Here is a 230,686-nt window from a genome sequence, read left to right as displayed (position 1 = left end):
TTTGGCGGTTCAACGATGAAAAACACTGCGTCTGCTCTGATTCATGGCGGAAGTACGTACATTACCGTGGATTTGGAGGCCGGCCAATCGGGAATCTTTGCCAAGAATATTTACGGCGGTTCGCATATCGGAGCAGAAGGCGGGGGAAGTCCCAATCTCACCATTAATGGAGATGGTAATGTATCGGTCACTGCACCGGCTGATGTGACGTTTTCCGGGGTGATTGCAGGCGGCGGCCTGATTTCGGGAGGCGGCAGTGCTAATGCTCAAGTCAATGTGCTGGGTGATACCCATGTGACGATTGACGGAGGAACGTACAACAATCTTGTTATCGGCGGCGGACACAAATCCGGCGGTAACGGGACGGTTTCGGTTGGCGGCAATACGAATGTTACGATCAAGTCGGGCACGTTCCGCAACGTGATTTACGGGGGCGGTTCCGGGGCTGGAGCGACGGTAGCCGGCAATACGAATATTGTGGTGACGGGCATCAGTTCTTCCAGCCGTATTTTTGGCGGGGGCAATTTGATATCCGTGGGCGGCAATACGTCGGTTTCGGTATCCGGCAGTGCGGACAAGCGGTTGATCATTGTCGGCGGCAGCCAGCTTGCCTCGGGGGCGACGGATGTGGGGGTTGCCGGCAATACGAATGTCGTGTTCGGCGAAACGTATGGTGCGGGAGCTGATCTGGATGCCGTGGATGCGGCCAACCAGGCAATGCGTATTTTCGGTGCCGGGTTGTATGGTGTTGTGTCCGGAGATTCGACCGTAACGTTCAAGAGCGGTACTTTGGTAGGTGAATTGGATGGATCCGGAGTTCCTTTGACGGGAGTCGGTGCCGATCTGGCCGGCGGCGGCTGGGCCGGAGGAGTGACCGGCAATACGACGTTGAATCTGGAGGGTGGCACGATCGACATGAATGAGGCCCGGCTGATTGTGGGCGGCAGCGCCGAGCACGACCGGGGCGTCGGTGGATCGACTCATATTTTCATCGGTAAGGATCTGCTGGTTAAGCACAACAACGCGATTTATGGCGGGAACTACGGGAACGGTACGATCGGCGCCGGTACGAACGTGACGATTTCGGACGTTGCAGCAGGAGACCGCTTCTATGATTACACGGGAACGATTTATGGCGGATCGGCGGGGACGGGTGCCGTGACGGGCGACAAAGTCCTGAATTTGGACAATGTATCGGCTCTTCTGGCGAAATTCTCGGGTTTCGATACGATGAACGTGAAGGGCGGGGCGGGGACGACGTCGGTTGTCTCTCTCGGTTCTTCGACGGTGAATGTGGTAACGTCCGGGAGAATCTTGTCGGTAGCGCTGGCTTCGGACGAGAGTATCGCGTCCTTGTCCGGAGCGGGTTCCCTGCTCTTGACGGGAGGGGCGCTTACCGTGACGGGAGCCTCCGACAGTACGGGCAGCATCACCGTCCAGGGAACGGGCTCCGTCCTGAAGGCGCAGGGCGCTTCATCCGTCGGCAAAGGCAGCGTCATGTTGAGCAATGGCGGTACGCTGTTGTTCTCATCGACGGCGTTTGATGCGATGGAGGCTGCGTCGAAAATCACGATAGGCGGTACGGATGCGGCCTCGTCGAAGGGGACGCTGAGGTGGGACGGCACGGGCAATGACAAGGATATCTCCGGTTTGTTGGATATCGCCGCCGACAAGGAACTGACGCTGGATACCAACGGCAATGAAGTGACCCTGTCCGGGATCATTTCCTCGGGGAATTTCGTCAAGACCGGAGCCGGGACGCTGACCATGTCGGGTGCCAGTACCTATGCGGGCACGACGACGGTTTCCGACGGGACTTTGAAGGCGGGCCATGTGTCCGGTTTCGGCACGGGTACGGTAGTCCTTGCCGGCGGAACGCTGGATCTGGACGGCAAAGCGGCAGCCAACGGAGTGACGGTATCGGGTACGGCCGTATTGAACGGAGGCTCCGCCTATGCGGGAGTGTTGACGCTTGACGGAGGTACGCTGACGGGTGATGCCGTCAATTTGGCGGAAGGCAAGACGGCTCAGTTGAAGAGCGGTTCGATAGCCAACGTTCTTTCCGGGGACGGAGGGATTGAGAAGTCGGGAGAGGGTACGGTCGTGCTGACCGGGGAGAATACCTACGCGGGAACGACGACGGTTTCCGGAGGGACGCTGAAAGCAGGCGGCCTCAAGGCTTTTTCCGGCAGTACGGTTACCCTTTCCGGCGGTACGCTTGATCTGGATAACCTGGCTATTGAGAATGCACTTTCGGTGACGGGCGAGACAACCGTTGCCGGCGGAAGCGCGTATGCCGGGACGCTGAAGATGGATGGCGGAACCCTGAAGGGGGACGCCCTCCATTTGAAGGAAGGTACGACTGCCCTGTTGTCTTCCGGTACGATTGAAAGCGTGCTGAGCGGCGGCGGTGCCGTCACGAAAACGGGGAACGGGACTGTGGTGATCAAGACCCAGCCGACGTATACGGGCCTGACGACGGTGTCCGGCGGGATGCTGAAGTTCGACGATACGGCGCTGGCTTCTCCGAGACTGGGGAATATCACGATGTCCGGCACGGGCGTCCTGTCCTCGACGAATTTGACGCTGACGGGCAATTCCGTATTGACCATGAACATGGCCGGCCGGGAAACCGGGGATGCGTCCTTCGTATCCCTGAGCGGCACGTTTACCAATGAGTCGACGGCTGACAAGAACCTCGTCCTGTCAGGGTATCAGGATTTGACCCCCGGAACGTATCAGTTGTTTACCGGGAATGACCTTCTGAGCCTTGGTGATTTCAAATACGTTTTGTCGGATACGAGTACGCGCGGTTTCCTGATGGACATGGTGGACAATACTGTCGTCCTCCGTGTTTCGACCATTGTCTCGTGGACGTGGAAGGGGCAGGCGGGAGATACGAATGCCGTATGGAAGGGTGTGAACGAAAGTCCGGGAGAGGTCTGGGATGCCGATGAATCGGAAAGTCTCCAGTATGGTCCGGATAACCAGGTGCTGTGGTTTGTCAGTACGAGCCAGAGCCATGACTTCAATCACACCGTCACGATTGTCGGTGACGTGACGCCCAAGTCGGTGACGGTGAGTAACGAGTCGGGAGATGCCAATTCCTTCGTCTTTGCCGGAGATTCCGATGCCAATATCACCGGAACCGCCATCCTGACAAAGCAGGGCGGCGGCCAGTTGACGATTGAAACGCACAATACGTACGAGGGCGGAACCCGTCTGGAGGGCGGTACGGTCGTTGTGACCAACGATGATGCTCTCGGCTCCGGACTGATCACGTTCCGGGCCAATGAAACGACTTCGGGCGGGACTCTCCTTGCCAAGGGAGACGTGACTCTGGACAACCGTCTTTCCGCGGAAGGCGTTTCCTTCTCGGTCGGCACAGTGGCAGCAGAAGACCGTTTGACCCTGACTCAGGGCGAAGACATCAAAGATGCCTCTATTTCCGTAGAAGGGGCGGGAACTGTCGCCCTGGCAGGAATCAATCATACCTCCGTGTTGACTGGTACGGTGAGTGTTGACGAGGATTCTACGCTGGCATTGTCCAATACGGGAGCCGATCAGGAAATCGCCATCGGCGGTCGCTTGTCGGGAATCCTTGGGACAGTGGAGAAGAACGATGGCGGCTCCCTGCTTCTGAAACTCCAGAACGGCGACGATACCTTTTCCGGCAAGTTCTCCATGGCTGACGGCTGGCTGGTGATGTCCGGTTACAAGCCAGACGGAATATCCGACGTTACTCTGTTGACGACCAATGACATCGATGTCGCCAATCTACGTCTGACGGCCAGCGCTACGCTGAAGATTGGATCGGCGGATTCGGAAGGCTCCGTTCGTGTGAAGGATTCCCTGGAACTGGGGACGGAAGGTTTTTCCGGCGCTCTGATTCTTGATAAGGGAACCTTGGACGCCGCCGATGCAACCGCCATTCTCGGCCAGAATGGTTCCGGACAATTGACGATCAACGGAGGCGAAGCTGCGCTGTCGGGCATCCAGTTCGGGTCGGAGGATTCGGCCTTGACCGTTCATGGAGGCAAACTTGTCTTGGGAGCTTCCGGTATTACAGGAACTCCCGGAACGGTGACGCTGGGGAACGGAGTTTTAAGTGCGGCGACCTCCTGGAGTTCGGATCATACGCTTGTTCTGGCCGGTACGGCCGACAAAGGCGGTTCTACCGTCGATGTGGGGCAGGGGCTTTCCATCTCCTTGTCGGGAGCATTGTCCGGCAGCGGAGTCATGACCAAGAGCGGAGCCGGTTCACTTGTGCTGTCCGGCACGAATGAAGGAGACACCCAGTGGGACGGCACCCTGACGGTGACGGAAGGCGTTGTCGAACTGAGTTCCTCCTCGGCTCTCGCCAAGGGCGGCCTTGTCGTCGACGGCGACTCCGCCTCGGCCGATCTGGGCGGCCTGGGCATTGCCAACGCCATCACGATTAAGAACGGCAGCCTGACCCGGGCCTCGGGCTATGTTTCCGATTCCAATGTCTCCATCCTGGCCCATGAAGGAGTGGCCGGCATTGATCTGGGAGGTTTGAAGGCATCTGCCATTGCCTCCATCCTCGTGCCGGTTAAGACGGATATTTCTCCCTACCGTGCCACGACGATCAGCGGCATCGGTTCGGGCAACCTGACGCTGGAAGGTCCGACGACGCTCATGCTGGGTGAGAACAACTATGTGCCCGGCTCTTCCGGACGCGCCGATGGCGTCATCGTCTTCGGTTCCGATGCCGGGGCGTCAGCCGCCGGACATGACGTCTCCCTGGGTTCCCTGACATTGGGCCTGACGCTCGACCTGCAGAAGTCGATCTCACGGAACAATCTGGAGGGCACGACCGTCCTGCTGCAGCTCACCAACGGCCGGCTCGTTGCCGATGCTCCGCAGACGCATAGCGCCACCTTCAACGGCTACAGCGATCTTTCCGAAGGATCCCTGGCATGGCTCAAGTCCATCCGTTTCAATCCGTTGCTCCAGTACCTCGGCTACGCCGTGAAGACGGTCGATATCAGCCAGGCCCAGTTCGATTCGTACCTGTCCGACGGCCAGGTGGCGATCACGGCGGGCGGAGACGTTTATTTCGCGTCGGACGACAAGGGTCAGCTTAACGCGGGCACGCATTACAACTATCTCGACGCGTACAAGGCGGTGGTGATCGACGAGGATCTGGACATCAGCCTGTCCGGGGCTCCCGCGGCGGGCAGCGGCCATCCCGCCGGGTTGAAGGTGGAAAACCTGCTCGGGGGTCTTGGCGAAGATGGAACGGTCTATACCATCACCGTTGCCAACGCTGATCCCGGATCCGGGGCGGCGAAGATCAACTTCGTCAACGGTCTGAACACGGAAGGCGAGAAGCTCGATACGGTCTATGACGGCAACATCGCCGGCGGCAGTGCGGACTTTATCAAGACGGGCGCGGCGGGATTGACGATCAATGGATCGTTTTCGACGAGCGGTACGGTAACAACGTCCGAAGGCACGCTGACGCTCAACGGGACGAGTTCCTTCGGAACCCTTGATACGGGCAGGGAGGGAGCCATGACCGTGATCGGTGGAACCGGCAAGACCGAAAGTCTGAAGGGCAGCGGCGCTTTATCCCTTTCGGGAGAGGCCTCCAGGCTGACGCTGACGGGAGCCGGCAATACGGTGCTCGATACGCAGGTGACGGGCTCCGGCACGCTGGACATGGCCGGCGGAACGCTGCTTGTCGGCACGGGAAGCCTGTCCTCCGATACCACGCTGAACCTTCAGGAACATGCCGGGTTGTACATCGGCGGCGGCGAAACCATCGAAATGGGCTACCTGACAGGCCCGGGTACGGTCGACTTCCAGGGAGTCGACGCGGCGCCTGCCGTCCTGAAACTCACAGGCAATGGCGAAGGAACGATTTCCTTCGCGATGGAAGGCCGGGGTACGTTGGCGAAGGCCGGTACGGGGACGCAGACGCTTGCCATGAGCAATGACTCGTTGAGTCTTGACGTCCAGGGCGGCCGCCTTGTCGTGGACCTCCCGTCCGGCACGGCTTCCTACGGACATCTGGCGGTGAACGACGGGGCGGAACTCGTCCTGAAGAACAACGCGAAGTCCTCCGGCCTTCTGGTCCATGGAGGGGGGAGCCTGGTTCTCGGGACATCGGATCCCGCCTCTACGGTGGGCCATATGAAACTGGACATCTCCGGGAACGCGGCCTTCGGCGAAGGCTCCCTCCTGACGACGGTAGCGGCTCCGGGGATCGACAACACGTCGGTATCCGCCACGGGTACGGTGACGCTGCCGGAACGCATGTCCCTGCGGTTCATCAACCACGATTCCGAAGGCTGGAATGCGCCGTTGTCCGACCTGGTCGTGATGGACGCGACGGGAGGTTTCCTGAACGTCTCCGGCCAAACGCTGGGAAGCGGGACGGATTTCACAGACTGGACGGTGACGTTTGAGAAGAGCATTTCACTGTTCTACACGTCGGCCGACCTCTCCATCGGCCACGACGGCCGCCAGCTCCTGGCAACCCCCGTCCTCAACAAAGTCAATACGCTGGATCAATACGCCGGATCCGAAACGGCCAAGGCCGGGGCCGGCCTCATTTGGAACGCCGGACTGCAGAAGAGCGGCAGCAATCTCGACTTGCTCCTCTCCTCCATCATGGACGACATCAAGACGGGCAGTGCCTCCTCGGCCAGCCACAAGATGGCCGCCGCCGCCGGCAGCACGGTAACGAGCCTTCTGGGAGCCCAGCAGGCGGACTACCGCTACCAGCAGACTCTGCTGCGCAACCGGATGACGACCATGGGGCTTCCCGAAGGGTACAACTACGACGGCGAACTGCCGCTGTGGAACGCCTGGGTACAGGCCACGGGGACGTATAACAGCCTGACGGAGTCGGGCGACTTCGCCGGTTACAAATACAATACCTGGGGAGGAACCTTCGGTGTGGACACGAACCTGAGCGAAAGGCTCACGGTGGGGCTGGCGATGTCGGCGAGCTACGGCAAGCTGACGTCGAACGGAGCCGACACTTTGAGCGGCGACCTGGACATCTACTACGCGAACCTGTTCGCCCGGTACCAGAAGGGCAAGTGGGGTCACAACTTCATCGTGACGGCGGGTTGGAGCGACGGAACGGTCGACCGTACCGTCAACTACGGAGAAGGCAGCTACACGGGACACGGCTCGACGAGCGGTTCCACGTATGGAGCGATGTACGAAGCGACCTACGACATTGCCTTGAACGAAGAGAACAATGCGATCTTCCAGCCGCTGGTCAACGTGAGCGTGATGCGCAATGAAGTGGACGACTACAATGAGACGGGAGCCGGCAACGCGGGTCTCCGGGTGAGCGGTCTTGAAGGGACGTCGGCGACGGTGTCCGTGGGCGGACGTCTGATGGGGATCATCGGCGGGAACGTGTTCGGTCGCGAATCGCTAGGGGAACTCCGGGTGCAGGTGGCGCAGGACCTGGGCGACACGCGCAGCGAAGGCAACGTAGGATTCCTGTCCAATCCCGGGTTCAGCCGGCAGGTGAAGGGAAGCAAGGCGGGGACGACGGGGCTCCAGTTCGGAGCCGGGTTGAGCCTGCCGTCCGGCGAAAACGGGACGATATTCGTGGATGCTACGGCAGACATCCGCAGCCGTATGACGTCGGCGAGCGGCAGCATCGGCTATCGTTACAACTTCTAACGCAGTCGGGAACAAATTAAAGCCGGGGATGCCGTTTCGTGGAATCAGCCACGGGACGGCATCTCTGCTTGACCGGGGGGGGATATCTCGGCATGATATGGAAAGAAGATTTATTGTCTGCATGAATCCCTTTTCCATTCAATCCGTCGAAATAGGCGGAGAACGTCCCTTTTACATTCTTGGCCCTTGCTCTCTCGAATCCGAACCGTTCGTTTGGGAGATGGCCCGTGCCATCAAGGAAATCTCCGACCGTGTGGATATCCCGCTTGTATTTAAAGCTTCTTACGATAAGGCCAACCGGACGTCCGTATCGTCATTCCGGGGTCCCGGTGTGCATGAGGGGTGTCGGATCCTGAGTGAAATCGGGAAAGAACTCAATATTCCCGTCGTGACGGATGTTCATACTTCCCGTGAGGCGGAAATTGCCGCAGAATATGTCGATATGCTCCAAGTCCCGGCTTTTCTCTGCCGCCAGACGGATTTGCTGGAAGCGTGCGCCAAGACAGGCCGGGCCGTAAATATCAAGAAGGGACAGTTCCTGGCTCCGTGGGATACGGTGAATATTGCCGGCAAGATGCGCGCTTTCGGGTGTGAGCAATTCATGATATGCGAACGCGGTACGACGTTCGGTTATAATAATTTGGTTGTGGATATGCGCGGATTGTACTGGATGCGCCAGGAAGGTTTTCCTGTCGTGTTTGATGCAACGCATTCCGTACAGAGACCCGGCGGACTTGGCGGGACGACGGGAGGAGACAGTGAACTTGCTCCCGTTCTGGCTTCTGCTGCGATGGCAGTGGGAATTGACGGTGTGTTCATGGAAGTGCACAAAGATCCTGAACATGCCTTGTCCGATGGACCGAACCAAATTCCCCTGCGTCTTTTGGAGGGGGTGCTTGTTCGATTGGAAGCTATCCGCAAAGCTGCGCGACCATGGTAAAGAGTGTTGCCAGAATTGTTATCATGCTCGTTGCCGCCGGGGGAATTTCCCTGTCGAATGATACGCCGTCTCCATTTATGGACAACAGTCCTTTGGTGCCGGTGGACAAAAAATTTCCGGCATTGGATCTTCTGCCCCCGGGTAGCGAGTTGACGAACGTGAGTATACCGCAGTATGAGAACCGCCGTAAGACGGCTTTGATTACTTCGGTGTTGATGAAGGTGATCAGCGAGACGGAATTATCGGGAGACAAGGTGAATGTCTACCTGTTTGCCGATGACGGTCATGAGATGACCCGGATGTTTACGCTGAACGCTTCCTATTTTTTCGATACGGAATGCCTTGTATCGGATCAAAAGACAATTATTGACGATGAACGGTTCCGTGCGGAAGGCACGGGATTGAGATTCCATTCCGGACGCAATGTCGGGTTCCTTAAAGGACCGGTGAAATCGCGGATACGAATGGGCAAAATGAAGAAGGATTCCCAATGATGAAAAAGAGTTTAACGACGACCTGTTTGATCGGGATGTGCCTGTCGTCCTTTGCTGCAGGTGACCCGGATTATTTGGTGGAACTGGAAAAGAACGCGCCGACCAAGACGGAACTGGAGGAACCGGGAAAAGTTGATTATCCGGCCTCCGATATTCGGGTGTTGACGGCTGGCGAACGAGCTGCTCTGGAAAAGGAAACCGGATTTGATGCCAAGCCATTTGGAAAACTTGTCGACGATACCGTACGGCTTGACGAATCCCTGAAACAAGAAGCGGCCCGCATCGACAAAGATGTTCTGGATTTTTGCAAGGAGCAAGGAATTGAAATTTCTCTGGCCGTGCATGCTCGTCCGGCAATTGCTGTGGAAGATAAGCCAATCAATTCGGCAGAGGATATGTTGATTGACTGCGACAAAGGGATCTATTTCGACTCGTCGCAGGGATTGGTTGTTTACATAGGTAATGTCAAAGTCCGTGATCCGCGTCTCAATCTGGATTGCGACCGGCAGCTTAAGGTTTACCTTCATGAAGGTCCCCCTCAAGAGAAAAAAGGCGGTGAACCCAAAAAGGAAGACGAATCCCGAGACGGAACGGAGAAGGGTCAAGAGAGCAAGCATTTGTCTCCCAAAACTCCGGCGGATACGTTGAATGTCAATTTTGACGGGATTAAAAAGATGACGGCGGAAGGCAATGTGGTCATGAACAGCAAGGATGACAAAGGAGAGGTTTATTGGGCGCGTGCACAACGAGCTACCTATAATGCCCTGACCGGTGAAATCCTGATGACGGGGTTGCCGATGATGGTACAGTACATGACGCATAACTCGGTAACGAATGATCCCAATGCCTACATACGCGTAACGGAAAACGGAGCCGTGGTGTTCGTCGGTAAATGGACGACGAAATTACGCAATATCCGGGATCAGAAATCCGGATTCGGTTCGTCAGATCACAAACCAAACCGGAAATAACTCTGTGAACAGCGATTCTCCCGATTATCTCCTCGAAGCATCCGGTTTGTGCAAAACGTACAAGACCCGCAAAGTTGTCGACAATGTTTGTTTGACGGTCGGTCCGGGAGAAATTGTCGGATTGCTTGGTCCCAACGGTGCCGGCAAGACGACGTCGTTTTATATGGTGGCGGGATTAGTGAGGCCGGATGAAGGCAAGGTTGTCTTCCAAGGGGAAGACATCACCATGCTTCCGATGCATCTGCGGGCCAGGCGTGGGATGGGATATTTGCCGCAGGAAGAGTCGATTTTCCGCAAATTGTCCGTGGAGGACAATCTGATGGCTATTTTGGAGACGCGTAAGGATTTAACTCCTGCCCAGCGTAAGTTGCGGGCTGATGAATTAATGGACCGTTTCGGGATTACCAAGATCCGCGAATCAATGGCTATCCAGTTGTCCGGTGGTGAAAAGCGCCGATTGACCATAGCGCGTGCCTTGGCGAGCAATCCTTGTCTGTTGATGCTGGACGAACCTTTCAGTGGCGTAGATCCGATTGCCGTGTCGGACATCCAGAAAATCGTCATGGAATTGAGGGAGAAGGACGGATTGTCCATCCTGATCACCGATCACAATGTCCGGGAGACTCTTCATATTGTCGACCGGGCGTACATTCTGTTTGAAGGCAGGGTGATCAAGCACGGGACGTCTTCGGAAATCGCCAATGACCCGATAGCCCGTAAACAGTATCTTGGCGAACAATTCCGGATGTAAATCCCATGTTTTCTACTCCCTCCATGTCGGTTCCCCAGAATACCATTGCTCTCGTTTTCGACTACGACCAGACGTTGAGTCCTCATTACATGCAGGACGAAGCGATCTTTCCTGAATTCGGTATCAGTGCTCGTGAATTCTGGAAGAATTGCAACGAATTCGTTTCCCGCGAACAATGGGATGGAGAACTCGGATATCTGAAGGCGTTGCTTGATGCATTGAGCCTGGACCAAGTCAGTAACGCCATGCTGGAGAACTTGGGCCAACGCCTGACATTTTATCCGGGATTGCCGGATTTTTTCAAATGGCTTCCAGAAGTGGCCTTGACGGAAAAGCACCGGGAGATGGGAATTAAACTGGAGTATTATATCATATCGTCCGGATTGAAAGCCTTGATTGACGGCGCAGCGATTCGTCCGTATTTCAAGGCGGTATTCGGATGCGAATTCAGCGAGAGCAACGGAGCGATCGATTTTCCCAAGCGTGTTATTTCCCATACGACGAAGACGCAATTCCTTTTCCGTATCAACAAGGGGCTTCTCGATTACAGCCAGGACGTCAACGACCATATGGCGGAGGACATGCGCCCTGTGCCGTTCCGCAATATGATTTACGTGGGAGACGGGCCGACGGACGTACCGTGTTTTACGGTGATGCGCCATAACGGCGGGCATGCAATAGCCGTATACAATCCCGATGACGAGTCCGGATTGAGCTTCCGCAAGTGTTACAATCTGAGTTCTTCATCAGACCGGGTTAATTTTATGGCTCCTGCGGATTATCGTCCGGATAGCCATTTGAGCCGTATTTTGGGCGCTCTCGTATCCGATATAGCCGACGGTATCGTGCGCCGTCGAACCCGGGAACAGGAGGATGCCCGGGGAACTTCCATTCAATTTTAACAATTCAGTGAGTTAATTTTTTATAGATATATGAATCAGCATTTTCACTTTTTAGGGATATGTGGTACGGCCATGGGGGCGGTTGCGGCAGCGATGGCCAGGAAGGGGTATAAAGTAACGGGCACGGATGAAAAGGTCTATCCTCCTATGTCAACGTTTCTGGAATCGGAAGGAATTACGATTTTTGAAGGCTACAAGGGGGACAATGTCCCGGATTCTGCGGATGTGATCGTGATTGGCAATGCAATGAGCCGTGGCAATGATGAAGTGGAAGCCGTTCTGGAGAGCAGAAGACGCTATCTCTCCCTGCCGGAGACGATGAAGGAATATTTCCTGCGCGGTAAAAGGAACTATGTGGTAACAGGAACGCACGGCAAGACGACGACGACTTCAATGCTGGCCTGGCTGATGGAGTATGCCGGTCTGAATCCGGGATTCATGATCGGGGGGATTTCCCGCAACCTCAAGAGGGGAGGACGCTTTACCGAATCCGAATTTTGCGTTTTGGAAGGGGATGAATACGATACGGCATTTTTCGACAAGCGGTCGAAGTTTCTGCATTATTTGCCCGAGTTGGTGATCATGAACAACATTGAGTTCGATCATGCGGATATCTATGAGAGCGAGAAGGAGATCATGACGAGTTTTAAGCGTCTTCTTCGTGTTGTTCCCCGCAATGGGCTGGCTATTGTGAATGCCGATGACAAGAATTGCATGGAAGTTGTGAGGGATCATCCTCCGTGTCCTGTCAAGACGCTTGGTTTTTCCGAGCAGTCCGATATGAGGATTGAAGATGTCGATTGCAGGAAAGAAGGCTCGTTTTTCACTCTGGATGGAGAAAGGTATTTTGTGCCGATGGTTGGGGAATGCAATGTGTATAATGCAGCCATGGCTCTGACAGCTGCGCGGTTTGCCGGTCTTGAACCGAGTGTGCTCCGGGAAGGAATGAAACAGTTTTTAGGCGTGGCCCGGAGGCAGGAGGAACGTGGCGTAGTGGACGGAATTGCCGTCATTGACGACTTTGCCCATCATCCGACGGCCATACGGAAGTCCATTGAGGCATTGCGCCAGCGCTATCCTCAGTCCCGTATTTGGGCGTTGTTCGAACCGCGCTCCAATACGTCTCGCAGGAATATCTTCCAGAAGGAACTGGCCGAAGCTATGGCTTGTGCGGACGTGCCGGTCGTGGCGGCAGTAGACCATCCTGAAAAGGTGGCTAAGGAGGAAAGACTGGATGAAGAGATGCTCGCCGCCGATTTGGCTGCTACTGGAAAAATCTCCTATGTGGGAGCGAAGGCTGATGCCATTGTCAATTTTGTGAAGGAAAAAGCCCAAACGGGTGACGTCGTACTTGTCATGAGTAACGGCGGATTTGAGGGTATTCATGAAAAAATTCTTCAATCGTTGAAAGAGAGATCATAAGATCATAGTATTCCATTAAAGGGGAGTTCTGCCGTGAACCAAAAATCTACCATTATCGCATTTGTTATCAGCTTTATCGTTGTAGGAAGCCTGGTCGCCTTGTTTACTTGGAAACGGGCGGAACCAAAAGGATATATACCGATTCCTACATCTCAACCTGTTGAAAATGAAGAGCCTCCACGTGTCTTGCCCCAGCCGGTAGTCGATGTGGATAACCCTTCCAAACAGGACGATGGCAAAGTCAATGCCCCCCGTTTTGAAAGTGCCCGCATCCAGAAGAGTTCGTCCAACCTGATTCATGCTCTGATGCGCGTCCTCGAAGGAGGCGAGGCGATGACGACGGAGGATTTCGTGGCGCACTCCATCATGAGTGAAGAAGCTGCCGCCGAGTTTAACAAGGCTTTATCCAAAGGGCATGTGCCTCTTAATCCGGGAACCCCGGTGACGGAAATCGGTAGCGATAATGGCAAGGTGCGTTATCTGCTCAACTTCCGTAATGGAGCGAAAGGAATTGTAGACTTAGTTCAGGGGAAAGACGGCAAGTGGGTGGTTTCGGATGTGAATCTGCCGTCTGCCGAAGAATTACAGGATGGCAAGGGAGGGGGAATTGCGTTGTCCGATCCTCTGGGCGTTGCCTATGACTTTGTTCGTGCTTCTCTCAAAGCGGATTACAGAATGGTCAGAAAACTCTCCGATCCGGAGAAGGTGAGCGACGCAACGATTGCGGGGCTTTGCATCCTGTTTGAAGACGGGAATTACCACCTGCGCCAGAAGATGCCAATCCGTGGAATGTTCTCGAATACTTCGAATGCCGGATTTCTTGTCTATCTGGCCAATCCGCAAGGGGATGCCTCCGGCAACATGGGATTGACGATGCAAAAGAATTCTTCCGGAAAGTGGATGGTAACGGAAGTGGCGTTGGATAGTCTTCTGGATGATTATGCCAAGAGGTTTTCCGATGGGGACTCCGTGTACTTTCCATTGGTCAAGAATCCCAAGGGTGGTGATTCCATCGCTCTGTTTTTCGGGTTTAATGAGGACACATTGACGCCGCGCTCCGTGCGGCAGTTGGAAATTGTGGCGGAAGTGATTATGATGGAAGGGAACAAGAAATTGGAGATCAGCGGCCACACCGATGATGTCGGCAGTGATGCCTATAACAATTCTCTATCCGAGCGCCGTGCGCTGGCGGTGAAGAAGATTCTTGTGGAGCGCGGCGTGTCGCCGGACAAGATTTCTACTAAAGGCTTCGGGAAGTCTCATCCCCGGAGGACATATTCCCCTGGGACGGATATCCGGACAATCGACGAGGTGCGCAGTGAAAACAGGAGAGCTGAAATGTACCTCGACTTTTAAGCTGGGATAGAGGGACTAGGCTGACATGGTAAGACGTTATGTGCTGAATGGGGAAGGGGATGGTTCCCACTCAATATCCGGCATTGATTATGCCTCCGAACTCAATGAACAGCAGCTTGCTGCCGTGATGGCTCCTCCGGGGCCCGCCCTTGTGATAGCAGGGGCTGGCGCCGGTAAGACGCGGACGCTGACGTATCGTGTGGCATGGTTGATCGACCATGGGATTGACCCCGGTCAGATTCTTCTGTTAACGTTTACGAACAAGGCGTCGCGGGAGATGCTGGAACGTGTCCGCGAACTTGTCCCCGTTGATCTAAGCGCGTTGTGGGGAGGGACGTTCCACTCTATTGCGAACCGTCTGTTGCGTCGTCATGCCGACAAAATCGGGTTTACTCGTTCTTTTTCGATCATGGATTCGGATGATCGCAAATCCATGCTGAAAGCCGTGATTAAATCCTTGGATTTGGGCGATAAGGATAAACGCTTTCCAAAGGCTGAGGTGATTGCCTCGATTTTCAGTCTTGCGGACAATACGGGCGAGGGGATCAAGCACATTGTCGAATGCGATTATCCGTATCATTCCCCATATTTAGAGGCAATTTTAAATATCCGAGAGGAATACGACCGAAGAAAACGCGAGGCGAATTCCATGGACTTCGACGATTTGCTGCTCCATGCCGTGGAGTTGTTGGAGAAGGACTCCTTTATCCGCGATTTGTATAGGAACAAGTTTCGCCATATCCTTGTGGACGAGTTTCAGGATACGAATGCCCTTCAGGATAGAATGATTGATTTGCTGGCCGATGGGGATGGCAACATGATGGTGGTGGGAGACGATGCCCAGAGCATCTATTCCTGGCGCGGTGCGGATATGAGGCATATTTTGAATTTTACGATCAAGCATCCGACGGCCAGGACATACAAGATCGAGACGAATTACCGAAGTGTGCCTGAGATTCTGAACCTTTCCAATGCGGCGATTGCCGCCAATGAGAACCGGATCGAGAAGGAATTGCGTTCCGTTCGTCCGGCGAGCAGTATGCCTCCGGCTTTGGTTGCTCTGAATGATACTCGGATGGAGGCGATGTTCGTTGTCCAACGAATTGGGGAATTGATGGAATCCGGCGTGGAGGCTTCGGAAATTGCCGTATTGTACCGGGCTCACTTCCACAGCATGGATGTGCAAATGGAACTGACGCGCCGGCATGTGCCGTTTCTCATTACGAGCGGATTGCGCTTTTTCGAACAGGCGCATGTGAAGGATGTTCTGTCTTTTTTGCGTTTTGCCGTCAATGGACGTGATGAATTGTCGTTTAAGAGGATGGTTTCTCTATTGCCGGGGATAGGGCCGGCTTCTTGCAATAGATTGTGGAAACAATGGGTCGCTCATTTGGAAGAGCCTGTTACTGACGGGGATTACGAAAGGATATCCGGAATTCTTGCAGGGTTTACCGTACCGTCCAAGGCGCGAAAAGCATGGGATCAGCTTGGCTTGACGCTGGATGAACTGACTCCCGAGGGCTTAGTTGTTAAGCCTTCATCCATGATTTTTTCTGTTGTGGAGGCTATGTACGATGAGTATATGCAAGCCTCGTTCGACAACTATGACCAACGGTGCCAGGATCTCAACCAGCTTTCTTCTTTTGCAGACCGGTTTGAATCGACGGACGAATTCCTGGCGCAAATGTCCCTTCTGGGTAATACGGATCAGGCTGCGGATGAAGCCGGGAGGTCTGGTTCGGTGACTTTATCCACGATCCATCAGGCCAAGGGGCTGGAATGGCGCGTTGTGTTTCTGATTGGATTGTGTGACGGCATGTTTCCCCATCAACGCTCTCTGGAGGAAGGAAATCTCAATGCGTTGGAGGAAGAACGCCGTCTTTTTTACGTTGGCATCACGAGGGCGAAGGACCAGCTGTATCTAACTTACCCTCGCTGGAACTCAAAGGTCTATGGCGGAGCATACTCCCAAATGCCCTCCCGGTTCCTCGATGAATGGCCTTCTAATCTCGTGGAAGAGTGGCAGATTGAATGAATTGAAGAGGGGAACGACACAAAAAAATATTCCTCAGGCTTGACTTGAGGGCCGCCACGTTATTAGCTCGCCCCCTTATGACAGATCCGTCGCATTTTCGCAACCTCGCCATTATTGCTCATGTTGACCACGGAAAGACGACCCTCGTGGACCAATTGCTTCAAGCAGGAGGTACCTACCGGGCCAACCAGGCTGTCCAGGAGCGGGCGATGGATTCGATGGATCTCGAACGTGAAAAAGGCATTACGATCAAAGCCAAGAATACGTCAATCCATTGGAATGGTTATACGGTCAATATCGTTGATACTCCCGGTCACGCCGATTTTGGCGGTGAAGTGGAACGCGTCATGAAGATGGTGGATGGAGTCCTCCTTGTTGTGGACGCTTTTGAGGGACCGCAGGCACAGACGCGCTTTGTGTTGCGCAAGGCTTTGCAGGAGAATCTGATGCCCATCGTTGTCATTAACAAGATCGACCGCCCCCACGCCGACGCCGAAGCGGTGCGCGAAAAGGTGTTGGAACTTTTCCTGGAATTGGGGGCGACAGATGAGCAGTTCAATGCTCCTTTTGTGTACGGTTCCGCCCGTGACGGTTATTTCATGGATGCCTTGGAAGGGGAGCCTCCGGTGGATTGTACGCCGTTGCTCAACAAGATCATTGAGTATATTCCTTCTCCGGATGCCAATCCCGAAGGAGATTTCCAGATGCTGGTGTCCAATATCGACTGGGACGATTACGTGGGGCGTGTAGCTGTCGGACGCATCACGTCGGGTAGCGTCAAAAAGGGAGATACCGTCTACCGCGTGCGTGAAGACGGGATGCGTGTTGCGGGCAAAGTGACGCGTATGTTTGAGTATTCCGGCCTGGGATCTCAGGATTCCGCTGTCGGCGAAGCCGGCAACATCATCGGGCTTGCCGGGTTTGAAGATGTCAATATCGGTGAAACTCTTAATGGTACGGCTGAGTTGGATGCTCTTCCTTTTGTCGCGATTGATCCCCCCACGATTTCGATGGAATTCTCCATCAATAATGGACCTTTCGGTGGACGGGATGGCAAGAACGTAACGTCGCGTGTGATTCGTGATCGTTTGATGCGGGAAACCCGGACGAACATCTCCATCCAGGTGGAAGATACGGACAAGGCCGGCGTATTCCGCGTAGCTGCCCGGGGAGCCATGCAGATTGCCGTTTTGGTGGAAACGATGCGCCGTGAGAACTACGAAGTGTGCGTTTCCCGTCCGACCGTTATTACCAAGCGTGATGAAAAAGACCGTGTGACGGAGCCCTATGAAACGATTTTTGTGGAAGTACCGGATGAATTTTCCAATGGTGTTGTCCGCATTCTTACGTCTCGCAAAGGGCAGTTGGAAGAAATGCAGAGCAAGGATGGAACGGGCCACACCTACATTCAGGCCTATATTCCGACTCGCGGCATTATCGGCTTTGAATTCGAATTGGTGAACTTGACGTCCGGTCATGGTATTTTCTCCCATTTGTTCCGCCAATACGACTTGTATGCAGGAGAAATTACGACGCGCCAGACCGGAACCTTGGTTTCGATGGAAACGGGTGTGTCTACTCCCTTTGCCTTGGCTGCATTGGAAGATCGTGGCCGTTTGTTTGTCGGTGCCCAGGAAGATATTTATGCCGGACAGATCGTTGGGGAAAATCCCCGTGCGATGGATTTACCCGTCAATCCGTGCAAGGAAAAACATTTGAATAATATCCGTTCGGCGACGAAGGGGGATGGCATCCAGCTTTCTCCGCCTATCAGGTTCTCTTTGGAACGTGCCATTGAATATATCGAAGCGGACGAGTTGGTGGAGGCTACCCCTCACTTTATTCGTCTTCGTAAGCGTATTTTGGACGCTAATGAACGGCAGCGTGCGGCTAAAAATAAAGCTTAATTCGCATTCTATCCTTGCCCTGAGGCAAGATTTCATTCAATAAATCGGGCGATGTTTCGCCCGATTTTATTTTTGCTGAGTGCTTTTGTCTTTTTGTTCTTTGGGACGGAAGTTGCCTTTTCCGCTCCTCGTGAAACAGTTCTTCTGAACCGCGCTTGGAAGTACCGACAGGGGGATATTCCCGGTGCCGAACGCATCGGATTCGATGTCTCCGCCTGGGAGGATGTCGGCATCCCCCATTCATTCAGCTTGCCCTACTTCCTGTCCAAGGAGTTTTATGTAGGCTACGGGTGGTACCGCAAGGATTTCACATTGGATAAGGGAAGAGGAGAGAAAGTTGTTTCTCTGGAGTTTGACGGCGTCTTTCAGGAGGCCGAGATTTTTGTCAACGGCAGTAAGGCTGGAGGCCATATCGGCGGCTATACGGGCTTTTCCGTGGACATAACGCCATTCGTGAAAGAGGGGAACAACTCCATTGCCGTCCGAGTCAACAATGAATGGCGTCCGGATGTGGCCCCCCGAGCCGGGGAACATGTGTTTAGCGGAGGGATTTACCGCAATGTCCGTTTGGTTATGAAGGCTCCGGTTCATATCGCCTGGTATGGTACATGGGTGACGACGCCGGGATTGGAAGCCAGCGCAGGCAAATCATCTCCTGTGCGCGTCCGGACGGAAGTGGTTAACAGCAAAAGCCGGCCGGTTTCTTTGGAATTGCAGACAGATATTGTAAATGCCGGGGGAAAGGTGGTGGCTCATATCAGGTCGACGAAGGAAGTGGGTGCCCGGAGCAAGGTGGAATTCGATCAGACGACTCCTCCCGTGAAGGATCCCGAACTATGGTCCAACGAACACCCGAACATGTACAAGGCCGTCTCTTTGCTCTACAAGGACGGCAAGCTGGTGGATCGCTTTGAAACGGATTTTGGATTTCGCTGGTTTAAATGGACGGCCGACCAGGGATTCTTCCTGAATGGGAAGCACTTGTATTTTACCGGTGCTAATGTGCATCAGGATCATGCCGGATGGGGGGATGCCGTGACGGATACCGGTTCCGCTCGTGATGTACGCATGATGAAGGATGCCGGGTTCAATATGATCCGCGGTTCGCACTATCCGCACTCTCCGGCTTTTTCCAAGGCCTGTGATGAACAGGGAATGCTCTTCTGGTCGGAGAACTGCTTCTGGGGAACAGGACCGTTCGACAGCCCCTGGGGTGGAAGTGCCTATCCTCCGGAAGAAAAATATGCCAGGGGATTTGAAGAAAGCGTGAAAAAGACACTGGCGGAAATGATCCGTATCCATCGCAACCATCCTTCCATTATTGCCTGGAGTACGGGCAATGAAAGCTTCTTTACTCACCCATCCACCATGGAGTCTGTCCGCAACCTGTTGAAGGAATGCGTGTCCCTTGCCCATCGTCTGGATCCTGATCGTCCGATTGCCATTGGTGGCTGCCAGCGCGGCGATATCGATCATTTGGGTGATATTGCCGGGTACAATGGCGATGGTGCGCGCCTGTTCATGGAGCCGGGCGTCCCCAGTGTCGTCTCTGAATATGGTTCGACAATTGCGGATAGGCCTGGGCCGTATGTTCCCGGCTGGGGCAATTTACCGGAGGGAAAAGAGCAGGATCCTCAGAAAACCTACCCGTGGAGGTATCCGTGGCGCAGTGGAGAAGCTATTTGGTGCGGTTTTGATCATGGTAGCCTTGGCGGACATTTCGGCTGCATGGGCGTCGTGGATTACTTCCGTATTCCCAAGCGGCAGTGGTATTGGTACAGGAATGCCTACCGGGGTATTGCCCCTCCCGAATGGCCGCAGGAAGGCTGTCCGGCGGGGTTGAAGATTCAGGCTGATAAGATCGGTCCTATCCTTTCTGATGGCACGGATGATGTTCACCTGACCGTGCAGGTTGTGGATGCTGCCGGAACGCCGCTGAGCAATAATGTGCCTGTGACTTTGTCGGTGGAATCCGGTCCCGGGGAATTTCCAACCGGAAAGAGTATTGTGTTTACTCCTCCATCCGGATCTCAGAACTCAGACATCGTCATTCGAGATGGAAAGGCTGCCATCGAACTGCGTTCCTATTACTCTGGAAGAGCCAGCGTCCGTGCTACGTCTCCGGGTTTGAAAGATACCTCCTTGAGCCTGGAGTTTAGCAGTGGTCCCGCCTACGTGCCCGGAAAAAGTGTCGAAACGAAGAATAGACCTTATGTCCGTTTTGAAAAGAGCAGGGACAATGCCGATTTTTCCCTGATCAATCGTGCCAAACTTGGCCCGACCAATGCCAGCAGTGAACGTCCAGGACACACGGCCCGTATGGTCAATGACGGCATGGAAGCAACCTACTGGCAGCCATCCGGTCAACAAAATGCCGATTGGATCAAAATTGATCTGGAACGCCTCATTACCGTCAAGGAAGTCGTGCTAAAACTCGTTGACCGTGATTCCGTCACCTATTCCGTTGCAATTTCCGAAGACGGTACTACCTGGAAGGAAATTATTCCGGAGACCGATCAATTGCGTGTCCAAGCTTCCGGTACAGAAACCGGACGGTTTCTTAAAGTTTCCTTTTCAGATCTTCCTTCGGGAGACGGTCTTAAGGTTTCGGAAATCGAAGTCTACGGAAAGTTATGACCCCCTCCCTGATTCCAAAATTTCCGGTGGGTGAAAAAATACCGCCGGGAACTGGAGCAGCAGACACGAACAAGCTACCGTTGCTACCTCTCGGTCCTGGCGGGGTTTGCTAGTCGTACCTCTGCTGGTTCCCGACGGCAAGGGTGAGAAAACACGGAAATGGCGCTTTTGTCAAGGTTTTGATCGGTTGAAGATGAGGCTTCGTAGCGGCTCATGAGTCGACACGTTCACAGACACTTCAATTGAAACGTTCTTGCTACTCTGAAAAACTCAAGTAAACTGAGCCGTGCCTTCACAGGCACGTGGATTGCAATCGAGATTGTGTCTGGTTCTACCGACACGGCGCCATTGTGTGTATCATTAGAAAAAATCGTCCAACATGGGTGAAGCGAAAGAACAGGATCAGGACTCGGCAAAAAATGTGAAGCTGACTGCTTCGCCGGAACGAAATTACGACAAGGAAATCCGGAGCGTTCCTAAAGCCATCGACGTAGAAAAAAGTGTTTTGGCATTAATGGCTACGGATCCTGCAACTTATATCGGCAGCTGTATTACGATGGGGGTTACCGAGGAGTATTTTTATTTGCCTGCACACCAGCTCCTATGGAAGATTTTCAGCGAACGATATACGAAAAACGAGCCGGTCGATATTATTTCCGTCACACAGCGGCTGCAGGATAAGAACGAATTGGAATCTGTCGGCGGCATCCCGGGATTGGCCGAAATTTACTCGTTTACGACGACAGGAGCGTTTTTCCAATATCATATCGGGATCTTACGCGACAAATACGTTCTTCGTTCGATTATAGCCGTATCAACCGATTCTATCGAAGCGGCCTATTCCTGGCATGAAGAGGATGTTCCCAAGTTACTTGATTCCGTCGAATCATCCATTTTCAGAATCCGGGAACGCTTGGGCAAGGAAGACGAGAAGTCTTTGGTAAAAGTGATTGACGATGCAGTGGATCGATTGGAGGTTATGCTGGCTAGCAAGGGTGAAATCACAGGGTTGAGTACCGGTTTCGATGTTTTGGATGGCATGAGCAATGGTCTGAAAGGCGGTGACATGTTTGTTGTGGCAGCCCGTCCGTCGATGGGTAAAACATCGTTTTTGCTGAATATTATCGAGCATATGGCATTGGACAAGAAGCAGAAAACCTTGATGTTTTCTTGTGAAATGCCTTCTGTTCAAATTGTGGAGCGCTTGTTGTTTGCACGCTCTGGAGTCAAACGTTATGATTTGAAGTCGGGTAAAGGCTTCAGTCGTGGTCAAATGCAACGCTTCCAATTGGTGGTCAAAGAGTTGAAGGAGTCCAGCTTTGTGATCGACGACACAGCGGCTATTTCCATTAACGAATTGAGAGCCAAAGCTCGCCGTGTGATGCGCGATTTGGATGGACTGGATGTGATTGGAATCGACTATCTGCAGTTGATGAGATCCCACTCCAAGCAGGCTCAGAATAGCCGCGAACGTGAAATTGCTGAAATTTCCGCCGGTCTCAAATCACTTGCCAAAGAGTTGAATGTGCCAGTCATCGTGTTGGCCCAGTTGAACCGTGGTCCGGAAAACCGCACGGGTAAAAGCAAGGGTGTGCCCCAAATGTCGGACTTGCGTGAATCCGGTGCTATCGAACAGGATGCCGATATGATCGGGCTTTTGTATCGGTCTGCTTATTACGCTGAGGATGAAGAAGATCGGCAGAAATTCGGCGGGCGTGCCAATTTGTATTTGGCAAAGAACCGTAACGGTGCTACGGGAGATGTCCCATTGCATTTCGAAGCGGAATTGATGCGGTTTACCACCCGGGAACGCGACGAACATGATCCCGAAGAATAAGGTTCGTTGTCCTGATTCCACTTGTTTCCCTGTTCGGTGGTGGGCATAATCCGCTTCGTGAATACGGATACCCGACGCTGGATTGAACAGGACAAGAAACACTGCTGGCACCCTTTCACGGCGCAATCGCAATGGTGTGACCCGGACTTTGAACCCTTGATGCTGGTCTCCGGTCAGGGCGTTTGGCTGGAAGATAGCGAAGGACGCCGTTATATCGATGGCAACAGCTCTATTTGGTGCAATATCCATGGTCATGGGCATCCGTCCATCATTGCGGCGATGAAAGCTCAGTTGGATAAGGTGTGCCAGACATCCTACCTCGGATTCGCCCATCCCCTGGCATCGGAGTTGGCGGAACGTCTGTGTGCGTTTTTCCCTGAAGGGACGTTGTCTCGCGTATTTTACTCTGATGATGGATCGACGGCATTGGAGTCTGCCATCAAAATGGAACGTCAGTACCGCATCCAAACGGGGCAGGAAGGACGCCAGGGATTTATCGCTTTCGATAACTGTTACCATGGGGATACGATGGGGGCCGCCGCCCTCGGGGGAGTAAGCTTGTACTTCGACCGTTTTCGTGCAGCGGGGTTTGATGTGAGGCATGTTCGCTGCATGGAGGAATTGCGTAGCCTCCCGGCTTCTGTAATTACCGGTACGGCAGCAGTGGTGATCGAGCCTGTCGTACAAGGAGTCAACAGGATTAACGTATGGCCAGAAGGGATGTTGCGCGAACTTCGTGCCTGGACGGAGGAGAACGGGATACACCTGATTCTTGATGAGGTGATGACCGGATATGGACGCACGGGCCATATGTTTGCCTGTCTCAAGGAAGGTGTCGTACCGGATTTCCTTTGTACGGCCAAAGGACTGACGTCCGGCTATACTCCTATGGCAGCAACGCTAACCCGGGAGGAAATCTACAATGCTTTCCTGGGAGAAGAACGCAGAGCTTTTTTCTATGGTCATACTTTCACAGCCCACCAATTGGGATGTGCGACGGCTATGGCCAGTCTGGACGTGTTCCGGGATGAAGCCGTGCTGGAGTCCTTGCCCCCCAAGATCGCCTTGATGCGAGAACTGGCAAAGGATGCCTGCCAAAAGTCTGTTTTTTTGAGTGGTTTCCGCCAAGCCGGCATGGTGATGGGTATTGATGTTTCCCGTCCGGACGGTTCCCCTTATCCCAAGGAATGGGGAATGGGGATGAATGCTTGTCTTGCCATGAGACCCTATGGCCTTCTGACTCGTCCGATTGTGGATACTATCGTTGTCATGCCTCCCCTGTGCATTAACGAGCAGGAACTGAGAGCTCTATTTTACGCATTGATCCGAGGTGTCGAAGATGCCTGTCTTGCCGCTGAAAAAAATGCGTGACGGGCGTATTTCCTGAAGAAGATAAAAAACGAAAAGGCTGCCCGCTGTGATTTTGAAGCTTGGCGGGCAGCCCTTTCTTATAAGATCGGGAAGGAGAGATGCTTTTTACTGAGCATCCATGGCAGGTTGTCCCCGGAGGGGCTTGCCGTTGTATTCTCCGGTCAATGTATTGAGGAAGGCTACGATCTTGCTGACTTCTTCCTTGGTGGGCTTGGGCTGGCCAATCTGGTAATTGAACATTTTATCAACGGCTTCTGCCAGAGTTTTGGCGGAGGCGTCGTGCATGTACGGCCAAGTTAGTGCAACGTTACGCAGGGTAGGAACACGGAATTTGTGGATGTCGCTCTGGGACTTGGTGAAGTTCATGCGCCCATTGTCATCCTGGGTCAGCGGACGATTACCAAAGAAATTACCTTTGAGATCGGCAAATTCGAAGGATTGTCCCCCCATGGCAACGCCGACATGGCAGACTTGGCAGCCGTTCTTCTTAAAGAGGGCGTAACCTTCCTTGGCTTCCTTGCTGATGGCGTTTTCATCTCCCTTGAGGTAACGGTCAAAGGGACTGTTGGGGGTGATGAGGGTCTTCTCGTATTCGGCGATGGCATTGGTGATCGTCTTGGCACTGTAGCCTTCAGGATAGACGGCGAGGAATTCTTTGGTCAGAGGCTCGTCCTGCTTCAGTTTATTGGCGATGGCATTCCAGTCTTCAGGATGGGCATAACCCATTTCGACAGGATTGAGGGGGGGGCCGCCAGCTTGTTCTTCCAGATTTTTGGCACGTCCGTCCCAGAACTGGATGAAGTGGAAGGCTGCATTGAAAACGGTCGGGGCATTGATGCCGCCTTTTTGTCCTTTGACGCCTTCGGAGACGGGGAGATTGTCTGTACCGGCCTTGTCGAGGACGTGGCAGGTGGAACAGGCAACCGTATTGTCAATGGAGAGGCGTTTGTCGTGGAAGAGTTTCTCTCCGAGAGCTACTTTCCTGGCATCGACAGGGAGAGCGTCCGGGATGGGTTGGATCGGTTCCGTTTTGAATTGGGGAGCCACCGGGCTTCCTGCGTATTTGGAAACGCGGGTGTCGCGAATCCAGTTCAGGATGGCGTCTTTTTCCTGTGGCTTCAAGGTAGAACCCCAATGGACAGCCGTAAAGGAAGGTGGCGGCATGGAACCGGAGGAAATGGCGTGTTCCAACTTGGCCCATGTTACTTCCGTCATGGGCTGTGACATGTCGAAAGCACGGATGCCATTGCGGATGTGGCGTGCCTGCAGTCCGCCGGAAAGCGTGTTGAGGAGCCCCAGTTTGGTATAACCTGGAACATGGCATTCCGAACATTTGTTCTTCAATGTAGCTTCCACGAGAGCCTTGGCCTGGGCGGGAGACAGTTTTTGGGGAGAGGGCGATCCCGGAATCAGCAGGGGAGACAAGGCTGCGGATACAACGAAGGTTCCTCCGGCGATCAATACTGATTTAGAGAGGCTGCAAAGCTTGTTCATCATTCGGTAGGGTAAGGGTTGCGGTGTAGGTTTAACCTAGGACTGATCATGGTAAAATCAAGAACGTTTTTAAATTTCTCCCGCTTTTTTGAGATCTTCATTGATGGCATCCATGACGTCGGCTTCGGGGTGGAAGCTGGCGGCGTGATAGGAGCTTCTGACGAGAGGGCCGGAGGCGACGTGCCGGAATCCTTTGTCTCGGGCGATTTGTTCGTAACGGGCGAAATCATCCGGGTGGACGAATCGGACGACAGGCAAGTGATTTTTCGTCGGGCGGAGATATTGTCCCATGGTGAGGACGGTGACGCCGTGAGTGAGAAGATCGTCCATGGTTTTGAAGATTTCGTCTTCGGTTTCTCCGAGACCGAGCATGATGCCGCTTTTGGTGGAGACTTTGCCGTCAACCATTTCCTTGGCTCGTTGCAGGACGCGCAGGGAGCGGCGATACTGGGCACGGAAGCGGACGAGGGGAGAGAGGCGTTCGACGGTTTCCAGGTTGTGCCCGAAGATGTGCGGACGGGAATCCATCATGGTGCGCAGGGAAGATTCCTTTTCGTTGAAATCGGAGGTGAGCACTTCGATGACCGTTGATGGGCTGGCTTTGCGGATGGCTCGGACGACATTGGCGAAGTGGGTTGCGGCTCCATCGGGCAAATCGTCGCGCGTGACCATAGTGATCACGGCGTGCTTGAGCTGCATATGGACGATGGCATCGGCGACATGGGAGGGTTCTTCGGGATCCAGGGGCAGGGGCTTGGCTGTTTTGGTAGCACAGAAGCCGCAGGCGCGTGTACAACGATCTCCGGCGATCATGAAAGTAGCTGTTTTCTGGCTCCAGCATTCGTACCGATTCGGGCAGTGGGCTTCTTCACAGACGGTGAAGAGCTTTTTACCTTCAATCAGGTGTTTGACATCCCAGAACTCTTGGCCACTGGGTAATTTGACCTTGATCCAGGAGGGCTTGCGTTCCATGGCCGAATCTTCGTCGTGGTGTGAGTTGCATCCCATAGCGGGGATTAGATTGCCTTGAGTGCGCCGGTAATGCAAATGCAAATAGCAGCGAATTTCGCCGATATGTATGGCATATCTTCGCTTTTGGCTTGTGGGCAGACAGGGTGAATATTATTCGTCGTCGTTTTCTTCGGACGTTTCGCGGGCGGCTAACTTTCGTTCTTTGGCCGTGCGCCGGGCTGCCCGGAAAAATTGCTGGATGTCGTCCAGGCATTCTTGTCCGAGGACACCGGGAATAACTTCACATTTGTGATTGAGCGGAGGGTTGGCATCAAGGAGGTTGATCCATCCTCCGGCGGCTCCCGCCTTCGCATCGGGACATCCGAAAACAACCCGTGACGGACGGCAGTGGACGATGGCTCCTGCGCACATGGGGCAGGGTTCCTTGGTGACGTAAAGCGTGCAGCCGTCAAGCCTCCAGTCGCCGATGGCTTCCTGGGCGGCTGTCAGGGCGATCATTTCCGCGTGGGCTGTAGCATCCTTAAGCGTTTCTACCTGGTTCCATCCGCGGGCGATGACGTGTCCGTCCTTGACGATGACGGCACCGATGGGAACCTCGCCTTTGGCCAGGGCTTTTCGGGATTCGCGCATGGCCTGGCGCATGAACCATTCGTCGGAGCCGGGAAGTTCGATGGAAAAACTCATGTGCACCTATCATGCGGATTCATCATTCCGGGATCAAGCAGCAGTTTTTACTTTTCAGTATGCGGCGATTGGGCATGATGTCCCGGCATGACGAATGACAAGCCCAGCGCGATTGCGATCGATTTCGGAGGAACTTCCATCAAGATGGGAGTGACCCGCGGTGAAGAATTGGTAACCGTTGCCCCTCCTATTCCGACAGGGGCGTTCGGCAGCCCTCAGGCAATTATTGAGGCGATGATTGCAACGGCGCGGGAGTTGAGGAATAATTGTCCGGATGTAGCCGCTATCGGCATGGGGATGCCGGGCTGGTGCGATTACCATCGTGGTATCCTCTACCAGTTGACGAATGTTCCGGTGTGGGATCACGAAGTTCCCGTTCTTCAGATGATGGAGGAGGCTCTGAAGCTCCCTGCCGTGCTGGATAACGATGCCAATTGCATGGCTTACGCGGAGTGGAAGATGGGTGCGGGCAAGGGCTTGCAGAGCCTGGTCTGCCTGACGATGGGGACGGGGATTGGCGGCGGTATGGTCATGTTTGACCGCATGGTGAGAGGCAGAAGGGTGTCTGCCGCGGAATTGGGGCAGACGAGTATCGACTATCAGGGGCGCCGGGGACCGTTTGGTAACAAAGGGGCCATTGAGGAATACATTGGTAATAACGAATTGGCTGCGGATGCTGTTGCCCGGTATGCCGAGGCGGGTATTTTTAAACTCCCGGCAGATTGTACGCCGCGTGAATTGGAGCGTTCCGCCCGGGAGGGCTGCCCCATTGCCCTGGGTATCTGGGAGGATTGTGCGGATAAGCTGGCCTGTCTGATCATGAATATGATGTACGCTTTTGTTCCGGAAGCTTTTATTATCGGGGGAGGTGTTGCCAAGGCAGGGGATCTGCTCTTTGCTCCGCTGCGGCGATCTCTGGAAGAACAACTTTTCTTCCTGCACAAGCAGGAACTTGTCTTGCTCCCTGCAAGGTTCGGCTCCGAGGCAGGGCTGATCGGAGCCGGTGCTATGGCAGTTGATGAAATCCTGGGATTGGGCGAGTTGGAACGTTTTCGCCGCTGATGTACCGGAGGAATCCGGGAATTCGGAAAATGGAATGGTTAAAAAAATATTCAATAGGTCGCCCTTTTTGCTCGCCGGAGTCATGATTTCGTCCTAGCATCGCGCCACACTGTCATGCGTCCTAATCTTCATGAAATCAATTTGCATGAACGCCCCCTCCTCGTGTTCTGGGAGGTGACCCGTGCCTGCGCCCTTGCTTGCAAGCATTGCCGGGCGACGGCCCAGCCGCATGCACACCCCGATGAGTTGAACAGTGCGGAAGCTCTGAAACTGGTCGATGACCTGGTAGGTCTCAATCCCGCGATGCTGGTTCTTACCGGCGGAGATCCGGTGATGCGCCGCGACATCCACGACATCATCCGGGCGGCAGCCGGGAAGGGGCTGCATGTGGCCTTGAGTCCGGCGGCTACGGCCCGCCTGTTGCATGAGGACTTTGCCGCCCTGAAGGAATCCGGCGTGAAGAGTATGTCCCTGAGTCTGGACGGAGCTACTGAGGCGACGCATGATGCCTTCCGGGGAATTCCCCATACCTTTGAACGGACTCTGGAAGCGGCTCGCCGCGCTCGTGAGGCAGGGATCCATCTTCAAGTTAACACGACGATTACCAGGAGTACGCTGGCGGAGTTCGATGCCTTTGTCGAGCTGGTGAAGGAAATACGGCCCGACATGTGGAGCGTGTTTCTTTTGGTACCGACGGGCCGTGCGATTCTTGACCAGATGCCGACGGCCGAACAGGTCGAGGAAGTGTGGCACAGGCTGGCGCAGGTCAGCAAGGAAGTGCCGTTCGGTGTCAAGACGACGGAAGGCCATCACTTTCGTCGTGTTGCCCTGCAGGAAGCCCGGGCGCATGGTGAAAAACCGGCCCGCCGTGCCGTGCCTACCCGCGATGGCAAAGGGATTCTGTTTATTTCCCACACGGGTGAGATCCAGCCCTCCGGCTTTTTGCCGGTAACGACCGGGAACGTGCGTTCCGACAATGTGGCAGACGTGTACCGCAACCACCCGCTTTTTCGGAAACTGCGCGACGACAATGCCCTGACCGGCAAATGCGGGCGTTGTGAGTACAGGACGGTTTGCGGTGGTTCGCGTTCCCGTGCCTACGCTGTGTTTGGGGATGCCTTTGCCGAGGATAATCTTTGCTGTTACCAACCCGTCAAAAAAACTTCTTCCCATGATTAATATTACACGACTTTGGACAGGCTCCGAACAGCCTGCGGACCATTTGAGATACGGTTCCGGTCACGGTGCCGGCCGCGCCGCAGGAGGTGCGGCGGAAGGGTGTTCGCCCACATCCTCCCGGAGCCGCAAACCGATTGTCGTCTGGAACGTCACCCGCACCTGCAACCTCCGTTGCGTCCATTGCTATGCCGATGCCTCCGCTAACAAGTTTGACGGTGAACTGGACTGGGATCAATGTTGTTCCGTCATTGACGACCTGGCCGAGTACCAGGTCAATGCCCTGTTGTTCTCCGGCGGTGAGCCGATGGTTCATCCCCGTTTCCTCGACCTTGTCGAGCGTGCCACCGGCAAGGGACTCAAAGTGACCATTTCGACGAATGGTACGAGAATTACTCCTGAAATCGCTGCCCGCCTTAAGGAGCTCAATACCGCCTATGTTGGCATTTCCCTGGACGGCATCGGCGAAGTGCATGACCAGTTTCGCGGCGTGAAGGGTAGCTTCGAACAAGCTGTCCGCGGGTTCCGCCTGTGCAGCGAAGCCGGGCAGAAGACCGGCCTGCGTCTGACTCTGACGCGCAACAATGTCCAGTGCATGGAACAAATCCTGGACTTTATCGACGAGCAGGACATCCAGCGTGTCTGCTTCTATCACCTCGTTCCGACCGGACGCGGTGTGGAAGTACAGACCCTCCATCCCGATGAAGCTCGCGATGCCATGGATTCCCTGATTCGTCGTGTCGAACAATGGAAGTCGGAAGGCAAAACGCGCGAAGTGCTTACGGTGACCCAGCCTGCCGACGGTATTTATCTGCTCTTGCGCCAGCTCAGGGAAGGTTCTCCTCGTGCTGCCGAAACACTTCGGCTTTTGCGTTGGAATGGCGGCGGTTCCAATAGTTCCGGCCGCGGCATTGCCAACATCGACACTCAGGGCCTCGTCCATCCCGACCAATTCTGGCAGTCCGTGACCCTCGGGTGCGTTAAAAACGACAAATTCTCCGATATATGGGAAGCCCGTGCCGGAGCCGCTGTGGACATCTTGCCCGAATTGCGGGCTTCGGATGATCCGTTGGAACGCCAGAAAAATATCCAGGGACGTTGCCATACCTGCCGTCACTTTGCCCTCTGCGGCGGCGGTTTCCGCACGCGTGCCGCCTTTGCCAATGGGCATTGGTACGGTTCGGATCCCGGGTGCTACCTTACCGACGAAGAGACGCAGACGGAACTGCCTGCGGACATTTGATTTGGTTTTGTTGCGAGTCTGGACTGATTGCCCAATCGGGGGTAACTGTCTCTGAAAGAAAGTTTGTCTCTATTCCAGAGTCATGGAGGGAGGACAATCCTTTTCATATTTTGCCTATATCTTTTGAAAAAGATATCGCAAGCTGGTGAAATTTGTGTCCTGAATGGATTATGGACTCGCCACGCAGGCTTGCGTGATGTACTGGTCATGACATTATGAACGTAGATTTGTTGCGCCGCGTATGCGAGGCTCCGGGAGCACCGGGATTTGAACATGCCATCCGTGATTTGCTGATTGATGAAGTGGAACCTCTCGTTGATTCCATTCGTGTAGACAATATCGGCAATGTCATTGCCTATGTCGAAGGTAAGGACACGACTAAGACGGTAATGGTGGCCGCCCACATGGACGAAATCGGTTTTATGGTGCGCCACATTGACGACAGGGGCTTCATCAAGTTCCTGCCTCTGGGTGGCTTCGATCCGAAGACGCTGACCGCCCAGCGGGTGATTGTACATGGCAAGAAGGATCTCGTCGGCGTTATGGGTGTGAAGCCTATCCATGTGATGACGGCCGCCGAACGCGCGAAGATGCCCGAACTCGGCGATTACTATATCGACCTTGGCATGAGCAAGGACGAGGTGAAGAAGTACGTGAAAGTGGGCGATTGTGTAACGCGTGAACGCGATCTGATCGAAATGGGCGATTGCGTCAATTCCAAGTCCATGGACAATCGCGCCGGATGTTTCGTCCTGCTGGAAGCCCTTCGCCAGATCAGCAAGGGTAAAAAGAAACCCGCTTTCAATGTGGCGGCTGTCTTTACGGTTCAGGAAGAAGTGGGCCTCCGCGGAGCCCAGGCCAGCACGCTGGAAATCCAGCCGGATTTCTCCATTGCCCTGGACGTGACGATTGCGTTCGATACTCCCGGCGCTTCGGAAGTGGAATATGTCTCCAAGCTGGGCGATGGCGCTGCGATCAAGCTGTACGACGGTTCGGTGATCTGCGACCGTCGCATGGTAGACTTCCTGACGGCAACTGCCGAATCGAAGAAGATCAAGTTCCAGTACGAAATGCTGCCTGCCGGCGGCACGGATGCCGGTGCCATGCAGAAGTTCACGGCCAGCGGCTCCATTACCGGGGCTCTTTCCATTCCCCTGCGCAATATGCACCAGGTGATTGAAATGGCGAACAAGGAAGACGTCGATGCCTGCTCGGACTTGCTTGCTGCCGCTCTCGTCGGCATGGATTCCTGGGATTGGGCCTGGGGAGCCGTCAACGAAGCTCCGAAAAAACCGGCCAAGGCCGCGAAGGTTCCCAAGGATAAGAAGAAAGCCAAGTAACGATTTCTTCCTCTTCCCTGACTGGGATAAAGCTAGGCTCCGCCTCATCTTATAGGATGGGGCGGAGCCTTCCGTCTATTGTGATTGTTGGAATGGAAACTTTCCTCTCCGGTACGGAGGTTTCCGTGTGCGGGCTGGGAAAGGGTAATCTGTTACGGTGGGAGGCAGATGCCTTTTCCCCGTGTCCCGATGGAGGATTTGCCCTTTGCTTTAATCGTACAGCGTGGTCAGGTTCATGGCGTATAGGCCTTCGTCCGGGACGAAGCCATTACGTTCGTAGAAGGTTTTGCCGGGCGTGTACGTGATGAGGACGACGCGGAGGTAGTCCTTGTAGTGGTCCTTCGCCATTTCCAGGAGTTTCTGTCCGATTCCCCGGTTTTGATAGGAGGAATGGACAAGCATGTAGTGGATGTAGGCGGTCATGGTTTTGTCGTCCATGGAAGCAGCCAGTCCGACGAGTTTGTCGCCGTCCCAAGCGGAAAAGACGGAACCGTAGTTTCTCAGCGCTTCGACAAGCAAGTCAGGGTAGTGACCGGAGGACCAGTTGACGGAGAGGAAAAGTTCTTCCAGTTCCGCACGGTTGAATTTTTTATGATCCTTGTACGTAATGTCCATGCCGATGGGGGGAGTTGAGTTTTCGGGAACAATATTCTGCCTGATTCGGATCAGGAAGGAAATAGGGGAAAACTTCCTCTCGTGTCATGATTGCGGTAGCTTCCTGATCCATTTGTTACGCTGCGAAAACCGGATGAAAACGGCGATCGTGACGAGGACGGAGAGGACATCCGCCGTGGGGAAGCTGTACCAGACGCCAGAATAGCCCCAGTACTTCGGCAGGATGAACAAGGCAGGGATGAGGAAGATCAATTGGCGCGTCGTGGAGAGAAAAACGGAAATGCGGGCCTTGCCGATGGCCTGGAAAAAGTTGCCGATAACGATCTGTCCTCCTACAAGAGGATAGGCCAGAGTGGTCAGATGGAGTCCCGTGATGGTGAAAATGGCCAGTTCTCCCTTGGCGTTGAACAGGGAGGCAATCAAGTGGGGGAAGATCTGGCTGACCAGGAAGCCGGCCGTGGTGAAGACGGTACCTCCCAGAATGGCGTATTTGAGGGCTTGCCGGACGCGGTCGAAGTGACGGGCTCCATAGTTGTAGCCGACGATGGGCTGCATGCCTTGGGTGATGCCGATAGTGAGCATGATGAAAAGGATCAGGACGCGGTTGATGATGCCGAACGCGCCCACGGCAAGGTCGCCTCCGGTACTCAGGAGGCTGCGGTTGACAATGATGGCGACGGCGCAGGCACAAGCATTTACCAGGAAGGGCGCCATGCCGATGGAGAGGATGGGCAGAATGATGCTCCATCGCAGACGGTAGATTCCGGCCCGGAAGTGGACGGTGCTGTTTGGCTTGCAGAAGTGGAGGATAACCCATGCCAAACCGACGATTTGCGAAATGAGGGTGGCGGAGGCTGCACCTGTCATTCCCCATTGGAAGACAAAGATGAAGAGCGGGGCCAGAATGAAGTTGATGACAACCGTCAACATCATGGAGTACATCGCCTTCTGGGGGTATCCCGTCGAGCGCATGACGTTGTTGAGGTTGAAAAAGGAATGGGTGATGGGCATGCCCAGAAGAATGATCCTCATGAAGTCGTAGGCGTAGGGCAGCGTCTGTTCGCTGGCGCCGAAGAGAAGCAGGATATCCTTCAGGAAAAAGACAGTCACCGGACCGATCAGGAGGCCGGTGATGAAACCCAGCATGATGACGTTCCCCAGCACTTTCTGGGCGGAGCGCGTTTTTTGGGCGCCCAGTTTCAGGGAAGAGACGGTGGCTCCGCCGAGGCCGATCAAAGTGCTGATGGCGATGGACAGATTCATGATCGGGAAGGTGATGGCCATGCCCGACAGGGCGAGGTCTCCGATGCCGTGTCCGATGAAGATACTGTCTACAATGTTGTACAGGGACATGACGACCATGCCGGCGATGGCGGGAAGGGAATATTTGATGAGGAGGCGAAAGATCGGTTCCTCCTCCAGTGCGCGTATATTGCCGGATCGACCCATAGTTGCAGGACTATAGGCGGTCATATGAAGAGAGGCAATCCCTATGAAAGTACGATACGATTTTTTGCTTCCTTCCCGGATGGAATCCTTTATGGTGGCATGTCAGGGTATGGCTAGTAAAAAATCGTTTGAACTTTTTGAAGAGACTGCACTGGGCGGCAGGGCGAAATGTGCGAGCGGGCCGTTGACTGCCATGGGATTGACGTTCCTGGCCGGAGCCTATATTGCTCTGGGCGGTTTTTTGGCCGTGAGGGCAGGGGCCTTTTTCCCGTCCGATTTATGGGGGAATGCCGGGAAGCTGGCGTTTGCATCGGTGTTCCCGCTGGGACTGATGCTGGTGGTGGTTTGCGGAGCGGATTTGTTTACGGGAAATTGCATGTTGCTGGCGAGTGCCTGTTCCTGTCGCCGGATATCCCTGGTGCAGGGCGTGCGGTGTGGTGCGGTGTCGTGGTGCGGCAATTTCGTAGGAGCCTTGTTCGTTGCCTGGTTTATGGCATATGCGACCGGGTTGATCTTTGATACGGCTGTCGTGGGACAGGCGAAAACGATGCCTTATGCCGAGTCGGTTGTGAATCTCGCCAACGCCAAGTGCCATCTGGGATTTGCGGAGGCCTTCTGGCGTGGCGTCGGTTGTAACTGGCTGGTGTGCCTGGCAGTGTATGCGGCGCTTGCCGCCGAGGATGTAATGGGGAAGATTGCCGCCCTCTGGTTCCCGACGATGGCCTTTGTCGCTTTAGGAATGGAACACTGTATTGCTAACATGTTTTTCATTCCCCTCGGGATTTGGACGGGTACGGACGAACGGTATCTGGCGTATGTAGGTTCCGGCAAGTCTCCGGCGTTGACGGCATCCTGGGATGCTTTCTTTGCGGGGAATCTCCTCCCCGTGACGCTGGGCAATATCGTCGGAGGTGCTGTTTTGGTTTCCGGAGTGTACTTGATGGCGTACCGGAAAAACCTGTCCGGACGGAAAGGGTAATGATGCCGGAACCGAATAGCCGGGACAGGGATATCGGTGGATTCTTCGGACTTGAGATGCCGGAGTACGACAACTGCCCCCAGGGATGCGGCGGTACGGGCATTTTGTTGAACTCCGGGCGTTCCGCCTTCGAGTATATTTTGCGTTCCCGGGAAGATATTGACTGCATATGGGTACCGTACTATACGTGTCCCACAGTGCTGGAACCGCTCGTACGCCTGGGCATTCCGTATGCATTTTACACGGTTGATGAGCATTTGGAACCGGCAGAAAGTTTTTTGTCCGGGCTGGCGGAGGATGATTGGCTGCTGTATACCAATTACTTTGGGATCAAAGAGAAAACGGTCGATTCCCTGTGTTCCTTCCGTCCGGATCGTTTGATTTTGGATCAATCTCTGGCACTGTATTCTCCATTGCGTACGGGCGTTCCCGCCTTCTACAGCCCGAGGAAGTTTTCCGGATTGCCGGACGGAGGCATTGCGGTGCTGGATGCTCCGATGGTTCCCCGGCCAACCCGCGATGAGTCCGCAACGTGGGCTTCTTTTCTCTTCGTGAGCGCGGAGTTGGGAGCCGAAGCCGCCTCCGCTCTTTGCGAAGCCAGCGAAGAACGCTTGCACAATACCGGTATGCTTGCCATGTCCCTCTTGACGGAAAAACTGATGCGGGGGATCGATTACGATCATGCCCGACAACGCAGGCTTGCCAATTTCCGTTTCCTTCATGAACGTCTGGGAGGACTTAACCGTCTGAAAATCGACGAATCCTCAGTATCCGTACCCTCCTGTTATCCTTTGTGGAGTAGTATGCCTGATTTGCGCAATGAGTTGATCGACAGACGCATTCTTATCCCCACCCTGTGGCCGGAAATCCTCGACTCGGCTCCTTCCACTGGTTTGGAACACCGCCTGGTCCTTAACCTTCTGCCTCTTCCCATCGACCAGCGCTATACCGAAGAAGACATGCAGCGCATCATTGATGCCGTATTGGCATTTTTCTGTTAAAATTTTGTACGGCTGGTAGTAGTGTTGATTATCTTTTCCTTTGGTTATTGCGATTGTCTAGCTTTGAGAGATCGTAGCTATGTGTGATTTCTTTCGATAAGAAAATATCATATTCTATGATGTAACAACTCTTTACCCATGTATGGGAAGGAACATACAGGGGAGACGGGATAAATCGATATATTGTATTTATTTTCAAATAAATTTGTGATGATTGGTTCACTTTTCAGTGAGTTGTTGTGTTGATGCTTCTTGTGTAATCATGTGGCTTTTTTATGAAAAACATATATGATAGAGACATTGCCAGAAGGTTTGAAAATTCTTTTGTCTTCGGTGGACAGTGGATTTTTCGGCGATGGACAGGATTATTTAGGTAATATGACAGGAGAAAAAGTAAAAACGTGCCTCTGGCTCTTCTGGATCAACTTGTTCATTGGGGCTTTCACCTTTGGGGGAGGCTACATTGTGGTGCCGATGATCCAGAAGTACTACGTCCGGGGGAAGCAGTTGTTTTCCAAGGAAGAACTGTTGGGGATGGCGGCGGTAGCACAGTCCGCACCTGGGGCGATTGCCGTCAATTTGTCTGCTCTTGCCGGGTTCCGTGCAGCAGGTTTATGGGGGGTGCTGGTGAGTTGTCTGGGGGCGATTTTGCCTCCGCTGGTGATTCTGTCGGTTGTGGCGGTTTGGTATGAGGCTTTTTGTGCGAATCCTTCGGTGGAAGCGGTATTGCGAGGGATGCAGGCCGGAGTAGCGGCGTTGATTGTGGATATTGTGGTCGATATGTGGCGGATGATTCTTCGGAAAAAGTCTTGGTGGTTGAGTGTGATGGTGCCGGGAACTTTTCTGGCGAGTTTTGTATTTCAGGTGAACATTGCCCTCATTCTGGCCGTTTGTTGTGTGTTGAGCTTGTGGCGTATTCGTGTGGAGTTGCGGAAGCGGGAAGGGGGGGCGGAATGATGCAGGGAGTATGGCAGCTTTTTTCGGTCTTTTTGCAGATCGGCATGTTCAGTATCGGAGGAGGGTATGCTGTTATCCCGATGATTCGTGACCAGGTGGTTATCCAGCAGGGATGGATATCCCAGAGGATGTTCACCGACATTATTACGCTGTCTCAGATGACGCCCGGGCCGCTGGCTCTCAATACATCTACCTTCGTTGGACTGCAAATAGCCGGGCTTCCCGGAGCGGTTGCGGCGACGATGGGATGCGTCATCCCCGGTGTTGCGATTGCCCTGTTGTTATATCTTTTTTTTCAGCGTCACCGGGATTCTGCCTGTGTATCCGGCGTGCTGGAAGGATTGAAGGCGGCTTCCGTCGGGCTGATTATGTCGGCAGGAGGTACGATCCTGATGCTGACATTTTGCAATACTTTCAACTGGTATGCAGTAGATTCTGTGGATATGCCGAGCGTTGTCCTCTTCGTGGTGTCGTTGTATATGCTCAGAAAGTGGCGCTTGAACCCCATTCTGTTGATGTTGCTGACCGGAGCCGCGGGATACTGGATGTATTGACGGGTCCCTCGATATGGATTGGACTTGTGAATCAAGGCGGAATTGGAAAAACATCAAAAATGAATTTTCCAACCTTCAGATAACGTATTTCATGGTTAATACAATGAATAGAAATAGAATAAACAGGTTTTTCATTCCGTTGTTCTTCGGTATCGCGTGCTTTTGGGCCCAGATCGCATGTGGGGCTGTGGACGATGTTATCGAAGCACGTGCTTTGGCGGCGCGCGTGGTACCCCGGGAGGCCGGACGATTTTCTTTTGAGATGATCCCGGCGGAACAAGGCAGGGATGTTTATGAGTTGGAGTCGCAGGGAGATAAGATTCTCATCCGCGGCAATTCCTCCAATTCCATGGCTGTGGGGTTGAATCATTACCTGAAATATTATTGCAAGACCTCGGTGTCCTGGTATCTGGACGACCCGGTGGAACTGCCCGACCATTTGCCTCCCGTACCGGAAAAGGAACGGATTGTCGCCCGGACGGACAAGCGTTTTTTCCTGAATTATTGTACATTTGGCTATTCCATGCCTTGGTGGCAGTGGGATGAGTGGGAAAGGTTCATTGACTGGATGGCCATGAATGGGGTTAATATGCCGTTGGCTATTACGGGCCAGGAGGCTGTGTGGTACAAAGTGTGGCGGGAGATGGGACTGGAGGATCGGGAAATCCGCAATTATTTTACGGGACCGGCTCATCTTCCGTGGCATCGCATGACGAATTTCGATCGTTGGGGGGGCCTTTGCCGCATTCCTGGCTGGATCACCAGGCAGAATTGCAGAAGAAGATTGTCGCCCGGGAACGGGCTCTGAATATGACTCCTGTCCTGCCTGCTTTTGCCGGGCATGTTCCGCCGGAATTGAAGAGACTGTACAAGGATGCCAAAATTTCCAGGATGAGTTCTTGGGGAGGTTTCCGAGATGAATTCCGCAGTTATTTCCTGGATCCGCTGGATCCCCTTTTCTCCAAAATCCAGTCTGCCTTCCTGAAAGAGCAGGAACGGCTGTACGGCACGGATCATATCTACGGAGTAGATCCGTTCAATGAAATCACACCGCCGAGCTGGGACCCCGAATATCTGGCCCGGGTTGCCCGCCAAATTTATGGAACGATGACGCAGTGCGATCCTAAGGCGACATGGTTGCAGATGACGTGGCTGTTCTATTTTGACCGCAAGGATTGGACGAATCCCCGCATTGACGCTTTTGTCAACGCCGTCCCGAAGGGCAGGATGATTCTTCTGGATTATTTTGCCGAGAACACGGAGGTATGGAAGATGACGGAAAGTTATTTCGGACAACCCTTTTTGTGGTGCTACCTGGGTAACTTCGGCGGTAATACGATGCTGGCTGGCAATCTCCGGGAGACGGGCAAAAGGATCGAAAATGCCTTTGCCCGCGGCGGCGCCAATATGAACGGTCTCGGTTCGACGCTCGAGGGGCTTGATGTCAACCCGTTCATGTACGAATATGTGTTCGAGAAGGCCTGGAACCACCCCGTGAGCGATGACGAATGGATCCGGGCGTGGGCCGATCGCCGCGCCGGCAAGGCGGATCCCCGGGTTCGCAAGGCTTGGGCGGATCTGCTGGACAGGATCTATGTGAAAACGGCCCAACTGGGGCAAGGTACGTTGACTAATGCCCGTCCTTGCCTGAAAGGGCACGGCAACTGGACGACCAATCCGGGGATATCGTACAAAAATGAGGATCTTTTCCGCATTTGGGAGACTATGTTGAGTGCGGAAGGAACCGGGAGGGATGCCTATGGCTTTGACGTGGTGAATATTGGCAGGCAGGTGCTGGGCAATTACTTCCTCACTGTCCGGGATCGTTTTGCAGAGGCGTATTCGAAGAAGGATAAAGAGGCGTTGCGTAAAAACGGGGAAATAATGAGCGATATTCTCCGCGACATGAACCTGCTGCTATCATGCCATCCTGTGTTTTCCCTGGATCGCTGGCTTTCCGATGCCTCCAGAATCAGTTCGGATGCCGGGGAGCAGGCCTATTTCCGCCAGAATGCACGGTGTCTGATTTCCACATGGGGTGAGCGGGGGCAGAGTTTGAACGACTATGCCAACCGGTCTCTTGCCGGCATGATGGAGAGTTATTACGGCAAGCGGTGGAACTATTTCATCGACCAGGTCTGTCTGGCTGTCGAGCAGAACCGGGAATTTGATGAGAAGTCTTGTTTGCAAAAAATCTTGGATCTCGAACAGGAATGGGTGGAACAAGACGAACTTCCCGTTCGGCGGGAATCTCCGGATGCGACGGAGACTGCCCGTTCCCTCATGGAAAAATATAGGGGACTGATTCTTTAAACGCCTGGTCCGGGGCGGGTTAAGTTCCATAACAAGCTATAAGTTAAAAACATCTCCGGAATCATGGCCCGCTGAGACGCAAGAAGCGGATGTGCCATGGTTCCGGAGATGGATTATGTTATGGAATCAGTGATAATTATTAGAGTATTTCATGCTGGAAGGCCAGAAAAAGATGACATTTTTTTATGATACAGGGGAGATGATAACCCCATGATGGAACAAATGGATCAGCTCCTGATCGTCGATGAATTTACATTGATCGCCGGCTTTTTTGAAAATAGGAAAAAATGCGTTCATCTCGTGATCGGTGGGAGAGATTCCCAATCTTTCCAGTTTGATGCGGACGGCGTGCCTCCCGGAGTGTTTGGTCAGGGGGTATTCCGTTTCCGACCATCCGACGTCTTCCGGGCGCATGACTTCGTAGGTGGTCTTGTTTTTCAACATGCCATCCTGATGAATGCCGGAACCGTGAGCAAAGGCGTTGGCTCCGACAATGGCCTTGGAGCGGGGCACTGGCATGCCGCTTTCCCGGGCGACGATTTTGCTAGTGTGCAGAAGTTCCGGAGTATTGATGCTGGTGACGGCATTGTTGAAGAATGCGGAACGCGTGCGCAGAGCCATGATGACTTCCTCCAGCGCCGTATTGCCGGCCCGTTCACCAATGCCGTTGATGGTGCCTTCTACTTGGCGTGCCCCCGCGCGGATGGCAGCCAGAGAATTGGCGACGGCCATTCCCAGGTCGTCGTGGCAGTGGACGGAGAGGACGGCTCGGTCAATGTTGGAAACATTGCGGACCAGGTGGCTGATCAAGTGGCCGTATTCGTTCGGCATGGCATAGCCGACGGTATCGGGGATATTGACGATGCGTGCTCCTGCATCAATAACGGTTTCCGTGACTTCGGCAAGAAAATCCGGTTCTGTCCGGGAGGCATCCTCTGCCGAGAATTGAACCTCGCCAGCCAGATCTGAGGCCATGGAGACGGCGCTACGTGCCATGGCAAGCACTTCATTGCGGTTTTTGTTGAGCTTGTATTGGCGGTGAATGGGCGAGGTGGCCAGAACCAGGTGGATTCTGGCTCGTTCTCCGGCAGGGGCCAGTGCTCGGGCTGCAGCATCGATATCCTTGGTGACGCATCTGGCCAATCCGGCAATCCGGCTGGCGGAGGTTTCCCGGGCAATCGTTTCTACGGAGTTGAAATCTCCCGGGGAGATGACGGGAAAGCCGGCTTCGATGATATTAACGCCCAGGTGTTCCAACTGATGGGCGATCCGGACTTTTTGTTCCATGGTCATGCTGGCTCCCGGGCATTGTTCTCCGTCGCGCAGCGTGGTGTCGAAAATATCTATATGATTTTGAGGGATCATGAATGTAAAGGGGTAGAGGTGGGGCCTTCCCGGATCCATCCGGAAGGGCGAAGAGGGACATGGTGTCAAATGAATCAAATGCCGTTTTATTCAAGGGGCGCCGGAACGGCAGGACACCGGCGCATAGGGGATGATCTTCTCGGACTCAGCGTCCGAGAAGTAGCAAAAGAAGAGCCTTGGCGAAGAAGGTGTTCATTTGCGAAATCTCAATTCCAAATACCCAGCCCCGGCTTTTTGCCGGAAAGAAGGGACTTCTTTCTTTCTACTCTCGGAAGAACTTCGAGTCAAGGCCGGGTTTTGTGAGATGCGTGTTTGAGTTCCTCCTGGGATGTATGCGGCAAGCTGCGACGTAGGGGAAAGTATGGTTTCTTCCTGTCAGGTTTTTTCTAATGTGACTCGTCTTATTTCCCTGATGCGGAATTTTTTGATATGAACAAGGTCAAAGGGATGTTTGTGCAAACAACCTGCTTCTCCGTTGAATTGAGTTGCAGAGCATGTCTTGGAATGTTATGGATAGAATTGGTTCTTAACTGGATTATTGCCTTTTTTGTTATGACTGCGCCTCTGAAACGTATTTTTGTCAATGGATTCCCCAGCCGTTATGGCGGTGCGGGTACGGAACTTCATCACCAGATCATCCTTTGGCTGGAGATGGGGATGGATGTGAACCTCATCCCGACAAATGGCGGGGCGCAGAATGAGAGTCTGTACCTCGACATGGTTCGTCACGGTGTCCATATCCATGCCCCCAATGACTGGACTGTCCTTCAACCGGACGATGCCATTATAGGGTTTTGCAATGCGGAATTCCTGGATAACCTTCCGGCTATACGGGAACATACGAAACGCACCGTGTTCGTCAATTGCATGACTTGGCTTTTCGATAAGGAAAAGGAACGCATGCGGGAGGGGATGATCGGTATGTTTCTGTATCAGAATGAGGAGGTGCGTCAAAAGAACATGCCCCTCCTCAAGGCCTTGAATAATGATCCATCCATTGTGTTCCTGACCTTCAAACCCTATTTCCACAATGATTCCTTCCCGTTTGTTACGGAAAGAACGGACGAGTATTTCGGTTGCGGACGTATCTCAAGGCAGGACTCCGATAAATTTGCCAGAAATACCTTGCACATCTACGAGTATTTTGTCGCTCCCGTTTTCAAACGCGGACTTTTCCTGGGATTTGACCACCGTAGCGAGGCCAAGATCGGTCGTCCCTACGACTGGATCCGTACGGCGCGCGACCAGAATGAAGTTTCCCAGCAGGATTTTTACAAGCATTGCAAGATCATCCTCCAGCCGACGGATACGACGGAGAACTGGCCGCGTATCGGCTTTGAATCAATGGCGAGCGGCAGTGTCCTGATTGTGGATAATCGGGGAGGATGGAGGCAAATGGTGGAACACGGCAGAACGGGATGGCTCTGCGACCATGAACGGGATTTTATTTATTATGCTTCCAAGATGGCGTACGAACCCCACCTCCGGGAAGACATGGCGGAGGCTGCCCGTTTGCGTGGCTTGGAATTGGGCGGCATGGAGGCTTCCCAAGCCAGTTGGGAGGAAGTTTTCGAGGCCATGTCCCGGCTCCCTGTTTGAAGTTTTATCGTGGAATCGCCTGCAGCATATTTTCTCCTCGCATGGACAAGAAAGGAAAAACGAGAATTCTCGTCGGTATTTGTTCGGGGCAAAGTTACGCCGAACGAAGGAATGCCGTGCGTTCCACATGGCTCTCCCATTCTGCGCCTGGGGTGGAATGCCTGTTTTTCCTGGGAGGAGCTGTTCCGGAACAGGAACGGGCTGATACGATCGGACTCGATGTGCCCGATACGTACGGGGCCCTTCCTCTCAAAGTGCTGGCATTTTTCCGTTATGCGCTGGAACATTACGATTTTGACTGGTTATTCAAATGCGATGACGATACGTATCTGGATCTTTCCCGCCTGGGGGATCTTCCCGATGACCGGTACGGAATTATTGGCGATCTGCTGTTGGAGGAACGCCAGGCTCCCAGTGGAGGGGCCGGCTACATGCTTTCCCGGCGGATTGTCGAAAAAATTGTGGAGAGGAAGCATATTCCCCTGACCGGAGCGGAGGATTTGATCTTCGGGAAGATTGCTCTTGAGGTCGGGGCCGTTCCCTTGGCAACTCCCCGTTTGTTTTTGGCAGTCAATCGTTATCCTGCTCCTCATAATGATACGGTATCCTCCCATTGGTGTGATCCGGAAACCTTGCATGCGCTGGAGATACTCCGGCATTCACGGGCCCTCACTGCCTATTGCGGTGTTCATCCCCATTGGACGGATGAGTTGCTCTTCTTTCCTGGCGGGGTTTTCCGCCGGCGCCGTTCGGATTGTTTCGGTTGGTGGTCATTGACTCCCGATGGTGTCCTGACTTTGCGCTGGAAACTCTGGGCGGTCGAGCAACTGGTCTGGAAGGAGGACTCGTTCTCCAACGGTTCTTTGGGACTGAAAAAACTGGATCATCTTCCTTCCTTATGGGAACTCCTTCCTCTGCCGTCCGACTCCGTCGCGGGGGAAGCTCCTTCGCATACGGAAATCTCCTCAATGGAGCTTGTCCACGTGAGCCGTGAATCCCGTTTTTTGCAAGGTTGGTTCAACCAGACTCTTCTTCCCGGTAGTGAACAGATATCGTTCCTGTGGAAGGACGGGACAGTCAGGTTCTTCTTTTTGGAGCATATTGTGGAATCGATGGCTCAACAGGAATGGATTTTGTTTTTGAAGGAAATTTGGAGGGGACTTTGCCCGGGCGGGGTGATGAGGGTGGCGATAAAGGATGTTGCCCGCCTGGTAGATGCGTCTCCTATGGCGTATGATCAATTATTGAAATTGCAGTTCAACGTTCCGCGGACTCCTTCCTGGAAGCTGGATGCTTTGTTGCTTGCTGAAAAATGGCAATCGTTTTGGTCTCGTGAATCTCTCTCTGCCTGCCTGCGGTTGTATGGATTTGAAGTTTCGTTTCATACTCCGGGAGAATCGTCTCTATCGGAACTTTCCGGATTGGAACGGACTTCCCCCTCGCCGGACCAGCCCTTTGAGTTACTGGGGATTGTCTGTCTGGAAGCCCGGAAACCGGATGAACCGCGGCCGGAATGGCAGGGAGAATGAGTGGAGGCGGGGCCGAGAGGACCTGGAAGAAGTTTGTGGACGGAAACGGTTGGTTTTCTTTTTTATTGCGAAACTTGGTTTTCCATCTTGACTTTGTTTGTAAAGACGCGAATCTAAAGAATAGTACTGAAAGAGTTTTTTCCCCTTCCGTTTTTCTATAAAGTCTTACCATCGTTTCGCATATGGATACCCACCGTATTCCTCCTGCCGGTTCTTTATCGTCGAAAGAGCCTTTGTTCATTACTATTGAACCGACTTACCACATCTTCCCCAAGGAGGGGGATCACAGCCATTCTTTCCAGGTTTCTACCAACGCACTTTATTTTCGCATCGCACAAGAGGATGTGGAAACGTTCCCATGGGCTTTCCCGAAATATTATACCAGTGAAGAATGCCCGGGGGGCAGGATTCCTGTGATTTGTGGACTGAATGAGGGAATGGCCCGATCCGGATCATGGCTTATCCAGGCTTTTGATCGTGAGGAGGATTTTAATACAGATCGCGCCGTGAAGGGGCGTTGTTATATTCTTCAGGATGGATCTTCCTCGAGCAGTAGCAGCAGTAGTTCCAGCTCGTCCGGAGATGATCCCGGGAGCAGTAGCTCCTCCTCATCAAACAGTAGTTCAAGTTCCTCCTCAAGTAGCAGCTCCGGTTCGTCGTCCGGCAGCAGTTCCAGTGCATCGGAGAGTAGTAGTGGATCGAGTTCGTCCGCATCGTCGTCGGCATCTTCTTCGGCGAGTAGCGGCTCTAGCTCGTCGGCAAGCAGCAGTGGGTCAAGCTCGGCAACATCGTCATCGGCGTCTTCCTCGGCAAGCAGTAGCGAGTCGAGTTCTTCCTCAAGCAGTAGCAGCTCTTCCTCCATGTCTAGTGAATCATCCGGCTCCGAATCTTCCGCTTCGTCGAGCGGCAGTGATTCTTCTTCCTCGAGTGACCCGCCTACGGATGACGACGATTGCCAGTCCTGTGAGTGCGATGACGAGGATTGTGAAGATGGCGACGGCGATACGGGACAGACTCTCCCCATTGAAGACGGTGACGAGCCGGACCATTGCGAAAGCTCCGGCAAGGTGGGCGGAACGCCTAATCCCCAGCCTCCTGCTTCCTCCCGGTCCATGCGCGGAGCGGAACTTGATATCCCCGCCATTCCCTTCCGTTTCGACAGCCAGATGGAATGGACGGCATCGTTTGATGCTTCTTCCCGGCAGGTCGTTATTACCAAATCCTCCGGCCGTTGCCTGTATTACAAGGCCGCTCCCCATTCCGACCGGGCGGAACGCCAGGGTATTTCCCGCAGGGATACTTCGCTCGTCCAGCTCCTCAACAGCGATCTGACTCCCTGTACGCATGATCGGCCTGCCTTCCTGTGCCAGGTGATGGCCGATGGTTCCAAGCGCCGCTTTTCCACGGAAACCGGCAAGGTGGTCTCCACGACGACGCGCTCCGGGGCTGTCACCACCGCAGATGAATATGCCGAACGTCTTCAGGTGACCCGCGACGCGGCCGGGGAAGTTACTTCCATCTGGAGTTCCACGCAGGGGTTGTTCCTGATGGAACGGAGTTTCAACAAACTTGTCATCAAACAATATTCCGGTGATCAGGTTGTTGGCGATGCACGCACGGGACGTACGGCCTCCGGGCTGCCGCTGAAGACATACTCCTACGAGTGCTGGCAGGAAGGTTCCGCCAAAATGATGAAGATCATCAATCAGCGCACGGGGCAGCCGGCTACGGAGATCCTCCGGGAAGTCGATGACGTGCAGGTGAAGGTGACGGCAGGTACGGGAGATGATCGTATCGTCAAAACATTCGTCCGAAACTACCTGCCCGGCGGCATGTGGGAAGAAATTCGATCCGTGCGTGCCGGTTCCGATACAACGTCCTGTGTCCGCACCGTGAAAAAGAGTACGGCTGGCGGCTGGCTGACGATCAGCCGGACGGAAGGCTACGGCTCCTCCTCTCCCAGGACGACGACCTGGGTGTACAACGACCAGTTCCGCCCTTCGTTGGAAATCAAACCCGATGGAGGCTATACGCGTTACGAGTACGATGCCCAGGGCCGGGTTGTTTTGGAAGCTTCCCCGTGGGGGGCCGGTTCGGACGAGAAGCTTGTCCGGACGACGTATGCGAATTTGCGCTTCAATGATTGCCGTCCGTTGTTGAAAATTGAATCAATTCTGAAGGGAAATGGCACGGAGACGGAATTGTCCCGCACGTCGTACAGTTACAGCGATTCTGCTCAGGTGAACCGCACGACGGTGACTCAAACGGGGCTGGGGGTGACGGGCCCCCGCATCGCGATTCGGGAGACCTATGGAGAATTGGCGGCTTGTTCCTATGCTTGCGGACGCGTGAAGCTGGAGGAGGATGTCAATGGACTTCAAAAGTGTTATACATACGAGCGGACAGCTCAATACGGAGCCGTCTGGATGCGTACAATGGAAACTGCCATGAACGGACAGGTTGTTTCCGGACGCAGCGAGCGCCGTGTCCGGTATATTGCAGCCAATGGCGATGTCACGCGGGAGGAAAACTACGTACATGCAGGGACGGGCTGGAAGCTTGCCGCGACAGCTGATTACGAATATGATTTCGAGCACAATGTGACGAAGACGACGTTCGGCAATGGCCGTATATCGACCGCCGAATGGATGTGTTGCGGCCCCTTGCGGAAAACGGACGAGGACGGCATCCTGACTTCCTATGGCTACAATACCGCTCGCCAATTGGTGGAAACGATTCGGGCGGCCACTGAGACGACGCCGGAAACGATTGTGTCCTACACGCGAGACGGCGCCGGACGTATCCTGACGGAACGCCGGGATGTCGGAGCGATGACGACACAGATCTTGAAATCCTATGACCGGGTGGGGAGAATGATTTCCTCCACTGATGCCTTGGGCCGGGTGACGACATGGGCATACAATGAAGCGCAGCGAACCACGACTCGGACGGCTCCGTCCGGAGCGACCTTGATCACGATCGCCAATCCCGACGGAACTCCATGGGAGGAAAGCGGTACGGGGCAGAGAAACCTTCGCTACGGTTATGAAGTCGTTGCGGATGGTATCCGGACGACGGTATCGGCGAAGACGTCCGGTGGTCAATGGGTAGCCGTGTCGCGTACCACCAGGAATGGCCTCGGAGAAACGATCCGTGAGGAACGGGCCAATACGCAGGGAGGATGGATCGTGACGGAGCATAGCTACAATGCCCTGGGGCAGCTCGTGCGAAGCCGGACGGGGCAGATGGCTCCTACCCTGTATGAGTACGATGTGATGGGGGAAGTCTCCAAACGGACCTTAGCTCTGGAGGATGTTCCCACCCCCCAGAACTCCCGGGTAGAACAAACTTCCCGGACATACGAATCCCGTGCGGATGGGGTTTATGATTCGATTTCGACGACTACCTACAACCAGAACGGGGATCCATTGGTTGAAACTGTCTCGAAACTCGTTTCTTCCTTAAGCCCGACTCTGGAAAGCAGGAAGGAAACGACAGATATCTATGGGAAAATTACCGAAGAATGGTCGGAATACACTGCTCCGACCTGGCGGACGCTGTATCGCAAGATCCCCACATCAACCTTGGTGGCATGTTCGGTGGTCGTAGACGGCTGGCTCCGGCAGGCAACCGACAATGTAGGTATTGAGACATCGCAGAGCAGGAACTTTACGGCAACCGGCATGACGATTTCCCGTACGGATGGACGCGGAAACACGACCGTGACGGAAACCGACCTGGCTGGGCGGACGGTCAAGCTGACAGATGCGGCGGGAGCAGTCACGACGACAGCTTATGACTCCCGTTTCGACCAGCCTTCCTGCATTACCAATGCCCTGGGAAACACGACATGCTATGCCTACGATATCCGGGGGCGCAAGATATCGGAATACGGTACGGCCATCCAGCCCGCCGTCTTCGGCTATGATGAGATGGATCATATGATTCGTCTGACGACATTCCGTGTGCCGGGAAGCGTGATCACGACAGATCCGAGTAGCCGCACCGACGGAGATACGACCAGTTGGACGTATGATGAGGCGACGGGACTTCAATTGAAGAAGACCTACGCGGACAACTCCCAGCTCGTGTACACCTACGATGCCATGAACCGCCAGAGTACACAGACCTTGGCAAGGGGCATTGTCATCACCTATACCTATGACCTTTTGACGGGAGACATGACAGGGATATCCTATGGAGACACCACACCGGATTATTCATTTGAGTACGACCGTTTCGGAAGCATACAGAGCATATCGCAGGAAGGGCATAGCATCCCCGTCGAACAAAGAGGCTATAACGAATATAACCAGCTTGAATTGGAATGCTATTTCCGAGGGAATGATGAGTGTTACCATATTCGGCACTATGATGAATATGGGCGAATCAATTTCGATACTCTCCAAATTGTGAGAAATTTCATGTTGGCTGAGATAGCCTATGAGATAACGACGGAATACAACGACCTGGGGCAATTGTCCCGATATATCTACAATCTCGGCCAGGAGGATGAACGGGCATTTCAATTCAATTATCTCTCGGGGACGCATTTTGTGTCGTCGATTGACTTCCCTGACCCGGTTTCGTTGGAATATACCTACGAACCTGTACGAGATCTATTATCGGGTATTATGTGCCGGAACTCGGCGGAAAACATGATCAGTAACCGAACACAAATTTGTGACCTACTCGGACGACCGACCGAGAGAACTCAAATCCGGGAAGGAGTAACAAGGGAGGATCAATTTATTTATAATTCTCTCAACGAGCTGACCTGGGCCAATCTGGGAGGAACTCCTTTTAACTACGGCTACGATAATATCGGAAACAGGAAGGATTCGGAAGAATTTGACAAAATGACATCCTATCTTTCCAATAACCTGAACCAGTACACCAGCATTGATCCCGAGGAAGAAGCAGCCTTTATTCCCACTTACGATGCGGACGGCAACCAGACAAGGGTACGGACAACAACGGGAATCTGGGATGTTGTGTATAACGCTGAAAATCGTCCCGTGCGATTTTCAAGTTCCGACGGTACGCTTGTGATCGAATGCACCTACGACTACATGGGTAGAAGAACGCACAAAATTCTGAAACGCAATGACAAATTGGAATTCGATGAAATGTACCACTATAACGACTACCTCCAAACGGCCGCGATCCGTGGAACCGAAACGCAGCACGTTATTCTGTGGAATCCTACCGAAACTGTTGCCACGCGTCCTTTGGCGCAGATTAAGAATGGAAACTTCTATTACGCCGTTCATGACTTCGTGAAGAACATCACGGAATGGGTTACCACGTCAGGCAGTATTGAGGCAAGTTTCGACTATACTCCGTATGGGACTATCATGAATGAAACCGGCGATTTAGCACTAGGTTGCATTGGATTTTCAAGCGAAGTAATGAATCAAGAACTTGGTATGATATATTATAATTACCGATATCTAAATCCTTTAGATGGGAGGTGGATTAATAGAGATTATGTTAAAGAAATATATTTTTCATACAATTTATATCAAATTATTTATAATAACCCTATTGGAAAATATGATTTTCTAGGGTTGATGGAATGCAATAAAGATAAATTAGGTGATAAGGGTGATTTTTCTTATTCCATTAATCTATATAGCATGTATGAAGAAAAGTTGAAAGTATCTGACCCAATTAAACAATTTTTTGATTCAACAAAAGAAATCATAACAAAGACAATAGAAGGTAAAATTGTAGAAACTTTAGAAACGACTCTTGATATGGTAGCCGATGGAGCTAAACTACCTATTAGAGCTATCGAAGCTGTAGGGAGTGCTATAAAAAAACAAGGTAATATAGGAAGTATAGTTATAGAAGCCAAAGGGAAAATATGTTGTTGTGATTCTAAAGGTGGTTATAAGGTCTATGATATCAATGGGAAGGTGACAGAAAATAATAGTTATATATTAGATCCATTAACATCTTCAGATAGATCCCTCAGTAAGGAAGCAAAAAGATTGGAAAGAGCAATAGAAGATATGTCTAAACAATTGGGGGAAAGAATGAGAGATATAAACTGTGATAATAAAGATGAACACGTAAATATTAATGTTTAGTTTGTGAGTAAATGAAAATTTTATTATTCGCTTTTTTGTTTATTTTAATTTTCAATCTAAATGCATCTGAAATTTCTGAAATATGGATATATAATAAGATTAAATATTTAGGCGGGTATGAATATTATGAATTTAGAGGATCAGATGAATATGAAATGAATCATGAATACGCCAATTTTTTTGAGAGAAAATTGATTATTTTCTGTTTTGTTGTCCCTGAATCCATTGTGCTTGGTCATACGCAATTTTCTTTAGATAAATCTAAAAATCAGACTATATATAATTGTCGCCATGAATTGAAAATTAATATGATTAAATTAATTGGCGATAATGTAGTTAAAATATTTAATTTTTATAAAAACAAGGAAAATATTCCTTCTTGGGTGATAGATAATTTTTTTGTAAGACTAAAAAAGTCGTCGAACATCAATTTATATAATAAATATATCCAAAGAAAATTGAGATTGAGTGTTGAGGAGATTAATGATTCTTTCGAAACCAAAAAGACAGATGAATTGGTTGGTGAGGATTTTTTAATAAGGTTGTATATTGATTCATTTAAGTACATTGTTAATGCGCTTAATGAGGAGAATATTGATTGCGAATATTTGTATTATGATTTAATGAGGACATTGCTTTCATATTGGATTTGTATCGACAACAAAATTATTCGGGAAAGTCTTCAATTTGAAGATATTATTAATGAATGTATTATAATATATGATGAGAATATTAGGAAAAAATGCTTGGAGGAACTCAAAAAGGGAAATGTAAAATATGAACTTTTGGATGATAATAGTACTTATTTGTTGAGAACAAATCTTTACTATCTGCCAAGCAGTTATTGTAAGTCTACAGGTGCAATGTTTGAGAATTTTGAAAAATGGTTGAATGAAAAAGTAGTTCTGAAGGAAAAAAGAAAGGAGACTATGTGCAAAGAAGGTTAGGTATATGCAATTCATTAAAATGAAAATTTTATCATTACTTTTTTGTTTTGTATTCATTTCTGTGGTTGATGCGTCGGGGATGGATCAGTTACTTATATATACTAGACTTAAATTATTCGGAGAAAGCGAATATTATGATTTCAAATATTCGGATAAAGATGAAATAGAAGAAATATATAGCGACTTTTTTTGGAGTAAATTCAAGATTTATTATTTTTATATACCAGACTCTATTGTGATGGGATATACGAATTTTTCCTTGGATAAAAATAAAACTAAGGATTTACCTTGCCGCAGCGATGAATTGAAAACGGAAATGATTTCCTTGATTGGTAATAATATAATCGACGTCTACAATTTTTATAAAGATAAGGATTATATATGTTCGTGGGTAATCGATGACTTTTTTCATGTACTCAAAAAGTCGCCTAGATTTGATTTATATAATGAATATATCCAAAAAAAGACAGGTTTGAAATTTGATGAACTCAATGATGTACTTAAAATAAAAACAAAGAAAAAATTTGTTGATGAGAATTATTTTTTGAAATCATATATTGATCTATTAAATTGTATCACCAAGGCGCTCAATAGGGAAAATATCGATTGCGAAGAACTTTCTTATGAATTAATGGTACTGGTCTTTTCCTATTGGATAGGTGTTGATCATAAAGATATGAGCAGAAACGTAGAATTTGAGGATATGATTGGCAACTGTCGTATAATGTATGATGAGGATTTTAGAAAAAAATGCTTAAAGGAACTTAAGAGGGGAAATGTAACATATGAACTTTTGAATGATAATAGTACTTATTTGATGAGAACAACTTATTACTATCTGCCAAGCAGTTATTGCAAGTCTACAGATACAATGTTTGAGAATTTTGAAAAATGGTTGAATGAAAAAGTAGTTCTGAAGGAAAAGAAAACGAAAAAAGAAACTATTCGCAAAGAAGATTAGCTATAGAGATTAAGCAATGAAAATAATACTAGCGTTTTTGTTGATGACGATGACTTGTTTTTCTGAACAGGTCGAGTTTAGATTAATTGATGTGACAGATGATGTGTATAATGAAATTTTGACAGTCAATAAATGGGATGAAAATATGATACTTAAAAAACCATTCCACTATTGTAAAATAAATAACTTATTTTCTGTGATTGCTAAAGAAGATAATGACGGTGTCAATTCGTGCTTGATCTATATGTATCAATTGAGTAATAATGGAAAATGGAATTTCCTTCAGTATTGTAGATATAAAACAGAAAATCCTGGCAAAATACCTGATAAATTAATTTTTGATAATTCATCTATTTCTATTTTATCTAAAAACGGATTGATTGTGAATAAATTTGATGTATCAGTATGGGTTAAGAAAAAATAACAATTTGATTGAAATAGATATCAAGAATATTTTTATTTCTGAAAACAATAGTAAGACAATGAAATTAATGATTTTTTTTGTGTTGATGACGATGAGTGTTTTTTCCCATCCAACGGAGTTTGAGATCAAAGTGTTATCAGATGATGAATGTAAAAGGATGGAGGAAGAATATAAGAATCAAGACTTTAAATTGCCAAAACTGCAGATGCCATCTTGTTATAGTGCTTATTGTAAAATAGATGAGAATTTTGCTGTTTTTACACAAACGGCAGGTAGTGGAAGATGGGTTCATGATATATATATCCTTGCCAGGATGAAGAAAGGAGGATGGCAAGAGATTCAAAATTGTGGTTTTAGTACGGGAGTGGCAAGACTCTTTCCTGCAAAAGTGCGTTTCGAGAATAATGTTATTTCTGTTCTAACAGAAAAAGATAAGTTTCTTACTAGTTTTGATGTGTCTGATGTTTTGGATCAAATAAATAATAAATAATTTTCAGATTAATTGTCTGTTTCAATTTTGTTTGTTTTTATATATGAGTCTACATGGTATTAAAAAATATAATTTACATAGTTCATGTGAATATGATATCTTTGGACTTCTTTTGAAGGTTGAGTTTTATTTCTATACTACTGATAAAATTGTTGTACAGCCAAGTTTATTATTTATAGAAGAATATTATATGGAGAGAGAAAATAGTATCAATAAAGAAAAAATATGGGTGCAGGCATTTCCATTTTGGAATCCCCATTCTACAATTACAGCAGATAGCGTGGAAGATGCTATTTGTATTTTTGAAGAATATCTTTTATATAAACTTGGGATGAATAAAAATTTCTCAAAAGAAAACTTTGCGAAAATTAACGATAGATGGTTATAGTGAAAAATATCGAGCATTAAAAAATTCTCTACTATGTACACTGCACAAAATTTGATCTGAAAAAAATACCGGGAAGAGTAATTTTTGAAAACTCCGCTATTTCTGTTTTAGCAAAAAATGGATTGATTGTTAATAAATTTGATATAACTGGATGGTTTGATGAAAAATGATATTTTCCGACTGAATAATTGATGGAAATTTATTTTAATTGTAATAATTGAATAATGAAATAATATTATTTTTAATGTTGATGACGATTAGTTGCTTTTCTAGTCAGTTGGAATTTGATTTCAAGAAATTATCTGATGATGACTACAATAGTTTGATTGAAGAATATAAGGATCAAGAATTTAAAGTCCCTAGGAAGATAGGGATATGTCGGCATTGTGAAAAAAATGAACATTTTGCCGTTTTTTCACAAGAGTCTGGTAGTGGAATGTGGGTGTATAATATATATATTCTTGTCAGCTTGAAGAAAGGTGAATGGAAAGAGGTTCTTCATTGCGTTTATAGTACAGCTGAACCTAAAAAAGAACCTAGAAAAGTGCGTTTCGAGAATAATGTTATTTCTGTTCTAACAGGAAAAGATAAGTTTCTTACTAGTTTTGATGTGCCTGATGTTTTAGATCAAATAAATAATAAATAATTTTCAAATTAATTGTCTGCTTTTTTTGATTTTATATATGAGTCTAGATGGTATTAAAAAATATAATTTGCATAGTTCGTATGAATATGATATTGCCGGTTTATTATTGAATGTTGAATTCTATTTCTACACGACCGATAAATTGATCGTACGGCCGAGTTTGTCAATCCTGGAAGAATATTATGTGGAAGGAAGAAAATATAGTCCCCGACAAGAGAAAATATGGGTTCAGGCATGTACGTTTTGGAATCCTCATTCTACTATCACAGCAGATAGTATTGAAGATGCTATTCGCATTTTCGAGGAATATCTTTTATATAGGCTTGGGATAAGTAAAAATTTCTCAAAAGAGAGTTTTGCAAAAATTACGTATAAATGATTATAATGGAAAATTATCAAATCATTGGAAAGTTGCTCTACGAGTTGGAATTTAAAAAAACTGTGAGCAGGAGTAATTATATTAAATACAAATTTGTACTTGCCTATATCGTTAAGAAGGGAGATATGTTCTTTTGCGATTTTTTCACATACAAGGATTATTATTGGTTGATGTATGAGGAGTCAAAATACGCAAGCGAAAAACTAGAAGTATATGATGAATTTTCAAGTAGAATTATTCAAGGATGTTACAATTTAAAACACCTCATAAACAGAATTGATTTCTATATGAAATTTGGATTTGGTTCAAGAAAGGAAACGTTTTCCAGGATAATTCATCATCAAGCAATGAAAAAAATAAAAAGGAGAAGGTGAAATTAGCGAAATGTAATTTGGATATACTCTGTTTATTATTAAGAAATATAATGTTCTGAATGCCGGATGAAAAGATCTTGAAAGAGAAGAAAAAGAATAGAAAACTGTATGCAAAAAAGGATTAACTATATATTCAGCAAGATGAAAATTTTATCATTGCTTTTTTGTTTTGCATTCATTTCTGTGGCTGATGCATCGGGGATGGATCAGCTACTTATATATACTAGTCTCAAATTATTCGGAGAAAGCGAATATTATGATTTCAAATATTCGGATAAAGATGAAATAGAAGAAATATATAGCGACTTTTTTTGGAGTAAATTCAAGATTTATTATCTATTTATACCAGACTCTATTGTGCTGGGATATACGAATTTTTCCTTGGATAAAAATAAAACTAAGGATTTACCTTGCCGCGGAGATGAATTGAAAACGGAAATGATTTCCTTGATTGGTAATAATATAATCGACATCTACAATTTTTATAAAGATAAGGATTATATATGTTCGTGGGTAATCGATGACTTTTTTCATGTGCTCAAAAAGTCGCCTAGATTTGATTTATATAATGAATATATTCAAAAAAAGGCGGGTCTGAAATTTAATGAAATCAATGATGTGCTTAAAATAAAAACAAGGGAAAAATTTGTTGATGAGAATTATTTTTTGAAATCATATATCGATCTATTAAATTGTATCACCAAGGCACTCAATAGGGAAAATATCGATTGCGGATATTTATATTATGATTTAATGAGGACATTGTTTTCATATTGGATTTGTATCGATAACGAAATTATTCGGGAAAGCCTTCAGTTTGAAAAAAATGTTAATGGATGTAGCATAATATATGATAAGGATATTAGGGGAAAATGTTTGAATGAACTCAAAAGAGGGAATGTAAAATATGAACTTTTGGATGATAGTACTTATTTGCTGAGAACAATTCTTTACTATCTGCCAAGCAGTTATTGCAAGTCTACAGATGCAATGTTCGAGAATTTTGAAAAATGGCTGAATGAAAAAGTAGTTCTGAAGGAAAAGAGAAAGGAAACAATCCGCAAAGAAGGTTAACTACGCATTATGATGTAAAATTGGGATTTTGGACAAGAAGAAAAGAGGTTAAATATAACATATCTGGTGATATGGATATTTTTTAACTATATTAGGCGTAAATTGTTATATGATTTTAATTGTAGCTTTTTTACTTATTATATCTTTTTTAATATTTATCTATTCGAGGAATAATGGCGTTCGAAGAAATGAATGGGTGGGTATTTGTTTTATAATTTCCATATTACTATTTATATTAGCTGCTGGATTGTTTCATTTTTTAATTTATCCTGCAATTTTTGTTTGTTTTTCTTTGTTTGGCGTGTCTTTTTTATTTGATAGAAGGAAATTTATCGAGCATAAACATTTTTTGTTGGAAAGGACTGAAGAATCGAATAGAATATGTCTTTCCGGCGAATTTGTTCCTGGGAAGAAAACCCATAGATCAATGGTGTTTTATTCCCAATATCAAGAGATAGGATTAGCTTTTTCTCAAAGAAGATATGAATTTTCATTTTTAGGAGCTACTGGAGATAGATATGATTTTGTAAATACAGATTCAAATTGTTTCTTTCCTTTTCGATGAATAAAAAAATATGAATTAATATCTGATAAAAACGTTTTAATGAGGATAAATTATTTGGGCCTCAATAAGATCAATGTTGAAATGACGAATTTTTGTCTCTTTTCAGTAAAATTGAATAAGAGGAAGTTGATTTTTCGGGATGATTCTAATTCATGTGTTTCGATGTTTTCTATGATAAAGGAGTTTTGATTGATTGTAACAAGAATAATTCTGATCTTTATGTATGCCTGAGTTATTTCTTATGGATGGTTCTATATGGACGTATTGCTTATGATGATTAATGTCTTGTCTTTTATGACTTAATATACATTATTGGAATAAAATAAATAAAGATGGTATCATTGATATAGAAGATGGTGATCAAAGACATTAAGTTTTTTGCCTTATTGACGATAGTGTTTACTTAGGCGAGTATACAATGCCTATTGATAATTCTAAAGTATTGTTTTTTTCGAATATTAAAATATTGAAAGATAGGAGTATGACTCTTATTGCAAAATGTAATGTGGAAGAAAATAATCCTTGTGCCCAATTTATCAAATCAGTAGAGAGCCTTGATTGCGATGATTTGCTTTTTTATCCCGTCAGACGAGATTCGATATGAAAAAATTATCTGATTATTTTTAAGGTAGAGATATCTATGTTTTATGTAATATTTTACGAATTATTTTTATGGAATGGAGAGGTTTATAGATGAAAATCATATTGATTATTTTTTGTTGTTTATTTGTGTCACATCAATTGTGGTCTCAGGAGATTTCCAATGATGTATTTGAGATATTTCCTGTTCTGGATTTTAAGCAGTCGAGAGATATGCCAAAGGATGGATATGAAAAGCTCGATTATGCGTTTGAAACTACCTCGGGGAAAATTTTGCATGAAAATATATGGTTTGAATCAAGGGATGTTTTGAAGAAGAAAGGAACCTATATTGATTTTTCAGATGTGAAGGATGTGTATATGTTTTATAGTCAGGGAAATGCTGATCCTGTTTTTTGCAATATCAATCAATTACATTTGCCGGATGAAGAGGGTATAATGCTTGTTTTCGAAGAAGGCGGAGCGAAGAAATTGTCCAGCATGACAAGTGCTTGTCCTCTTCGTGTGGCTATTGTTAGCCAAGGAAAATTGGTCAGTGCTCCTTTGCTAATGTGCGAATTGAACAATAATGTCAAATTGACCTTGGCGACTTCTGCTGCGACCAGAAAGCTCAAGAAGGATTTTGATCAGCTTATCAATGATCGCGATCAAAGAAGGGGTGGCAGCAGTAATGAGAGATTGCCTGATGTGAGGTCGCCGAATTTTTCAATGAATGAATTGTTGGAAGCTGCGAATAACGGGTATGTTTATCCCCAGTTTGAACTTGCCGTTCGCTATTTGAAAGGAACAGGCGTGCCTCGAAACGATCAGGAAGCTCTAAGATGGTTCCAAAAGGCAGCAGAGCAGGGGCATTCCGTAGCGCAGAATATTCTGGGGCATTACTATAAAAATGGGTTGGGAACCATGGCCTGTGAGGATAAAGGCATGGCTCTGAAATGGTGGAACAAGTCGGCGCAACAGGGAAATGTTGATTCTCAATATAACCTTGGCATTTGCTACGAAGATGGATATGGAGTTGAGGCAGATGCCGGGTTGGCCGCGCAATGGTTCTTGAAATCGGCAACGCGTGGGTATAGTCCATCACAAAACCGACTGGGATTATGCTATGAGCACGGAATAGGTGTTCCTGCGAATATCAAAAAAGCTCTTACATGGTATAAAAAAGCAGCTCGGCAAGGGAATCCTGAAGCGAAAAAAAATCTTGAACGTTGCCTTGCAACAGATCATGGAACCAAGAATACTAAATAATGAAGCGCAGTATTTTTAGCAGCATTGTAATAGGAACGTCCCTTATTATAGTTGCATTGATAGTGATTGCTTATTTATCATCTTCGCAAAAAACAGGTAATTCTGCACATAGGTATGTCGCCTATGAAGATGGTTATAGAGAAATACGAATTCACTTTTTTCATAAAAACAAATTTGAAAATGATTTTGTGGAATCCTTCAAATTGTTAAAGGAAAAAAAGATTCGAGATGTGTTTATTCCTGATAGTCATTTTATTATATTATATTTTGTGATAGGTAAGGAATCGTATTCATTCTGGTATTCTCCAATGGCTACCGATTCAGCTGAATGGTATAAAGAAATAATGGATCGTGATGATTCGGCGAGGCGATCTTTTGAATTTTATAAAAAATGGATGAAGATATTCAATTCCGAGTTTTCATTTTCAGAAAAAGATGATTTCTATTATAAGGATTGAATTGAAATGGATGCAGAAAAATATTCTAAGAATGGAGCTATCCCTGTTTTAACAGGAAAAGTGGCGTTCTTTACTGGATTTGACGTAACTGCTATCCGAAAGAAATCATCGATTGACTGTGAAAGAGACTTGGCCACAGGGTCGGATGTTTTGGGTTTGATTATTTGAGGAACCCTCTCGGATCTATCAGCGCTTGGGTGTTGATGAGTTGATCTTCCGGAACGTTGTAATGGCAGTAGGCCAGATAGGATTCGGGTGGTTCCAGAGTGCGGATTCCCGGTTTCATTTTCCAGTCCCAATGGACGGATGCTTTGGCGGAATCCCGGACACGGACCAGATTTTTTTTGGCGGCGTTTGTGACGGGGAGATGCTGCCGGAAGGAAGCGATGTTGAGCGGTCCGTCGGTTCCCCATCTTTGCTGGAACCGATAGCCTTTCATGAGGAAGCGTCCGATGTCGGGCGATTCCCGTTCGGTTTGTTCGATGATTTTACCGATGGAATGACCCGGAGGGCAGTAAAGGTATTCGTCAATGTCGATAAATGCACACCAGTCTACTTCATGGCCCGATTGATCGATAAAATCTTCGTATGATTCGATTTGTCCATGGATGATACGCCCCGATTTCGGATCTCTGGGTTGCCAGGGAACAATACGGACGCGCTCTTCTCCGAATCGTTTGGCGATGGCGTGAGCTTCTTCCAGGATCTGAGCATCGGTCAGGTGAGCCGTGAGGCGTCCATATTCTTCTCCTCTCTTGCTGATTTGTTGAATTTGGAAGTAGCCATTGATAAAACGCGGGTTGGAGTTGGGATCCTTGCTGGCGGTGCTTCCTGTGTTGTCGTAGATGACGACGAGAGAGGCTCCGGCCCTCAGATGGAATTCAATCCAGTCCTGCAGCCAATAATATGATTCCCGGAGGATGGCAACGGCGCAAACGCCCCAGCGCAATGCGGGGGGCTCGGGAAGCGGGGGGAGGGCGTCCGGAGAGTTGTTCTGATGAAGATCCTCCCGGTTGTTGGGTGCGTTTGTTTGTGAAGGGGAGGCCGCTTGCTGAGGAACATCCTTTTCTGCGGGAGGAGAGACCGGTGCCGCCAGACGGAAAATCCCTTTTTCGTCGCGAATGAATCGCTCGTATCCCCAGGAATCCCATTTGATGTTCAATTCTTCTTCATCGTATGAGAGGATGGCGGCATGAGCCCCGGTTTGGGTGCGCCAGCCGTCGTGGCCGATGATACGAAAGGCATCGTTCCATGAAGGGTGGCGGATTTCCAGTACGTGTTCCTGCAGGGATGGTGCCGGAGCATAGTACTGGAGTCTGCCGGCATGTGCTTTCCGGTATGTTTCCGGGCCTCGGAGGGAGGGCGGGGTGTCTCTCCAGAGGAATGCAGACCTTAAGTCCGGAGGGAGTCCGGAGGAGATGTTGCGGCTTCCCAGGCGGGAGACGAGCGGGAAGAGAATCGTGTCGATGGATTCTCCGCAGGGTTCCGGCGGGGTGCTGGATTCAAGTCGGCGGAAAGCTTCGAATGCTTCCTGCGTCAGTGAAAAGCATGTCGGCGGGGTTTCTTCTTCCTTCCATGGGCGGGGGGCGTTTTTTTGATGTTTCCAGACGCTCCCCTTGTAGTAGACGGAGTCGTGCTGGGGGATGGTGGCGTGGAAATCGTTCAAGATGCGGAGTAGCCCGGGGGCAGGCATGTCCGTTTCCCGGATGATCAGGAAGTGGTCGAAACGCCCTGTTTCCAAGCCTCGAACTGAGTCGAGTACATCGGATGCCGGATTTTTACCCGGAAACAGCCGTAATGACACTGTGCCTGAGGCGATGGATGCCTGCCATCGGGGCAGGATCAGTTTGTGAAAGACCGGCTCGGTTATGCCTTTGACGGCTACGAAGATGCGGAGTCCGGGGTAATGTTCCGCCAAAGCCCAAGTGAGCAGGCGGTCCAGATGTTCCGGGCAATATGCCGAAAGGCAAAGTGCAAATTCCCGCTGTTTCCATGCGAATGAGACGGTTTTGTCCCGATAGTGCGTCCGGGGTTGCTGGTAGAAGTGGTTGAATGAGGCAACGCGGACATTGATATGTCCCATGGAGGCGGCTAATTCAATGGCATTGTCGATCGGGTAGGCGCATTCCCGGAAAAGAGTTGCGATTTTTTGTCGTTTGGATGCCGGGATGACGAGTGCGTGGGAACCCCATACGTAGCGGGAGCCTTTGGTCCGGGAGCTTGTCCGGAACGGTTCAAATTGGAAATCTTCCGGATGGGACGGCGGAGGACCCTGGGAGAGAATGGTATGGTGGTAGAGGCGAAAGATATCGGTCTCCGGGTGTTCCCGGAGTTCACGTTCAAGAGCGTTACGGAGCAGGGCGGATTCTGTGACGGAAGCGGCATCGCTTTCTCCGAAGATGATCAAGTCGTCATCCATGAAGCGTTCGTCGAGTAGCATTCCGGCAAAAGAGCTTCTCAAGGATTGAACATAGGGTGGGGTGTGGTCTTTCCAGCCGGGGTAAAAAAAGTCCAGTATTTTTCTAGGGTAGGTGTCTTTGAGGCAGGATATGTCTTGTGTGGATGGGTATGCTTCCGCCGTGTAGCCGAGTTGGGCAAGGCTGTCGGCTGCTTCAAGGATTTCGCCTTGAGTCTGGAGGAAGACACATCGGAGTGGGGGAGGGACGGAGGTGGACATGAGGTGGGAGCGGGGTAAGGAGGGGGGAGGATTGTTTGCCGGAGTTTTCAGTGCGAGGGGGAGAGGGGGCTGGCGGAAGATGACGGGGGTTATTTCCATAGCCATCGGAGTTCCGGGATGCCGCCGATGATGTCGCTTTGTTTTTGGGAGCAGGTGACGAGCATGGGGGTGGGGGAAAGAATGATTTCTCCCTGGCGAACCAGGTGGCCCCAGATGCGGTCTGTTTCACTGTTCCAGTTCTCTAAGGCTCGGGACATGATTAGGGCAAAAGATGGGCGGATAGCGAAGGCGGTCATGCTGCGGACGTCGCCGGTGACACGTTGCCAGCCGTCGATTTCAGCAACGCGGCTGCCTCCCCGATGCAGCATGACGCAGCCGGCTTCATAGGGCACCAGGGAGAGCAGCCCTTCCAGTCGATCCCGGAAGGCCGGAGCGAGGACTGCGTCATCTTGAAGGATCAGCACCCAGTCTTCACTGCATGTTTCTGCCAGGGCGATTGCTTTGCGCATCGCCCGCTTGCATCCGACAGCCCGGCATACGTACTCGGGAGTTGTTTTGAGTCGTGCGATGCAGTAGGCCTCCAGCCCCTCCCGTTCCCACCATGGTATTTCTTCCATCGTGGCGATGCGAACTCCATCGACCCATTCCCAGGTAAGGTGTTGCGCGGAAAGTCTCTGTCTCATAACATCCCTTTTGGGAGAGCCGGGAAGGCTGACGACGAGTATTTTGAATGATGGCGCTGGCATGGAGGTAGGAGAAAGAAATGGTGTTGCTGCCTAGGAAATACTTGAAAGACTATCTTCACAGACTAATCCAGAATTTCCATGGATGCAACCGGAAAGGTACCGGGAACATGGGGGGGCTCGTATGTTTTTCTCGTTGTTCCGGGAGAGGTGTATGGTATAAGGACAGAATTAGTTTTATGCCGATTGGCGTGAGATGCCGCCCGGCACAAACAGAATGAAGAATCTTGCCCCCCCCCGACCTCAATGCCCCGGATTGCTCTATTTACTTTGGCTCTCGGAAATAGCTACCATGATTTTCTCCGGATAAGTTTGCCGTTCAACCAAAGATTTTTCTTTCCGGACATGGAGACGGATTTTCATTATTTCAGCGATTTGGATCTGGAATTGCGGGGTGCTTTCTTCCACCCGGCCCGGAAGACAGTCTGGCCGTTTACTGCCTTCAACAAAATGCTATTTATCGACAGGTTTTTGAAGAAACACGATTTATACCGTTACTACGATTACGTTTACTTCATTGATGCGGATATGTGTTTTGCGCGCCAAGCGGGGAGAGAGCTTCTGGCGTCTGCGTTGTTTTTGATTAATGTACCGTGGAGGGCGCATGTGGCGGGCGGTTTTTTCGGAGGCGAACCAGCCCTGATGTGGAGGGCTGCCGCCTTTACGGAAGCTTATGTCAGGGAAGGCTGTGACCGGAAACATTTTGATCGGACTGCCGACGAATTCGTTTTGAAACGCGTTTATGATTCATTGGAAACAAAGACTGAACTGGACTGTGAGGGGAAAAAACAGAGCCGTTATCTCTTCTTTTCTCCCCGTGTTGAACCGGACCGGCTGGAGGAAGCGGGGGAAGCCGGACATTTGCTCGTGAATGTGGAGTTGCCGGGCCGGGCGTACAAGGACAGCATTTTCGAGTGTATCCATCCGAGGTGGAGAGATACGGTGGAGCTGGATCTGGAGCGGGGGTGGATCAACCACCGGGGGCATTTGGGGGAGCTGGCGCCTGCAGGCGGGGGAATCGGTACAGCCTCGGAGGGGGAAGAAGTCTTCCGCATTTACTGGTGGGATTTTCCGGGGGCAGAGGAATACCTTCACTTGGGAACTGGCAGGATTACGGTAGGTCAACCGTCGAGGAACAACCGATCCCCTGGTAGGTGAACCCCCAAGCCTCCAGATCGGAGCGGCAATAGATATTACGGCCATCGACGATGTGGCGGGAAGCCATGGAACGGTAGACGTTTTTCCAGTCGGGAAGGCGGAATTCCTTCCACTCTGTTGTGAGAACAAGCACATCGGCTCCGGAGGCCGCATCGTACATATCGTCCGCATAGTAGAGGGCTTCTCCCCAGCGTTGGCGGGTTGAATCCATGGCTGCCGGGTCGTATACGCGGAGCCGGATACCGTCTTTGAGCAGTTCCTCAATTAACGCCATGGATGGAGCTTCTCGTATATCGTCCGTTTCCGGTTTGAAAGAAAGTCCCCAAAGGGCGACGGTAGAGGATTGGTCACGGGAGGTTTGGGCGACGGCTTTCTTGACTTTGCCGATGAGGAAACGCTTTTGCTGCTGGTTGCATTGTTCGACGGCTTCAAGAATATCCATGGTCACTCCGTGTTCGTTTGCCGTGCGGATCAATGCCCTGATATCTTTTGGAAAACACGAGCCTCCGTAGCCGCATCCTGCGTAGAGGAAGCTGTTGCCAATACGCGTGTCGCTGCCGACTCCTTCCCTGACTCGGCAAATATCTGCTCCGACTGCTTCGCAGAGTCTTGATATTTCGTTCATGAGGCTAATGCGGGCGGCCAGCATGGAGTTGGAGACGTATTTGCTCATTTCTGCCGAAACCGTATCCATGACCAAAAGGCGGTCGTTTTTCAGCATAAAAGGAGCATAGAGTTTTTGTAATATGCGAACGGCTTTGGATGTATCTGCCCCGATGATGATGCGGTCCGGGCTCATGAAGTCCTTGATGGCGGAGCCTTCTTTGAGGAATTCCGGATTGAAGGCGAGTTCAAAGCTTGCGTCGCCGGCGCGAAGGCGGATCTCTTCTTCAATGATTTTCTTGAGGTGATGGCAGGTTCCGGGAGGGACGGTGCTTTTGACAACGATGACGGTGTCGTGCTGCAAATTTTGTCCGATTTGCCGCGCCACGGCTTCGATGCTGCTAAGATCGGCTTGGCCGTCGGGCTGGGAAGGGGTGCCGACTGCGATAAAGAAGATATCGGCGTTATTGAGCACCTGCTCCGGTTTTGATTCAAAAGCGAGCCTGCCTTGAGAGAGATTGCGTGTTACCATGGCCGTTAACCCCGGTTCGTACAAGGGGATGATGCCGTTCCTCAACTGGTTGATTTTATGGGCGTCTTTGTCCAGGCAGGTGACACTGGCTCCCATTTCTGCAAAACAGGCTCCGGAAACAAGGCCCACATAGCCGGTACCGATGATTGCTATTCTCATGAGGATACAAAAGTTCAGAATAGAATAAGCCGTATGAAACGGCGATGTCAATGTTGAACTTATTGGAAGGAATTTGGAAATTTGAATTGAGGCAAGAAAAGATCAAGGGAGAAACGCCAAAATCGGCATGGTGTGATGGTTGTGTCAGAGGGCTTTATCTTACCGTCGGAATATATTGAGTTAGATCTGACAAACTTTTGTTTTCCAATCCGGGATTGAATCTTGCCTTGGCTGAGACAGAACATAGAATATGCAGCATGTATAGGAAAACTGATGTGCTGGACCGCGATTTCGCAGCAGCTCGGGCGAGTTTGTTGGATTTGGCTGCTTTTTTGGACCGGGTTGAGCGTGCCGGCGGTGAGGGTGATTTCCGCTGGGATGCGTTGTTGAATGCCCTGCCTTTGCTAGAGGATGCGGGAGTGGAGAGGACGCGACGCATCCTGGAGGCTTTATCCTTCCCGGGCGAGACGCCAACTGAGTCCGTTATTGGCAAGGCCGCCTGTGGCGCCCCTGATTTGAATGCTTGAACCTGTTGACAGCCATGAGATTTATCGAACCTCACTCACACCCTGTTTGCCGGACGACGGATGATTACAAGGCTCTGGCTTTGGCCGGTTGCGTCGCGATTGGCGAGCCTGCTTTCTGGGCTGGATTTGACCGTTGTTCCCCGGACGGATTCCGGGATTATTTCATGCAGTTGACAGAATACGAACCTCTCCGGGCATCCAAATTCGGTCTGGACCACTATTGTTGGATTTGCGTGAATCCGAAGGAAGCGGAGGATCCCGTTTTTGCGAGGGAGGTGATGGCGATGATCCCCGAATTCCTGAAGAAACCTAATGTGCTGGGTATCGGTGAGATTGGACTGAACCGCAATACGGCTCATGAGGTTGAGATTATGGAAGAACACATGGATCTCGCTATTGCCGAAGGTCAGCTGGTGCTGATTCATACGCCGCACATGGAAGACAAACTGAAGGGGACGCGCATTATTTTGTCCGCGCTGAAGAACCGTCCCGATTTGTCTCCGGACCGTGTCTTAGTGGATCACTGTGAGGAACATACCCTTTCGCTTGTCCGGGAGGCTGGTTACTGGGCCGGTCTGACTCTGTATCCGACGAGCAAGTTGACGCCGTGCCGTGCCGCGGACATGCTGGAAGTATACGGGCATGACCATGTCTGGGTCAATTCCGCGTGCGACTGGGGGGATTCCGATCCCTTGGCGGTACCTCGTCTGGGGATGGAGCTTGCCCGGCGCGGATGGTCTCGCAGTGATATTGAGACAATCGTGTTGAAGAATCCTGCTGTTTTTATGGGAGGCTCTCCTCATTTCCGCGGTGTGTGACCAACACGGCGGGAGGGGGGATGCGCAGCGGCAGGAATGAATACGGTCTGGCTCTGCTATTGCAAACGGATAGAGATTCCTATACTTTACGCGCATGTGGCAATGGATTGTCGAGAATCAGGAAGATATCAAGGATGTGCTGCGCGCCATCGTTGAGATCATTATCCTGTGGGCTCTTTTCTACCAGATCTACCGGGCCTTTCATGCGACGCGCGGGGCGCGGATCATGGTGGGGCTGATCCTCAGTCTTGTCGCTCTGACGCTGGTTACCTATCTTTTCCATCTGAATGTAATCGGATTCCTGATTACCCGCGTACTGGCTCCGGGCTTGGCTGTGGCTCTGGTGGTGATTTTCCAGCCGGAACTGCGTAGCGGGCTGGCTAAGCTGGGTAGCCATCCCTTGCTGTCCAAGTATGTTAAAATCCAGCGGGTGGATTTCCTGGATACCTTCTGCAAGGCAGTTTCCCAGCTTTCCAATAAACGTTTGGGTGCTTTGTTCGCTTTTGAACGTGGTATCAGCCTGAAGTCTATTGAAGATTCCGGGGTCATTATCGATGCCCTGTTTTCACCGGAGCTGGCCCTTTCCATTTTTTATACGAAAACCCCGCTTCACGATGGCGGAGTGGTGATTGCCGGCGAGCGCATGGTGGCTGCCGGCTGCGTGTTTCCGGTGACTTCCCGGGAGATGTCCGACCGTTCTCTGGGATTGCGCCACCGTGCCGGTGTCGGCATGACGGATGAGACGGATAGCGTTGTCGTTGTGGTTTCCGAGGAAACGGGTAGTGTATCTATTGCCGTCGGCGGAAAGTTGGAACGCAACGTCGACTTGGAAATATTGAAAAAACGTCTCGAATCCCTCCTCCTTCAAAAGAAAACTTCCCATGATCAGGAACATCAAGATACTCATTGAAAACTGGCCGGCAAAATTGTTGTGCCTGCTGTTGGCGCTTGGAGTCTGGACGCTCGTCAAACAGCAATACGTTTCCCAGGATCCCGGATACCGCAGGGATGAAATCCGTCGTTCCCATCCCTAATTTTCTTCCTTCAAAATTGCCGCCATGCAGAATTTCATTGTAACCGGTACGGATACCGACGCGGGCAAGACCTATGTCAGTTGCCTGATCATTAAAGCTCTCAGAGAGAAAGGCATCGATATTGCCGGATTCAAGCCGGTTGCTTGCGGCAGCCGGGAGGATCCGCGCCAGCTCCGGGCTGCTTCCGGTCTGGAGGCGTTGACGCTGGAGCGCATCAACCCGGTATATCTCAAGAATGCCACATCTCCCTGTGTTGCCGCGCGGCTTGAGAATACGGAGATCGACTTTGACCTTGTCCATGAAGCTTATGAACGCCTTTCAGCCGAGCATGACTGCGTGCTGGTGGAAGGAGTCGGAGGCTGGGAGGTACCGATGGCTCCCGGTGTCAATTTCAGTGACTATGCTCGTGAGTTGCATTTGCCGGTTTTGCTGGTTGTCAACAACAAGCTCGGTGTTTTGAATCATGCCGTTTTGACAGTCAATGCCATGAAGGCACAGGGGATTCGCTGTGCCGGGATCATTTTCAACAATGTCCAGGAAGAATGGGATACTGCCAGCATCACGAACCGTGCCATGCTGGAGGAAATGGTCGATGTGCCTGTCCTTGAAGAACTGATTCATGGTCAGGACTATTTGGATGCCGATGCCATTCTCGGAGGAATCTGTGGAATGGAGAAAGCCTGATTGTTGCGTATCGTGAGATCGACCACCCCCAAAAGCCAGGGGCTCCCGGAGGGGAATGTGGCGATTATTTCTGAATGAATTGCGGTGCCAAGGCTGACGAAGACGATTTTACCTGTTGACGGAACCCTTTCAGCGCATACGATAAGAGAATGACAGATTCTCGAATTCAGAAACTGGTTGCGGCAGGTCTTTTCCTGTCTGCATTGGGTGTGGGTGGAGGCATGGCGCAAGCGGAGAGTGCGGATGCCGTGACAATGAAGCCTGTGCGGGTTTCTCTGTTCAAGAATGGGTACGGCTTTATTACGATGAGGGGTAAAACTGGAGAAGGGGCTGCCATGGAGCTGAAGAATCTGCCTGTGCCGGCATTCGGAACGTTTTGGATTTCCGCTTCACATCCAGCTAAAATTACCTGCCTTGTCAGTAGCCAGAAGACGGAGAAACGCCTGGTGAGGGGAGCCAGTATGGTGGATGTAGCCAATGCCAATCCCGGCAAGCAGATTCGCATCGTGACCGAGAGCGGTGTTGTCGAAGGCATGGTTGTGGGGCTGAAGAAGGATGAAGAAACTGCTCCAAATCCTAATCTAATTGGTGGAAGGGATGAGGATCATGATCAGGGTGAGTCGTATCTGGTAGTCAAGACGACTGCCGGAACTCTGGTGGTTCTTTCTCAGGATCGCATCAAACAGATTGAGTTTTCTTCCTTGAATGCTTTGTTGCCCATGCGTGACGTCAAGACTCCTTGCGTCGAATTGGCCTTGGAGAAACCGGTTCCCGGCGCCATTTTGACGGCGACCAGCATTTCTTCGGGGATTTCCTGGATTCCGTCCTACCACCTGGATATGACGAATCCCGGGAAAGCGATCATGTCCGTCAAGGCATCGGTTATGAATGAATTGGTGGATTTGGACGGGGTCAAGCTCGATCTGATTACCGGAGTGCCGACGCTGAAGTATCCCTCGTTGCCTTCACCGGTCGCCATGAAACTTGATTTGAAGGGATTCCTGAATGGACTGGCCGGTTTCGGTAACGGACGGCCGATACCCATGGCTGCGCAGCAGGTGGATTTGAGGGCCAATTTTTTACCGGAAGGTTTTGCGGAGGCTGGGCGGTTTGGCGGGCAGAATCCCTCCGATTCCGTCCGTACGGAGGATTTGTTCTACTACCCCGTAGAAAATTTTACCTGCAAGAGAAATGAGACGGTGACTTTTCCTCTCTTTAGCGGCGAAGTGCCCTACACGATGGTTTATACGTGGGAAATCCCCAATCAGCGTATTTTATCCCGCTATCAGGGCCAGGAGGATTCCGGTCAGGATCCCTCGAGGGATATCTGGCACTGCATTCGTTTGGAAAACTCCTTCAATATGCCCTTGACGACAGGCGTCATTGAGCTGACGACGGGCAATCGCTTTGCCGGACAAGGGATCATTATGTTCACTCCGTCCAAAGAAACGGCAACGGTACGTCTTAATAGGTCGATGGATATTGTGACTGAGCGTTCCGAGAAGATCATGGAGCGTCGTGAGGCACCGAATAACAAGGATCGCATGCTCAATGTCGTTTACGGTACATTGAAAATCAGGAATTTGTCCGGCAAAGATGTCCCCTTGGAAATTACCAAGAAGGTACTCGGCGTGCCTCAATCCGCTTCTGAAGGAGGCGTTTGTACGACGGAACCCAACTGGACCGGCAGTATCAATCCGAATGGAACAATCAAATGGAACCTGAAGATTCCTTCGGACGGAAAACCGGTGACCGTGAGTTATTTTTACGATTACGTGGAATAAAGTCCGGGGATCTCAGACTTGGGCGCCGTAGGCAGCCAGTGTCTGGATGATCTCTTCAGGCATAGATTGTTCCATGGCGAATTGCAGGGGGGAAATCCCCTTTTCCTGACGGACATTGGGATCTGCCCCGTGCCCCAGCAGAATCTTGATGACTGCCGGGTTGGCACTGTAAACGGCTGCCCATAGGGGAGTGTCTCCGGACGGAGTGGTGTGGTTGATATCCGCTCCTGCCGCAATGAGGAGGCGGACCATTTCCGGGTTGACGTCCGTCCATGTGGCGCGGAAGAGAGGTGTCTCCCCCGCTTTGTTGATCGCATTGACTTTGGCTCCGGCTTCCAAGAGAAGCTGAGCGGAAAGAAGGGCATTGTCGTCCGGCGTACCGGCTACCCAGTGCAATGGCGTGTTTTTCCCGAAATCAAGGCTATTGGGATCGGCTCCGGCAGCTAGAAGAAGTTGGGTCGATTCGGCTCCCCCGGTCATATGCAGGGCCATAACGCCTTCTTCATCGGCCCGGTGTTTGATATCGGCTCCGTATTTGAGCAGTTCGCCGACAATCATGAAGGCATTTTTGGATGCCGCAAGGATCAGAGGCGTGTATCCGCACGAATCCGGGCTATTCAAGGGAACTCCTATTTTCAGAAGGTAAAGGGTGGTTTGCGGAAGATTCATTGCCGAGGCAATGTGAAGGTTGCGGATTGGTCCCCGGGAATTACAGCGTGGTGCATGTACCTGGAGGCTGTTTTTCAGCTGGGTCAGGGCGTCCATATCGTGCTTCTTGTATTCCGGGTAATTGTCGTAATCTCCCCAAGCGTTTTTCTGGATGCTTTCAAGGCGATCGGATATTTCTTCAAGAAGAGAGCTAGTGGAAGCATTGCTGGGGCGCATAGTGCTGGATCATAACGGGTTTCTCCGGATTCTCAAGTGGAAACAGTAGAGCAGAACCAAGCTATAATAAAAAACAGGGTTGCCTGAAAAGGCAACCCTGTGGGAATGATACTGATGCTTTTGTCTCAATTTTAGGCGAAAGCCTTGATCAGGGACTGGCGCATGGCTTCGAGTTCCTTGGGCAGCTTGGAACCGACCTTGTCGAAAAGTTCGGTTTGGCTTGTCAGTTCGGCCTGCCATTCGCTCTTGTTGAGCTGCATGTTGGTGGCGAACGTTTCTTCGGAGTAGTCGAGGCCGGTCTTGTCGAGTTCGGCATAGGACGGGGAAACACCGAGGGTGGTTTCCGTTCCTGTTGCCTGGCCCTTGGCGCGGCGAAGGATCCAGTCGAGAACGCGCATGTTGTCGCCGAAGCCCGGCCAGATGAAGTTGCCGTCCTTATCCTTGCGGAACCAGTTGACATTGAAAATCAGAGGGGGGTTCTTGACGGTCTTGCCCATGTCAAGCCAGTGCTGCCAGTAGTCACCGACATGGTAGCCGATGAAGGGAAGCATGGCCATCGGATCGCGGCGAACCTGACCGATCTGGCCGAAGGCGGCGGCGGTCATTTCGGAACCCATCGTGGCTCCGACATAGACACCGTGTTCCCAGCTGCGGCTCTGGAAGACCAGAGGCATCGTGGTGGCGCGGCGGCCGCCGAACAGAATGGCGGACAGGGAAACGCCTTCCGGATTCTGCCATTCGGGATCAATCGTCGGGCACTGGTAGGCGGGAGCGGTGAATCGGGCGTTCGGGTGAGCGCACTTGCGTCCGCAGTCCGGAGTCCAGTCATTACCCTGCCAGTCGATGGCGTGAGCGGGAGCTTCTCCGTCCATACCTTCCCACCAGACATCGCCGTCGTCGGTCAGGCCGACGTTCGTGAAGATGACGTTCTTCTTGATGGTTTCCATGGCGATCGGGTTGGTCTTGTAAGACGTGCCCGGAGCTACGCCGAAGTAGCCGTTTTCAGGATTGATGGCGTGGAATGTGCCGTCTTCATGGGGCCAGATCCAAGCGATGTCGTCACCGACGATAGAGGTTTTCCAACCGGCTTCACGATAGGAAGCGGGGGGAACAAGCATGGCAAGGTTGGTTTTGCCGCAGGCAGACGGGAAAGCACCGCCGACATAAACTTTTTCACCCGTGGGGGATTCGATGCCCAGGAGCAGCATGTGTTCGGCCATCCACTTGTTCTTACGAGCAATGGAAGAAGCGATGCGGAGAGCAAGGCACTTCTTGCCGAGCAAAGCGTTGCCGCCGTAACCGGAACCGAAGGACCAGATTTCCTGGGTTTCAGGGAAGTGGCAGATGTATTTTTCTTCGTTGCAGGGCCAGGAAACGTCAACTTTACCGGGTTCCAGCGGGGAACCGACTGTGTGGAGGCAGGGAACGAACGTACCGTAGCCGTCGCGCTTCGGGTTGCCGCCGCCTTGGGTTTCGTCTTCGAGGCGCTTGAGAACTTCAGCGCCAACCTTGGCCATAATGCGCATGTTCACGACAACGTAGGGGCTGTCGGTGATTTCGATGCCGATTTTGGCGAGGGGGGAATCAAGCGGGCCCATGCAGAAGGGGATGATGTACATGGTACGACCCTTCATGCAGCCTTTGAAGAGGCCGCGGAGAGTTTCCTTCATCTTGACGGGGTCTGCCCAGTGGTTGGTCGGGCCGGCGTCTTCTTCCTTTTCGGAGCAGATGAACGTCCGATCTTCGACGCGAGCAACGTCGGAAGGGGTGGAACGAGCCAGGAAGCAGCCGGGGCGTTTTTCCTGATTCAGTTTGATAAATGTGCCCTTTTGGACCATCATTTCGCAAAGTTCATCATTTTCTTCTTGAGAACCGTTGCACCAATAGATGGAGTCGGGCGTACAAAGTTGGGCGATTTCTTCGACCCACTTCTTAGCAGCTTCGTGAGTGGTACCAGTCAATTTCATGGCAAACCAAGGATAAACCTTTTTTTCGGTTTTGGCAAGCTTGCGCTGTTGACCTATTGTGGCATCATATCGGGAAGCTATGTCGTCCGATGTGTATTGTCTTGCAGCAGAAGAGCAAGAGATGGCTGCCGGAGTTTTTCCTCCGGGACGGATTCAGGCAACAGGCTTGTTTTTCCGGTCTGAGATACCCAATCTGGCACGGAAGAGGTACCAGAGTTTTTGGAAAGTGTTCAGACGGTACCTTTTGGCATAGATGTGGAAGCCGTCGGTTTGCATCTTGGCGAGGATATTGCCGTAGATGAGAGCCATGGCTTGTGCCGGAATGAGGGCGTTACGGTCCTGTAGAGACAGGCGGTTGTAAAGGTCTTCCGCCTTCTGGAAAAATTGTCCGGCAAGTTCTGCCTCGTATTGGAGAAGAGCCTGGAGGTTGGGGGAGTGGATACCGTTGGCGATGTCCTGGATGGTGTATTGGAATCGTTTCAGGTCTTCTTCCGGAAGATAAATCCTGCCGTGCCGATTATAATCTTCGGAGATGTCGCGGATAATATTAACCATCTGCAAGGCATGTCCCATGGCGATGGCATAGGGGAAAGCGGCTTCGGTGGCTCCCAGAATGCGTGCGCTTGTCAACCCGACGCAAGAAGCGACGCAGTAGGTATATTCAAGCAGTTCCTCCCGGGTTTTGGGCTGGACGGGATTGATGTCGGCACGGCATCCCGCGATGAGTTTCATCATCGGGGTGATGTCCAGATCCAGTTCGGAGATGAGGCGGGCAACGTCTCCTTCCAGTTCATTGAGATCAGAGGCGTTACCATTGACGACCTGCTCCCAGCGGTCCAGGGCGGCATGACGTTCTTCCGGCGTCATGCCAGGTTCGTCCACAATGTCATCGACAGTGCGGCAAAAGGCGTAGAATTCCGCCATGTGGCGGCGTTCGGTTTCTGGGAGGTCAATCAGGGCGAAGGCCAGGTTGGATTGGGCCTTGCGGGTAATTTCTGCGGCTTGGGACATGGACGAACGACTCAGGGGATAAGTCCCCAATGGCTTGTAAAGGGCCACAGGGCAAAGGCAGCCGGGCCGACGATATTGTATTGTGATACAGGTCCCCAGTAACGTGAGTCGAGTGAACTCGTTGTGTTGTCACCGAGGGCTGCATATTGATTGAGGAGAGGATTTTGCCGGTTTTCCTTCAGGCGGAGAGATTGCCCTTCTGCCAGGAAGCATCGAATGGGCAGGTTGGTTCTGGCGTCAATGATCTGAATGACGGGATTGTAACCGACAGGATTATAGGGAGGTTTGCAGGCTTCGACTCGGCGGATGGTCCATGAATCGGGATTTTTACCGTTGATCAGGAGATTTGGACGGTTAATGGTAAGGGTTTGTCCGGGCAGACCGCAGAGGCGCTTGACGTAGTGGGTGGCATTGGCCTGGTCTCCGGTATAGGACTTCAGGGGAATGATTCCGTTGGTGTTAAAGACGAAGACTTCTCCCAGTTTCGGTTTGCGGAAATGATAGGATATTTTGTCCACCAGGATGAGATCCCCCGCATCAATGCGGGCCTTGATGATAGTTTCGCCAGGAGTGAAAGATGCGAATTTGGTGCCTTTGGTGCGGACAAAGTATTCGGAGACTTCATTTTGAGCCGATGGGATATCAATGGTTGCCCCAGTGTTAAAAACGATTGTCGTACGTGTGAAGAGAAGCCATTTGGTGGACTGGCGGTAACCGACAATGGTTTGGTGCGTATCGGCTTTTTCGTCAACGTAGGAACTTCCCAGAGTGACGGCATCGGCAAGGCGAGTCAGGATGCCCGGTTCTTCATCGCAGGAGATTACGCGGATGCCGTTGAGCGAAGGATACATGGATCCGGTCGGGATGCGGAAGGGTTGGACGATGTAATCTTTGATGCCGAGGAAGATGACGAGAATGACAAACAGGACTTCCACGTTTTCCGCCAAAGAGGATGTGGAGGATCCGGGCAGAGCGTCGATGACTGTTTCAAGTTTGTTGGCATCAGAGATGGACTCTTCCTTGTTCCAGACGAGGAGGCTGGCTTTCAGCTTGGAAATCATCCCTTCAATATGCCGGATTTTTTCGGCAGGCAGAATATCCCTCTTGTAGTTGACGTATTTGGTTGCTCCGTTGCAAATAAGCAAAGCCTTCCTTCTCCATTTCGGTAAAAACCATGCCAGGCAATAGTCGAGGATAAAGTTGATGATTTGACGGAGAAAGGTCACGATGCGATGATGTGGGATGCTGGAGAAAGATAAAAGCACAAATTTCCGTCAAGGCAATCCCATCTTTCCCGGATTGAGAATATTTTGAGGATCGAGAGCGCGTTTTAGTCGGCTATGGAGTTCAAAGACCGGGGAACCGACTGCTTCCGGAAACCATTTGGCTTTGGCCAATCCAATGCCATGTTCCCCTGTAATGGTACCTTCATGGGCAAGCACCCATTGGAAAAGGCGGTCGACGCAGGAATCCGCCTGTTTTTTTTGTTCGGGTTCTTTGTAGTTTTCCACCATGATATTGGTGTGGATGTTGCCGTCGCCGGAGTGGCCGAAACAAGCTATTTGCATACCGGTTTCCCGTTGAAGGCTTTGGCAGAATTCGACCAATTCGACGAGGCGGGAACGCGGGATGACAATGTCTTCATTGAGTTTCGTCATTCCGGTAGCTTTCAGACTGTAAGAGAATTCCCTGCGCAGCTGCCAGATGTTTTCAACGGCTTCTTCCGAAATGGCTTGGTCGATTTTGATGGCGCCGAGATTGTGGACGAGTTGCCGGATTTCACGGAGTTCCTGTTCGAGTCCGGCTTGCCGTCCGTCGATTTCTACAATAAGATGTCCCCGGGCTGCGGAGGGCAGGGCGTCGGAACGGAGGTACTCTCGTGCGGCGTTGAGGGTGAAGCTGTCCGTAATTTCCAGAGCGGATGGCAGGTGACCGGCATTGAGAATATCCTGGACGGCTCGTGCGGCCGTGGGGAAGGAATCGAAGCTGACGCTTAATGCCATGCGTGCCTGAGGATGGGGAATGAGGCGCAGGGTGGCTTCCGTGATGATGCCGAGCATTCCCTCCGAACCGATGAACAGGGAGGTAAGATCGAAGCCTGACTTGTTCTTGTGCGTTCGGCCTCCGCACCGGATGATCTCCCCATTAGCGAGGACGACGGTAAGGCCGAGGACATAGGCACGTGTGACGCCGTATTTGAGACATCTGGGGCCACCGGCGTTTGTTGCGATGTTGCCGCCGATTGTGCATTCTTTCCGTGATGCAGGGTCGGGAGGATAGAACCACCCGGCTACATCGGCCTGGTTCTGGAGGTCGGCTGTGATGACGTTGGGCTGGACAACGGCGACCCCATCTTCCGGATTAAGTTCCAGAATACGGTTCATGCGTTCCATGGAAAGGAGGATGCCTCCTCGTATGGGAACGCATCCTCCAACGTAACCGACGCCTCCCCCCCGAGCTGTTACGGGAATGGAGGCCGCCGATGCGATTTGCATAATGGAAGAGACTTCCTGCGTACTACCGGGCAGGACGACTGCATCCGGCATGCGGGAAGCGTACCATTTGTCTCCGGATCGGGCTTGCCGGGCATCATCGTCGGTGAGGACGACGGCGTTGCCGAGCAAGGATCGGAGTTCGTCAATCCAGCTCATGTTTCCGGGGCGGAGTGGATTATTTGAGAACAGGCGCAGTGAAATTTTCGGGACGGTGGAAGTCCGGTTCGCCATTGAGGTCGTCCGTAGTTGTCAGGAAGAGTTGTTCCGGACTGTTGAGGATGAAGGCGGCTGCCAGTTTGCAATGGCGGATGTCAACGCCGGTCAACGATGCAAGAGGGATTTTAGCCATGGTTGTCCAGGCTCCGTCTTCTCCGGTGTAGAGGGTCTCTATTCCTTGAGGAGCAGGGATATTGTCGTTTTTCGTGCGGACGTCGGAGAAGGCGCAGGCCCACCATGCTCCATTGGGGGCGAGGTTGAACTCCCAATAATTGGTGCTATCATCGGCAGCCATGAACCATTCGGCAACATCGTATTTCCAGAGCTCTTCCTGGAATTGGCCCGGCCCGGATTCGGGATGGACGGTGCAGGGTGTTTCTCGGGAGGCGAGGAACCACAGGTCGGTTCCGTCTGTGGCAAAGCAGTATTGAGCGGAGGGATCAACGTCAAAACCGAACCAGTCGTTGACGATTTCTTGGCGGGGAAGTTCGGCGAGGCGTTCAAACGAACCGGGGAAAGCCCATTGGTGCACGATGATTTGCATGCTGTTACCATGGCGCGTTCTTTGCGTATAGGTCAAGCATGATGTGCGCAAATCGTTGTGGATTCCTGACATTCACCCTGATATAAAAAGAGTGGCAATGAAAATTTATGACCAGAATCCGATTCCTCTCAGTGACGGCATGCAACGTCCTGACTACGGTGTTGTGTTCATTGGCGGGTTTGGCGACAAATGGCTGGGGATTATGCATGGATTGTGGCGACGATTTGACGGCTTTGATGTCCCCGGAAGCTGGGTTTCCGGATATTACCACTGGGATGGAGATGGCTGGGGGCTGGCTGGTGACAGATGCGATCGCATTGCCTTTGATCTGGAACGGCTGCTGGATCGTTTTCCTGAAACGCACCTTGTCCTGATTGGCCATAGCTACGGAGGGAGCGCTTCCATGCAGGTAGCCCGGCTTTTACAACATGATGCATGCCGGCTGGACGTGCTGACCATTGATGCGGTGAGTCGTCGCCAGACATCGGATCGGGCGCAGGGTGTCGGATTGTGGATTAATACGTATTTATCCCGAGGAGGAGGATGGCTGGATATCGTTCCCCGTATAGGTGGGAGATGGGGGGAATGCGAGGAGGCCGATGTCAACTTGGCCTATGACGGTACCATTTGCGTACCCGGCCGCGGGTTGTTGTATTCCCACCGGGATCCCGCAAGTATGATGGATGAGTCTCCTGTAGGCGATGCCAGCCCGGTGGAAATGCTGGCGGCAAGAGTGATGTCCGGTACTCGGCAGGTGAACGAAGAAGATTGAATAAAAGGAGGACAAGAGATGAATGACGATATGAAATCATTGCTTGACAATGAAGATCTTAATGGAAAAATTTTCTTCCCGGTGACATATGAAATGGAGAATTCCTACCCGGTTCGGGTGGATGACACCTGTACATTGCACTGTAAATATATCTGTTACCCCGGAGTAAAGAGAGCTGTCGTTATATTTTACGGGAACGGGGAATGTGCCGAAAGTTATGCTGAATCCGAATTAGTCGAAGAGATTACCAGAGCCGGTAGCTGGAATTGTTTCATTGCCGAGTATCGCGGCTACGGGATGTCGACCGGCAGGTTGAATATTGTCAATGTGCTCAGCGATGCCGGGAAGGTGATGGAGGCCGTGGCGCAGGAAGGAAACGGGAAAATTGTCGTTTTTGGCCGATCTCTGGGTGGATTCTCGGCCATTCAGAGTATCTCCTGTTGTCCGGGAGTCTCCGGGGTGATCCTTGAAAGCGCCTATAGTTGCTTGTCGGACTTCATTGCCAAACGCTGGCCGCTGACGAACAACGAAAAGCAGGGACTTGATGATTTTTTCAATTACCCGGAGAAGGTAAAGGATTATCACAATCCTGTCTTGCTGATTCATGGATTGCGAGATACTTTAGTACCTTTTCGGCATTGCACGGCTCTTCATCAATTGTTCGAGGGACGCTCCGAGAGGGTGATCATGTTTTCTGCCAGAGGAGGGCATAACAATGTCTTTCAGATGAACTCGGAAAGTTATCTGGGGCATGTCCGACGTTTTCTCAGGTTCGTGGGCTAGGCTGCCTATTCTGTATAATAGACGGGGTAATCGTCAGACATGATGAAACGGATATTGTCCCAGAGCTGGACGAAATGAGGCCAAAGCATGTAAACCACCCATGCCAGGACGCCCAGGATTGCAATTCCCAGAATGGCGGATATCAGGATCCAGTTCCGGGCATTGCGCGAATATTTTTGCGCAGCCTCCCAGTTATTATCGGCAAGGGCTTCGTTGCATTTTTTCGCTTCCCGGATGGCGAAAAAGGCCGTTGGAAAAAGGAAGAGGCTGACGAAAATCGCCGGAACCAGGTGAGACTTGATCGTTGATGGATGGATATTCCTGTTCATGGCGTTTGCCTGTATATCTATCCGAAAAATCCCTCTTTTGCAAATAAGGATTGCGAACTGGAAAAACTGTGTCAAAAATAGCCGCGCCTTCCAACTTATCCTTATATGAAAATTATCAGTGGTACTGCACACAGGGAACTTTCCGAGAGCATTGCGCAGCATGCTGGGACACCGTTGACCGATGTGACGGTCAATACGTTTCCCGATGGCGAAAGCTGGGTTAAAATCAACGAAAACATTCGCGGGAAGGACGTCTTCCTGATCCAGCCGACCTGCCCTCCGAAGACCAACCATAACCTCATGGAACTTTGCGTCATGGTTGATGCCGCTCGTCGGGCTAGCGCCGGTCGCATTACGGCCGTTATTCCGTTTTTTGGCTATGCTCGCCAGGATCGCAAGGATCAGCCCCGCGTTCCCATTACAGCCAAGTTGGTGGCGAACCTGCTGACGGCATCAGGCGTAGACCGTGTATTGACGATGGATTTACATGCTGCCCAGATTCAAGGGTTTTTCGATATCCCCGTCGATCATCTGTATGCCAAGCCCGTCTTGATCAAACACTTGCGCGAACACTTCATGCAGGATATGCAGAATCTCGTCGTAGTCTCTCCCGACGTAGGAGGCGTCAAGACTGCCCGAAGCTATGCTATGGCTCTGGGTGCTCCCCTCGCCATTGTGGCTAAAAACCGCGTCAATGCAACGCAAGTGGAAGCGATGAACGTCATTGGCGATGTTGCCGGCCGCAATGTCCTGCTGGTGGATGACATGACTGAAACGGCCGGGACTCTTTGTGCCGCCGCCAAGATTCTCAAGGAACACGGTGCCCAGCGCGTTTTCGCCTGTGTGACGCACGGCGTGCTTGGAGATATGGCTCGCGAACGCCTTGCCAATTCCGAAATCGAACGCCTGCTGACAACCGACACCGTACCTCAAGCCAAAGGGGATAAGGTGGACACTGTCAGCGTTGGCAATCTGCTCGCTCAGGCTGTCAGACGCATTCATGACGGAGAATCTGTATCATCTTTGTTTGACTTTTAATCGAATCTGGTGCAGATTCCTGCCCCCGGCCCGGTCCCAACTGCGGGCGCGGATCATTTAATCGGCGGAATTCTGCACCGAACCTGACGTCGAAAACAACTTAACTCCAACGATCGATCTTATAATAACATGGCTACGACTCATACTCTCAAAGCCGAAACGCGCACTACCATCGGTTCCGGCAAGCTGAACCAACTTCGCAAGTCCGGTCTTGTCCCGGCCGTGGTGTACGGTGTCGGATGCGACAATGTCAATATTCAGGTGAATGCCCGCGAATTTGCCCAGATGCTTTCCGAAGCTTCTTCCGCCCATTTCCTGGTTGACCTTCAGATTGACGGTACATCCAAGCTCTCTCTTCTGCAGGAAGTTCAGCACAACGCTCTTACCGGCGAAGACATGCACATCGACTTCCTTGCCGTGAATGATAATACGGACATCAATTCCGTTGTTCCGATCGTCCTTGTCGGCGAAGCTGCCGGAGCTGCCCAAGGTGGCCTTCTCGACCAAACGATGCACGAATTGCACATCCACTGTAAAGTGAAGGATTTGCCCGAAGTGATCGAAGTAGACGTGACTTCCCTGGCTCTTGGCGGGGTTCTCCGTCTTGCCGATGTCAAACTGCCTAAGGGTGTGACTACTCCCGTTCATGGTGATACCCCTGTTGCCGTTGTGGAAGCTCCTGCCGGTAGTGAGGAAGAAGAAACTCCGGCTCCGGCCGCCGAATAAATCGGAAATATTCCAATTTTACAAGCCTGGGACTGTTTTTACAGTTCCAGGCTTTTTCTTGTGGCGTCATGACGGTTTTTTTGTATAGTAGTCTATCACAAACTACCAAAATTATCATCTACGCTATGAAACGTTTCGTCCTGCCAACACTTCTCCTTGCGACACCTCTGGTTTTTGCCGATGAAATCCACATGGTGGACGGTACTGTTTACAAGGATTGTACCATTGAATTGGAAACACCCAAGGAAGTATCATTTGTGGTCCCCATTAGTAAAACCATCAAGGATACCAAGACGGTGGCCCGTGATCAGATCAAGGAAATTATCAAAAGTACGCCTGACGAGCTTGAACTGAGTAAGCTTGAACGCCGTTATGACCAGCCGGACTCCTTGACTCCCGATGTCGTCAAGGAAGGCAAGGAAGCCTTGGACAAGTTTGTCGAAAAATACCCCAAGTCTAAGAAATTAGAAGAAGCCAAGGCGTTGCAAAGCAAACTGGGAGATATTCTCAAGAAGAATGAAGAAGCTGCAGCCAAGGCGGCAGCCGAAGCCAAGGCCAACGAACCGACTGAGGAGGAAATGCTCCGATTCCGTTACGACATCGAGGCCAATCGTCTCCTGGATTCTATGAAGGCTCATGTCAAGGCTCAGGATCCCTATGCCGCTATGCAGGTTTTTGACAACCTGAAGCAGAAGTATGCCGGATCGAAGGCTTTTGTGGAAGCTTATCCGGTAGCTGCCCAGATTGCCAAGCAAATGAAGGTGAATCTGGCCAAGATGATCAAGGAAGGTGAAGCCCGCAAGGATGCCGAAGATAAAAAGGAACGTGCACAGGATGCAAAGGCCAGAACTCTGACTACGGAACAGAAAGAAGCCTACCAGAAGAAGAGATCCCTCAAACGCGCCAAAGATGCGGAAAACAAGAAGAAGTACATGGAGTTTGCCACTAAGCTTCGTGAAAAACGCATCCGCTGGTTCAAACCGGTACCGACTTATCTTCCTTCTCTGGAAGATTTGCTTCGCGTAGCGACGGCCGATGCCGACTCTCTTGGAATGGATTTGGCTGAAACCATGCCGGAAGCCGGCAAGGCTACGGATGCTTTCAAGGCTGCCTGGGAAAACGTCGATAACAAGCAGTTTACCGAGGCTAGTGAACAGCTTTCCATCATCCGCAGTACTCGTGTGGATAAGGAATACATTGAAGCTCTTGAAGATGTTATTGTTGCCGGCAAGCAGAAAGAACGCGACGACGCTCGTGCCGCCCGCGAAGCCGAAGCCAAGAAGAGGCTTGAAGAACGCCGCAAACAAATTGAAGAACGCCGTAAAAAGAGCAGTCAGCTTAAACAACTTGAAGAGCAGTTCAAGAACAAGAAAGATGGCAAGAAAGGGGAAGAACCTGCTCCTGCCAAGGCTGATGATGCCAAGAAGGATTGATCCGTCAAAGCTCTTGCGGAAACTTTCCGCCTTTCATTTCATGGACATATTTCCCGGATTCCCGGGGGATATGTCCGTTTCCGCTTTTATTGGAGAAGAATATGGTATAAGAAACCCTCATGAGACAGGACGCACGCAAAAGGACGACGGGAGAAACCGATATTGCCCTGGAAGTGAATCTTGATGGAACCGGATGCGGGGCCATTGCTACGGGACACGCCTTTTTTGATCACATGCTCAATCTAGTGGCTCGCCATTCATTGATGGATCTCAAGATCGATGCCCGGGGAGATTTGGATGTCGATGCGCACCATACCGTCGAGGATGTAGCGATTGTCCTCGGCGACTGTATTCGCACGGCTCTGGGTGATAAGAAGGGTATTGTCCGTTATGGATGTGCCTACATACCCATGGACGAAACTCTTTGCCGCGTCGTGATCGATTTGAGCAACCGTCCTTACCTTTCCTTCCGCATCCCCGAAACAGGTCTTCCGGATGCCCCTAACTTTCCGTTGACGCTGTGTGAAGAATTTTGCAGAGCATTCGCCAATAACCTTCGCTGCAATCTGCATGTCGAAGTGTTTTACGGCAGGGATGGACACCACATTGCGGAATCCGTCTTCAAGGGCATTGCCCGTGCCTTGCGGGAAGCCGTGTCCGTCGATCCTAGGACGCGCGATCTTGTTCCGTCCACCAAGGGAACCTTGTAAAGAATCCTTCTATGAAACTCGGCGTTATCGATTATGGAGCGGGCAATCTCAGAAGTGTTTGCAATAGCTTCCGGGCTGCAGGTTATGAAGGTTCCCTGATCCGGTCGGAAGAAGACATGGCGGGACTGACCCACTTGGTTCTGCCCGGTGTCGGGGCTTTTGGAGATTGCATGGAGAAACTCCATGCACAGGGACTGGTTACTCCTATTCGTACGTGGATTGAGCAGGACAAGCCTTTCCTCGGTATTTGCATCGGGTATCAGGTTTTATTCGAATCCGGTGAAGAAACGCCGGGAGTGGCCGGACTGGGCATCTTCAAAGGACAGGTGGTACGCTTCCCGGAAATGGGGCTCAAGGTTCCTCACATGGGGTGGAACAGTGTTCAACTGTGCGACAAGAGGGATCCTTTGTGGCGAGGTATGGGAGATAATCCCTATTTCTATTACGTCCACTCTTATTATCCTTGTCCCGAAGATCACGACCTGATTGCCGCGACAACGACATACGGCATTCCCTTTGCCTCCGCAATTCGCTGCGGACGTTTGACTGCTACCCAATTCCATCCGGAGAAGAGCCAGCGCCTCGGCATGCTGCTGCTCAAAAACTTCATGAACCTTTGAGCGTTATCCTCTCTTTTTCCCGTCCGGGACGTCAGGAAAAGGCGGAAAGGATAACGTTATGAATATCTTCCGGGCGGACGATATCCGGAGTGCCTGGAGGTGCGATGCAGAGCGGCCTGTCCGGTTCATCGACCAGATCACTGCCGTGGGAACCGCGTACTAAGTTGCCGTTCAAAGGAATAACTTCCAGAAGAGCACGGAATCCCAGCTTTTTTTTCAAGAGGAATGAACCGATATTGAGTTTCGGGCAATGCAGGGAGGGATCCAGGAATAATTCGGCGGGATCATACCCCGGTTTCCGGTGGATATCCACACAACGGGCAAAGTCCGGGGCGTGGATATCGTCGTCCCAGTAATAGTAGGAAAACCATGCGTCCGCCTCGGCAACGGCTACGAGATCGGCATGGCGTTCGGCTGTGACTTGTGGAAGAGCATCCGGATTTACTTGGCGAATGTCGGCGATGCCGGACGTCTCTTTCAACAGACGGATGACCTCCTCCTTCAGTGATTTGTCATTGATGTAAATGTGGGCGGTTTGATGGTCGGCAATGGCGAAAACGTGTGAGGCTCCGCAGTCCAGCATGTCGCGGTTCATTTCGTTCCTGACGGTGATCCAGCCTTTCTTGCGGAACAGGCGGTTCAGGGCGATATCCCGGCGAACGGGGGAGAGCCCGTATTCGCTGAGAACGATGGGGATGACTCCCCGGGTTTCGTAAAATTCGATCAGGTCGGCGGCCAGATTGTCCGCTTCTCTGATGGCTGGACGGGCCTCGGGAGTATCGGGCCCAAAGCGTTGCAAGTCGTAGTCCAGATGGGGGAGATAAACCAGGCTCAAGTCGGGCTTGTAGCGGTTCTCCGTCCAGATGGCTGCCTCGGAGATCCATTTCGAAGAAGGTAATCCTGCCGCCGGTCCCCAGAAGAAGGGGAAGGGGAAACGGCCCAGATCCTTCTGGACGTCTTCCCTCAAGTTCATGGGCGTTGTATAGATATCGAACACTTTGCGCCCATCGGCGGGATACATCGGACGCGGCGTCATGCTCCAGTTGACGTCCGAGTACATGTTATACCACCAGAACAACTTGGCACAGGTGAAATTTTCTCCGAATTTCCGGCGAAGGGTTTCCCATATTTTTTCACCTTGCACCAGTTTGTCGGACTGCTTCCAGAACTGCACTTCGCACATGGTGCGGTGGTACCATCCATTGCCCGTGATTCCGTGTTGCTCCGGAGAGAGACCTGTCAAATATGTGCTTTGCGCTGTGCAGGTAACGGCGGGAAAGGAAGGACGGAAGGAACTCGTTTTCTTCGTGGCGGCCCAGGCGGACAATCGGGGCATGCCGGGCAGAATACGCCGGGAGAGACCGACCAGATCGATAACGGCAACGCGAGGACGGGATGAATCCATGTCAGGAATATGAGGCACGAATGCCTCTTGAGTCCACCTTTCAATTTGTAATATCGCGAAAATGAGTCATCATAACCGGCATGCAACGTCATGATAATCGCCAGACGGACCAGCTCCGTCCCGTCTCCTTCGTTCCCGGCATCGCCCCGAATGCCACGGCATCCGTTCTCGTTTCCTTCGGCAATACGAAAGTGATTTGTGCCGTGACTATTGAGGACGATGTTCCCCGCTGGATGAAGATTCAGAAGGTCGAGGGAGGATGGCTGACCGCTGAATACTCCATGCTTCCTTATTCGACGCTTGATCGCAAGAAACGTGACATTAGTTCCGGCAAGCTTGACGGCAGATCCAGCGAGATCCAGCGCCTGATCGGCCGTTCCCTGCGTGCAGCCGTTGATCTTGTTAAGATCGGACAGCGCACGATCTGGATCGACTGCGATGTTTTACAGGCGGATGGCGGAACTCGTACGGCTTCCATTACAGGGGCTTCCGTTGCTTTGTCCATTGCTCTGAACAAACTTGTCGCTGACGGTAAACTGCCGGAAAATCCCATGAAACGGCTCGTTTCCGCTATTTCCGTAGGTATGCTGGAAGGTACCCCTCTGCTGGATCTCTGCTATGTAGAAGACAAGGATGCCGACGTTGATATGAACCTCGTCATGACTGATCGCGGCGAATTTGTGGAAATCCAGGGATCCGGTGAAGAAGCCGTCTTCACGGAAGAAGAAATGGAAGCTCTTCTCAAGCTGGGACGTCAAGGGATCCGGGAATTGACAGAATTGCAAAGGAAAGCGATAGCAGAGGCGGATCGCCCCGATCCTGAGGCGCTCGCTTCGTTGAAGGATTGTTTTTCGCCTCGTGCGTGATTTTGATAAGAATTGACTTGTCTAAGCGAAGAAATCTTTGTAGCGTAAATGAAATGATTGATGGGTCTTCTCCATGAAGATCCGCACATGAAAACATTCCTTACTAATCCCATGAAAAACACACTCAATACGAGAACCAAGCGGCAGGGTTTCACCTTGATCGAATTGCTCGTTGTGATTGCCATTATCGCTGCGTTGGCATCCGTGTCCTACGGCCCGATCCTCAATCAGCTGAATAAGGGTGACCAGAACATGGCATTGCAGAACATGAAGCAGATCGGTGTCGGTCTCAGTGACTTCTCCAATGACTATGGTGCATATCCCGACGATGAAACGGCAGCCCTGATTCAGGAACGCCAGCCGGATCTCAACTATGGCCCGATGACGGGTGAGTATTCCAATGACTACCTCCGCCAGCTCTTTACCAAGATGGATTCCGAAAAGAACTTCTACTGCAAGCTTCAGGGGGAAATGGGACGTACTCATGAACCCGATGAAAAGATTGCAAACGGCAAGGGCTTGACCAAGGGGGAATGTGGTTTCGCCTACGTGATGAAGGCTAACAAGACCGGGCTTCCCGTTCCGGATACCCGTACGCCTGTTTTGATGACGCCCGTGTTTGAAGTCGGTGCTACCGGCGACGATGTGACGTTTGATTATGACAGCTTCCGTGGCAATGCTTTCGTCCTTCTGCTTGACCAGTCAGTGAACCGCAAGACAGTTGATGAAACGGGAAGCAAGATCCCCGGCCTTTTCCCGGAAAACAAGAGAAAAGGCACCAGCACCGGTGAGAAGTTCATCGTGCTTGCTCCCGAACTCTAATAAATCAATTATTCATTTATCTCTTAACAAGGGATGCGGCAAAGCCATGCCGCATCCCTTGTTTGTTTTTTACTGGAGGGGAAGGAATGAGGGATTATTGAAAATCATGCAAAAATTTATTCCTTCTTGAAAATAAAAACAAACCCATGTAACGATGACGGTATATAGATGATGAAAATGCATTCCGGACTCATAGCTTGCTTCTTCTGTGCTTTATGGTTGTTTGTTACCCCCTCTCAGGCCGGTATGGGATGGTTGAGCGATGTGCCGGAGGCCTGTCGGCAGGCAAAAGCGCAGCACAAGGATTTGATGGTGGTGTACAAGGGTAGTAATTGGGAGAAGACGGAGGACAGGGATATTAAGAATATGCTTTCCTGCGAAGCTGTGATGAAGCCTTGGACTGATCAATTTGTCCTGCTGGAGCTTTCCCATCCTCAAGCAGGTCAAGATGACGATGCAACGACTCTTCTCATCCTGGCCGATGAAAATAACAGACCGTATTATGCCTTGAATACGTCATCTTTGAAACAAGGGGCATACTGTATATCGGAGGAAATAGGTTTCTCAAAATTAGTTCGAGAGAAAGTGGCATTCCTCTTTTCAAAACTGCCGGAATTGCAAGGAGATGATCGTTTCCGTCTCATGGGAGAAATTCTGCAAATAGTCAATGCGCATGTTTCTGAGGTGAGTCAACCTTATATCGATTGGGTGAGGGAACTGAAAGAAAAAGACAAACAGGATGTCAGCGGTTACAAGAAGTATACAAGACAACAAGGGGAGATATTCAATCAGTGGGCTCAATTTCTGGTACAGTCGAATTCGATCAGGATGGATTGCGACGAACAGGGATTGGATGAGAAAGCAAAGGATGAAAAGATGAAAGCATTGTGGACGTCAATCGTGAACGATCCTCAATTGTCTCCTCAGCTGAAATTGCTCGCTTATTGTCTAGTGGGTATTAAAAGCGAACTAGGCGATATTTTTTCTTTAAAAACGGAACAGGATATGATGCCGGTATCTGAAAAAATTGTCAGGAGGATAGAGGAGATCAGTCCCCGCAGCCGGGAAGCTTATCTATTGGGTAGAAAAATCCCTTCCTTTCTGTTGGCTTATGTTATTTTTACTGAGATGGACGAAATGCTAAAGGCTGGTAAGTATGACGAAATACTTCAGAAATTGGAGGAAGGGGAGAAAAAATTGCCTTGCGATAACAGTATTCGGAGCAATTACATGCTTGTGAGGGGGAAGATTCTTATCATGAAAGGGGAGATGGATGACGGCCTTGCCGCGATAGAAAAAGCGGCGGAGCTGATGGCCTTTTCTGAACGGGGCAGACAGATTGAGGGATATTTGTTCAAATTCCGAGAGAATAGAGAGCTGATTTTGGAGCTTTTGAAAGAAAAACAACAAGGAAATTCTTCAAGAGAACAACAGCTTAAAGAGTTGTTGTTTATTATGGTGAACATGGAATTTATGATACCCTTGTAAGTAAGTCCCGATTAAAGCTGTTCCATCATCGCGAGGACTTCTCGAAGTTTAGCTGCGGGTTTTGACTTGAGGAGCCGGGGGAATTTGTTGCTCAACAGGATGTAGTCACCGTTGCGCGTCAACATGAGGCGTTGCCCGCTGATTTCCACTTGGGAAATTTGCGCACGGGAGGCCAGGATTTTGATTTTCTGGCAGATGAGAAGATTATCCGTTTCCGGGGGAATGGGACCGAAGCGGTCTCGCCAGGCCCCCTCCAGGACGGTGATCTCGTGGATTTCCCGGGCGTTGGAAAGGTCTTTGTAGGCGGCGATGCGGAGACGGGATTCTTCCATGTACCCCATGGGGATGAAGGCTCCTATGTGTTCTGCGTTGCGTTTCCCGGTGTCGGCGAGGCGCGATTCGCTAAAGATGAGGAAGTCCGCCCGAAGGCCGGCATCGATACGGGGCAGGGTTTGCTTGCCCTGGAGTTGTTCGATGGATTGGCGGAGGAGCTGGCAGTAAAGGTCGAAGCCGATGGCGGCGATATGGCCGCTTTGCTGGGTGCCAAGCAGATTGCCGGCGCCACGAATTTCGAGATCGCGCATGGCGACTTTAAAGCCGGAACCCAATTCCGAGTATTGTTTGATAGCGGAAACGCGTTTCCGAGCGTCGTCCGTTGTCAAAGAACTGCGGGGAAGCATGAGATAGGCGTAGGCAAGATGTCCTGAACGTCCGACGCGGCCGCGAAGCTGGTAGAGGTCGGCAAGGCCGAAGAGATCAGCCCGGTCGATGATAATCGTGTTGGCGTTAGGGATGTCGATGCCACTCTCGATGATGGATGTGGCCAAGAGGACATCCGCTTCTCCGTGGACAAAGGTGCGCATGACGTCTTCCAGCTCGTCCTTGGGCATTTGACCGTGTCCGATGACGATGCGGGCTTGTGGAACAAGCTGCAAAAGCTTGTCTCGGAACAATTCAATCGTCTTCACCCGGTTGTGGAGGAAGAAAACCTGGCCGCCGCGTTCAAGTTCCCGGAGGATAGCGGTACGGATAATGCGCTCGTCATAAGGGCAGACGCTGGTTTGGACCGGAAGACGGTTGACGGGCGGAGTCTCGATAGTACTCATATCGCGCGCGCCCATGAGGGCGATGTAAAGCGTGCGGGGAATAGGGGTGGCCGAGAGTGTGAGTACGTCAATTCCACGGAAGAGGTCTTTGAATCTTTCCTTGTGGCGGACTCCGAAACGCTGTTCTTCGTCGATGACGACAAGACCGAGGTTTTTGATGCGGACATCTTCGGAAATAAGGCGGTGAGTACCGATGACGATGTCGACAGAACCGTTGGCGAGTCCGTCGATGATGGTCCTGACGTTTTTGGCCGGGGTGAAGCGGCTGAGCATTTCAATGCGGACGGGGTATTCGCTCATGCGCGAGCGGAAGGAGCGGAGGTGTTGTTCGGCAAGGACGGTTGTCGGAACAAGGACGGCTGCTTGCTTGCCCCCGGTGATGCATTTGAAGGCGGCGCGGATGGCGACTTCCGTTTTACCGAAACCGACGTCGCCGCAGATGAGCCTGTCCATGGCTTTGGCGGATTCCATATCGGCCTTGGTCTGGGAGATTGCCCGGAGTTGATCGGGCGTTTCGCGGTAGGGAAAAGAGTTTTCGAACTCCCACATCCAATGGTTGTCCGGCGGGTGGGCGTAGCCGGTATCGGTGTTGCGCTTTGCCTGGATTTCAAGCAGATGGGCCGCATAGTCGGCAACGGCTTTTTCAGCGAACTTGCGGGCTTTCTGCCACCGGGTGTCGCCGAGTTTGTTGAGATCGGGGGACTTGTTGCCGAGTCCGATATAGCGGCAGACGAGATGGGCCTGGCTGAGTGGAACATGAAGGATGGCATTGTCCTTGTACAGGATCTGCATTTCCTCGTCGCCGGTATCGTCCGATGAGGCGATGCGAATGAATTTGCCGATGCCGTGGGTGGTGTGGACCACAAGGTCTCCAGGGTTGATTTCCCGGAGGGATGCCTGGGACCTGACCTTGCGTGCCTGTTCTTCGCGGTCGGCGCGTTTGCGGGCTGAGGCAGCCTGGTATCTGCCGAAGAGTTCCGAGGAAGAGAGAACGGCGAGACGGGCGGAGGGGACGATGAAACCGTGCGGAAGGTCGCCGCGGAGGAAATCCGCTTCGAGGAGTACGGCGTGCTGGCCGCTGATTTCCCGGAATCGTTCTTCTTCTCCGGCATTGGGGAAGAAGATGGCGACGCTCCAATCCTTCTCCTTCCACTCGGTTAGTTGGCGTGCCGCCAGCTCACGCTTCAATTCCTGCATGACGAAGTCGCCGGCTTCGAAAGTACCCAGCGGGTTGTCAAGAATAGCGTTGGAAAAGTCCTCTGCTCCTTCGGCATCGTCCGGGGGGGCATTGAGGATGGCGAGGTCTCCGGGTTCTACACTGGCGGGTGTCGTGATCACGATGTCGTCCTGGGTGATCCTGGAGCGCAGAGTTGTCTCGGAGGGCTTTTCCCGGAACATGAGAAGAACCCGGGGCGGTTTGCGGAAGGAAACCTGGGTATCAATGTCGAATTCGCGCAGGGATTCGATTTCGTCGTCGAAGAATTCGACGCGGATCGGATTGGACGTCTGAAGGGGAAATAGATCGACGATACCACCGCGTTTGGACCATTGACCGCGCGAGATAACCTGGGCAACTTGTTCGAAGCCATTGTCCATGCACCGGGCAATCAGTTCGTCGGGAGTGATTTTCATGCCTGTCGTCAACACCATGGAATCGCTGTCTTCGGCATCAAGGGAGGGCGTTTTGTTGTCCAGAGCCTGCCGGGTCAGGACGATCACCTGGGTTCCGGAAGTCGAAGCAATCATTTGCAAGATGTTGAGCCTCTCCGCCGTCAAGTCGGGATCGGGCAGGTTGCCCGGGACGATTTCCTCCTGATCGGGCAGGAAGAGTGGTCGCTTGACGCCCCACGTATAGAGTTGGGAATGAATGGCCTCCTGGGCTTTGAGATGAGGGGTGACAACCCAGATTCTTTTCCCGGCGGGGATGGCATGGATGGCGAGCGCTGTCGCAAAGGCTACGCCGCATTGGTCGGTGTGGTCCAGCAGGACTGGGGGATCGTTTTTATCCCTGTCGCGCAACTGATCGAAAACCTCCCGGAAGCCGGGGGCTTGTTGAACGCGTTGGATGAGAGAAGAAATGTCCATGGCAGGGCGACAGCGGTCCAAACGTGTGATTCATAGGCGCGAATGTGCGCCGTATCAAAGATGGACTGCGTCATTAGGCTTCCGTATTTACTCTGGATAGCAACGGAAGAGAATGATTTTTTATGCGTTCAATGATATTTTGATCCCTGATTTTCCCCAGAATTTCACGAACTCGTCTGAAAGCTGTTTCCAAGAACGTCCATCCAATAGAATCTGATGGGATTCCTCTAAGCAGGCTCCGGTTTGAAGAGCCCGGATGAATTTTTTAATGCGAGAGGCATCGCCCTTACCATCCCCGTGATAAAAGTAATAGGTGAGCAATAAGGCTGCCCCATATTTCATATCAATATCTTGATCCGTATTGAATTGATCATAGTTTATAGTCATGAGATCTTGAAGCTTGGGTAGCTTGATGTTTTTGGTAAGAGCTCTTCCTGTTTTTCCATTGAGTCCATCTGCAGTAATAGAGGAAATAATAGAGCGCTTGTTTCCTTTGAAATTGAAACGCCCATTCCTGTATGGTGTGCATTCAACATATTGGGCTGCTCCTTCGCTAAACCACGGTTGATCTGTAACTTCCATCCGCATGAGCATATGAGTAGTTTCGTGGATCAAGGTTGTGATGTCATCGTCTCTGTAATTAATGCTGAAAGACTTTCCGTTTTTTTTGATACCCAAGGATTCAAATGGAGCAATGACGTAGCCATATTTTGACGGCTCTTCCCCCCATATTTGACATCCGTCACAATCTGGAAGTCCTCCGGCCTGGATGAAAGATTCCCTCTTTTCAAAAAGGTAAATCTTGAATTTTTCGTCTTTATCGGAGACGGGAGCATTGTTCAAAGGGAGATTACGGTTTGCTTCATATGTTGATTCAAAAATTTGAGCGAATCGTTTAATGACCTGTTTTGTTATTTTTGCATCGCAAATGAAATTGAAATGTGGGGTTCCGTATGTATATTTGCCAGGTTTTTCTGTAATGATTTCAATGGGGAAATCCAGATTTATTTTCGATTCAGTTGGCCAGGGATCATTGAAATTATTGCCTTCCAAGATTCCCTCTTTCAAATAATGACGGTCAATTTGAGAGAGTGTTTCATTTTTCAATAATTTACTGTTCCCATCAGAAGTAAGGACGCATACTCCTTCAGGTGTTATTTCAATAAGTGAAGCTTTAATTTTACCTTGTGATGTGTTCCATTCTCTTTGCATGGAGGCTTGAGATAATGGAACGGTAATGCAGAGGAATAGAAAAAAGTAGAGATATAGTGGCTTTGTAAACATAATGGAGTAGGAAGGAATTAGGATTCGAATTCGATGGTTACACCGTTGCGTTTCCAGAATGAAGAGATTTCATCGGCCAGTTTGTTCCAGTCCCTGCCATCGAGCAGGAGTTCCCTGGCCATGTCGGGGGATGCTCCTTTTTGCAGGGCTTCGACATATTTTTTGATACGGGCACCGTCGCCCTTGCCGTCGACATGGTAGAAAAAGTAAACGAGCAAAGGCGCGAGCCCATAGTGCTGGTTTGTAGAAGGACCTGTCACGAAATCGCGATAGCTCATGGTCATGAGCCGCTTGAGCGAGGTGGCCTTGATATTTTTGCCGAGGTTGCGCCCGCGTTTTTTTTCTACTCCGAATGCGGTGACTGCCAGCATGATAGGGCGGCGGTTGGCTTTGAAATTGAATTTGCCTGTTCTGTACGGGCTGAGTCCGACGTATTCGGCGGATCCTTCGCAAAACCATGCTTCTTGCTTGGTCTCATTGGTCATGAGAAGGTGGGTGATTTCGTGGATGAGAGTTTTGATGTCGTCGTCTTTATAGTCGATGGCGTATGCTTTACCGACTTTTTTGACGCCGAGAGATTCAAAAGGAACGATTACCCTGCCGAATTTTCCCATGGAAGGCCGCCATATTTGCATGCCGGCTGTTTCCGGGGCTCCTCCGGCCCTGTGATAGTCTGAGCGCTTTTCAAAGAGGTAGGCCTGGAATTTGTAATCGGGATCTGAGACGGGAGCGTTATTGATGGGAAGACGGCGGTTGGCTTCGTAAGTCGCTTCAAAGATAAAGGCAAGCCGTTTGATGACGAGCGAACCGAGCCGGGCGTCGCAAGTGAACTGGAAGTGCGGTGTTTCGTAAATGTATTTTTCGGGACCGTTTTCGATAGTGGTAACTTCGAAGGTATCCTCAATCTCCGCGCTGTCCGGCCATGGGGCATTGAAGTTTGGCCGGCCCGGTTTGTTTTGTTCTGCAATCCACAGGCGGTCTTCCGGGGAGAGGGTGTTAATGGGAATTTTGGCGGTTTTTCCGTTGGGTAATTGCAGGGAGACTGTCGTTTTGTCCGAGGCTATCATTTCTGCCGTGATCGTTTTACCGGAAATATTAGTCCAGGTTCGCGATTCGGCAGAGGCTTGCCAGGATATGGCAAGAAGGCAGAAAAAGAGGGCTTGGAGGCGCATGGCAGGATGGGAATGGAATGAATGAAAGACTTTCTGCCGGACGGATTGATCACATAGCATTGGATTGATCTGGACATCAGAACAAAATCCGGCAGAAAGAAAAATTCATAGTTCCCATATAATATATGCTATACCTCGGGGAAAGAACAAGGTGGAAAAGAATCTTTTTGCTTTTTCTCTCCGAAGAATTGTTTTTGTAGCTGTCGCTACTAGTATTTTCTGGGAGTAGGAAGGAAGATCAGGAGCATGCCGCAGATAAACATGAGGCATCCTGCTACCGCAAGGGTTGTTGTCAGCGGAATCCCTTGGTCTTTGAACCATCCTCCGAAGAAGGATATTAATGCCCCTACTCCCGCAGAGGTCAGATTGAGCAGGCCGTAGCCTGTGGCTGAGTAGTGTTCATTGATATGGGAACGCAGGATGGGCATGAGCGTGGCATCCATGCACCCCTGGGCAATGCCCTGGGTGGCGATGAAAGCCAGCATGAGAGTGAGAGGCACCCGGAAGTCCAGGCCGAATATTCCCGGGAGCAGGGCAAGGACGATCAGAGGCCCCGCGATACTGAACGAGATGCCCGGAACGAGAGCCCGGGCTTTGAGGTTGTGCCGATGCCATGCATCAGCGATGAAAGCTCCTGCGATGACGGCAACGTATTTTGCCAGGGAACTCCACAGGGTAGCCGCCGGGCCTGCCTCTCCGGCGGAAAGGTTGTAGGTGTCCTGAAGGAGGGTAGGATACCAGGTCAGCAGGAACCAGTTCCCGGCACCGGCGAAGGCGACTACTCCCAGGAGCATCCACATGGCGCGGCCACGGAGCAGTTGGGAAAGGACTTGAAAGGAGGAGAGTGTTTCATTGGGGGCCAATTCCCTGGCAACCTGTTCTTTTTCTTCGGAGGTGGTTGCCCGTTCGGAGAGGACGGAAGACGGTTCTTTGAGGAAGACGATGAGGACAAAGGCGTATATAACCCCGATCAGCCCGAACAGGGCGAATGTCATGCGCCAGCCGATCCAGTCGGACATGGTTCCCCCGTACCCGGCCAGAGCCATGCCGGCATAAATGCCGCTCATGTGAATCCCGGTGGCGATGGACCGGGTGTTGCCCCGGTGGAAGTCGGTGATGAGGGCGAGAGCCGCAGGGATGTAGAATGCCTCGCTGATTCCCATGGCAGCCCGTGCGATTAGCAGGGTGGTGTAATCCTGAGCATGCCCGGTCCACCAAGTTACAGAGGACCAGACGACGAGAGAACAAAGGATGACGATGCGGCGGCTGTAACGGTCTGCGATGAATCCTCCGACCGGGCTGAGAAGGGCGTAGACAAGCAGGAAGACGGAGGTGACCATGCCGAACTGGCTTTCGGACATGGCAATACTGTTGGTAACGGGCTCGTGCAGGGCGGAAAGGAGTTGGCGGTCAAAATAGTTGAGCATGACCACCACCCAAAGGAGGCCGACGGCGATCCAGGCCCATTTACCGGGTTTGGTGGATGGATCGGCAAGAGAACTGATGTTTTTGACGCCTTTTTTGACGGCGCCGATGATAATAATAGCAATGACGGCGGCCATGAGGGAGAGCACAAGTGTGTCAACAAGGCCAGCGTAGGAGCTGAGGTTGATTGAGCCGGTGGCCAGAATATGCATAAGGGAGGAAGTCATGGTTTTATAGGAAGTTGATTAAAGTGACGAAGAGGCTGCTCCGGTTATGGCCGTGCGTATGCCGGGATATGTTTCCCCGCTGATGGTGAGGATGTCGCCCCGGTAGATGACTGCCGGAGCGGTTGCGATGCCTACGGGCCATTCTCCGACATGTGTCCATGTGTTTTTTGCAGGGTCGAAGGAGTATATGGCTCGCGATTGACCGGGATGAATGAGGGGGGCTGCGTTTTTCAGGGAGGCTCGGTAGTAGTTACCGGGATCGCCCCCGATCAGCAGGACGGTACCTTGGGCGGATCTGGGAGCCGGATTGGCTGCTGCTGCAAGGGGTTCCGGGATGTCTGCCACGGGGGTCGTACTCCACTGGCGCGTGGCCGTATCGAGTACCCGGACGGAGCTGAGGTAGGTTCGTTCGGCCTGGCCTTTGGCATCGGGAGCGAGGGAACACCCCCCCATGATCAGAAGTTTCCCGTCGTGGATGGCTCCGGTTGCCAGAATGCGGCCGGGCCCCGGCATGTCGGGGAGTTTTTCCCATTGGAGAGGGGAGGAGGCCAGATTGAGGAAGTAGGCCGAAACGAGAGCTTCCGTGGAGTCGGGAGCCAGCTGTCCGCCAATTACATAGAGTGTGGTTCCTTCCCGGGCGAAAGCCGGGTAGGCTACCGGGTGGGGAAGGGGAGGAAGTTCTCGAATGGAAATTTGCTTGTCCGGTCCTGGGGTCACGAGCATGCATTCTTTCAAATGACCGTTGGCGTTGCAGCCTCCGGCAATAACCATTCCCTGGGGCATGTCTGTAAATGCCGCATATCCGATGGGGCGAGGAAGACGTCCGATTGTTGTCCAGCGTCCGTCACGAAGCAGGAAAACATCCGCATGGAATACTTTTTCCCCTCGTTCCGCAGGAGTCTTGGCTCCGGGCTTGGCGTACGGGAAGTTGGCTCCTCCTGCCGCAAGAACAATTTCTTCTCCTGTCCGGCATGGGAGAGTTGCCGCAACCATGCCGGCTCGTCCGATGTGGTCGGGCAGGGGGGCTGACGTGTGATGAGGCGGGGAGGCGGCTATAGAAAACGCTGCCGTTGTCAGCAATGACAGGGCAGCCAGCAGTGTGGCGATAGGGAAATTCATGGGAGGAGTCTTCACGTTTTTATCATTGATGGGAGAGGCTGTCATGAAGAAAAGATTTTTACAGGACAAAATTGTATTTTGGTGACGCTAAGGTTCATGGAAACGAAGCACCGGACAAGGGCAGATTATTCCTTCAATGGGAAATTGAATGGTTTTGTCACGGAGGGACTCTAACCTGTGTACCGGAATTGTTGCCGCCTGAATTTCAAGAACCAGATCCAGAACGATGAAATTGCATTTTACTATTCTACTATTGGCGTGTTCATGTACGTTGGTTGCGGCGGAAGACATGATCCTGAAAGATGGACGCAATTTGAAAGATATACGCATTCTGGAAGAGGGTGCCGATTACGTACGTGTGGAGCACCATGAAGGTATTGCCCGCGTGGATGTCTCCATGATGACGGATGGATGGAAGGAGAAGCTTCATTTGACGCCTGAGGAAGTTTCAGAGAAGAAGAAGAGGCTCGCTGAGCAAAACAGAGAAAGAGTCCGTCTTCAGAAAGAACGTGACCGCCAGGTGAGGGAGTCCCTTTCCGAAGCGGAAAAAACTCCTCGGTACCTGAAAGGGGCGGATATCCTGAAGATGGTTTCCGTGTTTACCTCTATGGATCCTATCGAAGCCGAAGCTGCCGCGTTGCGCTGGAATATGGCCGAGGCGCAGAGGGTTGGCATGAGCGAACAGGCGGATTTGTTTAAGAATCAGCTTGCGTCTTATGAACCTAATTTGCAGAAAATCCAGCAACAGCGGCAGGAGGATGAACTGTATTGGAAGAACATGCAAAGTGATTACGAACGGATGATGAATGATTCCCGGGAAAAGATGGCCAGCTTGTCTTCACAAATTAATTCCATTCGCAAAGATTTAAAAGAAGTCAGTTCACGTCCTACGGAAACCAGGACCGTCGTCTACAGGGAACCGTATTATACTCCTCAGCAAATTATCGTGCCGCGTGTGGAACGGGAGACGGTGGTTGTCAGGCCGCCACGAATTTATCCGCCTCGTCCCGTCAATGTTACGACGACGAAAAATTCGATTTCCATCGGCCCGGGAACCAGTCATCCTCGTCCGTCCGGCGACTCTTCACATAGCCGGCCTCCGTTCGTTCGCCCTGCGGAAGTGAGGCCTGCGGTGGTGAATCCGGCGGGTGTTAAGCCTGCTCAGGTTCATCCTGCGATCCAGTATCGTCGATAGGCATGAGCACAATGCGTCCGCGTTTGATGCGTGCCAGGTGGGAGAACCCTGTTTCCTTGGCAAGAGTGAGCGCTCGTTCGAAGTCTTTACCGATGTCCTGAGGTGCGTGCGCGTCCGAATTGATCACGAGGGGTATGCCGGCTTCGCAGGCAAGGCTGAGGAATTCTCGTGAGGGATATTGTTCCGCACAGGGTTTGCTCCATCCGGCGGTGTTGATTTCCAGGACGCTGCCTGCATCCGCCATGGCTTCGATGACGGGGATGTAGTAGCGTTTTAAATCTCCGGAGGGGCGGTGTCCGAATTTACGGATCAGATCAGCGTGTCCCATAATGGTGAATTGGCGTGATCGGACCATGTCGAGGTAGAGATTCCAGTAGCGTCTCCAGGCTTCCTCGACGCTTGTCTGGTTCCAGAAGACCATGCTGAGCGGGTTGTCAAAGTCCCATTTATTATCCAGATAATGGACGGAGCCGATGAGGTAGTCCCAGTCCCGCAATGCGTGAAGGTGGTCGATCCAGGACTCGATGCCTGGCACCCAGTCGCATTCCAGTCCGCAGCGGATTTGTAGATCCGTATCGCGAGCGAGGCATTCCGCTTCTGCGATCCAGTCGAAGTAGGCGGGCAGTTCTGAAGAAAGCATGCGCCAGTCGTCGAAAGGTTCGTTCGGCATGGGGGCATGGTCGGCGACACCGTATTCGGCCAGTCCTTGTTGGAGGGCTGCCTGGACGTATTCCCGGACGCTGCCTTCGGCATGCCGGCAAAGAGGTGTATGGGTGTGGTAGTCGGTCGGTTTCATTGCCGTTATCAGGATAACAAAAAAGAATGCATATTCAAATTGCAACTGTGGAAATATGTAATATAATCATATCAGACAACTTGAAGGTTCAATGAGTGAAGATTCTGCACATTTTTCGAGTAACGGATTGACTTTGCCGCTTCTGGAGCATTTGAAGCGCCATCCGAAGCGTTTGGTTTTCCCGGAAGGGGAGGATATTCGCTTGCTTCATGTTGCCGAGTATTTGGTCGGCCAGGAGGCTGTGATTCCCATTTTGCTTGGTCGTCGCGAGGTGATTGTCAATATGGCGAAAGAAGCTGGAATTTGCCTGCGTTTTATCCGCATTATTGAACCGGAGAAGAGTTCTGACTTCGAATTGTTCTGCGAGCGTTTTACACGAGTGGAAAAGATGAAGGGCAATGATCCCGGCAATGTGCGGGAAATCATGAAGTCCCCCTTCAATTTTGCATCGATGATGGCTTTGTACGGTCAGGCCGATGCCGTTCTTGCCGGTAATCTGCATGGCAGCGCTCCCGTATTTCGTGCGGTGTCCCGCTATAAGAAAGAGCCGGAGCAGGGGAATTCTTTGTTTGCGATTAGCGTTGTCGTTTGCGAACACCTCAAGAAGCTGGGTGGTGACGGAATTTTCTTCATTGCCGATGCCGGCGTTTCCCCGGTTCCTGGTGTGTCGGATATGGCCTACTATGCGGTAGAAACGGGCAAAATGGCTCGTCATATTCTTGGGCGTCCCGTCCAGGTGTCCATGATTAGCGCTTCGACGAACGGATCTATTCCCGGTGTCCCATCCCAGCGGGCCCATGCGGCGGCCGTATTGGCCCAGAGCCAGTTGGAGCAACTCAATATCGGGGAACACATTACCGTGGAAGGAGAAATCCAGATAGACGCGGCTCTTTCTCCTGCTGCCTACAATATGCGCGTCCAGCATTCTGTGTTGAGAAAACCGTCCGATGTCCTCATTTTCCCGACTCTGGACTCGGCAGATATCGCCCGGAAATTGCTTGCCATGCTGCCGGGGGTGAGCGAATACGGAATGGTCATCCAGGATATTCTCTTTCCGATTGCGGAGGTGTCTCGTCTGGCAACGATTGATCAGATTTACGGAGCATCTCTGCTGGTAGCTAACGAAGCTATCCAATTCCACGAATTGTATCCGAACGGCCAGGCTTTGCTTTACTGATTGTTCTCCGGGGAGGAGTGGTTGCTGTCGGGGAGTTGCCTTCTTTCTCCGGAAGGGACGACAACCAACCGGTGTTCCTTGCGAGAGGCAATCAGGCCTCCGGGGAGGGATGTGCGGGAGGGGCCTGCTACGTTGAGGATATCCAAAGTGCGTGCGATACATTCTTCCGAGAGGTCGGGCACGCCGTTTTTCTTGAGAAATCGGAATACGGCTGCTTTCTTGAGTTCGGCAGGCATGGCATTGATTTTGGGGAGGAAGAGTCTTCCTTGAGGATCTGTCAATTCCATGAGTTCCAGAGCCTGGTCGAGGGCTTTTTCCTGTTCCTCAGCCAAACGAGCGCTGCGGTTGATGATGGGAGTCACGTCCCGTTTCAGAATGGAGGAGAGGGAAGGGATGATTTGCAGGCGGATGGCGTTGCGGACGATATCGGTTTCCGCATTGGTTTCATCTTCCTGCCAAGGGATGCTGCGGAGGGTGAGCCAGTTGGTGATTTGTTGTCTGGATGTATCCAGCAGAGGGCGCAGGACGGTCATGCCTCCCGGCCAGGTAGAAACCGGCGTCATGGCCCGGAGACGTCTCGTGCCGCGGCAGAGGTGGAAAATGGCCGTTTCCGCTTGATCGTCCCGGTGATGGGCAAGGGCTGCCATGGATTCGGGGAACCGGCTGTGCCAGAGAGCGAAGCACTCCTGTCTCAGCTTCCGGGCGGCTGTTTCAAGGGAGAGCCCGTCCTGGTGAGCGACACGGGGCGCATCCATGTATTCGACCAGGAATGGGATGCCGAGTTTCCGTGCATAGGCTTCCGTGAACTTGGCATCGGCATCTGCCGTGCATTTTCTGATCCCGTGGTGGACATGGCAGGCGATGGGACGGCATCCCGGCAGTTCTGCCAAAAGCGTCAGTAGTGCAATGGAGTCCCTTCCTCCGCTGACTCCGACCAGAATAGGGACTCCCGAGAGCAGCAGGGGCATGGTGGACGGCTCCGGCACGGGCGGAGCGATGGGGATGTTGTCCGCGTTCATGGGATGCTTGGCCGGGGGTGGAAAAGAACCGCAGTTCAGGATGGCGTGACAGCTTCCAGAGAAGACAGGGATTTCATGAAAGAGGCGGCGGGCCACTGTCCGGGCGCTGCTTCATACTGGCCCAGATAACCGTAGATGAGAGAGGAGCCGCATTGGGCATACAACAGGCGCGAGGTCGGGCCAAGCGGTCCCATGCCCATGACTGCCATTTCCCCCGTTCTCTGTGCCAGAAGCCGGGTACCAATGATGATGTCTTCCGGACGGGTGAGTGCAAAGGCGAATTTGACGATGTCCGCTCCGAGTTCTCTCGCCTGGCGTTCACGTTTGATAAGTTCTTCCATCTCCGGTGTTTCCTGGAAATCGTGGAACGAGGCAATGACCTTGACTGATGCTTCCCGGGCTGTTGCAATTAGCTCTTGCGCTTGTTCCATGTGAGCGATTTCTACATCGATAGCGATAGCATGGGGAAGGGTTTGTTGAAGCAGGGCGAGGCGTGCTTCAATCGTCATGGGGCGTATACCGCCTTCTTCAGGTGAGCGGGCCGTGAACAGGAGAGGCAGGGAGGAACGGTATTCCAGTATTTCCTCAAGGAGAATGCTTTCCGGCAGAGCATCCAGGCGGAGCTCAATCCAGTTGCAAATCTCCGACAGATCTTTGTCTCTCAAGGAAACCCATTCTTCCCATACCGTAGCTGTACCGATAATCTTTGTATCGGGGCGGGGGAAAGAGTTTCCGTATTTCTTGTTCATGAAGGGAAAATCTCAAATGCCGGAGGAAAGGTCAATTTCTTCCGTAGATTCGTACGGGATTATGCCAGATGTTCAATGAGATTGCGAACGGTCGTACGGATATCCGGTTGCCGGAGGAGCCATGAAACGATGACAACTCGTTCTGCTCCCGCCTCCAGAACAGCCGGGAGGGTAACACCGTTGATGCCTCCGATACAGAACATGGGAAAACCGGCAGGGAGGGATTTCCGGACAGTCCGGATGTCCCCAAGACCGATGGCGGCCCGGCCCGGTTTTGTAGCAGTTGCAAACAAAGGACCGAAACCGATGTAGTCGGCTCCTTCCTTCCAGCCTTTCAGAGCCTGTTCGGGACTGTGGGTGGATCTTCCCACGATTTTGCCGTTTCCAAGGAATCTTTTAACGGAAGCGAGATCGGATGTGTCCTGGCCGATATGGACTCCGTCCGAACCGCTTGCCTTGGCGATTTCTGGATAGTCGTTAACGATGAAAAGGCAATCATGTTGACGACAAAGCGGTGTCAGTTTTGTTGCAAGATCGAAGATGAGATCTTGAGCGATGTTTTTAGCACGCAGTTGAAGGATGGATAATCCTCCTTCCAAAAGTTGTCCGGCGACATCGAGTGCATGTTCCCGCGGTACATAGCCAAGATCAAGAATACCGTATAGATGGCAGTTGTCGAAGATTCCGGAAGAACGCATAGTGAGAGTAATTCTACCGATTTTACCGGGAAACTCAAGCATGGTACAGATGGCGTGCATGAAATACGTGCAAGCAGCCTGTTGAATAGGAAGAATCCAATTGACTTCAACCTGGCCCTCTCCAATGATCGTTCATATCAAATGACCATGTTTCCCCATCTTTTTTCGGAGAGAGGCCTTTCCCTGGATCGGTTGCGGGCTCTGGTTGAGGTTGCTTCGGCAGGCGGCATTGCCCGGGCAGTACATGGAGACCCGGCATTGCAGAGCCTATATTCCCGGCAGATTAAGGAATTGGGCGAGTTCTTCGGAGCCGAACTGGCAAGAAAGAAGGGGAAATACCTTGTCCTGACGCCTGAAGGAGAGGAACTCGTCCGTATTTCCCGGGAAGCCATGTGTGCTTTGGAGGATTTCAAATGCAGGACTCGGAATACGATGTACCGGTTCACGTTGGGAGCCGGGGACAGTCAGCATGCCTGGATGGCGGCTCCGGTTCTGGCCTCTATGGTCAGGCAAGGCTTGCCATGGCAGTTTTTATTCAAGAATCTCCGCAATTCGGAGATCTCGAAAGGCTTACTGGACATGGAACTCGACTTTGGCATTGTTCGTTCAAGTGCCTTGTCGTCAGACTTGCTTGAAAGTCGGAAAATTACAACGGTGTCCTATGCCTTGTATGTTCCGAGACCCATGGTGCCTCCAGGCCGGGAGAAGGATTTCAAATGGTTGTTGGAGAACAGGCCGCTGACAACATTGACCAACGATACGACGTTCTATGCCTCTTTGGTGGACTGTTTGCGCAATCTGGGTATTGACGGAGATGCTTTTTGTGGTACTCAGTCGTTTCCGTTCGCAGCCCGTCTGTTGAAATCCGGTGCTTACATGGCTATTTTACCTAATATTGCCGAGTGTGATCTGGATGCTTCGATACTCAAGGTAGAAGATCCGGTACTGGCTCCATTGAATCGGGCGTTTTCTTTGGCGTGGAATCCGCGTTTGGTCAAGGTGAGGCCTGTTGCCGAACGGGTAATTGACTTTTTTATCAAGTATCTCATAGGGGCTTGATGCGTTGTGTTGTGCCGCGACGGGTTACGAAAAAGCCGCCGGATGCGGTATGCATGCCGGCGGCTGGGTGATTTCTTGAGTAACCCCGTAATCCTGTTTTTACTTGAGGTAACTTTCTACGATCATTCTGGAACGTTCCCTGGCCCCCATGATACGGGCTTGCAGTTCTTGGCGATAGGCGTCCATGTCCCGGATCGGGGACTGGGCAACGCCGGAAACCATGGCAGCCTGGGCAACAGCCGGGCATTGCCAGTCGATAATGCGAGGATCCAGGGGTTTGGGGATGACGTAGTCGATGCCAAAGCTGAGAGGCTCTCCTCCGTAAGCTTCGATCACTTCCTGAGGAACAGGTTCCTTGGCGAGATCGGCCAGGGAACGTGCGGCGGCGATCTTCATAGGCTCGTTGATGCAACGGGCATTGACGTCGAGAGCGGCGCGGAAAATGAAGGGGAAGCAGGAAACATTGTTGACCTGGTTGGGCCAGTCGGAACGCCCGGAGCCCATAATGCAGTCCGGACGGGCCTTTTTGGCTTCCCGGTAGGTAATTTCGGGGTCCGGATTGGCACAGGCGAAGATAATGGGGGAGTCCGCCATGGAACGAACCATATCCTGGCTCAGGATTCCTTTTGTGGACAACCCGAGAAATACATCCGCCCCGCGGATAGCGTCTTCCATGGAGCAGTCGTGCGTTTGGGCAAACTGTGCCTTGGTTGAGTGCAAATCCATACGGCCTGCCTGAATGAGCCCTTTGGAGTCGAACATGAAAATATTCTCCCGGCGGATACCGAGGGAAATGTAAAACTTGGCACAGGCAATCCCGGCCGCTCCGGCTCCGACGACGACGACTCGCATGTTTTCCAGACGGCGGCCGGTCAGTTCGGCTGCGTTTAGAAGAGCAGCTCCGGAAATGACGGCCGTACCGTGCTGGTCATCGTGAAAGACGGGGATGTTCATTTCCGCACGGAGACGTTCTTCCAGCATGAAGCATTCGGGAGCCTTGATGTCTTCCAGATTGATAGCTCCGAAAGTGGGTTCCATCGTTTTGATGACTTCGATCAATTTTTCGGGTTCGCGTACATTCAGTTCGATATCGAAAACGTCGATGTCGGCAAAGACTTTGAATAGAAGTCCCTTGCCTTCCATGACAGGTTTGGCTGCATCCGGCCCAATATTGCCGAGTCCCAGAACGGCGGTACCGTTGGTGATGACTCCTACGAGATTGGATTTTCCAGTGTACAGAGCACTGAGGGAAGGATCTTTTTTTATGCGCAAACAGGGTTCGGCAACACCTGGGGAATAGGCAAGTGTCAGATCCCGCTGCGAAAAAGCGGACTTGCACGGCAAGGTTTCCATCTTGCCGGGTCGTGGCTGTGCGTGATACTCCAGAGCATCAAGCTTAAGGTCGGATGACATGGTATTAGCGAAGTAAATTTGATCTGAGCCTCCCAAAAGCCACGAGTAGCGTCAAAAGACAAGTCCAGAATCTGACATTTATTGGCACAGCTGTTGAGAGGTTGAGGATGGAGTCATACAGGAAACTATTTTTTTATGTGTGAAAAACATTGAAAAAGAGAGGATTCTGAGTTAGCCTGAACTTAGCCCGCCCCTCTGGGGAGGATCTTCCTGTTTGCCTATGAACCATTATTCTTTTTCTACGGATAAAACTCTCCATCTTGTAATCAATCTGGAACAGGCTGTTGAGAGGAGGGAGCACATTGTCCGTCAGGCGGAGGAACTGGGATTTCCCGTGCAATTCGTTCAGGCGATTGCAGGAAAGGATTTGGACTGTAATTCCCTGCCGGCTTATGATCGCAAGAGGCGCATGCGTGAATATAGTTGTCACCTTCTTCCTAACGAGCAAGGATGCATTCAAAGTCATTTAAAGGCTATTAGAACATTTTTGGAGACGGATTACGAGTACTGTGTAATCAATGAGGACGATGTGTTGTTTGACCCCGATTTCCTGGGAATGCTGGAGGAAATACTGACGCGGACCTCTGGCTGGGAATGTATCAAATTGTGGACTGACGGCCGCCATTACGATGTGCTGCCCCCCCATCCGGAGATGAAGATACAAATGACTTTTCCGAAGAAATTCCCATGGGAGGCAACGAGTATCCTCTATACCCGGGCCGGTGCGGAAAAGGTGTTGGAAGGGTTCAAACGGTATTGGATGGTCTACGACGCTCAATGGGCGGGGGTGTGCTTTGCCGGTAACATTGTCGCCTGCGGAGTGTTGCCGGCGCCGGCTCGTCCGGACCCAGCCCTGTGCGTTAAGAGCAATATTGATGCCGACAAAAAGAGAACGAAGAGTTATGAATTGCGCCGGAATTTCATTCAGTGGGTGATTCACCGTTGTTGTGTCCTGAATTTTTCGACACAGAAAAAGAAGATGCGCCGCAAGTTGGCGCGGGTTCTCTCCGTCAAGTAAAGGTGTGGAGACTTCCGATCCTCCAACATGAACTCAGGCATGTTCTTCCATGCTGATGCACTCGGGCTGGTCGGCAAGGTACTCTTTTTCTTCCTTTTCTGCGATAAAGAAAGCCGTGGAGAGGATTTCACCCACGGTGCCGGTTTCGGTGACGACGGAGACATGCTTCTTTCCTGTGACGACTTGCCGGGAATCCGGGCGGATGAGATGCTGGCGTCCGGTTGTATTGTTGCCTGATGTTGTCAGACACTGGTTGTGCAGAGTGAGTTCTTTGTATTCGCCTTCGATTTGTGCTTCGTCAACTCCCAGTCCGACGGGCCATCCTTTTCCATGGGGATGATTGCCGATGGCGAGGACGGAACTGTTACCGAAATTGACCAGGGCATCGCGGACTCCTTCTCGGAGCAGGACGGATTTGCAGGAATCCACAGCGTAGCCCTTGGCAAACCCGCACAGATCCAGCACGATGCCCGGATGATGGCGTATCACGGTGTCTTCCGGGGTGATTTCCCACGCATCCATCAGGGAACTTTCGGAAGCTGGAGACTGGATGGTAATGTCGAAGAGGCCCTGGGTACGCCGATACCATTCCCGGCAAGTAGATAGAATCGTTGCCAGCTCCCGTGAGATGGAGACAGGAGTCCCGGGAGGGGCGGTATTGATTTGTGATAGAAGGCTGCCGGGATCGAAACGATTCATCAGATCCGCCAATCTCTCTGTCTCCTGGGATAGGAGGAAAGCCAAACGGCCTGCATTCCATTCGTCTATTCCGCAGATCAGAATATCCATGCGGGAGTGCATGGCCTCGAACCATGCGTAGGAAACCGATGTCCCGTTCGGAAGTGTTTTATGAATCAGGGGGTACATGGCAGGAGCAAAAAGAGCGGATGCCTGCTGGAGACATCCACCCTGTATTGTCATTGATCCATATCATCAAACCGGACGTTTAGTCCAGTTCTTTGATCTTGATATTTTTGAAGGTGACTTCGTCTCCATGGTCCTGAAGGAGAATGTTGCCTTCTTCAAGTTCTCCGAACTTGGGCCAGTTTTTGTATTTGCTTCCTGCAACAAGATCCTTCCAGGCTTGGTCTCCTCGCTTGTATTCGATGAGTTTCTCTCCATTGAGCCAGTGTTCCACATGGTTGCCTTTGACGACAATGCGGGCTGTGTTAAACTTGTCCTTTTGGAAGGGCTTGTTCTCCGGAGCGGGAATGAGATCGTAGAGTGAACCGAGTTTGCGATTGCCGTTCTTGCCGAGTTTGGCATCGGGATGGTTTTGATCGTCAAGGATTTGGAATTCGCATCCGATGGAGGAACCTTCACCTTTATTCAGGTTGGTATCGACGAAGTATTTGATACCGCTGTTGGCTCCTTTGGTGATTTTGAAATCTACGAGCAATTCGAAATTCTTGTATTTCTTTTCCGTGACAATATCTCCGCCATTGGCGGATTCGGCCCCACCGGACTTGAGGACGGTGAGCGTGCCTTTTTCCGGGTCTATCTTCCAACCATGATCGGGGAATTGGGCCAATTTGGCGCCTCTCCATCCGGTTGTCGTTTTGCCATCCCAGAGCAGTTTCCAGCCGTCTGCTGCTTCCCGGGCGGAAATGTGATTGTCGATATTGTTGAACTGAGGGATATCGCCCTTGTCGGGAGTCGCTTCCTTGTCCAGATCATCCGTCATGATGCGGATATTTTTCCATTCGATGGTTTTTCCGGCCAGATCCTTGTTGCCTCCAATGCCATGGACTTGCAGCGCAATGATGCCTTCCGGCGTCATGTTATCGACGAGATTGGCACAGGGGATTCCGTTGAGCCAGGTACGGATTGTGTCGCCGATTGCTTCGATGCGGACCTTGTTCCATTCCCCGTGTTTGAAAGCTTTTTTGGCGGCCGGGTTTTTATCCAGCGGGTAGAGCCAGCCGCGGCGGGCTTCGTCGTAAATGCCGCAACTCCAGGCCCGGGGAGATGTATCGATTTCGCACTGGTATCCGTGGACTCGGCCATTGTTATAATCCGGTTTGCTTTCGCTGCGGATCTGGACTCCGGAATTGAGACCGTCGTCAACCTTATATTCGAATTCCAGGATGAAGTCCTTGTAGGTGTTTTTGGTAGCCAGGAAGGAATTGGGGGTATGCAATGTACTGACACCGATAATTTTACCATCCTGAGCTTTGAATTCCGCTTTTCCGTTCAGAGGTTCCCAATTGGAGAGGTCCTTTCCATTAAAGAGGGGATGCCATTCTCCGGCCCAGGCTACGCCCATGCTGGCCAGAGCACAGGCTACAGTGAGTATGTTATTTAATTTCATGTTTTTTGTGGATAGGTACAATCTGTTGAAAGCAGATTGCAGGTTCTTGGGAGTCAAGAGTTTTGGCCTTCATTTACCCCTTTTTTGTCACGGAAGGGAAAGAAGAGAAGAAAGATAATAGACTTGATGATGAGACGTATGACGATTATGGCTACATAGAGCCCGACGGTGAGCATAAGCACCATGGGAAACATGGTAAACAGTTCCGACCAGGATGCGTTCAAGTTTGTGATGCTGTAAACATTGAAGGAAAATGCCGCGATGAAGCAACAGGCCAGGATACAAAGTTCCAGGATTTTGCGTTTTCCGGTGATGACGGTTTCTTTCATGCCAGGGTAGGAGCTTTGTGGTTCAGGTAGTCGATCTTGTATTTATCCGGGAAATCGATGACTCGCTGTTCTTCCATGGCTTGATGGCCGAGGAGGCAAAGCATGCTGGAGTAGTACCCTTCCTCAATGAGCTTGGGAACGCGTTTTCCTGTGATGACAGCTTCTACGAAGGCTTCCAGAAGCATCTGGGTACCGTCTCCATGGGATTTTTTACCGAGTATATACTCACCCTTGTTGGCCTTCGCCGTTTCGGGAGCCCAACTACCGCTGGCAAAGGGAACGGCCTCGAAAAGGTCATTCTCCATCTTGTTAATCATGCGCAGCATGGCAGGAGCGGGAGGAACGCTTTCCGGGTAGTATTTCTGTTTTTCCATTTCAAGCGTCCCGTGGGAACAGAGGATTTGTTCCTCCAAACCATAAAAACGATTGGAATTGGTACAGCCGAAACTCATGTTGGCGCCGTTGTCATAACCGAAGACGACATGGACATTATCGTATACTTCCCGGCCGTCCTTACGATCCGCAATAGCGCCAAATCCGGTAATTTTGTTGGGGATGGCTTGTAACGCCCAGTTGCCGACCTGGATTTGGTGGCTGGCGAGTTCCGTCATGAGTCCTCGGGAATATTCCTTGTAAAGACGCCAGTTGATTTTACGCTCCAGATCCGGCGAGGGGACGGGACGCTTCCAGTCCGTATTGCGGTCCCAGTAGGTTCTGATGCATTGTACTGCCCCGAACTCTCCGGCATGGATTCTGTCCATGGCATTGATATAGCGAGGATCGAACATACGCTGGTGGCCGACAAACATGACCCGGTCACAGTTCTTGTAGGCCTGGTACATGGAATACGTTTCTTCCTGATCAATGGAGAATGCCTTTTCGACGAAGGCGTGTTTTCCGGCAGCGAAAGCATCCAGCAACATTCTGGCATGGAGGTAGGGGGGCGTTGCAATGACGACTGCATCAACATTCTTGTCTTCCAGTAATTGGCGGTAATCCGTGTACTGGCGGGCATTGGGCGCGATGCCAAGGGCTCCCTTCATGCTAGGGGCATAGTTGTCACACAGAGCTACGATGTTGGCTTTGGGATTGGCAGCCAGAAACCTCATCAGATACTGGCCGCGAGATCCTGGTCCTATAATACCGAGACGGGCTTTTTCGCCAACGGTTTCCACCTCCTGTGCAAATGCGCCAAACCATGGGCAGGATGCCAGGAGGGAGGCCCCTAGCGCTGTTTTACCCATTCCTTGGACGAATTCTCTTCGATTCATCATAGTTATTTTGAAAAATTGCTTGAGTCTACCGGATATTCCCTGATGCACGGTAGATATATAACCTATATACGGAATAAATCAGGAATTATTTTCACAAATCGTTGAGAATTGTGAAAAATAGAGAAAGAAGGCAGGATGTATATCGGTTGGGGATACCGAAAATTCAGAGGATGAGACATTCCTCCATGTCATTCAGGAGGGGGATGATATCTTTCGTAGACAGGACTCCCATGTTGGAAATGCGGATACGGCGGCTTTTCCATTTGCCATATCCGGCGTCAATGACCCAGCCGTAATTTTGCTTGAGGCGTTGGGCGAAGACGACCGTATCCATTTCTTCTGGGGGGATGAGGCAATTAAGGGTATCTGCCCGGAATCCTCGCGGTGGAACGGGTGTAAAACCGTGCTTCTCTGCCCAGGCGGAGACGAAACGGCGGCATCGGTGGTGGCGTTCAAAGCGTGTTTTCACTCCCTCTGCGTTGATTTCGCGAGCCCGGTGGGCAAGTCCCATAATCAGAGGGATAGCAGGTGTGGAAATGGTCATGTCTCTGCACGCATTTTTTTCATATTCCAGGAAATCCATATAAAAACCGCGCCCCGGAACTTCTCCCGCCCGGGAGAGCGCCCGTTCCGAAACGGCGCACACGGTCAGGCCTGGGGGGAGGGCTAAGGCTTTCTGGGTACCGGCCAGCATGACATCTATGCCCCAGACATCCATCATAAGAGGTGTGGCCGAATAGGATGAAACGGTGTCGACTGCCAGCAGGGTTCCTGGATAACGATTGACTATTTCCGCTATCTTTTTGAGGGGATTCAGAACACCCGTGGATGTCTCTGCATGAACGAGAGTGACCAGATCGTAGGTATGGGAGGCCAGTGCCTGAGTGACAGAAGCAGGATCAATAGGGGTCCCCCAATCGGTACGTAGGGCGTCCGCCTGGAGGCCGCAGCGCAGGGAGACATCGTGCCATCGATCGGAAAAAGCCCCGTTGCAGCAGTTAAGTACCCGTTTCCCTGGGCGTACCAAATTGCGAAGACAGGCTTCCATCATGCCCCAGGAGGAGCAGGTGGCTAGATACATGGGCCGGATCGTACCTGCCATTTCCTTCAAAATCGGCTGGGAAATCGCTACAAGCTCGGAGAAGGCCGGCGAACGGTGACCGATCATGTCTGCCGACATGGCGAGGCGAGCCGCAGGGTCAACCCACGTTGGTCCGGGGATAAACAAGGTTCTTTGATCCATGGAGGGGAGGTTGGGAGATTGGCCTGGCTCCTCCGTCTGCTTCGGGCAGTGTGTCAGTGTCCGCAACAGTCTTCCAGGAGTTCGTCCATGTAGAAGGTCATTTCTGCCAAGGCTTCCCGGTAGGGAGTCTGGGGCAGAAGCCAGAGGATTTCACGGGCTTCCTCCGTCATGCGGAGGGCGTCCTGAACGGCTTTGCCGATAGCTTCGCGGTAGGCTTCCGTCCGGGAAATATGTTCGTAGTCGGGAGCTTGACGACGTTCAAGGGCATCGTGCACCATTTCTCCAATGGCTTCATCATCGCTGTCCAGAAGGTTGAAGATAGGCAGAGTCAATTTACCTTTTTCTGCGTCCGTATGCAGGGTTTTGCCGGCATCGTCTTCGTCGCCGACCATATCCAGGCAATCGTCGTAAATTTGATAGGCGGAGCCGATCAGTACGCCGAGGCGGTACATGGTGCTTTCAAGTTCTTCGTTGACCCCGGAGATCCAGGATGCCCCACCCGTGGCCGCGGAGAACAGAGATGCCGTCTTTTTGCGGATGATTTCAAAATAGTCTTCACGAGTCATGTCCAGATCGAACAGACGGCTGGACTGCTCCACTTCGCCTTGGCAGACGTCACGGACGATGACCGCAAGCCTTTTACAAAAGTCCACACTGCCGAAATCCGTTCCTAAAACCATGGCATGGGAGAAAAGGGCGTCTCCGAGTAGAACGGCGAGATTATTACCCCATAGGGCATTTGCCGTGGGTTCGTTTCGGCGTGTATCGGCCCGGTCAATGACGTCGTCATGGACAAGGGATGCCAGATGGACCATTTCCAGAATCGCGCCCAACCGGATGTGTTCCGGTTTGATGCCTCCGGTAGCTCCCCCCATTAAGAGGGCCAGAGCCGGCCTTAGAAGCTTTCCGCGCGACTTGCAGATTGTTTCCATGTAGTCGGCTACTGTGGGTTCGAAACTTTCCGTCTGGGCTTCGATAAGTTCCTCGACTTGTTTCAGGGCTGGCCGCACAAGATCATAGTAATGCTTGTGGTTGCGAAGTTTTGAGAAAAACGGAATGGGCATGGAATCTTGTAGCGATACAGGCGCGATAGCGCGGATTCATTATGCACGTAGTACGCCGATTGGCAATGATGAAGATGAAGAATTCACTCCTTACTTGGCAGTCGCGGGAGGCGTGATGCTGATGGTCATGTTTTCCATGTCCAGCTCGTTCTGGATTTCTTCCATCAAGGGCAGGGGATCCGGGATGGAAACCTCGGAAGCAGGAGCATAACGTTTCAGGATGTCATGAGGGTTGAGCCTTCCTCCCAGGGTGGCTCCGTATGCGGGCATGCCGGCTTCGATGGCGATGGATGGGATGGTTTCAAAATGCAGATGAGCCATGTAGTTGCCATGGGCGTTGCCGACTCGTCCGATGATTTTGCCGCGGGGGACGGTATCTCCGACCCGGACAAGGGTTTTGTCCAAGTGGGCGTAGAGCGTTTGCATCAGGGAACCATCCGGCATGCGGTGAAGAAGGACGATGACGTTGCCCCAGTTTTCACTAGGTTCTCCGCAGAAGATGACCCTGCCCCGGGCTGCTGCATAAACGGGATCTCCCAGATCGGTGTTTTCTCCGCCGATGCCGTTGAGGTCGACGCCCCAGTGAGGGCCGCCGCGCTTGTTGTTCGGTTCTCCCCATGTCTGGGCATCGTAGGTGAATGCTCCGCTTTCACTGCCGAGCGGAGACGTGAAGACATCCGCGAGGGGGGCTTTGACACAGTCGTAGGGTGTCAGAAGAATCATGCGCGGATCGAATGGCACTTGGGCGTGAACCGGGATGTCGGCATCGTAAATGTTCCTTTGAGCCGTTAACTTCGGAGTGGCGTCACGGCGGGCCATGAGCCAGGCAAATCCAAGGATGAGGATGCCTGCCAAAAGGAGGAATCCAAAAACGACACGGGTGGTTGTACGGTCCGGCATGACGAGAGATGGGTTAGCTGGGCAGGCTGTCCTGGGGAAGTTTCCAAGCGCGGATTTCAGCCATCCACTCACGGGCGCATTGTTCAATGATGCCGGCAACATTGCCCTTGGGTTTGATAAATCCGGGGACGAACCATGGAAAACCTCCTATCAGGTCGGTAATGACGGCGACACTGCCGTTGCATGTGGCTTCGCCGGAACCGATGGCGATGGTTGGGATAACGGAACGCTCCGTGGCCATCCGTGCGGCATGGGGACGGGTCCCTTCCACGACGCAGCAGCAGGCCCCTGCGCGGTTGACTGCATCGATGTCATCCATCAAGGCAGTAATTTCGTCGTCGGTTTTGCCTTTGATTTTGTAGCCGCCTTCTTCCAACACCTTCTGAGGGAGGAGGCCGACATGGGCAACGACGGGGATGCCGTCTGCCACGATGGCGGCGATTTGGGCTTCAATAGCTACGCCGCCTTCCAGTTTGACTGCTTCCGCCCCGGCCTTGACGAGTGTCCTGGCACTTTCCAGAGCCTGTTCTACTGTCGTGTAGGTGTTGATGGGCAAGTCGCAGATGAGGAAAGCCCGGCTGGTTCCCCTTGCGACGGCTCCGACATGATGGGCCATGTGGGCGAGAGTAACGTGTGTTGTATCGGGAAACCCGAGGAGAGTCATTCCGACGGAATCTCCGACGAGGATCATGTCAACTCCGGCTGCATCAAGGATTTTGGCTGTAGGGTAGTCGTAAGCCGTCAGCATCGTCAACGGGGTTCCCCCTTTGCTGTTGCGGATGGCTTCTGCTTTTTCCATGGCTTGGTTCATAAGTATTATTGGTATAGTGTTCTTTACCAGGTATCCTGCATGGGGATGGGGGCTGGCTCGTCGGTATCCAGATTGTTGAGTAAATCCACGACGGTGAGAACCTGTCCCGGCAGGATGAGGTCGGGCCGGATATCCGCCAGCGGACAAAGGACAAATTTGCGACAGTGCACCCTGGGGTGGGGGATGGTGAGGGATGGAGATGCGATGAGCAGATCCCCCAGATAGATGATATCGACATCGGCGGTACGGGGTTCATTGCGAACGTGGGAACGTACCCTGCCCAGCTTTTGTTCAATGTCTTGACAGTGGAGCAGGAGTTCTTCCGCCGTACCAGGCCATGTGAATTCAAGAACGGCATTGACGTAGTCTTCGGAACCTTCCGGACAACCGACAGGAGCCGTTGAGTACAAGCGGGACTGAAGGAACAAGTTGCCTTGAACATTTATTCCGCTGAAAAAGTCGCGTGCGGTTTTCAACGAAGTTACCTTGGCTCCCAAGTTGGAGCCGAGAGCGATGCCGGCCCTTCTCATGATGAGTTTGGTGGAGAGATTACATGTTCTTCAGCCCCAGGACGTCTTCCATGTCGTAAAGACCGGCTGGCTTGTTCTGAAGCCAAAGAGCCGCCCTTACTGCTCCCTGGGCGAAGGTCATGCGGCTGGAGGCCTTATGCGTCAGTTCCAGGCGTTCTCCGTCGCCGGCAAAGATGACTGTATGGTCTCCGACCACATCGCCCCCGCGCAGGGAATGCATGCCAATTTCCCGCTCCGGACGGGCTCCGATGTTGCCCAAGCGGCCATGGGAAACGTCTTTTTCATAGTCCATTCCCGTAACGTCACAGAGGATTTCAGCGAGGGATCGGGCGGTGCCGGAGGGAGCGTCGATTTTGTTGTGGTGATGCATTTCCACAATTTCCATGTCAAAGCCGTCCTGGAGGATGCCGGCTGCCTTGCGGGTCAACCAGAACAGAGTGTTGACGCCGACAGAAAAATTGGAGGCGAACACGACCGGGATTTTCTTGGACGCTTCCACGATGGCGGCACGTTCTTCCGGCGTGTGAGCCGTTGTGCCGATGACGACGTTTTTGCCGAAGGCGACTGCTTTTTCCAGCATGCACGTGGTAAAAGTGTGATGGGAAAAGTCGATGATAGCATCGCAGGAAGGCAGAGAATCGGACAATTCCTGGCCGATGTCATGCGTTCCGCCGACACGGGTGTCCGGATTTTGTTCGACGGCGGCTTTGACTGCCTGACCCATTCGGCCGGTAAGGCCGGTAACGAGGATGGATAACATGAGAGGATTAGTTGAGTTCGAACTGGGAGAGTACGCCGGAGAGGATCTTCTTTTTGTCCTCTGACAGCTCAACGAGAGGCAGGCGGATTTCACCCGTCATGCTGCCTTTGATGGCCATGGCTGCCTTGATGGTAACAGGGTTGCCATCGAGAGTCATCAGGGTCTTCATCAACGGGTAGTACTTTTTCTGGAGGGAGAGTGCTTCTCCGTAGTTGCCTTCCAAGCAGGCATTGACCAGTTTGTTCATGGCGGCTGGGACGAGATTTGATGTCACGGAGACGAGTCCCAAGGCTCCGCAAGACATAAAGGGAAGGCAAAGTCCGTCGTCTCCGCAGAGAATGGAAAAACCATCCGGTACTGCCTGGATGAGCTGGTTGACGCGGTCGACGCTGCCGCCTGCTTCTTTAACAGCAAGGATGTTTTTGCAGTCGCGGGCCAGGCGGGCTACAGTTTCGACGGCGATTTCAATACCGCAACGCCCCGGGATACTGTAGAGCATCATGGGAAGTTCGGATGCTTCGGCAATGGTACGGAAGTGGCGATAGACGCCTTCCTGGGAAGGTTTGTTGTAATAGGGACAGACCTGTAAAGTTCCGTCGACTCCGACGCTTTCCGCTTCCTTAACCAGTTCGATGGCTTCTGTCGTGCTGTTGGCTCCGGCTCCGGCAATGACCTGGACACGGCCGGCAGCATAGCGGACGGCGGAATCGATGACTTCCAGATGTTCCGTTACGGACAGGGTGGGGGATTCTCCGGTTGTTCCTACGGGAACAATGCCTGCGACGCCTGCAGCTACTTGGGATTCAATGAGAGCTTCGAAAGCGGGTTCATCGACCCGGCCGTCGCGAAAGGGAGTTACGAGTGCAGTATAAAGGCCTTGGAATTTCATGGGTTTACGGCTCCTCCTTAACAAAAGCCCTCCTTCTTGTCACGACTGAATGACAGGCTCCTTGTCATCTCCGGGAAATTGGTCGGTATCCGGAACGCTTTTTTCTCCCCAGACGGCTAGCCAGATAGTTTGCGGAAGAGTTCGGGATACCCGGTGGCGCGTATGGGCCGGGATAAGGACCCAGTCCAGTGGGCGCAGTGTCTGGATAATTGGAGGGGATTCCCACTCCAGGTCGGCCTCTCCCGCCAGGACCATGATCCACTCGTCCTCGTCCTGGTCGTACCAGAATCCGTCAGGAGATGCTTGCCCGTCCGAGACGATGCGTTCTATCTTTCCCTTGCCGATTGGACAAAGAGTCGTGAACACTTCGTCTGACAAAGGAAAGTCCGGCAGGGAATCCATCATGTTGCCGCAGGCGAACGGAGACATGGCAGGCGGAGCGGTTAATTGTAGATAGAGAGTTCGGCATCCAGTTCCGGACATTTACGGATGCGGAAGCGTTCCCCGAGTTCCAGTTGGGCCAGGTGTCCGAGGGTGTCTTTGACGGTCAGAATGACGGGGGAAGAACCGGGGTAGCGCGTGAGGATGTCCCGGAGGTTTTCCAGATCGCCGTAATCGTGGCGAGTGGGGGACATAATGACGTTCAATGGGCCGGAGTCGCTGAGGGAACGCTTGCGCCCGCTGATCGGTATGACTGCGTTGGCGGATACTCGTTTACTTCCGGAGCGGTCATCCAGGCTGATACGGACGCGGGCCTTGATGAAGCCGCCTGTCTCGACAGGCGGGTCGGCAGCCATCATTTTATCGTAAGTGTCTCCCCAGACGAGGACTTCCGTGACTCCGGTGAAGTCTTCCAGCATCATGATTGCGAACTTGCGTCCGGCTTTGCTCATTTTGGGGACGAGAGCCCGAACCATACCGGCCATTTGGTGGGACCTCTGCAAGTCTTCGGTTTCGAGGTCGTCCAGAAGTCCGATTTTCGTATAGCGGTCGGCGTCGATGACGCCGCGCATGGAATCCAGGGGATGCCCGCAAAAGTAGTAGCCGAGGAGTTCTTTTTCATCGGTCATCTTTTGTGTCTTGGGCCAGTCTGCCAGGATTTGTTTTTTTGCGGGGGGCGGTGCTTCGAAAGCCATGTCGAACAGGGAACCCTGGCCGATGGCGCGGTCTTTATGCAGGGAGGAGGCTCCGCTCAAGGCTAGATCCACCCGGTCGAAAAGGGCGCGGCGCGGCTCGTGTGTCCAGTCCAGGGCGCCTGCTCGGATGAGGGATTCCAGAATTTTCTTGTTGACGCTTTTGGAGTCCAATCGGTTGCAGACGTCCTCCATACTTTGAAAGGGACCGTTCTGGCTACGCTCCTCAATTAGCTGTTCCATGGCTCCGCCCCCGACATTTTTGATGGCGGCCAGACCGTAACGTACGGCCCATTTGCCGGAGGGCAGTTGTTCCGGGGCGAACTTGATCTGGGAATGGTTGATATTGGGTGGAAGGACCTCTATGCCCATTTTGTTGGCTTCCGTAATGAAGACTCCCAGTTTGTCCGTGTTATTCATTTCGTTGGACAGCAATCCTGCAATGAATTCGACGGGGTGGTTGGCTTTTAGGTAGGCCGTCCAGTAGGAGATGTGTCCGTAACAGGCCGAATGCGATTTGTTGAAACCGTATCCGGCGAATTTTTCAATCTTGTCGAAGATCTTGCCGGCCAGTTCGGGTTCGATCCCATTGGTTTTTTCGCAGCCTTCGATGAAGTGTGCTCGTTCTTTCGCCATTTTTGCCGGGTCTTTTTTACCCATGGCTCGGCGGAGAAGGTCAGCGCCCCCGAGCGTGTAGCCAGCGAGGAGTTTGGCGGCATTCTGAACTTGTTCCTGGTAGATCATGATGCCGTATGTTTCCGAACAGACCTTTTCAAGGAGAGGGTGTTCATATTCCGCCTCCTTGACGCCTTTCTTGACGTTGATCATGTCGTCCATGAACTGCATGGCGCCGGGGCGGTACAATGCCAGGAGGTCGATGATATCCTCAATCTTCTGGATGCCGTAGCGTTTACAAGTTTCGACGAATCCGCTCGATTCAAGCTGGAAGACGCCCATCGTATCACCTCGGTTGAGGAGGTCGAGAGTAGGTTTGTCGTCGAGGGGAACCTTGTAGATGTCGAATTCGGGATCTTCGACCATGCGGATGTATTTGACGCAGTCGTTGATCATCGTCATAGTTTTGAGGCCGAGGAAGTCCATCTTCAGCAGACCAACCTCGGTAACGGCTCCCATGTCGTATTGAGTGACGACGCCTCCTTCATTATCCCGCGTCAGCGGGACGTGTTCGTCAAGGGGACAGTCGCCGATGACGACACCGGCTGCATGGACGCCGACATTGCGCACCTTGCCTTCCAGCCGGGTGGCATATTTCCAGAGTTCCATGTAGGTTTCGTTACTTTCGATCAGGGCCCGCAGCTCTTCCTTGCTTTCGTATTCCTTCTTGAGGGTGACTCCCGGACCGGGTTCGATGATTTTGGAAATGCGGTCTGCCTCGCCGTACGGGATATCCATGACGCGAGCTACGTCGCGGATGACCGACTTGGCGCCCATGGTGCCATAGGTGATGATATTGGAGACGGAACGTTCTCCGTACTTTCGGCGAACGTATTCGATGACTTCCTGGCGCCGTGCCTGGCAGAAGTCGATATCGACGTCGGGAGGACTGACTCGTTCCGGATTCAGGAAGCGTTCAAAGATCAAACCGAAGCGGAGAGGGTCGATATCCGTGATCTTCATCGCATAGGCTACGATAGAACCGGCGGCGGAACCGCGGCCCGGTCCCACGGGGATATCGTGTTCCTTGGCCCAGTTGATGAAGTCGGCGGTAATGAGGAAGTAGGAAGCAAAACGGAGAGAATTAATAATACCCAGTTCGTAGTCGAGACGTTCCTTCAGGACGGGGTCGTTGTCTACGCGTTCCTGACCGTAGCGCATGACAAGACCTTCCTCGCAGACCTTGCGGAGGTATTCTTCCCGGGGGGAACCGTCCGGAGTGGCGAACTGAGGATACTTATCCGTGGCGGTGGAATCCAGTTTGATCGTAACGTTGCAGCGTTCGGCGATACGGAGAGTGTTGTCGCAGGCTTCGGGATAATCCTTGAAGAGTTCCCTCATTTCTTCAGGGGATTTGAGATAGACTTCCGGAGAATAGCGCATGCGAGTGGGATCCGCGAGCATTTTACCCATGCCGATGCAGATATGAACATCATGTGCTTCGTGGTCGTCCCGTGTCAGGAAGTGTGCGTCGTTGGTAGCGACGATCGGAAGGTTGTGCTCCCGTGCGAGTTTGATGAGTTGAGGGAAGACCTTTTTTTCCTCGGCAATACCGTGATCCTGAAGTTCGATGAAGAAATTGTCCTTGCCGAAAATACCGGCAAGGCGAGCCGTCATTTCACTGGCCTTCTGGTAGTCGTCCAGTAGAAGCCATTCGTTGATGGGGCCGGCGACGCAACCGCTCAGGCAGATAATGCCTTCGTGAAATTCCTCCAGGGTTTCCAAATCGACGCGAGGCTTGTAATACATGCCTTCCAGATTGCCGCGCGTGACAATTTTGGCGAGGTTGTGATAGCCGAGGTCATTTTCGGCAAGAAGTACCAGATGGGTCGCATTGCGGCGTCCGGGATAGCGTTTTTTATCCTGGAGGGAGAAGGGCGCCAGATAGATTTCACAGCCGATGATGGGTTTGATCTTCGCCTTGGTGGCATTTTGGTAAAACTCAATGGTGCCGAACATGTTGCCATGATCCGTCATGGCAATGGCCGGCATGCCGGATTCGGAACAGAAATTGCACATTTCATTCGTCAGAATGAGACCGTCCAGAAGGGAGAATTCCGTATGGACGTGCAAGTGGACGAACGAGTTTTCCAGAGTTGTTCCCATGGCTGGCTGACCGTTAGTGGGCTGTCATTACCGGACATTGTTCGCGCATGGCCCGGACACAATCGACGATCAGGGGGGGACCGTTGTAGACGAACCCCGTGTAGAGCTGGACGAGACTGGCTCCGGCCTTGATCTTATCGACGGCATCTTGGGCACACATAATACCTCCTACGCCGATGATCGGTATCTTTCCTCCGAGTTCAGCGGCAAAAGCCTGGATGACTTCCGTGGAACGGCGGGTGAGAGGCGCGCCGGAAAGGCCTCCTGCCTGGTTGCTCCAGCGGTGTTCTTCTACTCCGGTGCGTGCGAGTGTGGTATTGGTGGCGATGAGTCCGTCCAGACCTTCATCAAGGAACACGTGGCTGAGTTCCGTGATTTGACTGTCCGTCAGATCAGGTGCCACTTTCATGAAGAGAGGAACGTTGCGCCCCGTTTCCTGGCAGAGGTTGGATGCTTCTGCCTTGAGGGAGGCCAGGAGGCTTGCTGCGGAATCCGCCTGTTGCAGATCGCGCAGGCCTGGTGTGTTCGGAGAGGAAAAATTGACGGCAATGTAGTCGGCGACTGGCCAGGCCGCACTCAGACAGGCAAGGTAATCCATGGCGGCGTCTTCATTGGGTGTGATTTTGTTCTTGCCGATGTTGATGCCGATGACCCCTTTGTATTCGGCTTTTTTAACGTGTTCAACGCCGGAGTCGATGCCGGAGTTATTGAATCCCATGCGGTTAATAATAGCACGGTTTGGAATGAGACGGAACAGGCGGGGTTTGTCGTTGCCCGGTTGGGGGCGCGGCGTCAGTGTGCCGACTTCCACAAATCCGAAACCAAGTCTGCCGAAAGCGTCGATTGTGTCGGCTTCCTTATCCATTCCGGCAGCCAAACCGACGCGATTGGGGAATTTCAACCCTAGAATTTCAACGGGATCTTCCGGGAATTCTCCAGCGAGAGTGGCCAGGATACCCAGTTTTTCTGCGATGCGCAATCCGACCAGAGTTACTTCATGGGCGGTTTCCGCATTGAGGCGGAAGAGACACTTTCTGGCTGTATGATAGAGAATGGGATGCACTGCGCGGGGAGTGTAACAAAGCCGCTACACCGGGTCAAGGAAGGGAATGTCATGGGACTTCCCGCGCGGTGACGTCGTCATTTTCTCTCCTTTTTCCAAAAAGGAGTTCCGCTCTCCTGGGCCTTGAAATTGTACACGGGCCGGATGATGTCCCGGACATCGACCGTATCGCCGATCAGTCCGAGGATTTCCTCGATTCCCTTGTATACCATGGGGGCCTCGTCCAGGGTCTCTTCCGAGATGGAGGTAGAATAGATACCCTTCATGGATGTGCGGAAATCGTCGATGTCGAGTGTCTTCCGCGCCACGGTACGGCTCATGATGCGACCGGCACCATGCGGTGCGGACTGGTTCCAGTCATCATTGCCTTTGCCGGTTCCGAGGATGGCGCCGTCTCTCATGTTGATGGGGATGAGGAGGCGTTCATTCTTACGGGCGGAAATGGCGCCTTTGCGGACGATTCCGGAATCGTGGTCGATGTAGTTGTGGATGGTGTGGAATGCATCTTCCGGAGCCAAATGCAGGCCTTCTATAATTTCACGGGCGATAATTTCGCGATTAACCGTAGCAAAATGCTGGCAGATGCGCATGTCGTGCAGGTAACGTTCGCGGGCTTCACCTTCCAGATAACAGAGTTCGGGGGGAATATCGGGGTGGAGTTCTTCAGCTTCCCTCTTGATGCGTGCGATCGCAGTCTGGATTTCGGACTGGCGGCCGTTTGCCCTGTATTCTTCGATTATTTTAAGGCATGTGTCGGTTGTTCTATAGGAAGCTCTATGGCGTTCGATAGCCTCGTTCTGATAAAGATCCGCCACCTGCTTGCCGAGGTTGCGGCTTCCCGTATGGATTACCAGATAGGCAGTACCGTCCCCGGCGACATCCAATTCGATAAAGTGATTGCCTCCACCCAGGGTTCCCAGACTCTTGAGCAGCCTCTCCTGGTAGTGCAAAGAGTCAAGACACTTCAGACCATCGAATTCAGGAAAACCGACCTTTTGATTCTCATGAGTGTCGCTTCCCGAAGGAACCCGTTCGCGAATAATGCGGTCGAGTTCCGAAAAATCGGGTAGTTTCTTCCCGAGGCGGACAGTATACATGCCGCAGCCGATATCGACTCCGACGATGTTGGGAATCACCTTGTCGCCTAGATTGGCCGTAAAACCGATGACGCATCCGACTCCGGCGTGAACATCGGGCATGATACGGATCTTGCTGTTCGTGAACGCAGGAACCTGTCCCAGTCTGGCAATTTGTTTCTTCGCCAGTCCGTCGACGTTGTCAGTAAATATTTTAACGTTGTCCATCATGTTTTTTTCATAGTTGAAAAAAAGGCCGGACATCGCATCTGCAATGTCCGGCCCAGAGTTTATTTGAATATGGTATTCGATTGTTATGGATGATGCTGTACAGGCAGTTCTTCAAACCGGGCCGGAATCGGTTCGGACATGCCCATGCCCAGTGAAGCCCGTAGGACTTCTTGGGAACAGGAGAGGCTGGGGAACATGTTCTTCATGAATTCTGTATCCGAGTGAGAGGATGAGGTTGCCTGTTTCGAGCAACTGGAGCTATCCTACCATATTTCGGGAAATGTAAACCGGGTGTTTTTGCAAGTAACTTAACTCTAGAGTCAAGAATGCTTTCTCGGGGGGACGATTAGTACCCGAGTGCTTTGCGGATGTCTTCAGCGTAGGAGGCTGCTTTTTGGGCGAAGCTCTTATCCATATCCCGGTAAAGAATACCGCGGGAGACATTGATCAGAGGAGGTGCCGTACGACCGGCTCCTGTGAGGCTGGAGAGATCGCCTCCCTGGGCGCCGAGGCCGGGAATCAACAGCGGGGCATCCGGCGTCCGGGTAAGGATTTCGCTGTCGGCGTTCGTGAGGCCAACCACCATGCCGACATCGGTTTTGCGACCTTCGGCAATCGAACGGCTCACCATGTCGCCGACAAGTTCATAGACTTTACGGCCATCTGCCAGCTGTTGGCGTTCAATATCGGCGGAACCGGGGTTGGATGTGACAGTAAGGAGATAGACGCCCTTGCCTTCGTAGTCGAGAAAGGGGGCAAGAGTGTCGTATCCCATGAAGGGGCTGAGGGTGACGGCATCGACATTCAGGCGTTCGAAATAGGCCTGGGCGTAATATTTCTGGGTTTCTCCAATATCGCCGCGCTTGACGTCGAGGACGATGGGGATTTCCCGAGGCATATCGGCCAGCAGGGATTCCAGCATTTCAAGTCCGGCCAGCCCCATGGCTTCGAAATAGGCGATATTGGGTTTGAAGGCAGCGGTATAGGGGGCTGTTTCTTCAATGACTTGGCGAAGGAAAGAGGGAATTTGTCCGACTCCGTCCGATTCGGGACGCGGGTCGAGACCGACGCACAGGGCGGAGCGAGTGTCGCGGATGCGTGAGGCAAGCTTTTCAGAGAACTTCATATGGCACTTATAGAATCACAGGAGGGGGATGACAGGCAAGCCCCATTGATGGCCGGAGATAAAAGTTGAATCTGAGGTAGACTTGTGCCGGGAGCCATCTCATACGTTGCCGGGAATTCCTTCATCCGTTTGGGAAAGAATTACTGTAAGAACATGCGTGATACCGCAGCCGGCACCTTCCGTAATACGAACCTTCATGGTCTCATTGAGGAGTTCTATACGATGAAAAGAGAACGGCATCGCTCCTGCGCATGGATTCTTCGTTTGCCAATTCATTTTGAGCGATGGCGTTGAAAAGTCTTGCACCGGATCTCCTAATTTTTATGGTACTCGCATCGCTTTTGTGCTTTCGTGGGCTCGTCGTTCAATGGATAGGACGTCGGTTTCCGGTACCGAAGATGAGGGTTCGATTCCCCCCGGGCCTACCAAGATCATAAATGCGATGGTTGATTGGAATTGATTTAGAATACTTGAAAAGAAGTTGGATCTGTAAACCAGAATCTTTTTGCTGATTGTCTGGAGATATTGTTCATATTCAAATATCGATATTGTAAGAGGCGCAGAGTAGTGTGTCCCATTTCCATTTGGAGCTCATGTAGATTACGATAATAGCTTGCATGATAACTGGCAAAGGTATGGCGCAGAGTGTCGGCTTGCCAAGTTTTTTTGACTCCATCCCAGCCGGCTGCGCGATGAATGCTCGACCATTTACGTCTCCAACCTTGAGGGCATACAGTTGATTCAGGAGAGGCAGGCAAACAATCCTTTAGGATATTTTTCAAGATAGGTTGTATGGAAACAGCTCTCCCTCCTCCTGTCTTACTGTGTGAAGGACGAATCAGTATTGTTCCGGAGGATAGCTTGATATCTTTCCATTGGAGGCGTTCTAATTCATGCGGACGAATACCAGCATATAACATAAGGCCTATAGCAGGAAGGCATGACTGGTCAAACATCGTTTTAGCATGATAGAGTAAGGATTTAATTTCATCATCATTCAAAGGTTGTATTTCTTTCTCTTGAATAGGAGGCAAATCAATACGCAAGACAGGGTTTTCTTGGCTCCATCCTCGTTTATAGGCAGTGGACATTATTCCACTGAGGATTGCTCTAGCTTTAAATCGTTGTCGGGGAGTGTAGAAAGATTTCTCTATGATATCACGGCAAAATTCGTAGTTAATATATCGAACCTTTTGATGCTCTAATCCCGGAATTTTGAGCATCATTCTACGAGAAAAGTATTGGATATCTCGCAACGATGTGGGTCGTAAATGTTTTTTGCTTCGCAATGTTTCTTCGACTGCTTCTGAGAAGGTCACGGTCCTGGTCTCGCGCTCTAATGTTTTCATCCCCAGAAAGACACACTTCTGCATAGTTTTGAAAGAGCTACGCCCTTTGGTCGAATGAATATTATAAACGAGGGTTGCTGCTTCGAGGATAGAGATTCCCGTCTGTTTGAGTAGCTGTTCTGCAGCTTGGATTTTTTCTAGGGATGTTTCAATTGGAGCTATCATGAGAGAGATAGAAGCATAGGATTACCAATCCTGCATCAAGCCTAAAATTTATTTTTTTAGTGTTACTGTAACTTTTTGATAATTAATAATATTTGTGGCAAGTGGGAAAAATTCTAATTTTCCAGTGAATAGCGTCACAGCGTTTTTTACCATCTAGTACTCATTGCATGAGTGCAGGATTGGTAATCCTGTATACATCCCAGAAACAAAAGATGTCTAAATTTTGGAAGTTGTTGTACAACTGTTTGATAGAGTCAAGGTGACCGTAAAAACGAGAATCAAGCAAAAGTTATTAATATGTTTGCTGCTATAGGAAATTGTATACTGTTCTTGTTGATTTTGTCGTCTGTATGTTTTGGTAAAACTATGATTGGTGAGGTCGTATCAATAACCGATGGAGATACGATTAAAGTGTTAGATTGTAACAATACGGAATACAAAATAAGATTATACGGAATTGATTGTCCGGAACGAAAACAGGATTTTGGACAAAGTGCGAAAAAAGCTATTTCTGACATGATTTACGCAAAAAAAGTTACCGTAGAATATGAAAAATATGACCAATATGGAAGAATTATTGGTAAAATCTATCATGATAAATTATATGTAAATTTAGAAATGATAAAGAAAGGGTTGGCATGGTGGTATTATACTTATGCCCCCCGTGATTATGATTTAAGAGATGCCGAACAAAAAGCACGAACAGAAAAAATAGGAATCTGGAGCATCCCAAAAGCAGTTCCGCCATGGCAATTTAGAAGAACTTCGCAAAGCGAAGTCATAAGAACGGATCATAAAAATCAGGAATTTTGGGTAACTGATTCAACAGGGAAGATTCATAACAAAAATTGTAAATGGTATCACCAAAGTAATGGCGAATTAAAAGTAAATCCGAGTGGTAAAGACTGTGGAATATGTGGAGGAAGAAAGGTTATATTCAACGATAAATAAATTCTCAAATTAAAATAGTTAAATTGATGAACGATAATAATATGTTGGAACAGTTTCTGACTGTTCCTTTTAGTAGCGGGGAAATAGTGCTGTCAGTAGTACTTGCAGTAGTACTTTTTGCAGTTTCATTCTTCGTAATTGGTCAGTTATGGGGTATTTGCTGGAATAAAAAGTGGAACCTTTTCCGCTCTTTGGCGAATGTTGTCGTGACTGCCATGCTTTCCGTATGTGTGGTACTCAGCGGTTTACTCTATTACGGAAGTAACGGTTGCCATTTGTCAGGAAGCGGCATCAGAAATGATCTTGCTACCTTAAATAATGAATTCACTAAAAAGGTGAAGGAAATTTGTAAGGATGAAGATGGTTCTCTGCGCTTGCGTACACTCGAAAAACTTAGTGCAAATCCAGCAGCTAAAGCTTACCGTATTGATGGGGAAAAGAAGATTATTGACCTAGAGGATGGAGGAGTCAAAAATCTTGAAAACCAGCCTGTTGACGATGCCTTACCAGTTTCTGGGCTTGTTAGTATTCTCTCTCGTGAAATGTTGAGTACAGCAGATGAAAAGCTGGAATCTAGCCTTTCTTCAACAGTTCCTGCCCTTTCATTTTTAATTAAAGGTATTTTTGACTCAGCTTCCGTGAATGGAGGAAACAATGTTACTGAGCTGGTGAATATTTTTGGTGGGGTAGATAATAATCTCAAACTACCTGTGAGTATGTCCGGCAAGCTGGAACCCATTCATGAAGAAATTTTGAAAAAATTCGATGGCGCGACAAAGGAAAGCTACAATAAGGCGCGTAGTGCCAGGCTAAATACGGCCGATATGGCCTTTGCTCTCTTCTGGGTCTTGCTGGCTGTTCTTTGCGCTTATGTCGCGTATATGGCCTGCGCCGATATCAAGGCGAAAAATGAGAACTAAGTTTAATTTTACGTTTATATCATATCATGAGTAATAACCTTTTTATTGGTCTTGGCGGTCAAGGAGTGAAGTCCATTGCTGCCCTCCGTCGACTTTCTGTTACACGTGCACCTCAATACAAGGAGCTTACAAATCCTGATGATGGAAATCCTAAATCCAAATTTGATTATCTGATTATTGACTCCAATATTCCGAATGAAGTAGGAATGTGGCGTTCCATGGGTAAGGAGGTAGGTTTGATGCCCAATCAGATCGTAAATATTTCCTCTAGCAATTTGCCTCCATTATCCACCTTGGCTGCTTCTACTCATGTCCAACCTTGGTTGGATGGGATTGGTTTTGTGAAAGAAGCATTGGCGGGCAATACTGCAATTGATGGTGCTGGTCAGATGCGTCGTTTTGGCCGTTTACTTGGCGCTGCCAATGGCTCACATATTGTTCAAGCGATTGATGGTGCTGTTGCCAGGTTTGGCGATGGTGCAGGAGCAGTTCAGGCCAGTTGCACTTTCCATATTTTTGCTACTTTGGGGGGCGGTACCGGATCAGGAACTATTGTAGACGTGGTGAGTTATATTCGTAACCGTTTTAGCAACAAACAGAATTATCCGATTTATCTATACTTGTACATTGCCGGTGAGCATGCTAAAAATCCCCGTAAGACGGAATTCTTTTATCCCAATCAGTATGCTGCGTTGCGTGATTTAAATGCAATCAATGTTGGGAAGTATGAGCCTGATCTGGCCTTGCTTACCGAACAGAAAAAAACACTCTCGAAAGCCGACGGAGTAAATGGGATTAATCAAGTTGTCATTAGTTGTGATGTTGCCGGATCCAACGTCAATGTAGAGTTGGATGCGCAAATCAGACACATGGCGGAAATCTGCTTTAATCGCGTTTATGCGATGGATTCGGGAGAACTTAATATTCAAATGAAAGATTCTATCTCAGGAGAAGATGTCGTTGTCAATAGCCCTTGGGAACCCTCATTCATTTGTCCTGAACGATCCTATCGCTTCTCCGTGTCCTGTGTAAAACGATGGAAAGTGCCAGTAGAAGAATGTAAGGAAAATCTTTATTATTTTACTTATTCCCAGTTGCTTAATAGGTGGCTGTATCAGCACTGGGTAACAGGGTGTGGGTACTGCAAACGCTCGGATATCACAAGAAAACAGGCGGATACTCTTTACAAGATCATTACTGATGGAACCAGTGTAGACGCAACGGCAAGCGATAAAGGAAAATATGAAAAGGATGTAGAAATCGCTTTTAAAAAAATTATAGACAAATATAAGAGCAAAGGCTGGAAAGACTCTTCTCTTGATGAACTTGTTCGTGAGTTTGATTCTATTTTGGATAATGGAGTCATCCCTCAAATTGATGGTCAGCCGCCTTTGTCGTCCTTAAACGACTTCCTGAAGGTTCAGGAACAACAGGTTGCGATTCTTTGCGATAATATCAAGGATAGTCTTTTGGCTCTTTCGGGAGAGGCTATTAGTCAAAATGGTCTCGTTGATATGGTTAATTCTCTGGCTCTGGCAAAAAAAGACTTTAATAATAAGGTCGAAGAAGAAAAGAATCGCCTGGATTGCGCTCTTGACAGACAGAAGAAATTGAAAAAGTCTTTGGAGAACCGTAATAGCGAACAATGGGTAAAGATTACCATTTTATCCTCTGTTCTTGGCAAGGCTGGTTCTCTGCTGTCAGCACATGGAGAGGATTGTCTTGCCCTCTTTAAGAGTAAACTGGAAAGCGGTATGCGCGGAGTATCTTTTAAGTTATACGAAGCGGTAAACCAGATGCTTGACAAGTTGGTGAAATATGCCGAACAGACTGTTGATGAGTTCGTCACATGGGAGGAAAAGATTAGTGCTAGATTGAAGGATTCCAATAGTACTCTGCAAAATCTGAAAGATGATATTTTTGTCAAGTATGAGTTCAATTATCAGGATCTAACAAATATCCATAAGGAAATATTGAACTTTAGAGGAGAATTGGATTCCGAAATGGCCTTTTTCGATGCGATGTGGAAGAATTCTGCAAAGAACATGTATGAAGCTGTGTCCAACGTCAACGCGTTGAACAATCTTCGCAATGCCTTGGAAGATGCAGAAATAGATGGGAAGTCTATTTGGGACGCTGCTGTAAGGCTCCATGATCTGGCGATAGAAAATAATATCAAGCTGAAAAAACATCCTGTTCTCTATGGTTCACTGGTAGATCGGTTAGAAGCTCGTCATATTGCCAATCCGCAAATGCTACAGTCCGATATTAAGGTCTTTATGGACGCAATGGTATCCAGCTCAGCCATTACTTCCTCGCCCGGTATTCAAACGCAAATTCCAACTCCTCCACCCTTAGGCTGCATGAGTCTAGGTATTCCTGATGATGGGAATTTCAGGACGACGCTAGAATCTCTATTTAGTGCAGCTAGACCTAATGATCTGAATATACAGAATAATTATGCTACGTATAGGAGCTGTTATCAGTACGAAATTTGTCTTATGTATATGCAGTACTGGATGCCGGCTCGTTTTGTTAATGCAGTAAAATATTTGGCGAAGACTTATGATTACCAAGATGCGGTCAAGAATGCCAAGGCGAAGTACTTTGTGAATATCGATCCCAGTGGTGAGAGAGATATGCGGCCTCAGCTCATATACGATCCGGGAGAAGAACAAAAAGGTTTTGCGCTTGATGCTTATTGGCAAGCTCATTTGTTGACATGTGGTGACCCTGATAACACTTGTATTATTACTCATAAACAAAATCAGTTGGGGCAGCATATTATTGTCAGAAATGTTTATATAGAAGGGCATATGGGGACGGAAACAAAAATTTTGAACCAGCTTCCTAATGGTCTATATCGTACAGAAGAGGAGTATTTGAATAACGTGTCCATGGAAGACACAATTGAAATTAAGACTCTTGTCCAGGATGCATTGAAGAAAATTGTTGCTTTGGACGAAACGAAACGTTTTGTCCAGGCTCGAAAGTTATTGGATAAGGCCCGTCAACTGGTAGAGAGCGCTTCTGATGAACCGAGCAAGCTTCAGGCTCAAAAGGGCTACAACAATTTTCTCGATAGCTTGAAGAAACTCAATCTCGTTTCGTAACTTAGCAATTCATCAACCTCATTCCCCCTTTTTTTGCACGAAGAAGAGGGGATGAGGTTTTATCGTGCCCCTGTAATCAATTTTTTTATCTATGAATCCTCAGCAGAAACTGTTTTTTCGTATATTTATAGCAGTTATATCTGCAATCATACTATGGGTTGTTTTTTCTACTCCGGATGATCCCAGGCATGACGATTGGCGTACCTATTTCGGAAGTATGAAGGATTCTCGTAACATAGATAATTTAATCGAGGGGGTGAATACCGAGTGTGATCGATGGAATCAGGAGTTGACTGCCAGATATGCGCGTGCTCAAGTGGAAAATCTGCCAGGTGCTTTTACCACGACAAATGCTGACCTTGCTGAACGTTTGAATCAGCACATACTCCTCTTTGAAGATCTGAAAAGAGCTCATGCCAAAGAACAGGAACAACTCCTGTCTGCAGTCGAAATATCTAGAAAGGAATACGAGGATACCCCTGATTTTTGCAAAGAACGTGACGTATCCTTGAAGCAGGATGCAGAATCAAGATTGTTGCCTCTTTATCAAAAATTGATTGAGGATAGCGTACGATTTAATGAGGAACTTAGGGGTATACAGAATTCTCTTAGAGAGGGAAAACTGGTTCATGGAAAAGATGCTGAAAGCTTTGACTACATGGCATGGCTCGATAATGAAATCAGTCATCTTAATCCCCGATCCAATATGCGCCAGAAACGCGCCGATATTCTTCAGGCGAAGAGTATCATTGATACTCACAAGGAAGATGTAGGGGGCAATCTTGGCTCTGACTGGGTTGATCTTTTATTCAAGTTGTGCGGGGGAGATAGTAATGAAGGCGGTGTCCTGGACAGGATTGATTCTTGCAGATCTACCCATAATAAGTTGAGAGACGGCATCATGATGGCCATTAATCGTAACATTGCAATGTGGATGCCGTATGATGAGATCCCTCAAACCCCCAAATTCCCCGTAAATGCCAATGCTTTGAAAGGGAGTGCAGCCGATGTGAAGTTACAACGGGTAAAGGATGCTCTTGAGGATCGGAATTTTAGTTTTACTCCTTATAGCTATCAGGCCCATTTTATTGATATGGAGGCCAAAAATTATTGCAACCTGCAGCTTCATGAGCCTCCTGCCCCTCCGTTTCCTGTAGAAAATTCTGACTATGTGTTTGGCGCGCCGGGTGACTATCAAAACATTCTACTGGATGTCGTTAAAAAATGGGCTGTGAAACAGGGTGGTTTCGGCTTGTCAGCAAAGGATGTAAAGATTTCTCTCTTCAAGGGTAATCACTATGTGGAAATTGCACATGAAGACAGTAGTCAAAAAGACAAAAAAGCTTTGCGGATCATTGTTTGCAATGAAAAATCCTTGAAAAAAATAGGAGGCTCTCCCGTTGACCTCTATTTGAGCCCGACCAAAATGGGGGAAGGCTCTCTGGTTGCTTATGATGCTCTCGTCTTCTTCTCTTCTGAACAGGGTATCGTTTTGCAGCAGGAAAAATTCCCTGCTAATCCTCGTCATTACAGTATGAGTGCTCTTGATGCAGTGCCTGTCCTCGTGAAAAATAATGAGATTTTCAAGTTTCTGGAGGCTCGTGAAGGCGATTTCAAGGAAGGTGATACAACTACTGTTCAGGCCGCTGATACTATCAGCTTGTGCACTTACCACAATGTGATTGGAGCTGAAAACAAGAATAAACTGACTCCATCAACCATTGATGATTCCGTTGCCATTCGCACTAACCATAATAAGGATGTTATATCTACTCGATTCTTCAAACCGACAGATGACAATATACGGATGGGATATTACCCATTGACTTATAGAATTTATGCTAGCACGACCGGGAAAACTCCTTCTCGTCGCATCAAGCACTTCATGGACTTTATGCTCAGTAATGAAGAAGCCGAGGGACAGTTTGTTCTCAAGAGTGGAGGCCTTGTGGGACTGTTTCCCCGCCCGTATGCTCCCAGAATGCTTACAGATGAGGATATAGAAACAGAGAAGGTGATTCAGGCAATGAAAAGGCTTGATAAAGATGCTTTTGGTTATGCCGATTCTGATACAGAAATCGTAGGGGTTATGATGGGATACAGAGCTCTTTTTAGAACCAATGAAGGAGATAAGGCATCCGAGACCTTGAAAAAATCTACGCAAGCTTTTGTAGAAGATGAAAAAGGTGCCAACTTCCAAGAAATGGCTACAACTATCCGTGCCGATATCAAGCAATATACGACAAACTTCAATGGAGCGTGTTGTGTGCTTTTTGTCGGCCATGCCGACAGCACAGGACAGGATTCCTGGAATAACACACTATCCGTTCAGCGTTCCGTTGCCTGCATGAATCTCATTGAGGGCAATTCTATTACTAATGAGAATCGTGAATTTATTGTTGGCGGTAAAATTCCCTGTCACTCTGAAGACGGGTATGAAAAGACCATTCCCTGTACCAACTTTGGTAGCGGTAGTCGCATGCCAGTGGGTTCCAATAAGGCAGAAGATGGCAAGAAGATGAATCGGCGTGCAGAAGTATTTCTTATATGGCGTAAAGGGACTCGTACATATAATTAATCTTAATAGCAAATTCTATTTTTTTATATGAATATGATATTAATTTTGGCTGATGTCTCGCCCACCCTTTCGGATTTACTTCCTTTTCAGGGGCAACTTGCAGACTGGGCTTCTTTGGTAATCATATGCTTATTTTTAAATGGGTTGCTATCGACCAAACAAGGAATACGACGTACGCGTGAAGAAGGTGTTAGTCTGAAAGAGAAGACTGAACTTTCATATGCTGAAATGAAAGAACTGGCTATCCAGGAAGAGGTTTTCGAAAAGGATTTTCTCGACCATACTACTCTGCGTATCCAAGCACTTCTCAGAGGGGAAAAAAACCATCGTATCCCTACTCTGACGGAATTGCATAGTATGACTCAGCGATCAGAATTTGCACGGCCCTATTCTTCAAAGTCACGTACGATTATATCTGTTCTTATCATTTGTGGTATTGCGGGGTCCCTTTTAGGGATTCATGGCCTTGATTTTTCAGGAGATATCATTAATAAGTTGACTGTGGCATTAAAGCCAAGTCTTTGGGCCGTATCATGTACTGTGGTTCTTGTTTTTATGAGGGCATGGTATATGCAGGATTTCAGAAAATTTCTGGATAGACTTGATAATGTCACAATATCAAATTACATTCCGTTATTAGATTCCAAGACTACGCTCGATTTGACAGTTACAAAACTGGCAGAAACGCAGAAAAGTCTTTTTGGTCTGGTGGATGGCTATGGCAGATTGATCCAATCTGTTCAGGACAATATGGAGACCTGGGTCCAAACCCGTGATCTTTATATGGAAAGTAGTAGAGAAATGCGAAACAGTGCTCTGAAAATGACGGAAACCATTTCTTACTTGAATATCAACACAGTAAAACAAAATGAATCTTTTGATTTATTAAAGGGCACTCTGTCTGACTTGACTGATATGCAGAAAGATGCCGTGTCAAAGATTGCTGACATGCACAACAATCAGGTAAATCTGGCAACTACCGTAAGCGATATTGTGAGTGCTCTATCAAATCTCCGTTGTGAGAATGGAGAGTTTGCTGACGTTCTTGCTTCTCTTGTGACGCTGGTAAAGAGTAATGCAATAAATAATGTAGAGATTGCACAGACCCTAGGGCAGACAGTTTCCGGTGTGCAGCAAGATTTGTCTTCGCTGAAGGATACCCTTGAAATAGTCAATGGGTCAGCCAAAAAATTTGAAACTCACTTTGCCAATGCCAGTTCTTCCATGGGAGCACTGGAAGGGACATTTAAGGAGGCATCCAGTAATATTATTAAAGCTGGGAATTCTATGGTAGATTACGGTGAAAAACTGGCTACATCTATTCAGACGATTGAAGAGGATTTTGTGGCAATTAGAGATTCTATTGTGGAAATCCGTGATTCCAGTACCAATTTTGCCATGAATATTCGTGCGATTGATTCGAATATGCAAAGCTTGGTTGAGCTTCCTAATAACTTGACTCGAGAATCAAAGGAGTTACGCGAAGAAATGAACTCCTCTATGGTTGATATTCGGAGAAAGATGGAAGATTCTTGTCGTTATTTAATGAAATTTTATCATACTAGTCAAGAGAGAGTACTAGTCACCGAAGCAACGTTGCCGTTTCCTGTTATACCTCCACATGCAGAACCTCCGGTTTCGCGAGCTCAAGAGGAGCCTCCGGTTTTACGAGCTCAAGAGGAGCCTCTGGTTTCGAGAGCTCAAGAGGAGCCTCCGGTTTTACGAGCTCAAGAGGAGCCTTCGGTTTCGCGAGCTCAAGAGGAGCCTCCGGTTTTGCGAGCTCAAGAGGAACCTTCTCAGTCTGTTCCACAGAAACGGCGTTGGTGGCCTTGGGGTTGATAACAAATTGCTAAACTTCTCTGCAATTCTATGGAAGACGAAGATTTTCAAACGAAAGAAACGGTCAACTTTTGGCCCGGCTTTAGTGATATGTTCTTAGTCTTGTTTGTTATCGTAATGGTAGCCTTCGGAACATATAGGGCAAAAAATGCTACCAACCAGCATGAGATGCAGAATATGCAGGATATTCTAATCGAACAGGAAGCATCCGCGCTTTTACGCCTGATCAATAAACAAGGCTATTATCGTCGTTCAGATGACGAAGACGACAATGTGCGAAAGCCTGTATTGGCAATGAAGTTATATCGTGCTTCGCAGGACTTAAAAGAGCTATATGAAAGTGGACGCATGGGGGACAGCGTGGCTCTTGACGACAATGTTGAAATAAATACAGATAATTATGAAAAAGCTATTTTATCTTTCGGTGAACTGGTGAAAATAAAAGAAATGCCAGGGATGGAGGGAAAAGGAAGTTTTGAAAGCTTGAGAGAGGACATGAAGCTTAAGACAATAGGTGCTCGCCTGCAACCTGGTATTGGTAAAAAAATTCTTACTAAAGAAGAGCTAGAGAAACTTTTACAGGAGAGGGAGTTTGAACTTGCCAAAGCAGAAGAGCGAATAATGGAATTGAGTAAATCGGATATGGTTCCTGTTTCTCAATTGGCACAATGTGAAAACGAGAGAGATCACTATAAGAATATTTTAAGTCAATACAGGAATATTTTTGGTGATTTGCCGATTGATCAGGAAGATGCCAAGAAATGCTGGGTTCAGGTGAAGAACTTGAGGCCTTCAGGGGATGGGACATTGGTCTTTGTGGATGAACAGTTCAAAAGGGCTTTGGAAATGTTTGTGGAAGCCACAGAGGGCAAAACTATCATGATAAAAACTCCCGATCTTGTGGTTTCCGCTATGAAAAAATTGGCGGAAAGTATCACTGGCGGACAGTTTGATATTGTCAACTCTATGCTGGGGGAAAGTGAAGTGAAGTTCGAGGTTGCTCGACCAACGTACTCTCAGATTGATTCAGTCAGTAGCAAGAATGATTTTCGCAAGGTTTATGGCGATGATAAAGCTTTTAAAAATGAAGAACAGTGGGATATCGCCAGATCCGCGCTACTGAAAAAAGTTATAACAGGGTTCGATTCGGGGGTAGGAGATGCACGTAAGCACATGAAAGGAATCGTTGATATGCTGAAAGATCATCCAACGGGTAAAATAACTGTTGATATTATTGGTTATACAGACATGGATGGTGAATATAAGAATAACAATGACCTGGGGATGCGTCGAGCCAAGTTCATTGCTAAAATTATTGAGATTTTGCTACAGAATGAACTAGAAAGGCATAACGGTCTTGCAGCCGACGATTGTAAACGTGTCGAATTTCAGTGTTTTTCTGCCGGCGAATTTGGTTTGCCTAAACAGAATTCTGGGGAATCATTAGATGAATACAAGGCGAGGTGCCGCCGTATAGCCGTTACGGTAAAGGTTGATTCTTCCGGAAAATGATTACATTATTAATTGATTACCAGTTTCATGAACATATTTTATGGAGCTTTTCGGCACTAATTGTTTGCCTGTTCGCTTCATATGGGTTCATTACTATATGGGGGTGCTGCTGGAACCGAAAATGGCATAAAAATAGAGTTAGTTTATCGATTGTATTCATATGTGGATTTTTAGCATATATCGGTATTTTAATTTGGCAGAGTTGTGAATCCCTTCATAACTTTGTTGTTGATATGAGAGAAAATCCTGAAAAAATTCATGCTCTCTCAGATAAAGTTCTTTCTAAACCAGGGTACTTTGAAAACTCATATCGAGGAACACTGACGGTTCTTGATAAAGAACAGGCTCAGCAGGAGAGAGATAAAACGGAAGAAGCGGATGAACGACGAATACTTATTTTGGCAAAAAAATTGGATCACGCTAAATTGTTAATTCCTGCGAGTCGTTATTTTACTTATGATACTCCAGTTATTATTGATTGGAATGAAATCCCAACTAGCACCAGGTCATACATAAAAGAAATGATTAGTACTAATTATGTGTCTGTTAAAGCTCTAGATAATTTCAACGGAAATAAGCCGCACATACAAAAGCGCAATTTGGAAGAATGGGGGGCCAAGGCCATGCGCTATTTATTGATTCGTCAAAATATCGAACTGATATCAATGGACAATAAAGGAATTTTCAAACGATATTTGACGTATTCCAAGATTTATGTTGCGATATTTTTATCGATTTGTCTTATTGTTATTCCTTGTAAAGCATGTGCCGATATTAAGGCTCGATCATAGTATTTGGTTGGGTTCATTCCTTTATAGATTGGCGATGTTATTTTTTGTCCTCTTTTGATCAGTTGTTTTAGATGATTGACGTTTGGGGTTGGTTGTGTCGTAATTGAATGAGAGGCTCTCGGGACGAGATGCTCTGTGTATGGACGAGCCTGAAGAACAGAGAAAGATTATTCACATCGATATGGATGCCTTTTATGCGTCGATCGAGCAGAGGGATTTTCCCGAGTATCGGGGGAAGCCTATTGCCGTGGGACGCGAAGGCGCGCGTAGCGTTGTGTCGACGGCGAGTTATGAGGCACGAAAGTTCGGAGTACGATCGGCTATGCCGTCGATGAGTGCGATGAGACTGTGCCCGCATTTGATTTTTGTCGAAGGCCGGATGGATGTTTATAAGGCGGTTTCCCGACAGATTCGCGAGATTTTCTACCGCTATACGGATGTGGTGGAGCCTTTGTCGCTGGATGAAGCGTTTCTGGATGTGACGCTCAACAAGCCGGGGATTGAGCTTGCTGTGGATATTGCCCGCCGGATCAAGGCGGAGATTGCCGAAGAGTTGAATCTGACCGCTTCCGCCGGAGTATCGTACAATAAGTTCCTGGCGAAGATTGCTTCTGATTTCAGGAAACCTGACGGTTTGTTCACGATTCATCCATCACGTGCCCAGGCTTTTATTGACCAGTTGCCGATTGAGATGTTTTGGGGGGTGGGGAAGGCGACGGCATCGCGGATGCATGCGTTGTCGATTACGAATGGACGGGATTTAAGGGAACGGGATCTCGATTTCCTGATTCGTCAATTCGGCAAGGCCGGGGTGCTGTATTACAAATGTGCCCGGGGGATTGATGATCGTCCGGTGGAGGCGGTTCGCGTGCGGAAGTCTGTCGGTTGTGAACATACGTTTCCAGAGGATGTGACGGCGGATGCTGCCCGTCACAGGGAGTTGCTTCAGGTGGCCCGGGAATTGACCAAGAGGCTGGAGCGTTCGATGTTTCGCGGCAATACTCTGACGATCAAGGTGAAGTTCCCGGATTTTACGCAGCGGACTCGTTGTATGACGGTGACGGATTGCCTGATGGGGTATGAAGATATTCTTCCTTTGGCACATCAACTGCTGGACGGCCTGGAGACGGGAACTCGTCCGTTCCGTTTGCTCGGGTTATCGGTTTCCAATCCTGTGGATGATAGGAACGGGGAGGATTGGGAGCAACTTTGGCTGGACTTCGGGGAGTATTGATGCGTCGCTTTTGCTTGAGCAATTCTCGTTTGCCCTCCTATTGGGGTGTGGCGTTGCCAAGCGTGATGGTGAAGTCGATGGGCACGTTGATGGTCTCGGTGGTTCTGTAGTCGATGTCCACATCGATGGGGGTCTTCTTATCGTATCCCTCGGGGAAATTGATGTGGGAGGAGAAGGCGCCATTTTCTGTTGGATATACCGAGCTCCAATTCAGAGTTTTGTTGGGCGTGCTGATCTGGATGGGCCATGCTGTGGCAGCGGTGATCTTGATGGATTCAATGGTGTAGGTGTCCGACGGGGACGAATCGATGTATGACTCTTTGCGTGTTTCTGTGATCATCTGCAGGGAGAGTGGACCTGCTTTTTTCTTGTCCCCGAACTGGAGTCCCCGAATGGAGGTGCTCTTTGTGTCTTTGGCAACAACGAAGGGGATGCTTCCCTTGAGGTGGATCCATGTGGCACCTGGGGAGGGGAGCTGGTCGGCAGTCAGTGTAAGACTGGGGTCGGTGAAATTATCGTATCGCGTTAGGGGTTGGGCTGTGACAGACCATTTTTTGTTGTTGGAGTCTGTACACTGTAGTTTGATGTTACGGTTGAGTCTTGGATGGATGGCTGGATATTGTTCGGAACTGAATACCAGTGAGATGAAAAATCGTTTTGGGGCAAATGGATTGTTTTGCTGTTTTAGCTTCTCTGCCGGGGATGTTTCCGGAAGGAGGGAGATGTAGGTGATTGCGAGGTCTTTGACTGCCACCTGGACACCTTCTTTCTGTGGCTTTTCCTGAGCCAGGGCGAAGGGAGCCATCATGCCGATGGCGATTGTGGAGATCAGAGCAAAATGTGTGGTTCTCATGAGCGGGAAGCGGAGAAAGGGGTGGAATATTGGTGCTTCAGCCATTTCAGGCATGGCTTTCATTACCGAGGTTTGCCTTGATATCGACAGGAACCGTGGTGGTTTCCAGTTTGTCCCAGAGGATGAGTTGAACTTTGATTTTCTTGTGTTTGATGTCGATATCGAAATAGTTAACTGTTTGGTTACCTGTTGGGGAGAGCCTCTGGGTACTCAGCTTTTCGCCTTCTTCCGAGGAGATGATGAGATCACGAATGAGTTCGATATTGTTCCCCTTGATGGAAATGCGAACGCGTTGCTCTCCTTTGATGTTGGGGGTTCTCGTATCGACTGATGAACTGATGGTGTATCCTTCCAGATCGCACGATGCATGGCTATCGACATCCGTCGTGACGGAGATGCTTTCCCGGAGGTTGTCTTTCCTGGAGATAATCAGGTCGAGACCGCCCTTGATGCTGAACCATGTTGCGTTGGGTGAGGGGAGGCGGTTACTACATGCCCCGTAGTCGAGCATGATGGGCTGTTTGATGTCGTTCAACTCCTGTCGCGCGCACAGGAGGTAAATTTTCCATTGTGCTCCGGTCGAATCAGAGGCATCAAGTTTCTTGAACAGGGGCTCGGAGACGGCTGGTTTCCAGTTCGTTGCAATGATGTCGTACTCCGTTGACCTGACGAGGAAGTTCAGGAACATTTTTTTCGCGGGATCGTCCGTGATGTAGCATGCCTTCAGCTCCATGAGAGAGACATGGATGTCGGACGGAGGGGGGATTTTACTTTGGGCTAGAGCCAGACTGGAGGTGGCGGCAAGAAGGACTGGAAGCGCAAGCCGGAAGATGCTTCCGAGTTTTTTCGTGAACGCCTTGCATGAGACAGATACTGTTTTCATGGCGGGATGCTTGGGTAAGAATAGAGAAAGATGAAAAAGTTTTTTTGATTATCAAAATCAATATGTCTTTGTACATACAATGTCAACATAAATTGGGGATAATTAATAAATTCCCAATTTTTAACTGGTGCCGATAGGGGTGGGAAGGCTAAAAAGACGCTCACAGGGAACAAATTTGTTGTCTGTGGGCGGATATAAAAGACTTTTGGTTAGCGGGATGTATCTCGTAGGGCAACGGGTTTGTCGAGTATTTCCCGGTAGAGGATGGCGGTGCGGAGTGCCTGGATGTTGTTCAGGTCGTGCCGTAGATCCGTGGCTGATGTGGCAGCGGGTTGGCTGGCGTGGTGGATCGTCTGATGTTTTGCCGCCGGGGTGGTAGCATGTTTGTTTTGGAGACTCGCGAGAGCTTCCTGTTCCGCATTGGAGAGCGATTGAATGGAGGCGGCAGCCTGTTCTTCACTGTTGGAGACGTTTCCTGAAGCAACGGGGGGGGGTATGGCTCCGGGTGTGGAATAAGCATCCTGTTGTTTTGGAGAAACGGCAGGCACATGCTGACGGTGCATGGGGTGCTCTGGCTGACCTTGCTTCCGGTAGTTGCCAGGTTGCCGGGTGCGGGATTGCTCGATGACTTTGCGGATTTTCCTTTCTGCCGGGCTTTCAGCGGATTTTTTGGTGGCTTGTTCGAACTTGCCCTTCAGGTAATCCATCAATTTGCCGATCAGTATGAATCCGCCGATGAGAAGCAGAACTCCGAGGTTGGCCCAGATATTGGCTTCGGCAAGGCATGGGATGAAGGCAGGCATGATGTTTGTCGCGAAAGGGGGAGGATAAGGTGATTGGAAAATGAATGTTGCCTGTTTTGTAACTGATACGGAGCGAGGATGAACCTTGCCCCGTACCGGGAATGATGGCGCAGGATGGGCGGAATCGTGGGATACCCCGAGGGGCTTACTTGGTGCCGGGTGCGGGGGATGAGGGGGCGGCGATGGCATCCCTCATTTTCGTATCCGCAATGACATTCTGGTAACGGGCATAGTCGAGGACGCCGAGGTTGCCATTGCGGAAGGCTTCTGCCATGGCCATGGGGATTTCAGCTTCCGCCTCGACGACTTTGGCCCGCATTTCCTGGGTACGGGCCGACATTTCCTGCTCGGTGGCGACGGCGGCAGCGCGCCGTACTTCGGCTTTGGCCTGGGCAATTTGCTTGTCGGCTTCGGCCTGTTCCGCCTGAAGGCGGGCACCGACGTTTCCGGCGACGTCTACATCGGCGATGTCGATGGAGATGACTTCGAAAGCCGTGGAGGCGTCAACGCCTTTATCCATGACTTTCTGAGAGATGTTTTCCGGTTTTTCGAGGACGTCCTTGTAGGAGGATGCGGAGCCGACGGCAGAGACGATGCCTTCTCCGACACGGGCGACAACGGTTTCTTCCGTGGCGCCGCCGACGAAGAGGTCAAGGTTGGTACGGACGGTAACTCGGGCGCGAACAGCTACGGCGATACCGTCACGTGCGACAGCCGTCAGGCGGGTTTGACCGGAAGCAGGGTTCGGACAGTCGATGACGCGGGGGTTGATGGAGGTTCGGACGGCTTCAAGAACAGTTTTTTCCGTTCCTTTGACGGCGAGGTCGATCGCGCATGCCCGGTCAAAGGTGAGGGGAATGCCGGCTTTTTCAGCGGCGATGAGGGCGAGTACGCAATTAATGATGTCGCCGCCGGCCAGGTAGTGGGCTTCCAACTGGTCGGTGGAGATGGGCAGTCCTGCCTTGCCGGCAGTAATCCGGGAATCGACAACGAGGGGATAGGGCACTTTCCTGAGCCACATACCCAGCATGTTGGCCATGGATACGGGGGCTTTGGCAAGGCGAGCACGCAGCCATGTCTTAAAAAATTTGGCAATAATGGCACCCGTGATCAGGACGAAGACGATAACGACCAGGATAACGATGGCGAACAATGCTCCAGGAATTTCTGCTAATGGCATGCTCGTTTTGTAACATGACAGAGGATTGTTGGCAAAGAAGAAACGATAATTTTTTGGACATCATTTTTTCTCTGCTTGACCTTCTGGCTCGAAAAGGCAATCCCATGTGCTGTGCTTACGACTGATTTTGATTACAACCTTCCCGAGGAACTCATTGCCGATCGTCCTCTGCCGGATCGTGCCTCATCCCGCATGATGGTGATCCATCGTGATAGTGGGGTAATTGAGCACCGTCATTTTTCCGATCTCCCGGATTATGTGCAGGAAGGGGATCACTTTATTCTGAACGACACGCGTGTGGTCCCAGCCCGGTTTTTCTCGAATGACGGCTCTATTGAGCTGGTGCGGGCAGGCGCTTTGTCTCCGACGCTATGGAAGTGCATGGTGCGCCCGGGGCGCAAGATGAAAATCGGCAAGACGGTGCAGATCGGCGAGGCTATGGGTACAGTGGAGGATATTGACGCAGAGGGTTACCGCATCATCCGGTTTGATGCCGAAGTGGATGAGGAACAATACGGACGTCTGGCTCTGCCTCATTACATGAACCGCGAGAGCGACCCCGAGGACAAGGAACGTTATCAGACGGTGTATGCAGCTCATAACGGTGCCATTGCTGCCCCGACAGCTGGTCTTCATTTTACGCCGGAGTTGCTGGCTTCCATACCTCATAGTTTCGTGACTCTCCATGTCGGCGTTGGAACGTTTCGCCCGGTAAAGGTGGATCGTATTGAGGAGCACGAGATGCACACGGAGCATTTTGTCATGCCGCAGGAAACCGCCGATGCCGTATCCGCTGCCAAACGCGTGATTGCCGTCGGGACGACATCCGTCCGTGTACTGGAACACTTGGCTAATACTCAGGGGCTTCCTTTGAAGGGGACGGAAGGTTCTACCAACATTTTCATTTACCCCTCGTACGAGTACAAGGTGGTCGATGCCCTGATTACCAATTTCCACTTGCCGCAGAGTACGTTGATTATGTTGGTGAGTGCATTTGCCGGGCGAGAACTCGTGTTGCGTGCCTATGAAGAGGCCATCCGGGAACGTTACCGTTTTTATTCCTATGGGGATTGCATGTTAATTCTCTAGAAAGAGGACGAATATGAAATGGGATCAACGGAAATGGTGTTCCAGACTGAAGAAAACGGGGCTGGCTCTGGTTCGCATCTATTTCTTGTTGTTTGCCATTTTGATTCTATTTCAGGGATATGTCGTTTTTCCCGGTCAATGGATGGTGTTTCCATCCCTTCGGCATAGTTTTTTGGAAAAATATCTGGAGCCATGTTCCCGTACGTTCCATGTGAACGGGGAAACGCTGGAAGGATGGGTTAAACACGTTCCCGGGACTCCTCTCATTGTTTTTTTAGGAGGCAACGGAGAAGATGTCGCCTGGCATGTTCCATTTCTCGACGGGATGGGATGTTCCTTTCTGACTGTCAATTACCGGGGATTCGGCAACAGTTCGGGTTCGCCTTCGGAACAGGCTCTTATTGATGATGCCATTGTTCTGATTGATCAGGTTTGTGGGAAAATGGACATTCCTTCCGGCGAGGTTGTCCTTGTCGGGCAAAGTATCGGATCGGGGGTAGCGGTTGCCGTTGCTTCCAAGCGTCCTCCTGGCAAGCTGGTTCTGCAGGTTCCGTTTGACAGTCTGGAAGCCGTTGCCAAGGAAAAATTGCCCGTGTATCCTGTTTCGTGGATATTGAGATCTCCGTTCAGGTCTGACTTGCTGGCTCCTGCCATCACTTGTCCCGTTGCTGTTTTCGCCGCACTGGAAGATGAGGTGATACCTGTGCATCATGCTCGGCGTATTGCTTCTCTTTTCCCCCAGCTTATCTGTTACCGCGAATTTGACGGCGTTCATCACATGGAGCTGGAAGACGCGTATGGTTTTGAACGGGCTTTCCGGAATTTTTGTCTGGGTGACGGAAAGGGATAGGAACTTGACTTTCGTTCAAAAGGGAAAATATATAGAACCATCATGGTTTTCAGGAAAAAATATTGTTTCCGATTCGGACTGCTTGTTGTCGCGGCCATGTTGTTTTTGGTATTGAGTCATTGCACTAACAAGTTTGTTTTTCCCGGACAATCCATGATTAATCCGGACGAACGTCCTGTATTCATGGAAAAAATATTGCACTCTTATTACCATACTTTTTCCGTCAATGGAGAAACTCTGGAAGGTTGGTCGAGAGAGGTGCCAGGGACTCCCTTGATCGTATATTATGGAGGCAATGCCGAGGATGTTCTGTACAGAACGGAGGAACTGGTGACTTGGGGGTGTTCTTTCCTGGCAGTCAATTACCGTGGATTCGGGAGAAGTACGGGTTCTCCTTCACAAAAGGACGTTGTGGATGATGCCGTGGTCTTGCTTGACCTTGCCGTATCCGGGAGGGGAAAATCATGGGACGATGTTGTTCTTCTGGGGCAGAGCATTGGATCGGGGGTTGCCGTCCAGGTTGCTTCACAGCGTCCTGTGAGCAAGATGGTACTTTTGGTCCCGTTTGACAGTTTGGAGTCGGTAGCAAAGGAGATGATTCCCTGGCTCCCGGTGTCTTGGCTTTTGGATTCTCCGTTTCGTTCCGATGAGCTGGCTCCCGGCATCACATGTCCCGTGGCGATTTATGCGGCAGAAGAAGACCGGGTGATCCCCGTACATCATGCGAGAAATTTGGCTCGTCTTTTTCCCAATCTGACGAATTACCGGGAGTTGCCCGGGATTTCTCATATGGGACTGTTGGGGAATCCGCGATTTTCGAAAATTCTCCGTCAAGAATGTTGTGAGAAGTCGGCCACGAAAAGAACTTGATTAAAGAATAAACAGTATTACGATAAAGATATGGTTCCAGGAACTGTTCTTTTGATTTTTGTCATATTGGTTTGCTACCTCTTCTTTGCTGCAGGGGTAACGGGAGCAATAGGCCTCGTAATGGGATCCCGCTGGCGGCGTACCGGAGTTATTGCCGGGACTTTAGCTACGGTTATGATTATGGGGACAGTGCATTTGTACGTCCAATTTCTGGAAGCATGCCAGAAGAGTCTGGTGGCTGAAGATGGGGCGATCAGTCAATTGATACTGAGTGGGGCGGATGGGCCGACAAGTTTGTTTGTGACCATCAAATTCCCTTGGATTATGGCATTGGCCCTTTGGATGATTACCTGCCTTGTTACGGTGGGCGTTGCGTGGATGCAGGAGGAAGCCTACTGCAACAGGCTGAAGGATGCCCGGGAATCCAGAGAAGCGTAAAATGCTAGCTGCCGGCTGGCGATGTTGTATGTTCCCGGGGCATCGGTTTTCCTGTGGTTGTCTGAGCCGGGACGATGGAATGAAACCGGATTTTTCCAACATTCCGGTGATCCGATGTGAAAAATAAAGCAGGCATTCGGTTGCGAGTGCCTGCTTGAAGTTGCCGGGAGATGATGGGGATAGTGATCTATTATTGAGGAAAGACTCTTTTCCATGTTTTACCCTCATCCGTGGATTCGTGGATACCTTTTTCGGCATAAAGGGTAATATGTGAGAAGTTGTCCTTGTCAATCTTCAATTCAAAGGCCCGGCCCCAGTTCTGCTGGTCCGCTTGTTTTTTCCAACGCATGGCATTTTGGTTGCTCCAGTAAACGCCGTTGCCGTCTAAAGGTACAGCGAGCAGGAGCGTGACATCGTCGCGTCGGCGGTCTGCAGCCAGGGTGGGCTGGTTGGAGGGCAGTACCTGCAGGACGCGGTTGATGGTATGTGCCATGTTGAATGTCGTGTAAAGCCCGTTTGTGGAGAACAAGTAGAGCAGGGCATCGGAACGCGTGTCGTAGAGCAGTTTCAGGAAACCTGTGCCGGGGACTTCGATGAGAGAGTCCCATTTTTTGCCATTGTTGCGGGACATGAAAGCTTTGCCGCGATTGGTCCCCGGATCCGCAGTCAGGAGGCCGACCCGTTCCGGGATATCGGGGTGATAGGCTACATTGGAAATGGCTTCGCCCTTCAAGCCACGGTTTTCCCAGGTAACCCCTCCATCGGATGAGAAAAAGACCCCGGCTCGGTCGGAACCGGCCATGATTTCCTGGGCGTTTTTCGGATGGACGGAGATGATTTCTCCGGCGATAGCCGAAGGAATGGAAGGATTGACTTTGAATTCAGAGCAGACTTTCTGCCATGTTTTGCCCATGTCGGTACTGCGGAAGAGGCCTCCTCCTTGACTGGAGGCCGCTGCCATGATCAAGTTGTCGCCGGCCAGGGCAATAGAACGAACGAAGGAGGTCCCCTGAGGCAGGCGTATGGAATGCCGGGTATAGGTGTCACCATTCTTTTGCAGCAGTTCGGCTCCCCGGCGGGTACGGAGGACGGCAAGATCGGGCTTCAGGATGGAGTAGCCGATAATGGAACCGGAAGCTGAGGGAAGAACCATTTTGGGTTCTTGCATCTGCCCTTGCTTCAGAGTGATGTCGCCCATGGTAGCCGTAAAGACGCCTTTGCCCTTGCCGGGGATGGTGCGGAAGGTGATACCCGCCAGGATTGTTTCCGGCATGGGGATGATGCGCTGCATGGCCATTTCCCACGTTTTGCCGTCAGCGGATGAGAAGCAGGAAAATTCGTTGCCCCGGCGTGTGATCCGAAGCCAGGTATGCTTATCGTCAAGACGGAAGGACGACTTGCGGCTCGTGCCGTAGTCGCTGAAATCGGCGCTGCAACGCACTCCGTCTCCTACGGTGCGGAAGATGGCTATTTCCTTGTCGTAGTCATTGCCCCCATTGTCCTTTTTAGCCATGATGCCGACCCAGCAGTCATTGCCGGTATCGAGCGATTTGTCACTGGATGAGATGATTCGTCCGGTCAGGACAAAGTCCCCTTTGACGGATCGGTTGACCAGGTATTCTCCCTCGCCTACAAACTGGAAGATTCCGTTTTTGCCGTTGACTGCGTGGGGAAGGCCGGTTTCTCCGAATGTCTTGACTGACCATGATGGATCCAGAACGCTGGAGGATTTCAGGTTGACGTGAGGAGTGTCGACCGTATGGGAACCGTTGTAGTAGACACGGGCCCAAAGATCGTTGTTGCCGTCAAAAAGGGTCATGGATGCCAGGAATGGAGGCTTGTCCGTGGAGGAGACGAGCTTGTTGCCGTTGAAGTATTCAATTTTGTTGACCTTGCCGCTGGAGATAGATGTCTTGAGTATCTTTTCCTGGGCGTTGCCGGAGATTTCCAGTTTGGCGTCGGGGATGTCGGAACGCTTTTCCCGGACGAGGTTTTTGAGAGGGATTTCTTCCAAAGGTTTGTTGTCGTATTCCCATCCCAGCCAGGCAATGGCGAATTCGGGATCGTTGTTCTTTTTGAAGTAGGTGAGTTTGATGGGAACGAGTCCCCTCTGCAGGAAGACGGAAGTGCGCTTTTCCGAAGCACTGTGGATACCGTCGTTGTCGATGACATTTTGACCACCCAGTTCCAGGCGGCTACCGTCGCAGGATTTCAGGACAAAGGTGTAGGCCCCCGTTTCAGGGACATTGAGAAAGCCTTCGTAGGTGAAGGCGAATTTACCATCGCGATTACCTCTCAGGGCCGTATCGAATCCCCGGGACACACCGGAACGCAATGGTTGGGAGAAGTCGATGGCTTGGAGAGAATCCCAGCCGTCCGGGCTTTCTACGTATTTGTATTCCAGCCCGTCGGTTACTTGCTTGTTGGCTGAGACGGACTGGATGGTTTTCCCGGTGCCGGGCTGTGGCAGGTCGATGGTTTTGGTCTGGTCAAAGATGTCCGTGATGGTTAGGCGGGCATAGCCTTTTCCTCCCGCAGTCAAGGGGATGGATTTGGTACGGACTTGAGGGAGCTGTTCCTGAACGGATGCCAGTGGTTTTCCCCGGAACTCCGGGTTGTCGTATACATCGATTTTATAGCCGAGCTGAGGGGAGGATTGAGCTTCCAGCGTCCAATCGACAATGAGCTGGCCGTCTGCCGTACGGGACTCCGCTTTGGCGAGAATGGGGTCGGGAACCGGTGCTGCGGGTTGTTTCAACTGGAAATCATGTTTGCGGCCCTGTTCGAGATTATAGGGGAATTTGCGGTTTTCCGTATAGGACATGGTGAGGACGGTGTTATCATCCTTGAAGTTGACCGTCCAGGCCTGGTACTTCATTCCGTCGTCCTTGTGAACGTCGACGGAGACGGTGTCCAGTTTCTTCCATTCTCCATTGAGGCGATAGAAGCCTTTGCCGTGCCACAGTTCGCGGTGCTTGCGGCCGGCGTGTCCGAAGTCCTCCAGGAATCCTCCGTTTCCTCTGAATCCGGTGGCGGCATAGGGGATGCGGAAGGTTGCGAGATGGTGCCATTCATTGTTGGTCTGGTCCTTCATCCAGGAGCCCACATAGGCTTCCTTGTTTTGTTCATTGGCTCCCCATGTGCGGATGAACATCGTGTACCACTGCTTGGTCTTGATCCATGGGACATCGCGTCCTCCGGCACTTCCGGAGGCTCCTTCTCCGACGTACTGGCGGGCATAGACGACGGGATTCATGTAGGTGTTGCGTACCTGGCGGTTTTCGTAGGCTTTGTCCGGCCAGAAGGACCAGACGGTACTGGGACGGTAGGTTTCCAGATTGGTGTTGTCTCCGACGTTGGCGGCGACGCCGGCGTAGAAATACCCTCCCTTGGGATACATATTGAGATTCCAGCAGGCAAAATAGGTGGATTCCGGCCAGTAGGGGTATAACAAATCAACCATGATGATGTCGGCCCCGTCTTCGACGTGATCCTGATACCAGGAGGCAGACGCCGGGATAGACATGCAAAGGCCAAGGATGAGGAAGAATATTTTTTTCATGGAATGAGGGAGATGGGGGAAAGGTTTGCCGAGCAGAGCAGTTTTACGCTTGATATACGAAGCTTCGCAAATGAAAAATTCATTAAGATTGAGGATTCCACTGCAACGCTGATGCCGCCAAAAGGAAGGGATGCTGTAAAAATCCCGTCTAAAACATGGGATTTCGCGGGAAAATGCTTGATGCTTGCAGGGCAAGTTGCTAAGGGTCGATGCATGGATATGAGGCGTTTTCTGCAAATTTGCCTGGTTGTTCTGCCATTGCTGGCTGCTTCCTGTAGTCCGGGCTCATCGTCGCGGCGTCCTCCGCTTGTCAGTTTCCGACCTCAGGATATTCCTTTGGTTCCTCGTACGGTCTCCCAGATCAACAGGGAAGTGCGGATAGACAGGGACTACATGCCGACTTCTACGAGGGCTCGCAGATATTATTCCGGTTCGTTGAGCCCCCGCTTTATTACGATTCACAGTACGGCCAATCCTTCGGGAGATGCCTGTAGTCATGCCAAATATTTGAATAAGGGGAAATCGGGCAGTCTTTGCTGGCATTTTACTGTGGACCAGTACCATGCCGTCCAGCATTTGCCATTGAACCGGAGGGGGCACCATGCGGACAAGGGCGGGCCGGGAGACAGGTATTCCATCGCCATTGAGATGTGTGAGGTACGTTCTCACAGCAAGGCCAAGACTTATGACCGTGCTGCCAAATTGACGGCGAGCCTGATGACCCAGTACAATATTCCTCTCCGCAATGTTGTCCCGCACTACTACTGGAGTGGCAAAGCATGCCCAGGACCTCTGCTGGATGAGAAACGTCCCGGCTATAAATGGAGCTGGTTTATTTCCCGCGTGGATTATTACTACCGTTGTCTGAATGGCGGGAAGCAGCATGTATCCTGATTCAATATTTGGTACAGGGAAGTGAACATGCCGGAGCCAGACATGTTGAATGGCGGTTGGAAGTTGCTGTCCCGGCTGGATGAACTTGCTTTTTTACGGGGAATGGCCCGTGAGAGGAAGGCCTTGGACGCGTTGGGCATTTCGACGGTACATGATTTGTTGTTCCGTCTTCCCCGGCGTTATGAAGATCGGCGTCGTTTCGACGGGTTCGATTCCCTGGGGGAGCACAGGGCCGTTTGTCTGCGCGTTAAAGTTGTGGATACGAAGTGGAAGGGCTTCCGGGGGAAGGGGGGGTACTTTGAGGCTGTTGTCGAGGATCTGAACAGCCTGGGCGGTTCCGTCATCAGCTGTCGGTGGTTTCATTTTCCCGGGATTGCCAAGATGGTGTGCGCCGGTCAGGAATTGGTGATGTACGGCAAGCCGAAGCAATACGGCAAGCAGCTCTGTATGGTGCATCCCGAGTTTGAAGAAGTGCAATCGGGAAGTTCCATCCACATGGATAGGCTGGTACCGGTCTACGGGAATTTGTCCGGATTGAATACTCGGAGATTCCGTGAAATTATCTGGAAGGTGTTTCAGGGGATGGTGCCGGGAGCCGAAGACGGAATTTATGAATTCTCGGAAAAAGAACCTCGTAAAAAATCCCTTTTGGATCTGCACTTTCCGGAGTCCATGGAGGATGTTCTGCGGGCTCGTCGCCGCTTTGCTTTGGAAGAATGTCTGATTCAGCAGTTGAAAGTCGGTTGCCGCCGCCGCCGGAATCTTGTGGTTCCCGGGAAGATAACGGCTACGGGAACGCAATTGATGCGCGACTTGATGGAGGCTCTTCCTTTTGAAATGACACTCAGCCAGAAACGGTGCCTCCGCGAGATTTACGGGGATATGAAGTCTTCCCGCCGGATGAACCGCCTGCTTCAAGGTGATGTTGGTTCCGGGAAAACACTTGTAGCTCTGGGCGCTATGCTGATGGCCGTGGAATCGGGACATTCCGCCGTCCTCATGGCTCCGACGCAGATCCTCGCAGAGCAGCATTATCGCAAATTCCGAACCCTGCTGGATCCGCTGGGAGTATCCACATCGTTGAGAACGAGCGACAGGAGGGAGGATTCCCATGTGGCCTTCGATGGAGAGCCTTCCATTGTCGTCGGTACTCATGCGCTGTTGTATGCACGGAATTCTCCCGGTTCGCCCGGTTTGGTCGTCATTGACGAACAGCACAAGTTTGGCGTACTCCAGCGCGAACGCCTGGTGGAAAGCGCCGGCAATCCGGACGTACTTGTCATGACGGCGACTCCGATCCCCCGTACGTTGACACTGACAGTGTACGGGGATTTGGATGTGTCCGTGATCGATGAACTTCCCGCCGGGCGCGGGAAGATTGTGACCGCTCTCCGCACACCGAAACAAATGAAAAAGATTGTGGAATTCGTCCGCTCCCAAATCGACGAAGGCCGCCAGGTGTACATTGTCTCTCCCCTGATTGAAGAAAGTTCCGTGCGTAAAAGTACCTCTGCCCTGAAGGAACTGGAGGTCTGGAAAAAGCGCTTGCCGCATGTCGATATCGGTCTGCTTCACGGGCGCATGGCTTCGGAGGAGAAGGATGTTATCATGCGCGACTTTTTGGAAAACAAGATAAGCGTCCTCGTATCGACGACAGTGGTCGAGGTCGGAGTGGATGTTCCGAATGCAACGGTCATGATTATCAATGATGCGGAATCGTTCGGTCTTTCCCAGCTTCACCAGTTGCGGGGGCGTATCGGCCGGGGAGGACACCATTCCTACTGTATCCTGATCTCCGATGTGGCCGAGGATGACGAACAATGGGAAAAACTCCATATTCTGGAGACGACATTGAACGGATTTGAATTGGCCGAGGAAGATTTGCGCTTGCGCGGCCCCGGGGACGTCCTGGGAACGGAACAGAGCGGCCTGAGTTCCATCATGTTCACGGAATGGTTGACGGATCCCCGGCTTATTCGCAGGGGAAAGGAACTGGCGGACATGATCCTGGAGGAAGACCCCGATCTAACCTCAGCCAAGTACAAGGCGTTGAGGCAGTATTGTCTCAATATCTGAGATCGTGAATGGAGCTGCCTGCGATGATCATTGGTGATCCTTCCCGTGAGGGTTTCGGGAAGACTCGTCAGATTGGAGGCCCATCTGGAATGACGGAGCCGAAAGGAGAATCCTCCTTGCCCTTTTGTCCGGCGCGTCCGGGGTCGGATGCCTTGCCGCGTTCTCCGGCTTTTTGGATGGCGCTTTCGGCATCTTCGACCGGTTTGTCGGACTTGATGGCTTTACGCTTATTGTTGTCGGGTGAGGAGAGGATGCGCTTGATCAGGTTGCCGGACGAATCGTATACGAATTCTTCACGGGTAAAGTTCCAATCGGTTGGATAGGGATGATCGATCCGGCTCAGTTGGCCCCGTTCATTGTATTTTTTGTCTGGGGTGCCCTCTACCATGCCCAGGGGGATTCTGTCGAGCAGGATGGGATAGGCAATTTCAATCAAATTGGTAGAGGATATTTCTTCTCCATAATGGGCTCCGCTTTTGAGAAGGCCGAATGGAGAAAAATCTTCCATCCGTTTGCCGGGTAATTTCAGGAACAGGCGACGGGAGGTTTCCTCGATGAAGGCCATGCGGTTGAGATGCGGAGTAACGCCGGGATAAATATAACGATTGCCGGGTACTTCTTTGCCTTCCGCATCCAGAAAGGTTTCGCTGCCGGAGCTGCCGTCAGGGGATAGTTTGACATTTCGTGTGGCGTAAAGGTTGCGTACCATGACCGGGTTGTCCTGGGCATCCGTGAATTGTTCGATGTAATCGGCGTTGTTCTTTTCGTTCCTCCAGGCGATGCTGCGTTTGTAGTAACCTTCGGAATTGAGGTTGGACGGGTTGATGGTACCCCCCTCATACTCGACGGAGAAATCCAGACCGTTTTTACCGTATTTGCGAGTGACTTTGGTATATCTTCCGGGGGTGAGGGCTTCGCCGCCGGAGGCGGTTCTGTATTCGGTTCCGGTGAGGCGGTTTTTACTGTCGTATGTTCGGAGAATCGATGCGGCCTGTTCCGGGCCATAACACGGGAGTCCTGATCCATTCAAGTAATCCCTTTTAGTTTCCCTGCCTTCTCTGTTGAATTTCAGTTCCATGGAGGCATAACTCCATGGAGTGGAGCCGATGGAGCCATCCGTGTCGCAGAAGACATGCTTGCTGCATTTCCCGTTTTTGTCATATTCATAGTAAATTTTGGAAATTCCATCCCTATTGTAGCAGGGGGAGTTTTCCGGGTCAAAATACTCGATGGACAGAAGGCGGTCTTCGTTTCCCGATTTGATGTAGGTGTACTTGGCGGATGCATAACCCTCCGGACCGAACAGGAGGTTGTCGTTGGCTCCTTCGAACGTTTGGCGGACGAGTCTGCCACCTCCGTCATATTCCATGCGCTGGATATGGTACCCGTTGGGGATGATGATTTTGGTATCGTTGTTGTCAAAATAGGCGATGGATGCCAGGGCTTTCTTTCCCTGGACAAGCTTGTAGGTGAAGGTCTGTCTGGCCCAGCCTCCGGGCCCCATCGCCAGTTCCTTGCCATCCTTGCCGAAGAATGCTGTTTCTTTCAATTGACCGTCGATGTCGTATTCGATGGACTGAGTGGCAAACCCGCCTGTGCAGAGGACCGGGTTGTCGGATTTATCCAGGCAGGTTGTTTTGGTCAGATAACGGGTCCGGTCGTACCGAATGGCGGCGAACCCCCAGGCATTTTCGACGGGGTTTTCCTGGGCGTCCAGCCAGATCGTTTTGAGAGGTTCTCCGGCAGCATCATATTCGAATTTAATGAAGCTGTGACCGAGGATGTGTTTAGTCGGGTTTTTATGTTCGTCGAGGTAGTGGATGCGGGTGAGGAGTGAAGCGGTGGCGAGTGCGGGCAGACTGACACGGGAGGAGGCTTGGCGGGAACTTTCGTTGATGCCTCCCAATTCTTTTTTGAACCGTTCTTGCGGTCCGGATCCTTCGGCAAGATGGTTATTGAGTTCGTTGACTCCCGGCGGAAGCAAGTAGTTATAGATAACGGCATGGTAGCCGAATACAGTCCGGACGGGGTTGCCATCTTTGTCGAAGTACTCTCTGCGGGCGATACATCCCCCCGGTTCTCCGTAAGCAATTCGTTCTTCGGCATAGCCGAGAGAGTTGCCTGTCTTATTGCCGTCTTTATCAAGGAAAGAGATGCTGCTGATTCTTTTCAAATGGTCGTATGTAAATTGCAAAGTGGCGTAACCTTGAGTGGCTGTTGTGATGCAGACGGGGGATTGTGAATCGGTCGACCATCCAAAGATGATCCTGATCGGTTCATAACCGTCACTGACCATCATTGGGTGTTTGGCGGTGTCGAGATACGTAATGGCTGTCAATTGACCTTCCGGAGAATAGGAGCACAGGCATGCGGCCCAGACGTAGGGACCGCGCATCAGATGACCTGCATTGTCCGTGTATGCGATGAGGAGGGGCTTACCCTGCGGATCGCGGATGAATTGTTCCCAGGCATAACCTTTGGGGCCTCCTCCGGGGATGGTGACGCTCTTGAGATATTTTGCAGGGGACAGGTTGCCGGGCTGTCCGGGCTCCGGAGTCTTGAGTGCCTGCGTGTATTTGTATGAAATTTCTACCGTGCGTTTGCCTTCGAATTGGGCCTGGTTGGCTTTCAGGGTGTCGGCATCCAGTTCCGGGAGTGTTTTAAGGTAGTCCTCCAACGTCATTTGGGCTTCGGAGACCGGGAGGAACCATGCTGCCAGGAGAAGAGGGATGAAGAGTATTTTTTTCATGGCAATGGATGGTTACAGGGTTGAAACGTCGGCGTTGTATTTTTGCCAGGCTGCCGAGAAATCAGTAAAGAGTTGTTCCCAGGAGCGTCCGTCTTTGAGGCGTTCGATACATGTTTCCTTGGGAACTCCTTCCTGGCGCATGCGGAGGAAGTCCTTGAGGTTTTTTCCGTCGCGGTTTCTATCCATGTGCATGAAATATGCGGTGATGAGCAGGGCCCGCGTGCGGTTCAGGCAGATGCATTTTTCATCGTTATTATAGATAGCTTCCGGGGCCGTCATGATTTTCTGGAATCCTTCGGGGAATCGGTAGGGGCTTTCAAGTTCGCTTTGTTCTCCATGGGATTTGGCGGCTTTGGCAGCAGAGGCTATTTTTTGGATCATTTTTTCCGTGAAATTGGTCAGGTCTATATTGCCCGTCTCTAGGATACCCAATTGATCCAGGTACATGGCGAACCCTTCCGTGAACGGGGTATTGGTCAGTATGGAGGCAGGTTCTATCGTGTGGATCCATTCATGGACGCAGACGGAGTACAGTCCGCTGTGCCGGTTGTTGGAATGGGACGAGGATTTGGTAGAGGACAGACCGAAGAGTTCCCCGTTGATGTAGCAGATGCCGTTGATATTGATGCCGGGGACCTTGGCTCCGGTTTTCTTTTCGAATTCTTCTTGGTTGCCGTAGATGTAGAATGTGTATTTTTCCGGGCAGAGGTTGTTTTGAGCTCCCGGGAAGTGGAGGGGGAAGATTCGTCCGAGAATGTAGGCCGTTTCCATGTCGAAGAAGGTGTTTTCGATAGCCCTGGTGTTGGTGATGGATTTTGTATCGTAGGCGATACGGAAGTGCGGCGTGTCGAGGTAGGTCCATGTGTCGTCTCTGGCGACGACAGTGGGAATCGGTCTGTTTTCCGGAGCTTCGATGATATCGGGCAGGACTTCGTCCCAGTTGCCTTCTTCCGGCAGGAGGCCAGGGACGATATGACCGGGACGCAGGAAGCGTCGCAGAGGCAAGGGGGTATCCAGGGCGTAGCTGCCCCATTCCCGAGGCATGACGTGGAACGGGATGGCCTGGCGCGAGATGATGGGGATTTCCTCCGGTCCCAGGATGCGGTCCGCATTGATGAACCGGGAACCCGTATCGAACAATTCTCCCGTTCCATCGACGAATGGCTCGATCTGAGGCTGCTGTTTCTTCGTAAGGAAAGAAGCAGGGGATTGTGCATTTGCTCTCCCGGTGATTGTCATGAAGGGAACCGTGCAGAGAAGAACCAGAATGGAACCGAAGATTTTCACAATTCCGGATTGTGTGGTAAATGGAATGAACGGTCAAGAATCAAGCCCGGAGATATTGTAAAAAGAGAACGGAAATAATGTTTGTTTCGGGGAAAAGAGCAGAAGCGGGAGGCCTATGTTGACATACAGGAATGCTGGAATAAGATCATTCCGTATGAAATTCACCCGTATTGTTTCAATTTTAGCTCTGGGTTGCATCTGCGTAGGTGTTGCCCGCAGCGATGCCGCCGAAACCAAGGAGCAGAGAGATGCCCGCATGCAGTGGTGGCGCAATGCCAAATTTGGCATGTTTATTCATTATGGGCTTTATTCCGGTTTGGCGGGCCAGCTCGACGGTAAAAAATATGGAGGAGGAGCCGAATGGATTCAGTCGTATTCCGGAACGGATAGCGATCGGTATGCCAAGTTGACGGAACCTCTTTTTAAGCCTCAAAAGGGTTGCGTGAAGCAGTGGGTAGATCTTGCCCGGCAGGCCGGTTGCAAGTACGTCGTCCTGACCAGCAAGCACCATGAAGGTTTTGCTCTGTTCGACTCCAAGTTAACGGACTTCAATAGTAAAAAAGTGGCAGATTTCGATATCGTCCGGGAATACGTGGATGCCTGCAAGGCCGATGGGCTCAAGGCCGGCTTCTACCACTCCGTGATTGACTGGCACCATCCGGATTACGACTGGCGCCAGGCCCAGGGGCTTCCCTACCCCGAGAATAACAAAAAATTGCCGGTTCATGCGAATCCCGATCATTCCAAGTACCAGGACTTCCTTCATGGTCAGGTCGATGAATTGCTTTCCAATTACGGCAAGATTGACATCATGTGGTGGGACTTCAGTTCCAACCAGTTTGACGGCGACAAGGCTTGGCGTGCGACCGAATTGCTCCGGAAGGTTCATGAAAAACAACCGGGTATTATTTGCAATAACCGTCTGTATGCTTCCCATAACACCAATGGGCCACTGGTGGTGACAACGAGCGAAAAAGGAGATTTCACGACTCCTGAACAGCATATCCCGCCGCAAGGAATTGAAGGCGATTGGGAAGTGTGCATGACGCTCAACGGTACCTGGGGTTATGCTGAACATAACCACAATTGGAAATCGAATGATACGCTGATCCGGGGCTTGGCCGATACGGTCAGCAAGGGAGGCAATTTCCTCTTGAACATCGGGCCGCGTGCCGATGGTTCGTTGCCGGACGAGACAATCAGATCGTTCAAGGCTATTGGTGACTGGATGAAGATGAACGGAGAAGCCATTTACGATACAACGGCTAATCCTTTCAAGCGCTCGTTCCCTTGGGGAGTGGTGACACAGAAGGGAGATATCTTGTATTTAATCGTGTACGAAATCCCTGCAAACGGGAAGTTGAACCTGCCTTTCAGTGCCGAGGGGACATTATCGGCTTCCGCCTTGGCGGATGGTAAAAAGGTTCCTGTCAAGAGTTCCGCGACAGGGGTGGAGCTTGATCTCTCGGGAGTAACTCCCGTTCCTTCCGCTACGGTCGTCAAACTCGTGGGACGGGGACATGTCATTGATGCTGTGATGGGGGGTAAAGACGGTTTTGTTTTGGAACCGGATATGGCAGTTCTGGGAGCCGGTCAGCAGCTTGAAACGGCGGGCGGCAAGACTCATGTCGGTTTTTGGACGGATCCGGATGCAGTTCTTTCCTGGAAGTTGAGTGCCGGTAAAGCAGGGAAATACAAGGTAGACATCACCTATGCTTGTGAAGACAAGTCAGCAGGACTGCCGGTGAAGATAACTGTAACGCCGGGGAACTCCTCCCTCGTCTGGAAGGTTGAAGGCTCGGGGACGTGGCAAAATTTCAAATCGGTGTCTCCCGGTATCGTTACTCTTCCGGCAGGGAAATCTACTTTGAGCCTTAAAGCCGACGGCAAACCCGCTCCCGGTGTTGCTAACATCCGTGAAATTACGCTGACTCCCGTCAAGTAAGACTCCTTCTTGCTTGAACAGGATATTTTTGAATGTTCTCGAAAAACGACCTTTTATTCTCAACGTTTTGCTCTTATGACTTATTGACAAATTCCTGAACAAGAGGAAGGGTTCCAATTTCACCGTCGTGGTGTAAAATAACATTATTATTCCAATGGCCATTTCCTACACAGAAGAAAAGACATTTATTCAGGCGGATATCCAGGAACTCTTCTTATCCGTGGGGTGGGTTTCCGGGCAATACCCATCCCGTTTGTACAAGGCTTTGATGAACTCATCCACTGTTGTGACGGCATGGGATGGGAATCAGTTGGTGGGTTTGGTACGGCTTCTGGATGACAGCGAAATGGTGGCGTACATGCACTATGTTTTGGTTCGTCCGGATTACCAGGGACAGGGTATTGCCGGCAAGATGATTGAAATGGTCAAAGAGAAGTACAAGGACTACCTTTACATTGAGATTATGCCGGAAGAAAGCCGGAATGCCGCTTTCTATGAAAGGCACGGTTTCCAGGTCATGGCGGATGGTGTCGCCATGCAGTTGTGTAATTTCGGCAATCGCCAATAAACTGTTTTTCTTTTGCCGATGTTTGTTGACAAAAAAGGGTTGTTCCTGCGAGTGCGGAACAACCCTTTTGAATTATGAAGGTAGGTATGTTACCTTTTAGATACCCAGCTGGAAGCGGGAGAAGGCAACGACTTCAATCGTGTCGCCCAAGGATTTGGCCGTATCTTTGACCAGATTTTCGATGGTGACGTTGGGATCCTTGACGAATCCTTGATTGAGGAGGCAGGACTGGGCGTAAAGAGCCTTAAGTTTACCGGGAAGGATTTTTTCAAGCAGGTGTTCCGGCTTGCCTTCTTCGATGAGCTGCTTCTTGGCGATTTCCTGTTCTTCTTCGATGAAGGAAGGATCCAGATCGGCGGAAGAAAGGCTGCGCGGGGCTGCGGCGGCAATGTGAAGGGTAATATCCTTGATGAGAGTCTGGAAGGTTGCTTCCTTGACTGTTTCGGCTTTGCCCGTAGCGATGCTCAGGAGCACGCCTACTTTGCCTCCCATGTGGATGTAGGAGGTGATGGCTCCGTTGGCGCCTTCCGCCACGCTGAGGCGGGAGAACTTGCGGAGCATCATGTTTTCTCCGATTTCGATGACTTTAGCTTTGATGAAGTCTTCCATCGTGCTGCCGTTGATCGTCACTTTGAGAGCGGAATCCAGATCCTTGGCATCGGAGGCGAGCAGGGTGTCGGCAACCGTGTTGACGAAGTTCTGGAAGTTTTCGTTCTTGGCGACGAAGTCGGTTTCGCAGTTGACTTCGACGAGGATGCCGTCACATCCGCAAGCGCTGATGCGAGCGGCGATGATGCCTTGATTGGCGGCGCGGTCAGCCTTGGCGGCTGCTTTGGCGATGCCTTTTTCACGGAGGTAGAGAACGGCTTCTTCGAGGTCGCCGTTTGTTTCCGCCAGAGCTTTTTTGCAATCCATCATGCCCGCGTTTGTTTTATCGCGGAGTTGTTTGACGAGAGCTGCAGTGATTTCTGCCATAAATGTAGAGGTGTTGTTCCGGTTGAATTAAGCTTGTGCTTCGGCCTTGACTCCTTTGGCTTCGTTAATGGTCTTGACGAGGCTCTGGAGGATGAGGCGGATGGAGCGGACGGCGTCGTCGTTGGCGGGAATCGGGAAGTCGATTCCGTTCGGGTCGGCATTGGTGTCAACCATGGCGACGACGGGGATATTCAGACGATGTGCTTCGCGGATGGCGATGTCTTCATGATCGGCTCCGACGGCAACCATGGCATCGGGCTTGCCTCCCATGTTACGGATACCCTGAAGGTTGCGTTCGAGCTTCTGGCGTTCGCGGTCGAGAGCGGCAAGTTCCTTCTTGGACATGCTCTTGTATTCCGGAGCCTTCTCAATGGTTTCAAGGTAGGCGAGGCGTTCGATGCTCTTGCGGATGGTGGTCATGTTGGTGAGCATGCCGCCCAACCAGCGGTAGTTGACGTAGTATTGTCCGGTAGCTTCAGCAGCTTCGCGGACGGCTTCCTGAGCTTGGCGCTTGCAGCCGACGAAGAGAATCTTGCGGTTGCGTCCGGCGAGGTCGGCGAGGAAAGCGGCGGCCTTGTCGAGGCACTTTTCAGTTTCTTCGAGGTTGATCAGGTGGATGCCAGCTTTGTCCTTCAGGAGGTACTTCTTCATGCTGGGGTGCCACTTGCGGGTTTGGTGTCCGTAGTGAACGCCGGCTTCTACCATCTGGTTGATCAGATCATTAATCATATGTGTATGTTGTTCTTCCTTAAGCAGGGAGACGCTATGTTTGTTGGAGATCCCGCCGCGTTGTTTCCCCGGTCTCCGTTGTTATGATGCGGCGATATGGAATGGGGAAGAGAAGTATACGTCCTGTTTGTTTTTTTGTCAAAGCGTAAATCTCACGCCGGAGATTGAGCATGAAGAAAAATATCTTTACCCGGCTGGTTTTTGTCATCCGGGGCTATTGCAGCACTTTGGCGAGGAGGCGGTCAATGCCTTCTTTGGCGAATTTGGAGTTGGGATAGATGGAACGAGCCTGGAGGTACCAGGCGAGGGCGGAACCGGTTTCGTTCATGTCTTCCAGCCTCCGAGCCTTGTCGAGGGAGGAGGTGAGGTCGCTGACTTTGGGCATGAGATCTTCGATTTTTTTACCGAGTTCGGGATCTTGGGAGAATGTGGGGAGGTCGCGCATGGTTTTGAGTTCTTCCCATGCAGCGTTTTCTTGTCCCATCTTGGTGAATTCGTCTGCTTTGGCGATAGCGGTTTCGATTCTTGTGATATTGGTGATGATTTGCTTGAAGGCGTCTTCGAGTTTTTCATCCCCTTGGACGACAGGGGCGAAACGGTATTGTTCCCGGAAGATCTGCCGGTAGTTTCGTTCGGCCAGGTGACGCTCGAAGTCCTGCTTGGCGACGACGACGTCGCTGGTGGCGACCATGACTTTTTCCAAGTCGTTGAGCTTGGGATTGCGTGGCCAGATTTCCATGGCTTGCTTGACTTCTTCATCCATTGTTTCCTGGTCTTGTTTGACAAGGGCCTGTTTGGCTTTGAAGAGGTGGAGGTCGCTGGCTCGGGTGTAGCCGGCGATGATGGAGCGGGCTTTGGAGGCGTCAAAGTCGGAAGCTTCGGCGCTGATTTCCTTCACAAGGTTGTCTGCTTCTTCATAATCCTTGGCAGCCATGGCACTGTACAGTTTGTAGCCGGAGCGGAGGACTTTGTGTATCTGGCGCTTTTTCTCGCGGGGGAAGGTGGCGATGGGTGGCATGAATTCCCCCAGAAGGAACGCCTCTGAAAGTCTCTTGCCTGCACCGACGAGCTCTTTTTGCTCGACTTGGTAATCAATGGCTTTCATGTGGCGTTCGACATCTCTGACGGCTTCGTTGGCCAAGGCGTCCAGTGTGGCGATGGTGGGTGGCATGCCGAAGTTTTCGCCGAAGATTTTGGATGCGGCAGATCCTTTTTCGATACGGAGCTTGCTGTCTCCATCGGTGAAGATGCGGTTGTAGACGCGCGTGCCGATGATGACGTGCTGGAAGCGTCTTTGGTAGAAGAGCTGGACGAGTGCGGCCTGGTAGAGAACCTTGGCTTCCAACAGAGAGATAGAGGCTTCTCCTTCAAAGCGCTTGCGAAGGGCCGCAAGTTCCGCCTGGCGGGCTTGCAGATGTACGAATTTGGGGTCTGATCTGTTGAAGGCGGCGCTGGCAACTCGGATTTTGATATCTTGCTTGTTGCGTTCAATCGGGTCGGCATCGCCAAGCCTGCTCAGGCGGTTGGCGAGTTGGTCGCTTTCCTTTTCCATGGCTGCGATAGTAGCTCTTTTGGCCTCGCGGCCTTTTCTGGACAGTACCGACGTGAAAATGACTTGGGCGAGGGTATCGCTGATTTTGGCATCTCCGGGATAGTTGGCGGCGCGAGCCAGCAGGCCTACGGTTTTACTGAGTGTCATAGGATCCGTGTTTTTCGGATTCAGAAGTTTCAGTATTTCATCGATGGTCGCGTAGTATTCCTTGGCTTCTTCCGATGAATCCTCCGGTTCATTGAGGTATTTTTCAAAGCGCGCTCCAAGGATGCGGTTGTCTCCGAGGGGGATGGTTTGTCCATTTAAAGTGACGGTTTCATCCTGCGGGTTGACAAAGGGGAGTTCATTGCCCAGCAGAGGATTATCTCCGGACTGTCCCTGTTGCTGCTGTCCGGAAGCCGGGGGCTGTTGTTGTGAGGCCGCTCCTTGTTTGGCGGGAGTAGGCGCCTGGGCAGGCGGTGGAGTATAAACTTGCGCTGGCGACAGGTGGGTGAGGTAAAGACCAAGAACCAAGGCGGGAAGAAGAAGTTGTTTCATGGCTGCAGAGGGGAGGTTATTTGCAGGGGCTCATGGATTCGACGACCAGGACCCCCTTATTGTCCTGAATGTTGGAGACGCGTACTGTGAAGCGGTATTCCTGTTCGCGCTCGATGTTGATCGTTTTTTTATCTTGAGGGACGATGATGGGAATTCTTTTTTCCATGTTTCCGCGTTTGACGAGGAGGGAAATCATTTCTCCCGAATCCCCGGGGAATCGCTCTTCCACTTTTCCTTGGATGGCATACTTGTTGTCGCGCAGGAGGGAACCGCGAGTGAGGTAGTCTTCGAGAGGCAATTCCAGTTCGTTACTCCTTTTGTCCTGACCGGAGCCTCCCGACAGGAGGGAGACTGCGACGATGAGTGCCAGGATGCCGGCGGCAATGGCGATCAGAGTCGAAGGAGAATTGTTCTTTTTGGATGCGCGTCTGGCCATGATGGGGGGATTTCAGTTATCTAGAATGAAGGAATAGAGGCGTCCAGCCAAGCAGATTTTTACCTGATGTCTATGATTTTCACTTGGCTGGAATAGGAAGAAACGGGGTGTCCGGGATCGGTCCGGCTAGTCCCATTGTGAATGTTTGACGCCGACATAGGTGGCGATAATGCCGACCAGGATATGGATGGAGAGGACTCCGTAGCAAAGATTGGCTGGGGACAGTGTCGTGTCGACAACGACTTTGACGGCATTGTACACGTAGGGTTCCAGGCTGGAGATGCTGCCGGACCACGCCCAATAGGCCGAGATGAACGGACGGATGATTTGCTCGAATTGGGTCGGCAGGGCAAGGACGGCTCCGGACAGGGGGAGCTGGAACCCTACCAGATAGATGCTGAGCAGGGAGGACTGGTCGGGAGATTTGGACAGGGCGGAGATACCCAGGCAGGTTGCCGTCATGGCCGCGTTGGCTAACAGGAGGAAAACCATGTGTGTCAGCGTGTCTCCGCGGAATGCCCAGAAATATTCGACAAATCCGAACATCCACAGGGACTGGACGGCTATGAGGCAGACGAGGAAGGCAAGTTTGCTGAGGAGATAGGCCCCGGGCTTCATTCCGGCGTATTTCTCTTTCTCCATGATGGGGCGTTCTCCGGCGATTTCCCGGGCGGCATTGTTGGATCCCATGAGACCGAGGAGGATGACTTCGAACATGATGATCCCGGAAACGGCGGAACCGACTTTGACCTGATTCTGTTCGATGGCGACTTTTTGCTGGATTTCAGTGATGATGTTCTGATCCCTCTGGGCGCTGTATTTATTGATGGGGTCCTGTCCCTTGGAGGAGAAGAGAGCGACCATGAGAGGGAAGAGGATGATCATGGCGAGCTGGAGGGTCAGCTGCGTTCTGTCGCGGAAGAAGATTTTCCAGCGTCTGCCCAGCAGGGTGAGAAACTGGCTGATGAGACCCGGGGAATCCACTTCATTTTCATCCTCATTATCGGACAATTCGCTTGTGTCGGTATCGGGATCGTTTGGATCGCGGATGGGGGTAGTGGGTGTCTTGTTTTCTTCGATGATCCCGCTATTGTTATCCTGGATGAGAATTTCTCCGACAGCGACTTTTTTGATGCGTTCCTTTTCCGTTTTCTCGTAATAGGAATCTTTGTGCTTGTTCCAGGATTTGCCCCATTTTTCACCGGATTGGACGGCTAGTTTCCGGTAGACGGCCACCGGGTTTGTGACGCCGAAGTAGTGGGCGAGTCCGCGAGGCGATCCGTGGTAGGCGACATTGCCCTGGTGGAGGACGAGGACGGAGTCGTAATCGTTAAGGTTGGCGAGGCTGTGCGTGACGGAGATGACGATTCTGCCTTGTTTGTGGGCAATGTCGCGCAGGAGGGCGACGATTTCCTGTTCCGACTGAGGGTCCAGACCGGAGGTGACTTCGTCGCAAAGCAGGAGCTGGGGTTGGGAGACGAGCTCCATGGCCAGGGCAAGGCGCCGCTTCTGTCCGCCGGAGAGGATTTTAACGCGCCGGTCTGCGATGGAAGAGAGACCGGTTTCCTCCAGAACGGTGTCGATCCGTTCGTCCATGTCTTCAAGATGGGGAAACTTAACGCGGAGGCGTGCGGCGCTTTCGATGTTTTCATCGACGGTGAGCTGGTCGTAGGCAATGCTGAATTGAGGAACGTAACCGATTTCCGATGGATCGAAGTCTTCTTCGGATAAGTCGCGGCCTTTCCAGAAAAACGACCCGTCCGTTTCCAAATTCATGCCGGCGATTGTTTTTAAGAGGGTCGTTTTACCACAACCCGACGTACCGACGATTGCCATAAAATGCCCGGCTGGAATTTCAAAATTGATTTTATTCAGAAGAACCAGAGGTTCTCCGTGGGAATCAACCTCAAATGAAATATCTTGTGCTTTGAGCATAATCGATGAAGGAAAAGGTGGCAATATGCTTGCAGAATGTAACGCCTGAAATGAGGGGAAGTCGAGACTAATTGCGTGAATCAGATTGACGACATGTATTTCTTTAAACTTTCCATAAACACTCTTGAGCCGGGAGGATTTGTATTGTAAGGATATGGGCATGAGCAGGCCGGGTCGTAGAAGCAGGCGATATTCATCGCGTGGAAGGTCGTGGAAGAGAATCTTTCTCGTTTCATGTATCTCTTTTGGAGGTATATTGATTCTTTTCCTCGTAGGGGCCTATTTCTGGATCGGTTCCTATCTGGGCAGCGACGACTTTCGTCACAAAATGGAACAACAGGCAGCCAAAGCTCTCAAGGCTGAAAGTGTAGAGATCACTCCTCTCAATTGGGGCGGGGCCAGTGTCGGAACGGATTCATTCATTGTACAAGGTGCTGGCACCATGGAAAAACTGGAGGTATCCCGCCTGGATGCCGTCGTGGACCGGGCTTCGTTATTAGACCGCCATTTCAGAATCAAGCAGATTACGGCCGATTCCATTTCCATAGCTTTGGCTACCCGGGAAAAGGGAACCTCGGCACCTCCTGCCGTTTCCGAACCTATCCCCGTTGCCGTTGTTTCTGATGAAACTCTGCCGGAGGAACCCGTTTCTTCCGGCGATGGCAAACCGGAAAAAAAGAAGGGGAACTGGTTGAAGGAGTACCTCTTGCCGTTGAAGTACTCCGTGGAGGATGCTTCGATTCGTGATTTGAATTTTACCTACGTGGATGGGGAGCGTACCTATGCCTTGAGCCATGCCGTTGTCCAGATATCCCCGGAACTTGGGAATGACGAATACAGGGTTTCTCTGGAACGGGCCAGGATCGAACTCCCATTTTCTTTTCTAAGGAAAGGAACGTTGGAAAAGGCAATTGCACGGTACAGGCCGGACCGGATTTCGGTGGCGGACTGCCGCATTTTGCTGGATAAGCGGGGGATGATCAATGCCGAGGGAGAGTGGGAGAAGTTCGATTCCCGCTGGTGGGCCAGTGCCGTAGCCCGCGACATTGATTGCGGATTGCTGCTGGATGAAGACTGGGTCAAGAAACTGGAGGGAACCATCCAGGCAACGGCCCGTGTGCAGGGTGACCGTACCGGACTGTTGGAAGTTTCAGGAGAAATGAATGTGGATAAAGCTGTGCTGACGGCTTTGCCCGTATTGGATACGTTGAACGCGTTTACGTTTTCCACCAAATTCAAACGAATTAATTTTGACAAGGTTTCGACGAATTTTAAATATGCCCGGAATGCTTGGCGGTTTACGGATATGGTATTGGTCAGCGATGGGTTGGGGCAAGTGGAAGGCTGGGTTGAAATTGGTGCGGACAAGCAATTGTCCGGGCAATTGAAGATCGGGATTCTGCCGGGATTGCTTGCCATGATCCCCGGAGCTGAGGAAAAAGTGTTTACTCCGGATAATAACGGAGGAAAACTCGGATATCTCTGGGCCAATATGAACCTCAGCGGTACTCTGGATAGTCCCCGGGAGGATTTGAGCGCCCGTCTCATTGCTGCTGCCAAGGATCGGATATTGGGTAGCGGCGGAGTGAAGACCGTTGCCAATCTCCTGCTTGGAAGTGCGGAAAAAGTACTTCATCCAGACAAACCGGAAAAAGATGACCAAAAGGATGCCGGCAAGGAAGATGAAGGGAAGGAGTCTTCCCAAAGGAAGAAACGTTCCATTCAGGCGGAGTTGCTTCGCGAGGCCGGTAATGCTGCCGGGCAGTTGTTTGGCCTGTAATCTCCCTTTTCGCGCTTGATCCGGATTTCCAATCTCTTATGAAACAGTCCGCTTATCCGTCCAATTTTATCAAGACATTCTGCGTTATTGTCGATCGTTTTGCCGAGACAGCTTTTCGAGCTACATTTCCCAATGGGAAGCAGACAATTGCATTTGTCGAATTGAAGAATGCACCTTTGCGCGATGTCTTGAAACCCGGCGACCGTGTTCAGGTGACGGTGTGTCCGTCGGATTTCAATCGAGCCAGGATTGATTCGCTGTGCGACGGAGACAATCTCTCCGTTTGAGGGACAAACGACGGCTCAGCACTCCGTCCGCCCTTGAAGGGCTTTCATCAGCGTCAGGGCATCCGCATGGACGAGACCGGAGCCTGCGGGCAATCCCTGGGCCAGGCGCGAGACACGGCAACCTTTGGCTTTCAGGATACCGGTGAGGTAAGTTGCCGTAGCTTCTCCTTCGACATCGGAACCGGTTGCGAGGATAATCTCGCAGTCTCCTTCCCGTTCAACCCGGGAGATCAGGGATTCGATATTTAAATCTTCCGGGCCGACATCGTCCAGAGGGGAAAGTTTGCCTCCCAGACAGTGGTAAACTCCCTGAAAAGCGCTGCTGCGTTCGATTGGCAGGATGTCCGTTGCCTGTTCGACGACGCAAAAAAGTTTATGATCCCGCATCGGATCCTCGCAGGCAGGGCAGAGTCCCTCGCCTTGGGTAAAGAATCCGCATTCGGGACAGTGTTGGACGGCATCCATGGTTTCAAGAATGCTTTTAGCCAGCGAGGCAGCTTCTTCCCTGTGGTTCTGAAGCATCCAGAGGGCCATGCGTTCCGCCCCCCTGGTTCCTATGCTGGGCAGGGATTTGAGATGCAGGACAAGTTCCAGGACGGCCGGCGGGTAATCCAGAGCATTCATGGAGAAAAGATCGGGGGATCGTCGTTATCGGGATACTATGCTCCGAGCATCTTGATGGCGTTGCAGGATAGCAGCTGTCACGGATGCTCCCAGCCCGGAGACGACCAGGGATAGCAGAATGCCGCCCGGACTCAGGAATACATTCCACAACGCACAGACCGGAGTACACAGGGAAACCAGAACGGTGGCTGCCGCCAGTATCAACAGGCGCATGCCCAACCCGCGGATCCCTAAAAGGGAATGGGTGAAAAACAGAGTAACGGACAGGCTGATGAGGAAGATTGAAAGAGGAGGAACCGTTGCCGCCGAATCGCTTAACAGGAAGGGCGGTGCGGATAGGACTCCCCGGATATGGGCACTCCAATTGGCCAGCCAGCCGATTGAATAGGCAATGACCATGGCGGCCGTGCCGAGAATGCTCCAGACGGCCACCCATAAGATATATTCGTGCAGGATGGTTTTATCCCGGTAGGAGGGATGCTGGGATGAAGCAGTGGAGTCCATGGTTAGTAAGAGGAAGGGGTGAAAGCAATGGGGCACCCCGTCTAGGTAGTACGGAATGCCCCATTGAAAAGATAGTTTCGCGGGGGGCTTTATTCGAAGCGCTTTACAACGACGGTGGAATTGTGCCCGCCGAAGCCGAATGAGTTACTCAGGGCGGCATTGATTCTGACATGGCGAGCCTTGTTGGCGACATAGTCGAGGTCGCAATCCGGATCCTGATTGATGATGTTGATCGTCGGAGGAACGATATCGTCTTGCATGGCCATGAGGCAAGCTGCCAATTCCACTCCACCGGCAGCTCCGAGGAGGTGGCCTGTCATGGACTTCGTGGAGCTGACAAGGAGGCCGTTTTTGGCATGGTCGCCGAAGACGGCTTTGAGCGCCTTCGTTTCGCAAACGTCTCCGACGGGAGTCGAAGTGCCGTGGGCGTTGACATAATCAATGTCTTCCGGCTTCATTCCGGCGTGTTCGAGAGCCATCTGCATGCAGCGTGCGGCACCTTCGCCTTCGGGCAGGGGGGCTGTCAGGTGGTAGGCATCGGCACTGATGCCGTAGCCGACGAGCTCTCCATAGATATGAGCTCCGCGTTTTGTAGCGTGTTCCAGCGTTTCGAGAATCACGACACCGGCGCCTTCGCCCATGACGAAGCCGTCGCGGTCTACGTCGAACGGACGGGAGGCGGTAGCCGGATCGTCATTGCGCGTGCTGAGAGCCTTCATGTTGGAGAATCCGGCGAGGCCGGTGGGAAGAATGGTAGCTTCCGAACCGCCGGTAACCATGACGTCGGCATCCCCGAACTTCATGATGCGCCATGCTTCTCCAATATTGTGGTTAGAGGTAGCACAAGCCGTTACGATGCACATGTTGGGGCCGGCAAAGCCGTGTTCCATAGCAACAATGCCGGAAGAAATGTTGCTGATCATGTAGGGGATCATGAACGGGGAAACGCGATTCGGGCCACGTTCGAGAAGAGTCTTGTGCTGGGCTTCCAGCGTGCCGAGGCCGCCGATGCCGCTGCCGATCATGACGCCGATACGGGTCTTGTCTTCGTTTTCCACATCAAGACCGGAGTCTTCAATGGCCATTTTAGCTGCGGCGACGGCAAAGTGTGTGAAACGGTCAACGCGGCGTGATTCCTTCGGATTTTTGAAGAAGGGAGCAGGATCGAAATCCTTCACTTCACCGGCGATTTTTGCCTGGTAGTCAGTGGTGTCCATTGACTTGATCAGGTCAATGCCGCTACGGCCGGCCTTGAGGCCCTCCCAGGTCGTCTTGAGATCATTGCCCAGAGGGCTGATGACACCAATGCCTGTAATTACGATTCTGCGATCGGTCATAGTGATGTGTTTGTTGCTTGAGTGCTTGCATCAAACGGTATCGTTTGAAGTTGAAAAGTCAAGTCAATCCCCTGAAGGGCTGGGGACGGCAGATTTCTGCAGAGACGCCTTGTCTTCTTCTTGTTCTTCCCCTATTTCGTCCACGAGTTTCTGATATCGTTTCTCACATCCGGTATTCGGGTATTTGGAAAGAACTGATAGTTTGTAGTAATTCAGAGCTTTACGAAGGTCTACCGGGGTTCCTGTCCCTTGTTCGTAGATTCTGCCCAGAACGTAGAGATAGGGGCCATCGTCCGGGGATCCGGAGAATTTGTGGTACATGGAATTTGCCAGTTGAAAGGCTTCCTGTTCGTCGCGCCCCGGGAATTCCGAGTGGTCGAGAACGAGGCTGATGAGTTGGAGTTTGACGCTGTTTTCGAACTGTGTCGCGCCATTGACAACCAGACCAAACCTGAAGAGAAGATCTTTATTGTCGTCGCAGTAAACTGTCCAGTTCGGATAGTAAATGGCTTCTGAAAGTGCTCGTTTCAGGAGGAGGTAGGCCTTGCCCGGATTTTTCGGCACTCCGATCCCCTGGGAATAAATGCGGGCAAAAGCATAAAGTGCTGGCAGGTGGCCGTCACGGTAACAGGTATCGCACCACTCTTCCAGTTCGTGAAGAGTTGATGGATCGGCAGAACGGAAAGTTTTTTCGAATTCCGAAACAGCGTAACCAAGATCAGAGTAACCAAGATTATAGGTGAACTGATCTTCAGGGTGCTCAATGACAGATTTTTGTTGCTCACTCATGCATTGTTGAACGATTTGTTCCCACGATGCTGGAGGATAGTAAGATCGAATGATCAATTGATACAGGGAGGGCCATGCTTCGTGGGTCGATACGTAATCGATAAATGGGGTGTACCCGGTTTCCAAAAGACGGTGTGTGAAGGCAAATATATTTTCCCATTCTTCTTGTGAGAAGTAATCTTTGGTTTCGATGCCGAAACGGAGCCAAAGGTACATACAGGTTAAGTCTCCTTGACGGGCTGTCCGGTAGGCATATTGGGAGGCTTCACTGTAATATGCCCACTCTGTACTGTCTTCCGGTGTGTATATTCCCAATCTTACAAGACCGGTTGCCAGAGAATAACTGATATTCCTGAAACCAGGAATTCTACCGATAGCGTTTGCCGCGGCCGTATGGACTTCCCTGATAGCGTTGTCCTTTCTGAATGGAACCTGCTCAAACATCTCAAGGATCATTCGTACCAGATGTCGTTGTGCTTGTAGATCTCCCTTTTTTGAGAGAGAAAGAAGATGATTGTAGATATCTCTTTTGAGTACATCTTTATCCTGTTCAGGGATAATACATTCCAGGACAGCGAAATCTTCGTAATTTCCCTGTAACAATTCCTGATGGAATTCCTGGTATCCTGGCATGGATTCCAATCCGTGGAAAATGGGAACCTTGGGCGTCTGAAAGGGGGTACTTGTTGCATAATAGGCCTTTCGGTCATATGTGGCGGCAGTGTCCCTCATGGTTTCCAGATAACGAAGAAGAAAGGGGGCTGTTCGGGAGCCATATTGAGCGGCTTGCATCAGGTGTTGCCGGGCGTTTTGAAAACCCATCCAGGAATTGAGGGCTGGATTTCTGTACTCGTTTTGAGCTGATATTCTCAATAAATAGGTGAGTGGGGCAGTTGTATCACCCTGTTTGATCTGCTCTTTCAGTTGAACGGAAGAGAGTCCTTCCTGAGGAAGTTCCTGTTCATTTCCCTGTTTGTTGACGACAAAACTGCATGAGGGCGCCAATTGATTTCTCAATTGGAACTGTTGTTGTTGAAGAGCCTTGTCTATTTTTATGCTCTGCTTGACAACATGCTGCGCTTGTTCGTAACGGCGGATCTTTAATCCTGAAAATAGTTTGAGACCTGAAGTATCAGGTTTGATAATACCTTCGTTATCATATGATTCGATGCAAAGAGGATGCATGAGGCCCCGCCGCTGGTTCCAGAGCTGTCGCTGTTGTTCGGAGTAGCTATCGCCGTATTCCGGCCAGAAATACCAAGTGCCCAGAGTAGCCAGGAGGATGGCAATGAGGATGAACGATAGCTTTTTCATGAATAAATCCGGTATTTCTTTGATAGGCGAGGAAGTCAAGGCGATACGGGAGAAAATGGGAAACGGCGAATTCCATGCAGGAATTCGCCGTGGGGTGAGAAGTATTCCGAGATTGAATCAGAAGGTGATTTCTGCCTGTTGCTTGCGGCCCAGCTTCAGATCGGGGATGAGAATAAAATCGTTGGTGAGAGTGCCCACTTCTGTCAGAGGCTGCTTTTTCCCGTCGATGGTGATGTCCGCTTTTTTAACCTGGAGGCGTTTGGGAAACCAAACGGCGAAGCGGCCGTTGTAATCCGCATTGGCGGTGACGGTCAGTCCTTTAGCCGGATCTTCCGCGTCATTCCAGGTAACGGACCAGGGGGATTTGGTGTGAGATTCGTCCAGCCGCGCCACCCAGACGGGATCTCCGTAGAAGGCCACGACGTCACGATCATGAACGAGTCCCATTTGTTCTTGTCCGAGGCCGCAGTTGGCTTTGGTCATGGCTTCCATGAAGCCGGGGTCTTCCTCTTTAATGGCGTTGATGGAGGATGCGTTGAAATCGACATTGATTAAGGCCGGATATTTACGCAGGGTTTCATCCAGGATGAACTGGTTGTTCAGGTACCACGCTTCGGAGAAGGAGCTTTTATCATGGTTGTTGAAAATCAGGGACAGGGTGCCCCAGCCGCCTTTGCCGTACCAGGAAGGAACTGTGTAGCCGACGAGCTGGTTGCAGCCGTACCCGCTCAGAGCCGTGACGGCCATTGAGTTGCGAGTCTTTTTAGTATCGCCGAAGAGGCAGTTGCCGGCTGCAATCCATACCTTGGGTGTGGCATCATGGGCGAGAACGGGCGGTTTTTGCTGCTGGATGTAAGAGGCGAGCTCTTCTTCCTTGCCGTCGAAAAGGACTCCTTTGAGGAAAGAGGCATATTCTTTCTTCTGGTTGATGCCCATCAGGTGGAATTTATTGTCGTAGGAAACGATCAATCCCTTTCCGAAGGGCATTTCCAGATTGTACTGGGTGGCGTGGGAGGAGGTGACGACGAGTTCCGGATGGGACTTTTCCCAGAATTCGGCGAACTTGGGAACGACTCCCTTGTCGCTTTCCGGAAAGGGTTGTACTTTTGCTTCCTGGTGTCCGTGCTGTTCTACGAATTCGTAGGGACCCCAGTCGGTGATGCACATGCTGTCGGTGAAGCGGGAAGCATCGACATTGGTCGTACCTTGGGCACGAGTGATCGTCAGAGGTTCGCTTGCTTTGGCGATACGCATGGCATCGTCCGGGGTAAAGCCGGTAATGATGCCCCAAATGCAGTCGCCGTAGGGATCGTCGTCAATTTTGCGGGTAAGGCGGTGAAGTTTGTTGACGAGGTTGCGGTCGATTTGTTCGGGAGGGGCGACGAGAGCCATGTAACGGACCTCTTCTTTCTTCAAGGCTGGCAGGGCTGAGTCAGGCGTTCCTTTATAGGTGAGGATTTTGGCATTGTGTTTGGCCTTCAGGGCTTCGGCGACAGCCATCCATTCTGGCATCGCCTTCGTCTCTTCGGAGACGAGGACGATGTACGGGGAATTATTTCCTGTTTTTTTTACCACTTGTTTTGCCGGGCGAGCCAGGACAGAAATGGCTGCGGACGGAGCTACGGCTTGATCACTTTTTTTTTTCTCGCCGTCTCCGGTTTTGGCAGGTTCCTGAATGTCAGGGATGATGTTGATGGAGATTTCGCGGCCGGGTTTGAAGATTTCCTTGGCGAGTTTGTTCATATCATCCACCGTGATGGCCTTGTACCCCTTGAGGGCGTCTACGGCGCGGTCGACGCTTTCCGGTTTGGACTGGGACTTGGAAATGGCAGACAGCCAGAACCCATTGTCGCGCAAGGCACGTTCCACTCGGTTGATTAGAGGCTTCAAGGCTCGGCTGAATTCGTCTTCAGTGATAGTTCCCTTGGCGAGATCTCCGGTAATTTCCATGACGGCCTTGGCCACTTTATCCTTATTGGCAAGGACGCCGGGGGCGACGGACATCATGTACCCGTTGTCCGGATAGGTGAGACTGGCTTCATCAAGGACGAAGGGTGAATAGGCTTCTCCCATTTTTTCACGAATACCTTTGAAGAGGCGTTCCCGCAGGATGTCCTTCATCAACTTCAATTCACGTGCTTTCTGGGCATCCTTGCCGTCGCTCGTCGGCCAGACGGTGCAGACGAGAGTCCGGTCAATTGAACTTGGATAGGAGATGTCCTTGGCACTGCCGGAATCTGCAAAGGAGACTTTGAGGGAATCCTGGTTCAGAGCTGCGGGGGCATCCTGCCTTTTTGGAAGAGCTCCGATGGTGCGTTCCAGAATGGGGATGACGTCATCTGGCTTGAAATCTCCGACGAGCGATACCTCCATATAGTTGTTTTTCAGGGCGGGATCAATCCAGTTTTTGACGTCTGCGGTTGTCAGTTTTTCCAATTCCCGGCGTTCCGGGAAATGGAATTTGCCGTTATTGTTATAGAGGAATTCCATGCCTTCTTTCTGGAGGAGGCCTTCGGGCTTTTTGCCCAGCATGTCATAGAGCAGGGGGATAGATCGGCGGAAGGTGATTTCGGCTTCCGGACGGTACCCGGAGTGCATGAGTTGAGCGGCAATGAGCTTTAGTTCCAGCTCAAGATCCTTGGGAGTTGTTTCTCCGCTGACGTTGAATCGTTCATCGCTGATGGAGAAACCGGATTTCACGGCATGGCCGGCCATGAGTCGTGCCAGGTCATCAATGGAGTGAGCTTCCAGACCTCCGTTATTGACGATGACGGGGGCAAGGATGGAGAGAGCTTCGCTTCCCTTGGGCATGGTGACGGAACCGCCGTCGATTTCAGCCTGGACGCGGATAATGTCCTTGTCGAATTCCGTGGGTTTGAGGTTGACCCGGATGCCGTTGGAAAGAACGATCTGGCGGGCTCCCGTCCTGGGGTCTTCCTTGCTGGATACGACTTTACCGGGTTCTCCGATATGGTCGTAGGCAAAGGGGGTACGGGCTTCTTCCGCCCGGGCTTCTACCGGGACGGACGAGGAGGCTTCAAAGGCCTTGACGATGTCCTTGTCTCCATTCGGGTTGGCTTCCTTGCCGGAGACCGTGATCTTGATGTTTTTCAAGTCGAGGATCTTTTGGAGGGCTTTCTGGCAGTTTTCCGGTGTGATAGCCTTGTCTGCAATGGCCTTTTGGAGGACTCGCATGTCTTCGCGGGGATCGGTGAAAACTTCCTGCTGGGCGATGCTTTGAGCAATGCTGCCACTCAGGTCTGCCGATTTGTTTGTTTCCCAGGATTGAACGGCGACTTGGGCGTCGTTGACCATATCCTTGATGATATCTTCAACTTCATTCTTAGAGAAGCCGTACTGCTGGGCGCGGCGGAGTTCCTGTTCGAGGACGGAAAGGGTTTGTCCCCATTTGTCGGGCGTTGTGTTGGCTGTCAATGTGGAGAGATCCGCAAGCTGGAACATGGTGTCCTTGCCCATGCCGGCTTTGATGAAGGGGCAGTCTTCTTTCTTCGTCAGTTCGGCAAGGCGGCGGTTAAGCATGGCCATGGCGGCGTTATCCGTGAGATCCTTGATACGTTTTTCGACCGTATCCGCTTCCGTTGCATGTGCCTTGGCGTTTACGAGGGAGACTTCCGTACCGGAAGCGTCCTTGTTGGAAATCCATTTAGCGGCGACACCCTTGTAGGGTTTGATGCGTCCCCAGTCTCCCTTGGCGGGACCTTCCGGAGTTTTTGTCATGGAAGAGAAGTATTTTTCCACCCACTCCTTGCCTTGTTCGGGAGTGATGTCTCCGACGATGACAAGCTGCATGTTATCCGGAGTGTAGTGGGTCTTGTAGTAGTCAAGGAAGAGAGAGCGAGGTCCCTTGTTGATGAAATCCAGCGTGCCGATCGGCATGCGTTCTGCAACAATGGTACCGTCGAGGAGGAATCCGAGGGCTTCCTGCATCATGCGCTGCTGGGCGGAGTCGCGGACGCGGTATTCGCTGGTAATGATGCCGCGCTCGGAGTTGATGGCGCTTTCGTCCAGATGGGCTCCGTCGGCGAAGTCGCGCAGAATGGTGAAGGCGAGATCGACCGTGTCGGGCTTGAGGCTGGGCAATTCCAGCATGTAAACTGTTTCGTCGAAGGATGTGTAGGCATTGGCATCGCCTCCCAGACCGAGTCCGTGGCGCTGCATGACTTCCATGATTTCCCCGCGTTTGAAGTGGTTGCTTCCGTTGAACACCATGTGTTCCAGGAAGTGGGAGATCCCCCGGTTTTCTTCGACTTCATTCAGGGATCCCGTGTTGACGCGGAGCTTGAGACTCATGCGACCCTTGGGCTCCAGATTGGGTCGGATGAAATATTCCAATCCGTTCGGCAGGACGCCGGAGACGATTCTGGGATCCTGTTGGAGGGTATTGGTTTCGTTTGCCTGCTTGAGTGCCGTTGCTTCCGTGGCGGAAGCATCTGCATGTTGTTCATCGGCGTGGAGTGCTCCCGTGCTAACGAGGGATACGGCCGCCACAAGGATTGGAGTTACAGGAAGGTATCTCATGAGTTATTGTCCGTAACCTAACGACTCCCGGCTTGGCAAGTCAAGGAGGCAGACTGCAATCGGGAGAAAAGTAGGACATCGAATGTGTCAATTTTTGGAAGGAATGGACTAAAATGCAAAATATATATTGCAAAATGGAATATTTATATTACATTGTCAGAGTATGAAAAAAGTAACGGCTACAGACGAACGTCTTGTCAAATTGTCTCATCAGCTGTTGGCAAGGTGGTATCCTTTGATGCTCGCGATGATCATTCTCGGCGGAGTCGTCAAATTCCTGTTCATTTCCCGTGAGGTAAACATTTACTATTTGGAATTGGTATCCCTGTTGTCGGTTGTGTACCTTTTGGTGCACTATGTGAGGAACAGAGCTGTTTTTACGGAAAAGTCCGACGAGTGTATGGTACAGTTGCGGCAGACGTATCTCAGCAGGGCGTTTATGTTTTGTTTCTGGGTCTATGTATTAGGGAATCTTTACTATTTATTCCTCCATGATACAGCGGTCCAGCTGGTCAATCTGCTCGTCTGGTTCATACCATGTTCGATCTTGACCCTTCTTCTGGTCAAGAAGGGATTACTGTTGATGTCTCCCGATCGGAAGCTTGTTGCCCGTTCAGGGAAAGACAGGTTTAGGGAATTAAAGAAGAGAGCGGTTGTTTTTTCGGTCGTAATGACCTGCTTCATGCTATGGGGAATGCCGTATTGCCTGGGTGTACCTTTCGAGTGGGGCTGGAATGCGTATTGCAGGATGGCTTTGGGAGTGGTGTGTGGCATAGGTTGGTATTATGGGATGAAATTCTCTATTCTTCAGGCGGAGAAAAGAGCCGAACAGGCATTGGAGAACAAAGATGACGAAGGAAAATAAATCCGTCCATCCATCGCGGGGTCTGCGACTGAAGCTGGCCAGAGTCGCCCGGGGGATGTCTCAGGAAGAACTGGCCGCGGCAGTCGGCGTCGTTCGGCAGACGATTGGGTTGATTGAGCTGGACAAATACAATCCGACGCTGAATCTTTGCCTTTCTATCTGTCATGTCTTGGGCAAGACGCTGGACGAGTTGTTCTGGGACGAGGAATAATTCCCTTTCCAGGATCCCCGAAAATGTGGTACCCGTTGCCGGCTTGGGATTGCTGTGGTGCTTTACTCCAAACATTTCCCCTTGATGGAGGCATGTAACGAAACAGCCCGCCCCGAATGATCGGAAGCGGGCTGTCTGCTTGAGGGGATATGTTGGAACTGGTTCAGGCCAGCCCGTGGTATTCTTGGAGGGTTTGTACGTCCGCGCTTTTGTTGCGGATGCCGTCCATGGCTCCGACGCATGCCTTGGCTGATGCCATATTCGTGCAGTAGGACGTCTTGGTGGAGACGGCCGAAGCGCGGATGAGGACGTCGTCCTTACGGGCGTCATGATTGCCGGGCGTGTTGATGATGAAGGCGATTTCGCCATTCTTGATCTTGTCTACAATATTCGGGCGTTTGCCTTCGTTGACTTTGTAGGCGCGTTCGCACTCGATGTCGTGCTGGAGGAGGTGGATCATTGTGCCGCGCGTGGCGCAGAGCTCGAAGCCGAGCTTCACAAGCGTCCGGGCCAGGGGGACGACGCTTTCTTTATCCCGGTCACTGACGGAAATGAATACCATGCCTTTTTCCGGAAGGGGATTGAAGGCGCTGATCTGCGACTTGGCGAAAGCAATGTCGGGATCCGGGTCGATGCCCATGACTTCGCCGGTGGAGTGCATTTCCGGGCCGAGGACGACGTCGATGCCGGGGAAGCGGTTCCACGGGAAGACGGCTTCCTTGATGGAGTAATAGTCCGGGATGATTTCCTTCGTGAACCCGAGTTCGGCGAGAGTCTTGCCGGCCATGACCTTGGCTGCCAGTTTGGCGAGGGGTTTTCCAATCGTTTTGGAGGCGAAAGGAACCGTGCGGGAAGCACGGGGATTGACTTCGATGATGTAAAGCTGTTCTTCCTTGACGGCAAACTGGATGTTCATCAGGCCCTTCACTTCCAGTTCACGTGCAAGTTCCTTCGCGGCGCGCATGATTTCCTTGTGCATGCGCATGGAGATACCGGCTGCTGGGATCATGCAGGCGGAGTCTCCCGAGTGGATTCCGGCAGGTTCGACGTGTTGCATGATAGCCCCGACGACGGAGATTTGGCCGTCGGAGATAACGTCGACGTCGATTTCCACGGCATTTTCGAGGAAGCGGTCCACAAGGATGGGGCGTTCCGGAGAGGCGTCGACGGCTTCCCGCATGTAACGGGTCAATTCTTCGTCGTCATAGACGATCATCATGGCTCGTCCGCCAAGGACGAAAGAGGGGCGGACTAGGACGGGATAACCGATGCGGTTGGCAACGTCCAGGGCCTCCTCGGGAGAGGTGGCCGTCCCGGCATCAGCCTGCTTGAGACCGAGCTTGTCCAGCAGAGCTGAGAAGTATTTGCGGTCTTCTGCCAGCTCGATGGACTTCGGGCTGGTTCCGATAATAGGCACGCCGTGGCGTTCCAGTTCAGCGGCGAGGTTCAGGGGGGTCTGTCCGCCGAATTGGACGATGACGCCATCGGGTTTTTCCTGGTCGCAGATGTTGAGGACGTCTTCCAGAGTCAGGGGCTCGAAGTAGAGCTTGTCGGACGTATCGTAGTCGGTGGAGACGGTTTCGGGATTGGAGTTGACCATGATGGTCTCGTAGCCGAGTTCCTTCAGGGCGAAGGAGGCATGGACGCAGCAGTAGTCGAACTCAATACCCTGGCCGATACGGTTGGGACCGCCGCCGAGGATCATGATTTTCTTCTTGTCGGACGGGCGGGCTTCGTTTTCATCTCCATAGCAAGAATAGTAGTACGGAGTGTAGGCTTCGAATTCGGCAGCGCAGGTGTCGACGAGGCGGTAAGTCGGGACAATGCCGCGCTTCTTGCGTTCGTCGCGGACGCTGTCTTCCGATTCTCCGCGGGCCAGGGCGATCTGGCGGTCGGAGAATCCGAGTTTCTTCGCTTTTTCGAGGGGGATGTCGGAGAGGCGTTCGCCGGAGATGGCCAAATCTTCGAGCTGGGCGAGGAACCAGGGATCGATTTGGGTGATGTCGTGGATTTCTTCGGCGGTGAATCCGTGGGCAAAAGCCGTCTGGAGCCAGAAGATGCGTTCGGCGTTCGGAACTGCCAGCTTGCGGGATATTTCGTCGGTGGAGGGATTTTTCGGCATTTTGCTGTCGAAACCGAATCCCCAGCGTCCGGTTTCCAGCGAACGGAGCGCCTTCTGGAGGGATTCCTTGAAGGTGCGGCCAATGGCCATGGCTTCGCCGACGGACTTCATGGAGGTGGTCAGAGTCGGGTCGGCATCCTTGAATTTCTCGAAGGTAAAGCGCGGGACTTTGGTCACGACATAGTCGATGGAGGGTTCAAATGAGGCAGGGGTTTCCCGGGTGATGTCGTTGCGCAATTCGTCGAGGGTATAGCCGACGGCGAGTTTGGCGGCGAATTTGGCAATCGGGAAGCCGGTGGCTTTCGAGGCAAGAGCCGATGAGCGGGACACGCGCGGGTTCATTTCGATGACGATCATGCGGCCCGTTTTGGGATCGGTGGCGAATTGGATGTTGGATCCTCCCGTTTCGACACCGATTTCGCGGATGACGGCGAAAGAGGCGTCGCGCATGACTTGGTACTCGCGGTCCGTGAGTGTCTGGATGGGAGCGACGGTGATGGAGTCGCCGGTATGGACGCCCATGGGGTCGAGGTTTTCAATAGAGCAGATAACGACGCAGTTGTCGGCACGGTCGCGCATGACTTCCATTTCGAATTCCTTCCATCCGAGCAGGGATTCCTCAATCAGGATTTCCGTTGTCGGTGAGAGATCAAGGCCCCGTGCCGCGATTTCTTCGAATTCCGTTTTGTTGTAAGCGATGCCGCCGCCTGTGCCGCCAAGGGTGAAGGCGGGGCGGATGATGAGCGGGAAGGTACCGATCTCAACGGCGATGTCGCGAGATTCCACCATGTTGTGAGCGACTCCGGACTTGGGAACGTCCAGACCTATTTTGATCATGGCTTCCTTGAATCTCAGGCGGTCTTCGCCCTTGTCGATAGCGTCGGCGTTGGCTCCGATCATGCGGACGCCCTCGCGTTCCAGGACTCCGCTCCTGTGGAGTTCCATGGCGCAGTTGAGGGCGGTTTGTCCGCCGAGGGTAGGAAGCAGGGCATCCGGTTTTTCCCGGAGGATCACCTTTTCCACAAACTCGGGGGTGATGGGTTCGATGTACGTTCTGGGGGCAAACTCCGGATCCGTCATGATGGTGGCGGGATTGGAGTTGATGAGGACTACCTCGTACCCCTCTTCTTTGAGGGCTTTACAGGCTTGCGTTCCCGAATAATCGAATTCGCAACCTTGGCCAATGACGATCGGACCTGAGCCGATCACGAGAATTTTGCGGATCGAGGTGTCTTTGGGCATTGAAGAACAAGTTTAAATCTGCAGGTGTATGGCAGAAAACTGGCCGCTTGGCAAGCCCCTCTGTAACAAATCGTGAATGCAAGAGATTCTTCCTAGCGGGAATATCCCCAGGCTGCCAGTTGGCGCATCAGGGCATCAATGGGGAGGCCGATGACATTATTGGCATCTCCTTCGATGGACTCGGCGATCATGTCTCCATGCTCTTGAAAGGCATAAGCCCCTGCTTTGTCAAGGACATGTACGAGTTCCAGATAGCGGTCGATAGTTGATGGAGAGAGCTTCCGGAATTTCACTTTTGTGATGACCGGCAAGTCAATGTGACCCAATGGAGAACGCAAGCAGACACCGGTGCAGACACAGTGAAATTTTCCGGACAGCATTGTAAGCATGCGGACGGCATCATTCCTGTCGCAGGGTTTGCCGAGAGGTTCGTTGCCGAGGAAGACGAGGGTATCGGCCCCGATGACGGTAGCATCGGGGAATTCGCGGGCGACGGCATCGGCTTTCAGGCCGGCGTTGTACAGGCAGAGACGTTCCGGTTCCATGGAAGAATCCTGGATTTCGTCGGACGGTCGGACGATGATCTCGAAATCGAGTCCGGTGGACGCCAAAAGGTCTTTACGCCTCGGGGATTGCGAGGCGAGGATGAGGCGTGGGAGAGGAGACATGCCGCTACTGATTAGTGCCCTTTGAAGTGGATGGGATTCTCGTTGCCCATGATGCGTTCCTTGGCTGTCTCGGAGACATTGTGGACGGCACGAATGACATTGCGGGGCATTTTCCCGATGCGGTCCATACATGCTTCCCGCATGTCGGGTGAATCGAATTCCAGACCGACGAGGGCACGTCCGACGCGTTCGCCGGAGTAGGCGTAGTTGAAATAGCAAACTGAGGCTATATCGACAATGCGCTCCATGAAATCCAGTAAGGCTCCGCAACGTTCGGGGAATTCGATTTTGACAAAGAGCGGGTTGTCGAAGAGTTCCGTCTGATAGTGGATAATGCGGAAATTGACGTCGTCGTCGGCACTGATGTCCTCGAACCCGATATCCTTGTCCTGAAGCCGTTTACGGATGAGGTCCAGGTCTTCGTCGGAGACGGACACTCCGAAAACGGGGTATTGGATATCCCCGGCGGTTTTGCCGTATTGCATGTCGACGAGGGTGGTCGATTCCGGCATGTTGCGGAGGTATTTGAGCAACTGGCCCTTCTTGGCGGCCATGGGGATGCGCAGGTAGTGGGTTTCGTAGTTGCCGATGCCGGCCTGGCGGGCGATTTGTGCCAGGTGGGTGAAATCCATATTGGCGCCGGAAATGATGACGAGGCTTTTTTCATCGGGTCGAACCAGGCCTTCGTCCCATTGCTTGAGGAATCCGGCCAGTCCCATGGCTCCGGAGGGTTCGGGGACGACGCGGTTGGCCTCCCACATGGCACGGATGGAGTGGCAGACTTCGTTGTTGGTGACGGTGACGTATTCGTCGACGAGCTCTTTGCAGATTTCAAAAGTTTCTTCACCGGGGATGCGGACGGCAGTGCCGTCGCAGAAGACATCCACGTAGGACAGAGTCGTACGTCCTCCTTGTTCGACGGAAGCTTTCATGGATGCCTGGTCGATACCTTCTACGGCAATGATTTTGATGTCCGGCCAGAATTTTTTCAGCCCGCAGGCTACGGCTGCGGCAAGACCGCCGCCTCCGATTTGGACGTAGGCGCGGTCAAATGGACCGTGGCCGCTCATGACGACTTCGTCGGCCAGCGTTCCCTGGCCCCCCATGGTTTTAATGTCGTCGTAGGGGTGGATGAATGAACAACCGTGTTTTTCGGCGTACTGGTGGGCGGCACTGGCGGTTTCATCGTAGCTGTCGCCGTGCAGGACGATTTCGACATGGTCGCCGCCGTGGCGTTTGACTTCCACCTGTTTAACTTCCGGGGTAGAGCGGGGCATGTAGATGCGCGCCTTGCAGTTGAGTACGCGTGCCGCAAGCGCTACACCCTGGGCATGATTTCCGGCAGAGGCGGCGACGACACCCTTGGCGAGTTTGTCCGCAGGCAGGGATGCCATGCAATTGTAGGCGCCTCTCCATTTGTAGGCCTTAATGGGGCCGAGATCCTCGCGCTTGACATAGACGGGGGCGTCGATTCCTCTCAGATTCAGTTTCTGGAGGGGGGTGGGCTTACCGACGGCGTACACGCGTTGGCGGGCCTGGAGGATTTCTTCGAAAAGGCGATCGTTGAGTTCGCTCATGGCGGATGGTTGGAAATGTTCTGCAAGAGTCTACATCAAAGAAACGGAGACGTGAACCATTAATTTTCGCTACAGTCTCCGAAAAGGATTGAATCATACCTCTATTTTGGTTCTCCTGTCGCCATGAGCGCTTCCAAACGAGGAGGATTAAGCTGGATGATATGGGTAGGTGTTCTTGTGACGACGATGTGTTTCCAAGCATGCAATGACTCTGCGAAGGCCCGTGACGTACAGGCCAAAGCCCGGACGTCGCCGAAGATGTCCGAATATCTGGCACCGGGTAATATGCATGTGGGCAGTCCGGTTTTTCTCCGAGCAATCAAGGAGGATAAGATTCTGGAACTGTGGGTACAGCCGAAGGGCTCCGGCTCGTTTGTTCTGGTGAAGCGTTATCCGGTGGCTGCCATGTCCGGCAATCTGGGACCGAAGGAAAAGGAGGGGGACAACCAGGTGCCGGAAGGTTTTTACGAGGTTGTTCCCGCTGCCCTCAATCCGAATAGCAAGTACCATCTTTCCTTCAATATCGGCTATCCGAACGAGTATGACCGTTCTCTGGGACGCACCGGTTCCTACATCATGGTACACGGCAGCGACGTATCGGCGGGATGTATCGCCATCACGGATGAAGGTATTGAGGAAGTGTATACGATGGTGGCGGAAGCCTTGAAGGAAGGGCAGAAGACAGTGCCTATCCAGATTTATCCTTTTGTTCCGACCCCGGCCAGGCTGTGGCAGGAACGTAAATCTCCTTATTTCCCGTTCTGGAAAGTGCTGGAGAAGACATGGGAATGGACGGAGTTGAATAAAATGCCGGCTCCGATTGTCTTTGAAAACAACCAGCTTGTGATGAAAATCCCTGCTCCTCTCCAGACTCCTCCTCCTGCCCCGGAAAAAGAGCTGACACAGTCCTAGTTGACGCAGTCCCGGAAATTTGTTGTTTCTCGTTGAGATTTCCTTCGGAAAGTGGTAGGAACTCAAGAATGAAGGAAGAGCTGTTTCCGCATTCGTTGCGTTCATCGCTGTTAAAGGATTTTACATCGGACGATTTGGATGTCCTGTTGGAATATGGACGGGAGAGTGTTTATGTCCCGGGCGACTTTTTGTTTTATGAAAAGATGCCGCCTTCGCGCCTGTACGTCCTGTTAACGGGGAGCGTCCGTTTGGCCCGTGGTATCGGGGATGAGCTGAATCCCCTGCTGGATGTCGGACCCGGTTCCCTGCTCGGGGAGAGAATGCTCTATGACAAGGGCAGCCCCCATTCGTTAACGGGAGAAGTGATGGAGCGCTCCGTGTGCCTTGAGTGGAACCATGACGACCTTGACCGGTTGGGCAGGGCTCATCCCGAACTGTTGGAGCGTCTGCGGACGACAATAGCCGGAAGCGTATCGCTGCGTCCGGTTCTTGGTGCTCCTGCCGGGAATAAACCGGGGGATGTTTTCCGGGTGGAGAAGGATCTCCTCGGTGAGCGCAAAGTGCCTGCTTCCGCTTTGTACGGCATCCAGACGATGCGCGGCGTGGAAAATTTCCCGATTACGGATATTCCTCTGAGTTCCTATCCGAACCTGATTCGCGGGCTGGCTTTGGTGAAGAAGGCGTGCGCCCTGACGAATGCCGATCTCGGCCTGCTGGACAAGGAACGCAGCCGAGCCATTGTCCAGGCTTGCGATGAATTGCTGGACGGCAGGTTCTATGATCATTTCGTGGTAGATATGATGCAGGGGGGCGCCGGCACGTCATGCAACATGAATGCCAATGAAGTGATCGCTAACAGGGCGTTGGAACTTTGCGGACGGGAGCGCGGCGACTATGCTTTCATCCACCCCAACAATCATGTTAACCTGAGCCAGAGTACGAATGACGTGTACCCGACGGCATTCCGGCTGGGGCTGCGGTTTGCCCTGAAACGCCTTCTGCTGGCTGTAGACAAACTGGCGGGCTCTTTTGAGGCGAAGGGGGCGGAGTTTGCCGATGTGATCAAAATGGGGAGGACCCAGTTGCAGGATGCCGTTCCGATGACGCTGGGACAAGAGTTTTCGGCGTTTGCCTGTACGCTGCGCGAAGACATCCAGCGGTTGGAGGAAGCGGAGAATTTGCTCAAGGAAGTGAACATGGGGGCGACGGCTATCGGTTCCGGTATCAGTACAGTGCCCGGTTACCGCGAACGCGTCCGGGAACGGTTGCAGGAGGTTTCCGGGCTGGAGATTGTGACGGCCAGCAATCTGTTTGAAGCGACGCAGGATACGGGGGCTCTTGTCCAACTATCCGGGGTTTTGAAGAGGACATCCACCAAGCTTAGCAAGATTTGCAACGATTTGCGCCTGCTTTCTTCCGGCCCACGTGCCGGACTCGGGGAAATCAATCTGCCTCCTCTTCAGCCGGGCAGCAGCATTATGCCCGGGAAGGTGAATCCCGTCGTGCCGGAGGTCGTCAACCAAGTGGCTTTCGAGGTGATCGGTAATGATGTAACCATTACGATCGCCGCTGAGGCCGGACAGTTGCAACTCAATGTAATGGAGCCGGTTATTGTCTGGTCTCTCTTCAAGAGCATCAATCACTTGAGGCAGGCTTGCATTGTTCTCAAGGAACGGACGGTGGATGGAATTACCGCTAACCGCGATGTGTGCCGCAGCTATGTGGACCGCAGTATTGGCATTGTGACGGCTCTTTTACCCGTCATTGGTTATGCCCAGGCGACGGAGCTGGCGAAGGAAGCCCTGCATTCTACCAAGAGTGTTCGTGAAATCGTGCTGGAGAAAGGTATTTTGACGGAAGAAGAGGTGGATCGCTACCTGGATCCGCGCAACATGTTTTCCTGATTGCAACCGAATGGAGTGATCCGATGAAACGTAATATTGTCTCCTTGCTGGCCTTTCTGCTTCTCGCCTGTTCCTGTTTAGCGTCCGAAGGGCGGGAAGACGGATTGTCCCAAGTGAAGAATATGATGCCTTTGCTGGGGCATCGCAACTGGGTTGTGGTGACGGATGCCGCTTATCCTCTCCAGAGCAATCCCGGCATTAAGACGATCGTGGTCGACGGGGAACAGCCTGCCGTTGTCAAAGCGGTTCTGGACATGCTGGCCGTGCAGAAACACGTCCGCCCCCTTGTGTATACGGATACCGAGCTCGATTTTGTCCGTGAAGAAGATGCTCCCGGAATTAATGCCTATCGTGAAGGATTGCGAAAAATGCTTTCCGGCGTCCGTCCGGTTTCCCTGCCGCATGAAGACATCATTGCCCAATTGGATGAGGCGGCGTCCGTCTTCAATGTCGTCATTATCAAGACCCAAGGGTTACTGCCTTATACCTCTGTGTTTTTCAAACTGGATTGCGCCTATTGGACGGAAAAGGGAGAAAAACGCCTGCGTGATGAAATAAAAGAGCATTCCACTCCGTAATCATATTGTAATTATCACGTGAACTATGATTGTCCCGGCCATTTTAACCAGAAAAAAACTGTTTGTTCATGCCATTGCCGTATGGGGGACGGTTGTCGTCCAGGCTGCCGGCGTTTATCCGAATGAAGCCGTTGTTCCGGTTGACAAGAAGCTTTCTCCGGAATGGGTGGCTTCCCTGACGGATCGCGGACAGTTGACAACCGTGAGTTCCGGTCCGGGGCTTTCCCATGTCGGCATGCCGGTGGGAGGCCTGTTTTGCGGGACTGTCTATTTGGGTGGAGATGGCAAGCTGTGGCTTTGGGATGTATTCAATGACAACCGGCAGGGAGTCATGCCTCGGTCATTGGTCTGGAACGGCGCCAGGATACGGTCCCGCGATGGAGCCAGCTATGTGCATCCTGATTCGGCCCAGCCTTCTCCGTTCAGGAAAGGGTTTCCGGAGGAATCGCAAAAGATCGCCAAGTCCGGAGACGATGAATTCTCCGGTCAGGAACAAATGGAGCAGGGATTTGCCATCAAGGTGGGCGACCATGTCCGGACTATGGACAGGAACGGATGGAACAGAGTGGTTTTCACGGGGACATATCCCATTGGTACGGTTGATTATTCGGATCAGAATTTCCCCGTGTCCGTCCGTTTGGAAGCCTTTTCTCCTTTCATCCCCTTGAATACGGACGATTCTTCCCTTCCATGTACCGTGATGAGTTTTACGATTTGGAATTGTACGGATAGCACTGTGAACGGGACGATTGGCGGATGGCTTAAAAACGCTGTCTGCTGCAATAGCGGCACCGGTCTTGGCATGCGGGTGAACAAGGCGGATCCGAATGGGGGGATGCCTCACGTGCTGATGACGGCGGAAGAGGGGGAATGGGTAGCGGTTCCCGGCAGGGAAGATGTGAGCTTTGAAGATTTCGAGCGGGAGGATTATGCCGGCTGGAAGGTCGAAGGTACGGCTTTTGACAAAACTCCACTGGATAATGCCCGTATCCCCCCGTATATGGGAGACATCGGGATGCACGGTTCGAGGGCTGCCGTTTCTCACAATGTCCGAACGGGAGGAGACGTTATGGCGGGAGACTCCCATACGGGTAGCCTGCTGAGCCCGGAATTCACGATTGACCGGGAATTTATCAGATTTTCAATTGCTGGAGGCCGGAAACCCGGCCGAGAGAAAGAAGGAGGGACGGGAATCGAATTGCTGGTTGACGGCAAAGCCGTATGCTCTGCAACGGGGCATAATTCCAACCGTTTGCGCCCCGATGCTTTTCCCGTGAAGGATTACATCGGGAAGAAAGCCCGTTTGCGAATTTATGATGGGGCACAGGGAAGCTGGGGCAATATCATTGTGGATCATATCGTTTTTTCCGATTCTCCGGCTCCTCCTGCCCGTCCCTTGAAAGAAGAAGCGGATTTCGGTTCGTTCTGTTTTGCTTTGGCGAGTCCCGGGAAAGGTACTCGTGCTATGACCAGTCTTCCTGCGAGAAATACGGAGCAAGCTCTGTTCGGGATGGATGGTTCGCAGCCATCCGTGGGGAATGTCCGTTTCGACAAGGATAAGCCGTTGGGGGGATTGACCCGGGATTTTTCCATTCCTGCCGGGGAATCCGTGCAGGTTGACTTTATCCTGGCCTGGTATTTCCCCAATATCTATCTGAATACGATGGGTGATACGGGACGTCCCGATACCGATGGCAAGAAGGGACGGCGGCACTATGCCGCGCGTTTCTCCAATGCGAACGATGTGGCATCCTATGTGGCTGATCATTGGAAGAGCCTGGTTGGCGGGACGAAGCTTTGGAGGGATACGTGGTATGATTCCTCTCTGCCGTTCTGGTTCCTTGACAGGACTTTTGCCAATACGTCGACGTTGGCGACTACGACCAGTCACCGCTTGACGAATGGACGGTTTTATGCCTGGGAGGGAGTAGGCGCTTGTGAAGGTACATGTACTCACGTCTGGCAGTACGCCCAGGCTCCCGCCCGTCTGTTCCCGGACATCGAACGCGTGACGCGCGACCGGGTGGATCTGGGTATAGGATTCCATCCCGAGACGGGGGGGATCGGCATGCGGGCCGAGCATAACCGGCAACCTGCCATTGACGGACAATGCGGACGGATTATGGGGATTTGGAGGGAACACACGATGAGCGCTGACGATTCCTTCCTCAACAAGGTTTGGCCTCGTGCGAAAAAGGCTGTCCAGTATGTCTTGGATCATGACCGCGATGGGGACGGGATTCTTGACGGGGCTCAGGAAAATACGTTGGATGCCGCTTGGTATGGCGAAATCGCCTGGACGAGTATTGAAGCTCTTGGGGCGTTCAAGGCTGGCGAGGAAATGGCTCTTGCCGTGGGAGACGGAGAGTTTGCCAAGCTGTGCCGGGATCGCCGGGAGAAAGGCCGCAAAGCTGTAGAGGCGCGTCTCTTCAATGGGAAATGGTTCATCCAGAAGAAGGATGAAGCTCATCCGAACGTGTTTGGCACATATAATGGGAGTTTCATCGACCAGTTGTTCGGACAAAGCATGGCTTATCAGTGCGGATTGGGCGAACTCATTTCCCCCGACAGGCAGAAAAAGGCTCTCCGATCCATCTGGGACAATAATTTTTCACCCGATCTGACGGAGTATCTCAAACATGTCCGGCCTTTGGGACGTCCCTATTACGTTGAAGGGGAGGGGGGGACTCTGATGTGTACGAATGCCTTGAATGAATCCGATCCGTATAAGGGCAGCAGCTGGACTCACGGCTATCTCAACGAGTGCATGTCCGGATTCGAGCATCAACTTGCCTCTCACATGATGCGCGCGGGCATGGTGAAGGAGGCATTGGCTGTAACGCGGGCCATCCATGACCGTTATTCTGCGGAGAAGCGCAATCCTTACAACGAGATTGAGTGTTCCGACCATTATGCCCGTGCCATGGCCAGTTACGGAACGTTCCTGAGCGCTTGCGGATATGATTACAATGGGCCGGAGGGAAAACTCGGGTTTAATCCCAGAATGTCCCCTGAGAATTTCAAGGCCGCTTTCACGACGGCGGAAGGATGGGGAACCTACTCACAAGAGAAGCAGGGGAACGCCTGGATGGCCGGGGTTACTTTGAAGTATGGTCAATTAACTCTCAGGGAATTAAAGCTTGCCTTCCCCTTGAAGAAGGTCCGGGTGACCGTGGATGGGAAGCCGGCACCTGATTTCAAAGTTGAGAAAGGCGTGCTTGTCTGGGGAACTCCCCTGACGTTGAAGGCCGAACAAACTCTGACAGTGCAAACCGGGGCATGACCTGCCCCGGTTTTCCGCCGGGAACCGGTTACAGGGATAACTTCTTGCGCAAGGCTCTCTTGCAAAGATCAGACTAGGATGTCTTGCCCGTCTTCTTTCAGTTTTTTGAGGCGGAGCTGACCGCAGGCGGCATCGATGTCATGTCCTTTTTCATAACGGAGGGTGACAGGAATACCTGCTTGTTTCAGACGGTCGCGGAAGCGTTCGCAATGGGATAGCGGAGGACGTTGCCAGTCAAGGCCTTCGACGGTATTGTAGGGGATGAGGTTTACTTTGGCGTTAAGGCGCTGGGCGAGCGAGGCGAGATGTCCGGCTGCTTCCAGACTGTCGTTGACGCCTTGGATCAGGATGTATTCCATCGTAATCATCTGCTTCCGGGCACTGGCCCAGGCAGCCAGAGCGGGTACGAGTTCTCTCAAGGGCCACTTCTTGTTAACCGGCATGATCTGGTTACGGACATCGTCCGTGGCTCCGTGGAGGGATATGGCCAGGCGTATCTGCCTGGGATAGGAGGCGAGGCGTACGATGTTGGGGGCATAGCCGGAGGTGGAAACGGTGATGTGGCGACCTCCGATATTGAGCCCCCAAGGAGCGGTGATAATGTCCAGAGCCGTGACGAGATTGTCGAAATTGGCGAGAGGTTCTCCCATGCCCATGAAAACGAGGTTGTCGATGCGTTCCCCGGTGATGCGTTCTGCCGCAAGGATTTGTCCGACGATTTCCCCGGCGTTCAGGTTGCGGGAGAAGCCCAGCAGCCCGGATGCGCAGAATTTGCACCCGAAAGCACAGCCGACCTGCGATGAAACGCAGAGGGTGAGGCGTTCCGATTGCCCTCCGTCGCCTCCGGTAGCAGCGGGGATAATGACGGATTCAACGCATTGTCCGTCGTCCAGCCGTGAGAGAAATTTCCGGGTTTTTCCGGGTTTTCCTTGAATCTGGACGGTTTCCATGGCCGGCCATGAGAAGTTGGCTCCCAGAAGGTTTTTCAAGGTAGCGGGGAGGTTGGTCATCCTCTCGAATGATTCGACTCTCTTGTCCCATATCCAGCCGAGAATTTGTTTGGCGCGGAAGGCCGGCAATCCGTGAGCGGCGAGGAATTGCGTGAGGGACGTTTCAGTCTGTCCGGTGATGGGTGCTGGCTGGGTCATGACTGGGGCGGGACAGTAGCAATGAGGAGGCGTGCCGGTCCTATGGCGACAGGAGCTTCTCCATGAGCGGGAAAAATCAGGAAGTCTCCGGGACGGGCGGGGAGATCGTTGCCGTAATCCAATTCTCCAGAGATGACGACGAGGACGGCGAATTGAGAGGCCGGAATGTTTAATGGGACGGTTCCGTTCGTCAGATGTTCTTCGACGATGCGGAAACAGGATTCGTCGACCAGCACGCCGGGAGCTGCCGGGCGGGGAGAACAGACGGGATTACCCGCTTCACGGATGGCATCCAGGGATTGCTCCAAGTGAAGTTCACGGGCATGGCCGGAGGCATCCACCCGGCCCCAATCGTAAAGGCGATAAGTGGTGTCGCTGTTCTGCTGGATTTCGTAAATGACGTGGCCGGCTCCGATGCCGTGGACAAGGCCGGAGGGGATGAAGACGCTGTCTCCATCGTTCAGAGAGTAGGCTCCCATCATGTCCGCCAGACGGTTGGTTCGGATGGCTCCCTTGATTTCGGATTCGGTAAAATCCCGTTTCAGACCCATATAGATGGTGGCTCCGGGGGAGTGCGAAGCAATGTACCAGATTTCGTTTTTAACTTCTCCGTTCCAGCGGGCTGCCGTCTGTGCAGGGGGGTGGATTTGGAGGGAAAGGTTGTCGTGGACATCCAGTATCTTGCAGAGCAGAGGAAAACGGTCCAGGGACTCATAGCCTTGACCGAAAATTTCTTCACGGTAGGTGCTCCAGAGGCTATGGAGGGATTGCCCGGCATGGTCTCCGTCACTGACGATGCTATCCAGTTCGGGACGGTCGCATATTTCCCAGGATTCTCCGTATTGGACGCCGGGTTTGCCGGGGATGCCGAGGCGGAGCATGGGCAGGTCCTGGCCGCCCCAAATGCGTTCGGCTAATTGAGGCCGCAGTTTGAAGGATCGCATGGTCGTCGTGGAATTGTTACTCTGATTAGAGGAGCTGATCTACGAAGCGGTCTCTGTCGAATGCTTCGAAGTCTCCTGCTCCTTCCCCGGTACCGAGGTAGGCGGGGGCAATCTTCATTTCATCCAGAATGGCAAGAGCGACTCCTCCTTTGCCGGAACCGTCCATCTTCGTGACGATGACGGCGTCGAGCGGAGTTGCCTTGTGGAATTCCTTTGCCTGGGAGAGGGCGTTGGCTCCGGTTGTGGCATCGACGACGAGAAGGGTGGCGTGCGGGGCCGTTTCATCCTGTTTGGCGATTGTGCGGCGGATTTTAGTGAGTTCCTCCATCAGGTTGTGACGCGTGTGGAGGCGTCCTGCCGTGTCGCAGATGAGATACTGGAAACCTTCCCGGAGAGCCTTTTCATGGGCTTCATAGCAGACGGATGCCGGATCTTGGTTCGGGCGTCCCTTGTAAAGTGGCAGGGAGAGGCGGGTAGCCCAGTTTTCCAGCTGTTCGACGGCGGCAGCCCGGAATGTGTCGGCGGCAGCGAGCAGGACTCGCTTGCCCTGACCGGTCAGGAGATAGGCCAGTTTAGCGGCGGAAGTGGTTTTGCCCGTACCGTTGACGCCGACGACGAGGATGACGGTTGGTTTGCCGTCCGGAGCGGAGGGCAGGGGAGCCGGTTGCGACGGGAAGGCCTGCCGGATAGTCTCCCGGGTTTCGTTGACAATACTGTCCGCATCAATATCCCGGCGTTCCCGCATTTCATCGACGAGAGCCATGGCTCGCTTGATACCGATGTCAGAGGTGACAAGTTCGGCTTCCAGTTCATCCCAGTCGATTTTCGGGCTACGGGAGAATTTGTTGAGTAGTTTGGAGAAGAAGCCTGCCATGAGGGGAGAGCGGTGTGTGTGATGATAGAACAGTGATGGGAACGATCAGTTCCTGCAGGAAGTGGCGATACCGGTCAAGATGCCGTTGACAAAGCGCGGAGCTTCCGATGTGGAGTAGTCTTCCGCGAGGCGGATCGCTTCCTTGACGACAATCGGGGTGGCGAGGTCTTTACGGTATTTCAACTCGTAGGCGGCCAGGCGAAGGATAGAACGGTCGACCGGACTGATTCGTTCCGGGGAGAAGTTCTCCAGTTTGTCGGAAATAAGCTGGTCGAGATCTTCGATATTGGCGAGGACTTTACGGAGCAATTCTCCCGCGTCCGTGCGCAATTGGCACATTTCCTGGGATGTTTCAATAACGGGGGCGAATTCGGTAGCGTTTTTGTGGCCTTCCGGGTTTTCGAGACCACTGATTCTGGAACTGATGTCCTGAAGCTTGGATATGGAACTCTTCAGCGGATCCATGACGAAACGGAACTGGGGGTAGTCCTCCAGTTTGGCTATGAGAGACGGTCGAATTTGCAACAGGGTGGAATTGATGATTTGCAGGGAATTATAGGCAGCCTCCATGGCCCGTGTTTCGGCGGCGGGATCGGTCTTTTTCGCGGAGCGGAGAGAACGGACGGAAGCATCCAGGCTCTGTTCCCGTTTGATAAGATCTGTTAACATGTCGCGGAAGTCGGACAGGGCGGGATTGCCTTCGATGGCTTTCAACGTATTGTCGGCGCGGGTTTGGAACAGGCGGATTTTGTCCGGCAGATCGCGTGTGAGATGGGTGATGGCCTTGACCCGGGCTTTATCGAGGGCAGCCCGATCGGGTTCGAGGATGATGTCCCAGATGGCTTCGATATCGGCGTCTGTGATGGATTGCAGGGAGTCCAGAGTAAGTCCGTACAGGAACTGGACAACAGCTTGCCTGACTTGATGGCGGGAGAGCATAGAGGTAGAAGTGGGTGAGAGAGATTAATTAATGCTGGCTGGCGGTGAACCGTGAAGCAAACAGGTCGACCATGGAGGCGGCGGCGCGGGCGGATTCCTGCCCGCGATTGAGCCCAGGGGCAATGCAGCGGTCGTAGGCCTGTTGCTCATCATTGAGCAGGAGTACTTCATGGATAACGGGAATTTGCGTTTCCACGGCAATGCCGAGCAGAGCGTTGGTGACGGAGGTGCCGACGAGGGATGCATGCTCCGTACTGCCCTGGATGATGACCCCCAGGGCAATAATAACCGTCGGCCTAGGAGTGGTTTGCGTGGCAACCGCCTTGACTGTGACGGGGATTTCAAAAGCTCCGGGAACGCGGATGACATCGACTTGCACATTGGGCAGGATCAAACCGAGTTCTTGGCTGCAGTGATCGACAAGAGCATTGGTATAGCGCTCGTTGTAGCGTGAAGCGACGATGGTGATGTTGGCTGCGGTAGGGGATGGAGCCGGGCGTTCGGGGATAGCGTGGGACATGGCGGGAAAATAGTGTGGGCGGTGGCGAGGTTCAGATGAGGTGACCCATCTTGTCCCGCTTGGTTTCCAGATAGTGGCGGTTGATATCGTTGGGCTCGATGCGGATCGGTATTTGTTCGACGATGTCGAGTCCGAATCCTTCGAGTCCTCTGATTTTCTTGGGGTTATTAGTCATCAGGCGCAGATGGCGTGCGCCGAGATCCCGGAGTATTTGGGCTCCGATGCCGTAGTCGCGCAGGTCGGGGGCAAAACCGAGTTTGACGTTGGCCTCGACGGTATCGAGGCCCTGCTCCTGGAGTTTGTAGGCATGGAGTTTGGCGGGGAGGCCGATGCCGCGTCCTTCCTGGCGCAGGTAGAGGATGATTCCTCCTTCTTCCGACACGCGGCGCATGGCGACGTGGAGCTGGCTGCCGCAGTCGCAGCGGCGGGAGCCGAAAACATCCCCTGTCAAGCATTCGCTGTGAACGCGGACGAGTATGGACTTGTCCGGGTCGATATCTCCGTGAACGAGGGCGAGATGGTGGGCTCCGTCCAGGCTGGATTCGTAAAGGTGGCAGGTGAAATCGCCGTAATCCGTGGGGAGGCTGATGGTTTCCGTACGGGCAATGAGTTGTTCCGTTTTGCGGCGGTATTCAATTAGCTGTGCAGTGGAACAGGCTTTGAGGCCGTGCTCTTTCTGGAACTGGGCGAGGTCGGCCATGCGGGCCATGGTGCCGTCCTCGTTCATGATTTCGCAGCAGACTCCGGCGGGTTGGAGACCCGCCAGCTTCATGAGGTCGACCGTTGTTTCCGTGTGACCGGCCCGGCGCAGGACGCCGCCTTCGACGGCGCGCAACGGGAAAATGTGTCCCGGCTGAACAAAGTCGTCGTTGGTTGCTTTCGGATCGGCCAGCAGACGGATGGTAGCGGCTCGTTCCAAAGCGCTGATGCCGGTGGTTGTTCCATGGGCGGCACTCGCATCCACGGACACGGTGAATGCCGTGGACATGTTTTCTCTGTTGACGGAAGTCATCAGGGGAAGTCCCAGGGCATCCGTCCGTTCCCCGGAAAGCGGAGCGCAGACCAATCCTCGGGCATGGGTCACCATGAAGTTGATCATGTCCGGAGTCGTCCATTCCGCAGCGCAAATGAGGTCTCCCTCGTTTTCGCGGCCGGGGTCGTCGGTGACAATGACCATGCGGCCGTTGCGGATTTCTTCCACAATGGTTTCTATAGGGCTGAAAATGAGGCAGTCGTCGCTCATGGAGTTGTGATTATTTATTCTTTTTGGCCCAGGAATCCTTCAGGGCGACCGTTCTGTTGAAGACGGGTTTCTGTCCGGCGACGTGGTCCCGGCGGTCGGAGACAAAGTAGCCGATGCGTTCGAACTGGCAACGGAACTCGGGTTCGACCTCCGCCAGCGAAGGTTCAAGTTTGGCGTGCTTGATCACCTGGAGGGAATTCGGGTTGAGGACAGAGAGGAAGCCTGCTTCTTCGCCATCCGGATTTTCGGACGTGAAGAGGCGGTCGTAAATGCGAACTTCGCCGTTGACGGCGTGCGGGACGCTGACCCAGTGAATGGCGGCGCGGCACTGGATGCCTTCCGGAGGGTTGGCCCCGATTGTGCCGGGGATGTGTTCACAGATAATTTCCGTGATTGTTCCGGCGGCATCGGTGACGACATCCTTGCAAGTGACGCAGTAACCGCCGCGGAGGCGAACTGTTCTGCCGGGGGCGAGGCGGAAATACTTTTTGGGCGGATCCATCATGAAATCATCGCGTTCGATCCAGACTTCACGGGTCATGGGAACCATGCGGGAACCGTCTTCCGGGCGTTCCGGGTTGTTTTGGACTTCGACGTATTCGAGGTAGTCCTCAGGCAATGTATCGACGATGACCTTGACTGGGTTGAGGACGGCCATGCGGCGCGGAGCGTTGGCGTTGAGATCTTCGCGGACACTGTATTCAAGCAGGGCTACATCGGTGAACCCGTTGAATTTGGTGATACCGATTGTCTGGCAGAAGTTGCGGATGGCCGCAGGCGTGTAGCCGCGGCGGCGCATGCCGGAGACAGTGGGCATGCGGGGATCGTCCCAGGAATGGACGAGTTTTTCCTGCACGAGCTGGAGGAGTTTGCGCTTGCTCATGACCGTGTAGGTCAGATTGAGCCGGGCGAATTCCGTTTGGCGGGGGCGGCTGGGGACGGGACAGTTGTCGATGACCCAGTCGTAAAGGGGGCGGTGGTTTTCGAATTCCAGGGTGCAAAGGGAGTGGGTGATGTGTTCGTAGGCGTCTTCCAGCGGGTGGGCGAAGTCGTACATCGGATAGATGCACCAAGTGTTGCCGGTGTTGTGGTGCTCTGCGAACATGATGCGGTAGAGGACGGGATCCCTCATGTTCATGTTGGAGGACGACATGTCGATTTTGGCACGGAGGACGGCTTTTCCTTCGGGAATCTCACCATTTTTCATGGCGGTGAAACGTTCCATATTTTCTTTGACGGAACGGTTGCGGAACGGAGATTCCTGTCCGGGTGTGGTGACGTTGCCGCGTTGGGCGCGGATATCCTCGACGCTTTGTTCGTCCACATAGGCGAGCCCTTTTTCAATGAGGGCGACGGCACAGGAGTGGAAGAAGTCGAACATGTTGCTGGCGAAATAAAGATGGCTGCCCCAGTCGAAACCGAGCCAGTGGATGTCTTCCTTGATGCTGTCGACGTATTCTTGGTCTTCCTTGCTCGGATTGGTATCGTCGAAGCGCAGGTGGCATCGCCCGCCGATGGGAGCGTATTCCTGACCGAGTCCAAAGTTCAGGCAGATGGATTTGGCGTGTCCAATGTGAAGGTATCCATTGGGTTCCGGGGGGAAACGGGTGATGGGCGCCGTGTGCTTGCCCTCGGCAAGATCGGAGGCGATCATGTCCCTGATAAAATCGCGTCGTTCAGGTAGCGGTGAAGACATGGCGAATATGCTACATGCACGGTTGCTTTTCTGCAAGTGCGTTCCCTCGGAATGACATAAGGAAAAATGAGGAATTTTACCGGTGGAAGGCATGGGTGATTTGCCTGACCGTAGGGACGAGAGAGGTCTTGCCATCGGAGTGATAAACGTGATACTCGTAATTTGCATGCAAAAGCGATTATTCGACCGGGAACAGCGGGGAACTTCCCGTAAGCTGGGGCGTATGGGAAGGCGCCGGTTCCGGTATGTGTTTTTTGCGGTCGGCCTTCTTCTTGTTTTTGTATGTCTGGTTATTTTGCATTTGGATGTGATCCGGGGGGATTTCCAGCGCCAGGCATTCGGTGTCCTGTTCGGTTGTTTGGGGGGGATGATGGTTTTTCTCAGTTCACCGGCGTGGGGCATGCGTGTGGTCGGAGTTGCCGTGGCGCTGATGCTTGCGCTATATGCACGCGTGCCAAGAGAGGGGCTGTCGGGGCGGCTGGAGAAGGGAAGTGTTGACGGGCAGGATGCAGCAGTCTCTTCTTCCTCTGTCGCCGTAAAACCCGCTCTTGTTTCTTCGTCGGAGGGACTCCAGGGAAAACCGGACGATGAAATGTACCGGGACGGAGATCTGGATCCTCTGTTCCGGAAATTGGCGGATCGCAAGGATAACGGGGGTGTTGCCGGGATTTGGATGCGCGGCGGGGATGAACGGAAAGCAGAAGTAATAGGAGCTTTTTTGAAACGAATGTCGCAAACGCGTGAAACTCCTGAATACCATGGCAGGCAGGGGGGAGGATTGTTTATTGTAGATAAGAGTCCGCTTTCATTTGATGAACTGGCCAGAATCGTCTCTCGGATCGGAACGCTGGAATTAAGCGATTCCTCTTTGCATTTCATGGATGTCGAGCTGGATCGCAATCTTTTTGAAGAGTCGGCCCCTGCCAAGGTATTGAACAACCCGGATGATCCGTTTTATTTGGAGGCTAATTTGCGCGAGTTGCGCAATCTTGATGCGAGAAGGGTGGCAGCAGCAGCCCGGAGGCTGGCTCTTGCTCCTCCGGCCAAACCGTCCATCGGAGTCTGTGCCGTGCTGTCGGAGCGCTTGAGGGAACCTTGGGGGAACGATGCGGAATACGTGGCGGCTTTGGCCTCGGCGCTGGGTGTCTGGGCTCCGCCTGACGATGAAAATACGCGTCTCCTGCTCGCCTATACCGTCGATAGCCTTATGCGGGCGAATTTGTCCGTACCCGTACCTGCGGTTGATTATTTGCTGGCTCGCCGGGACGGTAAATCCGTTGATTTTTTACTGGCATTGTGGCGCATGAATCCCGAACAGTGGGAAACACGTTGCATGCTTGCTGGAAACAATCTCGAGCGTGGGATTCTCGGGGTGATCGAGAAAGACGATACCCCGTCGGCGGTTCGTGAATCCGGCGTGCGTATTCTCGGTAAAGTCGGGGGAAACTTGTCTCTGCCGTTATTAAGAGAGTATGGCAGGAACGAGGACTCGCGTCTGAGTACGTTTGCCCATCTGGCGCAGGAGGAAATCGAAAGGCGGCTCCATCCCTGAGAAGTTTCAGAACCGGATACATCGGGAGGAGGGAATTAAGATGCTTTCGGGAAATTCATTTTCCAGAAGGGTCTTGTTTTCTTTTTGGTTGCGGAACTACTGTATTTGCATAGAATAAAAAAACCATGAGTGACTCAACTACTGCTTCATCGGAAGTCTCCGCTTCCGTTAAGAGGTACTCACGCTACCTGTTGATTATCGCCGGTTTGGGCGGTTTGATCTACGGATTGGACGTGGGGATTATCGCAGGGGCTCTCCCCTTTCTTAAGGCAACTGCCGGCAACTATCTGAAAGATGCCAACCTAGGGTTGGTTGTAGCCGCTGTGCTTGGGGGAAGCGTGATTTCATCCTTGTTTGCAGGTGCTCTTGCCGATATGTTCGGACGCAAGAAAATGCTTATCATCAGCTCCTTGTTGTTTGTGGTGAGCATTCCGATCATTGCCTGTACCTACTTCTCCGGCGAAGTCTGGACCCTGTGGGGGTACGAAGTGAGTTCCGGTTTTCTTCAGCTGTGCATCGGCCGTATCATCCAGGGCTTTTCCGCCGGCTTGATTGGTGTGATCGTACCTTTGTACTTGGCCGAATGTCTGAGTGCCGATTCGCGAGGAAAGGGAACCGGTATGTTCCAGTTAATGCTGACGATTGGGCTTGTGCTGGCCGCTCTTATTGCCTACGGGTTCTCTTGGGCTGTGGAAAACTGGAATCTCCACCAGGATACGGCTTGGCGCGGTATTTTCTGGGTATCCATTATTCCCGGAGTCTTGTTGAGCATTGGCGCTCTGTTTGTAACAGAATCACCTCGCTGGCTTTTCAAGCGTAATCGCAAGGAAGAAGCCCTGGCTGCTCTGCGTCGCGGAAATTCCGAAAAAGTGGCTGTTCAGACGATGGAGGAAATCGAAGCTACTGCAGCCGAAGCCAAGGCGCAAGCTCAGGCCGGTTCCGGGAAAAAGGAAACGTTGTTTCAGAAAAAGTACGTTTATCCTTTCATTCTTGCTGTTGTCATTCTTGCCTGTACCCAGGCGACCGGCATTAATTCCATGCTCAACTATTCGGTGAGTATCTTCCATCAGGGTGGACTTGAAGGTACGTCTGCTAACGCTGGCGATATTGCCTTGAAGGTAGCTAATATGGTCATGACTATTGTTGCTGTTGCTCTTGTTGACAAGATGGGACGTAAATTCCTTCTGCGCATTGGTACGTCCGGAATCATCGTGGGGCTGTGCCTTATCGGCTTCTTGTTCCTTTCTATCGAACAGAGCCGTGTTTCCGTCAAGGAACAAGTCAGCACGATGATCGTGGATAAGCATCTCAATGTCGACCTGAATACGCCCGCTGTGTTGACCAAGCTGGGGCTAGATCCTTCCGAAGACAACAGTAACAAACAGCTTGTTGTCAACTATGAACAGGGAGGTGCACAGAATAGCCTTGTTTTCAACTTTGCTAAAGTGATGAAGGGCGGCGAGGAATCTCCTGCCATGGCGACGATTCCTATGGCTTCTCCTGATAAGAATGGAAATATTGCCGGGATCAAGATCCTGAGCGCCGATCTTGGCGACCGTCCTTCTCAAACGGTTGCTTGGATGATCGTGGTTGGCTTCGTTATCTTCATTTCCTTCTACGGAGTAGGACCTGGTGTGTGTGTCTGGTTGGCTCTTTCCGAACTGATGCCGACGCGCATTCGTTCCAACGGCATGTCCATCGCCCTTTTGATTAACCAGGGGGTTTCGACGACGATTGCTATGTTCTTCCTGCCGTGGGTGGCAGCTATCGGTTACTCCAGCGTGTTCTTCATGCTGGCGGGCTTTACGGTGATTTATTTTATTACGGTGAACTTCTTCCTTCCCGAAACAAAGGGGCGTTCTCTTGAAGAAATCGAGACCTACTTTACGACCGGTAAAATGCCGACAAATGAGAAGGAACTGAAAGAAGACGAATTAAAGGCCTGATTTCTTCCTCTCTTCATATTTATTATTAACTCTTTTCACCTTGGAGCCACTCTGCTAATGCAGTGTGGCTCTAATTTTTCTTTAGTAGAATCCAGGTGTTTTCTACGGTCTGTCTTTAAACTGCTGCGGTGAAATTGGAACATATCATATCGACTGCCTCCTTCATATCATGATGCATTTTGGTTTAGAAACAGGCATCCTACCAGGCGATAGAGCCGACATCATCCAGTTCCAATTTCACCGCAGCGGTTTAGAAATCCTGACCGGGATTACGCTCAGACTCATTTTGTCCTTGGAATCGGGGAGGGCTTCCTTCATTCTCCCGGCGGTATTTATGAAGAATTTTCTGAGTCGCCACATGAGCCTGTCATTGGCCCTGCGTTATTTGAATCCGTTGCGCACGTATTTTTCAGTGATTACGCTGATTTGTTTGCTGGGTGTGTCGCTGGGGGTGATGGTTCTTATTATTGTGTTGTCGGTGATGGGAGGCTTGCAGAAGGAGCTTCAGGAGAGGTTGCTTGCCTATTCCCCCCATTTGCAGATGAATTATTATGCGGTCCCAGGTCTTCGAGGGGCGATTGGCGACTGGCGGACTCTGGAAGAGACGATCAATAAGGTGCCGGGGGTAGAATCGACTTATGCCCTGGTGGAGGATTATGCCCTGGTGGATGTGAACGGTGCCCAAAGACCATGTTCGTTCCGGGCTCTGGATACGGAAAACAAGGAGCAGATGGCGGAGCTTGCTCCGTTGTTAAGCTCGGGGTCGTTTGATCTCGGGTTGGGCGAGAATGCGGTGGTTTCTTCAACGGTGGCCCGGATGCTGGGCTTATCGGTTAATGACAAGCTGCGCGTGTTTACCACGCGTAATTATGGAGATGCAGTGCGTGCGTTTTCACAGATGGATCGCCCATTGCTTGCGACGAGGTTTGAAACGGAACTCGACCGGTTGCTCTCTCTTGCCGACAAGAAGCGCCCCAACGGAAAAGATGGCGTTGTCTGGAACGGATCGGATGTCAGGGAAGCGGTGTCTTTATTGCAGAAACTGGATGGATCTCCCCGGCTACAGGTGGAGGCTGAGGCTATCGGAAAGGTGTTGGATGTGTTGCCGGAAGACGCTTTCGGAGATGATGTCGCGGGCGAACTGACTTTTCCTGCCAATGTCTCCGGTCAGTTGAAGGCGATGGTTTCGGCATTGAAGTCGGTGAACAAGGACAAGGAGGATATTAACAGCGTCCGCATGATCAAGAGTCTTATTTTGCCGAAGGATCTGACGGTGATCGGAATCTATCAGGCGTCCCAGCATGTGACTTGTCCGGATCTTTTTATACCGCTTGAGATTGGTCAGGAGCTTCAGGGATTTGAGGATGATTACGTGCAGGCGATTGCGATCAGGACGAAGAATCCCTACGATCTTGCCCAGGTGACTGCCGATGTGGAGCATGCCCTGCCTGTAACGTATGAAGGTAGTTCCGGTTGGGGCATTGAATCGTGGATGGACAAGTACAGTTCCTGGTTCAAGTTGATTCAGCAGGAACGCATGATGATGGGGTTTGTTCTCTCCTTTATCGGGATGATTGCTGCCTTTTGCATTATGGCGGTGATGTTTACCGTATCGATCCAGAGGAAGAAGGAACTGGCCCTGATGAAGGCTTTGGGGGCTACTCCCTGGCAGGTCGTGCGGGTGTTCCTGTGGCAAGGGGTGATTATCGGTATTGCCGGGGCGGCGTTGGGGGTGGCTTTGGCGTTGCTGGTGTTGCATTACCGGGTGCAGATCCACATATTCCTAAAGACGATCGGTATTGATCCGTTTCCGATGGATTTCCACGGGGTGGAGATTCCGGCGGAGATCAATCCTGCGGAATTGCTGAATCAGTCGGTGAAGGCATTTGTGATGGTTGTCGTGGCATCGGTGGTACCTGCCGTGCTGACTGCCTACCAGGATCCTGCGAAAGCTCTCCGAAGCATGTAACCGGGATTGAGAAAAACGATTTTAGAACGCGATTATGGATATTTATTACGCAATCGGGCAACAGAAACAGGATCCCGTTCCTGCTGTGGAGATTATGTCCATGGTGGAACGTGGCGAACTGGATGCCGATACGATGGGGTGGCATCGTGGATGCAAGTCTTGGATGCCTCTGAAGGATTTGCCGGAGTTGAAGGATTTTTTCCTGACCCGGTTCTCACGGGAATTGGAGGAGGCTGAACCGGATGGAGAATTCGGACATGTCTCCGATGTTCAAACTTCCGATGCTGACGTAGAGGGAGCAATCCCTTTGGAGCGTATGGACGAATTCGGGAAGGTCGATGTCCAGCGCCGGGTGGAGCTCGCTTCTCCCGAGCTTCGTTTTATGGCACGGATCATTGATTTGTTGATTTACCTGTTGCTCTACATTGTTTTCTTACGCTTGTCGTTCAGCGAGTTTCATCTTTCTTTTTTCAATGCTCTTATTTGGTTGCCGGTGGTGTTGCTGGAGGCGGTGTCTTTGTCTTTGTGGGGGACGACTCCGGGCAAGGCTCTGCTCGGTTTGCGCGTGGTGATGATGGATGGGGGGAAACTCCGTTTGATGCGCATGTTGACCCGGTCGTTTTATGTAATATTTTTCGGCATGGGGTTGGTGACGACGGTCTTTTCTCCCGTTCTGCTGGCATTGTCCTGGTGGTGGACGAGAAAGAACATGCTTTCCCCCTGGGACCAGCGTCTGACGACTCTGGTGGAGATCCGTCGTCGCGTGTCGCCGTTCCGCATCGTTGCGGTGCTGGCTCTGGCTTTGCTCCTGATTGAGGGATCCGGTCAATTGCTGGTTCCCTGGACCGATTCGATCACGGCTGCGATGGAGGAGACCTTTAGAATGATGCAGGAAGGGCGTTAAACCTGTTTTTGGTTTTGCCTTTCCGGAGGAATTGCGGCAGAATCCCGCTGCCATGGCAGAAATCCATCCCAGTGCAGTTGTTCATCCGGGTGCGGAATTGGCTGACGACGTTTATGTCGGCCCGTTCTGTGTGATCGGCGACAAGGTGAAGTTGGGCAAAGGTTGCGTGCTTCACAGCAACGTAACTATCGACGGCCCGTCCACGTTTGGCGAATGCAATGAGTTTTATCCCCACTGTTATATTGGTGGTAGGAGCCAGGATTTGAAGTACAAGGGTGAGCCGACCTATTTGGAAGTGGGACATCACAATGTGTTCCGCGAATATAGTTCGGTGAACCGCGCGACGGATCCCGGAGAGAAGACGGTCGTCGGCAATTACAACAACATGCTGGTTGCTGCTCACATGGGGCATGATTGCCGCATGGGTGATCATGTGATTTTGTCCGGTTACGCCGCCATAGCAGGCCATGTGGTGATTGGCGATTATGCGATTGTTTCCGGAGGGACGGTCGTTCATCAATTCGTCCGCATCGGTGAGCATAGCCTGATCGGTGGAGGGAACCGGGTTGTCAAAGATATTCCTCCGTACATGATTTCCGAAGGCCACCCTTGTGTTGTGCGTTCCGTCAATACGATAGGCCTCCAGCGTCGCGGGTTTAGCGAAGAAGATATCCGGGCACTCAAACAGGCATATAAAAAGTTTTTCCTGCATAAGGGTACGGTATTTTCTGATGCGGTGGAGGAGTTGCTGAATGATGAGCGTTTCGGGACGAATCCCTATGTTGTCAATCTCGTCAAGTTCCTGCAGACTTCGGAACGCGGTTTTGGTCATTAAGGAAGGATTGACGAATATGTACAAGGGATTTGTGTTCGATCTGGACGGTACTCTGGTCGATTCCCTGCCCGGTCTTACCGAAGGATTGAATCGTGCCTTGAAGGCGCAGGGGTATCCGCCTTATCCGGCGGAAACCGTGGCGACGATGGTGGGCAAGGGCGCCCGGGAATTGTGCCGTTCTGCGTTGAAGGCTTTCCGGAAATCGAAGGGAGAGGTTAGCGACGATGATGTGATGTGTCTGTATGCAGAGTTTGGTCGCGAATATCCCCATACCTGGCAGGGTGGCACGACTCCCTTTGAGGGAATCATCCCCATGTTGCGGGAGTTGTCGGACGGAGGTGCCCGCCTGGCGGTGTTGTCCAACAAGCCTCATGATGTGACGCGCCCTCTCGTCCTTGACAAACTTCCGGGGATTCCTCTGGACCCGATTCTCGGATTTTCATCGGAGTTCCCCCGTAAACCCGATCCCTCTTCGCTATTTCATATTATCGAAAGCTGGGGTCTAACGCCTGCGGATGTCTGCATGGTGGGGGATTCCGCTCATGACGGCAATACGGCGGTCAATGCCGGGACTGGACTTGTTCTGGTCGACTGGGGCTATAGTACGCGTGACGCCTTGGAATCGTTCCGGGTCCCCGTTTGCGAGTCCGTGGCGGAGTTGCGATCTATTCTGGTGGGTAGCCGGGTCTGAAGGGTAAGTCCATGACGATGTCGAACGGGGATTTTTCCCATGGCGGGGATTTATTGAAGCTGGCGGAGGTGTCGGGGCATGCGCCAGAGGACCTTGTGGATTTCAGTGTCAATGTCAATCCCTCCGGTTTGCCGGATTTCATACGTGCCGCTCTTTGGGGAAGCTTGGAGAAGCTGGCTCCTTATCCGCCTCCGCACGCGGAGGACGCGGCGGCTTGCGCTGCGGAACGCCATGGTCTGGATGCTGCGTGTTTTGTGCCGGGGAATGGCAGCAATGAGCTGATCCATGCTCTGCCGGGGGCGTTTACCCCGGCGGAAGGGTTGATTGCCGAACCGGCATTCTCCGAATACAGGCTTGCTTGCTTGAAGGCCGGCATTCCGGTGCGTTCCCTCGTGTTTGGGGAAAAATCCGGGTTTCGTGCGGATCCGAAAGAATTGGCCTCTTCGGCACGGACGGGAGGCATGGTCTTTTTGGCGAATCCGGGGAATCCGTCCGGGGTGCTCTTGGACAGAGACGAGTTGCTGGAAGCGGTGACTCGGAGGCAGGATGTCCTGTGGATACTGGATGAAGCGTTTATCGACTATGTCGGAGAGGAAGCATCGCTGGTGAACATGGCTGCGGCGTTGCCCAATCTGATGGTCTTGCGTTCGTTGACGAAATTTTACGGGATGGCGGGGCTTCGTACCGGGTATGCTGTTGCGTGTCCTGCCGTGGCGGAGAGGTTGCGTGCGGCCTTGCCTGCATGGAATGTTTCAACATGTGCGGCAGAAGCGATGAAGGCCGTTTTCCGGGAGGGAGGAACTTTTGCCGATAAGGAACGGTGTATGAATGCGGAGCGGCGTGACGATTTGGAGCGGCGTCTGGATGCCTTGCCAGGAGTGGTGCGCATTCCCTCTTCAGCCAATTATGTGCTGTTCCGCTGGCCTTACGGGGGGGATCTCGCCCGCAAGTGCCTGGTGGAACACGGTATTGCTTTGCGCGATTGTTCCAATTACGAAGGTTTGTCCGGCGGTGTGTGGTTTCGTGCGGCGGTGAGGTTTCCGGAGGATCATAAACGTCTGGTCCGGGCTCTCTCCGGGTATGTGTGCGGGAATGATCCGGGAGAGCCGTCCCGAGTGGAATTCCCGGTACCCGTGATCAAAAAGAGAGTACCGGCCCTGATGCTGCAGGGGACTTGTTCCGACGCCGGGAAGAGCGTGCTGACGTCCGCGTTCGGTCGTATTCTCGTTCAGGACGGGTATGCGGTGGCGCCTTTCAAGGCGCAGAATATGGCTCTGAATTCCGGAGTAACTGCGTTGGGCGAAGAGATGGGGCGGGCTCAGATGGTACAGGCCCGGGCATGCCGGAAGGATCCCGATGCGAGGATGAATCCCGTGCTGCTCAAGCCTCACTCCGACATGGGTTCCCAGATTGTGTTGATGGGGCATCCTGTCGGCAATATGGATGCCCGTGAGTATTATCGGCACAAAAGTTCCTTGTGGCCGACCGTTTGCGAGGCATACGATTCCCTGTCCCGAGAATGCGATGTGATGGTGCTGGAAGGGGCGGGGAGCCCCGGTGAGGTGAATCTCAAGTCCGTGGATATTGTCAATATGTCCATGGCCAGGTACGCCGGAGCTTCCGTGTTGTTGACAGGGGATATTGACCGCGGCGGGGTGTATGCCTCGTTTCTGGGAACGTGGATGACGTTTGACCGGGAGGAACGGGAGTTGCTGGGCGGATTTCTCGTCAATAAGTTCCGAGGCGATGCTTCGCTGCTGGGGCCTGCCCACGACTACATTCAGGCCCGGACGGGAGTGCCCGTCGTCGGCATCGTCCCGATGATCCGTTCCCTGAACATTCCCGAAGAGGACAGGGCGACTTTTTCCTTCCAGAGTGTTGGAGGAGATGTCCCGGTCGGCGGGGTCTTGGACGTTGCTGTCGTCATGCTTCGCCATGTATCGAACTATACGGATTTTGCTCCGCTTGCCGAAGAACCGGATATCCGGTTGCGCCAAGTGCGTACGGCGGATGAATTTGGTTCGCCGGACTGGGTGATCTTACCTGGATCCAAGAATGTAGCGCATGACTTTGAAACGCTTGAGGCAGCCGGACTGGCGGAGTTGATCCGCAGGCACGCTGCTTCCGGCAAGTGGGTGCTGGGTATCTGCGGTGGTTTGCAGATGCTGGGCAGGACGATTGAGGATCCTTCCGGGATCGAATCTTCCCGGCGTTCGTTTTCCGGTTTGGGGCTCCTGGATTTGGAGACGACATTCGAACGTGACAAAATACTGACTGCCTTGCACGGAGTCACGACACCTTTGGGACGGACGACTTCCGGGTATGAAATCCACCATGGGCGTTCGCGTGCCGGGAGCGGGTGCGAGCCGTTGTTTTTCCGTCCTGACGGTTCTGCCTGCGGTTATGGAACTGGGCGGGTTTGGGCGACGTATTTGCATGGGGTGTTCGAGGATGATGAATTCCGCCGGGCAATGATTGACCGCGTCCGAACGGACGCCGGTTTGAAACCTGCGGGAAGGATTCTCGTTCGGTGCGATTTGGACGGTGCTCTGGATCGTTTGGCGGATATCGTCCGCGAAAGTGTTGATTTGAAAGCGATCTACCGGAGCATGGGACTGGCATGACGATGGTTAACGACACCGTGTGGCTCATTCCCCTGGCTTTCGCGCTGGATTTGGCTTTGGGGGATCCCCGTGTGGACTGGCATCCCGTATGTCTGGCGGGATGGTGGTGCCGAAAGGTGGAATGTTTCTGGAAACGTATGTTCGGCAAGACGTTTTTATCCGGGGGGATGGCCTGGTTTTGTTCCGTTCTTCCTTGGTTGTTCTTGTGTTTTTGCCTTTTGTCCGCATGTCGCCGCTTGTTTCCGTCCGAATGGGGAGTTCTTGTGCCGGGAGCAATGGCGGTGTATGCCTGCCTGGCTCCCCGGAGCCTGGCCGAGCATGCCTGGCGTGTGATTCGGGAGGCTTCTTCCGGCGATTTGGAGAGAGCGCGGAGGGCGGTATCGATGATCGTCGGAAGGGACACGGAGAAGTTGGATATGCACGGAGTCCTGAGGGCTGCTATTGAAAGTGTGGCGGAGAATTGGACGGATGGCGTTTTTTCTACTATCTTTTGGGTGGCTCTTGGATGTACGTTCGGAGGAATTGAAGCTGGTGCCCTCTGCGCCGTCTTTCACCGTGTTTCCAATATCATGGATGCCATGTGGGGCAAGAGGAATGACGAGTACCGCCGTTTCGGCACCTGGGCGGCAAGAACGGATGATGTGCTCAACTGGATTCCAGCTCGGTTGTCACTACCGTTGATAGCCGTGGCAGCCGCAGTTGTTCCCGGTTGTTCTCTTCATGGTGCTCTTTCCATCGGCTGGAAATATAGACATGAACATGCGAGTCCGAATTCAGCCTGGAGCGAGGCGGCATTTGCCGGAGCCCTGGGACTTCGCTTGAGTGGTCCCGTTTCCTACAAGGGGATGCCGGCTCCCTATCCCTACATTGGGGAAGGCAGGATGGAAGCCACAGTAGAGGATGCCCGGCATGCTGTTCTGCTGATGGCGGCGGCGACGGTCCTGGCTATTGCCGTATCCGTGCTGGTTCTTCAGTGGTAAGGAAGATAGGGGATAATAATTTCCCGAATTAGCCTGCTGTGGAGTTTTTTCATCGCTTTGCCCCCTTCATGTAAGTTAGAAGAGGTTCGTTCTCCCCCCCTCTAGCCCATGATGTACGGATATTACCGAGTTGTCGCCGCTGTACCGCAAGTGCGGGTTGCCGATGTGGATTACAATGTGGATCAAATGATTGCCAGCTACAAAGAGGCTGTCGGTCAAGGTTGCTCCGTTGTGGTTTTCCCCGAATTGGGGGTGACGGGGTATTCGTGTCGGGATCTTTTTTTCCAGGGTACATTGTTGTCCCATGCTGCACGAGGCGCACGTAAAATGGCTCGTGCAACGGCAGGGAAGGGGACGATTGCCGTGTTCGGACTTCCAGTTTTGCAGGGGGAAGCCCTGTTCAATGTGGCGGTCGTAGCCCAGAACGGAACGATGCGGGCCGTGGTTCCCAAAACAATTTTGCCCCATGTCCGGGAATTTTACGAGCAGCGCCAGTTTCGGTCGGGGCGTGCCCTGAATGCCTCCCATGTGACGCTGGACGGAGAGGAGGTGCCTGTGGCCCGGGATACCGTATTCCGCGCAGGAGATTCGCCGCTGATTTTCGGGGTTGAACTATGCGAGGATCTTTGGAGCGTGATTCCACCCAGTTCGCGCCTGGCTTTGGAAGGAGCGCGGGCTATTTTCAATCTGTCTGCCAGTACGGAATTGACGGGTAAGGCGGAATACCGCCGGGATCTCGTCCGGCAACAGAGCGGCCGTTGCCTGGCTGCCTATGTTTTTGCATCCTGCGGTGTCCATGAATCGACGACGGATGTCGTCTTCAGCGGTCATTCCCTGATTGCCGACAACGGAAGGCTGGTTGCAGAAAACGAGCGTTTTTGCCGCGAGGCTACCTTGATTACGGCTGATATCGATTTCGAGCGTTTGGCTGCGGCCCGTCTTTCCGAGAGTTCGTTCAATGATTGCCGTGACGGGATCGAGACGACCGGAAGGGTGATCCGGTTGGATGAAACGCCGGCTTCTCCGGATTTGGAATACGCTTTCAATCCTCCCCGTCCTTTCCTGCCCGGAGAGGCTCATGCCGACGAACGTTGCCGTGAAATTATTGCCATCCAGGTGGCCGGCCTTGCCAAACGGGTGGAACATACCGGTGCGAAGAAGCTCGTCATCGGGATTTCCGGAGGCTTGGATTCTACCCTGGCCCTTTTGATTTCGTCCCGCTGTTGTACCCTGCTTCGCAGGCCGGCTTCCGATATCGTGGCCGTCACGATGCCCGGATTCGGCACGACGGGCAGAACGTACAACAATGCCTTGGCGATGTGCCGCCTTCTGGGGGTGGAATTGCGCGAGATCGACATCAAACAGGCCTGTCTCGTACATTTTGACGACATAGGACACGATCCTCAGGAATTGTCGACGACTTACGAGAATGTCCAGGCGCGGGAACGTACTCAGATTTTAATGGACCTGGCCAACAAGATGGGCGGCCTGGTCATCGGTACCGGCGACTTGTCGGAAATCGCCTTGGGATGGTCAACGTACAATGGCGACCACATGTCCATGTACGCGGTCAATTGCTCCATCCCCAAAACCCTAATCCGCCGGTTGATCCAGAGCCTTGCTTCGGAAGCGGGAGGAGAGTTGGAAGCTGTGCTTCTGGACATCAATGCAACCCCGGTAAGTCCGGAACTGCTGCCTGCCTCCGAGGATGGATCAATTGATCAGAAAACGGAGGATGTGCTGGGCCCCTATGACCTGCATGACTTCTTCCTGTACCATTTTATCAAGTACGGGGCGTCTCCCTCTAAAATCCTTTTTCTGGCGGAACATGCATTCCGCCAGGAATTCGACTGTGCGTTCATTGCAAAATGCCTCAGGACATTTTTGTGGCGGTTTTTCTCCCAGCAGTTCAAGAGGAACTGTATTCCGGACGGTCCTAAAGTGGGGACGATCGCGTTATCCCCTCGGGGCGACTGGCGCATGCCTTCCGATGCCGTCGTTAAAGTATGGATGGATGAATTGGATCATTATTGCCGATGACTGGCGAGATTGAAAGAAGTCCCTGGGAGATCTTCCTTGTCCTTCTGGCCTTGTTTGCTTTTCTGGGCTTGATCTCTATGCTGGCAGCCTTGCTGGGAGGACGTCAAAAAACGGGAGAAGTATGGGATCAAGCAACCAGTTCCGCTTTTGACCATTTGCCGGCTCCATTTGCTTTTTTATTCCTGGTGTTGATGCTTGCCGGTATCTTTTGCTGGCAGTTTTTTCCCAAATCGATTGTAGCGTATCGTTATCCGAAAGGCAGGAGGAAGGAATTGCTGGAGCAGTATCGCGATTTAAGAAACGTGAAGCGCAAGAAGAAAAGAGACAGGAAAAAATCAGGGAGAAAGTGAGTTCCCTATGTTGGTGGCTTTGTTGTTCCGGATCTGCGGCAGGTCTTTATCGGACATCTGCCGCAGATCCAAAGAGGTCTTGCTTTAGTACGAGAAGCTTACGCCCAGGTTGACGCGGTGATACACCGACCTGTTCCGGCCTTCGAACTCATACCCGGCATATGCCGTCCATTGCGGAGAGATTGCGAGAGTGCTGTCGTAATTGATTCGTACGGCATTGCGGTCCGGCGCAATTCCTTTTGCCGTCCAACGGTATCCGTTCATCAGGCGTTCGGCTCCGGCGCTCGGATTTTCGCGATAGACGTCCGGCACATAGCTGACGGACAGGGAATTGACCCAGCCCATTCCGTTTAACGAGCTTTGTTTGGAGACTCCCATTCCGACCGGAAGGGAAAGATTCCTCATGTGTCCTTCATCGAAGCGGCGGGCATCCCAGCCTTTTTCCGTGAACGAGTCCTGAGTGACATCCGTGTACTCAAGCCCAAGGAATGCGCTTACGCTCCAGTTGTTTTTCAGAGCGTGGTCCCACTGTCCCTTGAGAGTGCCGAAGAGAGTGCGGTTATCCCACTCGCCGTGTGACCAGTTTCCCGTATGGAATGAATCCATTTTGTTCTTCGTCCATCCGTAACCGGCCGATCCTGTTACAGTCAGCGCGTTCTTGGGATTGATCTCTTTTCTCCAGCCACCGTAAAGAAGAGCGACTTCGGATGTCTGGTCGACATCTCCGACGAAGGAGCGGCTGTAGTTCTTGCCGTAGAGATTGCCGAAGGAAAGGCCGAGAATTGCGTTGGTCGTGATCTTGCGATCGGCGCCGACGGCGTACCCTCCTCCATTGTAGTCGTATCCGTCACGGGTTCCCACGGAACCGTGGCTGGTGAAGTCTCCGAGTCCCTTGATCCAGTAGTTGTTTTTCGGTTCCATTTTGAACCGGGTGACACCGAGGTTGCCGAGTGCGGCATTGGATGTGGAGAGGGCATTGGAAGCGGATGACCACATGGTGTTCATGGCGAGACCTCCCGCCAGTTCGGGCAGGATGTCCCGGATGATCGGAGCCGGAGGTGTGGGCGGATTAGGATCGTCAGGATCTACCGGATCGACGGGAGGTTCTACGGTATCGGGAGTCCATACGACATTCAATTGATCCAATGTGCCGTCTCCATCCGAATCAATCCATTCACGGCTCCATGTTCCATTGTAGGTGTAGGGAGAGTCGATGCGGTCGCTTCCCGTCGCTAAAGACGCAACGGAATCAAAATCCCCGTCATGGATTTGTTGTGTATCATGCAGCAATGTAAAGCTATGGGGAGCAGCCCACCGGTTGTCCGCATAGTAGTAATTCGTGTCGGTTTCCGTATCGTGAATGCCGAGGGATCCTCCGAGGAGGAATTGCCCGGCAATAATTTCAACCGGGCCGGGGGAGGAAAATCCCGTTTCGGTCATATGGTAGGCGAAATCGACGATGATATTGCCATTCATCGTAATTTCATCCCCTTCCAATATCGCATGTTCACCGGGCCTGATGGTAACGATATCCCCTTCAGGCGTACCGCCGATTCGGATAAAAGGAGCTGTGATCTTGGCATTGCTGATATCCAGGATCCCTGCGTATTGGGAAAACCCGTGTCCTTCGCCTTCAACGAGCAGGGATGCTCCTTTCTGGAGTACGAGTGATCCCTGGTGTACGACAAGATCGCCGCCTTTTATCGTTGAAACAGCCATATCTGGGTCTTCCAAATCCTCTCCGGAAAAAACAACCGTACCCGTATAGCCATCACCCTTGTTCAGATCCCAAGTGATCGGCTTTGCGTCCTCGGGCTCGGCATCGGGTTCGATGATGATTGGGTCGTAGAAGGAAACTTTTCTTCCTTCCGCTGCGCGTACGTTCAAATCCGTTTCATCCATCCCCCAGGCGTTTATGGCTAAATTGACATATTCATTCACCCCGGGAAGATTGTTGCGGAAAAGAATATCCCCCCTGTCTGCGGAAAGGACATTGTTGCCTTTCCCCATCATGCTCAGGTAGACAACGGCGTTTCCGTCGTAAACACCTCTGTTATTGGTGAACGAAACGTCTCCGCAATTGGCAATGTACAGGTTGGTAGAATAAATGGCACTTCCTCCTCCACCATCTTTAGTGGCATAATTACTATCGAAAAGTACGCTCTCCGCTCCGGTAATCCTGACTCCGACATCCAGTCCGCTGCCTAATGATCCGGCATAGATGCCGCCGCCGACAACGGCGCTGTTTCCGATAAAGGATATCTTTCCCGTGTTTTCAAAGACAATGTCGTACTTGCTGGTGGGCCGGTAGTTGAGGGCACTGATAGCTCCCCCGTAAGTGGCTTGATTATTCTCGAAAAGAATATCTCCCGTATTTTGAAACAGGATTGGAGCGATGTTCTCGTCCAGAAGCGTAAAGTCTATATAAATGGCACCGCCGCAATAAGGTGCTTCATTTCCCCGGAAGACCATGTTCCCCGTATCGACAAAGGACATGTGGTTCGCTACTCCTCCACTGTAAAGAGCTCCACCATTGGAATAGGAATTTCCTTGTGCCATGTTGTTTTCGAAGATCAGGTCTCCCGTCTTTGAAAAATCCAGATGTCCGGAAATGCTGAACAAAACGCCGCCGTATGTGGAGGAATTCCCTTTTGCTATAAAATCCCCCTGGAGATTATGAACAGTCAGGTTACCAGGCATGTCCGCCTGATTTCCCCTCAGTTGTATGGCTCCTCCTTCCGATGATGACTTGTTGTTTTCGAAGGTGATATTTCCGTTGATATCGGAAAAGATCAGTCCGCCGTAGGGACAGTTAATGGCTCCTCCCGTATAGCCTGAGAAATCGGAAAAGGAGATAGACCCCGTATTTGAAAATACGACGGAATTGGAAAGGTAGCCTCCCATATTCCCCGAAGAGTTTATCCCCCCATAGGTACCGTTGCCTTGGAAAGAGATATCCCCCGTATTTGTTATGGAAAAACGGGTATCTACTGTTTTGTTACTGGCACTGGAAGTCAATAGATAAGGAAACGAGGTCGATTCCGGAGATTCCGAAAGAGGCGTGAAGGAAACGTTCCCGACTGAATCCAGAACGAAGGCGCCGTTTTGAAAATACTGATCGCGACAATCATTAAGTTCATCGACAGTGGTGACTACTAAATCAGCATTTGCCGGTATTGTAGAAACGCTAAAAATTAGAGAAAATGGAAATAAATATCTGATTTTCATTTGAAGGGATGGTATATTGAAGATCCATTGTTTTTCTAACGAATTTGCAAACCGCTGTCAATTTTTTTTACACCCATTGACATTCAATGGGGTTGATACCGAAATGAATTTAATTCAAGAAAAATAAATATACATTATATATGATTATAATTTACTGACGATCAGAAGAGTAATAAAAAAACAAGCGGTTTGCAAAACCGTTAGTGTCCTCACAACAGCGAGGAGGGAAGTATTCCTATCGTTGTAAATTGTATTTTCTTTTTGTGGTTGAGCCACATAAGAAGATTTTTCCAGAAGTTCTACCGGGTTATCCGGTGACTAGCGGGAAGATCTCCAGGAGAGAAAACGAACAACTGTATCTCGTTCGTGCCCCTCTCCCATGGTCGGGAGAGGGATTTTTCTGCCTTATTTTAGGAACAAAATGGGGAAGTATTGAAAATGTCGTTTGTCCGAAGACGATGTTAATATATAAAAAGCTTCTCTCCCTGAAGAGAGAAGCCTTGAAATCATTAAATTGGATTTATTTTTTAATTATCCATTAATGATTGATGTTTTTTCAGCAATTCTACTGTCAGAGGCTGGGGGAATGTTTTCTGGTGGGGCGATTTGGCGTCTGAGACGGCCTGTTCCCCGTGGAAGAGGGGGACGGGATAGGTTTTGATCAACTCCTTGCGGCCTTCGCGGATCATGATTTCAGCCATTTTCATGGTCTCGGGATTGGTGTTGTCACCCTTGTCCGGGATGGCAACAGCCTCCATCAGGGAGAAGGTCCCTTCTGTAGGATCGACATAATCGATGGGAAGCCCCTTCTTTTTGTCGGCTACGGCTTGCTGGCGCAGACCGAAAGCGATGGCGACTTCCCCGGCCCGCAGTTTTTTGAGGGGTGCTGATCCGGAATTTTCCAAATGGGGACCGGCATTGTCAATCATGGCCTTGAGGATTTGCCGTGTTTCTTCTTCTCCATAAGCGTTGACAAGGGCCTGGACCATGAGCCAGGCAGTTGACGAACTCTTGATGTTGGGGATGGAGATGAGTCCTTTATACTCGGGTTTGGCCAGATCCTTTAAGGACTTGGGAACGGCGATTCCACGATCCTCGATGACTTTGGTATTAATGAAGATAGCGCCTTCCTGTCCGGTGATGGGACCGAAGCAGGGATTGACGGGCTTAAGGGGCTCCATGGCAAAAGTCAGGGGAAGGAACATCTTGTTGGCGCTTTGGGCGCTGTCCAGGTAATAGGAGGAGAGCGTCAGCATATCCGCCTCAATGTTTTTACCTTCGGCGATTACTTTGCCACCCAGTTCCGACGTACTGAATGTGGTGAACATGTATTTGTCTTTGTACCCGGCCTTGTCCAGGGCCTGTCCCATGGCGGCGATAGCTTCATCGTCGGCATTGGAGTAAATGATGACCTGTTTTTCTCCCTGGCAGGAGGTCATGAAAGCCATGGTGGCACTTCCGAGGATACAGGCGGCGAGGATGGAACGTAGTTGTTTCATATGGTATGGGTGTGGTTATTGTGCATGACGGTTCTGGGATATCCGTGAGATGACCACCCTGATCACGATATTGGTGAGGAGGATGAGAATCGACATGACAAAGATTTCGTCGAACTTCGCGAAGTGCTGAAGTTCCTTGATTTTCGTGGTGAGCACGGCAGTTCTGGCGCCGACGAGGAAGATGATGGCGCTGATGGTGATCATGCTGTTGATGAAATAATAGGAGAAGATTTCAAGAATTGTGCCCATAGAGTTGGGAATGACGACTCGGAACATCGTCTTGATCCAGCTGTCACCCATGAGGGAGGCTGTCGCTTCCCAACCTTTGTTCATTTTTTCCAGTGAACTTTTACCCATAAGGTAGGGAGTCGTGAAGAAGTGGATGACGTTGCAGACGATGAGGATAAGGAAGGTGTTTTGCAGACTGGTGCCGGAGAAGGCAAAGAGGTAGGCAATGCCGAGAACCATGCCTGGAATGGTGTTGGTGACAAGGGCAATGCCATTGATGATGCTTCGCGCTGCGCCGTGGAGTTCCGACCGGGCCGTGACCAGAGAGGCTCCGTAGGCGAGAACGGTACCTGCGGCGGAGGTAAAGAAAGCGACGAGCAGGGAGTTTTTGTAAATTCCCGTCAGATTGGGTGACTTCAGAAGACGAATAATGTTATCGAACGTCAATGAGGGCTCGTAGGGCCAGCTACGGACGAAAGGTACGACGAACATAACTGCAAAGATGGCGATGATCCCTCCGAGGAGGATCAATGAACCGGAGGCACAAATGGTGTCCCGGACGGGGCTGGACTTGATTTCCTGCCGGGAGATTTTGTTGTAACGGAAGTTGTAGCGTTCCAGATATCCGATCAGGATGATACTGATGATGGACGGCAGGAGCATGATGACGGCGATCGTGGAGCCTCCGGCGAAGTTCGGGATGGCTCCCAGCATTTCATTGTACAGATGGATGGCGACAACATCGAATTGGCCGCCGATGGAGGCGGGGATGCCGAAGTCCGTGAAACTGAGGGTGAACGCCTGGATGAAAGCGGCTCCAAGGGTTCCGACCAGAGGACGAACTGCCGTACAGAAGAAAGTCTGGATCGGAGTGTCTCCCATGATGCGCGAAACGATCGCGAAGTTTTTATCAATGTATTTAAACGTGTTGTTGATGAGCAGGAAGGCGATGGGCAGCGTATAAATGACATACCCGAGAAGCATCCCGTTGAACCCGTAGATGTCAAAGGGCTGGAACCCCAGAATGGTGGTGAGCAAACCTTCTTTGCCGAATGAATAAATGATGACGAAACCGTAGGTGATAGTCGGCAGGAACATCGGGGAAATGGTTAATCCTCCGATGATCTTCCTGATCCTCCCGGGGAGGGCGGTGTTGTTGACCGTATAAGCCAGGAAAAAAGCCAGGATCGTTGTGATCAGAGCGGAAGCCCCCGAGATCAGGAAACTGTTGCCGAATGAGTGGAGGAATCGTCCGTTGGCCAATGTTTCAGCGTAATTTTCCAGCCCGAAACTTCCGTTGGCGGACAGGGATTGCCTCACCAGGTAACCCATAGGCAGGGCGAGGAATACGGCAAAAACGGCGATGACTGCCCAGAAGACGATTTTGATTTCCGATTTTTCCTTATGATGCATAACAACCCCCGAAGAGGGACATGATGTTGTTGCGTTTGATCTCGAGCTGATTCAGGATGAATGTCTTGACAAAGTTATTGCATGGTTGGGAGACGATTTCGACCGGGGTGGAGTATTGGGAAATCCTGCCTTCGTTGAGGATCAGGACTCGGTCGGAAAGAGTCAGGGCTTCTTCCGGATCGTGGGTGACAATGACGGTGGTGAGATTATATTCCCGTGCGATGGTTTTGATACGCGTTTTGATGGATTCCTTAATGACGCCATCAAGGGCGCTGAGGGGTTCGTCGAGGAGAAGGATACGAGGTTTCATGACAAGAGTACGTGCGAGAGCGACACGCTGTTTTTGTCCTCCGGAGAGCTGTTCGATCCTTTTGTCGAGATGTTCGGAGAGTCCTAAAAGTTCAATGAGTTCTTCCACTTCTTTCCGCGAACAGATGTTGGGTTTGTTTTTCAGGCCGTAGGTGATGTTCTGGTAGGCGTTCAGATTGGGAAACAGAGCGTAGTCCTGAAAGACAATATTGAATCCGCGCTGTTGCATGGGGGTGCGGCTGAGATCTTCCCCATCGTAAATGATGGAGCCGCCGTCCATGTCCGTTAATCCCAGGATGACGTTAAGCAGAGTGGTTTTGCCGCTGCCGGATGGTCCGAGGATGGAGACGATTTCTCCTTTCCCTATCGTGAGGCTGATGCCGTTGAGGACGGGGGTGTCGTTATAGATTTTTTTGATATTGTGAAGTTCCAGCATAATTGTGTTTTGGTAAAGGATGGGAAGTTACCGGGTTTTGTTTCCTCGGATGGCGGCTACTTGGTCGACGAGGCGTTCGAAATCTTCCGGGAAGACATCGCCTATATTGCCGATGCGGAAGGTCGGAGCCTCGGAAATTTTACCGGGATAGATGACGAACCCGCGTTGTTTGAGTGCTTCGTAAAAGGCGGGGAAATCGAAGTCTTTTTCCGGATACAGGAAAGAAGTGATAATGGGAGATTGTACGTCGGCGGGGAGAAGAGCTTTGAATCCGAGGCGTTCCATACCTTCGACGAGAATACTGTGGTTTTCCCGGTAACGCTGGTGACGCGCGGCAATCCCTCCTTCGTCATTGAGTTCTTTGAGTGCCTGGAAGAAAGCGCGGACAACATGTGTTGGGGAAGTGAAACGCCATTTGCCATGGCCTTTTTCCATTTCGTTCCACTGGTCGTAGATGTCCAGGGAGAGGCTGCGGGAAGTACCCTTGCAGGATTCTATTTTGGTTCGTTTGGCAATGATGAACCCAAAGCCGGGAACACCCTGGATGCACTTGTTGGCGCTGCTGATGAGGAAGTCGATGTTTAACCCATCGATATCGATGGGGATACCTCCGAAACTGCTCATGGCATCAACGATGAAAGTGAGTTCATGTCCTTCTATAGCTTTGGCGACTTCTTCGATGGGGTTGATGATACCTGTTGTCGTTTCGCAGTGTACCATGGCGAGATGGGTTGTGTCCGGGTGCTCGACAAGGGCTTTGAGGACGACATCGGCGGTGACCTGCAGGGTTTCCTTCAGAGATATGATGGCGTAGTTCAGGCCGTGGTAGCGGGCGATGTCCCCCATGCGTTTCCCGTAGGCTCCGTTGGAGACAATGAGAAGCTTGTCTTCCGGCTTGACTGCACTGCCGAGGACGGCTTCTACGCTGTAGGTGCCGCTGCCCTGCAGGAGGACTGAGGTATAGGAATTGTCCAGTCCGGTGATGCGAAGCAACTCCTGGCGGATGACGGAGACAATGCCTTCGTTGTAGTCTTTGTCCCAGGTACACCAGTCCTGAAGCATGGCTTCGCGGACGGAGGGGGATGTGCTCAGGGGGCCGGGTGTGAGGAGGAGGTAATTTCTCATATGAAGTAAAAAGCTTGAGGTTGTTATATTATCCGTTGAATTTGTTGATGGTGTCGATGCAGGCGGGAAGATCGGTGATGGAATCGATAACGTAGTGGGCTCCTGCGGTAAGCATGCGTTGGCGGACTTCCGATTTCATCGCGTTGATTTTTCCGGCGGGAAGGTTGCCGTATTCTTCTTCCGAAAGACCGAGTTCGTTGCTTCCGGTGATGATGCCGACAGTGTGGACTTTGGCATTAATCCCTTCCCGGATATCTGCAATGGTGTCCCCGACTTTGACGACTTGGTCGACGGAGGGGATGGCCAGGTCGATCATGTTTTGGTAGATCATGTAAGGCGCTGGGCGGCCGGAGGGCAGATTGGTAGGAGTGACAAGGTTGTCGACCACGTAGCCTTTGGCTGCGGCTTCAGGACGAACGATATCCATCATGGCTGCCGTGTAGCCTGTGGTGGAACCGATTTTGATGCCTTGTGCTTTGAGTGCTTCGAGTGTTTCGATAACGCCGGGGATGGGAGTCGTGAAATCCTTGAGCGAGGCGAAGAGATGTCGTTCGAAACTTTCGTACATTCCGAGGACATCCTCTTCCGTCCAATCCCTGCCATGAACTGCCCGGAATTGTTCGCGGATTGGAGGCATTGAGAGGATAGCGCGGATGTGATCGATTTTCAGCAACCCCATCGGTTCCCGTGCCTGGCGGTAGGTGATTTTAATGTTTTTCTCGGCAAAGACGCGGAGGAAGACATGGAGGGGGGCGAAGCAGCCGAAATCGATGGCGGTACCCGCCCAGTCCATAATGATGCAGTTGATTTTGCTCATGGCGTTGTATGAAGATCCAATGTTGGATATTTTGATAAAAGAACGGACCAGTGTGCCGAACGGATCGAACCTATCCGAAACACACTGGTCCGCTAAGAAATTTACTGTGTCTTTATCGTAACAAATTCTTGGGGATGATGATTTCTTTAGAAGTTGAGATAGGCACCACAGATAAACTGCCAACCGGTGAATCCGGCGTTTTTGGCTTTGTTTTCCTGACTGACGGTGGAGTTGCAGTATTCCATCATTGTCATGATTTTCAGACGGGAAGGTTCTGCGCTATAGACGTAGAAGTTGAACCCGCCACCGATGGCATAGTAGGAATCGGCGTAGCCCGGAGATTGTCTTTGGAGAGCCTTGACATAGCGGTTTTTGCCGACGTTGACGGCATTGTCGCCAGAGGCAAACTGGAAACGGGCCACGGCCTCGACGTGATCTGTGATGGAGTAGGTGGGCAGCACGACAAGACCGAACATATCGTCGGCGTCCTTGTTGTTGCTCTTGAGTGCCCAAAGCCCTTCAACGGTAATGCCGAATTTACCTTGCTTGCCGATGTAGTAGGCGGACAAAACGTCTTCGTTCTGGGAACCGACGAAAGTACTGCTTCTACCGGCCAGAGGCTTGTCCGCATCGGCAAAGCTGTGAACCCAGTCAATGTAGAAACGCCCCTTGTCCAGAAGGATCTTGTCAAGACCATAGGAGAGTTCCACCGTGGTGAAGCAATTTTCCCATGTACCCCAGATTTGTTTATTGGAGTCGCTTGTTCCCGACCAGATGCCGATGTAGTAGCCGAGTTTGTCCTTTTTGGTGTCGTTGGCAGCCCAGAACCCCCAGACGGAGTCAAAGAGGACAGTCGATTCGACGATGGAGAATTCCGGCACTTTGAGGGAACTGGATGAAACGCGGTTTTCGGCGTAGATTTCCGGGTTGGTTTTACCGAAGGCGAAAGTGTAGCCCTTGTCCTTGTAATTGTATTGGATGAATGCTTCGTAGAGGCTGGCTGACGTTTGGCTGTGATCATCCCAGGATCCCTGGGATTTGTTCCAGGAACCGGTGCTGTTTACGCCTCCGATGTTCCAGACGTTTTGGAGTTTGAAGTCATTCAATACTTTGGCGTTCCAGCCCGCACGGAAACGGCGGTATCCGTCCGTCCAGTTGCGGCTGCCGTCATAGTTGCCGACTTGTCCGTCCACCCATCCGGCCTGGTATTGCATGCGGAGGCTGACGTTGACTTCCTGAATATAGGGGTTGTTACTGTTTTTATAGAGATGTACTTTCTTTTGGGGTGCGAGCCCGAAAGCCTGATCCCAGAAGTAGATGTTTTTGGTGATGGAAGGAGTAACCTCCGGTTGCGTTGCGGCAACTGTCGTCGGTGTGGCGGCTCCGGCAAGTTGGATCATGGAAGCTCCTGCGAGCAACGATGTCAGAATGAGGGGAGTGTTGTTGTTTTTCATAAGCTACGATTCGCAGAGTAACCATTTTTTTCAGGACGAGAACGGATTTATGGTTAGGAAATGGACACATAAGTGACCGTTTTGTTGCGTCATTTGTATAGATTTCTTGGAGAAGTGTTGATCGCTTCCGTCTCTGATTGGTCTAATCGGTATGTATTCGGTAGCAGATCAGGTTGTTGACATATTGGAGCAGTCCGGGATCAAAAGGATCTACGGTATAGTCGGGGACAGTTTGAATCCCATTACGGATGCCCTCCGCCGGAAAAAGACGATTGAATGGATCCATGTCCGTCATGAAGAAGTCGCAGCGTTTGCCGCTAGTGCGGAGGCGCAACTGACCGGCAGTCTGGCCGTATGCTGTGGCAGTAGCGGCCCCGGCAACTTGCACTTGATCAACGGTCTTTTTGATGCTCACAGAAGCCATGCCCGGGTTTTGGCTATCGCCTCCCACATTCCGCAAAGCCAGGTTGGAGTGGATTATTTTCAGGCAACTCATCCGGAAGAATTGTTCCGCGAGTGCAGTGTTTATTCCGAACTGGCATCGGAACCGGAGCAGGTTCCCCGCGTGTTGCTTTCAGCGATCCAGCATGCCTATGCGCGTCAGGATGTTGGCGTGATTGTTCTGCCGGGAGATGTTGCCGCCTCCAAGGCGGAGGGCCGGGAACTGGTGCATCCCCCCGCGTTTTCCAATCCGCGGCTCGTGCCTGCCGATTCTGAAATCAAGGCTTTGGCGGAATTAGTGAATGCGAGTGAAAAAATTACGTTCTTTTGCGGGATTGGCTGTGCCGGCTCGGAACACAAGATTGCGGTCCTGGCTCAAAAATTAAAAGCTCCCGTCGCCTATACGTGGCGTGGCAAGGAAATCTTCGAATACGACAACCCCAATGGCGTGGGAATGACGGGGCTTCTTGGATGGGGTGATGCCTACGAGGCGATGAAGCGGTGCGATTTACTGGTGATGTGGGGAACGGATTTCCCCTATCAGAATTTTATTCCTACCAATGTCAAGGTCGTGCAAATCGACATCCGCGGAGAGTACCTTGGCCGTCGCTGTCGACTGGATCTGGGAATTTGCGGCGATGCGGGATCGACGGCGGATGCCCTTGCTCCATTGGTTCATACCAAGGATAATGGCATTCATCTGACAGAGTCCCTCAAGAGACATGGACACCAGATCAAGAAAATGAATGCCTACATTGAGCCGGATTCGGAAAAGCCCCCCATTCGTCCGGAACACCTGACGACAGCCCTCAATGCTCTGGCGGACAATGATGCCGTGTTCACAATTGATACGGGAACTCCCTGCATATGGGCGGCCCGCTATATTTGTGCGACGAAAGGCAGGAATTTGATCGGTTCCTTCTCCCACGGGTCCATGGCGGATGCCATGCCGATGGCAATCGGGGCTCAGGCTGCCTTCCCGGGAAGACAGGTGATTGCCTTGTGTGGCGACGGTGGATTCTCCATGCTGGCAGGAGATCTCATTACTGTGGCCCAGTACAAACTTCCCATCAAGCTTGTCGTCTATAATAACGACTGTCTTGATTTCATCCAGTTGGAGATGGAGGCTGCCGGGCTTGTCCCGAGTCAGATTGATTTGCATAACCCATCGTTTGCGGATTTGGCGAGAGCTGTCGGCATCCGTGGATTCCGCCTCGAAAAGCCGTGCGATATCGAACGCCTTGTCAAAGAATTCCTCGACTATCCCGGCCCGGCTTTGCTGGATGCCGTCGTGGACAGGAATGCCATTTCACTGCCTCCTTACATCAGTATCGGGCAGGCTGCTTCGTTTTCCCTGTCTATGGTCAAACAGACATTGAACGGGGAAGTCGGGCAGGTGTGGGACACTCTGGCGGGAAACCGCAAACTATTTTGATCCTTCCCGGCGTCCGAGCGTGGTTTCCAGCAGGGGCTTGTTCTCTATATCGTAGGCTTGAGCCTTGATGGTGCCGTTTTCGATGTCAAGACGGACGGCGCTTTTATTGCTGCCGACGAGGATAGGAAAATTGCGCTTGCCGGGAACCGGTTCATGATAGGCGAATCGGTGCGTGTGCCCTGCGACCATGAGATCGACGTTTGCGTTGTTGAGGATTTTGAGCATTTTGTCGCTGGCATCTTTCATGCCGTGGCTTTGTCCGTCGGGAAGTTTGCTGTTGTATTGTTCGATTTCCGAGATCGGGAAATGGCTGAAGACGATGCGGCAGGCTGCCTGTTTGTATTCGGGTGTTTCAACGACTTTGGAGAGCCATTTGGCTTGTCGGGTACGGTAGGTATCGAAATCGACGAGGCCGAAGTATTCCCGGTGGTCGTTCGGTTTGTCTTCCCCGGTATCGAGGAAGACGAAGAATGTGTTGCCTATGCGTTGCGTTCCGTAAATTTCCCCATTGGTGCGGGGTGTGTAGGCAGGGATCATGCGGGCGACGGGGCCGCGCGTTTCATGGTTGCCGCGGACGAAGATGAAAGGCTTGTTTTTAGCGAACATCTCGGTACTGGCATCAATGTAGCTTTTGAAGGCCCAGTTTTTTTCGAAACTGTTGCTCAACATGTCCCCCACATAGAAGATGGCGTCGCAGGTATTGTAGTCTCCGAACTTGAGTAGATCCTTCAACTGGTCCGTGTGGTCGTGGACATCGCTCATGGCGATTACGGAACAGGTGGTGGCTTGCGGATCGAATGTTTTGAAATCGTACCAGGGCGAGGCGATTTCTTCTCCAAACGTTACCCGGTAGGGGGCGAATTTAGTAATTTCCTTGGAATGGAGTTTGTACTGGTAGGCCGTGTTGGGCTTGAGGTCGGGAATGCGGATGGCATGAAGCGTGTTGTCGGCTTCTTTCAATCCGTCTTTGGATGTCCAGTATGATTCTCCGGGAGCTTGTTCTCCGGCGCTTTTTTCCCGGATTTCTACCCAGGAATAACCTTTGCCGGATGTGGTGAAAACGATGGTGACACCGTCGTCTGTCAATTCCTGCAGGTAGGGGCCGTGATCGAATGAGTAGTTTTCGGCAGAGCAGACGAGAGCTGTTGCAGCAGACAGGCAGAAGATCGGGAAAAGAGCGTTTTTCATCTTGATGTGGTACGATTTTCAGAGAGATATTCTTTCAGGAATGGAAGAATACTGGAAGATTTCGCTTCTTCATCGCGTATATACCGGGATATGAAGCTATCTTCTCTTGCTTATCTTTCGTTGATGCCTATGTTATGGTCCTCGCAGGCGGCCGAACCGAGAGAATGGATGCCCTTGCCGGATGGAAAAAACAATCGTAGTCTGGGGGTAAAATCCCAGGATGGAGCTGCGTTGGTTGTAGACGGTTTGCTCAAGGCGGGAATGCCGAAATTGGCGCATGTCCCGGCTCAGGAAGCCAATTTGGAAGTAACGGCCGAGTTGAAGGTGCCGGAAAATCCGGAACAATGGTCATCCGGAGCGATTGCCCTGATTGGGCCCAATGATCGCGATGTGGCTTATGGCATGGTCATTTTTAATGAAAACGGAAGGATGAAATCCGGATTTTATGGGGAATCAATGGTGGAACGATCTTTCAAAAAAGGAGGGACGATTCTTCTGAAACTCCAGGTCAGTGACGGGGAACAGCGTTTTAAGGCTTGGGACAAGGGAGCTCCGGAACCGGTCGGTTGGGATTCTGTGTCGGCTGTCAAATTGCCGCAAATTGCCTTTGTCGGCGTGCGGACGTATGCCATGAAAGGGTATTTTTCCCGGATCAATTGTACGGAGGGGAATGTCCAGCCCCCTCCTTGTGTGGTGTTGAAGGATGGACGGGTAGGCGCTTCGTTTGACAAGCAGAGCGGGTTGTTGCGCGAACTGACGCTGAATGGGGGCAAAGTGGAATTGTTCCGGGGGGATCTTGGCGGACCCAGTCTGAAGTTGGTGAGGAAGAGCGGCGGAGAGACCCGGCCCGTGATGAAGTTGCTGTCCGAATCCCCCGGCGCTTTTTCCTTCGAGGGCAGTGACGGCAATTTGCAAGCCGGACTGACATATGCCGTGGAGGATGACGCTCTGGCTGTCAAGATACGGGTCAAGAATACAGGAGATGAGGAATTATCTGCCGATACTCTCCAACTGAATTTGGGGATTGATACCTGCATGATCAGTTATCCTCAGTGGGACACCCGGCATTTTCCCTCGTTCCTCCGTTGTGAACCGACTCATTTCTGGGGGTATGCGATGTCTCCTCAAGGGAGCATTGTCGGCATCTTTTCTCCAGACCCCGTCTCATCCTGGCATCTGCATTACAATAACGGAGGACACCGGATCAATGGCATTGTTTTGGATCTCCTCGCGGATCAACCTCTGCCGTCCAGATATCCGCAGCAATCTTCCCTTCTGAAACCCGGAGAAGAACGTACATGGACGGTTTATCTGGCCGATGTTCCGTCGCTGGCCGATGTTCCGTCTGTTGCGGCCAGATACACGGGAGCACCTTTCGGCACGACTGACAAGTATACAGGTGAACCCGGTGAAGAAGTGGAAATTGCCTTGGCTGGCCCGGGGGCTTCCGTGGAATGGGCCTTGTGCGGTCAGTCCGCCACGCCCATTCGCATGCAGGACGGAAAAGCTGTGGTGACATTGCCGGAGACGCCTGGATTTTACCGCCTTCGTATCAAGAACGGTTCCGGCAAGGAATCGGAAATGGTTCTGACTGTCAGGCATCCATGGTCCTGGTACATGGACGGAGCCCGCAAGTGGGCGGTGAAAGCGAAACAGAAAGCGGGAACCCATGTCGAGGGATGGTATGGATTCTTCCCTTCATTCCGGTGGAGCCAGTTTGAGCCGGACAAGGAGCTGGATGAACAATTGGACAAGGATTTCAACGAATTGTTCCCCACGATGTACAATCTCGAAACGATGCAACCGACTGCTCCTGCCCTGCCACACCGCATCCAGAATCACGCCTGCGCGGCTTCCCTTTATGCACAACGCTACCTCCTGACGGGAGACATCAAGGATCTGGAACGTGCTGCCATGTTGTGTGATTTCGTGATGAAAACGCAGAAGGAGGATGGTGCCTATCGCAGCGGTAGAACTCATTATACAAGCGTGATTTACATCGGCAAGTCCATCATGGAAGTCATGGATGTCGAACGCAGACTGTCCGCATCCGATCCGGTTTGGAAGGAACGGTACGATCGCCAGTACGCTTCCGTGGAGAAAGCCATGGACGACCTGGCACGCAACCTCGACAACATTGAGACGGAAGGCGAAATGACGTTTGAGGACGGCATGATTTCCTGTTCCTACACCCAGCTTGCCCAATGGGCTCGTTCTTTCGCCCGTCCGGAAAAGAAGGCAGGATATATCAAAGCAGCCGAGGAGCTTGTGGCCAAGCACCGTTGCCTGTCACAGATCGTCCAGCCGGATAGCCGTATGAATAATGCCTCGCTTCGGTTCTGGGAATCCCAGTACGATGTGCTCTGGTGTCCGAACCTGATGGGTTCCCCGCATGGCTGGAGTGCCTGGCGTCTCTACGGGCTTTTTGACCTGTATCGTTTGACGGGCAAGCTGGATTACCTCCGCCAGGCCATGAACGGCATGGGATCCTGTGCCAATTTGCTGGACCCTGTTTCCGGAGAACTGCACTGGGCATTCATGGTCGATCCGCGGATTGCTACATCGGTGTTTACTCCAGATCCCGATCATCCCGGCAAAGGCAAATTTGTGCCTCAAACCTTGGGAGAACAGCCTATCCCGATGATATCGTCATGGTGGAAGGCGCCGTATGCTACGGCGGTTTTCGGATACGGGACTGGTCCGAATGCACAGGGCGGCTCCTGCGACAACGATGTGCACGAAATCTTCAAGTGCCTCGGCGAACATGTGCTGACGACAACATGGTTGTATGTCGGCAAGGACGGCATACCGGAAATCTGGAACGGCAAGGTGGAACGCAAGGGAGATACCTACCGTGTGATTCCCTCGGAAAAATACGTCTCTGAAGTACATGTCAACACGACCCTGCCGATCAAGCTGGAAGTCGCTTTCCCCGGTACTGATGCTCCAGTCACGTGCGATATGCAGCCCGGCATGGAATCCGTGATGAAGAAGTAATTTCTTCTCCGATTGGTTACGCCATTCTCCGGCCCGTCCAGCTTTCCTCTGGGCGGGCCGTCTTTTTGACTGTGAAACTAGAGTGCAGGCGATAGCAACCTGTGAACATTTCGATTGATAAAGAACTGCCCTGCCGCCTGGAAGGAGGCTGCAGGGCAGGGGCATGATCGTAGGAAGCGATCAAGGAAAGTCGGAAAATCAGAATTGGATTTGCACCCAACCGGGGAATTCTCCGCTTTCGTCCTTGAGGTTGGGACGGGTGCGATTGGAGTTGTAGCTAAGATAGTGTTCCGTACCGCCGTTGGAATATTGGGCAAGGAGGAACGAGATATGGTTGTTGTCCAGCCAGGCGCGGAGGTGTTGACGACCATTGGATTCGATGGTGACGGTATTGCCCTGGGGATCGGATAGGGAACCGGTGATCAAATTGTGCTTGGTGGAGCGGAAGTCGTTGGAACCATGTTCATTGCCGTCCAGGGACCAGGCATGTCGCGGGGTTTCCCAGTTGGCGTGGTAGTCCTGCAGGGTTTCCGGGGCAAGAGCTCTGGCCTTGCCTTCGGGGCGCCCGATATGGTCGTCGGGGTAGGCTGTCCATGTGGTCATGCGTTTCCAGGCCAGCTGGTCGTAGGAACGAGGCAAGTCGAATCCGATGCCGATTTGCCGACTGTCGTAAGGCAGTTTTTTCAGGTTGATTGTGTAGTCGACGCGCAATTTGCCGTTTCCATTGATGGAGTAGATGAATTCGACAGGGACATCGCCGAATTTGCCGGAGACATGGACGGAGGCAAGGCCGTCTTTTTCCTGCCAGGTCATGGAGTCCTTTTTCCAGTTTTTGAGGGAAGGTGAAGAAAAGACGGTGACTTGGTTCGGGTTGTCAATAGGGATGAAATCGACGACCTGGTTTTCGCGCAGCATGGGGATGGCGTACATTTTCATGCCTCCTGTGACGATGTCCTGACCGTTTTTAGCGATGGTTTCAGGCAAGCCGGTTTGTTCCGGGATGCGGAAGGTAACGTTGCCTGACTGGATGTCGAGCATACCGTCCTTTTGGGTGATGACCGGAACGGACGCGGATTTCATGGAGGGCATGGGATAACTGGCGGTGAAATGGCGCGGCAGTTTTTCTATGGCGACGTCGAAGCCTCGCTTGTCCTTGAAACGAAGCGTCAGTTCGTCTCCCTTCATGGAATGTGGAATGATCAGGGTACCCTGTTCCATGGGGGCTACATCTACGCTGACGATACCGGATTGGTCCCCGTCCGTCCATTCGACGTCAAGTGTGTTCAGGTTCCGTGTGTTGAAGCGGTTTTCCAGGGATACGACGGTCTGGTTGCCGATAGTTTGGAAATGACGGCTTGTGACGCGGACAGGTGAGTAGGCCATTTTCATGTGCCAGTATTCGGGCTTGGGACGGCGGAATCCGTCGATGACTCCCCATTCCCCGCCACCCATGATGGGTTTTTCTCCCTTGGGGTAGTACATTTCGTCGATGCCGCACCAGATGCCGAGGCCCATGATGGCAGGGGACGTCTGCATGTTGTCGACGAAGTATTTGGCATAGTCTCCCCAGAGATCCCGCAGGGAGGGATCCGTCATGTTCTCGGAGGTGTTGTAGCAATTGACGTGGAGTGCTTCGTCGAAGACTATCGGGCGGAAGTAGTTGTCGTACTTCATCAGCCCTTGCCAGCCGGGGTAGTGCTTGGTACCGACATCAAGGTCGCGCTTGATGCCAAAGTATTCGGAGTGCGAGAATTTGACGGGAATGTCCGGCGTGGTTTCCTTGGCCAGTTTGAGGCATGGAACGTACCGGGGCGACCAATAGCTTTCATTGGCGATGGACCAGACGAGGATACTGGGATGGTTTCGGTCGCGCATGAGCATGGATTTGAAATCGTAGAGGACGAGTTCGGCCCTTCGGCGCGAGTTGTCAGTGCGGTCCCAACAGACGGAGGCTTCGTCTTCGAGGAAGATGCCGTAGCGGTCACAGAGGTCGACGAGGTATTCGTCGGGGGAATAGTGGGAGGTGCGAATGTAGTTGCAGTTTGCATCGCGGAACATCTGGATGTCCTTTTTGAGAATTTCCTTGTCCGGGATGGCGCGGCCATAGTAGGGATGGATGTCGTGGTGGGCGACGCCGTGAAGTTTGACGGGCTTGTTGTTGACGAAGAGGGAGTTTCCCCTTGTTTCAATTTTGCGGAAACCGATGTTGCGCGTGACGGTTTGCAGATCTCCTCCGGGATGTTTCAAGGTGAGTTCCGCAGAGTAGAGGTAGGGATGTTCGGCGTGCCAGAGTTCCGGGGAGTCGATAGCGACACCCTTGATGGTTAATTTGCCTCCCCGGGTCACTTCCAGTTCTTGTGCAGCAACGGAGCCGGTTTCGGGCGGAAGTCCTTCGACTCCTTTTTTCTTCAGGACGAAACTGGCCTGAAGCTTGTCTCCTTCTTTGAACCCGGCAAGATCGAATTCGATGTCCATCGTGGCTTTGCGTAGATCGTCGGAGAGATTTGTCTTGCAGAAGAGATCGGAGATGTGCGTCTGGGGCAGGGCGAAGAGGGTGACGCTGCGGAGGATACCTCCGACCTGGTGCTTGGCATAATGGGAAATGCGGGATGTTGCGGAGATTTCGGATTCGCTGCGGACGAGAAGGGAGACGGTGTTTCGTCCCGGCTTGAGTAAGTCGGTGATGTCGAATTCGAACGGTACCATCGATCCCATGTGGGTACCGGCTTCCTTACCGTTGATGAAGACGCGGCATTCGCTCTCGACGGCCCCGAAACGGAGGACGGTACGTTTACCCTGCCAGTCGGCAGGGATCGTGAAATCGCGGAAGTAGCCTGCCCACTGGCCTTTCTCCACCCGGTAGCCGGGCATGTACCATTCCGACGGGACGAAGACGGAATCCCAGCCGGGAAGTCCGGCGAGAGAGTCTTTACGTTCGAATCCTGTTTCCGGCCTGGGGTTGAACAACCAGTTGCCATCAAGCGTCATCTGCGGATTTTGCACTCCGGGGATTCTTGAGGGAATGGGTGTATGACGAACGGAAACTCTCTGGTTGATGGAGTCGTATTCTTTCTGGACTGAATCGAAAGTCAGTTCTTTTTCCTGGGCCTGAGCCTGGTGGAAAAGAGGGGCGGACGAAAGAAGAAGCACTGCAAGTGGGGAAGAAAGGCGGAACATAGAGATGGGAAAGAAATGTTGTTCTCCGAAGAGGAGCGGTAAGAATATATACGCAGAGGGAAAGAATTTCTTTCCCGCTTTTTTTGTCCGCGAGCGAATCGTGGTGGAAAACGCATTTTGATAGACACGAGAGGCAGGAGACGTTATAGAGGATACAAGTATTTGCTTTTTCATGCAGGATTTCTTCACATTCGATTATTTGAGTTCCTACGGGATCTATTCCATTATTGCGGGCATTTCTACGATTGTGGCGGTGTTCTTGTCGATCATGATGGTTTTCGGAATCGGGAGTGGAGGGGATATGGATTTTGACGCCGGCGGAGGCGATGTCCACGCGGATACCGATTTGCATGTGCTTTCCCTTCGGTCGATTGTCGGTTTCTTCCTCGGTTTCGGCTGGGGCGGCATCATGGCCATGGATGCGGGACTGAGCCGTTGGGGTACGGTGGGGGTGGCATTGGGAGTCGGCCTGCTCATGTTCGGAGCGATTGTACTTCTTATGCGGATGGTGTACGGGATGCGTTCGGACGGTACGTTGAAGTACGAAACCCTCGTCGGGATGACAGGCAAAGTGTATGTGACTGTTCCTCCGGGAAAGGCCACGGGAGGACAAGTGCTTGTGTCCCATCCGAACCAATTGTTGTATTTGCCAGCCATTCAGGAAGGTGAGGTGCCTTTGCGGGCCGAATCCCCCGTTAAGGTTGTCGCTGTCAATGCAGGTATCCTGACGGTCGAAGCTTTATGATTTTTTTGTCAGTCCGGAGCCTGCCTGGATGGCGGAGCTTCCGTTACTATTGTGTCTTTTCCCTTAAACCAATAAATAGATAATACCATATGAATATAATAGCCGAGATCCCCGCAATTCTTCCAGTTGCCGCTTTGATCCTGTTTATTATCGTTGTGTCCTCCTGGCTGTTCAGCCGGTACAGGATGTGTCCCCCCGATAAAATCCTGATCGTTTTCGGGAGGGTTGGTTCAGGCCAGCCGGCTCGTTGCTACCATGGCGGTTCGACTTTTGTGCTGCCGGTGTTCCAGTCCTACAGCTATCTGGATTTGAATCCGATCAATATCGACGTTCCTTTGCAGGGAGCCCTTTCTTCGCAGAATATCCGTGTGGATGTGCCGTCTTCGTTCATCGTAGGCATTTCTACATTGCCGGACATCATGCAGAATGCCGCTGCCCGTTTGCTGGGACGTTCCCGCGAAGAAATCCGCAGCCTGGCTACGGAAATTATCATGGGGCAGATGCGTGTCGTGATCGCTTCCATGACGATTGAAGAAATCAACTCCGACCGTGAAAAGCTTATCAAGGGTA

The 230,686-nt window shown here is 51.7% G+C and carries 181 protein-coding genes, 1 tRNA gene and 1 other RNA gene (2 of these 183 only partly in view); 100 read left to right on the top strand and 83 right to left on the bottom strand.

The window, feature by feature from the left end:
- The 11 genes from QET93_RS01135 to QET93_RS01085 form a co-directional block, all read left to right on the top strand.
- Positions 1–7,674, top strand: the 3' portion of a protein-coding gene (locus QET93_RS01135; protein WP_322190050.1) for an autotransporter-associated beta strand repeat-containing protein. It extends 3,339 nt beyond the left edge of the window; 7,674 of the gene's 11,013 nt are visible here — the last part of the coding sequence; the start codon falls outside the window, past its left edge; the stop codon is at positions 7,672–7,674.
- 121 nt (positions 7,675–7,795) lie between these two features.
- On the top strand, positions 7,796–8,614 hold the full coding sequence (kdsA, locus tag QET93_RS01130; protein WP_280126601.1) for a 3-deoxy-8-phosphooctulonate synthase: 819 nt from the start codon (positions 7,796–7,798) through the stop codon (positions 8,612–8,614).
- Positions 8,608–9,108, top strand: coding sequence for an LPS export ABC transporter periplasmic protein LptC (gene lptC, locus QET93_RS01125; RefSeq protein ID WP_280132684.1), 501 nt, complete (start codon positions 8,608–8,610; stop codon positions 9,106–9,108). Before kdsA ends, lptC begins: the two co-directional genes overlap by 7 nt.
- Entirely contained in the window at positions 9,105–10,079 is a 975-nt protein-coding gene (locus QET93_RS01120) for an LptA/OstA family protein (protein WP_322190049.1), read from the top strand. The genes lptC and QET93_RS01120 overlap by 4 nt, the downstream gene beginning before the upstream one ends.
- Positions 10,080–10,083: 4 nt before the next feature.
- Positions 10,084–10,830: an LPS export ABC transporter ATP-binding protein gene (lptB, locus tag QET93_RS01115; RefSeq protein ID WP_280126604.1), complete on the top strand. Its 747-nt coding sequence runs from the start codon at positions 10,084–10,086 to the stop codon at positions 10,828–10,830.
- Between the two features lie 5 nt (positions 10,831–10,835).
- Positions 10,836–11,732, top strand: coding sequence for a haloacid dehalogenase-like hydrolase (locus QET93_RS01110; protein WP_280126605.1), 897 nt, complete (start codon positions 10,836–10,838; stop codon positions 11,730–11,732).
- 30 nt (positions 11,733–11,762) lie between these two features.
- On the top strand, positions 11,763–13,154 hold the full coding sequence (gene mpl / locus QET93_RS01105) for a UDP-N-acetylmuramate:L-alanyl-gamma-D-glutamyl-meso-diaminopimelate ligase (protein ID WP_280126606.1): 1,392 nt from the start codon (positions 11,763–11,765) through the stop codon (positions 13,152–13,154).
- 33 nt (positions 13,155–13,187) lie between these two features.
- On the top strand, positions 13,188–14,510 hold the full coding sequence (locus QET93_RS01100; protein ID WP_280132683.1) for an OmpA family protein: 1,323 nt from the start codon (positions 13,188–13,190) through the stop codon (positions 14,508–14,510).
- Between the two features lie 25 nt (positions 14,511–14,535).
- On the top strand, positions 14,536–16,545 hold the full coding sequence (locus QET93_RS01095) for an ATP-dependent helicase (RefSeq protein WP_280126608.1): 2,010 nt from the start codon (positions 14,536–14,538) through the stop codon (positions 16,543–16,545).
- 77 nt (positions 16,546–16,622) lie between these two features.
- The gene (typA, locus tag QET93_RS01090; protein ID WP_280126609.1) at positions 16,623–18,452 is read left to right on the top strand and encodes a translational GTPase TypA; all 1,830 of its coding nucleotides are present in this window, start codon (positions 16,623–16,625) and stop codon (positions 18,450–18,452) included.
- 51 nt (positions 18,453–18,503) lie between these two features.
- Positions 18,504–21,089 carry a glycoside hydrolase family 2 TIM barrel-domain containing protein gene (locus QET93_RS01085; RefSeq protein WP_280132682.1) on the top strand — a complete coding sequence of 862 codons (2,586 nt, stop codon included), beginning with the start codon at positions 18,504–18,506 and terminating at the stop codon, positions 21,087–21,089.
- A 41-nt stretch (positions 21,090–21,130) separates the two neighbouring features.
- Here the strand turns inward: QET93_RS01085 and ffs are convergent.
- Positions 21,131–21,224: signal recognition particle sRNA small type (gene ffs, locus QET93_RS01080), an RNA gene on the bottom strand.
- A gap of 244 nt (positions 21,225–21,468) precedes the next feature.
- Between ffs and dnaB the strand changes: the two genes are divergently transcribed.
- Both dnaB and QET93_RS01070 read left to right on the top strand, forming a co-directional pair.
- A complete protein-coding gene (gene dnaB, locus QET93_RS01075) occupies positions 21,469–22,926 on the top strand; it encodes a replicative DNA helicase (protein WP_280126611.1) in 1,458 nt (485 codons plus the stop codon).
- Positions 22,927–22,983: 57 nt separating this feature from the next.
- On the top strand, positions 22,984–24,297 hold the full coding sequence (locus QET93_RS01070; protein ID WP_280132681.1) for an aminotransferase class III-fold pyridoxal phosphate-dependent enzyme: 1,314 nt from the start codon (positions 22,984–22,986) through the stop codon (positions 24,295–24,297).
- 105 nt (positions 24,298–24,402) lie between these two features.
- Here the strand turns inward: QET93_RS01070 and QET93_RS01065 are convergent, their stop codons facing one another.
- The 3 genes from QET93_RS01065 to tadA all read right to left on the bottom strand — a co-directional run bounded on the left by QET93_RS01065 (position 24,403) and on the right by tadA (position 27,447).
- Positions 24,403–25,794, bottom strand: a complete 1,392-nt coding sequence (locus QET93_RS01065) for a cytochrome c peroxidase (protein WP_280126613.1) — start codon at positions 25,792–25,794, stop codon at positions 24,403–24,405.
- Between the two features lie 66 nt (positions 25,795–25,860).
- Positions 25,861–26,799, bottom strand: coding sequence for a lipoyl synthase (gene lipA, locus QET93_RS01060; RefSeq protein ID WP_280126614.1), 939 nt, complete (start codon positions 26,797–26,799; stop codon positions 25,861–25,863).
- Between the two features lie 114 nt (positions 26,800–26,913).
- Positions 26,914–27,447 (bottom strand): tRNA adenosine(34) deaminase TadA, encoded by a 534-nt coding sequence (gene tadA / locus QET93_RS01055; protein WP_280126615.1) that lies wholly within the window; start codon positions 27,445–27,447, stop codon positions 26,914–26,916.
- An 87-nt stretch (positions 27,448–27,534) separates the two neighbouring features.
- Between tadA and QET93_RS01050 the strand changes: the two genes are divergently transcribed.
- The 4 genes from QET93_RS01050 to QET93_RS01035 all read left to right on the top strand — a co-directional run bounded on the left by QET93_RS01050 (position 27,535) and on the right by QET93_RS01035 (position 32,268).
- Positions 27,535–28,509, top strand: a complete 975-nt coding sequence (locus QET93_RS01050) for an ROK family protein (protein ID WP_280126616.1) — start codon at positions 27,535–27,537, stop codon at positions 28,507–28,509.
- Positions 28,510–28,623: 114 nt separating this feature from the next.
- Positions 28,624–29,688: a radical SAM protein gene (locus tag QET93_RS01045; RefSeq protein ID WP_280126617.1), complete on the top strand. Its 1,065-nt coding sequence runs from the start codon at positions 28,624–28,626 to the stop codon at positions 29,686–29,688.
- Complete coding sequence (locus tag QET93_RS01040) at positions 29,681–30,928, top strand: radical SAM protein (RefSeq protein ID WP_280132680.1); 1,248 nt, start codon at positions 29,681–29,683, stop codon at positions 30,926–30,928. Before QET93_RS01045 ends, QET93_RS01040 begins: the two co-directional genes overlap by 8 nt.
- 215 nt (positions 30,929–31,143) lie before the next feature.
- Positions 31,144–32,268, top strand: coding sequence for a M42 family metallopeptidase (locus QET93_RS01035; RefSeq protein ID WP_280132679.1), 1,125 nt, complete (start codon positions 31,144–31,146; stop codon positions 32,266–32,268).
- Between the two features lie 210 nt (positions 32,269–32,478).
- Here QET93_RS01035 and QET93_RS01030 read toward each other — a convergent pair whose 3' ends face one another.
- Both QET93_RS01030 and QET93_RS01025 read right to left on the bottom strand, forming a co-directional pair.
- Positions 32,479–32,883 carry a GNAT family N-acetyltransferase gene (locus QET93_RS01030; protein WP_280126620.1) on the bottom strand — a complete coding sequence of 135 codons (405 nt, stop codon included), beginning with the start codon at positions 32,881–32,883 and terminating at the stop codon, positions 32,479–32,481.
- 84 nt (positions 32,884–32,967) lie between these two features.
- Positions 32,968–34,332 carry an MATE family efflux transporter gene (locus QET93_RS01025; RefSeq protein ID WP_280126621.1) on the bottom strand — a complete coding sequence of 455 codons (1,365 nt, stop codon included), beginning with the start codon at positions 34,330–34,332 and terminating at the stop codon, positions 32,968–32,970.
- Positions 34,333–34,441: 109 nt separating this feature from the next.
- Here QET93_RS01025 and QET93_RS01020 point away from each other — a divergent pair, with 109 nt between their 5' ends.
- The 6 genes from QET93_RS01020 (at position 34,442) to QET93_RS00995 (ending at position 40,136) form a co-directional block, all read left to right on the top strand.
- Positions 34,442–35,311: a formate/nitrite transporter family protein gene (locus tag QET93_RS01020; RefSeq protein WP_322190047.1), complete on the top strand. Its 870-nt coding sequence runs from the start codon at positions 34,442–34,444 to the stop codon at positions 35,309–35,311.
- Positions 35,311–36,312: a hypothetical protein gene (locus QET93_RS01015; RefSeq protein WP_280132677.1), complete on the top strand. Its 1,002-nt coding sequence runs from the start codon at positions 35,311–35,313 to the stop codon at positions 36,310–36,312. The genes QET93_RS01020 and QET93_RS01015 overlap by 1 nt, the downstream gene beginning before the upstream one ends.
- Positions 36,313–36,690: 378 nt before the next feature.
- Positions 36,691–37,269: a chromate transporter gene (locus tag QET93_RS01010; protein WP_322190046.1), complete on the top strand. Its 579-nt coding sequence runs from the start codon at positions 36,691–36,693 to the stop codon at positions 37,267–37,269.
- Positions 37,269–37,823 (top strand): chromate transporter, encoded by a 555-nt coding sequence (locus QET93_RS01005; protein WP_280132685.1) that lies wholly within the window; start codon positions 37,269–37,271, stop codon positions 37,821–37,823. Before QET93_RS01010 ends, QET93_RS01005 begins: the two co-directional genes overlap by 1 nt.
- Positions 37,824–38,010: 187 nt before the next feature.
- Complete coding sequence (locus tag QET93_RS01000) at positions 38,011–38,631, top strand: alpha-N-acetylglucosaminidase TIM-barrel domain-containing protein (RefSeq protein WP_280132676.1); 621 nt, start codon at positions 38,011–38,013, stop codon at positions 38,629–38,631.
- Positions 38,562–40,136 (top strand): alpha-N-acetylglucosaminidase, encoded by a 1,575-nt coding sequence (locus QET93_RS00995; RefSeq protein ID WP_280132675.1) that lies wholly within the window; start codon positions 38,562–38,564, stop codon positions 40,134–40,136. Before QET93_RS01000 ends, QET93_RS00995 begins: the two co-directional genes overlap by 70 nt.
- Positions 40,137–40,319: 183 nt before the next feature.
- Here the strand turns inward: QET93_RS00995 and QET93_RS00990 are convergent, their stop codons facing one another.
- On the bottom strand, positions 40,320–41,501 hold the full coding sequence (locus tag QET93_RS00990; RefSeq protein ID WP_280132674.1) for a 2-isopropylmalate synthase: 1,182 nt from the start codon (positions 41,499–41,501) through the stop codon (positions 40,320–40,322).
- Between the two features lie 552 nt (positions 41,502–42,053).
- Between QET93_RS00990 and QET93_RS00985 the strand changes: the two genes are divergently transcribed.
- Positions 42,054–43,100: a glycosyltransferase gene (locus QET93_RS00985; RefSeq protein ID WP_280132673.1), complete on the top strand. Its 1,047-nt coding sequence runs from the start codon at positions 42,054–42,056 to the stop codon at positions 43,098–43,100.
- A 41-nt stretch (positions 43,101–43,141) separates the two neighbouring features.
- Positions 43,142–44,629: a hypothetical protein gene (locus QET93_RS00980; RefSeq protein ID WP_280132672.1), complete on the top strand. Its 1,488-nt coding sequence runs from the start codon at positions 43,142–43,144 to the stop codon at positions 44,627–44,629.
- A 529-nt stretch (positions 44,630–45,158) separates the two neighbouring features.
- Here the strand turns inward: QET93_RS00980 and QET93_RS00975 are convergent.
- Positions 45,159–45,491 (bottom strand): hypothetical protein, encoded by a 333-nt coding sequence (locus tag QET93_RS00975; RefSeq protein WP_280132671.1) that lies wholly within the window; start codon positions 45,489–45,491, stop codon positions 45,159–45,161.
- Here QET93_RS00975 and QET93_RS00970 point away from each other — a divergent pair.
- The 14 genes from QET93_RS00970 (at position 45,490) to QET93_RS00905 (ending at position 59,446) form a co-directional block, all read left to right on the top strand.
- Positions 45,490–50,724 (top strand): RHS repeat-associated core domain-containing protein, encoded by a 5,235-nt coding sequence (locus QET93_RS00970; protein WP_280132670.1) that lies wholly within the window; start codon positions 45,490–45,492, stop codon positions 50,722–50,724. The two genes, QET93_RS00975 and QET93_RS00970, sit on opposite strands and share 2 nt — an antisense overlap.
- An 11-nt stretch (positions 50,725–50,735) precedes the next feature.
- On the top strand, positions 50,736–51,671 hold the full coding sequence (locus tag QET93_RS00965) for a hypothetical protein (protein ID WP_280132669.1): 936 nt from the start codon (positions 50,736–50,738) through the stop codon (positions 51,669–51,671).
- A gap of 4 nt (positions 51,672–51,675) precedes the next feature.
- A complete protein-coding gene (locus tag QET93_RS00960; protein ID WP_322190044.1) occupies positions 51,676–52,632 on the top strand; it encodes a hypothetical protein in 957 nt (318 codons plus the stop codon).
- Positions 52,633–52,648: 16 nt separating this feature from the next.
- Positions 52,649–53,056, top strand: a complete 408-nt coding sequence (locus tag QET93_RS00955) for a hypothetical protein (protein WP_280132667.1) — start codon at positions 52,649–52,651, stop codon at positions 53,054–53,056.
- 4 nt (positions 53,057–53,060) lie between these two features.
- Positions 53,061–53,546, top strand: a complete 486-nt coding sequence (locus tag QET93_RS00950; RefSeq protein WP_322190043.1) for a hypothetical protein — start codon at positions 53,061–53,063, stop codon at positions 53,544–53,546.
- Positions 53,547–53,589: 43 nt separating this feature from the next.
- Complete coding sequence (locus QET93_RS00945; RefSeq protein ID WP_280132665.1) at positions 53,590–53,934, top strand: hypothetical protein; 345 nt, start codon at positions 53,590–53,592, stop codon at positions 53,932–53,934.
- 250 nt (positions 53,935–54,184) lie between these two features.
- On the top strand, positions 54,185–54,580 hold the full coding sequence (locus tag QET93_RS00940) for a hypothetical protein (protein WP_322190042.1): 396 nt from the start codon (positions 54,185–54,187) through the stop codon (positions 54,578–54,580).
- Between the two features lie 37 nt (positions 54,581–54,617).
- Positions 54,618–54,959 carry a hypothetical protein gene (locus QET93_RS00935; protein ID WP_280132663.1) on the top strand — a complete coding sequence of 114 codons (342 nt, stop codon included), beginning with the start codon at positions 54,618–54,620 and terminating at the stop codon, positions 54,957–54,959.
- On the top strand, positions 54,956–55,333 hold the full coding sequence (locus tag QET93_RS00930) for a hypothetical protein (RefSeq protein WP_280132662.1): 378 nt from the start codon (positions 54,956–54,958) through the stop codon (positions 55,331–55,333). Before QET93_RS00935 ends, QET93_RS00930 begins: the two co-directional genes overlap by 4 nt.
- A 141-nt stretch (positions 55,334–55,474) precedes the next feature.
- Complete coding sequence (locus tag QET93_RS00925; protein ID WP_280132661.1) at positions 55,475–56,407, top strand: hypothetical protein; 933 nt, start codon at positions 55,475–55,477, stop codon at positions 56,405–56,407.
- A gap of 109 nt (positions 56,408–56,516) precedes the next feature.
- On the top strand, positions 56,517–56,972 hold the full coding sequence (locus QET93_RS00920; RefSeq protein ID WP_280132660.1) for a hypothetical protein: 456 nt from the start codon (positions 56,517–56,519) through the stop codon (positions 56,970–56,972).
- 693 nt (positions 56,973–57,665) lie between these two features.
- A complete protein-coding gene (locus QET93_RS00915; protein WP_280132659.1) occupies positions 57,666–58,820 on the top strand; it encodes a tetratricopeptide repeat protein in 1,155 nt (384 codons plus the stop codon).
- Positions 58,820–59,278: a hypothetical protein gene (locus QET93_RS00910; protein ID WP_280132658.1), complete on the top strand. Its 459-nt coding sequence runs from the start codon at positions 58,820–58,822 to the stop codon at positions 59,276–59,278. The genes QET93_RS00915 and QET93_RS00910 overlap by 1 nt, the downstream gene beginning before the upstream one ends.
- A gap of 6 nt (positions 59,279–59,284) precedes the next feature.
- On the top strand, positions 59,285–59,446 hold the full coding sequence (locus QET93_RS00905; protein ID WP_322190041.1) for a hypothetical protein: 162 nt from the start codon (positions 59,285–59,287) through the stop codon (positions 59,444–59,446).
- On the opposite strand, the gene QET93_RS00900 is transcribed toward QET93_RS00905, so the two are convergent.
- The gene (locus QET93_RS00900) at positions 59,439–61,955 is read right to left on the bottom strand and encodes a glycosyltransferase family 92 protein (protein WP_322190040.1); all 2,517 of its coding nucleotides are present in this window, start codon (positions 61,953–61,955) and stop codon (positions 59,439–59,441) included. The two genes, QET93_RS00905 and QET93_RS00900, sit on opposite strands and share 8 nt — an antisense overlap.
- Positions 61,956–62,044: 89 nt before the next feature.
- Positions 62,045–62,701, bottom strand: coding sequence for a hypothetical protein (locus QET93_RS00895; protein WP_280132656.1), 657 nt, complete (start codon positions 62,699–62,701; stop codon positions 62,045–62,047).
- 342 nt (positions 62,702–63,043) lie between these two features.
- On the opposite strand from QET93_RS00895, the gene QET93_RS00890 reads away from it, so the two are divergent.
- Positions 63,044–63,856, top strand: a complete 813-nt coding sequence (locus QET93_RS00890) for a hypothetical protein (protein WP_280132655.1) — start codon at positions 63,044–63,046, stop codon at positions 63,854–63,856.
- Here the strand turns inward: QET93_RS00890 and QET93_RS00885 are convergent.
- Positions 63,810–65,150, bottom strand: coding sequence for a UDP-glucose/GDP-mannose dehydrogenase family protein (locus tag QET93_RS00885; protein WP_280132654.1), 1,341 nt, complete (start codon positions 65,148–65,150; stop codon positions 63,810–63,812). The genes QET93_RS00890 and QET93_RS00885 overlap by 47 nt on opposite strands.
- 257 nt (positions 65,151–65,407) lie before the next feature.
- Here QET93_RS00885 and QET93_RS00880 point away from each other — a divergent pair, with 257 nt between their 5' ends.
- The 6 genes from QET93_RS00880 (at position 65,408) to QET93_RS00855 (ending at position 69,997) form a co-directional block, all read left to right on the top strand.
- Positions 65,408–65,677, top strand: coding sequence for a hypothetical protein (locus tag QET93_RS00880; RefSeq protein WP_280132653.1), 270 nt, complete (start codon positions 65,408–65,410; stop codon positions 65,675–65,677).
- Positions 65,678–65,691: 14 nt separating this feature from the next.
- The gene (locus QET93_RS00875; protein WP_280132652.1) at positions 65,692–66,495 is read left to right on the top strand and encodes a TatD family hydrolase; all 804 of its coding nucleotides are present in this window, start codon (positions 65,692–65,694) and stop codon (positions 66,493–66,495) included.
- A gap of 94 nt (positions 66,496–66,589) precedes the next feature.
- Positions 66,590–67,405, top strand: coding sequence for a diadenylate cyclase CdaA (gene cdaA / locus QET93_RS00870; RefSeq protein WP_280126641.1), 816 nt, complete (start codon positions 66,590–66,592; stop codon positions 67,403–67,405).
- Complete coding sequence (locus QET93_RS00865; protein WP_280126642.1) at positions 67,377–67,529, top strand: hypothetical protein; 153 nt, start codon at positions 67,377–67,379, stop codon at positions 67,527–67,529. Before cdaA ends, QET93_RS00865 begins: the two co-directional genes overlap by 29 nt.
- 24 nt (positions 67,530–67,553) lie before the next feature.
- A complete protein-coding gene (gene bioD / locus QET93_RS00860) occupies positions 67,554–68,213 on the top strand; it encodes a dethiobiotin synthase (protein WP_280126643.1) in 660 nt (219 codons plus the stop codon).
- Between the two features lie 149 nt (positions 68,214–68,362).
- A complete protein-coding gene (locus tag QET93_RS00855) occupies positions 68,363–69,997 on the top strand; it encodes a hypothetical protein (protein WP_280132651.1) in 1,635 nt (544 codons plus the stop codon).
- A gap of 12 nt (positions 69,998–70,009) precedes the next feature.
- On the opposite strand, the gene QET93_RS00850 is transcribed toward QET93_RS00855, so the two are convergent.
- The 6 genes from QET93_RS00850 to QET93_RS00825 all read right to left on the bottom strand — a co-directional run bounded on the left by QET93_RS00850 (position 70,010) and on the right by QET93_RS00825 (position 77,115).
- Positions 70,010–70,882: an ankyrin repeat domain-containing protein gene (locus tag QET93_RS00850; RefSeq protein WP_280132650.1), complete on the bottom strand. Its 873-nt coding sequence runs from the start codon at positions 70,880–70,882 to the stop codon at positions 70,010–70,012.
- A 131-nt stretch (positions 70,883–71,013) separates the two neighbouring features.
- Positions 71,014–72,849 carry a phosphoenolpyruvate carboxykinase (GTP) gene (locus QET93_RS00845; RefSeq protein ID WP_280132649.1) on the bottom strand — a complete coding sequence of 612 codons (1,836 nt, stop codon included), beginning with the start codon at positions 72,847–72,849 and terminating at the stop codon, positions 71,014–71,016.
- Between the two features lie 153 nt (positions 72,850–73,002).
- The gene (locus QET93_RS00840; RefSeq protein ID WP_280132648.1) at positions 73,003–73,860 is read right to left on the bottom strand and encodes a phytoene/squalene synthase family protein; all 858 of its coding nucleotides are present in this window, start codon (positions 73,858–73,860) and stop codon (positions 73,003–73,005) included.
- 11 nt (positions 73,861–73,871) lie between these two features.
- Complete coding sequence (gene lepB, locus QET93_RS00835; RefSeq protein ID WP_280132647.1) at positions 73,872–75,086, bottom strand: signal peptidase I; 1,215 nt, start codon at positions 75,084–75,086, stop codon at positions 73,872–73,874.
- A gap of 48 nt (positions 75,087–75,134) precedes the next feature.
- The gene (locus QET93_RS00830; RefSeq protein ID WP_280132646.1) at positions 75,135–76,511 is read right to left on the bottom strand and encodes an FAD-linked oxidase C-terminal domain-containing protein; all 1,377 of its coding nucleotides are present in this window, start codon (positions 76,509–76,511) and stop codon (positions 75,135–75,137) included.
- Between the two features lie 19 nt (positions 76,512–76,530).
- Positions 76,531–77,115, bottom strand: a complete 585-nt coding sequence (locus QET93_RS00825; RefSeq protein WP_280126650.1) for a hypothetical protein — start codon at positions 77,113–77,115, stop codon at positions 76,531–76,533.
- 97 nt (positions 77,116–77,212) lie between these two features.
- Between QET93_RS00825 and QET93_RS00820 the strand changes: the two genes are divergently transcribed.
- Complete coding sequence (locus QET93_RS00820; protein WP_280132645.1) at positions 77,213–77,887, top strand: alpha/beta hydrolase; 675 nt, start codon at positions 77,213–77,215, stop codon at positions 77,885–77,887.
- A 30-nt stretch (positions 77,888–77,917) separates the two neighbouring features.
- Positions 77,918–78,670: an alpha/beta hydrolase gene (locus tag QET93_RS00815; RefSeq protein ID WP_280132644.1), complete on the top strand. Its 753-nt coding sequence runs from the start codon at positions 77,918–77,920 to the stop codon at positions 78,668–78,670.
- 5 nt (positions 78,671–78,675) lie between these two features.
- Here QET93_RS00815 and QET93_RS00810 read toward each other — a convergent pair whose 3' ends face one another.
- Positions 78,676–78,999 carry a CD225/dispanin family protein gene (locus tag QET93_RS00810; protein ID WP_280132643.1) on the bottom strand — a complete coding sequence of 108 codons (324 nt, stop codon included), beginning with the start codon at positions 78,997–78,999 and terminating at the stop codon, positions 78,676–78,678.
- A gap of 105 nt (positions 79,000–79,104) precedes the next feature.
- Between QET93_RS00810 and QET93_RS00805 the strand changes: the two genes are divergently transcribed.
- The 5 genes from QET93_RS00805 to hisH all read left to right on the top strand — a co-directional run bounded on the left by QET93_RS00805 (position 79,105) and on the right by hisH (position 83,526).
- The gene (locus QET93_RS00805; RefSeq protein WP_280126654.1) at positions 79,105–80,037 is read left to right on the top strand and encodes a ribose-phosphate pyrophosphokinase; all 933 of its coding nucleotides are present in this window, start codon (positions 79,105–79,107) and stop codon (positions 80,035–80,037) included.
- A 129-nt stretch (positions 80,038–80,166) separates the two neighbouring features.
- Entirely contained in the window at positions 80,167–80,763 is a 597-nt protein-coding gene (locus tag QET93_RS00800) for a 50S ribosomal protein L25 (RefSeq protein WP_280126655.1), read from the top strand.
- A gap of 125 nt (positions 80,764–80,888) precedes the next feature.
- Entirely contained in the window at positions 80,889–82,196 is a 1,308-nt protein-coding gene (locus QET93_RS00795; protein WP_280126656.1) for a hypothetical protein, read from the top strand.
- Positions 82,197–82,315: 119 nt separating this feature from the next.
- Positions 82,316–82,906 (top strand): imidazoleglycerol-phosphate dehydratase HisB, encoded by a 591-nt coding sequence (hisB, locus tag QET93_RS00790; RefSeq protein WP_280126657.1) that lies wholly within the window; start codon positions 82,316–82,318, stop codon positions 82,904–82,906.
- 11 nt (positions 82,907–82,917) lie between these two features.
- Complete coding sequence (gene hisH / locus QET93_RS00785) at positions 82,918–83,526, top strand: imidazole glycerol phosphate synthase subunit HisH (protein WP_280126658.1); 609 nt, start codon at positions 82,918–82,920, stop codon at positions 83,524–83,526.
- Between the two features lie 31 nt (positions 83,527–83,557).
- Here hisH and QET93_RS00780 read toward each other — a convergent pair whose 3' ends face one another.
- Positions 83,558–84,931 carry an alkaline phosphatase family protein gene (locus tag QET93_RS00780; protein ID WP_280126659.1) on the bottom strand — a complete coding sequence of 458 codons (1,374 nt, stop codon included), beginning with the start codon at positions 84,929–84,931 and terminating at the stop codon, positions 83,558–83,560.
- Positions 84,932–85,011: 80 nt separating this feature from the next.
- Between QET93_RS00780 and rph the strand changes: the two genes are divergently transcribed.
- The 3 genes from rph to QET93_RS00765 all read left to right on the top strand — a co-directional run bounded on the left by rph (position 85,012) and on the right by QET93_RS00765 (position 88,107).
- Positions 85,012–85,797, top strand: a complete 786-nt coding sequence (gene rph, locus QET93_RS00775) for a ribonuclease PH (protein WP_280126660.1) — start codon at positions 85,012–85,014, stop codon at positions 85,795–85,797.
- 87 nt (positions 85,798–85,884) lie between these two features.
- On the top strand, positions 85,885–86,619 hold the full coding sequence (locus tag QET93_RS00770; RefSeq protein WP_322190039.1) for a prepilin-type N-terminal cleavage/methylation domain-containing protein: 735 nt from the start codon (positions 85,885–85,887) through the stop codon (positions 86,617–86,619).
- A 168-nt stretch (positions 86,620–86,787) separates the two neighbouring features.
- Positions 86,788–88,107 carry a hypothetical protein gene (locus QET93_RS00765; protein WP_322190038.1) on the top strand — a complete coding sequence of 440 codons (1,320 nt, stop codon included), beginning with the start codon at positions 86,788–86,790 and terminating at the stop codon, positions 88,105–88,107.
- A gap of 11 nt (positions 88,108–88,118) precedes the next feature.
- On the opposite strand, the gene mfd is transcribed toward QET93_RS00765, so the two are convergent.
- From mfd to QET93_RS00740, 5 genes are all read right to left on the bottom strand, one after another.
- Positions 88,119–91,298: a transcription-repair coupling factor gene (mfd, locus tag QET93_RS00760; protein ID WP_280132640.1), complete on the bottom strand. Its 3,180-nt coding sequence runs from the start codon at positions 91,296–91,298 to the stop codon at positions 88,119–88,121.
- 120 nt (positions 91,299–91,418) lie between these two features.
- Positions 91,419–92,582, bottom strand: a complete 1,164-nt coding sequence (locus tag QET93_RS00755) for a hypothetical protein (protein ID WP_280132639.1) — start codon at positions 92,580–92,582, stop codon at positions 91,419–91,421.
- Between the two features lie 17 nt (positions 92,583–92,599).
- Positions 92,600–93,754, bottom strand: coding sequence for a hypothetical protein (locus tag QET93_RS00750; RefSeq protein ID WP_280132638.1), 1,155 nt, complete (start codon positions 93,752–93,754; stop codon positions 92,600–92,602).
- A 209-nt stretch (positions 93,755–93,963) separates the two neighbouring features.
- Entirely contained in the window at positions 93,964–95,406 is a 1,443-nt protein-coding gene (locus QET93_RS00745) for an MFS transporter (RefSeq protein ID WP_280132637.1), read from the bottom strand.
- An 18-nt stretch (positions 95,407–95,424) separates the two neighbouring features.
- Positions 95,425–96,570 (bottom strand): hypothetical protein, encoded by a 1,146-nt coding sequence (locus tag QET93_RS00740; RefSeq protein WP_280126667.1) that lies wholly within the window; start codon positions 96,568–96,570, stop codon positions 95,425–95,427.
- A 181-nt stretch (positions 96,571–96,751) separates the two neighbouring features.
- On the opposite strand from QET93_RS00740, the gene QET93_RS00735 reads away from it, so the two are divergent.
- Positions 96,752–97,720 carry a hypothetical protein gene (locus tag QET93_RS00735; RefSeq protein ID WP_280132636.1) on the top strand — a complete coding sequence of 323 codons (969 nt, stop codon included), beginning with the start codon at positions 96,752–96,754 and terminating at the stop codon, positions 97,718–97,720.
- Here QET93_RS00735 and QET93_RS00730 read toward each other — a convergent pair.
- Complete coding sequence (locus tag QET93_RS00730; RefSeq protein ID WP_280132635.1) at positions 97,677–98,516, bottom strand: histidinol-phosphatase; 840 nt, start codon at positions 98,514–98,516, stop codon at positions 97,677–97,679. The genes QET93_RS00735 and QET93_RS00730 overlap by 44 nt on opposite strands.
- A gap of 91 nt (positions 98,517–98,607) precedes the next feature.
- Between QET93_RS00730 and QET93_RS00725 the strand changes: the two genes are divergently transcribed.
- The gene (locus tag QET93_RS00725; RefSeq protein ID WP_280132634.1) at positions 98,608–99,693 is read left to right on the top strand and encodes a phosphate acyltransferase; all 1,086 of its coding nucleotides are present in this window, start codon (positions 98,608–98,610) and stop codon (positions 99,691–99,693) included.
- Here the strand turns inward: QET93_RS00725 and tilS are convergent.
- The 3 genes from tilS to thiE are packed head-to-tail and all read right to left on the bottom strand — an operon-like array spanning position 99,687 to position 102,219.
- The gene (gene tilS / locus QET93_RS00720; RefSeq protein WP_280126671.1) at positions 99,687–100,712 is read right to left on the bottom strand and encodes a tRNA lysidine(34) synthetase TilS; all 1,026 of its coding nucleotides are present in this window, start codon (positions 100,710–100,712) and stop codon (positions 99,687–99,689) included. The two genes, QET93_RS00725 and tilS, sit on opposite strands and share 7 nt — an antisense overlap.
- Before the next feature lie 35 nt (positions 100,713–100,747).
- The gene (locus QET93_RS00715) at positions 100,748–101,461 is read right to left on the bottom strand and encodes a type I 3-dehydroquinate dehydratase (RefSeq protein ID WP_280126672.1); all 714 of its coding nucleotides are present in this window, start codon (positions 101,459–101,461) and stop codon (positions 100,748–100,750) included.
- Between the two features lie 59 nt (positions 101,462–101,520).
- Positions 101,521–102,219 (bottom strand): thiamine phosphate synthase, encoded by a 699-nt coding sequence (gene thiE / locus QET93_RS00710; protein ID WP_280132633.1) that lies wholly within the window; start codon positions 102,217–102,219, stop codon positions 101,521–101,523.
- A gap of 87 nt (positions 102,220–102,306) precedes the next feature.
- On the opposite strand from thiE, the gene QET93_RS00705 reads away from it, so the two are divergent.
- A complete protein-coding gene (locus QET93_RS00705) occupies positions 102,307–103,218 on the top strand; it encodes a LysR family transcriptional regulator (protein WP_280132632.1) in 912 nt (303 codons plus the stop codon).
- 99 nt (positions 103,219–103,317) lie between these two features.
- Here QET93_RS00705 and QET93_RS00700 read toward each other — a convergent pair whose 3' ends face one another.
- Positions 103,318–104,631: a malic enzyme-like NAD(P)-binding protein gene (locus QET93_RS00700; protein ID WP_280126675.1), complete on the bottom strand. Its 1,314-nt coding sequence runs from the start codon at positions 104,629–104,631 to the stop codon at positions 103,318–103,320.
- 220 nt (positions 104,632–104,851) lie between these two features.
- Between QET93_RS00700 and QET93_RS00695 the strand changes: the two genes are divergently transcribed.
- On the top strand, positions 104,852–105,649 hold the full coding sequence (locus QET93_RS00695) for a glycosyltransferase family 25 protein (protein WP_280132631.1): 798 nt from the start codon (positions 104,852–104,854) through the stop codon (positions 105,647–105,649).
- 33 nt (positions 105,650–105,682) lie between these two features.
- Here QET93_RS00695 and QET93_RS00690 read toward each other — a convergent pair whose 3' ends face one another.
- The 17 genes from QET93_RS00690 to pyrF form a co-directional block, all read right to left on the bottom strand.
- A complete protein-coding gene (locus QET93_RS00690; RefSeq protein ID WP_322190037.1) occupies positions 105,683–106,570 on the bottom strand; it encodes an FAD:protein FMN transferase in 888 nt (295 codons plus the stop codon).
- A 25-nt stretch (positions 106,571–106,595) separates the two neighbouring features.
- A complete protein-coding gene (locus tag QET93_RS00685; RefSeq protein ID WP_280132629.1) occupies positions 106,596–107,960 on the bottom strand; it encodes a DUF1080 domain-containing protein in 1,365 nt (454 codons plus the stop codon).
- A 53-nt stretch (positions 107,961–108,013) separates the two neighbouring features.
- Complete coding sequence (locus QET93_RS00680; RefSeq protein ID WP_280126679.1) at positions 108,014–108,289, bottom strand: hypothetical protein; 276 nt, start codon at positions 108,287–108,289, stop codon at positions 108,014–108,016.
- The gene (locus QET93_RS00675; protein WP_280126680.1) at positions 108,286–109,563 is read right to left on the bottom strand and encodes a Gfo/Idh/MocA family oxidoreductase; all 1,278 of its coding nucleotides are present in this window, start codon (positions 109,561–109,563) and stop codon (positions 108,286–108,288) included. The genes QET93_RS00680 and QET93_RS00675 overlap by 4 nt, the downstream gene beginning before the upstream one ends.
- Before the next feature lie 163 nt (positions 109,564–109,726).
- Complete coding sequence (locus QET93_RS00670; protein WP_280132628.1) at positions 109,727–110,806, bottom strand: alanine--glyoxylate aminotransferase family protein; 1,080 nt, start codon at positions 110,804–110,806, stop codon at positions 109,727–109,729.
- A gap of 53 nt (positions 110,807–110,859) precedes the next feature.
- A complete protein-coding gene (locus QET93_RS00665; RefSeq protein WP_280126682.1) occupies positions 110,860–111,870 on the bottom strand; it encodes a polyprenyl synthetase family protein in 1,011 nt (336 codons plus the stop codon).
- Positions 111,871–111,960: 90 nt separating this feature from the next.
- The gene (locus tag QET93_RS00660) at positions 111,961–112,770 is read right to left on the bottom strand and encodes a M23 family metallopeptidase (protein ID WP_280126683.1); all 810 of its coding nucleotides are present in this window, start codon (positions 112,768–112,770) and stop codon (positions 111,961–111,963) included.
- A gap of 13 nt (positions 112,771–112,783) precedes the next feature.
- On the bottom strand, positions 112,784–113,569 hold the full coding sequence (panB, locus tag QET93_RS00655) for a 3-methyl-2-oxobutanoate hydroxymethyltransferase (RefSeq protein WP_280132627.1): 786 nt from the start codon (positions 113,567–113,569) through the stop codon (positions 112,784–112,786).
- A 35-nt stretch (positions 113,570–113,604) separates the two neighbouring features.
- On the bottom strand, positions 113,605–114,111 hold the full coding sequence (folK, locus tag QET93_RS00650; RefSeq protein WP_280132626.1) for a 2-amino-4-hydroxy-6-hydroxymethyldihydropteridine diphosphokinase: 507 nt from the start codon (positions 114,109–114,111) through the stop codon (positions 113,605–113,607).
- 19 nt (positions 114,112–114,130) lie between these two features.
- Positions 114,131–114,871, bottom strand: coding sequence for a 4-hydroxy-tetrahydrodipicolinate reductase (dapB, locus tag QET93_RS00645; RefSeq protein ID WP_280126686.1), 741 nt, complete (start codon positions 114,869–114,871; stop codon positions 114,131–114,133).
- A gap of 7 nt (positions 114,872–114,878) precedes the next feature.
- Positions 114,879–115,760 (bottom strand): 4-hydroxy-tetrahydrodipicolinate synthase, encoded by an 882-nt coding sequence (gene dapA / locus QET93_RS00640; protein ID WP_280126687.1) that lies wholly within the window; start codon positions 115,758–115,760, stop codon positions 114,879–114,881.
- Positions 115,761–115,799: 39 nt separating this feature from the next.
- Complete coding sequence (locus QET93_RS00635; protein ID WP_280126688.1) at positions 115,800–116,189, bottom strand: hypothetical protein; 390 nt, start codon at positions 116,187–116,189, stop codon at positions 115,800–115,802.
- 14 nt (positions 116,190–116,203) lie between these two features.
- Complete coding sequence (gene dnaE, locus QET93_RS00630; RefSeq protein ID WP_280132625.1) at positions 116,204–119,674, bottom strand: DNA polymerase III subunit alpha; 3,471 nt, start codon at positions 119,672–119,674, stop codon at positions 116,204–116,206.
- Between the two features lie 13 nt (positions 119,675–119,687).
- Positions 119,688–120,737: a quinone-dependent dihydroorotate dehydrogenase gene (locus tag QET93_RS00625; RefSeq protein ID WP_280126690.1), complete on the bottom strand. Its 1,050-nt coding sequence runs from the start codon at positions 120,735–120,737 to the stop codon at positions 119,688–119,690.
- A 77-nt stretch (positions 120,738–120,814) separates the two neighbouring features.
- Positions 120,815–122,044 (bottom strand): RtcB family protein, encoded by a 1,230-nt coding sequence (locus tag QET93_RS00620; protein ID WP_280132624.1) that lies wholly within the window; start codon positions 122,042–122,044, stop codon positions 120,815–120,817.
- 83 nt (positions 122,045–122,127) lie between these two features.
- Entirely contained in the window at positions 122,128–122,250 is a 123-nt protein-coding gene (locus tag QET93_RS00615; RefSeq protein WP_280126692.1) for a hypothetical protein, read from the bottom strand.
- Between the two features lie 140 nt (positions 122,251–122,390).
- Complete coding sequence (gene pyrF, locus QET93_RS00610; protein ID WP_280132623.1) at positions 122,391–123,170, bottom strand: orotidine-5'-phosphate decarboxylase; 780 nt, start codon at positions 123,168–123,170, stop codon at positions 122,391–122,393.
- A 353-nt stretch (positions 123,171–123,523) separates the two neighbouring features.
- On the opposite strand from pyrF, the gene QET93_RS00605 reads away from it, so the two are divergent.
- Positions 123,524–123,598, top strand: a tRNA-Arg gene (locus tag QET93_RS00605).
- Between the two features lie 33 nt (positions 123,599–123,631).
- On the opposite strand, the gene QET93_RS00600 is transcribed toward QET93_RS00605, so the two are convergent.
- Positions 123,632–124,684 carry a tyrosine-type recombinase/integrase gene (locus tag QET93_RS00600; protein ID WP_280132622.1) on the bottom strand — a complete coding sequence of 351 codons (1,053 nt, stop codon included), beginning with the start codon at positions 124,682–124,684 and terminating at the stop codon, positions 123,632–123,634.
- A gap of 297 nt (positions 124,685–124,981) precedes the next feature.
- Here QET93_RS00600 and QET93_RS00595 point away from each other — a divergent pair, with 297 nt between their 5' ends.
- From QET93_RS00595 to dinB, 8 genes are all read left to right on the top strand, one after another.
- Positions 124,982–125,635 carry a thermonuclease family protein gene (locus tag QET93_RS00595; RefSeq protein ID WP_322190036.1) on the top strand — a complete coding sequence of 218 codons (654 nt, stop codon included), beginning with the start codon at positions 124,982–124,984 and terminating at the stop codon, positions 125,633–125,635.
- A gap of 26 nt (positions 125,636–125,661) precedes the next feature.
- Complete coding sequence (locus QET93_RS00590; protein WP_280132620.1) at positions 125,662–126,555, top strand: hypothetical protein; 894 nt, start codon at positions 125,662–125,664, stop codon at positions 126,553–126,555.
- 26 nt (positions 126,556–126,581) lie between these two features.
- Positions 126,582–129,668 carry a tubulin-like doman-containing protein gene (locus QET93_RS00585; protein ID WP_280132619.1) on the top strand — a complete coding sequence of 1,029 codons (3,087 nt, stop codon included), beginning with the start codon at positions 126,582–126,584 and terminating at the stop codon, positions 129,666–129,668.
- Positions 129,669–129,885: 217 nt separating this feature from the next.
- Positions 129,886–132,246: a hypothetical protein gene (locus QET93_RS00580; protein WP_280132618.1), complete on the top strand. Its 2,361-nt coding sequence runs from the start codon at positions 129,886–129,888 to the stop codon at positions 132,244–132,246.
- Positions 132,247–132,273: 27 nt separating this feature from the next.
- Positions 132,274–134,085: a hypothetical protein gene (locus QET93_RS00575; protein ID WP_322190035.1), complete on the top strand. Its 1,812-nt coding sequence runs from the start codon at positions 132,274–132,276 to the stop codon at positions 134,083–134,085.
- A gap of 30 nt (positions 134,086–134,115) precedes the next feature.
- On the top strand, positions 134,116–135,597 hold the full coding sequence (locus QET93_RS00570) for a hypothetical protein (protein ID WP_280132617.1): 1,482 nt from the start codon (positions 134,116–134,118) through the stop codon (positions 135,595–135,597).
- Complete coding sequence (locus tag QET93_RS00565) at positions 135,594–136,388, top strand: hypothetical protein (RefSeq protein WP_322190034.1); 795 nt, start codon at positions 135,594–135,596, stop codon at positions 136,386–136,388. Before QET93_RS00570 ends, QET93_RS00565 begins: the two co-directional genes overlap by 4 nt.
- A 139-nt stretch (positions 136,389–136,527) precedes the next feature.
- A complete protein-coding gene (dinB, locus tag QET93_RS00560) occupies positions 136,528–137,622 on the top strand; it encodes a DNA polymerase IV (RefSeq protein WP_280132615.1) in 1,095 nt (364 codons plus the stop codon).
- A gap of 37 nt (positions 137,623–137,659) precedes the next feature.
- Here dinB and QET93_RS00555 read toward each other — a convergent pair whose 3' ends face one another.
- The 4 genes from QET93_RS00555 to floA all read right to left on the bottom strand — a co-directional run bounded on the left by QET93_RS00555 (position 137,660) and on the right by floA (position 141,341).
- The gene (locus QET93_RS00555) at positions 137,660–138,475 is read right to left on the bottom strand and encodes a hypothetical protein (protein ID WP_280132614.1); all 816 of its coding nucleotides are present in this window, start codon (positions 138,473–138,475) and stop codon (positions 137,660–137,662) included.
- Positions 138,476–138,521: 46 nt separating this feature from the next.
- A complete protein-coding gene (locus QET93_RS00550; protein WP_280132613.1) occupies positions 138,522–139,358 on the bottom strand; it encodes a hypothetical protein in 837 nt (278 codons plus the stop codon).
- Positions 139,359–139,567: 209 nt separating this feature from the next.
- Positions 139,568–140,161, bottom strand: a complete 594-nt coding sequence (locus QET93_RS00545; protein WP_280132612.1) for a hypothetical protein — start codon at positions 140,159–140,161, stop codon at positions 139,568–139,570.
- A 145-nt stretch (positions 140,162–140,306) separates the two neighbouring features.
- Positions 140,307–141,341: a flotillin-like protein FloA gene (gene floA / locus QET93_RS00540; protein WP_280132611.1), complete on the bottom strand. Its 1,035-nt coding sequence runs from the start codon at positions 141,339–141,341 to the stop codon at positions 140,307–140,309.
- Between the two features lie 111 nt (positions 141,342–141,452).
- Here floA and queA point away from each other — a divergent pair, with 111 nt between their 5' ends.
- The 4 genes from queA (at position 141,453) to QET93_RS00520 (ending at position 144,588) form a co-directional block, all read left to right on the top strand.
- The gene (queA, locus tag QET93_RS00535) at positions 141,453–142,430 is read left to right on the top strand and encodes a tRNA preQ1(34) S-adenosylmethionine ribosyltransferase-isomerase QueA (RefSeq protein ID WP_280126700.1); all 978 of its coding nucleotides are present in this window, start codon (positions 141,453–141,455) and stop codon (positions 142,428–142,430) included.
- Between the two features lie 13 nt (positions 142,431–142,443).
- Complete coding sequence (locus tag QET93_RS00530; RefSeq protein ID WP_280132610.1) at positions 142,444–143,280, top strand: alpha/beta fold hydrolase; 837 nt, start codon at positions 142,444–142,446, stop codon at positions 143,278–143,280.
- 183 nt (positions 143,281–143,463) lie between these two features.
- The gene (locus QET93_RS00525; RefSeq protein ID WP_322190033.1) at positions 143,464–144,150 is read left to right on the top strand and encodes an alpha/beta fold hydrolase; all 687 of its coding nucleotides are present in this window, start codon (positions 143,464–143,466) and stop codon (positions 144,148–144,150) included.
- Between the two features lie 120 nt (positions 144,151–144,270).
- Positions 144,271–144,588: a hypothetical protein gene (locus QET93_RS00520; protein ID WP_322190032.1), complete on the top strand. Its 318-nt coding sequence runs from the start codon at positions 144,271–144,273 to the stop codon at positions 144,586–144,588.
- Between the two features lie 190 nt (positions 144,589–144,778).
- Here the strand turns inward: QET93_RS00520 and QET93_RS00515 are convergent, their stop codons facing one another.
- Positions 144,779–148,150, bottom strand: a complete 3,372-nt coding sequence (locus QET93_RS00515) for a PA14 domain-containing protein (protein WP_280132607.1) — start codon at positions 148,148–148,150, stop codon at positions 144,779–144,781.
- A gap of 219 nt (positions 148,151–148,369) precedes the next feature.
- Between QET93_RS00515 and QET93_RS00510 the strand changes: the two genes are divergently transcribed.
- Positions 148,370–149,044, top strand: coding sequence for an N-acetylmuramoyl-L-alanine amidase (locus tag QET93_RS00510; protein ID WP_280126705.1), 675 nt, complete (start codon positions 148,370–148,372; stop codon positions 149,042–149,044).
- A gap of 27 nt (positions 149,045–149,071) precedes the next feature.
- Positions 149,072–151,120 carry an ATP-dependent DNA helicase RecG gene (gene recG / locus QET93_RS00505; protein WP_280132606.1) on the top strand — a complete coding sequence of 683 codons (2,049 nt, stop codon included), beginning with the start codon at positions 149,072–149,074 and terminating at the stop codon, positions 151,118–151,120.
- 67 nt (positions 151,121–151,187) lie between these two features.
- Here recG and QET93_RS00500 read toward each other — a convergent pair whose 3' ends face one another.
- Positions 151,188–153,869, bottom strand: coding sequence for a hypothetical protein (locus QET93_RS00500; protein WP_280132605.1), 2,682 nt, complete (start codon positions 153,867–153,869; stop codon positions 151,188–151,190).
- 12 nt (positions 153,870–153,881) lie between these two features.
- Positions 153,882–155,156 (bottom strand): hypothetical protein, encoded by a 1,275-nt coding sequence (locus QET93_RS00495; protein WP_280132604.1) that lies wholly within the window; start codon positions 155,154–155,156, stop codon positions 153,882–153,884.
- 154 nt (positions 155,157–155,310) lie between these two features.
- On the opposite strand from QET93_RS00495, the gene QET93_RS00490 reads away from it, so the two are divergent.
- Positions 155,311–157,101 carry an alpha-L-fucosidase gene (locus QET93_RS00490; protein WP_280126709.1) on the top strand — a complete coding sequence of 597 codons (1,791 nt, stop codon included), beginning with the start codon at positions 155,311–155,313 and terminating at the stop codon, positions 157,099–157,101.
- A gap of 154 nt (positions 157,102–157,255) precedes the next feature.
- Positions 157,256–157,669 (top strand): GNAT family N-acetyltransferase, encoded by a 414-nt coding sequence (locus tag QET93_RS00485; RefSeq protein WP_280132603.1) that lies wholly within the window; start codon positions 157,256–157,258, stop codon positions 157,667–157,669.
- Positions 157,670–157,765: 96 nt separating this feature from the next.
- On the opposite strand, the gene tsf is transcribed toward QET93_RS00485, so the two are convergent.
- The 5 genes from tsf to QET93_RS00460 all read right to left on the bottom strand — a co-directional run bounded on the left by tsf (position 157,766) and on the right by QET93_RS00460 (position 163,833).
- On the bottom strand, positions 157,766–158,644 hold the full coding sequence (gene tsf, locus QET93_RS00480) for a translation elongation factor Ts (RefSeq protein WP_280126711.1): 879 nt from the start codon (positions 158,642–158,644) through the stop codon (positions 157,766–157,768).
- Positions 158,645–158,671: 27 nt separating this feature from the next.
- The gene (rpsB, locus tag QET93_RS00475) at positions 158,672–159,373 is read right to left on the bottom strand and encodes a 30S ribosomal protein S2 (RefSeq protein ID WP_280126712.1); all 702 of its coding nucleotides are present in this window, start codon (positions 159,371–159,373) and stop codon (positions 158,672–158,674) included.
- A 214-nt stretch (positions 159,374–159,587) separates the two neighbouring features.
- Complete coding sequence (locus tag QET93_RS00470; protein ID WP_280132602.1) at positions 159,588–161,462, bottom strand: hypothetical protein; 1,875 nt, start codon at positions 161,460–161,462, stop codon at positions 159,588–159,590.
- A 16-nt stretch (positions 161,463–161,478) separates the two neighbouring features.
- A complete protein-coding gene (locus QET93_RS00465; protein WP_280126714.1) occupies positions 161,479–161,898 on the bottom strand; it encodes a hypothetical protein in 420 nt (139 codons plus the stop codon).
- A 126-nt stretch (positions 161,899–162,024) separates the two neighbouring features.
- Positions 162,025–163,833 carry an ATP-binding cassette domain-containing protein gene (locus QET93_RS00460; RefSeq protein WP_280132601.1) on the bottom strand — a complete coding sequence of 603 codons (1,809 nt, stop codon included), beginning with the start codon at positions 163,831–163,833 and terminating at the stop codon, positions 162,025–162,027.
- A gap of 256 nt (positions 163,834–164,089) precedes the next feature.
- Between QET93_RS00460 and QET93_RS00455 the strand changes: the two genes are divergently transcribed.
- Both QET93_RS00455 and QET93_RS00450 read left to right on the top strand, forming a co-directional pair.
- Complete coding sequence (locus QET93_RS00455; RefSeq protein ID WP_280132600.1) at positions 164,090–165,613, top strand: hypothetical protein; 1,524 nt, start codon at positions 164,090–164,092, stop codon at positions 165,611–165,613.
- Positions 165,614–165,651: 38 nt separating this feature from the next.
- Positions 165,652–165,900 carry a hypothetical protein gene (locus QET93_RS00450; RefSeq protein ID WP_280126717.1) on the top strand — a complete coding sequence of 83 codons (249 nt, stop codon included), beginning with the start codon at positions 165,652–165,654 and terminating at the stop codon, positions 165,898–165,900.
- 15 nt (positions 165,901–165,915) lie between these two features.
- On the opposite strand, the gene recR is transcribed toward QET93_RS00450, so the two are convergent.
- The 5 genes from recR to QET93_RS00425 form a co-directional block, all read right to left on the bottom strand.
- Positions 165,916–166,524, bottom strand: coding sequence for a recombination mediator RecR (recR, locus tag QET93_RS00445; RefSeq protein WP_280126718.1), 609 nt, complete (start codon positions 166,522–166,524; stop codon positions 165,916–165,918).
- Positions 166,525–166,548: 24 nt separating this feature from the next.
- Positions 166,549–167,028 (bottom strand): hypothetical protein, encoded by a 480-nt coding sequence (locus tag QET93_RS00440; protein WP_280126719.1) that lies wholly within the window; start codon positions 167,026–167,028, stop codon positions 166,549–166,551.
- An 89-nt stretch (positions 167,029–167,117) separates the two neighbouring features.
- Positions 167,118–168,365, bottom strand: a complete 1,248-nt coding sequence (gene fabF, locus QET93_RS00435; RefSeq protein ID WP_280126720.1) for a beta-ketoacyl-ACP synthase II — start codon at positions 168,363–168,365, stop codon at positions 167,118–167,120.
- Positions 168,366–168,428: 63 nt separating this feature from the next.
- Entirely contained in the window at positions 168,429–170,468 is a 2,040-nt protein-coding gene (locus QET93_RS00430; RefSeq protein ID WP_280132599.1) for an SEL1-like repeat protein, read from the bottom strand.
- Between the two features lie 117 nt (positions 170,469–170,585).
- Positions 170,586–175,007, bottom strand: coding sequence for a M16 family metallopeptidase (locus QET93_RS00425; RefSeq protein WP_280132598.1), 4,422 nt, complete (start codon positions 175,005–175,007; stop codon positions 170,586–170,588).
- A gap of 163 nt (positions 175,008–175,170) precedes the next feature.
- Between QET93_RS00425 and QET93_RS00420 the strand changes: the two genes are divergently transcribed.
- On the top strand, positions 175,171–175,872 hold the full coding sequence (locus QET93_RS00420; RefSeq protein ID WP_280126724.1) for a hypothetical protein: 702 nt from the start codon (positions 175,171–175,173) through the stop codon (positions 175,870–175,872).
- The gene (locus tag QET93_RS00415) at positions 175,856–176,083 is read left to right on the top strand and encodes a helix-turn-helix transcriptional regulator (RefSeq protein ID WP_280132597.1); all 228 of its coding nucleotides are present in this window, start codon (positions 175,856–175,858) and stop codon (positions 176,081–176,083) included. Before QET93_RS00420 ends, QET93_RS00415 begins: the two co-directional genes overlap by 17 nt.
- 163 nt (positions 176,084–176,246) lie before the next feature.
- Here QET93_RS00415 and carB read toward each other — a convergent pair whose 3' ends face one another.
- The 3 genes from carB to QET93_RS00400 all read right to left on the bottom strand — a co-directional run bounded on the left by carB (position 176,247) and on the right by QET93_RS00400 (position 181,692).
- Positions 176,247–179,447: a carbamoyl-phosphate synthase large subunit gene (carB, locus tag QET93_RS00410; RefSeq protein WP_280132596.1), complete on the bottom strand. Its 3,201-nt coding sequence runs from the start codon at positions 179,445–179,447 to the stop codon at positions 176,247–176,249.
- Positions 179,448–179,539: 92 nt separating this feature from the next.
- Positions 179,540–180,115 carry a Maf family protein gene (locus tag QET93_RS00405; protein ID WP_280132595.1) on the bottom strand — a complete coding sequence of 192 codons (576 nt, stop codon included), beginning with the start codon at positions 180,113–180,115 and terminating at the stop codon, positions 179,540–179,542.
- A gap of 11 nt (positions 180,116–180,126) precedes the next feature.
- Entirely contained in the window at positions 180,127–181,692 is a 1,566-nt protein-coding gene (locus QET93_RS00400; RefSeq protein ID WP_280132594.1) for a pyridoxal-phosphate dependent enzyme, read from the bottom strand.
- Positions 181,693–181,815: 123 nt separating this feature from the next.
- Between QET93_RS00400 and QET93_RS00395 the strand changes: the two genes are divergently transcribed.
- The 4 genes from QET93_RS00395 to QET93_RS00380 all read left to right on the top strand — a co-directional run bounded on the left by QET93_RS00395 (position 181,816) and on the right by QET93_RS00380 (position 188,369).
- Positions 181,816–182,604, top strand: a complete 789-nt coding sequence (locus QET93_RS00395; RefSeq protein ID WP_280132593.1) for a L,D-transpeptidase family protein — start codon at positions 181,816–181,818, stop codon at positions 182,602–182,604.
- Between the two features lie 68 nt (positions 182,605–182,672).
- A complete protein-coding gene (aspA, locus tag QET93_RS00390; RefSeq protein WP_280132592.1) occupies positions 182,673–184,508 on the top strand; it encodes an aspartate ammonia-lyase in 1,836 nt (611 codons plus the stop codon).
- 23 nt (positions 184,509–184,531) lie between these two features.
- Positions 184,532–185,086: an RbsD/FucU domain-containing protein gene (locus QET93_RS00385; RefSeq protein ID WP_280132591.1), complete on the top strand. Its 555-nt coding sequence runs from the start codon at positions 184,532–184,534 to the stop codon at positions 185,084–185,086.
- Positions 185,087–185,111: 25 nt separating this feature from the next.
- A complete protein-coding gene (locus QET93_RS00380; RefSeq protein ID WP_280132590.1) occupies positions 185,112–188,369 on the top strand; it encodes a GH116 family glycosyl-hydrolase in 3,258 nt (1,085 codons plus the stop codon).
- Between the two features lie 68 nt (positions 188,370–188,437).
- Here QET93_RS00380 and rlmN read toward each other — a convergent pair whose 3' ends face one another.
- The 7 genes from rlmN to QET93_RS00345 are packed head-to-tail and all read right to left on the bottom strand — an operon-like array spanning position 188,438 to position 195,733.
- Positions 188,438–189,517 (bottom strand): 23S rRNA (adenine(2503)-C(2))-methyltransferase RlmN, encoded by a 1,080-nt coding sequence (gene rlmN, locus QET93_RS00375; RefSeq protein WP_280132589.1) that lies wholly within the window; start codon positions 189,515–189,517, stop codon positions 188,438–188,440.
- Positions 189,514–190,461: a type I phosphomannose isomerase catalytic subunit gene (locus QET93_RS00370; RefSeq protein ID WP_280126734.1), complete on the bottom strand. Its 948-nt coding sequence runs from the start codon at positions 190,459–190,461 to the stop codon at positions 189,514–189,516. Before QET93_RS00370 ends, rlmN begins: the two co-directional genes overlap by 4 nt.
- 25 nt (positions 190,462–190,486) lie before the next feature.
- On the bottom strand, positions 190,487–191,335 hold the full coding sequence (ftsY, locus tag QET93_RS00365) for a signal recognition particle-docking protein FtsY (RefSeq protein ID WP_280132588.1): 849 nt from the start codon (positions 191,333–191,335) through the stop codon (positions 190,487–190,489).
- A 45-nt stretch (positions 191,336–191,380) separates the two neighbouring features.
- Entirely contained in the window at positions 191,381–192,274 is an 894-nt protein-coding gene (gene nusB, locus QET93_RS00360) for a transcription antitermination factor NusB (RefSeq protein ID WP_280132587.1), read from the bottom strand.
- Positions 192,275–192,302: 28 nt separating this feature from the next.
- On the bottom strand, positions 192,303–192,794 hold the full coding sequence (ribH, locus tag QET93_RS00355; protein WP_280126737.1) for a 6,7-dimethyl-8-ribityllumazine synthase: 492 nt from the start codon (positions 192,792–192,794) through the stop codon (positions 192,303–192,305).
- Positions 192,795–192,825: 31 nt separating this feature from the next.
- Positions 192,826–194,037 carry a bifunctional 3,4-dihydroxy-2-butanone-4-phosphate synthase/GTP cyclohydrolase II gene (locus tag QET93_RS00350; protein WP_280126738.1) on the bottom strand — a complete coding sequence of 404 codons (1,212 nt, stop codon included), beginning with the start codon at positions 194,035–194,037 and terminating at the stop codon, positions 192,826–192,828.
- Positions 194,038–194,047: 10 nt separating this feature from the next.
- Positions 194,048–195,733 (bottom strand): glutamine--tRNA ligase/YqeY domain fusion protein, encoded by a 1,686-nt coding sequence (locus tag QET93_RS00345; protein WP_280126739.1) that lies wholly within the window; start codon positions 195,731–195,733, stop codon positions 194,048–194,050.
- Positions 195,734–195,899: 166 nt separating this feature from the next.
- On the opposite strand from QET93_RS00345, the gene QET93_RS00340 reads away from it, so the two are divergent.
- The 10 genes from QET93_RS00340 (at position 195,900) to QET93_RS00295 (ending at position 209,624) form a co-directional block, all read left to right on the top strand.
- Positions 195,900–197,285 carry a hypothetical protein gene (locus QET93_RS00340; protein WP_280132586.1) on the top strand — a complete coding sequence of 462 codons (1,386 nt, stop codon included), beginning with the start codon at positions 195,900–195,902 and terminating at the stop codon, positions 197,283–197,285.
- A gap of 125 nt (positions 197,286–197,410) precedes the next feature.
- A complete protein-coding gene (locus tag QET93_RS00335) occupies positions 197,411–199,231 on the top strand; it encodes an MFS transporter (protein ID WP_280126741.1) in 1,821 nt (606 codons plus the stop codon).
- Between the two features lie 334 nt (positions 199,232–199,565).
- A complete protein-coding gene (locus tag QET93_RS00330) occupies positions 199,566–201,200 on the top strand; it encodes an FtsX-like permease family protein (RefSeq protein WP_322190031.1) in 1,635 nt (544 codons plus the stop codon).
- A 34-nt stretch (positions 201,201–201,234) separates the two neighbouring features.
- A complete protein-coding gene (locus QET93_RS00325) occupies positions 201,235–202,104 on the top strand; it encodes an RDD family protein (RefSeq protein ID WP_280132584.1) in 870 nt (289 codons plus the stop codon).
- 52 nt (positions 202,105–202,156) lie between these two features.
- The gene (gene lpxA, locus QET93_RS00320; RefSeq protein ID WP_280126744.1) at positions 202,157–202,939 is read left to right on the top strand and encodes an acyl-ACP--UDP-N-acetylglucosamine O-acyltransferase; all 783 of its coding nucleotides are present in this window, start codon (positions 202,157–202,159) and stop codon (positions 202,937–202,939) included.
- 16 nt (positions 202,940–202,955) lie between these two features.
- Positions 202,956–203,630 carry an HAD-IA family hydrolase gene (locus tag QET93_RS00315; RefSeq protein ID WP_280126745.1) on the top strand — a complete coding sequence of 225 codons (675 nt, stop codon included), beginning with the start codon at positions 202,956–202,958 and terminating at the stop codon, positions 203,628–203,630.
- 11 nt (positions 203,631–203,641) lie between these two features.
- Positions 203,642–206,254 carry a cobyric acid synthase gene (locus QET93_RS00310; protein ID WP_280132583.1) on the top strand — a complete coding sequence of 871 codons (2,613 nt, stop codon included), beginning with the start codon at positions 203,642–203,644 and terminating at the stop codon, positions 206,252–206,254.
- Positions 206,251–207,234, top strand: coding sequence for an adenosylcobinamide-phosphate synthase CbiB (gene cbiB / locus QET93_RS00305; RefSeq protein ID WP_280132582.1), 984 nt, complete (start codon positions 206,251–206,253; stop codon positions 207,232–207,234). Before QET93_RS00310 ends, cbiB begins: the two co-directional genes overlap by 4 nt.
- Positions 207,235–207,342: 108 nt before the next feature.
- Complete coding sequence (locus QET93_RS00300; protein ID WP_280132581.1) at positions 207,343–209,274, top strand: NAD(+) synthase; 1,932 nt, start codon at positions 207,343–207,345, stop codon at positions 209,272–209,274.
- Entirely contained in the window at positions 209,271–209,624 is a 354-nt protein-coding gene (locus QET93_RS00295; protein ID WP_280132580.1) for a hypothetical protein, read from the top strand. The genes QET93_RS00300 and QET93_RS00295 overlap by 4 nt, the downstream gene beginning before the upstream one ends.
- Before the next feature lie 84 nt (positions 209,625–209,708).
- Here the strand turns inward: QET93_RS00295 and QET93_RS00290 are convergent, their stop codons facing one another.
- Positions 209,709–212,528: an autotransporter outer membrane beta-barrel domain-containing protein gene (locus QET93_RS00290; RefSeq protein WP_280132579.1), complete on the bottom strand. Its 2,820-nt coding sequence runs from the start codon at positions 212,526–212,528 to the stop codon at positions 209,709–209,711.
- A 587-nt stretch (positions 212,529–213,115) separates the two neighbouring features.
- Between QET93_RS00290 and QET93_RS00285 the strand changes: the two genes are divergently transcribed.
- Entirely contained in the window at positions 213,116–213,394 is a 279-nt protein-coding gene (locus QET93_RS00285; protein ID WP_322190030.1) for a hypothetical protein, read from the top strand.
- Here QET93_RS00285 and QET93_RS00280 read toward each other — a convergent pair.
- The 6 genes from QET93_RS00280 to QET93_RS00255 form a co-directional block, all read right to left on the bottom strand.
- Positions 213,380–214,351 carry an extracellular solute-binding protein gene (locus QET93_RS00280; protein ID WP_280132578.1) on the bottom strand — a complete coding sequence of 324 codons (972 nt, stop codon included), beginning with the start codon at positions 214,349–214,351 and terminating at the stop codon, positions 213,380–213,382. The genes QET93_RS00285 and QET93_RS00280 overlap by 15 nt on opposite strands.
- 15 nt (positions 214,352–214,366) lie before the next feature.
- The gene (locus QET93_RS00275) at positions 214,367–215,992 is read right to left on the bottom strand and encodes an ABC transporter permease subunit (RefSeq protein WP_280132577.1); all 1,626 of its coding nucleotides are present in this window, start codon (positions 215,990–215,992) and stop codon (positions 214,367–214,369) included.
- Positions 215,982–216,737 carry an ABC transporter ATP-binding protein gene (locus tag QET93_RS00270; RefSeq protein WP_280126754.1) on the bottom strand — a complete coding sequence of 252 codons (756 nt, stop codon included), beginning with the start codon at positions 216,735–216,737 and terminating at the stop codon, positions 215,982–215,984. The genes QET93_RS00275 and QET93_RS00270 overlap by 11 nt, the downstream gene beginning before the upstream one ends.
- A gap of 27 nt (positions 216,738–216,764) precedes the next feature.
- Positions 216,765–217,862, bottom strand: a complete 1,098-nt coding sequence (gene phnW / locus QET93_RS00265) for a 2-aminoethylphosphonate--pyruvate transaminase (RefSeq protein WP_280132576.1) — start codon at positions 217,860–217,862, stop codon at positions 216,765–216,767.
- A 28-nt stretch (positions 217,863–217,890) separates the two neighbouring features.
- A complete protein-coding gene (phnX, locus tag QET93_RS00260) occupies positions 217,891–218,679 on the bottom strand; it encodes a phosphonoacetaldehyde hydrolase (RefSeq protein ID WP_280132575.1) in 789 nt (262 codons plus the stop codon).
- 146 nt (positions 218,680–218,825) lie between these two features.
- Positions 218,826–220,133: a hypothetical protein gene (locus QET93_RS00255; RefSeq protein WP_280132574.1), complete on the bottom strand. Its 1,308-nt coding sequence runs from the start codon at positions 220,131–220,133 to the stop codon at positions 218,826–218,828.
- A gap of 151 nt (positions 220,134–220,284) precedes the next feature.
- Here QET93_RS00255 and QET93_RS00250 point away from each other — a divergent pair, with 151 nt between their 5' ends.
- Positions 220,285–222,009: a thiamine pyrophosphate-dependent enzyme gene (locus tag QET93_RS00250; RefSeq protein WP_280132573.1), complete on the top strand. Its 1,725-nt coding sequence runs from the start codon at positions 220,285–220,287 to the stop codon at positions 222,007–222,009.
- Here QET93_RS00250 and QET93_RS00245 read toward each other — a convergent pair.
- Positions 222,001–223,197 carry an FN3 domain-containing metallophosphoesterase family protein gene (locus tag QET93_RS00245; protein WP_280132572.1) on the bottom strand — a complete coding sequence of 399 codons (1,197 nt, stop codon included), beginning with the start codon at positions 223,195–223,197 and terminating at the stop codon, positions 222,001–222,003. The genes QET93_RS00250 and QET93_RS00245 overlap by 9 nt on opposite strands.
- Positions 223,198–223,326: 129 nt before the next feature.
- Between QET93_RS00245 and QET93_RS00240 the strand changes: the two genes are divergently transcribed.
- Entirely contained in the window at positions 223,327–226,194 is a 2,868-nt protein-coding gene (locus QET93_RS00240) for a hypothetical protein (protein WP_280132571.1), read from the top strand.
- Positions 226,195–226,392: 198 nt separating this feature from the next.
- On the opposite strand, the gene QET93_RS00235 is transcribed toward QET93_RS00240, so the two are convergent.
- The gene (locus QET93_RS00235; protein ID WP_280132570.1) at positions 226,393–229,371 is read right to left on the bottom strand and encodes a glycoside hydrolase family 2 TIM barrel-domain containing protein; all 2,979 of its coding nucleotides are present in this window, start codon (positions 229,369–229,371) and stop codon (positions 226,393–226,395) included.
- Positions 229,372–229,543: 172 nt separating this feature from the next.
- Between QET93_RS00235 and QET93_RS00230 the strand changes: the two genes are divergently transcribed.
- Positions 229,544–230,116, top strand: a complete 573-nt coding sequence (locus QET93_RS00230) for a hypothetical protein (protein WP_280126762.1) — start codon at positions 229,544–229,546, stop codon at positions 230,114–230,116.
- 89 nt (positions 230,117–230,205) lie between these two features.
- A protein-coding gene (locus tag QET93_RS00225) for a flotillin family protein (protein WP_280126763.1) crosses the window boundary here: on the top strand, positions 230,206–230,686 show its start. 1,013 nt of this gene lie beyond the right edge of the window; the window shows 481 of its 1,494 coding nt (coding positions 1–481); it begins with the start codon at positions 230,206–230,208; its stop codon lies off the right edge, out of view.

It is taken from the genome of Akkermansia sp. N21116 (genome assembly GCF_029854705.2).
GTDB lineage: Bacteria > Verrucomicrobiota > Verrucomicrobiia > Verrucomicrobiales > Akkermansiaceae > Akkermansia.
This window is presented reverse-complemented; position numbering and strand designations above follow the sequence as displayed.

What these genes read in the sequence shown, in the direction of transcription:
- phnW (WP_280132576.1), bottom strand. Translation starts at nt 217,862, where the DNA reads ATGAGAAATTACCTCCTCCTCACACCCGGCCCCCTGAGCACATCCCCC.
- nusB (WP_280132587.1), bottom strand. Translation starts at nt 192,274, where the DNA reads ATGCTCTCCCGCCATCAAGTCAGGCAAGCTGTTGTCCAGTTCCTGTAC.
- QET93_RS01050 (WP_280126616.1), top strand. Translation starts at nt 27,535, where the DNA reads ATGACGAATGACAAGCCCAGCGCGATTGCGATCGATTTCGGAGGAACT.
- QET93_RS00420 (WP_280126724.1), top strand. Translation starts at nt 175,171, where the DNA reads ATGAAAAAAGTAACGGCTACAGACGAACGTCTTGTCAAATTGTCTCAT.
- QET93_RS00730 (WP_280132635.1), bottom strand. Translation starts at nt 98,516, where the DNA reads ATGAAACCGACCGACTACCACACCCATACACCTCTTTGCCGGCATGCC.
- QET93_RS00680 (WP_280126679.1), bottom strand. Translation starts at nt 108,289, where the DNA reads ATGAAAGAAACCGTCATCACCGGAAAACGCAAAATCCTGGAACTTTGT.
- QET93_RS00465 (WP_280126714.1), bottom strand. Translation starts at nt 161,898, where the DNA reads ATGGCCAGACGCGCATCCAAAAAGAACAATTCTCCTTCGACTCTGATC.
- QET93_RS00235 (WP_280132570.1), bottom strand. Translation starts at nt 229,371, where the DNA reads ATGTTCCGCCTTTCTTCCCCACTTGCAGTGCTTCTTCTTTCGTCCGCC.
- QET93_RS00485 (WP_280132603.1), top strand. Translation starts at nt 157,256, where the DNA reads ATGGCCATTTCCTACACAGAAGAAAAGACATTTATTCAGGCGGATATC.
- QET93_RS00550 (WP_280132613.1), bottom strand. Translation starts at nt 139,358, where the DNA reads ATGAAAACAGTATCTGTCTCATGCAAGGCGTTCACGAAAAAACTCGGA.
- QET93_RS00880 (WP_280132653.1), top strand. Translation starts at nt 65,408, where the DNA reads ATGTATAGGAAAACTGATGTGCTGGACCGCGATTTCGCAGCAGCTCGG.
- QET93_RS00840 (WP_280132648.1), bottom strand. Translation starts at nt 73,860, where the DNA reads ATGTCCCAAGCCGCAGAAATTACCCGCAAGGCCCAATCCAACCTGGCC.
- QET93_RS00960 (WP_322190044.1), top strand. Translation starts at nt 51,676, where the DNA reads ATGCAATTCATTAAAATGAAAATTTTATCATTACTTTTTTGTTTTGTA.
- carB (WP_280132596.1), bottom strand. Translation starts at nt 179,447, where the DNA reads ATGCCCAAAGACACCTCGATCCGCAAAATTCTCGTGATCGGCTCAGGT.
- QET93_RS00740 (WP_280126667.1), bottom strand. Translation starts at nt 96,570, where the DNA reads ATGACAGCCTCTCCCATCAATGATAAAAACGTGAAGACTCCTCCCATG.
- QET93_RS00905 (WP_322190041.1), top strand. Translation starts at nt 59,285, where the DNA reads ATGGATGCAGAAAAATATTCTAAGAATGGAGCTATCCCTGTTTTAACA.
- cdaA (WP_280126641.1), top strand. Translation starts at nt 66,590, where the DNA reads ATGTGGCAATGGATTGTCGAGAATCAGGAAGATATCAAGGATGTGCTG.
- QET93_RS00400 (WP_280132594.1), bottom strand. Translation starts at nt 181,692, where the DNA reads ATGAGCGAACTCAACGATCGCCTTTTCGAAGAAATCCTCCAGGCCCGC.
- QET93_RS00385 (WP_280132591.1), top strand. Translation starts at nt 184,532, where the DNA reads ATGAAACGTAATATTGTCTCCTTGCTGGCCTTTCTGCTTCTCGCCTGT.
- QET93_RS00600 (WP_280132622.1), bottom strand. Translation starts at nt 124,684, where the DNA reads ATGATAGCTCCAATTGAAACATCCCTAGAAAAAATCCAAGCTGCAGAA.
- QET93_RS00715 (WP_280126672.1), bottom strand. Translation starts at nt 101,461, where the DNA reads ATGAACAAGAAATACGGAAACTCTTTCCCCCGCCCCGATACAAAGATT.
- ftsY (WP_280132588.1), bottom strand. Translation starts at nt 191,335, where the DNA reads ATGGCAGGCTTCTTCTCCAAACTACTCAACAAATTCTCCCGTAGCCCG.
- QET93_RS01025 (WP_280126621.1), bottom strand. Translation starts at nt 34,332, where the DNA reads ATGGGTCGATCCGGCAATATACGCGCACTGGAGGAGGAACCGATCTTT.
- QET93_RS00280 (WP_280132578.1), bottom strand. Translation starts at nt 214,351, where the DNA reads ATGAAACAACTACGTTCCATCCTCGCCGCCTGTATCCTCGGAAGTGCC.
- panB (WP_280132627.1), bottom strand. Translation starts at nt 113,569, where the DNA reads ATGGAAAAAGCAGAAGCCATCCGCAACAGCAAAGGGGGAACCCCGTTG.
- QET93_RS00530 (WP_280132610.1), top strand. Translation starts at nt 142,444, where the DNA reads ATGAAATGGGATCAACGGAAATGGTGTTCCAGACTGAAGAAAACGGGG.
- QET93_RS00590 (WP_280132620.1), top strand. Translation starts at nt 125,662, where the DNA reads ATGAACGATAATAATATGTTGGAACAGTTTCTGACTGTTCCTTTTAGT.
- QET93_RS00325 (WP_280132584.1), top strand. Translation starts at nt 201,235, where the DNA reads ATGGATATTTATTACGCAATCGGGCAACAGAAACAGGATCCCGTTCCT.
- hisH (WP_280126658.1), top strand. Translation starts at nt 82,918, where the DNA reads ATGAAACTCGGCGTTATCGATTATGGAGCGGGCAATCTCAGAAGTGTT.
- QET93_RS00885 (WP_280132654.1), bottom strand. Translation starts at nt 65,150, where the DNA reads ATGAGAATAGCAATCATCGGTACCGGCTATGTGGGCCTTGTTTCCGGA.
- QET93_RS00300 (WP_280132581.1), top strand. Translation starts at nt 207,343, where the DNA reads ATGATGTACGGATATTACCGAGTTGTCGCCGCTGTACCGCAAGTGCGG.
- QET93_RS01045 (WP_280126617.1), top strand. Translation starts at nt 28,624, where the DNA reads ATGCGTCCTAATCTTCATGAAATCAATTTGCATGAACGCCCCCTCCTC.
- QET93_RS00450 (WP_280126717.1), top strand. Translation starts at nt 165,652, where the DNA reads ATGAAACAGTCCGCTTATCCGTCCAATTTTATCAAGACATTCTGCGTT.
- QET93_RS00350 (WP_280126738.1), bottom strand. Translation starts at nt 194,037, where the DNA reads ATGAGCGACGACTGCCTCATTTTCAGCCCTATAGAAACCATTGTGGAA.
- QET93_RS00850 (WP_280132650.1), bottom strand. Translation starts at nt 70,882, where the DNA reads ATGCGCCCCAGCAATGCTTCCACTAGCTCTCTTCTTGAAGAAATATCC.
- QET93_RS00500 (WP_280132605.1), bottom strand. Translation starts at nt 153,869, where the DNA reads ATGAAAAAAATACTCTTCATCCCTCTTCTCCTGGCAGCATGGTTCCTC.
- QET93_RS00660 (WP_280126683.1), bottom strand. Translation starts at nt 112,770, where the DNA reads ATGCCGGACCGTACAACCACCCGTGTCGTTTTTGGATTCCTCCTTTTG.
- QET93_RS00405 (WP_280132595.1), bottom strand. Translation starts at nt 180,115, where the DNA reads ATGTCTCCTCTCCCACGCCTCATCCTCGCCTCGCAATCCCCGAGGCGT.
- QET93_RS00925 (WP_280132661.1), top strand. Translation starts at nt 55,475, where the DNA reads ATGAAAATTTTATCATTGCTTTTTTGTTTTGCATTCATTTCTGTGGCT.
- QET93_RS00490 (WP_280126709.1), top strand. Translation starts at nt 155,311, where the DNA reads ATGAAATTCACCCGTATTGTTTCAATTTTAGCTCTGGGTTGCATCTGC.
- QET93_RS00310 (WP_280132583.1), top strand. Translation starts at nt 203,642, where the DNA reads ATGACGATGTCGAACGGGGATTTTTCCCATGGCGGGGATTTATTGAAG.
- QET93_RS00615 (WP_280126692.1), bottom strand. Translation starts at nt 122,250, where the DNA reads ATGAAGAACATGTTCCCCAGCCTCTCCTGTTCCCAAGAAGTCCTACGG.
- QET93_RS00780 (WP_280126659.1), bottom strand. Translation starts at nt 84,931, where the DNA reads ATGGATTCATCCCGTCCTCGCGTTGCCGTTATCGATCTGGTCGGTCTC.
- QET93_RS00440 (WP_280126719.1), bottom strand. Translation starts at nt 167,028, where the DNA reads ATGGACTCCACTGCTTCATCCCAGCATCCCTCCTACCGGGATAAAACC.
- QET93_RS00675 (WP_280126680.1), bottom strand. Translation starts at nt 109,563, where the DNA reads ATGATGAATCGAAGAGAATTCGTCCAAGGAATGGGTAAAACAGCGCTA.
- QET93_RS00935 (WP_280132663.1), top strand. Translation starts at nt 54,618, where the DNA reads ATGAGTCTAGATGGTATTAAAAAATATAATTTGCATAGTTCGTATGAA.
- kdsA (WP_280126601.1), top strand. Translation starts at nt 7,796, where the DNA reads ATGAATCCCTTTTCCATTCAATCCGTCGAAATAGGCGGAGAACGTCCC.
- QET93_RS00515 (WP_280132607.1), bottom strand. Translation starts at nt 148,150, where the DNA reads ATGAAAAAAATATTCTTCCTCATCCTTGGCCTTTGCATGTCTATCCCG.
- QET93_RS00245 (WP_280132572.1), bottom strand. Translation starts at nt 223,197, where the DNA reads ATGAAAAACGCTCTTTTCCCGATCTTCTGCCTGTCTGCTGCAACAGCT.
- QET93_RS01035 (WP_280132679.1), top strand. Translation starts at nt 31,144, where the DNA reads ATGAACGTAGATTTGTTGCGCCGCGTATGCGAGGCTCCGGGAGCACCG.
- rlmN (WP_280132589.1), bottom strand. Translation starts at nt 189,517, where the DNA reads ATGACCCAGCCAGCACCCATCACCGGACAGACTGAAACGTCCCTCACG.
- QET93_RS00620 (WP_280132624.1), bottom strand. Translation starts at nt 122,044, where the DNA reads ATGATGGACAACGTTAAAATATTTACTGACAACGTCGACGGACTGGCG.
- QET93_RS00695 (WP_280132631.1), top strand. Translation starts at nt 104,852, where the DNA reads ATGAACCATTATTCTTTTTCTACGGATAAAACTCTCCATCTTGTAATC.
- lipA (WP_280126614.1), bottom strand. Translation starts at nt 26,799, where the DNA reads ATGGGATGCAACTCACACCACGACGAAGATTCGGCCATGGAACGCAAG.
- QET93_RS00845 (WP_280132649.1), bottom strand. Translation starts at nt 72,849, where the DNA reads ATGAAATTGACTGGTACCACTCACGAAGCTGCTAAGAAGTGGGTCGAA.
- recG (WP_280132606.1), top strand. Translation starts at nt 149,072, where the DNA reads ATGCCGGAGCCAGACATGTTGAATGGCGGTTGGAAGTTGCTGTCCCGG.
- QET93_RS00595 (WP_322190036.1), top strand. Translation starts at nt 124,982, where the DNA reads ATGTTTGCTGCTATAGGAAATTGTATACTGTTCTTGTTGATTTTGTCG.
- QET93_RS00770 (WP_322190039.1), top strand. Translation starts at nt 85,885, where the DNA reads ATGAAAACATTCCTTACTAATCCCATGAAAAACACACTCAATACGAGA.
- recR (WP_280126718.1), bottom strand. Translation starts at nt 166,524, where the DNA reads ATGAATGCTCTGGATTACCCGCCGGCCGTCCTGGAACTTGTCCTGCAT.
- dnaE (WP_280132625.1), bottom strand. Translation starts at nt 119,674, where the DNA reads ATGGGAACAACTCTGGAAAACTCGTTCGTCCACTTGCACGTCCATACG.
- QET93_RS00395 (WP_280132593.1), top strand. Translation starts at nt 181,816, where the DNA reads ATGAGCGCTTCCAAACGAGGAGGATTAAGCTGGATGATATGGGTAGGT.
- QET93_RS00795 (WP_280126656.1), top strand. Translation starts at nt 80,889, where the DNA reads ATGAAACGTTTCGTCCTGCCAACACTTCTCCTTGCGACACCTCTGGTT.
- dinB (WP_280132615.1), top strand. Translation starts at nt 136,528, where the DNA reads ATGGACGAGCCTGAAGAACAGAGAAAGATTATTCACATCGATATGGAT.
- QET93_RS00635 (WP_280126688.1), bottom strand. Translation starts at nt 116,189, where the DNA reads ATGTCTCCGTTCGCCTGCGGCAACATGATGGATTCCCTGCCGGACTTT.
- QET93_RS00980 (WP_280132672.1), top strand. Translation starts at nt 43,142, where the DNA reads ATGGACAAGAAAGGAAAAACGAGAATTCTCGTCGGTATTTGTTCGGGG.
- hisB (WP_280126657.1), top strand. Translation starts at nt 82,316, where the DNA reads ATGAGACAGGACGCACGCAAAAGGACGACGGGAGAAACCGATATTGCC.
- QET93_RS00815 (WP_280132644.1), top strand. Translation starts at nt 77,918, where the DNA reads ATGAAATCATTGCTTGACAATGAAGATCTTAATGGAAAAATTTTCTTC.
- QET93_RS01020 (WP_322190047.1), top strand. Translation starts at nt 34,442, where the DNA reads ATGGCTAGTAAAAAATCGTTTGAACTTTTTGAAGAGACTGCACTGGGC.
- QET93_RS00425 (WP_280132598.1), bottom strand. Translation starts at nt 175,007, where the DNA reads ATGAGATACCTTCCTGTAACTCCAATCCTTGTGGCGGCCGTATCCCTC.
- ribH (WP_280126737.1), bottom strand. Translation starts at nt 192,794, where the DNA reads ATGTCCCACGCTATCCCCGAACGCCCGGCTCCATCCCCTACCGCAGCC.
- QET93_RS00270 (WP_280126754.1), bottom strand. Translation starts at nt 216,737, where the DNA reads ATGCTGGAACTTCACAATATCAAAAAAATCTATAACGACACCCCCGTC.
- typA (WP_280126609.1), top strand. Translation starts at nt 16,623, where the DNA reads ATGACAGATCCGTCGCATTTTCGCAACCTCGCCATTATTGCTCATGTT.
- thiE (WP_280132633.1), bottom strand. Translation starts at nt 102,219, where the DNA reads ATGCACGCCATCTGTACCATGCTTGAGTTTCCCGGTAAAATCGGTAGA.
- QET93_RS00830 (WP_280132646.1), bottom strand. Translation starts at nt 76,511, where the DNA reads ATGAGCTGGATTGACGAACTCCGATCCTTGCTCGGCAACGCCGTCGTC.
- tsf (WP_280126711.1), bottom strand. Translation starts at nt 158,644, where the DNA reads ATGGCAGAAATCACTGCAGCTCTCGTCAAACAACTCCGCGATAAAACA.
- QET93_RS01085 (WP_280132682.1), top strand. Translation starts at nt 18,504, where the DNA reads ATGTTTCGCCCGATTTTATTTTTGCTGAGTGCTTTTGTCTTTTTGTTC.
- QET93_RS00725 (WP_280132634.1), top strand. Translation starts at nt 98,608, where the DNA reads ATGAGTGAAGATTCTGCACATTTTTCGAGTAACGGATTGACTTTGCCG.
- QET93_RS00290 (WP_280132579.1), bottom strand. Translation starts at nt 212,528, where the DNA reads ATGGGAGGCTACCTTTCCAATTCCGTCGTATTTTCAAATACGGGGTCT.
- QET93_RS01095 (WP_280126608.1), top strand. Translation starts at nt 14,536, where the DNA reads ATGGTAAGACGTTATGTGCTGAATGGGGAAGGGGATGGTTCCCACTCA.
- QET93_RS00700 (WP_280126675.1), bottom strand. Translation starts at nt 104,631, where the DNA reads ATGTCATCCGACCTTAAGCTTGATGCTCTGGAGTATCACGCACAGCCA.
- QET93_RS00940 (WP_322190042.1), top strand. Translation starts at nt 54,185, where the DNA reads ATGACGATTAGTTGCTTTTCTAGTCAGTTGGAATTTGATTTCAAGAAA.
- QET93_RS00745 (WP_280132637.1), bottom strand. Translation starts at nt 95,406, where the DNA reads ATGACTTCCTCCCTTATGCATATTCTGGCCACCGGCTCAATCAACCTC.
- QET93_RS00230 (WP_280126762.1), top strand. Translation starts at nt 229,544, where the DNA reads ATGCAGGATTTCTTCACATTCGATTATTTGAGTTCCTACGGGATCTAT.
- QET93_RS00545 (WP_280132612.1), bottom strand. Translation starts at nt 140,161, where the DNA reads ATGCCTGCCTTCATCCCATGCCTTGCCGAAGCCAATATCTGGGCCAAC.
- pyrF (WP_280132623.1), bottom strand. Translation starts at nt 123,170, where the DNA reads ATGAAGTTCTCTGAAAAGCTTGCCTCACGCATCCGCGACACTCGCTCC.
- fabF (WP_280126720.1), bottom strand. Translation starts at nt 168,365, where the DNA reads ATGACCGATCGCAGAATCGTAATTACAGGCATTGGTGTCATCAGCCCT.
- QET93_RS00565 (WP_322190034.1), top strand. Translation starts at nt 135,594, where the DNA reads ATGATTACATTATTAATTGATTACCAGTTTCATGAACATATTTTATGG.
- QET93_RS00275 (WP_280132577.1), bottom strand. Translation starts at nt 215,992, where the DNA reads ATGCATCATAAGGAAAAATCGGAAATCAAAATCGTCTTCTGGGCAGTC.
- cbiB (WP_280132582.1), top strand. Translation starts at nt 206,251, where the DNA reads ATGACGATGGTTAACGACACCGTGTGGCTCATTCCCCTGGCTTTCGCG.
- QET93_RS00810 (WP_280132643.1), bottom strand. Translation starts at nt 78,999, where the DNA reads ATGAACAGGAATATCCATCCATCAACGATCAAGTCTCACCTGGTTCCG.
- QET93_RS00255 (WP_280132574.1), bottom strand. Translation starts at nt 220,133, where the DNA reads ATGAAAAACAACAACACTCCCCTCATTCTGACATCGTTGCTCGCAGGA.
- QET93_RS00855 (WP_280132651.1), top strand. Translation starts at nt 68,363, where the DNA reads ATGACAGATTCTCGAATTCAGAAACTGGTTGCGGCAGGTCTTTTCCTG.
- QET93_RS00755 (WP_280132639.1), bottom strand. Translation starts at nt 92,582, where the DNA reads ATGTTTACAAAGCCACTATATCTCTACTTTTTTCTATTCCTCTGCATT.
- lpxA (WP_280126744.1), top strand. Translation starts at nt 202,157, where the DNA reads ATGGCAGAAATCCATCCCAGTGCAGTTGTTCATCCGGGTGCGGAATTG.
- QET93_RS00865 (WP_280126642.1), top strand. Translation starts at nt 67,377, where the DNA reads ATGATCAGGAACATCAAGATACTCATTGAAAACTGGCCGGCAAAATTG.
- QET93_RS00460 (WP_280132601.1), bottom strand. Translation starts at nt 163,833, where the DNA reads ATGCTCAAAGCACAAGATATTTCATTTGAGGTTGATTCCCACGGAGAA.
- QET93_RS00665 (WP_280126682.1), bottom strand. Translation starts at nt 111,870, where the DNA reads ATGCCCATTCCGTTTTTCTCAAAACTTCGCAACCACAAGCATTACTAT.
- QET93_RS01010 (WP_322190046.1), top strand. Translation starts at nt 36,691, where the DNA reads ATGACAGGAGAAAAAGTAAAAACGTGCCTCTGGCTCTTCTGGATCAAC.
- QET93_RS01015 (WP_280132677.1), top strand. Translation starts at nt 35,311, where the DNA reads ATGATGCCGGAACCGAATAGCCGGGACAGGGATATCGGTGGATTCTTC.
- QET93_RS00705 (WP_280132632.1), top strand. Translation starts at nt 102,307, where the DNA reads ATGTTTCCCCATCTTTTTTCGGAGAGAGGCCTTTCCCTGGATCGGTTG.
- QET93_RS01005 (WP_280132685.1), top strand. Translation starts at nt 37,269, where the DNA reads ATGCAGGGAGTATGGCAGCTTTTTTCGGTCTTTTTGCAGATCGGCATG.
- QET93_RS00685 (WP_280132629.1), bottom strand. Translation starts at nt 107,960, where the DNA reads ATGAAATTAAATAACATACTCACTGTAGCCTGTGCTCTGGCCAGCATG.
- QET93_RS00295 (WP_280132580.1), top strand. Translation starts at nt 209,271, where the DNA reads ATGACTGGCGAGATTGAAAGAAGTCCCTGGGAGATCTTCCTTGTCCTT.
- QET93_RS00575 (WP_322190035.1), top strand. Translation starts at nt 132,274, where the DNA reads ATGAATATGATATTAATTTTGGCTGATGTCTCGCCCACCCTTTCGGAT.
- mfd (WP_280132640.1), bottom strand. Translation starts at nt 91,298, where the DNA reads ATGGACATTTCTTCTCTCATCCAACGCGTTCAACAAGCCCCCGGCTTC.
- dnaB (WP_280126611.1), top strand. Translation starts at nt 21,469, where the DNA reads ATGGGTGAAGCGAAAGAACAGGATCAGGACTCGGCAAAAAATGTGAAG.
- phnX (WP_280132575.1), bottom strand. Translation starts at nt 218,679, where the DNA reads ATGAGCAAAATCAACTGCATCATTATGGACTGGGCGGGTACCGCCATC.
- QET93_RS00415 (WP_280132597.1), top strand. Translation starts at nt 175,856, where the DNA reads ATGACGAAGGAAAATAAATCCGTCCATCCATCGCGGGGTCTGCGACTG.
- QET93_RS00470 (WP_280132602.1), bottom strand. Translation starts at nt 161,462, where the DNA reads ATGAAACAACTTCTTCTTCCCGCCTTGGTTCTTGGTCTTTACCTCACC.
- QET93_RS00335 (WP_280126741.1), top strand. Translation starts at nt 197,411, where the DNA reads ATGAGTGACTCAACTACTGCTTCATCGGAAGTCTCCGCTTCCGTTAAG.
- QET93_RS00965 (WP_280132669.1), top strand. Translation starts at nt 50,736, where the DNA reads ATGAAAATTTTATTATTCGCTTTTTTGTTTATTTTAATTTTCAATCTA.
- QET93_RS00970 (WP_280132670.1), top strand. Translation starts at nt 45,490, where the DNA reads ATGTCTAGTGAATCATCCGGCTCCGAATCTTCCGCTTCGTCGAGCGGC.
- QET93_RS00570 (WP_280132617.1), top strand. Translation starts at nt 134,116, where the DNA reads ATGGAAGACGAAGATTTTCAAACGAAAGAAACGGTCAACTTTTGGCCC.
- dapB (WP_280126686.1), bottom strand. Translation starts at nt 114,871, where the DNA reads ATGTTATCCATCCTCGTTACCGGCCTTACCGGCCGAATGGGTCAGGCA.
- QET93_RS00930 (WP_280132662.1), top strand. Translation starts at nt 54,956, where the DNA reads ATGATTATAATGGAAAATTATCAAATCATTGGAAAGTTGCTCTACGAG.
- QET93_RS00525 (WP_322190033.1), top strand. Translation starts at nt 143,464, where the DNA reads ATGGAAAAAATATTGCACTCTTATTACCATACTTTTTCCGTCAATGGA.
- aspA (WP_280132592.1), top strand. Translation starts at nt 182,673, where the DNA reads ATGAAGGAAGAGCTGTTTCCGCATTCGTTGCGTTCATCGCTGTTAAAG.
- QET93_RS00520 (WP_322190032.1), top strand. Translation starts at nt 144,271, where the DNA reads ATGGGATCCCGCTGGCGGCGTACCGGAGTTATTGCCGGGACTTTAGCT.
- QET93_RS01120 (WP_322190049.1), top strand. Translation starts at nt 9,105, where the DNA reads ATGATGAAAAAGAGTTTAACGACGACCTGTTTGATCGGGATGTGCCTG.
- QET93_RS01065 (WP_280126613.1), bottom strand. Translation starts at nt 25,794, where the DNA reads ATGATGAACAAGCTTTGCAGCCTCTCTAAATCAGTATTGATCGCCGGA.
- QET93_RS00805 (WP_280126654.1), top strand. Translation starts at nt 79,105, where the DNA reads ATGAAAATTATCAGTGGTACTGCACACAGGGAACTTTCCGAGAGCATT.
- QET93_RS01110 (WP_280126605.1), top strand. Translation starts at nt 10,836, where the DNA reads ATGTTTTCTACTCCCTCCATGTCGGTTCCCCAGAATACCATTGCTCTC.
- QET93_RS00985 (WP_280132673.1), top strand. Translation starts at nt 42,054, where the DNA reads ATGACTGCGCCTCTGAAACGTATTTTTGTCAATGGATTCCCCAGCCGT.
- QET93_RS00820 (WP_280132645.1), top strand. Translation starts at nt 77,213, where the DNA reads ATGAAAATTTATGACCAGAATCCGATTCCTCTCAGTGACGGCATGCAA.
- QET93_RS00895 (WP_280132656.1), bottom strand. Translation starts at nt 62,701, where the DNA reads ATGCCAGCGCCATCATTCAAAATACTCGTCGTCAGCCTTCCCGGCTCT.
- rph (WP_280126660.1), top strand. Translation starts at nt 85,012, where the DNA reads ATGCAACGTCATGATAATCGCCAGACGGACCAGCTCCGTCCCGTCTCC.
- QET93_RS00945 (WP_280132665.1), top strand. Translation starts at nt 53,590, where the DNA reads ATGAGTCTACATGGTATTAAAAAATATAATTTACATAGTTCATGTGAA.
- QET93_RS00345 (WP_280126739.1), bottom strand. Translation starts at nt 195,733, where the DNA reads ATGTCTTCACCGCTACCTGAACGACGCGATTTTATCAGGGACATGATC.
- QET93_RS00890 (WP_280132655.1), top strand. Translation starts at nt 63,044, where the DNA reads ATGGAGACGGATTTTCATTATTTCAGCGATTTGGATCTGGAATTGCGG.
- QET93_RS00910 (WP_280132658.1), top strand. Translation starts at nt 58,820, where the DNA reads ATGAAGCGCAGTATTTTTAGCAGCATTGTAATAGGAACGTCCCTTATT.
- tilS (WP_280126671.1), bottom strand. Translation starts at nt 100,712, where the DNA reads ATGAACGCGGACAACATCCCCATCGCTCCGCCCGTGCCGGAGCCGTCC.
- QET93_RS00330 (WP_322190031.1), top strand. Translation starts at nt 199,566, where the DNA reads ATGAAGAATTTTCTGAGTCGCCACATGAGCCTGTCATTGGCCCTGCGT.
- QET93_RS00990 (WP_280132674.1), bottom strand. Translation starts at nt 41,501, where the DNA reads ATGATCCCTCAAAATCATATAGATATTTTCGACACCACGCTGCGCGAC.
- floA (WP_280132611.1), bottom strand. Translation starts at nt 141,341, where the DNA reads ATGCCATTAGCAGAAATTCCTGGAGCATTGTTCGCCATCGTTATCCTG.
- bioD (WP_280126643.1), top strand. Translation starts at nt 67,554, where the DNA reads ATGCAGAATTTCATTGTAACCGGTACGGATACCGACGCGGGCAAGACC.
- QET93_RS01040 (WP_280132680.1), top strand. Translation starts at nt 29,681, where the DNA reads ATGATTAATATTACACGACTTTGGACAGGCTCCGAACAGCCTGCGGAC.
- dapA (WP_280126687.1), bottom strand. Translation starts at nt 115,760, where the DNA reads ATGAAATTCCAAGGCCTTTATACTGCACTCGTAACTCCCTTTCGCGAC.
- QET93_RS00315 (WP_280126745.1), top strand. Translation starts at nt 202,956, where the DNA reads ATGTACAAGGGATTTGTGTTCGATCTGGACGGTACTCTGGTCGATTCC.
- lptC (WP_280132684.1), top strand. Translation starts at nt 8,608, where the DNA reads ATGGTAAAGAGTGTTGCCAGAATTGTTATCATGCTCGTTGCCGCCGGG.
- QET93_RS00370 (WP_280126734.1), bottom strand. Translation starts at nt 190,461, where the DNA reads ATGCGATCCTTCAAACTGCGGCCTCAATTAGCCGAACGCATTTGGGGC.
- QET93_RS00800 (WP_280126655.1), top strand. Translation starts at nt 80,167, where the DNA reads ATGGCTACGACTCATACTCTCAAAGCCGAAACGCGCACTACCATCGGT.
- QET93_RS00430 (WP_280132599.1), bottom strand. Translation starts at nt 170,468, where the DNA reads ATGAAAAAGCTATCGTTCATCCTCATTGCCATCCTCCTGGCTACTCTG.
- QET93_RS00975 (WP_280132671.1), bottom strand. Translation starts at nt 45,491, where the DNA reads ATGGAGGAAGAGCTGCTACTGCTTGAGGAAGAACTCGACTCGCTACTG.
- QET93_RS00585 (WP_280132619.1), top strand. Translation starts at nt 126,582, where the DNA reads ATGAGTAATAACCTTTTTATTGGTCTTGGCGGTCAAGGAGTGAAGTCC.
- QET93_RS00955 (WP_280132667.1), top strand. Translation starts at nt 52,649, where the DNA reads ATGAAAATAATACTAGCGTTTTTGTTGATGACGATGACTTGTTTTTCT.
- QET93_RS00340 (WP_280132586.1), top strand. Translation starts at nt 195,900, where the DNA reads ATGCAAAAGCGATTATTCGACCGGGAACAGCGGGGAACTTCCCGTAAG.
- QET93_RS00555 (WP_280132614.1), bottom strand. Translation starts at nt 138,475, where the DNA reads ATGAGAACCACACATTTTGCTCTGATCTCCACAATCGCCATCGGCATG.
- QET93_RS00510 (WP_280126705.1), top strand. Translation starts at nt 148,370, where the DNA reads ATGAGGCGTTTTCTGCAAATTTGCCTGGTTGTTCTGCCATTGCTGGCT.
- QET93_RS00900 (WP_322190040.1), bottom strand. Translation starts at nt 61,955, where the DNA reads ATGTCCACCTCCGTCCCTCCCCCACTCCGATGTGTCTTCCTCCAGACT.
- QET93_RS00765 (WP_322190038.1), top strand. Translation starts at nt 86,788, where the DNA reads ATGATGAAAATGCATTCCGGACTCATAGCTTGCTTCTTCTGTGCTTTA.
- QET93_RS00920 (WP_280132660.1), top strand. Translation starts at nt 56,517, where the DNA reads ATGATTTTAATTGTAGCTTTTTTACTTATTATATCTTTTTTAATATTT.
- QET93_RS00735 (WP_280132636.1), top strand. Translation starts at nt 96,752, where the DNA reads ATGAAATTGCATTTTACTATTCTACTATTGGCGTGTTCATGTACGTTG.
- QET93_RS00690 (WP_322190037.1), bottom strand. Translation starts at nt 106,570, where the DNA reads ATGACAATACAGGGTGGATGTCTCCAGCAGGCATCCGCTCTTTTTGCT.
- folK (WP_280132626.1), bottom strand. Translation starts at nt 114,111, where the DNA reads ATGAGAAGGGCCGGCATCGCTCTCGGCTCCAACTTGGGAGCCAAGGTA.
- QET93_RS01030 (WP_280126620.1), bottom strand. Translation starts at nt 32,883, where the DNA reads ATGGACATTACGTACAAGGATCATAAAAAATTCAACCGTGCGGAACTG.
- mpl (WP_280126606.1), top strand. Translation starts at nt 11,763, where the DNA reads ATGAATCAGCATTTTCACTTTTTAGGGATATGTGGTACGGCCATGGGG.
- QET93_RS00825 (WP_280126650.1), bottom strand. Translation starts at nt 77,115, where the DNA reads ATGCAAATCATCGTGCACCAATGGGCTTTCCCCGGTTCGTTTGAACGC.
- QET93_RS00250 (WP_280132573.1), top strand. Translation starts at nt 220,285, where the DNA reads ATGTATTCGGTAGCAGATCAGGTTGTTGACATATTGGAGCAGTCCGGG.
- QET93_RS00915 (WP_280132659.1), top strand. Translation starts at nt 57,666, where the DNA reads ATGAAAATCATATTGATTATTTTTTGTTGTTTATTTGTGTCACATCAA.
- rpsB (WP_280126712.1), bottom strand. Translation starts at nt 159,373, where the DNA reads ATGATTAATGATCTGATCAACCAGATGGTAGAAGCCGGCGTTCACTAC.
- QET93_RS00380 (WP_280132590.1), top strand. Translation starts at nt 185,112, where the DNA reads ATGATTGTCCCGGCCATTTTAACCAGAAAAAAACTGTTTGTTCATGCC.
- QET93_RS00750 (WP_280132638.1), bottom strand. Translation starts at nt 93,754, where the DNA reads ATGCGCCTCCAAGCCCTCTTTTTCTGCCTTCTTGCCATATCCTGGCAA.
- QET93_RS00240 (WP_280132571.1), top strand. Translation starts at nt 223,327, where the DNA reads ATGTTATGGTCCTCGCAGGCGGCCGAACCGAGAGAATGGATGCCCTTG.
- QET93_RS00580 (WP_280132618.1), top strand. Translation starts at nt 129,886, where the DNA reads ATGAAGGATTCTCGTAACATAGATAATTTAATCGAGGGGGTGAATACC.
- QET93_RS00670 (WP_280132628.1), bottom strand. Translation starts at nt 110,806, where the DNA reads ATGGATCAAAGAACCTTGTTTATCCCCGGACCAACGTGGGTTGACCCT.
- tadA (WP_280126615.1), bottom strand. Translation starts at nt 27,447, where the DNA reads ATGAGTTTTTCCATCGAACTTCCCGGCTCCGACGAATGGTTCATGCGC.
- QET93_RS00875 (WP_280132652.1), top strand. Translation starts at nt 65,692, where the DNA reads ATGAGATTTATCGAACCTCACTCACACCCTGTTTGCCGGACGACGGAT.